General features: G+C 54.0%; 207 protein-coding genes, 12 tRNA genes, 3 rRNA genes and 5 pseudogenes (2 of these 227 cut by a window edge). 159 read left to right on the forward strand and 68 right to left on the reverse strand.

The window, feature by feature from the left end:
• The 40 genes from fusA to SK3146_RS21445 all read left to right on the forward strand — a co-directional run.
• Positions 1-832, forward strand: the final stretch of a protein-coding gene (gene fusA, locus SK3146_RS21250; RefSeq protein ID WP_249860677.1) for an elongation factor G. Its footprint begins 1,244 nt before the window's first position; 832 of the gene's 2,076 nt are visible here — the last part of the coding sequence; the start codon falls outside the window, past its left edge; it ends in the stop codon at positions 830-832.
• Between the two features lie 33 nt (positions 833-865).
• On the forward strand, positions 866-2,056 hold the full coding sequence (tuf, locus tag SK3146_RS21255; RefSeq protein ID WP_249860678.1) for an elongation factor Tu: 1,191 nt from the start codon (positions 866-868) through the stop codon (positions 2,054-2,056).
• Between the two features lie 247 nt (positions 2,057-2,303).
• Entirely contained in the window at positions 2,304-2,612 is a 309-nt protein-coding gene (gene rpsJ / locus SK3146_RS21260) for a 30S ribosomal protein S10 (protein WP_005544556.1), read from the forward strand.
• Positions 2,613-2,663: 51 nt separating this feature from the next.
• A complete protein-coding gene (gene rplC, locus SK3146_RS21265; RefSeq protein ID WP_249860679.1) occupies positions 2,664-3,281 on the forward strand; it encodes a 50S ribosomal protein L3 in 618 nt (205 codons plus the stop codon).
• Between the two features lie 25 nt (positions 3,282-3,306).
• The gene (rplD, locus tag SK3146_RS21270) at positions 3,307-3,930 is read left to right on the forward strand and encodes a 50S ribosomal protein L4 (protein ID WP_249860680.1); all 624 of its coding nucleotides are present in this window, start codon (positions 3,307-3,309) and stop codon (positions 3,928-3,930) included.
• The gene (gene rplW, locus SK3146_RS21275; RefSeq protein WP_249860681.1) at positions 3,930-4,220 is read left to right on the forward strand and encodes a 50S ribosomal protein L23; all 291 of its coding nucleotides are present in this window, start codon (positions 3,930-3,932) and stop codon (positions 4,218-4,220) included. Before rplD ends, rplW begins: the two co-directional genes overlap by 1 nt.
• Positions 4,221-4,250: 30 nt before the next feature.
• On the forward strand, positions 4,251-5,081 hold the full coding sequence (gene rplB, locus SK3146_RS21280) for a 50S ribosomal protein L2 (protein ID WP_249860682.1): 831 nt from the start codon (positions 4,251-4,253) through the stop codon (positions 5,079-5,081).
• Positions 5,082-5,120: 39 nt separating this feature from the next.
• On the forward strand, positions 5,121-5,399 hold the full coding sequence (rpsS, locus tag SK3146_RS21285; RefSeq protein WP_249860683.1) for a 30S ribosomal protein S19: 279 nt from the start codon (positions 5,121-5,123) through the stop codon (positions 5,397-5,399).
• Positions 5,400-5,447: 48 nt separating this feature from the next.
• On the forward strand, positions 5,448-5,783 hold the full coding sequence (gene rplV, locus SK3146_RS21290; RefSeq protein ID WP_249860684.1) for a 50S ribosomal protein L22: 336 nt from the start codon (positions 5,448-5,450) through the stop codon (positions 5,781-5,783).
• A gap of 13 nt (positions 5,784-5,796) precedes the next feature.
• On the forward strand, positions 5,797-6,462 hold the full coding sequence (gene rpsC, locus SK3146_RS21295) for a 30S ribosomal protein S3 (RefSeq protein ID WP_249860685.1): 666 nt from the start codon (positions 5,797-5,799) through the stop codon (positions 6,460-6,462).
• 2 nt (positions 6,463-6,464) lie between these two features.
• Positions 6,465-6,899, forward strand: a complete 435-nt coding sequence (gene rplP / locus SK3146_RS21300) for a 50S ribosomal protein L16 (protein WP_028552009.1) — start codon at positions 6,465-6,467, stop codon at positions 6,897-6,899.
• Positions 6,889-7,089: a 50S ribosomal protein L29 gene (gene rpmC, locus SK3146_RS21305; RefSeq protein WP_239630959.1), complete on the forward strand. Its 201-nt coding sequence runs from the start codon at positions 6,889-6,891 to the stop codon at positions 7,087-7,089. The genes rplP and rpmC overlap by 11 nt, the downstream gene beginning before the upstream one ends.
• A 23-nt stretch (positions 7,090-7,112) precedes the next feature.
• Entirely contained in the window at positions 7,113-7,376 is a 264-nt protein-coding gene (gene rpsQ / locus SK3146_RS21310) for a 30S ribosomal protein S17 (RefSeq protein ID WP_249860686.1), read from the forward strand.
• Positions 7,377-7,417: 41 nt separating this feature from the next.
• Positions 7,418-7,786 (forward strand): 50S ribosomal protein L14, encoded by a 369-nt coding sequence (gene rplN / locus SK3146_RS21315; RefSeq protein WP_239630961.1) that lies wholly within the window; start codon positions 7,418-7,420, stop codon positions 7,784-7,786.
• Between the two features lie 114 nt (positions 7,787-7,900).
• Entirely contained in the window at positions 7,901-8,254 is a 354-nt protein-coding gene (gene rplX / locus SK3146_RS21320) for a 50S ribosomal protein L24 (RefSeq protein ID WP_249860687.1), read from the forward strand.
• Positions 8,255-8,286: 32 nt separating this feature from the next.
• On the forward strand, positions 8,287-8,829 hold the full coding sequence (gene rplE, locus SK3146_RS21325) for a 50S ribosomal protein L5 (protein WP_249860688.1): 543 nt from the start codon (positions 8,287-8,289) through the stop codon (positions 8,827-8,829).
• A gap of 27 nt (positions 8,830-8,856) precedes the next feature.
• The gene (locus SK3146_RS21330; RefSeq protein ID WP_026326663.1) at positions 8,857-9,042 is read left to right on the forward strand and encodes a type Z 30S ribosomal protein S14; all 186 of its coding nucleotides are present in this window, start codon (positions 8,857-8,859) and stop codon (positions 9,040-9,042) included.
• Positions 9,043-9,073: 31 nt separating this feature from the next.
• Positions 9,074-9,472: a 30S ribosomal protein S8 gene (gene rpsH / locus SK3146_RS21335; RefSeq protein WP_028552003.1), complete on the forward strand. Its 399-nt coding sequence runs from the start codon at positions 9,074-9,076 to the stop codon at positions 9,470-9,472.
• Positions 9,473-9,503: 31 nt separating this feature from the next.
• A complete protein-coding gene (gene rplF / locus SK3146_RS21340; protein ID WP_249860689.1) occupies positions 9,504-10,046 on the forward strand; it encodes a 50S ribosomal protein L6 in 543 nt (180 codons plus the stop codon).
• 52 nt (positions 10,047-10,098) lie between these two features.
• The gene (rplR, locus tag SK3146_RS21345) at positions 10,099-10,467 is read left to right on the forward strand and encodes a 50S ribosomal protein L18 (protein WP_249860690.1); all 369 of its coding nucleotides are present in this window, start codon (positions 10,099-10,101) and stop codon (positions 10,465-10,467) included.
• Positions 10,468-10,494: 27 nt separating this feature from the next.
• Positions 10,495-10,992: a 30S ribosomal protein S5 gene (gene rpsE, locus SK3146_RS21350; protein ID WP_249860691.1), complete on the forward strand. Its 498-nt coding sequence runs from the start codon at positions 10,495-10,497 to the stop codon at positions 10,990-10,992.
• Between the two features lie 10 nt (positions 10,993-11,002).
• Positions 11,003-11,191 carry a 50S ribosomal protein L30 gene (rpmD, locus tag SK3146_RS21355; protein ID WP_094018035.1) on the forward strand — a complete coding sequence of 63 codons (189 nt, stop codon included), beginning with the start codon at positions 11,003-11,005 and terminating at the stop codon, positions 11,189-11,191.
• A gap of 36 nt (positions 11,192-11,227) precedes the next feature.
• Positions 11,228-11,668, forward strand: a complete 441-nt coding sequence (rplO, locus tag SK3146_RS21360) for a 50S ribosomal protein L15 (RefSeq protein ID WP_249860692.1) — start codon at positions 11,228-11,230, stop codon at positions 11,666-11,668.
• On the forward strand, positions 11,668-12,969 hold the full coding sequence (gene secY / locus SK3146_RS21365; RefSeq protein ID WP_249860693.1) for a preprotein translocase subunit SecY: 1,302 nt from the start codon (positions 11,668-11,670) through the stop codon (positions 12,967-12,969). Before rplO ends, secY begins: the two co-directional genes overlap by 1 nt.
• A gap of 84 nt (positions 12,970-13,053) precedes the next feature.
• Entirely contained in the window at positions 13,054-13,704 is a 651-nt protein-coding gene (locus SK3146_RS21370) for an adenylate kinase (RefSeq protein ID WP_249860694.1), read from the forward strand.
• Positions 13,704-14,456 carry a type I methionyl aminopeptidase gene (gene map, locus SK3146_RS21375; protein ID WP_249860695.1) on the forward strand — a complete coding sequence of 251 codons (753 nt, stop codon included), beginning with the start codon at positions 13,704-13,706 and terminating at the stop codon, positions 14,454-14,456. The genes SK3146_RS21370 and map (SK3146_RS21375) overlap by 1 nt, the downstream gene beginning before the upstream one ends.
• Positions 14,457-14,464: 8 nt before the next feature.
• Positions 14,465-14,773: a KOW domain-containing RNA-binding protein gene (locus SK3146_RS21380; RefSeq protein ID WP_249860696.1), complete on the forward strand. Its 309-nt coding sequence runs from the start codon at positions 14,465-14,467 to the stop codon at positions 14,771-14,773.
• Between the two features lie 2 nt (positions 14,774-14,775).
• Positions 14,776-14,994: a translation initiation factor IF-1 gene (gene infA, locus SK3146_RS21385; RefSeq protein WP_009676800.1), complete on the forward strand. Its 219-nt coding sequence runs from the start codon at positions 14,776-14,778 to the stop codon at positions 14,992-14,994.
• Positions 14,995-15,120: 126 nt separating this feature from the next.
• On the forward strand, positions 15,121-15,234 hold the full coding sequence (gene rpmJ, locus SK3146_RS21390; RefSeq protein ID WP_003333770.1) for a 50S ribosomal protein L36: 114 nt from the start codon (positions 15,121-15,123) through the stop codon (positions 15,232-15,234).
• Positions 15,235-15,250: 16 nt separating this feature from the next.
• Positions 15,251-15,619: a 30S ribosomal protein S13 gene (rpsM, locus tag SK3146_RS21395; RefSeq protein ID WP_249860697.1), complete on the forward strand. Its 369-nt coding sequence runs from the start codon at positions 15,251-15,253 to the stop codon at positions 15,617-15,619.
• Between the two features lie 21 nt (positions 15,620-15,640).
• Positions 15,641-16,036 (forward strand): 30S ribosomal protein S11, encoded by a 396-nt coding sequence (gene rpsK, locus SK3146_RS21400; RefSeq protein WP_013921137.1) that lies wholly within the window; start codon positions 15,641-15,643, stop codon positions 16,034-16,036.
• Between the two features lie 125 nt (positions 16,037-16,161).
• Positions 16,162-17,106, forward strand: a complete 945-nt coding sequence (locus tag SK3146_RS21405; RefSeq protein ID WP_239630974.1) for a DNA-directed RNA polymerase subunit alpha — start codon at positions 16,162-16,164, stop codon at positions 17,104-17,106.
• A gap of 39 nt (positions 17,107-17,145) precedes the next feature.
• A complete protein-coding gene (rplQ, locus tag SK3146_RS21410) occupies positions 17,146-17,511 on the forward strand; it encodes a 50S ribosomal protein L17 (RefSeq protein WP_028552489.1) in 366 nt (121 codons plus the stop codon).
• Positions 17,512-17,605: 94 nt separating this feature from the next.
• The gene (gene truA, locus SK3146_RS21415; RefSeq protein ID WP_249860698.1) at positions 17,606-18,382 is read left to right on the forward strand and encodes a tRNA pseudouridine(38-40) synthase TruA; all 777 of its coding nucleotides are present in this window, start codon (positions 17,606-17,608) and stop codon (positions 18,380-18,382) included.
• Positions 18,383-18,607: 225 nt separating this feature from the next.
• Positions 18,608-19,045 carry a 50S ribosomal protein L13 gene (gene rplM, locus SK3146_RS21420; protein WP_094018024.1) on the forward strand — a complete coding sequence of 146 codons (438 nt, stop codon included), beginning with the start codon at positions 18,608-18,610 and terminating at the stop codon, positions 19,043-19,045.
• A gap of 20 nt (positions 19,046-19,065) precedes the next feature.
• A complete protein-coding gene (gene rpsI / locus SK3146_RS21425; protein WP_094018023.1) occupies positions 19,066-19,458 on the forward strand; it encodes a 30S ribosomal protein S9 in 393 nt (130 codons plus the stop codon).
• Between the two features lie 212 nt (positions 19,459-19,670).
• Complete coding sequence (locus tag SK3146_RS21430) at positions 19,671-20,363, forward strand: phosphoadenylyl-sulfate reductase (protein ID WP_249860699.1); 693 nt, start codon at positions 19,671-19,673, stop codon at positions 20,361-20,363.
• A gap of 24 nt (positions 20,364-20,387) precedes the next feature.
• Positions 20,388-21,569: a sulfate adenylyltransferase gene (gene sat / locus SK3146_RS21435; RefSeq protein WP_249860700.1), complete on the forward strand. Its 1,182-nt coding sequence runs from the start codon at positions 20,388-20,390 to the stop codon at positions 21,567-21,569.
• A 68-nt stretch (positions 21,570-21,637) separates the two neighbouring features.
• On the forward strand, positions 21,638-22,393 hold the full coding sequence (cwlD, locus tag SK3146_RS21440) for an N-acetylmuramoyl-L-alanine amidase CwlD (protein ID WP_249860701.1): 756 nt from the start codon (positions 21,638-21,640) through the stop codon (positions 22,391-22,393).
• Between the two features lie 58 nt (positions 22,394-22,451).
• Positions 22,452-23,531 carry an Mrp/NBP35 family ATP-binding protein gene (locus SK3146_RS21445; RefSeq protein ID WP_249860702.1) on the forward strand — a complete coding sequence of 360 codons (1,080 nt, stop codon included), beginning with the start codon at positions 22,452-22,454 and terminating at the stop codon, positions 23,529-23,531.
• Between the two features lie 102 nt (positions 23,532-23,633).
• On the opposite strand, the gene gerD is transcribed toward SK3146_RS21445, so the two are convergent.
• Positions 23,634-24,326, reverse strand: coding sequence for a spore germination lipoprotein GerD (gene gerD, locus SK3146_RS21450; RefSeq protein WP_310944550.1), 693 nt, complete (start codon positions 24,324-24,326; stop codon positions 23,634-23,636).
• 139 nt (positions 24,327-24,465) lie between these two features.
• Between gerD and SK3146_RS21455 the strand changes: the two genes are divergently transcribed.
• Positions 24,466-25,062: a KinB-signaling pathway activation protein gene (locus SK3146_RS21455; RefSeq protein ID WP_249860703.1), complete on the forward strand. Its 597-nt coding sequence runs from the start codon at positions 24,466-24,468 to the stop codon at positions 25,060-25,062.
• A gap of 30 nt (positions 25,063-25,092) precedes the next feature.
• On the opposite strand, the gene pdaB is transcribed toward SK3146_RS21455, so the two are convergent.
• Complete coding sequence (gene pdaB, locus SK3146_RS21460; RefSeq protein WP_249860704.1) at positions 25,093-25,878, reverse strand: polysaccharide deacetylase family sporulation protein PdaB; 786 nt, start codon at positions 25,876-25,878, stop codon at positions 25,093-25,095.
• Between the two features lie 186 nt (positions 25,879-26,064).
• Between pdaB and SK3146_RS21465 the strand changes: the two genes are divergently transcribed.
• From SK3146_RS21465 to SK3146_RS21545, 17 genes are all read left to right on the forward strand, one after another.
• Positions 26,065-26,673 (forward strand): stage II sporulation protein M, encoded by a 609-nt coding sequence (locus tag SK3146_RS21465; RefSeq protein WP_249860705.1) that lies wholly within the window; start codon positions 26,065-26,067, stop codon positions 26,671-26,673.
• Between the two features lie 182 nt (positions 26,674-26,855).
• The gene (locus SK3146_RS21470) at positions 26,856-27,074 is read left to right on the forward strand and encodes a hypothetical protein (protein ID WP_249860706.1); all 219 of its coding nucleotides are present in this window, start codon (positions 26,856-26,858) and stop codon (positions 27,072-27,074) included.
• A 316-nt stretch (positions 27,075-27,390) separates the two neighbouring features.
• A 16S ribosomal RNA gene (locus SK3146_RS21475) occupies positions 27,391-28,943 on the forward strand.
• A 241-nt stretch (positions 28,944-29,184) separates the two neighbouring features.
• Positions 29,185-32,111 (forward strand): 23S ribosomal RNA (locus tag SK3146_RS21480).
• A 145-nt stretch (positions 32,112-32,256) separates the two neighbouring features.
• Positions 32,257-32,373, forward strand: a 5S ribosomal RNA gene (gene rrf, locus SK3146_RS21485).
• Together the 16S, 23S and 5S rRNA genes with 12 tRNA genes alongside form the textbook arrangement of a ribosomal RNA operon.
• A 7-nt stretch (positions 32,374-32,380) precedes the next feature.
• A tRNA-Asn gene (locus SK3146_RS21490) sits at positions 32,381-32,456 on the forward strand.
• A 3-nt stretch (positions 32,457-32,459) separates the two neighbouring features.
• Positions 32,460-32,535 (forward strand) — tRNA-Thr (locus SK3146_RS21495).
• Positions 32,536-32,541: 6 nt separating this feature from the next.
• A tRNA-Glu gene (locus SK3146_RS21500) sits at positions 32,542-32,616 on the forward strand.
• A gap of 57 nt (positions 32,617-32,673) precedes the next feature.
• Positions 32,674-32,749, forward strand: a tRNA-Val gene (locus tag SK3146_RS21505).
• A gap of 1 nt (position 32,750) precedes the next feature.
• Positions 32,751-32,826, forward strand: a tRNA-Thr gene (locus tag SK3146_RS21510).
• Positions 32,827-32,842: 16 nt separating this feature from the next.
• Positions 32,843-32,914: transfer RNA gene (locus SK3146_RS21515), tRNA-Gln, on the forward strand.
• 9 nt (positions 32,915-32,923) lie between these two features.
• Positions 32,924-32,996, forward strand: a tRNA-Lys gene (locus SK3146_RS21520).
• Between the two features lie 14 nt (positions 32,997-33,010).
• A tRNA-Leu gene (locus tag SK3146_RS21525) sits at positions 33,011-33,090 on the forward strand.
• A gap of 8 nt (positions 33,091-33,098) precedes the next feature.
• Positions 33,099-33,173 (forward strand) — tRNA-Gly (locus SK3146_RS21530).
• A 7-nt stretch (positions 33,174-33,180) separates the two neighbouring features.
• Positions 33,181-33,257: transfer RNA gene (locus tag SK3146_RS21535), tRNA-Arg, on the forward strand.
• Positions 33,258-33,319: 62 nt separating this feature from the next.
• Positions 33,320-33,396 (forward strand) — tRNA-Pro (locus SK3146_RS21540).
• An 11-nt stretch (positions 33,397-33,407) separates the two neighbouring features.
• Positions 33,408-33,481, forward strand: a tRNA-Gly gene (locus SK3146_RS21545).
• 121 nt (positions 33,482-33,602) lie between these two features.
• Here the strand turns inward: SK3146_RS21545 and SK3146_RS21550 are convergent.
• The 5 genes from SK3146_RS21550 to SK3146_RS21570 form a co-directional block, all read right to left on the reverse strand.
• On the reverse strand, positions 33,603-34,151 hold the full coding sequence (locus SK3146_RS21550; protein WP_249860707.1) for a class I SAM-dependent methyltransferase: 549 nt from the start codon (positions 34,149-34,151) through the stop codon (positions 33,603-33,605).
• Positions 34,152-34,348: 197 nt separating this feature from the next.
• Entirely contained in the window at positions 34,349-34,669 is a 321-nt protein-coding gene (gene isdG / locus SK3146_RS21555) for a heme oxygenase (protein WP_249860708.1), read from the reverse strand.
• Between the two features lie 11 nt (positions 34,670-34,680).
• Positions 34,681-35,463 (reverse strand): ABC transporter ATP-binding protein, encoded by a 783-nt coding sequence (locus SK3146_RS21560; protein WP_249860709.1) that lies wholly within the window; start codon positions 35,461-35,463, stop codon positions 34,681-34,683.
• On the reverse strand, positions 35,463-36,458 hold the full coding sequence (locus SK3146_RS21565; RefSeq protein ID WP_249860710.1) for a FecCD family ABC transporter permease: 996 nt from the start codon (positions 36,456-36,458) through the stop codon (positions 35,463-35,465). The genes SK3146_RS21560 and SK3146_RS21565 overlap by 1 nt, the downstream gene beginning before the upstream one ends.
• Positions 36,455-37,405: an ABC transporter substrate-binding protein gene (locus SK3146_RS21570; RefSeq protein WP_249860711.1), complete on the reverse strand. Its 951-nt coding sequence runs from the start codon at positions 37,403-37,405 to the stop codon at positions 36,455-36,457. Before SK3146_RS21570 ends, SK3146_RS21565 begins: the two co-directional genes overlap by 4 nt.
• A 490-nt stretch (positions 37,406-37,895) precedes the next feature.
• Between SK3146_RS21570 and isdC the strand changes: the two genes are divergently transcribed.
• The 7 genes from isdC (at position 37,896) to srtB (ending at position 46,827) form a co-directional block, all read left to right on the forward strand.
• Positions 37,896-38,723 carry a heme uptake protein IsdC gene (gene isdC, locus SK3146_RS21575; RefSeq protein WP_249860712.1) on the forward strand — a complete coding sequence of 276 codons (828 nt, stop codon included), beginning with the start codon at positions 37,896-37,898 and terminating at the stop codon, positions 38,721-38,723.
• Positions 38,724-38,854: 131 nt separating this feature from the next.
• Entirely contained in the window at positions 38,855-42,394 is a 3,540-nt protein-coding gene (locus SK3146_RS21580; RefSeq protein ID WP_249860713.1) for an NEAT domain-containing protein, read from the forward strand.
• Entirely contained in the window at positions 42,391-43,191 is an 801-nt protein-coding gene (locus tag SK3146_RS21585) for an S-layer homology domain-containing protein (RefSeq protein WP_249860714.1), read from the forward strand. The genes SK3146_RS21580 and SK3146_RS21585 overlap by 4 nt, the downstream gene beginning before the upstream one ends.
• 161 nt (positions 43,192-43,352) lie before the next feature.
• Complete coding sequence (gene isdE, locus SK3146_RS21590) at positions 43,353-44,231, forward strand: heme ABC transporter substrate-binding protein IsdE (RefSeq protein WP_249866398.1); 879 nt, start codon at positions 43,353-43,355, stop codon at positions 44,229-44,231.
• A gap of 34 nt (positions 44,232-44,265) precedes the next feature.
• A complete protein-coding gene (locus SK3146_RS21595) occupies positions 44,266-45,249 on the forward strand; it encodes a FecCD family ABC transporter permease (protein WP_249860715.1) in 984 nt (327 codons plus the stop codon).
• A complete protein-coding gene (locus SK3146_RS21600) occupies positions 45,239-46,009 on the forward strand; it encodes an ABC transporter ATP-binding protein (RefSeq protein ID WP_249866399.1) in 771 nt (256 codons plus the stop codon). Before SK3146_RS21595 ends, SK3146_RS21600 begins: the two co-directional genes overlap by 11 nt.
• A gap of 17 nt (positions 46,010-46,026) precedes the next feature.
• Positions 46,027-46,827 carry a class B sortase gene (gene srtB, locus SK3146_RS21605; RefSeq protein ID WP_249860716.1) on the forward strand — a complete coding sequence of 267 codons (801 nt, stop codon included), beginning with the start codon at positions 46,027-46,029 and terminating at the stop codon, positions 46,825-46,827.
• Positions 46,828-46,837: 10 nt separating this feature from the next.
• Here the strand turns inward: srtB and SK3146_RS21610 are convergent, their stop codons facing one another.
• From SK3146_RS21610 to SK3146_RS21625, 4 genes are all read right to left on the reverse strand, one after another.
• Complete coding sequence (locus SK3146_RS21610) at positions 46,838-47,335, reverse strand: CcdC protein domain-containing protein (protein ID WP_249860717.1); 498 nt, start codon at positions 47,333-47,335, stop codon at positions 46,838-46,840.
• A 216-nt stretch (positions 47,336-47,551) separates the two neighbouring features.
• Complete coding sequence (locus SK3146_RS21615) at positions 47,552-48,235, reverse strand: hypothetical protein (protein ID WP_249860718.1); 684 nt, start codon at positions 48,233-48,235, stop codon at positions 47,552-47,554.
• Positions 48,232-49,128, reverse strand: a complete 897-nt coding sequence (locus tag SK3146_RS21620; RefSeq protein ID WP_249860719.1) for an ABC transporter ATP-binding protein — start codon at positions 49,126-49,128, stop codon at positions 48,232-48,234. Before SK3146_RS21620 ends, SK3146_RS21615 begins: the two co-directional genes overlap by 4 nt.
• Entirely contained in the window at positions 49,125-49,460 is a 336-nt protein-coding gene (locus SK3146_RS21625; protein ID WP_434006809.1) for a GntR family transcriptional regulator, read from the reverse strand. Before SK3146_RS21625 ends, SK3146_RS21620 begins: the two co-directional genes overlap by 4 nt.
• Before the next feature lie 431 nt (positions 49,461-49,891).
• On the opposite strand from SK3146_RS21625, the gene ppc reads away from it, so the two are divergent.
• The 7 genes from ppc (at position 49,892) to glmS (ending at position 60,362) form a co-directional block, all read left to right on the forward strand.
• Positions 49,892-52,681, forward strand: coding sequence for a phosphoenolpyruvate carboxylase (ppc, locus tag SK3146_RS21630; protein ID WP_249860721.1), 2,790 nt, complete (start codon positions 49,892-49,894; stop codon positions 52,679-52,681).
• A 360-nt stretch (positions 52,682-53,041) separates the two neighbouring features.
• Positions 53,042-53,608, forward strand: coding sequence for an RNA polymerase sigma factor SigW (sigW, locus tag SK3146_RS21635; protein ID WP_249860722.1), 567 nt, complete (start codon positions 53,042-53,044; stop codon positions 53,606-53,608).
• A 78-nt stretch (positions 53,609-53,686) separates the two neighbouring features.
• Positions 53,687-54,298 (forward strand): zf-HC2 domain-containing protein, encoded by a 612-nt coding sequence (locus SK3146_RS21640; RefSeq protein WP_249860723.1) that lies wholly within the window; start codon positions 53,687-53,689, stop codon positions 54,296-54,298.
• A gap of 133 nt (positions 54,299-54,431) precedes the next feature.
• Positions 54,432-55,238 carry a diadenylate cyclase CdaA gene (gene cdaA / locus SK3146_RS21645; RefSeq protein WP_249860724.1) on the forward strand — a complete coding sequence of 269 codons (807 nt, stop codon included), beginning with the start codon at positions 54,432-54,434 and terminating at the stop codon, positions 55,236-55,238.
• Positions 55,239-56,567: a CdaR family protein gene (locus tag SK3146_RS21650; RefSeq protein WP_249860725.1), complete on the forward strand. Its 1,329-nt coding sequence runs from the start codon at positions 55,239-55,241 to the stop codon at positions 56,565-56,567.
• 45 nt (positions 56,568-56,612) lie between these two features.
• Complete coding sequence (gene glmM / locus SK3146_RS21655) at positions 56,613-57,953, forward strand: phosphoglucosamine mutase (RefSeq protein WP_249860726.1); 1,341 nt, start codon at positions 56,613-56,615, stop codon at positions 57,951-57,953.
• Positions 57,954-58,532: 579 nt separating this feature from the next.
• Positions 58,533-60,362, forward strand: coding sequence for a glutamine--fructose-6-phosphate transaminase (isomerizing) (gene glmS, locus SK3146_RS21660; protein ID WP_249860727.1), 1,830 nt, complete (start codon positions 58,533-58,535; stop codon positions 60,360-60,362).
• 208 nt (positions 60,363-60,570) lie between these two features.
• On the opposite strand, the gene SK3146_RS21665 is transcribed toward glmS, so the two are convergent.
• Positions 60,571-61,356: a stalk domain-containing protein gene (locus tag SK3146_RS21665; RefSeq protein WP_249860728.1), complete on the reverse strand. Its 786-nt coding sequence runs from the start codon at positions 61,354-61,356 to the stop codon at positions 60,571-60,573.
• 362 nt (positions 61,357-61,718) lie between these two features.
• On the opposite strand from SK3146_RS21665, the gene SK3146_RS21670 reads away from it, so the two are divergent.
• From SK3146_RS21670 to SK3146_RS35310, 5 genes are all read left to right on the forward strand, one after another.
• The gene (locus SK3146_RS21670) at positions 61,719-62,255 is read left to right on the forward strand and encodes a DUF6431 domain-containing protein (RefSeq protein ID WP_249866204.1); all 537 of its coding nucleotides are present in this window, start codon (positions 61,719-61,721) and stop codon (positions 62,253-62,255) included.
• Between the two features lie 37 nt (positions 62,256-62,292).
• Positions 62,293-63,648 carry a DDE-type integrase/transposase/recombinase gene (locus tag SK3146_RS21675; RefSeq protein WP_249860729.1) on the forward strand — a complete coding sequence of 452 codons (1,356 nt, stop codon included), beginning with the start codon at positions 62,293-62,295 and terminating at the stop codon, positions 63,646-63,648.
• Positions 63,641-64,441 carry an ExeA family protein gene (locus tag SK3146_RS21680; protein WP_349655213.1) on the forward strand — a complete coding sequence of 267 codons (801 nt, stop codon included), beginning with the start codon at positions 63,641-63,643 and terminating at the stop codon, positions 64,439-64,441. Before SK3146_RS21675 ends, SK3146_RS21680 begins: the two co-directional genes overlap by 8 nt.
• Positions 64,442-64,615: 174 nt before the next feature.
• Entirely contained in the window at positions 64,616-64,924 is a 309-nt protein-coding gene (locus tag SK3146_RS21685; protein ID WP_249860731.1) for a hypothetical protein, read from the forward strand.
• Between the two features lie 71 nt (positions 64,925-64,995).
• Positions 64,996-65,121, forward strand: a complete 126-nt coding sequence (locus tag SK3146_RS35310; protein ID WP_434006810.1) for a DUF5946 family protein — start codon at positions 64,996-64,998, stop codon at positions 65,119-65,121.
• Between the two features lie 12 nt (positions 65,122-65,133).
• On the opposite strand, the gene SK3146_RS21690 is transcribed toward SK3146_RS35310, so the two are convergent.
• Positions 65,134-66,479 (reverse strand): IS3 family transposase gene (locus tag SK3146_RS21690; protein ID WP_249860732.1). Its coding sequence is split into 2 segments (ribosomal slippage): positions 65,134-66,038 and positions 66,038-66,479, totalling 1,347 coding nucleotides; the frame shifts between segments, so codons are not numbered across the junction.
• Between the two features lie 91 nt (positions 66,480-66,570).
• Here SK3146_RS21690 and SK3146_RS21695 point away from each other — a divergent pair.
• Positions 66,571-66,870 carry a DUF5946 family protein gene (locus tag SK3146_RS21695; RefSeq protein WP_249860733.1) on the forward strand — a complete coding sequence of 100 codons (300 nt, stop codon included), beginning with the start codon at positions 66,571-66,573 and terminating at the stop codon, positions 66,868-66,870.
• Positions 66,871-67,062: 192 nt separating this feature from the next.
• Positions 67,063-67,572 carry a P-loop nucleotide/nucleoside kinase family protein gene (locus SK3146_RS21700; RefSeq protein ID WP_249860734.1) on the forward strand — a complete coding sequence of 170 codons (510 nt, stop codon included), beginning with the start codon at positions 67,063-67,065 and terminating at the stop codon, positions 67,570-67,572.
• Here the strand turns inward: SK3146_RS21700 and SK3146_RS21705 are convergent.
• Both SK3146_RS21705 and SK3146_RS21710 read right to left on the reverse strand, forming a co-directional pair.
• Positions 67,569-68,060, reverse strand: coding sequence for a hypothetical protein (locus SK3146_RS21705; protein ID WP_249860735.1), 492 nt, complete (start codon positions 68,058-68,060; stop codon positions 67,569-67,571). The two genes, SK3146_RS21700 and SK3146_RS21705, sit on opposite strands and share 4 nt — an antisense overlap.
• 64 nt (positions 68,061-68,124) lie before the next feature.
• On the reverse strand, positions 68,125-68,580 hold the full coding sequence (locus SK3146_RS21710; RefSeq protein WP_249860736.1) for a MarR family winged helix-turn-helix transcriptional regulator: 456 nt from the start codon (positions 68,578-68,580) through the stop codon (positions 68,125-68,127).
• A gap of 197 nt (positions 68,581-68,777) precedes the next feature.
• Here SK3146_RS21710 and SK3146_RS21715 point away from each other — a divergent pair, with 197 nt between their 5' ends.
• Both SK3146_RS21715 and SK3146_RS21720 read left to right on the forward strand, forming a co-directional pair.
• On the forward strand, positions 68,778-70,211 hold the full coding sequence (locus SK3146_RS21715) for a DHA2 family efflux MFS transporter permease subunit (protein WP_249860737.1): 1,434 nt from the start codon (positions 68,778-68,780) through the stop codon (positions 70,209-70,211).
• A gap of 303 nt (positions 70,212-70,514) precedes the next feature.
• A complete protein-coding gene (locus SK3146_RS21720; RefSeq protein ID WP_249860738.1) occupies positions 70,515-71,009 on the forward strand; it encodes an alpha/beta hydrolase family protein in 495 nt (164 codons plus the stop codon).
• A gap of 306 nt (positions 71,010-71,315) precedes the next feature.
• Here SK3146_RS21720 and SK3146_RS21725 read toward each other — a convergent pair whose 3' ends face one another.
• Positions 71,316-72,224 carry a LysR family transcriptional regulator gene (locus SK3146_RS21725; protein WP_249860739.1) on the reverse strand — a complete coding sequence of 303 codons (909 nt, stop codon included), beginning with the start codon at positions 72,222-72,224 and terminating at the stop codon, positions 71,316-71,318.
• A gap of 201 nt (positions 72,225-72,425) precedes the next feature.
• Here SK3146_RS21725 and SK3146_RS21730 point away from each other — a divergent pair.
• The 5 genes and pseudogenes from SK3146_RS21730 to SK3146_RS21750 all read left to right on the forward strand — a co-directional run bounded on the left by SK3146_RS21730 (position 72,426) and on the right by SK3146_RS21750 (position 79,607).
• A pseudogene (locus tag SK3146_RS21730) lies at positions 72,426-72,885 on the forward strand (DinB family protein).
• 495 nt (positions 72,886-73,380) lie between these two features.
• Positions 73,381-75,684, forward strand: a complete 2,304-nt coding sequence (locus SK3146_RS21735) for a helix-turn-helix domain-containing protein (RefSeq protein ID WP_249860740.1) — start codon at positions 73,381-73,383, stop codon at positions 75,682-75,684.
• Positions 75,685-76,104: 420 nt separating this feature from the next.
• Complete coding sequence (locus tag SK3146_RS21740) at positions 76,105-77,022, forward strand: ABC transporter permease (protein ID WP_249866400.1); 918 nt, start codon at positions 76,105-76,107, stop codon at positions 77,020-77,022.
• On the forward strand, positions 77,022-77,891 hold the full coding sequence (locus SK3146_RS21745; RefSeq protein ID WP_249860741.1) for a carbohydrate ABC transporter permease: 870 nt from the start codon (positions 77,022-77,024) through the stop codon (positions 77,889-77,891). The genes SK3146_RS21740 and SK3146_RS21745 overlap by 1 nt, the downstream gene beginning before the upstream one ends.
• 165 nt (positions 77,892-78,056) lie before the next feature.
• Entirely contained in the window at positions 78,057-79,607 is a 1,551-nt protein-coding gene (locus SK3146_RS21750) for an extracellular solute-binding protein (protein WP_249860742.1), read from the forward strand.
• A gap of 138 nt (positions 79,608-79,745) precedes the next feature.
• Here SK3146_RS21750 and SK3146_RS21755 read toward each other — a convergent pair whose 3' ends face one another.
• The 5 genes and pseudogenes from SK3146_RS21755 to SK3146_RS21775 all read right to left on the reverse strand — a co-directional run bounded on the left by SK3146_RS21755 (position 79,746) and on the right by SK3146_RS21775 (position 83,663).
• The gene (locus SK3146_RS21755) at positions 79,746-80,792 is read right to left on the reverse strand and encodes a hypothetical protein (protein WP_249860743.1); all 1,047 of its coding nucleotides are present in this window, start codon (positions 80,790-80,792) and stop codon (positions 79,746-79,748) included.
• A 53-nt stretch (positions 80,793-80,845) separates the two neighbouring features.
• Positions 80,846-81,361 (reverse strand): SRPBCC domain-containing protein, encoded by a 516-nt coding sequence (locus SK3146_RS21760; RefSeq protein WP_249860744.1) that lies wholly within the window; start codon positions 81,359-81,361, stop codon positions 80,846-80,848.
• Between the two features lie 16 nt (positions 81,362-81,377).
• Complete coding sequence (locus SK3146_RS21765) at positions 81,378-81,737, reverse strand: ArsR/SmtB family transcription factor (RefSeq protein ID WP_249860745.1); 360 nt, start codon at positions 81,735-81,737, stop codon at positions 81,378-81,380.
• A gap of 441 nt (positions 81,738-82,178) precedes the next feature.
• Positions 82,179-82,925, reverse strand: a complete 747-nt coding sequence (map, locus tag SK3146_RS21770; protein WP_249860746.1) for a type I methionyl aminopeptidase — start codon at positions 82,923-82,925, stop codon at positions 82,179-82,181.
• A gap of 33 nt (positions 82,926-82,958) precedes the next feature.
• Positions 82,959-83,663: pseudogene (locus SK3146_RS21775) on the reverse strand (TetR family transcriptional regulator).
• 478 nt (positions 83,664-84,141) lie between these two features.
• Between SK3146_RS21775 and SK3146_RS21780 the strand changes: the two are divergent.
• On the forward strand, positions 84,142-85,422 hold the full coding sequence (locus SK3146_RS21780; protein WP_249860747.1) for an IS110 family RNA-guided transposase: 1,281 nt from the start codon (positions 84,142-84,144) through the stop codon (positions 85,420-85,422).
• Positions 85,423-86,267: 845 nt separating this feature from the next.
• Here SK3146_RS21780 and SK3146_RS21785 read toward each other — a convergent pair.
• The 6 genes from SK3146_RS21785 to SK3146_RS21810 are packed head-to-tail and all read right to left on the reverse strand — an operon-like array spanning position 86,268 to position 92,589.
• The gene (locus SK3146_RS21785) at positions 86,268-87,620 is read right to left on the reverse strand and encodes a GGDEF domain-containing protein (RefSeq protein ID WP_249860748.1); all 1,353 of its coding nucleotides are present in this window, start codon (positions 87,618-87,620) and stop codon (positions 86,268-86,270) included.
• Between the two features lie 15 nt (positions 87,621-87,635).
• Positions 87,636-88,832 (reverse strand): M20 metallopeptidase family protein, encoded by a 1,197-nt coding sequence (locus tag SK3146_RS21790; RefSeq protein WP_249860749.1) that lies wholly within the window; start codon positions 88,830-88,832, stop codon positions 87,636-87,638.
• A 12-nt stretch (positions 88,833-88,844) separates the two neighbouring features.
• The gene (sdaAA, locus tag SK3146_RS21795) at positions 88,845-89,738 is read right to left on the reverse strand and encodes an L-serine ammonia-lyase, iron-sulfur-dependent, subunit alpha (RefSeq protein ID WP_249860750.1); all 894 of its coding nucleotides are present in this window, start codon (positions 89,736-89,738) and stop codon (positions 88,845-88,847) included.
• A 5-nt stretch (positions 89,739-89,743) separates the two neighbouring features.
• On the reverse strand, positions 89,744-90,481 hold the full coding sequence (gene sdaAB, locus SK3146_RS21800; protein ID WP_249860751.1) for an L-serine ammonia-lyase, iron-sulfur-dependent subunit beta: 738 nt from the start codon (positions 90,479-90,481) through the stop codon (positions 89,744-89,746).
• Between the two features lie 21 nt (positions 90,482-90,502).
• Positions 90,503-91,573: a dihydrodipicolinate synthase family protein gene (locus SK3146_RS21805; RefSeq protein WP_249860752.1), complete on the reverse strand. Its 1,071-nt coding sequence runs from the start codon at positions 91,571-91,573 to the stop codon at positions 90,503-90,505.
• On the reverse strand, positions 91,573-92,589 hold the full coding sequence (locus SK3146_RS21810) for an NAD-dependent epimerase/dehydratase family protein (RefSeq protein ID WP_249866401.1): 1,017 nt from the start codon (positions 92,587-92,589) through the stop codon (positions 91,573-91,575). The genes SK3146_RS21805 and SK3146_RS21810 overlap by 1 nt, the downstream gene beginning before the upstream one ends.
• Before the next feature lie 319 nt (positions 92,590-92,908).
• On the opposite strand from SK3146_RS21810, the gene SK3146_RS21815 reads away from it, so the two are divergent.
• Entirely contained in the window at positions 92,909-94,273 is a 1,365-nt protein-coding gene (locus SK3146_RS21815; protein ID WP_249860753.1) for an MFS transporter, read from the forward strand.
• Between the two features lie 4 nt (positions 94,274-94,277).
• Here SK3146_RS21815 and SK3146_RS21820 read toward each other — a convergent pair whose 3' ends face one another.
• Positions 94,278-94,616, reverse strand: coding sequence for an AraC family transcriptional regulator (locus SK3146_RS21820; RefSeq protein ID WP_249860754.1), 339 nt, complete (start codon positions 94,614-94,616; stop codon positions 94,278-94,280).
• A gap of 241 nt (positions 94,617-94,857) precedes the next feature.
• Here SK3146_RS21820 and SK3146_RS21825 point away from each other — a divergent pair, with 241 nt between their 5' ends.
• The 3 genes from SK3146_RS21825 to rlmN all read left to right on the forward strand — a co-directional run bounded on the left by SK3146_RS21825 (position 94,858) and on the right by rlmN (position 99,233).
• Positions 94,858-97,230, forward strand: coding sequence for a glycosyl hydrolase family 95 catalytic domain-containing protein (locus SK3146_RS21825; RefSeq protein ID WP_249860755.1), 2,373 nt, complete (start codon positions 94,858-94,860; stop codon positions 97,228-97,230).
• A gap of 397 nt (positions 97,231-97,627) precedes the next feature.
• Positions 97,628-98,044, forward strand: a complete 417-nt coding sequence (locus SK3146_RS21830; RefSeq protein ID WP_249860756.1) for an SRPBCC family protein — start codon at positions 97,628-97,630, stop codon at positions 98,042-98,044.
• Between the two features lie 124 nt (positions 98,045-98,168).
• Entirely contained in the window at positions 98,169-99,233 is a 1,065-nt protein-coding gene (gene rlmN / locus SK3146_RS21835; protein ID WP_249860757.1) for a dual-specificity RNA methyltransferase RlmN, read from the forward strand.
• Between the two features lie 90 nt (positions 99,234-99,323).
• On the opposite strand, the gene SK3146_RS21840 is transcribed toward rlmN, so the two are convergent.
• Entirely contained in the window at positions 99,324-100,664 is a 1,341-nt protein-coding gene (locus SK3146_RS21840) for an MFS transporter (RefSeq protein WP_249860758.1), read from the reverse strand.
• Between the two features lie 177 nt (positions 100,665-100,841).
• On the opposite strand from SK3146_RS21840, the gene SK3146_RS21845 reads away from it, so the two are divergent.
• The 4 genes and pseudogenes from SK3146_RS21845 (at position 100,842) to SK3146_RS21860 (ending at position 104,331) form a co-directional block, all read left to right on the forward strand.
• A complete protein-coding gene (locus tag SK3146_RS21845) occupies positions 100,842-101,756 on the forward strand; it encodes a LysR family transcriptional regulator (RefSeq protein WP_249860759.1) in 915 nt (304 codons plus the stop codon).
• 50 nt (positions 101,757-101,806) lie between these two features.
• Positions 101,807-102,768, forward strand: a pseudogene (locus SK3146_RS21850) (helix-turn-helix transcriptional regulator).
• A gap of 193 nt (positions 102,769-102,961) precedes the next feature.
• Positions 102,962-103,288: a hypothetical protein gene (locus tag SK3146_RS21855; protein WP_249860760.1), complete on the forward strand. Its 327-nt coding sequence runs from the start codon at positions 102,962-102,964 to the stop codon at positions 103,286-103,288.
• A 248-nt stretch (positions 103,289-103,536) separates the two neighbouring features.
• The gene (locus tag SK3146_RS21860) at positions 103,537-104,331 is read left to right on the forward strand and encodes an ABC transporter ATP-binding protein (RefSeq protein WP_249860761.1); all 795 of its coding nucleotides are present in this window, start codon (positions 103,537-103,539) and stop codon (positions 104,329-104,331) included.
• A gap of 43 nt (positions 104,332-104,374) precedes the next feature.
• Here the strand turns inward: SK3146_RS21860 and dapA are convergent, their stop codons facing one another.
• Positions 104,375-105,250 (reverse strand): 4-hydroxy-tetrahydrodipicolinate synthase, encoded by an 876-nt coding sequence (dapA, locus tag SK3146_RS21865; RefSeq protein WP_249860762.1) that lies wholly within the window; start codon positions 105,248-105,250, stop codon positions 104,375-104,377.
• Positions 105,251-105,449: 199 nt separating this feature from the next.
• Here dapA and SK3146_RS21870 point away from each other — a divergent pair, with 199 nt between their 5' ends.
• On the forward strand, positions 105,450-106,352 hold the full coding sequence (locus SK3146_RS21870) for a LysR family transcriptional regulator (protein WP_249860763.1): 903 nt from the start codon (positions 105,450-105,452) through the stop codon (positions 106,350-106,352).
• A gap of 3 nt (positions 106,353-106,355) precedes the next feature.
• The gene (locus tag SK3146_RS21875; RefSeq protein WP_249860764.1) at positions 106,356-107,723 is read left to right on the forward strand and encodes a purine/pyrimidine permease; all 1,368 of its coding nucleotides are present in this window, start codon (positions 106,356-106,358) and stop codon (positions 107,721-107,723) included.
• A gap of 147 nt (positions 107,724-107,870) precedes the next feature.
• Here the strand turns inward: SK3146_RS21875 and SK3146_RS21880 are convergent, their stop codons facing one another.
• Together SK3146_RS21880 and SK3146_RS21885 are read right to left on the reverse strand one after the other, a co-directional pair.
• Positions 107,871-108,290, reverse strand: coding sequence for a universal stress protein (locus tag SK3146_RS21880; protein ID WP_249860765.1), 420 nt, complete (start codon positions 108,288-108,290; stop codon positions 107,871-107,873).
• A 250-nt stretch (positions 108,291-108,540) separates the two neighbouring features.
• On the reverse strand, positions 108,541-108,963 hold the full coding sequence (locus SK3146_RS21885; protein WP_249860766.1) for a universal stress protein: 423 nt from the start codon (positions 108,961-108,963) through the stop codon (positions 108,541-108,543).
• 470 nt (positions 108,964-109,433) lie between these two features.
• On the opposite strand from SK3146_RS21885, the gene SK3146_RS21890 reads away from it, so the two are divergent.
• Positions 109,434-109,910: a NanQ anomerase/TabA/YiaL family protein gene (locus SK3146_RS21890; RefSeq protein ID WP_249860767.1), complete on the forward strand. Its 477-nt coding sequence runs from the start codon at positions 109,434-109,436 to the stop codon at positions 109,908-109,910.
• A gap of 109 nt (positions 109,911-110,019) precedes the next feature.
• Positions 110,020-111,027, forward strand: a complete 1,008-nt coding sequence (locus SK3146_RS21895; protein ID WP_249860768.1) for an acrylyl-CoA reductase family protein — start codon at positions 110,020-110,022, stop codon at positions 111,025-111,027.
• Positions 111,028-111,241: 214 nt separating this feature from the next.
• Here SK3146_RS21895 and SK3146_RS21900 read toward each other — a convergent pair whose 3' ends face one another.
• Complete coding sequence (locus SK3146_RS21900; protein WP_249860769.1) at positions 111,242-112,117, reverse strand: phytanoyl-CoA dioxygenase family protein; 876 nt, start codon at positions 112,115-112,117, stop codon at positions 111,242-111,244.
• A gap of 100 nt (positions 112,118-112,217) precedes the next feature.
• Positions 112,218-113,090 carry a helix-turn-helix domain-containing protein gene (locus SK3146_RS21905; protein ID WP_249860770.1) on the reverse strand — a complete coding sequence of 291 codons (873 nt, stop codon included), beginning with the start codon at positions 113,088-113,090 and terminating at the stop codon, positions 112,218-112,220.
• A gap of 353 nt (positions 113,091-113,443) precedes the next feature.
• Here SK3146_RS21905 and SK3146_RS21910 point away from each other — a divergent pair, with 353 nt between their 5' ends.
• Genes SK3146_RS21910 through SK3146_RS21920 form a run of 3 tightly spaced genes read left to right on the forward strand, consistent with a single transcriptional unit; the run spans position 113,444 to position 115,967 of the window.
• Positions 113,444-113,770 (forward strand): alpha/beta fold hydrolase, encoded by a 327-nt coding sequence (locus SK3146_RS21910; RefSeq protein WP_249860771.1) that lies wholly within the window; start codon positions 113,444-113,446, stop codon positions 113,768-113,770.
• 56 nt (positions 113,771-113,826) lie between these two features.
• A complete protein-coding gene (locus SK3146_RS21915; RefSeq protein WP_122953404.1) occupies positions 113,827-115,317 on the forward strand; it encodes an IS5 family transposase in 1,491 nt (496 codons plus the stop codon).
• Positions 115,272-115,967 (forward strand): alpha/beta fold hydrolase, encoded by a 696-nt coding sequence (locus tag SK3146_RS21920; RefSeq protein ID WP_249860772.1) that lies wholly within the window; start codon positions 115,272-115,274, stop codon positions 115,965-115,967. The genes SK3146_RS21915 and SK3146_RS21920 overlap by 46 nt, the downstream gene beginning before the upstream one ends.
• Here SK3146_RS21920 and SK3146_RS21925 read toward each other — a convergent pair.
• Complete coding sequence (locus SK3146_RS21925) at positions 115,964-116,110, reverse strand: hypothetical protein (RefSeq protein WP_249860773.1); 147 nt, start codon at positions 116,108-116,110, stop codon at positions 115,964-115,966. The two genes, SK3146_RS21920 and SK3146_RS21925, sit on opposite strands and share 4 nt — an antisense overlap.
• A gap of 20 nt (positions 116,111-116,130) precedes the next feature.
• Entirely contained in the window at positions 116,131-117,042 is a 912-nt protein-coding gene (hprK, locus tag SK3146_RS21930; RefSeq protein ID WP_249866402.1) for an HPr(Ser) kinase/phosphatase, read from the reverse strand.
• 279 nt (positions 117,043-117,321) lie between these two features.
• Between hprK and SK3146_RS21935 the strand changes: the two genes are divergently transcribed.
• Positions 117,322-117,771 (forward strand): GreA/GreB family elongation factor, encoded by a 450-nt coding sequence (locus SK3146_RS21935; RefSeq protein ID WP_249860774.1) that lies wholly within the window; start codon positions 117,322-117,324, stop codon positions 117,769-117,771.
• A 268-nt stretch (positions 117,772-118,039) separates the two neighbouring features.
• Here SK3146_RS21935 and SK3146_RS21940 read toward each other — a convergent pair whose 3' ends face one another.
• Genes SK3146_RS21940 through SK3146_RS21955 form a run of 4 tightly spaced genes read right to left on the reverse strand, consistent with a single transcriptional unit; the run spans position 118,040 to position 122,121 of the window.
• The gene (locus tag SK3146_RS21940; RefSeq protein ID WP_249860775.1) at positions 118,040-119,146 is read right to left on the reverse strand and encodes a GerAB/ArcD/ProY family transporter; all 1,107 of its coding nucleotides are present in this window, start codon (positions 119,144-119,146) and stop codon (positions 118,040-118,042) included.
• Between the two features lie 15 nt (positions 119,147-119,161).
• On the reverse strand, positions 119,162-119,395 hold the full coding sequence (locus tag SK3146_RS21945; RefSeq protein WP_249860776.1) for a hypothetical protein: 234 nt from the start codon (positions 119,393-119,395) through the stop codon (positions 119,162-119,164).
• Positions 119,396-119,401: 6 nt separating this feature from the next.
• Positions 119,402-120,604, reverse strand: coding sequence for a Ger(x)C family spore germination protein (locus tag SK3146_RS21950; protein ID WP_249860777.1), 1,203 nt, complete (start codon positions 120,602-120,604; stop codon positions 119,402-119,404).
• A 14-nt stretch (positions 120,605-120,618) separates the two neighbouring features.
• Positions 120,619-122,121, reverse strand: coding sequence for a spore germination protein (locus SK3146_RS21955; RefSeq protein ID WP_249860778.1), 1,503 nt, complete (start codon positions 122,119-122,121; stop codon positions 120,619-120,621).
• Between the two features lie 379 nt (positions 122,122-122,500).
• On the opposite strand from SK3146_RS21955, the gene SK3146_RS21960 reads away from it, so the two are divergent.
• A complete protein-coding gene (locus SK3146_RS21960; RefSeq protein ID WP_024982794.1) occupies positions 122,501-123,802 on the forward strand; it encodes an IS1380 family transposase in 1,302 nt (433 codons plus the stop codon).
• A gap of 187 nt (positions 123,803-123,989) precedes the next feature.
• A complete protein-coding gene (locus tag SK3146_RS21965) occupies positions 123,990-125,750 on the forward strand; it encodes a methyl-accepting chemotaxis protein (RefSeq protein WP_249860779.1) in 1,761 nt (586 codons plus the stop codon).
• Positions 125,751-125,968: 218 nt separating this feature from the next.
• Here the strand turns inward: SK3146_RS21965 and SK3146_RS21970 are convergent, their stop codons facing one another.
• From SK3146_RS21970 to SK3146_RS21980, 3 genes are all read right to left on the reverse strand, one after another.
• On the reverse strand, positions 125,969-127,351 hold the full coding sequence (locus SK3146_RS21970; RefSeq protein WP_249860780.1) for an ABC transporter substrate-binding protein: 1,383 nt from the start codon (positions 127,349-127,351) through the stop codon (positions 125,969-125,971).
• Between the two features lie 163 nt (positions 127,352-127,514).
• Complete coding sequence (locus SK3146_RS21975) at positions 127,515-128,336, reverse strand: carbohydrate ABC transporter permease (RefSeq protein WP_249860781.1); 822 nt, start codon at positions 128,334-128,336, stop codon at positions 127,515-127,517.
• On the reverse strand, positions 128,333-129,289 hold the full coding sequence (locus SK3146_RS21980) for a carbohydrate ABC transporter permease (RefSeq protein ID WP_375295501.1): 957 nt from the start codon (positions 129,287-129,289) through the stop codon (positions 128,333-128,335). The genes SK3146_RS21975 and SK3146_RS21980 overlap by 4 nt, the downstream gene beginning before the upstream one ends.
• 258 nt (positions 129,290-129,547) lie before the next feature.
• Here SK3146_RS21980 and SK3146_RS21985 point away from each other — a divergent pair, with 258 nt between their 5' ends.
• A complete protein-coding gene (locus SK3146_RS21985; RefSeq protein ID WP_249860783.1) occupies positions 129,548-132,730 on the forward strand; it encodes a hypothetical protein in 3,183 nt (1,060 codons plus the stop codon).
• Between the two features lie 150 nt (positions 132,731-132,880).
• Here the strand turns inward: SK3146_RS21985 and SK3146_RS21990 are convergent, their stop codons facing one another.
• The 5 genes from SK3146_RS21990 to SK3146_RS22010 form a co-directional block, all read right to left on the reverse strand.
• Entirely contained in the window at positions 132,881-133,273 is a 393-nt protein-coding gene (locus tag SK3146_RS21990; protein ID WP_249860784.1) for a hypothetical protein, read from the reverse strand.
• A 239-nt stretch (positions 133,274-133,512) separates the two neighbouring features.
• Positions 133,513-134,139: a bis(5'-nucleosyl)-tetraphosphatase (symmetrical) YqeK gene (gene yqeK, locus SK3146_RS21995; protein WP_249860785.1), complete on the reverse strand. Its 627-nt coding sequence runs from the start codon at positions 134,137-134,139 to the stop codon at positions 133,513-133,515.
• A 213-nt stretch (positions 134,140-134,352) separates the two neighbouring features.
• Positions 134,353-136,791 carry a heavy metal translocating P-type ATPase gene (locus tag SK3146_RS22000; protein ID WP_249860786.1) on the reverse strand — a complete coding sequence of 813 codons (2,439 nt, stop codon included), beginning with the start codon at positions 136,789-136,791 and terminating at the stop codon, positions 134,353-134,355.
• Positions 136,792-136,844: 53 nt separating this feature from the next.
• Positions 136,845-137,177 (reverse strand): ArsR/SmtB family transcription factor, encoded by a 333-nt coding sequence (locus SK3146_RS22005; RefSeq protein ID WP_249860787.1) that lies wholly within the window; start codon positions 137,175-137,177, stop codon positions 136,845-136,847.
• 466 nt (positions 137,178-137,643) lie between these two features.
• Complete coding sequence (locus tag SK3146_RS22010) at positions 137,644-138,492, reverse strand: helix-turn-helix domain-containing protein (RefSeq protein ID WP_249860788.1); 849 nt, start codon at positions 138,490-138,492, stop codon at positions 137,644-137,646.
• Between the two features lie 102 nt (positions 138,493-138,594).
• Between SK3146_RS22010 and SK3146_RS22015 the strand changes: the two genes are divergently transcribed.
• Positions 138,595-139,662, forward strand: a complete 1,068-nt coding sequence (locus tag SK3146_RS22015; protein WP_249860789.1) for a Gfo/Idh/MocA family protein — start codon at positions 138,595-138,597, stop codon at positions 139,660-139,662.
• A gap of 35 nt (positions 139,663-139,697) precedes the next feature.
• Positions 139,698-140,555, forward strand: a complete 858-nt coding sequence (locus tag SK3146_RS22020; protein ID WP_249860790.1) for a sugar phosphate isomerase/epimerase family protein — start codon at positions 139,698-139,700, stop codon at positions 140,553-140,555.
• A gap of 153 nt (positions 140,556-140,708) precedes the next feature.
• On the opposite strand, the gene SK3146_RS22025 is transcribed toward SK3146_RS22020, so the two are convergent.
• From SK3146_RS22025 to SK3146_RS22035, 3 genes are all read right to left on the reverse strand, one after another.
• Entirely contained in the window at positions 140,709-141,116 is a 408-nt protein-coding gene (locus SK3146_RS22025; protein ID WP_310943947.1) for a YkvA family protein, read from the reverse strand.
• A gap of 16 nt (positions 141,117-141,132) precedes the next feature.
• The gene (locus SK3146_RS22030) at positions 141,133-141,609 is read right to left on the reverse strand and encodes a hypothetical protein (RefSeq protein WP_249860792.1); all 477 of its coding nucleotides are present in this window, start codon (positions 141,607-141,609) and stop codon (positions 141,133-141,135) included.
• Positions 141,610-141,737: 128 nt separating this feature from the next.
• Entirely contained in the window at positions 141,738-142,526 is a 789-nt protein-coding gene (locus tag SK3146_RS22035; RefSeq protein ID WP_249860793.1) for an MBL fold metallo-hydrolase, read from the reverse strand.
• 142 nt (positions 142,527-142,668) lie between these two features.
• Between SK3146_RS22035 and SK3146_RS22040 the strand changes: the two genes are divergently transcribed.
• The 3 genes from SK3146_RS22040 to SK3146_RS22050 are packed head-to-tail and all read left to right on the forward strand — an operon-like array spanning position 142,669 to position 146,731.
• Complete coding sequence (locus SK3146_RS22040; protein WP_249860794.1) at positions 142,669-143,289, forward strand: NUDIX hydrolase; 621 nt, start codon at positions 142,669-142,671, stop codon at positions 143,287-143,289.
• Between the two features lie 21 nt (positions 143,290-143,310).
• Positions 143,311-145,134, forward strand: a complete 1,824-nt coding sequence (locus SK3146_RS22045) for a cache domain-containing sensor histidine kinase (protein WP_249860795.1) — start codon at positions 143,311-143,313, stop codon at positions 145,132-145,134.
• Positions 145,127-146,731, forward strand: a complete 1,605-nt coding sequence (locus tag SK3146_RS22050) for a helix-turn-helix domain-containing protein (RefSeq protein ID WP_249860796.1) — start codon at positions 145,127-145,129, stop codon at positions 146,729-146,731. The genes SK3146_RS22045 and SK3146_RS22050 overlap by 8 nt, the downstream gene beginning before the upstream one ends.
• 114 nt (positions 146,732-146,845) lie before the next feature.
• Here the strand turns inward: SK3146_RS22050 and SK3146_RS22055 are convergent, their stop codons facing one another.
• A complete protein-coding gene (locus tag SK3146_RS22055) occupies positions 146,846-147,190 on the reverse strand; it encodes a winged helix-turn-helix transcriptional regulator (RefSeq protein ID WP_249860797.1) in 345 nt (114 codons plus the stop codon).
• A 207-nt stretch (positions 147,191-147,397) separates the two neighbouring features.
• Between SK3146_RS22055 and SK3146_RS22060 the strand changes: the two genes are divergently transcribed.
• Positions 147,398-148,417 (forward strand): NADH:flavin oxidoreductase/NADH oxidase, encoded by a 1,020-nt coding sequence (locus SK3146_RS22060; protein WP_249860798.1) that lies wholly within the window; start codon positions 147,398-147,400, stop codon positions 148,415-148,417.
• Between the two features lie 679 nt (positions 148,418-149,096).
• Here SK3146_RS22060 and SK3146_RS22065 read toward each other — a convergent pair.
• Positions 149,097-149,405: a hypothetical protein gene (locus SK3146_RS22065; RefSeq protein ID WP_249860799.1), complete on the reverse strand. Its 309-nt coding sequence runs from the start codon at positions 149,403-149,405 to the stop codon at positions 149,097-149,099.
• 206 nt (positions 149,406-149,611) lie between these two features.
• Between SK3146_RS22065 and SK3146_RS22070 the strand changes: the two genes are divergently transcribed.
• From SK3146_RS22070 to SK3146_RS22150, 17 genes are all read left to right on the forward strand, one after another.
• Positions 149,612-151,684, forward strand: coding sequence for a putative thiazole-containing bacteriocin maturation protein (locus SK3146_RS22070; protein WP_249860800.1), 2,073 nt, complete (start codon positions 149,612-149,614; stop codon positions 151,682-151,684).
• Positions 151,681-153,621: a TOMM precursor leader peptide-binding protein gene (locus SK3146_RS22075; RefSeq protein WP_249860801.1), complete on the forward strand. Its 1,941-nt coding sequence runs from the start codon at positions 151,681-151,683 to the stop codon at positions 153,619-153,621. The genes SK3146_RS22070 and SK3146_RS22075 overlap by 4 nt, the downstream gene beginning before the upstream one ends.
• A gap of 38 nt (positions 153,622-153,659) precedes the next feature.
• Positions 153,660-155,312: a SagB family peptide dehydrogenase gene (locus tag SK3146_RS22080; protein ID WP_249860802.1), complete on the forward strand. Its 1,653-nt coding sequence runs from the start codon at positions 153,660-153,662 to the stop codon at positions 155,310-155,312.
• A gap of 617 nt (positions 155,313-155,929) precedes the next feature.
• Entirely contained in the window at positions 155,930-158,263 is a 2,334-nt protein-coding gene (locus SK3146_RS22085; protein WP_249860803.1) for a helix-turn-helix domain-containing protein, read from the forward strand.
• A 258-nt stretch (positions 158,264-158,521) separates the two neighbouring features.
• Positions 158,522-159,463 carry an ABC transporter permease gene (locus SK3146_RS22090; protein ID WP_249860804.1) on the forward strand — a complete coding sequence of 314 codons (942 nt, stop codon included), beginning with the start codon at positions 158,522-158,524 and terminating at the stop codon, positions 159,461-159,463.
• A gap of 24 nt (positions 159,464-159,487) precedes the next feature.
• On the forward strand, positions 159,488-160,384 hold the full coding sequence (locus tag SK3146_RS22095; RefSeq protein ID WP_249860805.1) for a carbohydrate ABC transporter permease: 897 nt from the start codon (positions 159,488-159,490) through the stop codon (positions 160,382-160,384).
• 50 nt (positions 160,385-160,434) lie between these two features.
• Positions 160,435-162,108, forward strand: coding sequence for an ABC transporter substrate-binding protein (locus SK3146_RS22100; protein ID WP_249860806.1), 1,674 nt, complete (start codon positions 160,435-160,437; stop codon positions 162,106-162,108).
• Between the two features lie 350 nt (positions 162,109-162,458).
• Positions 162,459-163,226, forward strand: a complete 768-nt coding sequence (locus SK3146_RS22105) for a threonine/serine exporter family protein (protein WP_249860807.1) — start codon at positions 162,459-162,461, stop codon at positions 163,224-163,226.
• 32 nt (positions 163,227-163,258) lie between these two features.
• A complete protein-coding gene (locus SK3146_RS22110) occupies positions 163,259-163,687 on the forward strand; it encodes a threonine/serine exporter family protein (protein WP_249860808.1) in 429 nt (142 codons plus the stop codon).
• Positions 163,688-163,886: 199 nt separating this feature from the next.
• A complete protein-coding gene (locus SK3146_RS22115) occupies positions 163,887-164,951 on the forward strand; it encodes an ABC transporter substrate-binding protein (RefSeq protein WP_249860809.1) in 1,065 nt (354 codons plus the stop codon).
• Positions 164,952-165,145: 194 nt separating this feature from the next.
• The gene (locus tag SK3146_RS22120) at positions 165,146-166,246 is read left to right on the forward strand and encodes an ABC transporter ATP-binding protein (RefSeq protein ID WP_249860810.1); all 1,101 of its coding nucleotides are present in this window, start codon (positions 165,146-165,148) and stop codon (positions 166,244-166,246) included.
• Positions 166,233-167,906 carry an ABC transporter permease gene (locus tag SK3146_RS22125; RefSeq protein WP_249860811.1) on the forward strand — a complete coding sequence of 558 codons (1,674 nt, stop codon included), beginning with the start codon at positions 166,233-166,235 and terminating at the stop codon, positions 167,904-167,906. Before SK3146_RS22120 ends, SK3146_RS22125 begins: the two co-directional genes overlap by 14 nt.
• A 201-nt stretch (positions 167,907-168,107) precedes the next feature.
• On the forward strand, positions 168,108-169,349 hold the full coding sequence (locus SK3146_RS22130; RefSeq protein WP_249860812.1) for an extracellular solute-binding protein: 1,242 nt from the start codon (positions 168,108-168,110) through the stop codon (positions 169,347-169,349).
• A 91-nt stretch (positions 169,350-169,440) separates the two neighbouring features.
• A complete protein-coding gene (locus tag SK3146_RS22135; RefSeq protein WP_249866403.1) occupies positions 169,441-170,313 on the forward strand; it encodes a protein phosphatase 2C domain-containing protein in 873 nt (290 codons plus the stop codon).
• Positions 170,314-171,028: 715 nt separating this feature from the next.
• Positions 171,029-172,450, forward strand: a complete 1,422-nt coding sequence (aspA, locus tag SK3146_RS22140) for an aspartate ammonia-lyase (protein WP_249860813.1) — start codon at positions 171,029-171,031, stop codon at positions 172,448-172,450.
• 387 nt (positions 172,451-172,837) lie between these two features.
• Positions 172,838-174,640, forward strand: a complete 1,803-nt coding sequence (locus tag SK3146_RS22145; protein ID WP_249860814.1) for an L-fucose isomerase — start codon at positions 172,838-172,840, stop codon at positions 174,638-174,640.
• Between the two features lie 303 nt (positions 174,641-174,943).
• Positions 174,944-175,492: a cupin domain-containing protein gene (locus SK3146_RS22150; protein ID WP_249860815.1), complete on the forward strand. Its 549-nt coding sequence runs from the start codon at positions 174,944-174,946 to the stop codon at positions 175,490-175,492.
• Between the two features lie 64 nt (positions 175,493-175,556).
• On the opposite strand, the gene SK3146_RS22155 is transcribed toward SK3146_RS22150, so the two are convergent.
• Positions 175,557-177,326, reverse strand: coding sequence for a sensor histidine kinase (locus SK3146_RS22155; protein ID WP_249860816.1), 1,770 nt, complete (start codon positions 177,324-177,326; stop codon positions 175,557-175,559).
• A gap of 12 nt (positions 177,327-177,338) precedes the next feature.
• Positions 177,339-178,085 carry a response regulator transcription factor gene (locus SK3146_RS22160; protein ID WP_249860817.1) on the reverse strand — a complete coding sequence of 249 codons (747 nt, stop codon included), beginning with the start codon at positions 178,083-178,085 and terminating at the stop codon, positions 177,339-177,341.
• Between the two features lie 308 nt (positions 178,086-178,393).
• On the opposite strand from SK3146_RS22160, the gene SK3146_RS22165 reads away from it, so the two are divergent.
• The 8 genes from SK3146_RS22165 to SK3146_RS22200 all read left to right on the forward strand — a co-directional run bounded on the left by SK3146_RS22165 (position 178,394) and on the right by SK3146_RS22200 (position 188,513).
• A complete protein-coding gene (locus SK3146_RS22165; protein WP_249860818.1) occupies positions 178,394-179,800 on the forward strand; it encodes a M20 family metallopeptidase in 1,407 nt (468 codons plus the stop codon).
• 34 nt (positions 179,801-179,834) lie between these two features.
• Positions 179,835-181,310 (forward strand): MDR family MFS transporter, encoded by a 1,476-nt coding sequence (locus SK3146_RS22170; RefSeq protein ID WP_249860819.1) that lies wholly within the window; start codon positions 179,835-179,837, stop codon positions 181,308-181,310.
• Between the two features lie 76 nt (positions 181,311-181,386).
• Positions 181,387-182,811 (forward strand): M20 family metallopeptidase, encoded by a 1,425-nt coding sequence (locus tag SK3146_RS22175; protein ID WP_249860820.1) that lies wholly within the window; start codon positions 181,387-181,389, stop codon positions 182,809-182,811.
• A 60-nt stretch (positions 182,812-182,871) separates the two neighbouring features.
• Entirely contained in the window at positions 182,872-183,876 is a 1,005-nt protein-coding gene (locus SK3146_RS22180; RefSeq protein WP_249860821.1) for an ABC transporter ATP-binding protein, read from the forward strand.
• Entirely contained in the window at positions 183,869-184,870 is a 1,002-nt protein-coding gene (locus tag SK3146_RS22185) for an ABC transporter ATP-binding protein (RefSeq protein ID WP_283942776.1), read from the forward strand. The genes SK3146_RS22180 and SK3146_RS22185 overlap by 8 nt, the downstream gene beginning before the upstream one ends.
• 22 nt (positions 184,871-184,892) lie before the next feature.
• Positions 184,893-185,843 carry an ABC transporter permease gene (locus tag SK3146_RS22190; protein WP_249860822.1) on the forward strand — a complete coding sequence of 317 codons (951 nt, stop codon included), beginning with the start codon at positions 184,893-184,895 and terminating at the stop codon, positions 185,841-185,843.
• 54 nt (positions 185,844-185,897) lie between these two features.
• Positions 185,898-186,824 carry an oligopeptide ABC transporter permease gene (gene opp4C / locus SK3146_RS22195; RefSeq protein WP_249860823.1) on the forward strand — a complete coding sequence of 309 codons (927 nt, stop codon included), beginning with the start codon at positions 185,898-185,900 and terminating at the stop codon, positions 186,822-186,824.
• A gap of 48 nt (positions 186,825-186,872) precedes the next feature.
• The gene (locus SK3146_RS22200; protein ID WP_249860824.1) at positions 186,873-188,513 is read left to right on the forward strand and encodes an ABC transporter substrate-binding protein; all 1,641 of its coding nucleotides are present in this window, start codon (positions 186,873-186,875) and stop codon (positions 188,511-188,513) included.
• Positions 188,514-188,636: 123 nt separating this feature from the next.
• Here SK3146_RS22200 and SK3146_RS22205 read toward each other — a convergent pair whose 3' ends face one another.
• Positions 188,637-190,910 (reverse strand): helix-turn-helix domain-containing protein, encoded by a 2,274-nt coding sequence (locus tag SK3146_RS22205; protein ID WP_249860825.1) that lies wholly within the window; start codon positions 190,908-190,910, stop codon positions 188,637-188,639.
• Positions 190,911-191,129: 219 nt separating this feature from the next.
• On the opposite strand from SK3146_RS22205, the gene SK3146_RS22210 reads away from it, so the two are divergent.
• The 3 genes and pseudogenes from SK3146_RS22210 to SK3146_RS22220 all read left to right on the forward strand — a co-directional run bounded on the left by SK3146_RS22210 (position 191,130) and on the right by SK3146_RS22220 (position 193,453).
• On the forward strand, positions 191,130-191,444 hold the full coding sequence (locus tag SK3146_RS22210) for a heavy metal-binding domain-containing protein (RefSeq protein ID WP_249860826.1): 315 nt from the start codon (positions 191,130-191,132) through the stop codon (positions 191,442-191,444).
• Between the two features lie 515 nt (positions 191,445-191,959).
• Complete coding sequence (locus SK3146_RS22215; RefSeq protein WP_249860827.1) at positions 191,960-192,322, forward strand: response regulator; 363 nt, start codon at positions 191,960-191,962, stop codon at positions 192,320-192,322.
• 556 nt (positions 192,323-192,878) lie between these two features.
• A pseudogene (locus tag SK3146_RS22220) lies at positions 192,879-193,453 on the forward strand (alpha/beta fold hydrolase).
• A 74-nt stretch (positions 193,454-193,527) separates the two neighbouring features.
• Here the strand turns inward: SK3146_RS22220 and SK3146_RS22225 are convergent.
• Positions 193,528-193,896: a DUF1904 family protein gene (locus SK3146_RS22225; RefSeq protein ID WP_249860828.1), complete on the reverse strand. Its 369-nt coding sequence runs from the start codon at positions 193,894-193,896 to the stop codon at positions 193,528-193,530.
• A 211-nt stretch (positions 193,897-194,107) separates the two neighbouring features.
• On the opposite strand from SK3146_RS22225, the gene SK3146_RS22230 reads away from it, so the two are divergent.
• The 3 genes from SK3146_RS22230 to SK3146_RS22240 all read left to right on the forward strand — a co-directional run bounded on the left by SK3146_RS22230 (position 194,108) and on the right by SK3146_RS22240 (position 200,470).
• Positions 194,108-194,671, forward strand: coding sequence for a PadR family transcriptional regulator (locus SK3146_RS22230; RefSeq protein ID WP_249860829.1), 564 nt, complete (start codon positions 194,108-194,110; stop codon positions 194,669-194,671).
• A 627-nt stretch (positions 194,672-195,298) separates the two neighbouring features.
• A complete protein-coding gene (locus SK3146_RS22235) occupies positions 195,299-199,195 on the forward strand; it encodes a hypothetical protein (protein WP_249860830.1) in 3,897 nt (1,298 codons plus the stop codon).
• Positions 199,196-199,501: 306 nt separating this feature from the next.
• On the forward strand, positions 199,502-200,470 hold the full coding sequence (locus SK3146_RS22240) for a PfkB family carbohydrate kinase (protein WP_249860831.1): 969 nt from the start codon (positions 199,502-199,504) through the stop codon (positions 200,468-200,470).
• 173 nt (positions 200,471-200,643) lie between these two features.
• Here SK3146_RS22240 and SK3146_RS22245 read toward each other — a convergent pair whose 3' ends face one another.
• Complete coding sequence (locus SK3146_RS22245) at positions 200,644-202,902, reverse strand: FAD-dependent oxidoreductase (protein ID WP_249860832.1); 2,259 nt, start codon at positions 202,900-202,902, stop codon at positions 200,644-200,646.
• A 134-nt stretch (positions 202,903-203,036) separates the two neighbouring features.
• Here SK3146_RS22245 and SK3146_RS22250 point away from each other — a divergent pair, with 134 nt between their 5' ends.
• The 3 genes from SK3146_RS22250 to SK3146_RS22260 all read left to right on the forward strand — a co-directional run bounded on the left by SK3146_RS22250 (position 203,037) and on the right by SK3146_RS22260 (position 205,942).
• Complete coding sequence (locus SK3146_RS22250) at positions 203,037-203,855, forward strand: helix-turn-helix domain-containing protein (protein ID WP_249860833.1); 819 nt, start codon at positions 203,037-203,039, stop codon at positions 203,853-203,855.
• A gap of 231 nt (positions 203,856-204,086) precedes the next feature.
• The gene (locus SK3146_RS22255) at positions 204,087-205,160 is read left to right on the forward strand and encodes a Gfo/Idh/MocA family protein (RefSeq protein WP_249860834.1); all 1,074 of its coding nucleotides are present in this window, start codon (positions 204,087-204,089) and stop codon (positions 205,158-205,160) included.
• A 278-nt stretch (positions 205,161-205,438) separates the two neighbouring features.
• A complete protein-coding gene (locus SK3146_RS22260) occupies positions 205,439-205,942 on the forward strand; it encodes a DinB family protein (RefSeq protein WP_249860835.1) in 504 nt (167 codons plus the stop codon).
• A 98-nt stretch (positions 205,943-206,040) separates the two neighbouring features.
• Here the strand turns inward: SK3146_RS22260 and SK3146_RS22265 are convergent, their stop codons facing one another.
• On the reverse strand, positions 206,041-206,481 hold the full coding sequence (locus SK3146_RS22265; protein ID WP_249860836.1) for a GNAT family N-acetyltransferase: 441 nt from the start codon (positions 206,479-206,481) through the stop codon (positions 206,041-206,043).
• Positions 206,482-206,882: 401 nt separating this feature from the next.
• On the opposite strand from SK3146_RS22265, the gene SK3146_RS22270 reads away from it, so the two are divergent.
• Positions 206,883-207,095 (forward strand): hypothetical protein, encoded by a 213-nt coding sequence (locus SK3146_RS22270; protein ID WP_249860837.1) that lies wholly within the window; start codon positions 206,883-206,885, stop codon positions 207,093-207,095.
• 57 nt (positions 207,096-207,152) lie between these two features.
• Positions 207,153-207,677: a YfiT family bacillithiol transferase gene (locus SK3146_RS22275; RefSeq protein WP_249860838.1), complete on the forward strand. Its 525-nt coding sequence runs from the start codon at positions 207,153-207,155 to the stop codon at positions 207,675-207,677.
• Positions 207,678-207,875: 198 nt separating this feature from the next.
• On the opposite strand, the gene SK3146_RS22280 is transcribed toward SK3146_RS22275, so the two are convergent.
• Positions 207,876-209,513 (reverse strand): hydroxysqualene dehydroxylase, encoded by a 1,638-nt coding sequence (locus SK3146_RS22280; RefSeq protein ID WP_249860839.1) that lies wholly within the window; start codon positions 209,511-209,513, stop codon positions 207,876-207,878.
• Positions 209,514-209,893: 380 nt separating this feature from the next.
• On the opposite strand from SK3146_RS22280, the gene SK3146_RS22285 reads away from it, so the two are divergent.
• Positions 209,894-210,916 carry a Gfo/Idh/MocA family protein gene (locus SK3146_RS22285; protein ID WP_249860840.1) on the forward strand — a complete coding sequence of 341 codons (1,023 nt, stop codon included), beginning with the start codon at positions 209,894-209,896 and terminating at the stop codon, positions 210,914-210,916.
• A gap of 173 nt (positions 210,917-211,089) precedes the next feature.
• Here SK3146_RS22285 and SK3146_RS22290 read toward each other — a convergent pair whose 3' ends face one another.
• Positions 211,090-213,111 (reverse strand): putative bifunctional diguanylate cyclase/phosphodiesterase, encoded by a 2,022-nt coding sequence (locus SK3146_RS22290; RefSeq protein ID WP_249860841.1) that lies wholly within the window; start codon positions 213,109-213,111, stop codon positions 211,090-211,092.
• A gap of 277 nt (positions 213,112-213,388) precedes the next feature.
• Here SK3146_RS22290 and SK3146_RS22295 point away from each other — a divergent pair, with 277 nt between their 5' ends.
• The 6 genes and pseudogenes from SK3146_RS22295 to SK3146_RS22320 all read left to right on the forward strand — a co-directional run bounded on the left by SK3146_RS22295 (position 213,389) and on the right by SK3146_RS22320 (position 217,764).
• On the forward strand, positions 213,389-213,778 hold the full coding sequence (locus SK3146_RS22295; RefSeq protein WP_249860842.1) for a metal-sensitive transcriptional regulator: 390 nt from the start codon (positions 213,389-213,391) through the stop codon (positions 213,776-213,778).
• 13 nt (positions 213,779-213,791) lie between these two features.
• A pseudogene (locus tag SK3146_RS22300) lies at positions 213,792-214,001 on the forward strand (helix-turn-helix transcriptional regulator); the annotation flags it as partial.
• A gap of 107 nt (positions 214,002-214,108) precedes the next feature.
• Positions 214,109-214,312: a winged helix-turn-helix domain-containing protein gene (locus SK3146_RS22305; protein WP_249860843.1), complete on the forward strand. Its 204-nt coding sequence runs from the start codon at positions 214,109-214,111 to the stop codon at positions 214,310-214,312.
• A gap of 432 nt (positions 214,313-214,744) precedes the next feature.
• Positions 214,745-215,599, forward strand: a complete 855-nt coding sequence (locus SK3146_RS22310) for a polysaccharide deacetylase family protein (protein WP_249860844.1) — start codon at positions 214,745-214,747, stop codon at positions 215,597-215,599.
• Between the two features lie 57 nt (positions 215,600-215,656).
• Positions 215,657-216,226, forward strand: a complete 570-nt coding sequence (locus SK3146_RS22315; protein WP_249860845.1) for an RNA polymerase sigma factor — start codon at positions 215,657-215,659, stop codon at positions 216,224-216,226.
• On the forward strand, positions 216,223-217,764 hold the full coding sequence (locus tag SK3146_RS22320) for a DUF4179 domain-containing protein (protein ID WP_249860846.1): 1,542 nt from the start codon (positions 216,223-216,225) through the stop codon (positions 217,762-217,764). The genes SK3146_RS22315 and SK3146_RS22320 overlap by 4 nt, the downstream gene beginning before the upstream one ends.
• 198 nt (positions 217,765-217,962) lie before the next feature.
• On the opposite strand, the gene SK3146_RS22325 is transcribed toward SK3146_RS22320, so the two are convergent.
• Positions 217,963-219,276, reverse strand: a complete 1,314-nt coding sequence (locus SK3146_RS22325; protein ID WP_249860847.1) for an MFS transporter — start codon at positions 219,274-219,276, stop codon at positions 217,963-217,965.
• Between the two features lie 167 nt (positions 219,277-219,443).
• On the opposite strand from SK3146_RS22325, the gene SK3146_RS22330 reads away from it, so the two are divergent.
• Entirely contained in the window at positions 219,444-221,492 is a 2,049-nt protein-coding gene (locus SK3146_RS22330; protein WP_249860848.1) for an ABC transporter substrate-binding protein, read from the forward strand.
• A 12-nt stretch (positions 221,493-221,504) separates the two neighbouring features.
• Here SK3146_RS22330 and SK3146_RS22335 read toward each other — a convergent pair whose 3' ends face one another.
• The 3 genes from SK3146_RS22335 to SK3146_RS22345 all read right to left on the reverse strand — a co-directional run bounded on the left by SK3146_RS22335 (position 221,505) and on the right by SK3146_RS22345 (position 224,734).
• Positions 221,505-222,020: a hypothetical protein gene (locus SK3146_RS22335; protein ID WP_249860849.1), complete on the reverse strand. Its 516-nt coding sequence runs from the start codon at positions 222,018-222,020 to the stop codon at positions 221,505-221,507.
• Positions 222,021-222,221: 201 nt separating this feature from the next.
• A complete protein-coding gene (locus tag SK3146_RS22340) occupies positions 222,222-222,803 on the reverse strand; it encodes a thymidine kinase (RefSeq protein ID WP_249860850.1) in 582 nt (193 codons plus the stop codon).
• Positions 222,804-222,913: 110 nt separating this feature from the next.
• Positions 222,914-224,734, reverse strand: a complete 1,821-nt coding sequence (locus SK3146_RS22345) for a PAS domain-containing sensor histidine kinase (protein WP_249860851.1) — start codon at positions 224,732-224,734, stop codon at positions 222,914-222,916.
• 484 nt (positions 224,735-225,218) lie between these two features.
• Between SK3146_RS22345 and SK3146_RS22350 the strand changes: the two genes are divergently transcribed.
• The 3 genes from SK3146_RS22350 to SK3146_RS22360 all read left to right on the forward strand — a co-directional run bounded on the left by SK3146_RS22350 (position 225,219) and on the right by SK3146_RS22360 (position 226,447).
• Entirely contained in the window at positions 225,219-225,542 is a 324-nt protein-coding gene (locus SK3146_RS22350) for a DUF4870 domain-containing protein (RefSeq protein ID WP_249860852.1), read from the forward strand.
• Between the two features lie 265 nt (positions 225,543-225,807).
• Positions 225,808-225,984, forward strand: coding sequence for an anti-repressor SinI family protein (locus SK3146_RS22355; protein ID WP_249860853.1), 177 nt, complete (start codon positions 225,808-225,810; stop codon positions 225,982-225,984).
• A gap of 136 nt (positions 225,985-226,120) precedes the next feature.
• Positions 226,121-226,447 (forward strand): helix-turn-helix domain-containing protein, encoded by a 327-nt coding sequence (locus SK3146_RS22360; RefSeq protein WP_249860854.1) that lies wholly within the window; start codon positions 226,121-226,123, stop codon positions 226,445-226,447.
• 149 nt (positions 226,448-226,596) lie between these two features.
• Here the strand turns inward: SK3146_RS22360 and SK3146_RS22365 are convergent, their stop codons facing one another.
• The 3 genes from SK3146_RS22365 to SK3146_RS22375 form a co-directional block, all read right to left on the reverse strand.
• Positions 226,597-228,807, reverse strand: a complete 2,211-nt coding sequence (locus SK3146_RS22365) for a hypothetical protein (RefSeq protein WP_249860855.1) — start codon at positions 228,805-228,807, stop codon at positions 226,597-226,599.
• Between the two features lie 31 nt (positions 228,808-228,838).
• Positions 228,839-229,543 (reverse strand): response regulator transcription factor, encoded by a 705-nt coding sequence (locus SK3146_RS22370; protein WP_249860856.1) that lies wholly within the window; start codon positions 229,541-229,543, stop codon positions 228,839-228,841.
• 185 nt (positions 229,544-229,728) lie between these two features.
• Positions 229,729-230,686, reverse strand: partial view of a glycosyltransferase family 2 protein gene (locus tag SK3146_RS22375; RefSeq protein ID WP_249860857.1) — the 3' portion only. Its footprint extends 545 nt past the window's final position; only the last 958 of its 1,503 coding nucleotides appear in the window; the start codon falls outside the window, past its right edge — the gene reads right to left on this strand; it ends in the stop codon at positions 229,729-229,731.

The raw sequence follows: 230,686 nt of genomic DNA on the forward strand, positions 1-230,686 counted from the left end.
GGCTGACCAAGATAAGATGGGTATCGCTTTGCAAAAGCTTTCCGAAGAAGACCCGACTTTCCGTGCTCATACGGACGAAGAGACTGGTCAAACCATCATCGCCGGTATGGGTGAGCTTCACCTGGAGATCCTGGTTGACCGTATGCTTCGCGAATTCAAGGTAGAAACCAATGTGGGTAAACCGCAGGTTGCATACCGTGAAACGTTCCGTCAAGCGGCTAGAGTCGAAGGCAAGTTCGTTCGCCAATCCGGCGGCCGTGGTCAATACGGACATTGTTGGGTTGAGTTCGAACCGCTTGAAGCCGGTACTGGCTTCCAGTTCGAAAGCAAAATCGTGGGCGGCTCTATTCCTAGAGAATATATCGCTCCGATCCAAGCAGGTATTGAAGAGTCCATGAAGAACGGCGTATACGCCGGTTTCCCTCTTGTTGATATTAAAGCAACCGTTGTTGACGGTTCTTATCATGATGTCGACTCCAGTGAAATGGCGTTTAAAATTGCCGGTTCCATGGCTTTGAAAGCCGCAGCGGAAAAATGCCGTCCGGCATTGCTTGAGCCAATCATGAAAGTAGAAGTAACCGTACCGGAAGAGTACATGGGCGACGTAATGGGCGACCTGAACTCCCGCCGCGGACGGATCGAAGGTATGGACACTCGTCACGGTGCGCAAATCATCCGTGCAAAAGTACCTTTGTCCGAAATGTTCGGATACTCCACCACTTTGCGTTCCCGTACACAAGGTCGCGGCGTGTATTCGATGGAAATTTCCCACTATGAAGAAGTGCCTAAGTCCATTGCAGAAGAAATCGTTGCAAAGAACAAAGGCGCCTAATAATAAATGTTTATCTAAGGAGGCAATCTAACCATGGCAAAAGCGAAATTTGAGCGCAATAAACCGCACGTTAACATCGGCACGATCGGTCACGTTGACCACGGTAAAACAACTTTGACTGCTGCTATCACTACTGTATTGTCCAAAAGATACGGTGGCGCAGCGGTAGCTTTCGACCAAATCGACAAAGCTCCAGAAGAGCGTGAGCGCGGTATCACTATCTCCACTGCACACGTTGAATACGAAACTCCTAACCGTCACTACGCACACGTTGACTGCCCAGGTCACGCCGACTATGTTAAAAACATGATCACAGGCGCAGCGCAAATGGACGGAGCGATCCTGGTTGTATCCGCAGCTGACGGCCCAATGCCGCAAACTCGCGAACACATCCTGCTCTCCCGCCAAGTAGGCGTTCCTTACATCGTCGTATTCTTGAACAAATGCGACATGGTTGAAGACGAAGAGCTTCTGGAATTGGTTGAAATGGAAGTTCGCGACTTGTTGAACGAATATGAGTTCCCAGGCGACGACACTCCAATCGTACGCGGTGCAGCTCGTGAAGCTTTGCAAAACCCAGACGGTCCTTGGGCTGATAAAATCATTGAGCTGTTCGAGCACATTGATTCTTACATCCCAACTCCTGAGCGCGACACTGACAAGCCTTTCTTGATGCCTGTCGAGGACGTATTCTCGATCACTGGCCGCGGTACTGTTGCTACAGGTCGTGTAGAGCGCGGTACGGTTAAAGTACAAGACGAGATCGAAATCGTTGGTCTTGTTGAAGAAACTCGCAAATCCGTCGTTACTGGCGTTGAGATGTTCCGCAAATTGCTGGACTCCGCTCAAGCTGGCGACAACATCGGCGCATTGCTTCGCGGTGTAGACCGTAAAGATATCGAGCGTGGACAAGTATTGGCTAAACCGGGTTCGGTTAAACCACACACGAACTTCTCTGCTCAAATCTACGTTCTGACTAAAGAAGAGGGTGGCCGTCATAAGCCTTTCTTCACTGGCTACCGTCCTCAATTCTATTTCCGTACAACTGACGTTACAGGTATCATCAACCTGCCTGAAGGTACTGAAATGGTTATGCCAGGCGACAACATCACGGTTACGGTTGAGCTGATCGCTCCAATCGCTATCGAAGAAGGTACTCGCTTCGCTATCCGCGAAGGCGGCCGTACTGTAGGCGCTGGCGCAGTTGCAACTATCAGCAAGTAATTGCTGAAGCGATAACGAATCCCTTCATCTTGCATAAAGATGAGGGGATTTATTTTTTTAGGCAAAAGTGCAAAGAAGAGCTTGCTTTTTCATTCAGGATTTTATATAATAGTGAGCGTTGGTCTGTGACGTTGCGATGACGTGAGAGGTTGCTGACACACCCGGCCCCTTTGCCATAGGGACGGCGTCAGGAGATTTTCACTGAGTATGTCCGATACTAAATTGGGCGATAGAAGGAGGGAATACTATGGCAAAGCAAAAAATTCGTATTCGTTTGAAGGCTTATGATCACAGAATTTTGGATCAATCCGCCGAGAAAATTGTTGAAACTGCGAAACGCTCCGGTGCAGGCGTATCGGGTCCGATTCCGCTGCCTACGGAGAAGCAAATCATCACGATTCTTCGTGCGGTTCACAAATACAAAGACTCTCGCGAACAATTCGAAATGCGCACACATAAGCGCTTGATCGATATTGTTAACCCAACGCCTCAAACTGTAGATGCTTTGATGCGTTTGGATCTGCCGTCCGGTGTGGACATCGAAATTAAACTGTAATTCACATGTGAATAAATAAATGAACGTATGAGAGGAAAAGAGGTGTCAACGATGAAAGGTATCTTAGGGAAAAAACTTGGAATGACTCAAGTGTTTACTCCGGAAGGTTTGGTTATTCCAGTAACGGTAATCCAAGCAGGTCCTTGTACTGTACTTCAGAAAAAGGACGTGGAGAACGACGGTTACGAAGCGATCCAAATCGGTTTTGATGATAAGAAAGAAAAGAATGCCAATAAACCTGAGTTGGGCCATGCGAAGAAAGCAGGCGCAACACCTAAGCGCTACGTAAAAGAAATTCGCGGTATGTCTGAATTGGAAGTTGGCCAAGAGATTAAAGCTGACTTGTTTGCAGAAGGCGAATTCGTTGACGTAACGGGTACATCCAAAGGTAAAGGGTTCCAAGGCGTTATCAAAAGACATAATCAATCCACAGGTCCAATGGCTCACGGCTCTCGTTATCACCGCGGACCAGGTTCCATGGGTTCGATTCAAGCAAACCGTGTTCCAAAGGGTAAAAACCTGCCAGGACATATGGGTAGCGAAACGGTTACTTTGCAAAACCTTGAAGTGATCAAAGTAGATGTTGAACGTAATGTAATCTTGGTTAAAGGCTCCATCCCAGGCGCTAGAAACAGCTACGTTAGCGTGAAATCTACGGTGAAGAAATAAGTAAAGCAGGAAAGGAGGATTACAGATGCCAAAAGTAGCATTATACAACGTTAGTGGTTCCCAAGTGGGAGAAGTTGAATTGTCGGATTCCGTATTTGGAATTGAACCTCACGTTCACGTTTTGAACGAAGCGGTTCTGATGCAGCGCGCTTCTCTGCGTCTTGGTACTCATAAAGTAAAAGGACGTTCCGAAGTTCGCGGCGGTGGCCGTAAACCATGGAAACAAAAAGGTACAGGCCGTGCTCGTCAAGGTAGTATCCGCGCTCCTCAATGGAAAGGTGGCGGTACCGTATTCGGACCGACTCCACGGAGCTATTCCTACAAGCTGCCTAAAAAAGTTCGTCGTCTTGCGATCAAATCTGCATTATCTTCCAAGGTAATCGGAAATGAAATCATCGTGCTTGATCAATTGCAATTGGCTCAGCCGAAGACGAAAGAATTCGCAGCGATTCTTAACAACTTGAAAGTGGACCGCAAAGCTTTGGTAGTTACAGCTGGTTACGAAGAAAACGTAGCATTGTCCGCACGCAACATTCCTGGAGTGAAATTTGTAGTAGCTGAAGGAATCAACGTGCTTGATGTTATGGTTTACGACAAGCTGATCATTACTAAGGATGCGGTACAGAAGGTAGAGGAGGTGTTTGCGTAATGAAGAACCCTCGCGACATTATTAAACGCCCTGTAATTACTGAGCGTACAAGCGATATGATGGCCGAGAAGAAATACGTTTTCGAAGTTGATCTTCGTGCGAACAAAACGGAAATCAAACAAGCCATCGAGTCGATTTTCAAAGTGAAAGTAACGAATGTTAACACAATGAGAATGCCGGCTAAGCCTAAGCGTTACGGTCGTTACTCCGGATATACTTCCGAGTGGAAAAAAGCGATTGTTTCCTTGAGCGCAGACAGCAAAGAACTCGAATTCTTCGAAACGGTGTAATTCATTTTTAGAAGTAAGGAGGGAATCTAAGTGCCAATCAAAAAATATAAACCAACCTCGCCTGCAAGACGCGCTATGTCGGTTTCTACATTTGAAGAAATCACAACGTCTACACCGGAGAAATCCTTGCTTGCACCTTTGAGCAAAAAAGCAGGCCGTAACAACCAAGGTAAAATTACGGTTCGTCACCAAGGCGGCGGACATAAGCGTAAATACCGGATCATCGACTTCAAACGGAACAAAGATGGAATACCTGGACGCGTTGCTACAATCGAATACGATCCAAACCGTTCGGCTAACATCGCTTTGATTCACTATGTTGACGGTGAAAAACGTTATATCATTGCTCCAAAAGGCTTGAAAGTAAACGATCAAATCGTTTCCGGTGCTGGAGCGGACATCAAGATCGGCAATGCATTGCCGCTTGAAAACATTCCTGTAGGTACTGTGATTCACAACATCGAGTTGAAACCGGGCAAAGGCGGACAATTGGTTCGTGCAGCCGGTACGGAAGCTCAACTGCTCGGTAAAGAAGAGGATTATGTAACGATCCGTCTTTCTTCCGGCGAAGTAAGAAAAGTTCTTAAAGTTTGCCGCGCTACGATCGGTGCTGTAGGTAACGAAGACTACGAGCTCGTGAAAATCGGTAAAGCCGGACGTTCCCGCTGGTTGGGTCAAAGACCTGAAGTGCGCGGGGTTGTAATGAACCCTAACGATCACCCTCACGGTGGTGGTGAAGGCCGCGCTCCAATCGGACGTAAATCCCCGATGTCTCCTTGGGGTAAACCGACCCTGGGTTATAAAACGCGTAAAAAAGGCAAAGCTTCTGATAAATATATCGTTCGTCGTCGTACGAAGTAATATCTATAAAGGTACGATTAATGAAGGGAGGAACGAAACATGGGTCGCAGTTTGAAAAAAGGACCTTTCGTGGACGGCTATCTTTTGAAGAAAGTCGAAGCGCAAGGAGATACAACTAAGAAGCAAGTAATTAAAACTTGGTCTCGCCGTTCTACCATTTTCCCGCAATTTATCGGTCACACATTTGCGGTGTACGATGGAAGAAAGCACGTGCCGGTTTATGTTACAGAAGATATGGTTGGACACAAACTGGGTGAGTTTGCTCCAACTCGTACTTACAAAGGTCATGATGATGACAAGAAAACAGGCAAACGCTAATTAGAGCGTTTTGCTATCGATGAGTTGTAAATGAGAGGAGGTACTTCCATGCAAGAAGCAAAATCCATTGCAAGATTCGTTCGCATTGCTCCTCGTAAGGCGCAATTGGTGGTCGATTTGATCCGCGGCAAACAAGTTGGTGAGGCAATCGCCATTCTGCGTCACACGCCGAAGGCTGCATCCCCGATCGTGGAGAAGGTTCTGAATTCGGCAATCGCCAATGCGGAGCATAACTACTCCATGGACCCTAACAGCTTGGTTGTTTCCCAGGCTTACGTGAACCAAGGTCCAACGATGAAAAGATTCCGTCCTCGCGCTATGGGCCGTGCGAGCCGTATTAATAAACGTACCAGCCACATTACGTTAGTGGTATCTGAAAAATAAGGAGGGATAACGTGTGGGTCAGAAAGTAAACCCGGTAGGACTTAGAATTGGTATTATCCGCGATTGGGAATCCAAATGGTACGCTGGTAAAGATTTCGGCGATCTGCTTTTGGAAGACGTGAAAATCCGCGAATACCTGAAAGAAAAGCTGAAGGATTCGGCTGTTTCTCACATTGATATTGAACGTGCGGCAAACCGTGTTAATGTTACTATTCATACGGCTAAGCCTGGTATGGTTATCGGTAAAGGTGGCTCGGAAGTTGAGATTATTCGCAACTACATCGCCAAGCTGACGAACGGTAAGAAAATCCATATCAACATTTCCGAAATCAAAAATCCTGAGCTGGACGCTATCTTGGTAGCAGAAAGCATCGCTCAACAATTGGAGCGTCGCGTTTCGTTCCGTCGTGCGATGAAGCAAGCACTTCAAAGATCGATGAGAGCTGGAGCAAAAGGGATCAAGACATCGGTAAGCGGTCGTTTGGGTGGAGCGGAAATCGCCAGAACGGAAGGATACAGCGAAGGTACGGTTCCTCTTCATACGCTGCGTGCGGACATCGATTATGGTACAGCGGAAGCTCATACCACTTATGGCCGTATCGGCGTAAAAGTATGGATCTATCGTGGCGAAGTTCTTCCAACGGCTAAGAAAAAGGCTGTAACGGAAGGAGGCAACTAATCATGTTAGTTCCTAAACGTGTAAAACACCGTAAAGAACATCGCGGCAATATGCGCGGTCGTGCTAAAGGCGGTACGGAAGTACATTTCGGCGAATATGGTTTGCAAGCAATGGAACCGGCTTGGGTGACGAACCGTCAAATCGAAGCTGCTCGTATTGCGATGACTCGTTACATCAAACGGGGCGGTAAAGTTTGGATCAAAATTTTCCCTGCGAAGCCAATTACTCAAAAACCTCTTGAGGTTCGGATGGGTAGCGGTAAAGGTAACGTGGAAAAATGGGTTGCTGTTGTTAAGCCAGGTAAAATTATGTTCGAACTTGCCGGCGTAAGTGAAGAGATTGCTCGCGAAGCAATGCGTCTTGCTTCTCACAAGCTGCCGATCAAAACGAAGTTTGTTAAAAGAGAAGATGTAGGTGGTGAAGCAAATGAAAGCTAGTGAATTTCGCAACTTAACCACTGCTGAGATTGAACAAAAGGTTGCCGGATTTAAGGAACAACTCTTTAACCTCCGTTTTCAACTGGCTACCGGTCAACTGGATAACCCAGTTCAGATTCGAGAAGTCCGCAAAGAGATTGCTCGTGCAAAGACTGTTTTGCGTGAAAGAGAACTGGGTATCATTAGTTAATGAATGAGAGAGGAGGATCTCACATGAGTGAACGTAACGAACGTAAAACTCAGGTTGGTAAAGTCGTAAGCAACAAAATGGACAAAACCATCGTTGTTGCCGTTGAGACTTACAAAAAACACGATCTTTACCACAAGAGAATTAAATATACGAAGAAATTCAAAGCGCATGACGAAAACAACGAAGCGCAAATCGGTGACGTTGTTAGAGTTATGGAAACTCGTCCGCTCTCCAAAGACAAGCGTTGGAGACTGATCGAAGTTGTAGAAAAAGCGGTTATCGTTTAAGATATGCTAATTGCATCAATTCCGGAAGGAGGGTTTAGACAATGATTCAACCTCTATCTCGTTTAAATGTGGCTGACAACTCTGGTGCAAAACAGCTTATGTGCATTCGCGTATTGGGTGGTACAGGTCGTCGTGTAGGTCATATCGGTGATTTGATCATCTGCTCCGTGAAAGAAGCAACACCAGGTGGCGTTGTCAAAAAAGGTGATGTTGTTAAGGCCGTTATCGTTCGTACGAAGAGCGGTGCCCGCCGTAAAGACGGTTCCTACATCAGCTTCGACGAAAATGCAGCGGTTATCGTAAAAGATGACAAGAGTCCTCGCGGAACTCGTATCTTTGGACCAGTTGCTCGTGAGCTTCGTGACAGAGATTTCATGAAAATCGTATCTCTTGCACCGGAAGTTATCTAATATAGAAGCGGCGCCCGGTTAAGGGGCTGCTTACGAAGTTAGCGTTCTCCGAACGCTCAGTACATGCTTACGAAGTGAGTTTTCTACCGAAAACTCTTAGGAGGTGGAAATTCGATGCCAAACAAAGGTAAGAAGTTAGAGTCTTACAACAATAAATTGAACGTGAAAAAAGACGATACCGTGTTCGTGATTACTGGTAAAGACAAAGGTAAAAAAGGTCGCGTAATCGCAGCATACCCTCGTGAGAACCGCGTATTGGTTGAAGGTGTGAACTTGGTTAAAAAGCACACTAAGCCATCGCAAGCTAATCCACAAGGCGGTATCATCACTCAAGAAGCACCGATTCACGTATCCAACGTGATGCTGGTTGATCCAAAGAGCGGCCAACCTACCCGTGTAGGTTACAAAGTTCTGGATAACGGTAAAAAAGTGCGCGTAGCTAAAAAATCCGGTGAAGTCATCGATTAATCGTATAAGTTAGGAAAGGAGGTACATCAAACATGACAGCAAGATTGAAAGATCGTTTTCTGAACGAAGTTACTCCTTCGTTAATTCAGAAGTTCAACTACTCTACGGTTATGCAAGTGCCTAAAATTGAGAAAGTCGTCATCAACATGGGTGTTGGCGAGGCTGTTTCCAATTCCAAAGTGCTTGACGTAGCGGTTCAAGACCTTCAACTGATCGCTGGTCAAAAACCGGTAGTAACCAGAGCGAAAAAATCGATCGCAGGGTTCAAACTGCGTGAAAATATGCCAATCGGCGTAAAAGTAACATTGCGCGGCGAGCGTATGTATCACTTCTTGGACAAATTGTTCAACGTAGCTCTTCCTCGCGTTCGTGACTTCCGCGGTGTATCTGCCAAAGCATTCGACGGCCGCGGTAACTACACGCTGGGTCTGAAAGAACAATTGATTTTCCCGGAAATCGAGTACGATAAAGTGGATAAAGTTCGCGGTATGGACATCGTTATCGTAACGACGGCTAAAACTGACGAAGAATCCCGTGAATTATTAACCCAATTAGGAATGCCGTTTACAAAATAAACGGTACAAGCGGAGGTGTAAAAGTAAGTGGCAAAAACTTCGATGAAAGTGAAGCAGCAGCGCCCTCCTAAATTTAAGGTACAGGCGTATACACGCTGCGAACGCTGTGGTCGTCCGCATTCCGTTCTACGGAAATTCAAAATTTGCAGAATTTGTTTCCGTGAATTAGCATATAAAGGCCAGATTCCTGGCGTGAAAAAAGCAAGCTGGTAATTACCCTAGTTTCGGGAAGGAGGTTCACAATATGGTGATGTCAGATCCAATTGCAGATATGCTTACTCGCATTCGCAATGCAAACGTAGTGCGTCATGAAACGGTTGAAATCCCTGCTTCGAAGATCAAAAGAGAAATCGCTGAGATTCTGAAGAAGGAAGGCTTTATCCGTGACGCTGAATATATCGAGGATAACAAGCAAGGGATTATCCGTCTTTTCTTGAAATACGGCCCTAACAATGAGCGTGTTATCTCCGGTCTGAAAAGAATCAGCAAACCGGGCTTGCGTGTTTACACTCAAAGCCAGGAGGTTCCACGCGTGCTTGGAGGATTGGGAATTGCAATCATTTCCACTTCCAAAGGCGTTATGACCGATAAAGAAGCTCGTCAATCCAAAGCAGGCGGAGAAGTTATCTGCTACGTGTGGTAATACAGAATTTAAATGAACGGAGGTGCAAACCATGTCCCGTATTGGTCGCAAACCAATTACAATCCCAAGCGGAGTCAACGTTACTCTGGACAACACGCTGATCACAGTGAAAGGTCCTAAAGGCACATTGAGCCGCGAACTTCATAAAGAAATGAAAGTGGTCGTTTCGGAAAACGAAATTTCTGTAGAACGCCCTTCTGACAATAAATTGCATCGTTCCCTTCACGGTACGACTAGAAGTGTTGTTGCCAACATGGTTAGTGGTGTAACGGAAGGATTCGCAAAATCGCTTGATCTGGTTGGTGTAGGTTACCGTGCCAACAAAACCGGCAACAAACTGGTTTTGAACGTAGGTTACTCTCATCCGGTTGAAATCGAGCCTGAGAGCGGCATCGAATTCGAAGTTCCATCCAACACTAAGATCATCGTTAAAGGTATCGATAAAGAATTGGTCGGAGCAACGGCTGCAAAAGTTCGTTCCGTACGTGAACCGGAACCTTACAAAGGTAAAGGTATCAAGTATGAAGGCGAGCGTATCCTTCGTAAAGAAGGTAAAGCAGGTAAGAAGAAATAAGGTCGCTTAAATAGCGATACTTTCTTATCCAAGTTGAAAGGAGTGACCTCGAATGATTACAAAAGGCGATAAAAACAAAGCCCGTTTGAAAAGACACCTGCGTGTTCGTAAGAAAATTCAAGGTACGACTGAACGTCCGCGCTTGAACATCTTCCGTTCTTCCAAACACATGTACGCTCAATTGATCGACGATGTGAAAGGTGTAACGATCGCTTCCGCTTCGACTCAAGATAAAGAGTTGAAAGAAAGCATCGGTAACGGCGGTAACGTGGAAGCTGCTCGCAAGGTCGGAGCTTTGATTGCAGAGCGCGCTAAAAAGAGCGGCGTAGTACAAGTCGTATTTGACCGTGGCGGATACTTGTATCATGGCCGTGTGCAAGCACTGGCTGATGCAGCTCGTGAAGCAGGACTTGAATTTTAATACAAACATACAAGGAGGTAAAGTCACTTGCGTATTGATCCCAATACTTTAGAGTTAACTGAAAAAGTTGTTAACATTAATCGCGTTGCTAAAGTAGTAAAAGGCGGACGTCGTTTCAGCTTCAGCGCATTGGTCGTTGTTGGCGACGGCAAAGGCTGGGTAGGCGCAGGAATCGGTAAAGCCGCTGAGGTACCGGACGCTATCCGCAAAGGTATCGAAGATGCTAAGAAAAACCTGATTCATGTTCCTATCGTTGGCACTACCATTCCTCACTTGGTTATCGGCAAATTCGGAGCAGGCAGCGTTCTTTTGAAACCTGCATCGAAAGGTACCGGAGTTATCGCCGGCGGCCCTGTTCGTGCGGTATTGGAACTTGCCGGTGTAGGCGACATTTTGACAAAATCCCTAGGTTCTTCGAACTCCATCAACATGGTTAACGCCACATTGGAAGGTTTGCAACGTCTGAAACGTGCAGAAGAAGTTGCAAAACTGCGTGGCAAAACCGTTGAAGAACTTTTAGGTTAGGAGGGAAACCATGGCTAAGCAATTGCAAATTACCCTCAAGCGCAGTCTGATCGGTCGTCCGGAAGTACAGCGTCGTACAGTCGCTTCTCTTGGACTCCGCAAACTGCATCAAACGGTTACGCATAATGACAATGCAGCTATCCGCGGCATGGTCAATCATGTAAGCCACTTGATCGAAGTTAAAGAAATCGAAGCATAAATGGTTTAACAAAAAGCATTAGAGGAGGTGCAAACGATGAAATTGCATGAACTTACATCTGCTGAAGGATCCCGCAAAGCCCGTAAACGTGTAGGCCGCGGTATCGGTAGTGGTATGGGTAAAACAGCTACTCGCGGTCACAAAGGGCAAAACGCTCGTTCCGGCGGTGGCGTTCGGCCTGGTTTTGAGGGCGGTCAAAACCCTCTATATCGTCGCTTGCCTAAGCGTGGTTTCACAAACCGTTTCCGCAAGGAATTCGCAATTGTGAACTTGACTGAGCTTAACAAGTTCGCTGCCGGTACAGAAGTTACTCCAGAAGTTCTTCTTGAGTCCGGTATTGTGAAAAATGCAAGAGACGGCATTAAAATCTTGGGTGATGGCGAACTTACGGTTCAACTGAACGTGAAAGCTAACAAATTCTCTCAATCTGCGGTAGAGAAAATCCAAGCTGCCGGCGGTAAAACCGAGGTGATTTAATGTTTCGCACCATATCCAATATTTTTAAAGTGGATGATCTACGGAGAAGAATCATTTTCACCTTGTTGGTTCTGATCGTCTACAGAATTGGTGCTTTCATTCCGGTACCTAACATCAACACAGATATTTTGAAGCTTCAAGATCAGGCCAATTCCAGTGACGTATTTGGCTTGCTGAATACTTTCTCCGGAGGCGCATTGTTCCAATTCTCCATCTTCGCGATGGGAATTATGCCGTATATCACATCCTCGATCATTGTGCAGCTCTTGTCGATGGATGTCATACCAAGGTTTGCACAATGGGCAAAAGAAGGGGAAGTCGGCAGACGGAAGTTAGCGCAAATTACCCGTTATGGTACAATCGTATTAGGCTTGATTCAAGCGTTTGGTTTGGCGATCGGATTTAACCGAATCTACGCGGGACTGGTTGTGAATCCGACATTCACGACATATGCTTTAATTGCGATTGTTCTTACTGCGGGAACTGCATTTCTGATGTGGTTAGGGGAACAAATCACTGAGAACGGAATTGGAAATGGTATTTCCATGATCATCTTTGCGGGGATCGTGGCCGCGATTCCTACGGGGATCTCGCAAATCGTGAAGACCGAGTTTGCAGAAGCAGGCGACGCTTTGTTCTTGAACATCGTGAAGATGGTCATTATCCTTATCGTCGTTATTGCGCTGATCGCCGGGGTTATTTTCGTACAGCAAGGTGTGCGTAAAATTCCGGTTCAGTATGCTAAGCGCGTGGTCGGCCGCAAAATGTATGGTGGACAATCGACACATATACCTTTGAAGGTCAACGCGGCAGGTGTTATTCCGGTTATCTTCGCCCTTTCGCTGCTTGTATTCCCTCCTACAATCGCAAGTTTCTGGAGAGGGAACCCTGTAGCCGACTGGATCATTACGAACCTGAATTATACGCACCCGCTCGGCATGGTCTTGTATGTGCTGCTTATCATCGGTTTTACCTTCTTCTATACGTTTGTTCAGATCAACCCTGAGCAAATGGCAGACCAAATGAAGAAAAACGGCGGTTATATTCCTGGGATTCGTCCCGGCAAGACAACTTCCGTCTACCTGACAAGGGTTATGACCCGCATTACGCTGTCGGGCGCTTTGTTCTTGTCTGTCATCTCTATCCTGCCTATGGTGCTTGGAAGCCTGGCCGGCTTGCCGAACTCGGTAAGAATCGGCGGTACATCCTTGCTGATCGTGATCGGCGTCGGACTAGAGACGATGAAGCAGATCGAAAGCCAATTGATCAAGCGTCACTACAAAGGTTTCATTAATAAATAGCAAATAGGTTCTGGTAGTTATTTATTAGCTATCGGCACCTATTGTGCTGTTAGCATCATTTGATGCGATGGGGAGGAAATCATTATGAACGTGATCTTTATGGGACCTCCTGGTGCAGGTAAAGGTACACAGGCGGAAGGAATCGTCAATGAGTTTCAAATTCCGCATATTTCGACCGGTGATGCTTTCCGTTTAGCTATGAAACAGGAAACGGCACTTGGCTTGGAAGCAAAAAAATATGTGGACCAAGGATTGCTTGTTCCCGACGAAATCACTATCGGTATCGTAAAGGAACGCTTGCAGCAGCCGGATTGCGAAAAGGGCTTTTTGCTTGACGGATTTCCTAGAACGATCTCGCAAGCGGAAGCGTTGGACGGCATCATGGCATCTTTGGACAGAAGCATAGACCACGTCATCAACTTAAAGGTAGATCGCAGTCTGCTTTTGGCTAGATTGACTGGACGAAGAATCTGTAAGTCATGTGGAGCTACGTATCATATCTTGTTTAACCCTCCTGCACGTGAAAATGTGTGTGATAAATGTTCAGGCGAATTGTATCAAAGATCGGACGACACCGAAGAAAAAGTCGGAACTCGTCTTGACGAATACACGAACAAAACAGCACCGCTTTTGTCGTATTACCGTAACAAAGGAAACTTGCGTGAGGTTAACGGCGAGCAAGAAATAAGTGCGGTTACTACACAAATCAGTTCACTATTGCGAGGGCAAGCGTAATGATCATTTGTAAGTCAGCTGCTGAATTGGAATTAATGAGAGAAGCCGGCCGCATCGTGGCCGACACGCATCGCTTATTACAGAAAGCCATTCAGCCCGATATTACAACGAAAGAGCTGGATCAAATCGCAGAAGAATATATTCGCAGTCAGGGCGCAACCCCATCTTTTAAAGGCTATAACGGTTTTTCTGGCAGCATCTGTGCTTCAGTCAATGATGAATTGGTACACGGCATACCCAGTGGGCGTAAGCTAAAAGATGGCGACATCATCAGTATCGATATCGGTGCAAACTACAAGGGATATCATGGTGACTCTGCATGGACGTACGGCGTAGGGACGATTTCGGAAACGGCCAAGAAGTTATTGGAAGTAACCGAGCGCTCCTTGTACGCGGGTCTTGCGGAAGCCAAACCGGATGCGCGATTGTACACTATCTCTCACGCGATTCAAAAATGCGTCGAGGATGAAGGTTTTTCGATTGTTCGAGAGTATGTAGGACATGGTGTAGGAACGGAGCTTCATGAAGATCCGCAAATTCCGAATTACGGCATGCCGGGCCATGGGCCTAGGCTGAAGCCGGGAATGGTATTAGCGATCGAGCCGATGGTTAACGTAGGGGAACGTTATGTCAAAACCCTCGAAGATAATTGGACGGTCGTTACAGTGGATGGCACACTGTGCGCGCATTTCGAGCATACCATCGCAATCACTCCGGACGGTTATGAAATATTAACGCAGTCCCGGGCATAGGTGAGAGCGTGAATTCGGCAAACCTTCCGCAACTCGGACAAATCGTTAGGATCGTTCGCGGTAAGGACTCCGGCATGTACGCCGTTATTATCAACGTCGAAGACCAACGATTCGTGTGGATTGCCGACGGCGGCAAACGGAAGTTCGACCAGCCTAAGAAGAAAAACTTGATTCACCTCGAGTTATTGCAAACGATCTGCAGCGAAGTAGTGGACAGCTTGAAGGAAAGCGGTCGTGTGACGAACGGTAAGTTACGTTTCGCACTGAAAAAGTATGTGGACCAGATGAAATCAGAAGCACAAGAGAAAGGAGAATGACTGTGGCCAAAGAAGATGTAATTGAAGTTGAAGGTACAGTGATTGAACCTCTTCCGAATGCAATGTTTAAGGTGGAACTCGAAAACGGTCATAAGATACTTGCTCATGTATCCGGAAAAATCAGAATGCATTTTATCCGGATCTTGCCCGGAGATAAAGTGACAGTGGAACTTTCCCCTTATGATTTGACTAGAGGCCGTATAACCTATCGTTTTAAATAGATGCGTATGCAGCGCTGCCGGCCTTATGCGCGGCGACACTGTTACGAACTTCGTTTTCAGACGAAAACGCTAAGCCTACTCTTACGAAGTTAGCTTGCAGCCGCAAGCACTCAGGAGGTAATTAAAATGAAAGTAAGACCATCGGTTAAACCGATTTGCGAAAAATGCAAAGTCATTCGCCGCAAAGGTAATGTAATGGTAATTTGCGAAAACCCTAAGCATAAACAAAAACAAGGTTAAGGAGGTGCTCCTATAAATGGCACGTATTGCTGGTGTAGACTTGCCGCGTGACAAACGCGTAGTTATCGCTTTGACTTACATCTTCGGTATCGGCAGAACAACTTCCGAGAAGATCCTGGCTTCTACCGGTGTTGACGCATCGACTCGCGTTCGTGATTTGACGGAAGATGAAGTAAGCAAACTTCGTGAAGCGATCGACAAGAACGTAAAAGTAGAAGGCGACCTTCGTCGTGAAATCGCGCTGAACATCAAACGCTTGATTGAGATCGGATGCTATCGTGGTGTTCGTCACCGCCGCGGCTTACCTGTTCGTGGTCAACGTACTAAAACTAACGCTCGTACGCGTAAAGGTCCTCGTCGTACTGTAGCTAACAAGAAAAAATAGTAAAGGAGGGTACACAAGGTAATGGCTAAACCTAAAAAAGTAGTTCGTACGAAACGTCGTGATCGGAAAAATATTGACTCTGGAGTGGCTCATATCCGCTCTACGTTTAACAATACGATTGTAACGATTACAGATCCGCACGGTAATGCAATTTCCTGGGCAAGTGCTGGTAACCTGGGCTTCAAAGGTTCCCGTAAGAGCACTCCGTTCGCAGCGCAAATGGCTGCAGAATCTGCTGCTAAAGCAGCTATGGAACATGGCATGAAAGCTGTTGAAGTTATGGTTAAAGGTCCTGGCGCAGGTCGTGAAGCAGCGATCCGTTCGTTGCAAGCAGCAGGTTTGGAAGTAAACCTGATTAAAGACGTGACTCCAATTCCACATAACGGTTGCCGTCCTCCAAAACGTCGTCGTGTCTAATTCAGGATTGCAAAAGAGTGGTATAAATATCCAAAAGTTGTGAATACTGTTTGGATAGGCATACTGCACGTTCTATGCGTCTTAAGTTATCCAGAGGGAAACGACGTTTTGAAGGAGGGTTATAAATGATCGAAATCGAAAAGCCGAAAATAGAAACCGTATCATTGAGTGAAGATGGCACGTACGGCAAATTTGTTGTAGAGCCTCTTGAAAGAGGCTACGGAACGACGCTGGGGAACTCGCTTCGCAGAATCCTGTTGTCCTCCTTGCCGGGGGCAGCAGTAACATCGGTGCAAATCGACGGTGTGTTGCATGAGTTTTCCACGGTTCCTGGTGTCATGGAAGATGTTACGGAAATTATCCTTAACCTCAAAGGGCTATCGCTTAAGATTCATTCCGACGAAGAGAAAGTGTTGGAAATCGATGCCGAAGGTGAAGGACCAGTTGTTGCCGGCGATATTCGTGGTGATAGCGATGTGGAAATCCTTAATCCGGATTTGCATATTGCTACACTGTCCTCCGATGCGCGTCTTCATATGCGAATTCATGCTAACCGGGGACGCGGATATGTTCAAGCGGATAAAAACAAGAAGGAAGATCAGCCTATCGGGGTTATTCCGATCGACTCGATCTATACTCCGATTACCCGCGTCAATTACAGCGTTGAGAACACTCGCGTCGGCCAAGTTACCAACTATGATAAACTAACCCTCGAAGTCTGGACCGATGGAAGTATTCGACCTGAAGAAGCCGTTAGCTTGGGCGCTAAAATTTTGACGGAGCATCTGATGCTGTTCGTCGGTTTGACCGATGAGGCGAAGGATGCCGAGATCATGGTGGAGAAAGAAGAGGACAAGAAAGAGAAAGTGCTCGAGATGACGATCGAGGAGCTCGATCTTTCTGTTCGTTCTTATAACTGCCTGAAGCGTGCAGGAATCAATACGGTACAAGAATTGATTACGAAAACGGAAGAAGACATGATGAAGGTTCGTAATCTTGGACGTAAGTCTCTCGAAGAGGTTCAAGAAAAGCTGGAAGAGCTTGGACTTGGCCTGCGGATGGAAGACTAAGCGTCGAGTTATAATTAAGCAGAAGGAGGTTGCACACAAATGGCATACCAAAAGTTAGGTCGTGACTCCAGCGCGCGTAAAGCATTGTTCCGCGACTTGGTTACCGACTTGTTCATACATGAGCGCATCCAAACAACTGAAGCTAAGGCTAAAGAATTGCGCTCCATTGCAGAAAAATTGATCACACTGGCAAAACGCGGAGATCTTCATGCTCGCCGTCAAGTTGCTTCCTTTGTTCGTCGTGAAGCAGCTAACGAAAATCAAGACGCGATCCAGAAGCTATTCTCTGAGTTGGCTCCACGTTACGCTGAACGTCAAGGCGGTTACACCAGAATCTTGAAGCTGGGTCCTCGCCGCGGCGATGCAGCGCCGATGGTTTATTTAGAGCTAGTAGATCGTGCATAAAAAGGATGGGAAAGGGTGGACGGGATCTTTGATTCTGATGAAACCCTTTTTTTTGTAGCCTAAGCTGAACTGAACTGTTCATTGGAGGACGGCCGTGAGGAATATATGCATGACCGTTAGTTACGACGGGACAGCTTATAACGGTTTTCAAACGCAGCCAAGCCTAAACACCGTGCAGGATATGCTGGAACAAGCCGTGTTCTCCTTGACGGGGGAGAGAGTCAAGCTGACCTCCTCCGGCAGGACGGATGCGGGCGTCCATGCGCGCGGCCAAGTGATCAATTTCTATACGAGCTCCAAGATTCCGTTGGAACGATGGTGTAGGGCGCTCAACACGCGGCTGCCGCAGGATATCGTGGTCAGCGGAGCAAGAGAGGTAGACCTTTCGTTTCATGCGACCAGGTCCGCCGTACGCAAAACGTACCGTTATACGATCCGCTGCGGCCGGCATCCCGATTTATTTAAGCGGCATATGGAATTTTACCATCCGACCGCTCTGGATACGGAAGCGATGCGCGAAGGGCTGAGCTGGCTCGTCGGCACGCATGACTACACTTCTTTTTGCTCCGTAAGATCCACGAAATTGTCCCACGTCAGAACGATCTATGATGCAAGATTGGAGTGCGAACCGTTAGATCCTCTGCTCCAATCGTTTGCCATTCATATTTATTTGACCGGTAACGGGTTTTTATACAACATGGTTAGAATTGTCGCCGGAACGTTGATTCAGGTCGGAGAAGGCAAACGTACGAGCGAGTCGATGCGCGACATACTGGCTGCACGCAGCAGGGCGAAGGCGGGACCTACGGCAATGCCTCACGGACTTATGCTATGGGAAGTATTATATGATGAAAATGGAATCACAACTTGATTTGTTGCTCATTATATAGTACAATATCACTTGGCGTTTCTTGATCGGCTAACCCACGGCCCCGGGTCTTGAGATTGCTAACTGCAGTAAACTAACTATGAATATTAAATTGTGATACAGATAGATTTGATGATGGAGTGACCTTACGTCTGTACGATCATCATATGACTGTGTCATTTCATCGAACGAAGCATGAAGCGAACAATGTTTAGGAGGAACTATTACATGCGTACCACATATATGGCTAAGCCAAATGAAGTAGAGCGCAAATGGTACATTATCGACGCGACAGACAAAACGCTGGGACGTCTTGCGAGCGAAGCTGCAAGCATCATCCGCGGCAAGCATAAACCGCAATTTACACCGCATGTTGATACTGGCGATTTCGTTATCGTTATCAACGCTGAGAAAATCAGATTGACCGGTAAAAAACTGCAAAACAAAATGTACTATCGTCACTCTTTGTATTCCGGCGGTTTGAAAGTGACATCCGCACAGGATTTGTTGAACACCAAACCGGAACGCGTTCTGGAATTTGCAATTCACGGCATGCTTCCAAAAAATCGCCTTGGCGACAGCATGAAAACGAAATTGAAAGTGTATGCCGGTTCTGAGCATCCGCATCAAGCACAACAACCTGAAGTTTGGGAACTTCGCGGTTAAGATAAAGGGAGGATTGTCTTGTGGCACAAGTTCAATATTATGGAACAGGTCGTCGTAAGCATTCGGTAGCACGCGTTCGTTTGGTACCGGGCGAAGGACGTATCATTATCAATAAACGCAACTTGGATGAGTATTTTGGTCTTGAAACTTTGAAATTGATCGTTAAGCAACCGCTGAACTTGACGGAAACATTGGGTAAATACGATGTTTTGGTTATCGCTAACGGCGGTGGCATTTCCGGACAAGCCGGAGCGATTCGTCACGGTATCTCCCGTGCATTGCTGAAAGCAGATCCAGAATTCCGCGGTTCTTTGAAAAAAGCCGGATTCTTGACTCGCGATCCTCGTATGAAAGAACGTAAGAAGTACGGCTTGAAAGCTGCTCGTCGTGCTCCTCAGTTCTCCAAACGTTAATATCCATTTATATCGAATACCAAAAACCTTTTCACTATCTCGGTGGAAAGGTTTTTTGTTTTTCATATCACCAACTTCTAGGCACACCATACAATAAATATTGAGCCAATACAAAAAATTAAATTGACAAAAAGTCGACTGCGATTATAATAAAATCATACCAACAAATCACATTAATATACTCGGGATTATTTATTAGGGAGGAAAGAGAAATGAATTTATTCGAGAAAGAAAAATTGATTCACGAAGCTGCAGAACAATTTGAGAACGAAAGTCCGGAAGCGCTTATTGCCTGGGCGGTAGAGAAGTTCCCCAATATTACGTTAGCCTGTAGTTTCGGAGCAGAGGATGTAGTGCTTGTCGATATGCTCCAGAAGGTAAGCCCTAAGACCGATATTTTCTACTTGGATACGAATGTTCATTTCAAAGAAACTTATGAAACCCGCGATCGTTTGCAGCAGCATTACGGCGTGGAGTTCGTGCAAGTGCTCCCTAAGCTGACCCTTGAGGAACAGGCGGCTAAATTCGGCGACGAACTATGGAAAACGGCGCCTAACGAGTGCTGCAATATTCGCAAAGTCGATCCGCTTACCGATATTTTGAAAAACTATGATGCCTGGATTACCGGAATCCGCCGCGATCAAGCTCCAACCAGAGCTAACTCCCGAAAAGCGGAGTACGATACGAAATTCGGTCTGGTCAAATTCAATCCGCTTGCCTCCTGGACTTCGGAAGACGTATGGAATTATATTCGCAATAATAATATTATTTATAATCCTTTGCATGACCGCAATTATCCAAGCATCGGCTGCGAGCATTGCACTCGCCAAGTGGCAGCTGGAGAAGATCCTCGTGCAGGTCGCTGGTCCGGATTTGAAAAAACGGAATGCGGTCTTCATAAATAATTTATAGAATAGGAGATTCAAATCATGGCAGAAACGATTCGCCCTCATGGCGGCACATTGATCAACCGTGTGGTGGAAGGTGCAGAACGAGACAGATTATTGGAAGTTGCCCGCAGCTTGAATCAACTGAACATTAACGCATGGACTATCTCCGACTTGGATTTGATCGGGGTAGGCGCATTCTCGCCTCTGACCGGATTTATGGGCAAAGAAGATTATGAGTCCGTCGTGGAAACAATGAGACTGGCTGACGGTACCGTATGGAGCATTCCGGTAACTCTCGCGATTGAACCTGACGTAGCGAAGTCCATCAAGACAGGGGAGCAAGTGGCGCTTGTCGGCGAACAGGATGGCGTTGTATACGGTATATTGGACGTTCAGAGCATCTTTGAAGCTGATCAGCAAAACGAGGCTGTAAAAGTGTTCAAAACGAATGACGAAGCCCATCCCGGCGTGCAAAAGCTGCTTTCGCGCCCTTCTACCTATGTGGGAGGACCTATTCAAGTACTGAACCGTCCGAAACCGGAGAAGTTCGGTGAGTTTTACTTCGACCCTGCAGAAACGCGCCGCTTGTTTGTGGAGAAAGGCTGGAGAACCGTAGTCGGCTTCCAAACCCGCAATCCGGTGCACCGGGCTCACGAATACATCCAAAAAAGCGCAATGGAAATCGTCGATGCATTGTTCCTGAACCCGTTGGTGGGGGAAACCAAGTCCGATGATATTTCCGCCGACGTACGAATGCGCAGCTACTTGGTGCTGCTGGAAAATTATTATCCTAAGAATCGCACCTTTCTCGGCGTATTCCCGGCGGCTATGCGTTATGCAGGCCCGCGTGAGGCGATATTTCATGCCATGGTCCGCAAAAACTACGGCTGCACGCACTTCATTGTCGGCCGCGATCATGCCGGTGTAGGCGATTATTACGGTACTTATGAAGCCCAAGAGATATTCTCCAACTTTACGAGCGAAGAACTGGGCATTACGCCGTTATTCTTCGAGCACAGCTTCTTCTGCACCAAATGCGGCAACATGGCTTCCAGCAAAACGTGCCCGCATGATAAAGCGGATCATCTTCATCTTTCCGGAACTAAAGTACGCGCCTTGCTGCGCGACGGTCAATGCCCTCCTCCGCAGTTCACGCGTCCGGAAGTGGCGGAAGTGCTGATCGACGGGATGAGAGAGAAGCTGGAACCGTCCAATCTATAGCATATTTGTCCACCCTGTCCCATATAGATGTTACAGAGTAGTCTATGGGGATGTGAGGTGGATTTTTTATGTTCAAAAGGAGGAAAAGAATCGTTGTTTGGCTGACGATGCAGAGCAGTCTCAAGCTGCTGATGTCGGCGCTGCTGGTCGTACTTATGCTGTTTGTATTTACTTATGAGCTGCCTGCGACCAAAACATGGACATACTGGACGATGCCGCTCTCGGGCAAGAAAATCGCCTTAGATCCTGGTCATGGGGGGCCTGACGGAGGGGCGGAAAGCAAAGACGGCCTGATTGAGAAAGACGTCAATTTGGCGATTACGATGCATTTAAGAGATTATTTGCAGGAATCCGGCGCTATTGTAGTGATGACCAGAGAAAGCGATCAGGATCTCGCCGATCCGTCGACCAAAGGGTACAGCAGGCGGAAGACGGAAGACTTAATGAAGCGTGCGCAATTTATAACCCAGCAAAAGGCGGATATGTTTATCAGCGTCCACCTGAACAGTATCCCATCGGCCAAATGGTCGGGCGCACAAACGTTCTATTATCCGAATCATGCCGACAACGGGACTTTGGCCGCGCTTATTCAGGATGAAATCAAGAAAAATCTGCAAAATACCGATCGGATTGCGAAGCCGGTCGACAATGAAGTGTATTTGCTGAAAACATTGAAGATGCCCAGCGCTTTGGTCGAGGTCGGTTTCCTCTCCAATCCGGCGGAAGCGAACCTGCTCAAAACACCGGCCTATCAGAAAAAAGTCGCCGCATCAATCTATCAAGGAATACTGCGCTACTATTCGGGTGAAAAAGTGGGCTCCTGATAAAAATATGATATACTGTTAACACAGGACCATTATTCTCAGCGGTTGAGGTGAAATCGTGCTTACCAAAGAACAACTTTTAGAAACTATTCGTCATCTTCATGATCCTGAATTCCAGCTGAGTCTCACGGATTTGCAGCTTGTCAGGGATATGGTTATTAAAGAAGGCCGCGTCTCCGCTACGGTATTGTTATCGAACGAAGATCCGGCTTACAAGGATCAAGTTCAGGAACAAGTTATAGCCGCCTTTGCCCAAGCGGGCGCTGCGGAAGTTCATTTGCGGTTTCGTCCGATGTCGGAATTCGAACGCAATGAGGCTGCGCGCAAACAAGCGGAGCATACTGCGGCACCCGCGGAAGCCGAACCGGTTCGCGACATTCTGGCTCCCGAATCCGGCATCCATTTTATTGCGATAGCCAGCGGCAAGGGCGGGGTAGGCAAATCCACCGTAACGGTGAATTTGGCCGTGGCTTTGGCCAGACTCGGCAAAAAGGTCGGACTGATCGACGCGGATATTTACGGCTTCAGCGTTCCCGATATGATGGGGATCGAAGGGCGGCCGGAACTTGTTCAAAACCGGATCATTCCTGTCGAACGATACGGAGTAAAAGTGATTTCTATGGGATTTTTCGTCGAAGAGAACACGCCGGTCATTTGGCGCGGACCGATGCTCGGCAAAATGCTGCGCAACTTTTTCCAGGAAGTCAACTGGGGAGAGCTTGATTACGTTCTGCTCGATTTGCCGCCGGGCACCGGAGACGTTGCTCTGGACGTGCATCAAATGATTCCGCAGAGCAAAGAAATTATCGTCACTACGCCTCATGCCACGGCCGCGTTCGTTGCCGCAAGGGCAGGAGCGATGGCCAAACATACGAATCACGACATCATCGGCGTCGTTGAGAACATGTCGTATTACCAATGCAGCGCCTGTGGACAGAAGGATTATGTATTCGGCAGAGGGGGAGGCGCCAAGCTGGCCGAGGAGCTGCATACGGAACTGCTGACGCAAATTCCGCTCGGAGCGCCGGATAATCATGTGGCGGAAGCCGATTATTCTCCTTCCGTATACAAGGAAAATACGGAAACCGGTCAATTGTATTTGGAGCTTGCCCGCAAGCTGATCGGCAAGGTCGAGTAATGAAAAGGAGCTGCTCGCTTCATGCTTCGGCAAAGCGAGGACAGCTCCTTATTTGCGTTCAACGGCTCCGAGTAAGAGCATTTTGGGACTCTCCGCCGAATTTTATTCTTGTTTCTTCTTTTCGCCCGATTCGCTGTCATTTTTTTCGGATTTCTTTCCACCAGATTCTCCGCCGCCGCCTTGGCTTTGAGCTTTTGGCTGAGACTCCTCCTCAAGCACCTTTTTCATCAAATTCATAAGCTCCAGGCGGAAAAGCGGACTTTGCAGCGATTCCTGCATAACTGTTTTCATTTGCTGTCTGTACTGGGGACCTTTCATCGCATCCATCAGCATTTTTTCGAAATCGGGATTTTTCATTGCATCCATTAAGGATTTTTGGTAATCCGGGTCCTTCATTAAATCCTTTTGCAATTGCTTGGTATCTTTTTGAATGGCTTTGGCGAATTGCCCTGCAAACTTAGGGTCCGTCATTACGGTTTGAAGAAACTTGTTATTGCTCGTATCCGTTAAGACATCTTTAACTGCCAATTGAATTTGCTGGGAATCGCCGGCCGACAACAGCTTCATTTGGCCTTCGGATTGCGCGCCTCCTCCGCTGCTGCCCCCGATCCCGCTGTTTAGAGCCATTTGGATCGCTTTTTTGCCGTCCTCCGTTTTTAAAATATCCAACACCATCGTTTTTGTATCCTTATAACCGCCGCTCTGCGATTGCGAGGCTTGTTTATCTGAGCCGCATGATGCCAAAACCATGATCATAAGCAGGAGGGGAACAGAGCGCAACCATCTTGTCATCATTGCTTAAAGCTCCTTCCTAAACGAAATATGGGCTTATTATTTGCCGCCTTGGGCAGTTTCACTCCGCCTTTGATTGGCTTTTTTTTGTGAAGGTTGGTACAATTAACTTCTGTAGACATGATGCTCTGGGGTAGAAGTCGTGACATTGAGAAAGTGGTTTTATTTATTTTGGACAACGCTGCTGATCGGTGCTTTCAGTGCATTGGTGACGGGAATTACTTTGCAGTCCAATGACCAGCAGTTCAGTTTTCTTGGCGGCTCTGCCATAGGCTACAATGTGCTTATAATGCTTCTGGGAGGGGCGACCATCAGTGTGTTAAGCCAGATGGGATTTTTCGCTTATTTGATTATTCGGTTTATTGCTATGGGAATTATAAGAAGTAAATGGATATGGGATATGCTGCAAGTCATTTTAGTAGCCGTAGCGATGTTTGACTTGGTGTATTTGCGCCAATCCGACGAGTCCGGAACTTGGTTCAGTTACATGCTGCTGCCCTTTCTTATGCTTGTTCTCGCCATTTTGGTCTCTTTATGGAAGGTTAAGCTTACGAATAAAAACGGTTTTATTCCCACATTATTTTTTATGACGGTAGTAACGGCTATTGAGGCCGTGCCGGCACTTAGACTGGATACGGCGGCATCGACGGTATTTATGATGGTTCCTTTACTCGCGAGCAATACGTGGCAAATTTTAATTTTATCCAAAGTGCTGAACACAAACAAAGAGCCGCTGTAACGGCTCTTATTGTTTATCCGTATATTTTCTTTAGTGGACTTGCTTCATGGTCTGGTCTTCGGCCGGTGTCTTGTTGTCGACTTGAGTTTGCTTGAGCAGCTCGCTTACGGTAACGAACTCGTAGCCTTTCGCCCGTAGCTGGTCGATAATAACGGGGAGAGCTTCGTGCGTTTGTTTGACGGAATCGCTGGCATGCATAAGAACGATATCGCCGGGATGCGCTTTGGACACGACGCGGTTAATAATGTTGTCGACGCCCTTGTTCATCCAATCCATGGAATCCGTATCCCATTGGATGACATTGTAATGAAGCTCGCCCGCGATGCGCAGCACTCGTTTGTCAAAGTCCCCGTTGGGGAGCCGGATTAAATTCGGATGCTGCCCGGTAACCTCCGACAAAATTTGATCGGCCGTTTTGATCTGCGTACGAATCTCTTCATCGCTCAGGCTGCTGTAGTTGACATGCTTATGTCCGTGGCTGCCGATTTCCCAGCCTCCCTTCACGATACGGCTGACAATCTCCGGATGATCCTTAGCCCAGGGAGACGATAAGAAGAACGTCGCTTTTTTGACCCCCTTGTCCTCCAAGAGCTTCAGAATCGGCTCAGTTCGATTTTCTCCCCAGCTAATATCAAAGGTCAGGGCGATGACTTTCCGGTCCGTCTGCACGCTGTAGATCGCCGCTGGCTCGTCCTGGGAGAATACCGATACGTTGTCGCGCTCCGAATAAATAATGCCTATGGCAAATACGACGGCGACCGCTACAATTAGAGCTTGTTTTAGTTTTTTTCCATTAAGGACGTAAAAAAAATTCATGAAACCATTGACCTCCTTTCCGGCCCCAAGCTTGGCTTCGCAAGGGCTTGTATAAGTGGGATTATTAAAATTGTATGCTGGGACAAGGAAGATATGACATAAGCTCGTACAAAGGCTTGCGTCCAAAAACATTTTTCCATATAGATAGATGTCAAATCTAAAAGCAGAGGAGAAGCTAAAACGGCTATGAGTAATTTAATGCGGCAATTTCAGTTAATGAAACATTATTTCATTGCTTCGGCTCTTGTTTTTATTGTTGGAATGGTGCTCGGAGCTTGGTACTCCAGCCAATTTCAGGCGTTTATCGAAATGCAGCTGAAAGGGCTTGAGCAGCTGACGAAGTCGATTTCCGATAAAGCTAATCCCCAGTGGTCGATGTTTTGGCTGATTTTCTGGAACAATGCATGGAAATCGATCGTTATTATCGGGATGGGGGCTTTTTTTGGTGTGCTGCCTTTATTCTTTCTGCTGTCGAACGGACTTTTGCTTGGCTACGTCATGGCGGTATCGGCGGAAAAACAGTCCGTCTTGTATGTAATTAAAGCGATCCTGCCGCACGGAATTATCGAAATTCCCGCCGTCGTCTTCGCCTGTGCGTTCGGACTGCGCCTGGGAGTGCTCGTGCTGAAGTCGTTTAGCGCTTTGTTAAGCCAAGAGCGTTCTCAAAAATACAGGGATGAGTTCCGCGGCTTTATAAAAGCTCTGGGCCCCGTTATCATCATTATCGTCGTTTCTCTGACGGCGGCTGCGATTATCGAAAGCACCTTGACGTACTGGCTTGTGAAACAAGGATAACGATTAGCATAAAAATATCCAAATATGAGCATAACAGTAAAGCGCGTGAAAAAGCTTTTACTGAAAGGCTGCATGTAAAAGCAGGGAAAGAGTGCGACTATGCTTTTACACGCAGCCTTTTTGCCATAGTCATGCGGTAGGTTTGCATTGTTGACCAACGTCGCGAAAGGGGTATTGTATTGATGCTCGGCTTTTTATTTAACGAAAGAGAATGCAGGGAACTCGACTATGTTCTGAAAAAAGAACTGGACGAGATGCTCTTCGATTTGAATGATAAAAGGATTGACTCCGATATAAAAGCAGCTATTGAGTCTCGATACAAAGTCATCTTTCGTATGTATGCAAGGCTGGCTTCTCCCAAAGAAATATCCAAATATGCACGTAATCGGATGTATCCTTGAAAAAGTGAAATAAGGCTTGACTTAGGGGCTGAGGGTATGATATTTTATATCTCGTCACTTTTTCCAAGTGATTGCAAGCTTTGATGGATCAGCAGGGTTCAAAAGTTTTTCGAAAAAGTGCTTGCAATGAGATGGGCATGTGTGATATATTAAAAGAGTCGCCGCTAAACGAGGTGGCAAAACGAACGAAGATTGTCCTTTGAAAACTGAACAACGAGTGAGTGTTAAATAGAGAATGCAAATTCTCGCTAGCATTGAATTTTGAGCTTAAGACAAGCTCTGTTATAACGAAAGGTGCTTCGGCGCCGGTCGTACTTTAATGGAGAGTTTGATCCTGGCTCAGGACGAACGCTGGCGGCGTGCCTAATACATGCAAGTCGAGCGGACTGTTCCTTCGGGAACGGTTAGCGGCGGACGGGTGAGTAACACGTAGGCAACCTGCCTGTAAGATCGGGATAACTATCGGAAACGATAGCTAAGACCGGATAGCTGGTCTTCTCGCATGAGGGGATCATGAAACACGGTTCTGAATTTATTCAGGGCTGTGGCTTACGGATGGGCCTGCGGCGCATTAGCTAGTTGGTAGGGTAACGGCCTACCAAGGCGACGATGCGTAGCCGACCTGAGAGGGTGATCGGCCACACTGGGACTGAGACACGGCCCAGACTCCTACGGGAGGCAGCAGTAGGGAATCTTCCGCAATGGACGCAAGTCTGACGGAGCAACGCCGCGTGAGTGATGAAGGTTTTCGGATCGTAAAGCTCTGTTGCCAGGGAAGAACGCCTTAGAGAGTAACTGCTCTAAGGGTGACGGTACCTGAGAAGAAAGCCCCGGCTAACTACGTGCCAGCAGCCGCGGTAATACGTAGGGGGCAAGCGTTGTCCGGAATTATTGGGCGTAAAGCGCGCGCAGGCGGTCATTTAAGTTTGGTGTTTAAGCCCGGGGCTCAACCCCGGATCGCACTGAAAACTGGGTGACTTGAGTGCGGGAGAGGAAAGTGGAATTCCACGTGTAGCGGTGAAATGCGTAGAGATGTGGAGGAACACCAGTGGCGAAGGCGACTTTCTGGACCGTAACTGACGCTGAGGCGCGAAAGCGTGGGGAGCAAACAGGATTAGATACCCTGGTAGTCCACGCCGTAAACGATGAGTGCTAGGTGTTAGGGGTTTCGATACCCTTGGTGCCGAAGTCAACACAGTAAGCACTCCGCCTGGGGAGTACGCTCGCAAGAGTGAAACTCAAAGGAATTGACGGGGACCCGCACAAGCAGTGGAGTATGTGGTTTAATTCGAAGCAACGCGAAGAACCTTACCAGGTCTTGACATCCCTCTGAATCCCCTAGAGATAGGGGCGGCCTTCGGGACAGAGGAGACAGGTGGTGCATGGTTGTCGTCAGCTCGTGTCGTGAGATGTTGGGTTAAGTCCCGCAACGAGCGCAACCCTTGACTTTAGTTGCCAGCATTCAGTTGGGCACTCTAGAGTGACTGCCGGTGACAAACCGGAGGAAGGCGGGGATGACGTCAAATCATCATGCCCCTTATGACCTGGGCTACACACGTACTACAATGGCCGGTACAACGGGAAGCGAAGGAGCGATCTGGAGCGAATCTTTAGAAGCCGGTCTCAGTTCGGATTGCAGGCTGCAACTCGCCTGCATGAAGTCGGAATTGCTAGTAATCGCGGATCAGCATGCCGCGGTGAATACGTTCCCGGGTCTTGTACACACCGCCCGTCACACCACGAGAGTTTACAACACCCGAAGTCGGTGGGGTAACCGCAAGGAGCCAGCCGCCGAAGGTGGGGTAGATGATTGGGGTGAAGTCGTAACAAGGTAGCCGTATCGGAAGGTGCGGCTGGATCACCTCCTTTCTATGGAGTCCATGGTGACTGCAGGTCATCGGACATAAGCAACTGACAGTTGCACAATAGTTGACAACGGACATCGACGAACTCGATGTAACAGTTGCAACGTCACTCACTCGTTGCTCAGTTTTGAGAGGACAAAGGTGCCCGCAAAGGAAGCCTAATGACTCTCAATTTCAATAAGATTGTTCCTTGAAAACTAGATAACGAAACGAAATGCGTAGAGCAATACAACGTGTATTAGCATGGTTAAGCTAATAAGAGCACACGGAGGATGCCTAGGCGCTAGGAGCCGAAGAAGGACGTGGCGAACGACGAAATCGCCTCGGGGAGCCGTAAGCAGGCATTGATCCGGGGATATCCGAATGGGGAAACCCAGCTGAGGTAATTCTCAGTTACTCACATCTGAATACATAGGGTGTGCAGAGGCATACGAGGGGAACTGAAACATCTAAGTACCCTCAGGAGAAGAAAACAAAAGTGATTCCGTCAGTAGCGGCGAGCGAAAGCGGAACAGCCCAAACCAGAGGGCTTGCTCTCTGGGGTTGTGGGACGTCAACATAGGTGCAGCAGGGTAGACGAAGCGGTCTGGAAAGGCCGGCCATAGAAGGTAAAAGCCCTGTAATTGAAATTCTGCGAACACCTTAGACGGATCCCGAGTACCGCGAGACACGTGAAACCTCGTGGGAAGCAGGCAGGACCATCTGCCAAGGCTAAATACTCCCTAGCGACCGATAGTGAAGCAGTACCGTGAGGGAAAGGTGAAAAGAACCGCGGGAGCGGAGTGAAATAGAACCTGAAACCGTGTGCTTACAAGAAGTCAGAGCTCGTTAATGAGTGATGGCGTGCCTTTTGTAGAATGAACCGGCGAGTTACGTTCCCGTGCAAGGTTAAGGTGAAGAGCCGAAGCCGCAGCGAAAGCGAGTCTGAATAGGGCGACGAAGTACGTGGGCGTAGACCCGAAACCGTGTGATCTACCCCTGTCCAGGGTGAAGGTGCGGTAACACGCACTGGAGGCCCGAACCCACGAATGTTGAAAAATTCGGGGATGAGGTGGGGGTAGCGGAGAAATTCCAATCGAACTCGGAGATAGCTGGTTCTCCCCGAAATAGCTTTAGGGCTAGCCTCGGGAGATGAGTAGTGGAGGTAAAGCACTGATTGGGTGCGGGGCCCGCCAAGGGTTACCAAGTCCAGTCAAACTCTGAATGCCACATACTTTATCCCGGGAGTCAGACAGTGAGTGCTAAGATCCATTGTCAAGAGGGAAACAGCCCAGACCATCAGCTAAGGTCCCCCAGTGTGTGTTAAGTGGGAAAGGATGTGGAGTTGCGCAGACAACCAGGATGTTGGCTTAGAAGCAGCCACCATTGAAAGAGTGCGTAATAGCTCACTGGTCGAGTGACTCTGCGCCGAAAATGTAACGGGGCTAAACACACCACCGAAGCTATGGATTGCGCAAACAAGATTTGCGCTCTGGTAGGGGAGCGTTGTGTATAGGTTGAAGGTGTACCGTAAGGAGCGCTGGACAGTACACAAGTGAGAATGCCGGTATGAGTAACGAAAAGATCAGTGAGAATCTGATCCGCCGAAAGCCTAAGGGTTCCTGAGGAAGGCTCGTCCGCTCAGGGTAAGTCGGGACCTAAGGCGAGGCCGAAAGGCGTAGTCGAAGGACAACAGGTTGAAATTCCTGTACCACCGTGAACCGTTATGAGCAATGGGGTGACGCAGAAGGATAGTGACGCGGGCTGATGGATGCCCGTCCAAGCAGAGAGGCTGATGTGTAGGCAAATCCGCACATCATTAGGCTGGTCTGTGATGGGGAGCGAAAATAACAGTAGCGAAGGTCATGAGTTCAGGCTGCCAAGAAAAGCCTCTAGCCAGGGAGAAGGTGCCCGTACCGCAAACCGACACAGGTAGGCGAGCAGAGCATGCTAAGGCGCGCGGAAGAACTCTCGTTAAGGAACTCGGCAAAATGACCCCGTAACTTCGGGAGAAGGGGTGCCTCGGTAGGGTGAATAGCCCGAGGGGGCCGCAGTGAAAAGGCCCAAGCGACTGTTTAGCAAAAACACAGGTCTGTGCGAAGCCGCAAGGCGAAGTATACGGGCTGACGCCTGCCCGGTGCTGGAAGGTTAAGGGGAGTGGTTAGGGAGCAATCCCGAAGCTATGAACCGAAGCCCCAGTAAACGGCGGCCGTAACTATAACGGTCCTAAGGTAGCGAAATTCCTTGTCAGGTAAATTCTGACCCGCACGAATGGCGTAACGACTTGGGCGCTGTCTCAACGAGAGATCCGGTGAAATTTTAATACCTGTGAAGATGCAGGTTACCCGCGACAAGACGGAAAGACCCCATGGAGCTTTACTGCAGCTTGATATTGGACTTTGGTACGATCTGTACAGGATAGGTGGGAGCCTGAGAAGCATGAGCGCCAGCTTGTGTGGAGGCGACGTTGGGATACCACCCTGATCGTATCGGAGTTCTAACCTGGTACCGTGAACCGGTATGGGGACAGTGTCAGGTGGGCAGTTTGACTGGGGCGGTCGCCTCCTAAAGTGTAACGGAGGCGCCCCAAGGTTCCCTCAGAATGGTTGGAAATCATTCGAAGAGTGCAAAGGCAGAAGGGAGCTTGACTGCGAGACAAACAGGTCGAGCAGGGACGAAAGTCGGGCTTAGTGATCCGGTGGTACCGAATGGAAGGGCCATCGCTCAACGGATAAAAGCTACCCTGGGGATAACAGGCTTATCTCCCCCAAGAGTCCACATCGACGGGGAGGTTTGGCACCTCGATGTCGGCTCATCGCATCCTGGGGCTGAAGTAGGTCCCAAGGGTTGGGCTGTTCGCCCATTAAAGCGGTACGCGAGCTGGGTTCAGAACGTCGTGAGACAGTTCGGTCCCTATCTGTCGTGGGCGCAGGAAATTTGAGAGGAGCTGTCCTTAGTACGAGAGGACCGGGATGGACGTACCGCTGGTGTACCAGTTGTTCCGCCAGGAGCATGGCTGGATAGCTACGTACGGACGGGATAAGCGCTGAAAGCATCTAAGCGTGAAGCCCCCCTCAAGATGAGATTTCCCAGTAAGTAAGACCCCTTGAAGACGACGAGGTAGATAGGTTCGGGGTGGAAGCACGGCAACGTGTGGAGCTGACGAATACTAATCGGTCGAGGGCTTAACCAAATAAGCCCCACAAAGTGAAGCGAAGCGTTGTAACTTATGCCGATTACTTTGCGGGGAGCCCCTAAGAAACATTCAAGCATTACTCGCTACGCGCACAAGTTTCGTATCTAGTTTTCAAGGCGCAAGCCTTGAACAAGTAAAACCGTTTGGTGATGATGGCGGAGGGGAACCACGCGTTCCCATCTCGAACACGACCGTTAAGCCCTCCAGCGTCGATGGTACTTGAACCGAAGGGTTCTGGGAGAGTAGAACGTCGCCAAGCGGTGCATTCCCTGATAGCTCAGTTGGTAGAGCACTCGACTGTTAATCGAGTTGTCACAGGTTCGAGTCCTGTTCGGGGAGCCACATGCTTCCATAGCTCAGTAGGTAGAGTGCATCCATGGTAAGGATGAGGTCACCGGTTCGATCCCGGTTGGAAGCTCCATAGCGAGGCCCGTTGGTCAAGGGGTTAAGACACCTCCCTTTCACGGAGGTAACAGGGGTTCGAATCCCCTACGGGTCACCATTAATTCTTGCAAAGTAAATCTGGGTTACTTTGTGAGGGCATCATAAAGATACATACGGAGGCTTAGCTCAGCTGGGAGAGCATCTGCCTTACAAGCAGAGGGTCGGGGGTTCGATCCCCTCAGCCTCCACCACGCCGTTGTAGCTCAATTGGTAGAGCAACTGACTTGTAATCAGTAGGTTGGGGGTTCAAGTCCTCTCGACGGCACCATGTTTCTTTACAGTAATGGGGATTAGCCAAGCGGTAAGGCAACGGACTTTGACTCCGTCATGCCTAGGTTCGAATCCTAGATCCCCAGTTTTAATATGAGCCATTAGCTCAGTTGGTAGAGCACCTGACTTTTAATCAGGGTGTCGTAGGTTCGAGTCCTACATGGCTCACGTTTAACTCTTGCGCGCGTATGGCGGAATTGGCAGACGCACTAGACTTAGGATCTAGCGGGAGACCGTGGGGGTTCAAGTCCCTCTACGCGCATTGTTTATGCGGAAGTGGCTCAGCGGTAGAGCATCGCCTTGCCAAGGCGAGGGTCGCGGGTTCGATTCCCGTCTTCCGCTCCAATAAGATGTGCCCTTAGCTCAGCTGGATAGAGCGTTTGACTACGAATCAAAAGGTCGGGAGTTCGAATCTCTCAGGGCACGCCATATTACTTAAACTAAAATAACAGCTTATGAAGTGAACTACTTTAGTACACTGCATATACCATCGGGACGTAGCTCAGCTTGGTAGAGCACCTGGTTTGGGACCAGGGGGTCGCATGTTCGAATCGTGTCGTCCCGACCATTTTTATTTATGCGGGTGTAGTTCAATGGTAGAACTCCAGCCTTCCAAGCTGGTAGCGTGGGTTCGATTCCCATCACCCGCTCCATAATTGAAATGAACCGGCCTTGATCTAATCAAGGCCTTTTTTGCATGCCTTTAATAAATTACATTATTGATTATTAATAAAATAAACCTTTGCGCCAAGGAGCAGCGATATGGTACCACTATCATCCAGGCTTTATGGCATCAACGATAAGAGAAATAAATCCTAGCTTTCCGTTTTGATTTCTATGGTCAAACCGTTTGGAGCGGTAAATAAATCCTTTATTTTCATCCCATTCGCGATAATGAAACTCACCCTCCTCGTCACAGTATTCTAAAAGCACTACATCGAATCCTGCATCCTTAAATGTCGAACTTAATGTCTTATAGTTATGTACAATTTTATGACTTGCTGCGGGGTGATCTTCCGGACCTGGTCCCCCAACCTTCACCATATTTTGATACCATTCGTTTTGAAAAAATGCATCGGGTACAGCACAGCGAACATATCCGCCAGGTTTTAAAAAATTAAAACAATTGCTGGCAGCTTGTACACCTTCCTCATAAGTAAGATGCTCCCATACATGTTCAGCTAGTATTGCTGATAGGCTGTTGGGTAAAAAACGCTCCCTCCAGTGTTCACGGTTGAGCAGATTCATTTCTTCTTCCTGGGTATGAATCCACCCGGGGTTATTGTTCTGTTGGCCTGCTCCAATAACGATTTTGAGTTCCATACTTCACCTCCAATAGGTAGCGGTTGATAATGTTATTTTAAAGCTTCTAATTATGCATATAAATGGAGTTATTTTGTATTTGTATGGAAATTTGTTATCTAAAATAAACACCCTATTCACATAGGAATGGGGTGTTTAGGTGATGTATGTAGTAGCGGTAAATAAGTGCAGCTTAGGGACATAAACAATAAATGAGATTAACTTGCAGCAATCGGTTGTCTTACGATTTTGACTTCATAGAAAGAAATCTTATTGGAGATAATGTAATCCGGCGTTCCGCCACGATGAGAGTGGGCTTCTTTAAAAGCCTCGCTGCGAGTCCAAGCCTGGAAATCTTCTTTTTTGTTCCAGCGGGTACTTACAGTAACTTCATCGTATTCCGGTGTATTTTCCGTAAGCAAAACCTCCAAGCCCAGAAAGCCTTCCATATATTCTACTTTACCGACTTTGTTGAAGCGTTCGATCAGTTTCTCGCCGCTTCCTTTAGTAATATGAGATGTGTTTGTCACAATAACCATGTAAATTCCTCCTAATGATTGTTTATTGTTTTTAAAGGGATGATGATCGGATATTGATCCTCAAATGTAACTCTAGCCTCGATTTTGTAAACCTCGTTTAAAAAATGAACATTAATAATTTCTTTAGGATTTCCGGCGATTTGAACTTTTCCATCCTTCATTGCGATCATATACTGGCAGTAACATGCTGCTTGCTGAAGATCGTGAAGCACCATGACCACGGTTATCTTCAGTTCCTGATTGATCCTCTGAAGCATTTCCATAACGTCAAGCTGATGCGAAATGTCCAGGAATGTTGTAGGTTCATCCAGCAGGATGATGTTCGTTTTTTGCGCCAATGCCATTGCGATGCGTACTTTTTGCTGCTCACCTCCTGATAAAGTATGAAACATTCGCTGCTCGTGTCTTTTGGTGCCGGTTATATTCATTGCCCAGTCGATGATCTGCTCATCGTCTTTGTTCATGCGGTCAAACATTCGTTTGTAGGGCGAACGGCCATAAGAGATAAGCTCTTTCACGGTAAGATCAGGGATTGAGCTTTTGGACTGCGTTAGCATGGATAAGGCTTGAGCAAACTCGACCGTTTTGTATTCTTTGATGGATTTGCCGTAGAGAAGCACTTGCCCGCCGTCCGGCTGCAGCAGCCGGGAAATAATCTTAAGCAAAGTCGATTTGCCGGAGCCGTTCGGGCCGACGATAGCAGTCATCTTCTCCGGAGGAATAGATATGTTCACTGAGTTCAGACGGAAAGAACCTACTTGAAGCTGTATTTGGCTGGTTTCCAAAGCATTCATCACATGATTCTCCGTTTCTTCAACAAGTATAAAAAGAACGGTGCTCCCAAACTTGCGAGCAGAATCCCGACAGGCAGCTCAATCGGATCGAACCAGGACCGTGCGATAGTATCCGCAAGAGCTACGAGCGCCGCACCGCCGGCGATAGATAACGGAAGCAGAAATCGATAATCTTCGCCTACCATCATCCGCACGGCATGGGGGACGACAAGCCCGACAAAGCCGATTAAGCCTCCGACACTGACGGCGGTTCCGGCCAAAAAGGAAGATAAGACAATGATAAGAAAACGCTGGAACTCCACCTTTTGACCGAGCAGTTTGGCAGAATCATCACCGAGCAACAAGAGGTTAGACGCTTTAACGGTTAACAGAGTAAGAAGAAGCCCGATGATAGCGTATGGAGCCATAAATCCAAAATGGTACCAGCTTCGGCTGTTCAATCCCCCTGCAAGCCACGGCAGAACCGCCTGCACCCGATCGCTGTAAATCACCATAATGCCGCTTGTTATTGCTCCAAGCAACGCATTAATCGCAACGCCGGCTAAAATAATTTTGAGAGGCGAGGCTCCTTTATCCCATGCCAGTACGTAGATAAGCAAAGAAGTGAGCAGCGACCCTAAAAAGGCGACGGCAGGAAGCATATAGCTGTACTGCGGGAACACGATCATGGCGGTAATAGCCGCCAAGCCTCCTCCTGCTGAGACGCCGATGATGCCCGGATCTGCCAAGGGGTTTTTCATAACGCCTTGCAAAAGCGCTCCGGAGCCTGCCAGGCAAGCGCCGACTAACAACCCGATCAATACTCTGGGAAGTCGCAAATTCATAATAATTTTTTCATACATGGGTTGGCTCTCGCTCGTAAATACGGCCCAAATATCTTGAAGTGAAATGGAGACCGATCCGTAGGAAAGGCCATAGAGGGAGACGAGAATAAGAAGAATTGGCGCCATGCCTATCATGAGCCTTCTTCTTGCAGCGCGTTGCAACGTGTTCATCCTTTCACCGCTTGGAGAAGCTTCGCCAAGTAATCGAGCGCTTCGATAATCCGCGTACCTGGACTCGTACCGAACAAATCGGCAGGCAGTACTTCAACACGGTTGTTTTTTACGGCGTCGAGGCTGTTCCAGGCCGCATTTTGCTGCATTTCCTTCATGAAGCCTTCCTTCACTTTCTCGGAATTCCCGTGGCTCATAATGAGAACGAGCTGCGGGTTCGATTGGATAATTTTTTCGCTGTTTAACTGAGCGTACTGCGGGTAGTTTTCCAGCTTGGGATAATCCGCTGCGATATTTTCTCCTCCGGCGGTTACGAGGATATCTCCGCTTAAGGAATTGTTCAAAGCCGCCATATAAGTGCCGGGGGCTCCGTATACCAAGAGAACTCTCGGTTTCGTTTGATTTTGCGCCGTTTGAAGCTGCTGTACCTTCGTATCGATTTGACCGATCAGCTCTTTGGCTTTGTCGTCTTTATGCAACAGCTGGCCGAATAAAACAATTTGCTTCTTAATCTCATCGATCGAATTGGCGCTTGTCAGTACCATTTTGGAGCCAATTCCTTCAATAGCGGGGACATCCTTCATGTTCATCGGATTGTTGCCGAGAACGACATCGGGACCAAGATATGCGATTTTCTCCAAATCGATTCCATGAGTGGAACCGACTTGCTCTACATTTTGTAACTCTTTGCCTACAGAACTGTCCGTTGATGTAGGTCTGCCAACCAAATCTCCGCCAAGTGCTTGGATGATATCCGTTTCTCCGTTGGCTAGAGCGGCGATCTTGGTCGGAACCGCCGGGAAAGAGACGGTACGGTCGGCGAAATCCTTAATCGTAATGGAATTGCCTGTATTGTTGACCGCAGCATTGGCTGAATCGCCGGGAACTTGATTGCCGCAGCCGGATAATCCGAGAAGAATAGCCGCCAAAATAAAGCTTTTGCGCATAAAATACCTCCTGAAGTTGCAAAAAAACATTAACCTAAATGATAATGAATCTCATTATTAACAAAATGATAATGAATATCAGTTAGGGTGTCAATGGAATTGCGACAATCTTATCTATAAGAAAATTCAATAATAGAGACAAAGCGTATCGCCAAACGGCCCAAATAGGCATGGTTGCGCGTTTTTTTCGATAAATCAGGCGCTGACGCTCTGGAAATGGCTTAAATCAATGGGTTGACAGCCTTTGGAAGGTTGAGCTAATATCTATTCGTAATGCTTAAAAGCAAAATTTTTACAACGGGAACTGAGGTGTTGGGATGGACGGAGCCTAGACGCGTGAGTTTTCCTGTGCATGCAGGATTTCATAAGCAAGTGGTGGGATCGCTTTTTTTTTGTTAATTTATTGAGAATGATTCTCGTTATTAACAATTTTGAAGAGTGAACGTTTTATTCAGAAAGTTATTCAAGAATGTGGAGGAGAACAAACACTGTGAAAAAATGGTTAGCTTTACCGTCTTTTTTAGTCATGCTGTTCATGGCGGTTTTACTCGTGGCGCCGGCAGCGCAAGCGGCTGATTTGTCTGATGGAACGTACACCATCGACTACACCATCAAGCAAGCCCAAAACGATTCGGTTTCCATGGCGAATGATTATTTTGAGAAACCGGCCAAAATCACTGTCAAAAACGGCGAAATGACGATGCAGATCCAAATGAATCACAGCAAGTGGATCACTGTATTCAAAGTTCCGGACAAAGACGATTTCGTGGATGGTAAGGTCATCAATAGCGACGCCGATAACGACACGAGAGCGGTGGAATTTAAAGTAGAGGATATATCGAAGCCTCTGTTGTCCAAGATTCACGTTACGGTAAAAGATATCGATTACGACCATGATTACACGATTCGCTTCGTTTTTGACGTCAATAGCCTCAAAAATACGGGTGCGGCAGCAGCGCCAGCTCCAGCCAAAACAGAGGAAAAAGCACCGGAAGCAAAGGTGGAGGCTAAAGCAGAGGCTAAACCGGAGGCAAAACCGGAACAGGCGCCAAATGCAGCTGCCAGCCAACCGTCTGCCAAAACGTCCAGTACTGACAATGCGGCTGCAGTATCGCCTGTAAAAGCCGATAACCCGGCACCGGCAGCTGAAGCGAAGAAGCAGGAAGCGGCGGCGGTCAGCACTGATACCAGCAAGGCAGAAGCGCCGGCAAACCCTAAGACCGGAGATAGCACGCCTATCGCAGGATGGATCGGCTTGATCCTGGTTTCGGCATTGTTCCTGTCGTATCGGTTCATCGGCAAAAAGCGTCGTGCTTAATTGAAGGGCAATCGTAGACGGACTTTTGGGAATGGAGACATGGCCTCATATCCATCGATTTTATTTTTTATTGTAGAAGGAGAGAAATCATTTTGAACAGGTATTTCAGGAAAGTGTTCTCGGCCTTCCTAGTGCTGTTTGTATTGCTTGGGACGATACATATCCCGGCAACGGAAGCAGCCGGCGGTTCGGTCGTGAAAATGGCGTCGGTATCGGATTCGGTATATGCCGATAGTTCCGAAGAAAGCATTAACTTTATGATTTACAAAAAAGGTACGAACGAGCCTTCCGTCATGTACGATTATGTGGATCCAAACAGCGGTAAGCTGATTGTACAAAACGGTAAGCAGTACGTATCGTTCACATTGAAGCAAAGCGCCGAGATTACGTCCTTTAAGACGATGCAAAACGGAGCTTTGGCAGAAACATCGATCGTAAGCGGGAACAAAGCGGCAAATACGCGAGTTGTGCAATTTGCTGTCGATGATTTGAACGCGCGCCTCACCGGTTGGGTGAAAATTTATTGGCAATTAACGCCGGACTTCCTGTACGACAAAGAGTACGATGTTGAGCTCGGATTCAGCAAGCAGGTGGTAAAAACCGCGCTAAACGCAGCGATTGCCGACGCGCAAGCGAAGCATGATGCGGCTGTGGAGGGAACGGAAGCGGGACAATATCCTGCAGGAGCCAAAGCGACATTGCTGACGGCGATCGGCCAAGCGAAGGCGGTAGCGGATAATGCAGCGGCAACTCAAGCGCAAGTCGATGCAGCAACAGCGGCACTGCAAGCAGCTGTAACAGCGTTCCAAGCGTCGGTTAATACAGGATCGGCAGAGCAGTACGATTTGAATTTTACGGCACTGCATGAGACAGAAGACAAAGCATCTTCAATGGATAGATACTTTGTGAAGCCCGGGAAACTAACGGTGCAGCAAGGGCAAAAGAAAGTGACGTTGACGATCACCGATCATCAAGCGGTACCGAGTTTCCAGGTAGAGCAAAACGGGGCTATGGTGGAAACGACGGTCATTAGCGTCGATACGGTAGCCAATAAACGGGTAGTACAATTCCCGATTGAAGACTTGGCTGCCCTGCTTAATGCGAAGGTACACGTATCGGCGAAGATGCCGAATGGTTCCGCGTATGAAAATGATTATATTATTCGTTTGAAATTTGACGTAGGCAATAAAACGACCTTAAACGCAGCGATTGCCGACGCGCAAGCGAAGCATGATGCGGCTGTGGAGGGAACGGAAGCAGGACAATATCCTGTAGGAGCCAAAGCGACATTGCTGACGGCGATCGGCCAAGCGAAGGCGGTAGCGGATAATGCAGCGGCAACTCAAGCGCAAGTCGATGCAGCAACAGCGGCACTGCAAGCAGCTGTAACAGCGTTCCAAGCGTCGGTTAATACAGGATCGGCAGAGCAGTACGATTTGAATTTTACGGCACTGCATGAGACAGAAGACAAAGCATCTTCAATGGATAGATACTTTGTGAAGCCCGGGAAACTAACGGTGCAGCAAGGGCAAAAGAAAGTGACGTTGACGATCACCGATCATCAAGCGGTACCGAGTTTCCAGGTAGAGCAAAACGGGGCTATGGTGGAAACGACGGTCATTAGCGTCGATACGGTAGCCAATAAACGGGTAGTACAATTCCCGATTGAAGACTTGGCTGCCCTGCTTAATGCGAAGGTACACGTATCGGCGAAGATGCCGAATGGTTCCGCGTATGAAAATGATTATATTATTCGTTTGAAATTTGACGTAGGCAATAAAACGACCTTAAACGCAGCGATTGCCGACGCGCAAGCGAAGCATGATGCGGCTGTGGAGGGAACGGAAGCGGGCCAATATCCTGCTGGAGCTAAATCGACATTGCTGACCGCGATCGGCCAAGCGAAGGCGGTAGCGGATAATGCAGCGGCAACTCAAGCGCAAGTCGATGCAGCAACAGCGGCACTGCAAGCGGCCGTAACAGCGTTCCAAGCGTCGGTTATTAAGAATAATTCGGGAACGGGAACGATTCCTGACGGCGAATATATGATTGATTACACGATCTACAAAAAAGGTACGGATGAAAACTCTGTAATGTATGATTATGTAGATCCGGCTAGCGGTAAGTTGACTGTAGAGGGCGGCAAGAAGTATGTGTCGTTCAAGCTGAAGCAAAGCGCGGAAATCAAATCGTTCCAAACAGAGCAGAACGGGGCTTTGGAGGAAGCGAAAACGGTCAGCAGCGATGAAGCCGGAAATACGCGCGTGGTTCGCTTTGAAGTATCGGATTTGACCAAACGCTTGAACGGCTGGGTCAAAATTTATTGGCAGGTAACTCCAGAATTTTTGTACGATCATGAGTATGATGTTGAGCTGGGATTTGGCGATATTTCTGTAGATTTCACCAAACCGTTGAAAGACGGCGAATACCAGTTCAGTTATCAATCCGAGCAGGTGGCGGGTAAATCGTTGAGCGATTTTGTGGAGCCATCGGGCGGACTTAAGATTCAAAACAATAAGAAGGTTGCGTATTTCAAATTGAAGAGCGGAGTAACCGTCAAGAAAATCCAGCGTACTGCTGCGGACGGCTCCAAACAGGACATTACACCACAATATGCGGCCAAGGAAACGGGACTTGTTCGTGTCCTGGCAAGCGATGCGAGTGCAAAAGAAGTTCAATTCGAAGTGGAGGATTTGACATCGACCTATTCGATTGAACTGCAGAGCGGGGACGGCGAGGCCGCTCAAATTCATCAATTCGATTTTTCATTTAACAAAGTGGTGTTTGTAAGTGCGTCTACAGATGAAGGCAATACTGGCGGCGAAAACGGCAATGGTAACGGAAATGGTAATGGTAGTGGTAACAGCGGAGGCGGAACCGGCGGCGGAAGCAGTGGCGGTGGAGGCGGAGGCGGCTCCACGGGATCGAGCTCCAGCTCCTTATCGGATGGCCAGTACACCGTAAACTTTATGATCAAAAAGTACGGCACGGATGAGAGATCGGTTATGCAGGATTATGTAATCTCGCCTGGGGTACTGACCGTAGATGCAGGACAAAAATATTTTTCCTTCACATTAAAGCAAAGTAAAGAAATTACGAGCTTTAAAACGATGGTTGATGGGGGCTTGGCTGAAACGCAAGTCATTAACCGAAGCGAAGAGAAAAACACGCGGGATGTTCAATTCCCGGTAACCGATCTGTCCAGCAGATTGAAGGGCTGGGTCAAAGTAGATTGGGCGGAATTCAATTACTTCCATACCTATGACGTTGAAATCGCGTTCGATCTATCCAGCGCGAAGAAAATTAAGGGAACGGCCGGACTTTTGGGCGGCGGCGCAGGCGCTGTAGTAGCTTCACTGAAGAACGGGGAATACGATCTGGATTTCACGGCGCTGCAGTACAGAAACAATTTGGAATCCAAGGTGAATGACTATGTCGCTCACCCTGCCAAATTAATTGTTAAAGACGACAAGCGGTATGTTTCTATCACCATCAACAAGCAAAATGAAATTTCCGATTTCCGGGTGGAAGTGGAGAAAACCAAAGAAGCTACGGATGGAAGCACCAATTCTGACGGAAGTCCGGCAACGGTCATCGAGAAAGCGATGGAGGGGCCGAGGTTGTCAGCCAGAACGATGCGGCCAACAGCCGGGTTGTTAAATTCGAAGTGAAGGATTTGACCCAAGCATTGCACGTCCAGGTTGACTTCGTTCAGCCGGACGTTGAAGACGAGCAAGCAGAGGCAACGGCTAACATGTCTTCGGACAGCGAAGAGGAAAGCAGCAGTTCTACTCCTGCTCCTAAGAAGGTAGAAACCGCCGATGCGGATCTTGTTTTCGATATTGATGCGTTTGGAAAGAAAGCCAGCGAAGAGGGAACAGAGGAACCTATTACGGGAGGGGAACCGACAGTTCCAGGTGAACACGAGGCTTCCGCACTCGTTGACATCCAAGACCATTGGGCGAAACAGTCGATTGAGCGAGCCATTGCTCTCGGTATCGTGAACGGCTATGAGGACGGAACGTTCCGTCCGGATGGAGATATTAGCCGTGCTGAGTTTACGGCCATGATCGGCCGGGCGCTTAAGCTTCAGGGAACTTCCGATGAGCTCGGCTTTGCCGACGCGGACAGCATTCCGAATTGGGTGAAGCCGACTGTCGGGCAAGCGGTGCAGGAAGGAATCGTCAACAGCTACGAAGATCAAACGTTCCGCGCAGACCGCAAAATTACGCGTTCGGAAATCGCCGTAATGATTGCCCGCGCGTTGAAGCTGCCTAACGATTCGGAGAACGAGTTGGACTTTGCCGACGCCGATCAAGTTCCGGATTGGGCGAAAGCTCAAGTAGCGGCAGCGGTAGAACTGGGCATGATCAACGGAAGGGACAACAACCTGTTCGCACCGAATGCCAGCGCCACCCGCGCTGAGGCGGTAACGTTGATTTTAGCTATGTTAAATCATGTGAAGTAAGGCTCGAGTGGAGAAAAAGACGAAGCACTATCTGCGGGGATGCCGGGCGACCGGTGTCCTCCTCAATTTTTTAAAGCAATAAAGCGCCGTCGAGAAGCCATTCGGACCTCAGTAGAGACTTATCTCACCGCTTAAAAATGATTGGGGGGACAAGACAAATGATGAACACACGCAGGATGATATGGGTCATCGCGCTAATTTTTATTATGCTCACAGGCTGCTCGTCGGGGATCAATATGACTCCTCCGGTTGAAGCCAGCTCTAGCGATCAACAACGGGTCATATCGACGACAGTGGCGGTAACGCAAATTATGGACGCTTTGGAGTTGGATTTGGTAGGGATCCCCAAAAGCTATAAGGAGCTGCCGAAGCGATACGACGGTGTGACTGAAATCGGGAACCCGATGAGCCCGGATATGGAGCTGGTCAAGTCGTTGAATCCGACCGATGTGCTGTCTGTTACTACGTTGGAGTACGATTTGGCGCCGGTTTTTCAAAATGCGGGTGTAGGGGCAACCTTCCTCGATTTGACCAGCGTGGAAAAAATGAACGAGGCCATTAAGACGTTGGGCAATAAATACGGCCAGGAGAAGCAGGCACAGGCTATTGTTAACAAATACAACGAAAAGCTGGCCGAAATCCATAAGAAAATCGAAGGCAAGCCGTCGCCTACCGTACTGATTTTGCTCGGAGTGCCGGGAAGCTACCTGGTTGCTACGGAGCAATCGTACATCGGGAATCTGGTGAAGATCGCCGGAGGGAAAAATATCGTACAAGGCGAATCGGTCGAATATTTGGCTTCCAACACGGAGTATTTGCAGCAGGCGAATCCGGATATTATTTTACGGGCGGCCCATGGAATGCCGGAAGAAGTTGTCAAAATGTTCGATAAAGAATTTCAAAAGAACGACATCTGGAAGCATTTCGATGCGGTGAAAAATAAGCGGGTTTACGATCTGGAAGAACGTTTGTTCGGGACGACGGGCAATTTGGATGTTAACGAGGCGTTAGACGCACTCATGGGCATGATGTATCCGTAAGATTAACCATGTTAATAATGAAGGGCGCATAATAATGAATAAAAAAGTGATAAGCATAGCGTCCGTGATTCTCCTGCTCATTGTGGTCATCGCCATTTCGGCTACGACCGGAAGCATTAAGGTAAGCAGCTGGGAGCTGATTCACGGGCTTGTTACCGGGACGAATAAAAATGTGCAGGTCATTCGCGACTTGCGTCTGCCGAGGATTATTATCGCGCTGTTCGTAGGAGCGGCATTGGCGGTGTCCGGGGTGCTGCTGCAAGCGGTGATGAGAAGCTCGCTGGCGGACTCAGGAGTGATCGGCATTTCTTCGGGAGCGGGGTTTATCTCGATTTTGATAGTTACGATATTCCCGAAATGGTTTTTCTTTATGCCGCTGTTCGCTTTTCTCGGCGGCGCGCTGGCTTGCTTTCTCGTATATTCCTTTTCCTGGAAGGCGGGGCTTAGTCCGATTCGTATTATCCTCGTAGGTATTGCGGTGAACGCGACTTTTACCGGACTGGGGCAGTCGTTCAATTACCGGGGCAGCTATGCGGTGACGCAAGTGAACCAGGCTACGACTTCGGTATTTACGATGAAAACTTGGAACGATGTCGAGGTCATGGTCATCTATGGCACGATCGGGTTGATCCTTGCCATGATGCTGTGCTCTTGGTGCAACATGCTGGCATTGCAGGATAAGTCGGCGAAAAACTTGGGGCTGAACGTCAATCGGGCCCGGCTACTCGTTTCGGTCGTAGCGGTTCTGCTGGCTGCTGTCGCAACGGCCATCGGCGGACTGATCGCCTTTGTCGGTCTGCTCATTCCGCATATCGCCCGCATTCTGGTAGGCTCCGATCATAAGGTGCTGATTCCTTTCAGCGCGCTTGCGGGAGCATTGCTGATTTTGACGGCGGATACGCTGGGGCGGACGGTGGTGGCGCCGACGGAAATTCCGGCTTCGATTATTATGACGGTGATCGGCGGACCGTTTTTGATATTTTTACTGAGAAAGAGTGATCGAATCCATGGAAATTAAAGACATTACATTTTCCTATGATAAAAAGAACGATCAGCTGAAATCCGTCACCGGTCATATTGAGCCAGGGAAAATTACGACCATCATCGGTCCCAACGGCTGCGGGAAATCGACGCTGCTGGGCGTCATGTCGCAAAACTACACTCCGCGAAACGGAGAAGTAATACTGGACGGCAAAGCGATCAGCTTGTATAAGCCGAAGGAGCTGGCCAAGAAGCTGGCTGTCGTTCATCAGCATAACGACGCTCCATCGGATATGACCGTGGAGAAGCTGACGGGATTCGGCCGGATGCCTCATAAAAGTATGTTTTCGCAAAGTAACGAAGAAGATGAACAGGCGATCGAATGGGCGCTGAACTGCACCAATCTTCAATCGAAAAGAAAATTGACCATCGATCAATTATCTGGAGGAGAGCGGCAAAGAGTATGGATTGCCATGGCGCTGGCGCAGAAGACCGGCATTTTGTTCTTGGATGAACCGACGACGTATTTGGATATTTATTACCAAATCGAATTGTTGGAGCTGATCAAACAGCTGAATGCAAAGTACGGTCTTACGATCGTAATGGTGCTGCATGATATTAATCAGGCGATCCGCTACAGCGATCATTTGATCGTCATGAAGCAGGGGGAAATCGCCATGAAGGGTGCTCCGCATGAAGTTATTACCGAGAGTACGGTCAAGCTGATTTATGGAGTGGACGTTGTGGTGAAAAGCGGAGAGGACACCGGTCTTTACATGGTGCCCGTTGGTATTTAATGAGGGAAGGTGAGCCGATGCAAGATGAGGGACGGATAGGCTTACGCCGCCGCGTCAAGGATCGTTCGCTGCAAGCACTGACCTTTTTAAGCGCCGCCGCGCTTGTCTATGGCATCGTCGAGCTGGCGGCTGCCGGAAACGGATACCATCATGCGCGGCAGGTCATGGCGGAAGCACGGCAGGTTTACGCAGAGAACAGCGCTGTAGAAAAAGCGCCTTCCAGCGAAGCGCCGCCGCGGTTTCAAGGCCTGCTCGCTTGGAATCCCGATGTGGCAGGGTGGCTTAAGATCGACGACACCTTCATCGATTACCCGATTGTTCGAGGGCGGGACAATGAATTTTATTTGTCGCACAACCTGAAGCGGGAGCCCGAGAAGGCGGGCAGCATATTTATGGATTATCGCAACGGCGCGCCCGGGGAGCGGCGCAATACGATTTTGTACGGACATCGGATGAAAGACGGCTCGATGTTCGGCCAATTGAAGGAATATTTGCAAAGAGAGTTTTTGGAAGAGCATCGGACGTTCTCTTATGAGACGCTGACAGATCGTTACGAGGCCGAAGTGTTCTCCGTCTACTATACGAAGACGGAGTTCAATTATATTCAAACATCGTTTGAAAGCGACGAGCAGTATGAGCGGTTTTTGCAAGAAATCAGGAGCCGTTCTCTGTACCGGACCGACACGGAAGTGACGGCGGAAGATATGATTATTACTCTGTCTACTTGCGATTACACGCTGGACCCGGAGGAAGGCCGGCTGGCGGTTCATGCCAAGCTGGTCCGAAGCCAGAACGGCCTTCGCAATGACCCGCGATAACAGCATCCGATCAAGATGCGGTTTTGCTAATTTGGCGGAACTTGATAAAGCTGCCGACGCGCCAGACGCAAATGTATAAATATGCCATGACCATCGTCAAAATCGTAAACTCCGTATAGTCCAGGCCTTTGAAATATTGAGACAATGCGACGCGAATAATAATGACGGCGATAATGACATATTTGAAATTTTTGTTGCGTTTGGGGTAGATCCGCCCATCCTCTCTTTTTTCATATCCTGTATGATAAAGCATAATGCCGCCGAGAGCGATTCCGAGGACGCCTGCGCAAACCATCTCCCAAATCGCGGGCAAATGGAACGGGTGATCGGGAATATGCATCATGGAACGAATGGAAGCGCCGAAGATAACGGGCAGCAGGATTGCCGGAGCCAGTATGCCAAGCCCGCTGTTTTGGACCGGTTTGTCCCCGCGGCGCGATCTAAGCCACACAACAAGAACGATGATAACGGCAATGACGGCGAATTGAATGATCGTTTGAGTCGTCATGAATAACCTCCTGTTAGAACTGTGTTAAATAGATGAAGCAAGCTGGAACGGTCTCCGGAATCGGCAAAGGCCTTCATGGGAGACAGCAGCGAGTAAGAAGACGTTTCCGATAAGCAAAAGCCGGCGTATTTCACCCGTGATTTTAGTTATTGTGATTATTGTGCTAAACCGGAATCGGGATTATCCTTATTTCTCGGTCAATCGGGAAGTTCAGGCTCAGTCCGTCGCTCTGCGCAGCAGAGCATACGAGAGGAAAGCATAGAGGAGTATCGCCAGTGCCATACATCCTACGATCAGGTTGAAATGAGCGCTAAATCCTAGGGCGAATGGGCCCCACAGCCGATAATGCGTGAGCAGAAGCGCCGAGGCGCTAAGCAAGATGAGGGCGGCGGCAAGAAACATAAATAATCCGCCCGGACCGAACCGGCGATGCAAGCTGGAGACGGCAAACCCAAGGAAATATAAATGCAGCAGGAGCACCAAATAAATGATCAAATGTCCTAGCGGGCCGAATTGATTGATGAACGGGACATTAAAGAAGTGCATTCTTACGCCCCAACCATCCGTTGCCGACTCCACGAGAGATAGCAAGCAGAGCAAAACGGCTGTAATTGTGTTGGTGATAACGGCCGCTAAAGCCGTGCCGAGAAAATAATCCCTTCTCCGCACACAGAAGCCCAAAGCAAAGGGAAACGTATGGGCTAAAGTAACGGCGCCGATAACCGGCATGCTGAAAAAAATGGATGCAAGACCTCCGGTGTAGAACGGTTCCTGGTTATTGATCAAATAGCTGATGAACAGATTAATGATGAAGCTGGTAAACAAAATGACCCATGGGAACAGAAGGGAGGTCCATTTGGCTCTTATATGCATTTTCATCATACCCGGAATACGGTTCATAAAGCTTCGGCCTCCTTTCCCCCCGATTTGCCGTTAGTCAAATGGACGATCAGCTGCTGCAAGGATACGGGCGCAAGCTCCAGTCCCAGAGCCACTGCGCGCTGACGCTCCGCGGCGTTCAAGCTTCCCAAGATGGAAGCAGATACGAATGTGCCGAACGGTTCGCGCGAAATCGTGCGTTTACCCGCTATGAATGTATCGACGGTAGAAGCCGTACCGGCCACGGCAAACGCCTGCTCGCGCAGCGCCTCCGTCTCCTCATCGAGAATCAGCTTGCCCCGGTCGATGACGAGTACATGCTCCAGAATCCGGCTGACCTCGTCAATCAAATGCGTGGACAAGATGATCGTTCGCGGATGTTCCGCGTAATCCTCAATCAGCCTATCGTAGAACAGCCCCCTAGCGACGGCGTCCAGTCCCAAATACGGCTCGTCGAACATCGTCAGCGGCGCGCGGCTGGCCAGACCGACTACGATTCCTACCGAAGACAGCATCCCTCTCGACAGCTTCTTGATCCTTCGCTTAAGCGGAAGCTGAAATTGTTCAATCAAGGAATAGGCGAATTCTTCATCCCAATTCGGAAAGATCGATGGGGCCAGAGCCAGCACGTCCTCGACAAGGAAGTGCTCCGGGTATTTCTGACTTTCTTTGATAAAACAAATCCGGCTTAGGACGCGATTATTTTCATATGAAGATTGTCCGAATACTTTGATTTCTCCGTCGGTCGCAAATAACTGCGCTGCAATCATCTGCATAATCGTCGTTTTTCCCGCGCCGTTTCTGCCGAGCAGCCCGTAGATTTTGCCGGATTGAACGGAAAAGCTGATTCCGTCGACGGCTTTCACGCTGCCGAACGATTTATACAAATCGCGGACTTCAACAACATCGCTCATGAAGTTGACCCTCCTTTTCGTATCATCTCGGTCAATTGTTCCTTGGTAATCCCAAGCTTTGCCGCTTCGCGGATCATTGTGACGACATATTGCTCGTAAAACTGGTGCTTGCGCTTTTCCAGCAATTCCGCACGGGCTCCCGCCGCTACAAACATGCCGATCCCTCGCTTTTTGTACAAGATGCCTTGATCGACCAGCAAATTGACTCCCTTGGCAGCCGTTGCCGGATTAATCTGATAAAAGGCGGCAAATTGGTTCGTCGACGGAACCTGCGATTCTTCGGGCAGCCGTCCTTCGACGATGTCATCCTCGATCTTCTCCGCTATTTGCATAAAAATAGGCCGGGTATTATCAATCATCAGCCCCATAATCGGATCACCAACTCTCCACTACTACATTGGTTAATTACTCATGTAACTAACTATAGAGGTACCGGTCTCGCGTGTCAATAGATGTATGCCGCTAATCATTGGTAAATCCCATTTAAGAGAAGTATGCGTAAGAAAACGGTTAAGGTTTCAGCAAAATACTTCCGGGGAGGGGCAACCGGGAAAAAGTCTTTTTTTCTTGTCCAGACCGTGGTAAAGTGAGAAAGTCTAACATTTCCTATAGAAAAATGCTGTATGGTAGCGCGGTATTGTGTTAAAATATTCATTATGACCTAGCAGACCGGTGAACGGGGGATTCGTGATCGAATTAAAGATCCAGCCCGCGAATCGGGCGGAAAATTGTTAAGGATCCTAGGTAAGGATGGAGGAGAACCATGTCGGATTCAGGCAGCTTGATTAACAAAAACACGTCAAACAATCTACTTCGCAGAGATGTGCGATTCTTGGGGCATATTCTGGGCGAAGTGCTGGTTCATCAAGGCGGCAATGAGTTGCTGGCTATCGTGGAGCAAATCAGAGAGATGAGCAAGATGCTGCGCGCCCAGTACACACCCGAAATGTTCGCCGAATTCAAAGAGACGATCAACTCTTTGGCGCCTGATAAGAGACATCAGGTTATTCGTGCGTTCGCCATTTACTTCCAATTGGTTAACATTGCGGAGCAAAACCACCGTATTCGCCGCAAACGCGATTATGAACGTTCCGCAGGGGAAAATGTTCAGCCCGGTTCAATCGAGGATGTGGTGCGCGATTTGAAGCAGCAGCATATTCCTGCGGCCGAGGTTCAAGACATGATTCAGGGCATCTCCCTGGAACTGGTGATGACGGCTCACCCGACGGAAGCAAGCCGCCGCGTCGTGCTCGATATTCATCAGCGTATCGCCAACGACGTTATGGAGCTGGATAACCCGAGCTTGACGTTCCGCGAGCGCGAGCAGCTGCGGGCCAATCTGCTTGGCGAGGTTATCACCTTGTGGCAAACCGACGAACTGAGAGACCGCAAACCGACGGTCATCGACGAAGTTCGCAACGGGATGTACTATTTCGACGAAACGCTGTTCGACGTTCTGCCTGAAGTGTATCAGGAGCTGGAACGCTGTCTGCATAAATATTATCCGGAGGAAGCATGGCACGTGCCCGTGTACATGAAGTTCGGCTCATGGATCGGCGGCGACCGCGACGGCAACCCTTCGGTGACCTCGGACGTTACATGGGAGACGCTGAACATGCAGCGTCAGCTGGCCCTTGAGAAATACGCCGAGCTGCTGCGCGATCTGCGCGATCATATGAGCTTCAGCAAAAACATCGTCGAAGTGACGCAGGAGCTTCTCGATTCGGTAGAGCTCGACCGTCACAATGTGGAGCTTCGCTCCGACGAAGTATGGCGCAATGAGAATGAGCCTTACCGGATTAAAGTCACTTACATGATTGAAAAAATTGTACGGGCGTCGAACCCGCGGGCCGGCGCCAATCAGAAATATAATTCGCCGGAAGAGTTTCTCGCCGATCTGAAAATTATCGAGCGCAGCCTGCGCAATCACTATGCGGACTTTATCGCCGACTCTTATGTAGTCAAGCTGATTCGTCAGGTTGAACTGTTCGGTTTCCACTTGGCGTCGCTGGATATTCGTCAGCACAGCAAAGAGCATGAAGCGGCTATGACCGAGATTCTCGCCAAGATGAGCATTTGCGACAATTACGCGGGACTTGGCGAAGAAGCCAAGATCGAGCTGCTAAGCGGCTTGCTGAGCGAGCCTCGTCCGATTACGTCGCCGTACATGGATTATTCGGAATCAACGCTCGAATGTCTGAACGTGTACCGCGTCGTGAAGAGGGCTCAGGAGGAGTTCGGCCGCCAGTGTATTAACAGCTACTTGATCAGTATGACTCAAGGAGCCAGCGATCTGTTGGAAGTGCTTGTATTCGCCAAGGAAGCGGGCCTGTACCGCAAGGAAAGCGACGGAACCGTGGTCTGTACGCTGCAGTCCGTACCGCTGTTCGAAACGATAGACGATCTTCATGCGGCACCGGATATTATGCGCACGCTGTTCAAAATTCCGGCTTACCGCGACAGCCTGATCAGCACGAGCCATTTGCAGGAAATTATGCTCGGATATTCCGACAGCAACAAGGACGGCGGCGTCATTACCGCCAACTGGGAGCTTAGAGTGGCGCTGCGCAGCATAACGGCCGCGGCGAAGGAATTCGGCGTGAAGCTGAAGTTTTTCCATGGCCGCGGGGGTGCATTGGGCCGCGGCGGCATGCCGCTGAACCGCAGCATTCTCGCGCAACCGGCCGATACGATCGGCGGCGGCATCAAAATTACGGAGCAGGGCGAAGTGTTGTCCTCCCGTTATTCGATGAAAGGCATCGCCTACCGCAGCTTGGAGCAGGCGACGTCGGCCTTGATTACGGCGGCGCTCATGTCGCGCAAGCCGCAAACCGAGGTGATCGAGCCGGAGTGGGAAGATTATATGAGAGATATTTCCGAGAATGCCCAGACGAAATATCAGGATCTGATTTTCCGCGACCCGGATTTCTTGACCTTCTTCAAAGAATCCACCCCTCTTCCGGAGGTTGGCGAGCTGAATATCGGTTCGAGACCTTCGAAGCGTAAAGGCAGCGACCGGTTCGAGGACCTGCGCGCGATTCCTTGGGTGTTTGCCTGGACGCAGAGCCGTTATTTGCTGCCTGCCTGGTACGCGTCGGGCAGCGGGCTATACAGCTACTACCAAGGCAAGGAAGAGAATCTGAAGGTATTGCAGAACATGTACCAAAACTGGTCGTTCTTTCAGTCCTTGATCGACAACTTGCAGATGGCTCTTGCCAAAGCAGACCTTTTGATCGCCAAAGAGTACGGCGGCATGATCAAGGATTCCGTGATCGCGGAGCGGATTTTCAATCTGATCAGCGAAGAGTACGACCGCACGTCCGATCTCATCTTGAAAATTACCGGACAGCAGGAAATTTTGGATAATGTACCGGTCATTCAAGAGTCGATCCGTCTTCGCAATCCGTATGTCGATCCGCTTAGCTATATGCAGGTGCAGTTGTTATCCGAGCTGCGGGCGCAGCGGGAGCTGAACGAAGACGACAGCCTGCTGCTTCGCGAAGTGCTCTTGACCATCAACGGCATTGCAGCTGGACTGCGGAATACGGGCTGATACGTCAACAGCCGGATGGGCCGAGCGGAAAGCCGGTCTGTAATGAAAGTCGGGTTGCCTGAAAGTCGGGCTTCCCGGCTTTTTTGTGGTTTGGGAAATGATGCGCAGCAATTTCCTGTGGATATCCGGGGGCTCCCCCGAAAGTAAAGCAAAAGATTAGAGACTTGCTCCCGTGACGGACGATTTTTGGCTAAGGCCGCTTGATTCCGGATGAATCTTTTGGGATAAACTGTACATAAGGCGGTATGGTTTGGTATGATTTTCAAAGGGGCAGGAATCACTCCCGCAAGCGAGCGGGACGTCCTAACGATGCCGGGTCCATAAATTTGGAGCGGGATCGGAAGTCTGGAGGAATGTCGTTTGAACGAAATGGATGTAAGGCTCGTCAAGCTGGCCCGCAAAGGAGACAGGGTGGCTTTTGCCGAGCTGGTAGAGCTGTACAAGGATAAAATATATCACCTGGCGAACCGTATGCTGCATAACCGTCACGAGGCGGAGGAGATAGTACAGGAAACCTTTTTGAGAGTGTATACGAATTTGGAACGGTACGATGAAAATCAGAAGTTTTCCACCTGGATTTATCGTATCGGTACGAATCTGTGCATAGATCGCCTTCGCAAGCGAAAGCCCAATTATTCCCTTGATGCCGAAATGAATGACGGTGAAGGGACCGATTGGTATGCGATGCTGCCGAGCAACGAAGACACTCCCGACGATCAGGTTGTTCTAAGCGAGACGCAAACGGAAATCCGCAAGTCGATCGACGCGCTGCCGGAGAAGTACAAGTCGGTGGTCATTTTGCGTTATTTACAGGATCTGTCCCTCCAGGAAATCAGCGACGTATTGGCTATGCCGGTAACGACGATCAAGACGCGGCTGCACCGCGGCAGGGAATATTTACGTAAAAAATTAGAGCATGTTTTATAATCCGAATATGAAACAAAATCGTCTGTCATACGTAATGTTATACACAAGCTTTCATGGACTTAGAAAGGAGTGGCTCATATGGATTGCAGGGAAGCCCTTCCTTTGATGCACGAATATTTGGATGGCGGATTGAAGGGTAGGGAAGCCTTAGCGTTAAAGGAGCACTTGCTTGTTTGTCCGGCTTGTAGGGAGCGTCTGAAACAGCTGGAAAAAGTCGAGGCGCTCGTTCAAGCGTGGCCGCAGCAGGAAGTGCCGTCGGGATTGACGGAACGCATTATGCAGGCGCTGCCTCCCGAGAGACGCAAGCAACCGTGGTGGCTATGGGTTCGCCGTCATCCGGCCGCATCGGTTGCGGCTGTGTTCGTTCTTGTGATGATGGGCAGCTTCATATCGCTATGGAATGAAGACACCGAGCTTCTGGTCAAGGGGTCGGATCTTTCGTCGGTCGTCATTAAAGGAGATACGGTGTACGTGCCGGAAGGGAAGACAGTAGCGGGAAATCTTATGGTGGAGAACGGAAAGGTGCAGGTGGACGGAGACATTAAAGGCAATATCGTCGTGATCGACGGCACGGTAGCGATGGCCTCGACGGCGCACATATCCGGCCAAGTGACCGAAATCGATCAGGCGTTCGGTTGGCTTTGGTATAAGATGAACGACTGGGTTTCCACCATTTCGCAGGCCAAATAGTTCATACGAACCATTTTTCGAAAATCCTCCCTAATTCGGTGTGTGAAAGGGAGGGTTTTTTTTTCATAATGTGGTATGATGATAAGAAGGGATAACAGATAAAAAAGCGCAATCCCGGTTGGGGGCATAAGCGATGGATTTCATACCTGCCATCAGTATTAAAGACATTGTGGATATACTAATAGTAAGTTATGTTATATACAATCTCATCCTGCTTGTCAGAGGCACCCGGGCGATTCAGCTGTTGAAAGGAATTTTCGTCGTCGTACTGACCTGGGCGCTCAGCATATGGTTTAAGCTGAATACGCTCCAATGGATGATGAACCAGATGTTTACCTTCGGGGTGCTGGCCGTCATCATCATTTTCCAGCCGGAGCTGCGCAGAGCCTTGGAGCAATTGGGGCGCGGAACGTTGTTCAGCCGGGGAGTTACCGAGGACGATCAGGAGCTGAACCGGCGGATCGGCGAAGTGCTTAAGGCCGTCAATTATTTAGCACGCAGAAAAATAGGGGCGTTAATCGTATTCGAACGGGAAACCGGACTTAAAGATTACATCGAATCGGGCATATCTATCGAGGCTCATATTAGCTCGGAGCTGCTCATTAACATTTTTATCCCCAATACGCCGCTGCATGACGGCGCCGTGCTGCTTAGCGGGAACCGGCTGATGGCCGCAGGCTGTTATTTGCCGCTGTCCGAGAATCCGTTCATCAGCAAGGAGCTGGGAACCCGGCACCGCGCGGCGATCGGCATGAGCGAAGTGTCCGATGCGATCTGCGTGATCGTCTCCGAGGAGACGGGACAGGTGTCGCTGGCCATGAACGGGCATGTGCTCCGGGATATCAAGGAAGAGACGCTGCTCTCCAAGCTGTTCGAGGAGCTGAAGTCGAAGACGAAGGCCAAGGAAAAAAGCTCCATTTGGAAATGGAGGCTGCGATAGATGGATCGTTGGTTGCGCAATACGAATGTCGTGAAGGTCGTTGCCCTGGTGATCGGGATTATGCTATGGCTGGTCGTGCACATGGAGGACAACTCAGTGCCGGGGACAAGCGTTACGGGAGTTAGGGAGGAGCAAATTTCCAATGTGTCCGTAACGCCGAAATACGATGCGAATCAATATTATATCGAATCGATAGATCCGGCTCAGGTCGTCGTGACGATATCGGGCAAAGATTCGATTCTGAAAAAAGCGATGGGGGCGAGCAATTACTCCGTCGAGCTGGATTTAACGAGCTACGGCAAGGGAGAGCGGATCGTGCCGCTGACTCCTGTAGGTTTCCCTACGGGCGTCACGGTCAAAATCACCCCGCCGAACGCGAAGGTTGTCATTGACGAGAAATCCAACAAGCAGATGCCGGTTACCGTCAATGTGACGGGAATTCCTGCCGTCGGCCTCAAAGCGGGTCAGCCCGTGGTGAAGCCGAATAAAGTCACCGTGACGGTACCGAGCGGCAGCATCGACAATATCGAGTCCGTGCGGGCCGATGTCAATGTGGAGAAAGCCGGGTCCGCCGTTTCAAGCAAAGCGCGCCTTGTCGCCTATGACAAGGACGGCAAAGTGATGGAGATGGCTACGATCAATCCGGCGGTCGTCGAGGTGGAAGTGCCGATCACGAGTCCGTTTACGACGGTGCCGCTGCAGCTTAAGCTTGTCGGGGAACCGCCGCGGGGATTCAGCGTAGCTTCGCTGCAGCAAAATACGGACAAGGTGACGGTGTACGGTCCGCAGGACGTGCTTAACCGCATGGAGTATTATGAGGGGCCGAGCATTAATCTCGCCGATCTGAAGGAAGAGAAGGAGTATACGCTGTCGCTGGATATTCCGCTTGCGAACAAGGCGACGCAGCTCGATCCCGCCAAGGTGGAAGTGAAGATCAACATCGTCGCCTCGGCAACGAAGACGCTGGAGCAAATCCCGCTGTCCATCATCGGACAGAACGACGGCTTTGACACGAAGGTAGTGCTGCCCGAAAGCGGCAAGCTAAACCTTATCGTGGAGGGGGCGCCGGCGCTTCTGGACAAAGTGAAGGCGCAGGACGTGCAGGCGATTCTGGATGTGAGCAACCTGCCTCCGGGCCGCCACGAGCTGCCGGTGGTGTTCAATCTGCCGACGTTTATTAAGAAAGGGCCGCAGCAGGATTTCAAGGCTACGGTCGAGATCAGCGCCAAGCAGGGCGCGCAGAGCAGCCCGAACGCTCAGAATAATCAGAAGAGTCAGAGCGATCAGAACGATCAGAATGCCGGCTCAAGCGATACGGCCAAGCAATAACTACGCAAACAAAGTTCATTGGGAGAAGAAAGGGAGATTCGGTTCATGGGGAAATATTTTGGGACTGACGGAGTACGCGGCGTAGCCAATCAGGAGCTTACTCCGGAGTTAGCATATAAGATCGGCCGCTGCGGCGGTTATGTATTGGCAGGACAAGTGGAGAAGCCGAATGTCGTCATCGGCCGCGATACGCGGATTTCCGGAACGATGCTGGAGGCGGCGCTGGTAGCGGGACTGCTGTCCATCGGAGCGAATGTAATCAGGCTGGGCGTCGTCTCGACGCCGGCCGTCGCGTACTTGACCCGCACGCTGAAGGCGGACGCCGGGGTCATGATCTCGGCTTCCCACAATCCTGTGGAAGACAACGGAATCAAGTTTTTCGGCGGCGACGGATATAAGCTGTCCGACGAGACGGAGCTGGAGATTGAGCGGCTGATGGATGCGGAAGTCGACGAGCTGCCTCGGCCGGTCGGCGGAGATCTGGGCACGGCGGTAGATAACGACGAAGCGAAGTATCAATACCTGGACTTTGTAAAATCGACGGTAACCTCCTCGTTCCAAGGCTTCAAGATTGCGCTCGACTGTGCGAACGGCGCGGCTTATGAACTGGCTCCGAAAGTATTCGAAGCTTTGGGAGCGGAAGTGATTACGGTCGGTGCGGAGCCGAACGGCCGCAACATTAACGATCATTGCGGATCGACGCATCCGGAAGCGCTGCAGAAGGTTGTTCTGGAGCATCAAGCGGCGCTGGGACTCTCCTTCGACGGCGATGCGGACCGTCTTATCGCGATTGACGAGAACGGAGAAGAAGTCGACGGCGACTTCATCCTGAGCATCTGCGGTTATGCGCTGAACGAAGCGGGGCGGCTCAACCAAAGCACGATTGTGACGACGGTGATGAGCAATATCGGCTTTTTCAAAGGGATTGAGGCGGCCGGCTTGAAGGCGGCGCAGACGGCGGTCGGCGATCGTTATGTGATGGAGGAAATGCGCAAGGGCGGTTACAATCTCGGCGGCGAGCAGTCGGGCCATGTGATTTTCTTGGACTATAATACGACGGGAGACGGCATTCTGACGGCGCTGCAGCTGATGGATACTTTGGCGAAATCGGGCAAGAAGCTGAGCGAGCTGAAGCAAATTATGCGCAAATATCCGCAGAAGCTGGTTAACGTACGCGTAGCGGACAAAAGCAAATGGAAAGAAAACACCGCGATCGCCGAGGCTATCGCCAAAGTCGAGAACGAGCTCGGCGACAACGGCCGCGTCTTGGTCAGACCGTCCGGCACGGAGTCGTTAATTCGCGTTATGGCCGAAGGCCCGGATAAAGAGCAAGTGGAAGCCTACGTTCAAGAAATCGCGGATGTCATTAAGCAGCAATTGGGCTAATACAGCAATTATTTTTTTATTATATATCGGCAATATGCAAGCAACGGTTATGAAAATTCTCTGGCGGGCATGACCCGTCGGGGAATTTTTATTTTTGTGCCTGACGTGATGAAAATATCATGAAAATATCTGTTGCACATCATCATGAAAATGAATAAGATGATAGTATGCTTTTACTCCGAAATGGAAAGGTGGGCAGAGGTTAACCATAAGAACAGCGCCAGAACTTGCGAGGGTGTTACGTCCGGATGAGGACCGTCCGGGGCCGGGCAGCCGCTTGCAAGTTGACGAGGTGAAGGTGTTCGAAACATTCGGCGGGGACCTTCCGGTAGGCGATCACTACCGTATAAGTCGGAATGCAAAACCTTCGGGCAACCGGGGGCACAAGAGTCCGGCATGACGAGGAAAGACGCGAACCCTTTATTTGCTTTGCAAGCAGCGTTAGCCACATAGTCGCTATATAAGATATGTGATGACAACGGTGCGGTATGAATGACAAATGCCGCCGTGTGCGGTCGCTTATCTTCAAAACGACGTCGATAAGCGGGTTTCTCAAAATAGCAGGAGGTTCTATCCCTTATGTGTGGTATCGTTGGATACGTTGGTAAACGTAATTCTCAAAATATATTGATTGAAGGCTTGAAAAAACTAGAGTACCGCGGCTATGACTCCGCCGGAGTCGCCGTGTTTACGGAAAACGGCTTGCAAGTGAAAAAGTCGAAAGGCCGCTTGGCCAACCTGGAGTCGAAGCTGGGAGAATCGCCATTGAACGGATCGATCGGGATCGGCCATACCCGTTGGGCGACTCACGGCAAACCGTCCGATGTTAACTCGCATCCGCATACGGATAATTCGAATAAATTTTCAGTCGTTCATAACGGGATTATCGAAAACTATGTTTCCTTGAAAGAAGAATTGATCGCCAAAGGCCATGTATTCGTATCGGAGACGGATACGGAGGTTATTTCTCACCTGATCGCAAGCTTGTATGAAGGCGACATCGTGAAAGCGGTGCAGCAAGCCGTGAAACGGATGAGCGGCGCTTTTGCCTTGGGCGTTCTGACGGAGTATGAGCCGGAGAAGCTGGTGGCCGTGCGCTTGTCCAGCCCGCTGATCATCGGCGTCGGCGAAGGCGAGAACTTCATCGGTTCCGACATTCCCGCCATTCTGGATTACACCCGCAACGTGTACATTCTCAATGACGGAGAAATGGCGGTTTTGACGAAAGATGGTGTCGAATTAATGACACTGGAGGGGAATTTTATTTCCCGGGAATTATTTTATGTCGATTGGGATATTATGACGGCGGAAAAAGCCGGATTCGATCACTTCATGATGAAAGAAATCCATGATCAGCCGAAAGCTTACCGCGATACGATGGGCGCACGTCTGGACCCGTCCGGCAGCAAGGTTGTTCTGGATGAAATGAACATGAGCGAGGAGCAAATCCGCGCGATCCGCAACGTTCACATCATTGCTTGCGGTACCGCCTATCATGCCGGTCTCGTAGGAAAAAGCATCATCGAGAAGCTGGCGAGAATTCCGGTAGAAGTTGATGTAGCATCCGAATACCGCTACCGCGAGCCGATCATTAACAAAGATACGCTTGTCATCGTAGTCAGCCAATCCGGTGAAACCGCCGATACGCTGGCGGCGCTTCGCGAAGCGAAACGCAACGGCGCGGCTGTGCTTGCCATCACCAACGTGGTCGGCAGCTCGGTTGCCCGCGAAGCGGATCATGTGATCGTCACTTGGGCCGGCCCTGAGATCGCCGTCGCTTCGACAAAAGCTTACACGTCCCAACTGATCGCCTTCTATCTGTTCGGGCTTCAGCTGGCCCAAACGCTCGGTACGCAGGATGCCGGCTTCATCGCCAATGTGATCGCCGAGATGAAGCTGCTTCCTGAGAAAGTCGAGCAAATCCTGGCGCAAGCCGACAGCATCAAAGGATGGGCGGAGCAAGTCGCCGCTCATGACAACCTGTTCTTCATCGGCAGAGGTCTCGATTACGCTGTGGCGCTGGAAGGCTCCTTGAAGCTGAAGGAAATTTCTTACATTCATTCCGAAGCTTATGCGGCCGGCGAATTGAAGCACGGTACGCTGGCTTTGATCGAGGATGACGTTCCGGTCATCGCGCTCGGTACGCAGGAAGATCTGCTGGAGAAGACGATCAGCAATATTAAGGAAGTAAAAGCCCGCGGCGCGCATGTGTTCGGCGTTCAATCCGAAGGCCAAACCGAGCTTGCCAAAGCCGTCGACGGCGTGTTCACGATTCCTCGCACGCTGACGCTGCTGACGCCTGCGCTGTCCGTTATCCCGCTGCAGCTGCTGTCCTACTACGCGTCCCTGGCGCGCGGCAACGATGTCGATAAGCCGCGGAACTTGGCGAAGAGCGTGACGGTGGAGTAAGGGGAAGAAGGCAATCATATCAGATGTGCAATGAAATTAAACTCGTTCCGAGCAAATGCAGGATTATTTCCTGACATTTGCTCGGATTTTTTATTGGGCCAAGGACAGGAAATGCAGGGCTCTTCGGGTCAGGGTCATATTCACGTCGCAATCCAAATCGTCAACTTGCGGTAGCCAACACGCCCTTAGTATGTGCGTCTCTATCCAGTTATTCATTAGCAACAATGAATTCAATAACTTTAGCTTGACCCGGATAACTATCAAAGAGGGGGCCTACACTCCATGCTTTCACTTTTTGTCCGATCTTAAGATCATTAAATAGAATCCTCTCCCTAGAATCGATGCCAATAAATGCATCAGGACTGAAAGAGACCCATACGGCATCTGGATCACCATTAGTATTCATTTTATCCTTATCAGTAATAAGTACCCTTTTAGTTTCAGCATCAATGGATGATATCTCTCCAACAATATTAGCCGATTCCGGAATAATAAATTGATCGATTATCAGGTCAAAATTATTTTGACCTAGTAACTGATAGATTGAATTTATCAACCCGCTTACTTCTGAAGCTTTTAAAAGCGAACGATGGTCATTGAGTTTTCTTATGGTCATAGTTAATTTACTATCAACAATATCGATACTTATTAGTTCAAGTGATTTTTTGTGAAGAAAATCAGCTATTGTAGACATCTTGCTTTGGATAACATTGGAGCTTATCTTTGCTCCCCCATTTTGAAGTTCCACTGTTTGAGCAGCTTCGTTCCAATTTACTAGAAGACCTGTCAATGCAGCTGCATCACGAAGCTTAAGATACGTTGAACCGTCGTAAATCATTGGCGAACTCTCAAGTTTAACCGTCTTTCCGTCCAGCGTGATAGGCAGATCCGGTCTAAGATATGCTTCCACCTTTTGCAGACCGGCTTCAGCATATGCAGCTGAAGCCGTTGCGATTATGATTCCCGCCAATAACCCAGGGACAAATTTCTTCATATTCACACTCTCCTAAAGAATAAATTTTTTTTCTGCCCTTCGAGCAAAATTTAAATCGTGGAATGCTTCATATCAATGTTGTAAATCTCGATAATAACAACGACGTTAAAAAAATGATAGAGTCAATAGACCGAACAATAACTTTTCAATCGTTCGATACGTTAAACTATCTAGAGCTATTATTGTTGCTGCTGAAAGATAACGTCCAATTGCTGACGGGATTGCCTGTCCGCGAGTTGCTGAATATAATGACCGTATCACAGAAAAGGAAAAGGATGCCCCCATGTATGTGGGCCTGCTGCAACAGGCTCACGGGATGCATCCCCTACCCAACATGGTCATTGTATCAAAGTATGAGCTGGATGAGAAGTCACCCAGCGTTTTTCGTTAGATGTGCAGAAGTGGTCCCATCTCCCTGCTGTGGAGAAGCGCTTAGCGTCATTGGCAGCCGGAAACGGAAATTAGTGGATGAGGGCGGGGATTGCCGCCTGCTTGTCATTCGCCGGTTGCGTTGCAAGGGGTGCCGGAAGATTCACCACGAGCTTCCGGATTGTGTTGTACCGTACAAGCGGTACGAATCGGCATGCGTGGAACAAGTCGTTTCAGAGTCGGAGGTACCCTCCACAGTGGCAGCAGATGATGCTACCCTGCGGCGCTGGAAGATTTGGTTTCGGGAGCAAACCGTGTACTTGCTCGGATGTTTGAAGTCCATCGCCATTCGCTTTCACCAAGACCCTGTAGAGAAAACGTCCGTACCCTCACAGTCTGCACATCACCCCATCGGACACGTTGTCGGGGATGCCTCCGGCTGGCTGGCTCGAATTGTCCGCCCCGTGGCCAATTCAAATTTGTGGCTACATACCCGTTCTGCATGTTTGTCCACCCCTGCCTTGCGGTAGACTCATCTCGAAGTCTACCAAGCGAGGTGTTGAATAGATGAAAGATCAGAAGAAAGCCGAAGCGATTGCATCGGAACGCGTACAGCTGTTGTCGCCGCTGCTCGCTGAGGGGCTTGACCCTGCTAGAGCTAGAGAGATCAAGCAGAGGATCTGTGAACAGACCGGGCTCTCTGAGCGGACACTGCGACGCTACTTGGCGAAGTATCGCCAGGAAGGTTTCAGCGGTTTACAACCCAAGGGCAAAGGGCGCCAACCGGCGGAAGCGACCATTCTACCAGAAGTGCTTGAGCAGGCCATTCTGCTGCGACGGGAGGTACCTGGCCGAAGTGTTGCACAGCTCATTCAGATTCTGGAATGGGAAGGTCGCATCCAGCCCGGCGAGATCAAACGCAGCACGCTGCAAGAGCGATTGGCGGCGCGAGGGTATAGTACGCGCCACATGCGCATGTACGCCGAATCCGGTATTGCCGCTCGGCGTTTCCAGCAGCGGCATCGCAATCGGCTGTGGCACTCGGACTTGAAGTATGGCCCGTACTTGCCCATCGGCCCCGGCGGCGCTATGAAGCAAGTGTTTCTCGTGACGTTCATTGACGACGCAACGCGGCTCGTGCTTCACGGCGAGTTCTATCCGGTGATGGACAAGAGCATCGTGGAGGATTGCTTTCGCCAGTCCATCGGGAAGTTTGGCGTGCCCGAGGCGGTTTACTTCGACAATGGCAAGCAATACAGAACCAAATGGATGACTCGCACCTGCTCTAAGCTTGGCGTCCGCCTGCTATTTGCGAAGCCCTACTCTCCGGAGGCTACAGGCAAGGTCGAACGATTCAATCGCGTGGTCGACGCGTTCTTGAGCGAAGCGGCGCTGGAGAAACCCAAGACGCTGCAGCGGCTCAATGAACTGTTCCAGGTCTGGCTGTCGGAGTGCTACCAGAACAAGCCACATTCCGCACTGGAGAATAAGATCAGCCCGGAAACCGCCTATCGAAGTGACAAAAAGCCTCTTCGGTTTGTCGATCCGGATGTGCTCACGAATGCCTTCTTGCACTGCGAAACGCGCAAGGTCGACAAGTCCGGCTGTATCAGCTTCATGGACCGCAAGTACGAGGTGGGTTTGCCGTTCATGGGCTGTACGGTGGATGTAGTCTTCGATCCGGCAGATATCTCGGAGCTCACGATCGAGTATGAAGGTCATGCGCCGTGGCGCGTGCGTGAGCTTGTCATCGGCGAACGTGCTGGCAAGCGGCCGCCGCGACCGGAGCATTTAGACCCCGTACCGGCAGATACGTCAAGGCTACTCACGGCGGCGGAAGAACGGAGCCGCGACCGCAAAGCGCAGCAGGCTCCGGCTGTAGCCTATCGGCGGGTGAACAAGGAGGATGATGGCCATGTTTGAGTCCTTCTACAGCCTCCCCCGGTCACCATTCTCTCGAGATGTGCCGACCGGTGAACTGTATGAGTCGGTGATTCTCGACGAAACACTCGGGCGTCTTGAATACGCCGCCCAGCGTCAGTGGTTCGCCGTCGTCACCGGCGATTGCGGTACAGGCAAGACGACGACAATCCGTCGGTTCACCGAAGTGCTCGATCCAGCAAGCTACAAGGTACTCTATTTGTCGGACTCCAAGCTGACGCCGCGGCACTTCTACAAGGGGCTACTTGAACAGCTCGGCTGCGAGTCGAAGTTCTACCGCGGCGACGCCAAGCGGCAGTTGCATCGCGAGATCGAGCTCATGCGGGGCATTCACAGGCTGCAACCGGTCGTTGTCGTTGACGAGGCGCATCTGCTGGATCGCGAGATGTTGGAGGAAGTCCGCTTCCTGCTCAATTTCAAGATGGATGCACAAAGCCCCATGGCGCTCATCCTTGTCGGCCAAAGCGAACTGTGGGATCGTCTACATTTGCAGGCATATGCCGCCATTCGTCAGCGCATCGATCTGCAGTGCAAGCTGCCGCACTATGATCGTGCACAGACCGGTGATTATATTCGCCGCCATCTGGCGTTCGCCGGAGCAGAGCATGATATCTTTACCGACGGCGCAATCGACGACATTTACCGCTTCTCAAGTGGCGCTGCCCGGTTGATTAACAAAGTATGTACACACGCTCTGATCTACGGGGCACAGAACAAACATCGGATCATCGACGATCATATGGTGAAGCGCGTCATCCAGGGAGAATTGTCATAATTCTCCCTTCCTTTTGTATCTCACGCGGACAGATTGACCGTCACCAGCAGGAAAACTTACGCCGTCAACTGTCGGACATTATGCGTTAGCAGTAACACTATTATTACATTATTGAAGGGATCGTTATAGTGATGCTTAATAGAAAAGCTGCGGTGTTATTTTTTTATTTTTGCAATGATTATTCTTTCAACCGGTTGCATCTCTAGGCCTTCTGAATCTGAAGAGTCAGTCGAACAGAAGGTGGTTGCGCATCTGTTGGCAATGGGGTATAAAGAATCCGATTTTAATGTCGATGTTAAATATCATAAAATGGGAGAAGGCAAGATGGGAGGCCCATACGCAATTAATGTAGCTTTTAACGATGAGCCGAACGTCGTATATAATTATAAATACGATTATAAAATGGAGAGCAAAGATATAACGCAAATCGGCGTATCACCAAAGAGCAGTAAGGATGCTAAGAATTTTAAACATGCTGAATAATTTTTCTTTTCCGTTAGTAAGCTAACTTATTTCCATCTTATTCGCCAAGGGATGAGTAGGAGGTGCGATTTATGTCTGAAATCTGCGCGAAGTGCGGCGCCGTATATACTGGAGAGAATACATGCGAGTCGATTTTCGGGGAATTGTTGGCGCTTGAGTTTACAGACCCCGGTTATGAAGTGACCCCAAAAAGTTAGACACTATAAAGTTTAAGCAGCCTTTAGGGTGTGAATCCGGTATTGAACCGGGCTCATACCCTTTAATTTTGCCTTAATCCGTTTGTGATTGTAGTAATCGATATATTGTTTGAGCTCTTTCTTAAAATGTTCCATGCTTTCAAACTCTTGTCTATATAAAAATTCGGATTTTAAGATGCCGAAGAAATTCTCAATAACCGCATTGTCATAGCAGTTTCCTTTGCGTGACATACTTTGTGTGATCCCACGTTTCTTTAATGCCTGCTGATATGGCCCCATTTGATAGTGCCAGCCTTGATCTGAATGAATCATCAGTTGATCTCCGTCATTTATATGTTCAAACGCTTTGTCCAGCATCTTGGAAACAAGGGAATAGACAGGGCGTGATTCTATTGTATAGGTGATAATTTCTCCACTAAATAAATCCAACATCGGGGATAAGTAAACCTTCTCACCGAATAATTTGAACTCTGTAATGTCGGTTACCCATTTCTCATTGGGCTTCTTCGCTTTGAAATTTCGATCTAAAACATTCGGTGCTATTTTCCCGACATTCCCCTTATACGAGCGGTACTTTTTCATCCGGACCGCACATTTCAGACCGAGTTCGCCCATCATTCGCTGCACCCTCTTATGGTTGATCTGGTGCCCTTCATTGTGTAATTGATCCCGAATACGGCGGTATCCATATCGGCCTCGATGCTCATCATATATGGCTTTAATGCGGGCTTTTACATCGGCATCTTTGTCCGGCCTTTCCAAGGTGGTTACCCAATAGTAGTAGCTACTACGTGGAATCTGGGCCAGCTGCAGCAAGGCTGTAATAGGGAATTCATGCCTTAGTTCAAACACTACTTGCGCTTTGACTTGTTTTGTAACTTTTCCTTGCTTTGAACTAAGGCATTCAACTTTTTTAAATAAGCATTCTCCATCCGCAGATGCTGTATTTCGGCTTGTAATGCCTCAATCGAACCTTCAACAGGAGTTGCTTTCTTTTCTTTTTTCATGGATAAACGCCCCTTTTTCATTGGTTCCAGGGCGTCTTCGCCTTCTTCTTCCAGAATCCTTCTCCAATTCGATATGGCTGAAGGTGCCGCGATGTTATACGTTACGGCAGTTTCTAAAAGAGACGCTCCTGATTCGTTCATAAATCGAAGTACGTCCATTTTAAACTCTTTCGAGTACGTTGTATACCGTGCAGCTAAACCTTCCATACCATGTGCACGATAGAAAGCTACCCACTTAATAACGGACTTGTAATCGATTCCAATGCGTGCCCCGATCTCAGAATAGGATTCTTTTCCTGACAAATAATCTTGTACGGCCTGGAACTTCTCCTTCACACTGAATCTACTCATAAAAAACTGCACCTCCAATTGTTAGCTTGTGTCTAACAATTGGGGTGCAGTTCATTACGGGAGGGTTCATTTTCTCACGGTTGCCTGTTATATGATTCAACATGAGGGCTACAGTGATGAATCGTATGTCTGGGTGCAAAATGGGCTGCGACAATACTTGGAGGAAGGCCGCAGCACGGAGATGATTCGCCGGGATGCCGCTCAAGGCCCCGGACGTACCAAGGAAATTCGAAGACTGGCGGATGCGCCACGGCTTTCCAAGGTGGCCTGGCCCATGACAATCGCCGATGTGGCCGCGCAGATGCAAGATGCGGCAAGCTATTGCAGGCTGATTGAACAATGGGGACATGCGACGCTGCAAGAGATGGAACCGCTTGTTTTGATAAGATGATAGGATGGGTTGTTACAGCGCAGCAGGGCGTTGCTTTCAAGTCTTGGTCTGCTGCTATGCCCAGCGAAATGGAGGATGCAAGCCAAGCGAAAAGTATGGGAGCGTCCTCAGGCTGCCGCGGGGAAAAACTGGTGACTTCGTTAAGCAATGAAGCAAATAGACGCGTATGCTATTTTGTAGGAGGTGAGTTTCATGCTCTATATTTTTAGTGGGTTGCCGGGCGTCGGGAAGACCACGTTATCCGCAACCTTATCCGAAAAGCTGCGGGCCGCATATCTCCGGGTGGATGTTGTGGAGCAGGCGATGCGGACTGCGGGAGTCTGGGTTGAAGGACCTGCAGGTTACATAGTGTGTTACGGGATTGCGGCGCAAAATCTCCGATTGGGCCTCGACGTGATAGCAGATACGGTCAATCCCGTTCATGAAACGCGTCAAGCCTGGCGCAGCGTTGCGGAGTCTCTTGACATTCCGTTTATGGACATCGAAGTGGTCTGCTCGGATGAACGAGAGCATAAGCATCGGATCGATACGCGCACAGCCGATATTCCCGGGTTTGTTCTGCCTACGTGGGAAGAGGAGAAGAGCCGCCAATACGATATGTGGGATCGGGATCACATCGTTATCGACACGGCTCATCAAACGGTGGCCGAAAGCTTGATGACATTATATGAGCGGTTGGATCTGAACCATCAAAAAAATTAATTGTTGGAATGCCCTACTTTCCCGCCGTACTTCCGCGCAGATCGATGACGGAGATAATAGTTCCAAACGGCGAGGCTTGCGGACAGGAACACAATTTGCATGAGGGTGCGGGGGACCAGGGCGTCCTCCGGGCTGGTCGCGAGGCCGTTCATTGCGATGTAGAGATTGGCGGGAAACATGACGATCAGCAACAGCGAGAGCCCGCCGGATGCCCAGAGGACCATGGGACGCCATAACAAGCCTATGGCTCCGGCCCATTCCAGTATACCGGTGATCGTTACGATCAAGTCGGGATAGGGCAAGACAGGAGGAACCATACGAATGAGCTCGGATCGAAGGTAAACGAAGTGGACCGATCCGGTCAGCATAAACATGGCGGCAAGACCGCCCCGAAGCGCAACGGGCCAAGGGCGCAAACGCCGTATCCCGGCGGCTCCTGCAACGAGAATGATAAGCGTGACGGCAACAAGTACGATAAGCGGCTCCATCAATTAACCTCCATTAATTTTATTGGTAATGCGTATAGATACTAAACACATTTTTGAAAAAAATTTAATCATCTAATTGTTGTTCAAGCTGGATTAAAAAATCTTTGATCATCCGCACCTTATCGTCGGGCGCATCCTTTAATACTTGCACGACCTTTTCTTTGAATTGGTTCTGATATTCCAAATGGCGTGCGTAAGCAATTTCCCCTTTTGCGGTCACCTTTAAAATGAGCCTCGATTGGTTGCGAACGTCCTTTTCCTTGATGACGAGTCCTTTCTGCTCAAGTTTTTTCAGTACTTGGGAGATGGCCCCCTTCGTAACTCCGCAGCGTTCGGCCAGTGCTGTAATATGGATGCCTTCATGCTCTCTAATTTCATTCAGCGTATAAATCTCGGAATGAAATAAAGGCTCATCGACACCATAATCCCTGTTTTTCCTGTCCTGCTTAGCGAACGTTTTGAATAAATCCAGCAGGGTGTCGCTAATGTTTTCTTTTGAAAGCTCATCATGGTTTATCATAGTGAGAAGTGTATAGCATCTAAACGCTGTTGTCAAACGAATTTTGAAAAAGTATAATCCGCGAAATTTTTTTTATAAATAAAATAATCTCTTGGTATTGACAAAAACAACTGTTACACTTATCGTAACAGTTGGCGGGTATAGACAGAGCCGCTTATAAATAGAGATTTTTCAGGAGAGGGAAGTGGAAGCGAACAATGAAACAATATAATACGAGGGCCATCATGTCGTCGCTGCTTATCTGCGGATTTGTAGGTATGTTCAGCGAGACGGCGCTCAACATTGCAATAAGTAATTTAATGGACGTGTTTCACATTTCGGCCGCGACGGCGCAGTGGCTAACGACAGGCTTTTTGCTGACGCTCGGCATTTTGATGCCGATGACGGGATTGCTGCTGCAGTGGTTCACAACAAGGCAATTGTTTATGGCCTCGCTGGCGAGCTCGATTATCGGTACGCTGATTGCGGCGCTGGCAGTTAATTTTGAGATGTTAATGGCGGCCCGCGTACTGCAGGCGATTGGCATGGGATTGTTAATTCCGCTCATGTTCAATACGATCCTTATCGTCTATTCGCCGGAGAAGCGGGGGGCCGCGATGGGTTTCGTCGGTCTGGTCATCATGTTTGCTCCGGCGACCGGGCCTACGGTGGCGGGTCTTCTGATCGAATATTTATCGTGGCATTACATCTTCTGGCTCTCGCTGCCGTTTTTGGTCATCGGGCTGCTGGTAGGACTCAAGTATTTGGAAAATGTGACCGAGGTTACGAAGCCGCACATCGATCTGCTGTCTATCGTATTGTCTACGATCGGCTTCGGCGGCGTCGTGTTCGGCTTCAGTAAGGCGGGCGAAGGCGAAGCAGGCTGGAGCAGCCCGATTGTGGTCCAATCCATTGTCGTCGGGATGATTGCGCTCGTGCTGTTCGCGCTGCGGCAAATATGGATGCGCGAGCCGATGATGAACCTGCGTGTTTTCAGGTACCCGATGTTCATCGTCGGGCTGCTGATGGTTTTATCCTGCATGATGATCATCTTGTCGAGCATGATCATTCTGCCGATGTATTTGCAGAACGGGATGAAGTTATCCGCGTTCGCTGCTGGACTCATGCTGCTGCCAGGCAGTGCGTTGAACGGCATTTTATCGCCGCGCATGGGGCGTTTGTTTGATAAATACGGACCCAAATGGCTCGTTATTCCCGGTCTTTTTATCGTCGCGGCCGTGCTATGGTTTTTCTCTGGCATTACGTTGGCTTCTTCGATCGCTTTGATCGTCGCCTTGCATATCGGATTAATGGTCGGCATATCGATGGTTTGGATGCCGGCGCAGACGAACGGTCTGAACCAGCTGCCGCCAGAGCTGTATCCGCATGGCACGGCGGTGATGAACACGCTGCAGCAGGTCGCAGGCGCGATCGGCACGGCGGTTGCCGTCAGCATCCTGACCAAAGGGATGGAAAAGTACTTGCATGAATCGACGGCTCCGAATGCTCCGGCCGAGATGGCGAACGCGATGACATTCGGTTCGCAGAACGTATTCTTTTTTGCGATGATCGTCACGGTTATCGGCTTGGCTGTAGCGTTTTTCATCCGTCGTGTCGTCGTCAGCCGCACAGCGATGAGTGCGATGCATTGATGTACCTTGAAGGGGAGCTTTAGAGCTCCCTTTTTCACGTTTCCGCAGAATAGTAGAAAGTTTGCATATTATTTTTTATTTGTCCAAACCGGGTGGTTTTTAGTACAGTTAGATGTAGAGAACTACTGGTGAAGTCAGGCCGAACGGCATGTTGATCTATGTCAGCCACCGCAGGAGGGAACATGTTCAATAAAGCAATTCTCATTCATGGCTTCAATAAAAGTAAAAAAGACATGAGAGTGTTGGAAGACTATCTATCGGCGTATCGGCTGGAGTGTATGTCGGTCGATTTGCCGCTAACTTTTGAAAAGATTGAGCATAGGACATAGCAGCGGCGGACTGGTCATCAGAAAGTTTCTTTCCGATACAAGATATTTAGACTATGTACATAAATGTGTTCTGATTGCGACGCCAAACCGCGGAACAAGGCTGGCGAGCTACGCCGATCAAGTTTCCAAGACATCCACTCGAATATTTAAGACGCTGCAGTCTTTGCATCCCGAATATATAGATTCGCTCAACCTTAAGGAAACCGGCATTGAAATCGGGGCTATCGCCGGGAATAGAAACAATCTGTTGCTTGGAAAATTGCTTAACGACGATAACGACGGCCGCGTCGAGGTCAGCTCGGTTTACTATGACGGGCTTACGGATTTTACCATCTTGCCGTACGGCCATAAGGAAATCCATTATCAAAAGGAGACTGCCGAGCTCGTAGTTCATTTTATAAAAAAAGGCACCTTTAAAAAGCCTGGTGAAAAAAGAGCGGAGGGGCCATTTGAATCTGGAAAAGCGTAAGCGTTCGCCTTTGAAAACGGATTCTCTCCACAGAAAAACGAAAAAACAATCCAAAGAATCCGTTTTCAACAGCGATTGGAGGATCAAATGGACGCCGCAGCGGACTTTTTCACCACCCTTTTAAAAGCGAGGCGAACAAGAGCGGAGGGGCCATTTGAATTTGGAACAGCGTTAGCGGTCGCCTGTGAAGACGGCTCCTCCCCGCATAAGAGCTTGAAGATGAAATCCGGCTGCAAGAGCGGGTGGAAGCTTCTATCGACCGCAGGCCGCGACGAAATCGCCGCACTTTTAAATAGACTCTGAAGGTTATGCCAGGGTCTCTTTCTGCTTCTCCACGCGCCGAATAAAGGATTGCAATCCGTCTATAAATAGCTTCGCTGCCTGCCCCATAAACTTGTCCGTACGATAAATGATGCAGATGTCTTGACTGGGCGTAGGCTGGAGCAGTGTGACCGCCGAGATGGTGTCGCGGTTCAGGTAATCGAGCAGCAGCCGGGGGAGAATAGAGGCTCCGATCCCTTGTTCGACCAGAGACAGAAGCGTCGACAGCGTGGAGGTGACGATCGGATTGTCGATAGTGATCCCTTTCTCCTGGCAGCAAGCTTGGATGACCTTCGTAATTTGATGCTCAGGGCCGAACGTCACCATCTTGAGCTGCTGCAGCTGCTCGAAGGGGATCGCCTTGGATTTGGCGACGGGATGATCCGAACGAACGGCCAAAGCAAACTCTTCGTGGAATAACGGGATAACGGCGATGCGGCTGTCCGGCTGCGCAGGCACCGTCGTCACGCCGAGATCTCTTATGCCGCCTAGGACTTGTTCGTACACGTCCATCGTTTCCGTAACGCTTATCGAGAGCTTCGGATAGGCAAGATGGAAATCGATCAGCAAGGCATCGAACAGCAGGTCCCCGTCGCCCGGGAGAATACCGATGTCCAGTCTGCCGCCTTCCATTCGCTTCAGATCCGTAAGCGCCCCTTTCATATAGCCTACCCGTTCAAAGATGAGCCGGCTTTGCTCCAGTACGATTTTCCCCGCGTCCGTCAGCGCGATCCGTTTGCCGATGCGGTCGAATAGCGGCATTCCGAGCTCGCTCTCCAAAAACTTGATTTGCTGACTGAGATTGGACTGTGTCGTGCACAGGTTTTCCGCAGCCTTCGAGAAGTGCATTTCCTTGCAGACGGCGATAAAATATTCAAGCTGTCTAAGCTCCATTCCTCTCATCTCCCTTTTTGCAAATCGGTCTCCTGTCGTTATTATAACGGATACGTCCGGCGCTCAAAAGCGGCCGGCGAATCATTACTGAAACCGATCGATTGCATCGGAATCTGGCGATGGTTGCCCTGCGGAGGAGCAGGTATACTGTGGTTGTGAAGGCGAAACAGATACCAACCAATCCAAGGAGGCGTTTCAATAATGACACAATCGATTATAAATACGGGTAAAGTGCTGCGGCAAATCGTTATCGGTCAGCTTCAAGGCATTGCGGAGGCGAAGCTCGACATTCAACCGGAAGGCTTCTCGAATACGATTCGCTGGAATGTGGGGCATACCGTGTACTGGATGGATAAATACTGCACCCTGGCCTTGGGCGCTCCGACCGCGATTCCGGCACAGTATGAGTCGCTGTTCGGTTCCGGAACGAAGCCTTCGATTGGACGACGGCTCCGCCGTCGAAGGAAGAGCTGACGCAGCTGCTGACGGCCCAGCTATCCTTCCTGTCCGAGCTGGCGCCCGATCGGCTGGAGCAGCGTTTGTCATCGCCGTTTGTTATGGTCCGTTCCAATTTCTCACCTCCGGCGAGCTGATCAATTTTGCCTTGATGCATGAAGCGATTCACCTCGGAGTCATTACGAGCCAGGCCAAATTGGTTTAAAAGGATAACCGGACGAAACGAAATGTCGGTCCAACATAAAGGAGCCCCGTTGAGGGGCTCCTTTTCCGGTTGCGTTATGGATGCAAAAATTGCGAAGAACATTTGCCGGCAATCGCTGTGGTCATCAACTGCTCATCAACTGCTTCAGCCACCAACCGATCCTGCAGCCGACCAATCGATTGTCCAGCATGGCCCGGATATGGGCGAATTGCGCATGGGATGGCGAAACGAATGGTTGTAGGGAGGCGGAGGGAAGAGTTAAGATCAACCATATAATCTACCGATACCCCGCGCATGACCCATGTGACGGGGTATCTTGGCACCATGGACGGAAAGCGGTTCCATTCACCAAATTCCTCTAGGGAAAAAGGGATTTCCGTCCGCTGCGTTGAACCATACTTATAACGAAGAGAACATTTCGGAAGAAGCGGCAACGATGGAACCCGAAGCGCGTGATTCCAAGACGACTAGGCTGCACAGAAGCGGAGGGCGAAGATGGGCAGATTTCTGAACTCGATTAAATATTATTGGGCGGACACGCAGACGCGGCTCGTCACCATTTTGACGGTGTTCGTTGCTGTGATCATCCTCGCGGTCGGTCTGACGTCCTACTACACTTCCAAGTCCGTGCTGCAAAGCGAGTTAAGCGAACCGCAGCATCAGTCGCTGCGCATCGGGATGAATTATATCGATAAATATATTCAGGATACGAATTATATCGCGATCAAGATTGCGCTGCAGTCGAACGTGTACAATTTTTTGACGATGCAGCCGCAAAATTCATACAGCAATATTAATCAGCTGTATCAATTTTTGGAGACGCTGCTGGTCAACTCTCCTTATCTCGACAGCATTTATATATACGATCGGGATCGCCAAAGCTTCGTCGCCTATCCGCAAGGCTTCAGCTCCAGCAGCGTCACCATGCTCGATTCGGGCTGGGTCGATGTGGCGGACCGGTTCGGCGATAAGCTGATGGTGGTCGAATCGAGGGAAGCGCCGGGCTCGGGAGTGAGCCCTCCGACGACGAAAATCACGCTGTTTCGCAAAGTGCTCATTCAAGGTCAATTCAAAGGGATCGTGGCGATTAATTTCAAAAGCAATGCCTTATTTCAAAATATGCAGCCCGAGTATGTGTCGGGAGTCAGCCGGGCGCAGGTCATATTGGGCAAAGCGGGCAATCTGATCTATTCGGCCGGAGGCAAGCCCGTCGATACGGATGAGGTCCATCGGGCGCTGGCCAAGCTGAACGGCGAGCCGTTCGGGGATTGGAGCGATGCGAGCGGAGAGAAGCTGTTGGTTTCGCACGCCCGCTCACCGGTAACGGAATGGGATTATGTATCGATTGTTTCCCAGGACAGCCTGCTTTCGAAATCCCAAACCATTCGCGATGTCGTGCTGGCCGTTTCGTTTATTGCGCTCATTCTGGGAGCGGCGGCGATTATGTATACGCATGCGCTGGCCTTCAAGCCGGTGCGGAGAATCCGCAGCATGTTCACCACCTACGGGCAGAACGAGGAGCGCTCCGATCTGATCGGTCTGGAGAAAATTACCGGCAAGCTGCTGAGGGATCACGCCAAGCTGTCCAGCCTGATCCGGCAGACGATGCCTGAAGCTTCATCGAAGTTTGTCTACGATATGTTTCTTGGAAATATTCAGTCCAAAAAAGAAATCGCCGAGAAATGGCGGAGTTACTTCTCCGAATGGTCCGCCGCTCCGCTTACGGTCGTCGTCATTTCCATAGACCGTTACCGGGAATGGGGCAAAGATTTTCCGGAAAAAGACCATCTGCTGCTCAAATACGCCCTCAACAATATTGCTTCCGAGCTGCTGGCCGCCGGCTGGCGGAATGTCTGCCTCGATCTCGGCCGGGACTTGACGGCGGTGGTGCTGCAGCCTGCATCCGCAGAGGCGCCTCCTCTTAAGGAAAAGGTGGAGGAGACGATTCAGATCATTCGCCGGCTGCTTCACTTCAGCGTATCGGCCGGCATCAGTCAGCCCCACGCGGAGGTAGGACGTCTGAAGCTGGCGCTTCATGAGGCGGAGAACGCGCTAAGCTACCGGCTCTACCGAGGCTACGGCTGCGTCATCCCGTATGAAGCCGTAGCCGATCACGAGATGGGAGAGACGTTCGCCGGTGAGTCGGCCATCGGCGATTTGACCGGGGCGATCGAGACCGGTACCGAGGAACGGTCGCTGCGCATTATGGAGCGGCTTCTCCGCGATATTCGGGAAGATTGCTGGTATCCTTCGGCCGCGCTTTCCTTCCTGAACGCCGTCACAGCCAAGCTGAACCGGATGATGCACGGCAAAGAAACGGGAGCTTGGGAGGAGCCGGACGGCGACCGTTCCTACCAAACGATGAGCCTTCAAGACATTGGAGAGGGCATGTCCGAGCAGATTCGGGCGCTGGTGAGCCGCTTCGGAGACCTGATTCAGAGCAAGGAATTTATTATGGTGCAGAGCATGATCGATTATATGAAAAAGCATCTGGGCGAAAATATCGGCGTCCAGGAGATCGCCTCTTCGATCGGCATCAGCGTGAGCCTGGCGAGCCAAATGTTCAAGCAGGAGACGAACGAGACGATTCACGAATATTTCACGAAGCTGCGCATGGAGCGCGCGGCGGAGCTGCTGCTAGAAACCGGGAGCAAAATATCCGATATTGCCCTGATGGTCGGCTATCAGCATGAGAACAGCTTTATCCGGGTGTTTCGCAAATATAAGGACATTACGCCGGGCAAATACCGGGAGCTGATGCGCAATCACGACGCTTCCTTTAACAGCCTGAACTCTTAATCGGCGGGAGCGGGGATCAGCCGCAACGCCATATCCCTACAGCAGATGAGCCTCCTGAACGGATGCGGGCAACCGCGGCCGGTCGGGGAGGCTTTTTTTCATAAAGAGCATTTCCCTTCGCACGGGCGGGATGCGCGAGAGGCTTCCTGGCGGGAGACGCGCTAATCCTTCTCCGTCCGGCCGGATCACCGGGGCTTCGTCCACGCCGCTGAAGATCAACCGATGCCGCAGGCGACCAACCGATCTTCCAGCGGCCGCTCCGTTTGTGTTATTTGCGCATTCGCTGGGCAAACGCTTCGTTGTCTCCGGCCCGTCCGCGGGCTAAGATGAAAGCGTCAACGGACAAATTCACAGACAGGTGGTCGGTAGCATATGGCCAGGGCGACGCTCAGCGAGAACATGAATAACCCGGCAGCGGCAATGAGAGTGTCAAAATCGAAAAATCGCTATCTTGAAAACATTCGCAAACACGGGCTGCTGTATTTGATGATACTTCCCGGCATCGTATTTTTTATCGTGTTCAAATATGTCCCGCTGGCGGGAAGCATCATCGCATTTCAGAAATATCAGATTATGAGGGGCATCTTGGACAGCCCTTGGGTCGGACTGGACAATTTTCGCTTTATTTTTACCTACAAGGATTTTTACAACGTGCTGCGCAATACGGCGCTGATCGCGCTGTATCATCTGGTGTTCGGCTTTCCGGCGCCGATTATTTTGGCCCTGCTGTTCAACGAGCTGCGCTCGGCGCTGATGAAGAGAGCGTATCAAAGCTTCTTCTATCTTCCGCACTTTCTATCCTGGGTCGTAGTCGGCGGGATCGTATTCGAGCTGCTGGCTAACAAAGGGATCGTTAACAACGTGCGCGGCTGGTTCGGCTTCGAGCCGATCTTGTACATGCAGTCGGAGCGCTACTTCCGTTCGATCGTCATTATATCGGGCATATGGAAGGAAGTCGGCTGGGGGACGATCATCTATCTTGCGGCGCTGGCCGGGGTCAATCCGCACTTGTATGAGGCGGCCGTCGTCGACGGGGCGAACCGCTGGAAGCAGACGCTGTACATTACGATTCCGGCTCTGTTTCCGACGATTCTGGTGCTGTTCCTGCTGCGAATCGGCAACTTCCTGGAGCTGGGCTTCGATCAGATGTACAATCTGCTGACTCCGATGACGTATTCGGTAGGAGACATTATTGAAACGTATGTGTACCGGGCAGGGGTGCTGCAGGCGCAGTACAGCGTAACGACGGCCATCGGGCTGTTTCAGTCGGTCATCGGCTTCGCGCTGCTGTGGACTTTCAATCGTTTCGCCAGAAAAATGGAACAGGGGTTGTGGTGATGAAGCAGACATGGGGAGAAAAAACATTCGGGGCGATCAACGTCGTCCTGCTCGGAGCCGCCTCGCTGACCATGCTTATTCCGCTCATTCAGATGCTGGCCGTATCGTTCAGCTCGCCGTATGCGGCCGACGCCAAGCAGGTGTTCATTCTGCCGGTTGAGTTTACGACCGCGGCATGGGATTATATTTTGCATAAGCAGGATTTGTGGCGCTCGTTTTGGGTCACGATCTATATATCCGTCGTCGGTACGCTGCTCAGCATGCTGTTCACGGTCATGACGGCTTATCCGCTCGCACAGCAGGTTTTTCTCATCCGCAAGCAGGTGATGCTATTCATCGTCATTACGATGATATTCAATGCGCCGATGATTCCTTTTTTCCTGACGATCCGCGAGCTGGGGATGCTAAATTCGCTGTGGTCGCTGATCATTCCGGGTCTTATCAGCACCTTTAATATGATTATTATTCGCACGTTTTTTATGGGGATTCCTCAGGAGCTGGAGGAGTCGGCCAAGATGGACGGCTGCAACGACTTCCGGATCTTGTTTCAAATTTACTTGCCGCTGTCCAAGCCCGTGCTCGCTACGGTAAGCTTGTTTTATGCCGTAGGCTATTGGAATACGTTCCAAAGAGCCGTGCTGTTCATCCGCGACGCGAAGCTGTGGCCGCTGCAGATGAAGCTGAGGGAATATTTGATCAACACCGAAGATATTTTGCCCATCAATCAGATGGTAGGCACCTTCGATTTCAACGCGACGACGCTGAAGGCCGCCACGATTATTTTCGCGACAGTGCCGATTTTGCTCGTGTACCCTTATTTGCAAAAATATTTTGTCAAGGGCGCTTTGCTCGGTTCCGTCAAAGGCTAAGGATAGGAGGCCGTCATCGGCTGAATATACAAGCAGCATAGTCCGGCGGGCCGGGGCGGATGCGGCTGGGAAACGGCGGCATTCGCATGAGGCAGGCCGGGCTGTAAAGTTCAGGCACCGTGGACCAATAATTCAATAAGCGAGAGAAGAAAGGCAGGGTCTACTATGTTCAATAAGAGAAAGAAACAACTGGCTGCATCTGCGGCCGTCATGATGGCCGCCGTATCGATTGCCGGCTGCGGCGGTTCGGGAGCGTCCCAGGGAGAAGGCGCCGCTGCGGACGCGGGCAGCGGTCCGGTTAAGGTCAAAGTGTACAAGACGCATCTCGGCAAAGGAACGATGCCCGACAGCAGCAACGCTCATGTTCAATATATCGCCCAGAAGACCGGCGTGGAGTATGTGCTGACGACGAGCCCTCCGGGGGCCGACCCTGCGGAAAGCATCAACGTGATGATCGCCTCGGGCGATCTGCCGGATATTATGCGTCCGATCGGCGGCGTCGAGCAGACGCTCATTCAGCAGGGAGGGGCGCTTGCGCTCGACGATCTGCTGCCGAAATACGCGCCGAACGTATGGAACAGCATTCCGAAGGAAGCTTGGGATGTCGTGCGCACCGCTTCGCCGGACGGCAAAATTTATTATGTGCCGAAAGTGTACATGATTCCCGAACGGGTGCCGATGATCCGTAAGGACTGGATGGATAAGCTAAACTTGACGATGCCGTCGACGAAGGACGAGTATGTCACTTTGCTGAAGGCGTTCAAGGATCAGGACCCTAACGGCAACGGCAAGGCCGACGAAATTCCTACGACAGGCCGCGAGTTCGGCACATGGATGGACCATCTGTTCGCGATGTGCGGCGTCGCGATGTGGGAAGGGAAGCCGGAGTGGGATGTCTACGACGGGAATATCAACTACGCGGGCACTTCCCAGAATATGAAGGCAGCCATCGCCTTCCTCCGCGAGCTATACGCGCAAAAGCTGCTCGATAACGAGACTTTCCTGAACAAAGGCGATGTATGGCAGGCCAAAATCAACAACAATCTGGTCGGCAACTGGTACCATCTTCCGGCGAGCTTGAAGGATAAGATCGATGCAATGCGCAAAACGGCGCCGGACGCTTATGTAGCCGGTCTGCCTTTGCCGAAGGTGGACGGATTTACCGGATTTATTACGCAGAAGAGCATCGGCGAGGCGGAATGGATCATTCCGAAAGCTGCGGAGAAACGGGCGCAGTACGCTTTGAAGCTGCTGGACTTCTTCTACGATCCGGCCAATCAGGAGTTTAACCTGTTCGGCGTGGAGGGATTGCAGCATGAGGTAGTGGACGGCAAGAAGAAGCTGCTGCCGCAAACCGACGATAAGCCGATCGCGCTCGGCATGCTCAATTTCACGACGAAGGAATCGATGGATAAACGGCTGGATCAGCTGTATACGGCGGATCAGGCGAAGATGATCAAGGATATATTCGCCGTCGGTATGAAGGATGCGCGGAGAATCGCCGGAGACGGTATGCCTAGCTCGGTTTACGAAGGCTTCCCGGATATTCAGTCGCACAAGATGTTCCAGGAGTATTTGGCTAAAATCGTGATCGGGGAATGGCCGCTGGAGAAATTCGACGAATTCGTTCAAAAGTGGAAGCAGTCGGGCGGAGACGAGGTCACCAAACGCGCTCAGGAATGGTACGCCAAAGTACAAAGCTTTAATAAAAAATAATGCCGAAAATCCGGCCTGCTTCATCCCGAGGATGAGCGGGCCGGATTTTAATTTAAGCGCTAGCCGTTCAAGAAGTCCGGGTACAGAAGAGATCGGAGGACGTTTCAATATGCGGAGCAGGCGGCTCTCGCCGCGCCTTTAATCGCCCGGCTGAATCTCCGGGTTGTTCGCCATGATGCTCTCCGCAGCCTCCCACAGCCGGGGCAGATAGCCGATCCCCTCTGCGGCGCGGGAGAGGAAGTCTTCCCTGGACCGGATGCCCAGATCGGCTATGACGGCTTCGAAGGCCGGCAGCAGCTGCTCCTGCAGCTCGCGAGGGGCATCCGCAGCCAAAATCTTATGGCAGCGCGCGAAGGTCGCGGCGATCCAGAAGACAGCCTCGCGGTGAAAGCCTCTGCGGATCAGCTCGCGGCTCCCGTCGATGGCAATCGGCCGCGAGGCGGGAGAGATGTCGGAGCTGAAGAAGAACGGCGTCCTGGCCGCAGCGGCTGCGGCGTCGAAGGTTCGGGTGAGCTCGTCGAGATGGCGTTCCGTGCGTTCCGGGGTCAGGTGCGCGCAGCCGAGCAGCTCCAGCAGCTCCGCGTACAGGCTGTCCTGGCCATAGCTCTCCAGCACCTCACGGGCGGCCAAGTAGCGCAGCCTTACAGTCGGATTGCGCAGGGCGGCGACGAGGATCAAGTGCGTAGTCACGCCGGTCGGAAACAGCCACGACGTCAGCAGGTCGTGCAGCGGAGCGGCGGTATCGATAGCGCGCAGACCGTTCTCGATTTTCTCCCGGACGTTGAGGCAGCGCCGTCTTACCCAAGGCCGCTCGGCGAAGAGCCGGGACACCTCGGCTTGCAGGCTGTGCAGATGTCCCGTCGGATCGGCAATAATCGTATTGGTCCGGAAGCCGTTCGCCAGGTGATAGTTGGCGAGCACCTCTTCTGCCGAAGCGAGCTGATGCCAGGAAATATAGGAGGCCTCGATCAGCGCGTCGCGATGGATGAATTTCCCCGGCTTGAGCGGCGGGGCGGCCTCGGCAGTCACGATCATGACATCGACGTCGGAGGACGCCGGCAGCTCCGCCTCGTCCGGCAGCACGGCTGTGGAGCCGCTGAAGTACGCTCCGCGGTAGCCCTCCGTCCGGCTGGCATGATTCGTTACCCAATCGGCCGCCGCTTTTTTCGCAGACCCAACGTTCATGGACATCATCCCTTCTCTTAGCGTGGTTTCATGGAGAGCGTCCTTCTATGGTCTCACTTGACTTCGTTCAGGCGCTCCTCCAGGCGGTTCCAAGTTTCCGTAATGCCCTGCAGCATCCCCATATCCATCACGGTTTTGAGAGCCTCCGCGGACACATATTCGGCATGGTTGACCAGCTTCGTCTTGCCGTCCAGATCAATGAAGGTGATCGTAATTTCGGTAGAAGGCATGGAATCGTTCAGGTTGCCTTCGGCATCCGAGAAATAGTCGGTGTACGCAATTTTCTCCGACTCGACAATATCTTTATAAATGCCTTTGCCCCAAGATTCCATGCCGTAAAACGAGCCTTGGTTCGGATCGATGCACTTCATGCAGTAATGCCAAACTCCGCCGGGGCGGAAATCGACGGTACAAACCGGAAGCTCCCAGCCCTTCGGCCCCCACCAGTGTTTGAGATGCTCGGCTTCTTGGAACATCTTGAAGACGAGGTCGCGCGGCGCATCGAAAATACGCTCCAGCACCAGCACCCGATCATTTTCTACCCTTGAAACTATTGCGTTGTTTGACATTGTATTTCCTCCTCATTTATTTAAGAGTGTCTTTGGATTGCTCTTTGTTTTGCAATTCCCGCAAGTAGTCTTCCAGATTGTCGAATCTGTCCTCCATGATGCGCCGGAAAGACTTAACCCAAGAATCCAGCGCTTGGAAAGGCTCGGGCCTGAGTTTGTAGATCCGCCGGTTGGCTTCGGCCTTCACTTCCAAGATTCCGTTGTCGCTAAGCACCTTCAAATGCTTCGAGGCCTGGGGCTGACGAAGCCCTAACCGTTCGGCGATTTCTCCCACCGTCAAGGGGCCGTCGCGCAAGAGCTCGACGATATGCATACGATTCGGCTCGGCCAAAGCGTTCAGCGTCATCAGGTCCATGCCTGGATTCTTTCCTGACATGTCGTTCACCTCGTTAAGTATTGATCTCTTGGTATCATATCATCTCCCTCATCACTATGGTTATCTTCTTTGTGTTTTTAATATACACTATAAGGAATATTCCTGTAAAGGAATATTTAAAAACGGCTAGCGTTATTTCGTTAAACTGTAAACTGTAAGCGGGTGCAGTAGGGGGCATGTTTTGTGTCAAAAAGGGGAACAGGTACTGTTCACGGTAGCCGGAAGGCTGCAAAGATGATGCCAAAGTTATCATAAAAACCGCATAACAATGCGGTTTTTCGTGAATCGGTAAATATAAACCATGTGAAAAGAGGCTTCTCTGTTCCAGGCTGGGCGCAGCGCTTTTTCGCCGTTTCGGATTACGAGCTTCGTCAGGCTATGCAGGCGGGGGAGGCGATTTATTTCCTGAAAGAACGCATCCCCGTCCGTTCATCTTTATTCTTAATGGGCAGTTAAAATCAGCGGTCCGTTCGGCGTGACTGCGATCGTATGCTCATATTGCGCCGACAGCTTGCCGTCGGCCGTTCTCGCCGTCCACCCATCGTCGTCGATCGTGATACGGAACGTGCCTTCGTTAATCATCGGTTCAATCGTAAACACCATGCCTTCCTTTAACCGAACGCCTTTGCCGGCTACGCCGATATGCTCGTAGCTCGGCTCCTCGTGCAGGCTCCGCCCGATCCCGTGCGCCAGCAAATCGCGTACGACCGAAAATCCGTTCGCTTCCGCATGCTGTTGAATCGCCGACGTTATGTCGCCGAGCCGGCCCCCCGGGAGCGCCCGGGCGATCCCCAGATCCAAGCATTCCTTTGTCACCTTCATTAATTTTTGCGCCTCCGGCCGGATATTGCCCACCGCATAGCACCAGCACGAATCGGCGAACCATCCGCCGTATTCCACGACGATATCGAGCTTCAGCAAGTCGCCGTCCATCAGCTCCCGGTTCGCAGGAATGCCGTGGGCCACTACATCGTTGACCGAGGTGCAGGTTTCGGCGGGGAACCCGTTGTACCCTTTCGTAAACTGCTTGCCGCCCAGCTTGGTGATGTGTCTGGCAACAAAGTCATTGATTTCCCGGGTGGTGATCCCAGGCTCAATCAGTTTGGCCGCCTCGCGGTAGCAGTCCGCAACGATTTGGCCCGCCGGCTTCATCGCTTCGATTTCCTTAGGTGATTTTAAAATGATCATCTTTTGTTCATTCACTCCTTATTCATTCTATAATTATAACAACCGGGCGATATCCCCGGCCTCCCGCGCAGCATTCCGCGGCGAAGCGAAAGCGAGGCGCAGCCGGCCAAGGCGGCCAGCAGCATTTCCGAGCGCTGCAGCTGATACGGCGCCCCGCCGCGTTTCCGCGGGAAGCGGCAGCCCCGTCCGCCGCGCGTCCGGTTTCCAGCAGCGCGCCTAGCGGCGCGAGCACCTCCCGGCGAACGGCGGCCGAGAGCGAGGATGAGCGAGCTTCAGGCAGCCAGGCGAAGTCCTCCCCGGCCAGCTTATACAGCAGGTACAGGGCGCGGTCCTCCGCCCAAAGCTGCAGCAGCCGGACGTCGGCAGCGGCGGTGTCGCTGCCTCGGCTTCGGGAATCCGCGGCAGCCAGGCTCCCAGTGTCCGCCGCAGCCGCAGCGGCCAAGCCGAAATGCCCGCCCGCCGCCGCCTCCCCGGAAGCCGCCGCGCGCAGGACCTCCAGCGGGGCCTTCAGCAATTCCCCGGCCCGCTCCAACGCGTCCCATAACAAATCGGGGTGCAAATCGCCTTTATTGCTGTAATAATGGTATAACGTGCCATAGCCGAGTCCCGCCTGCGCGGCCACATCGCGAATTTCCAATAAAGGCCCTTATTCAAAAACACATCGGCAGCGGCTCTACGAATTTGCGCCAGACGCCGCAGCCGGATCTCTTCGTTTTGTTCCTTCGTGCGCGGAGTCATCTTGTCCGTTCACCCCTTTTATTTTTGACCTGCTATTATGTCAATATAAAACATCGGCTGGCAAATAACAAGAGATGAGCCGGAAATTTCCGGCAACCATTACAAGCCCGGTGAAAAAAGAGCGGAGGGCCGCTTGAATCTGGAGAAGCGTAAGCGGGCCGCCTTTGTATAGCGATTTCCCCGCTTGAGAGGTACAACATGAAAGAAATCCGGCTCCAAGAGCGAGTGGAAACCTCTATCGACGGCAGGCTGTTTGTTTTCAATACCCTTTTAGAAGCGTGGTGAAAAACGAGAGGAGAGTCGATAGAGAGTTGGAGCAGCGTAAGCGCGGTCTCCTTTTTTCCCCGATTTCAACAGTGATCGGAAGTAAACATTCCTGTAGAGGCTAATATTTGGCCTTGGACAAAAACAGGGACGCCTCGTATGATGGGGGTGTCACGGGTCAAGGCCCTAAAAACCCATCAGGAGGCGTCTTATTATGAAGTTTAACCGAAATGCCACTATAAATCAACGAATCGACCGTATAACCCCACACCATGCGGTGGTGGGAGTCGACATCGCGAAAGATAGCCACGTAGCCCAATTGACGGATTTTCGCGGTCGCTCTCTGACTTCACGTCACCTGTCGTTTCCCAACTCACGGGAGGGGTTTAAACGATTTCTCCGGTGGATTCAAGAAGCACAAGCTAAACACGGCTTGTCTTCGCTTCTCGTCGGCATGGAGCCCACGGGGCACTATTGGTTCAATCTTGCCAACTGGCTGCTCGAGCAGAGCGTTGACGTCGTGCTGGTCAACCCCGTCACGACGCACCGCAACAAGGAAAATCGGGACAACAGTCCTTCCAAAAACGATCCAAAAGATGCACTCACCATTGCTGATGTGGTGAGCCGGGGCTTCTACACGGACTACCTTCCCCGAGGGACTGCCTTTGAACGGATCAAAACCATCATGAGCGACCACGAGTTCTGGTCGAAGGATGCCACACGTTTAGGTAACCGCATCGTCCGGTGGATCGATTTGTACTTCCCTGAGTTCAGACTGGTATTCAAAGATTGGACCGTCCCTCGTGCGCTGGCGACGCTCGGCGCGTTTGCGCTACCTGGTGACCTTCAAGGGCTAACGGTAGAGCAGGTCATTGCAGGCTGGAAAGAACAAGGCATGAAACGGGCCTCAGGCGTTAGCGGGAGAGCGAAGGCGCTGGAGCTGTTATCTTTGGCCGCACGCAGCATCGGTGACAAGCGAGTGCCGGAAGAAGCGCGTCGAGATATCAAGCGGTTGTTGGATGCGTATAAACAGTCCCTTCAGAGACTCGATGAAATCCAGCGGGAAATAGAGGCCCTCGTGGGTGACATGCCGTTGGCGCAGCAATTGCAAAGTATTCGCGGGCTGGGGACGATTACCCTTGCAGCCCTCCTGGGTTGTGCAGGCGACCTTCGCTTGTACTCGCATGGTCGGCAGTTGCTCAGGCGGGCCGGTCTGAATCTGGCAGAGTGCACCTCCGGCAAGTTCAAAGGACAAATCAAGCTTTCCAAGCGCGGAGACAGCATGCTGCGTAAATATTTGTTCCTGGGCGTGCTCAATCTCGTTCGATACAATGAAGATTTCAAGCGATGGCATGAACACAACGTAGCGAAGGGGATGAAGAAGCAGGCATCAATCTTTAAGTTAATTGGAAAATGGGCACGCATCACGATCGGTATGGTTCAAAGAGGAGAAGAATACCGTTCCGCACACGAAGCGGCCATCCCTGCAGCCTAAAGTCTCCTAGCAGAAACGAGTATTGACTCATTTGCAGGATTTCAAATCATGGATGCACAGTGAACCGAATTCTGTGTCCGTCAGGGCAATGACCCGTCAAGTAAACGCTATCGGTCTCCACACCTTTGGACAGGTGTAACGAAGGAATGTAAGGGCGAAGACCCGTTGAGTCATGGGAGGGTGAACCTCCAGAGGCAAAGTGGAGTAGTGCACAATAGGGTAAAACTGGAAGCGTTATGAACGCTGCCTCTGTTCCTGCATGCCGATTAGCCAATGAGATGGGCCAGAATCCCTACAATCCAAACTTCACCGACATCCAATACAATAGAAATCCTGCGAATGAGTGAGCATTCGTGAGATTATCCCCTAATTACGAGGGACGGACACAGCGGCCGTTATATAAACCATATCGGCCATTTTGAATTTCTAACGGACGCAGCTGTAGCTATTTGTTGGCAAAGCCTCCTTAAGAAGCAGTTCGGAGCTATCTAAGCGCGATGACGACCGTTACGTTTAAAAAACGTTTGTTTGCGACGAATTAAGCTCCCCGGTGTCCGTTACATTTAGAAACGATTCGATGCTCGGTTCCGGAGGCTACGCCTCCTGAAGCTACACCTCCTGAAGCTACACCTCCTGAAGCTCCCTTCCGGGACTGTTCGAGCGCGCTTTGGCAGGACGGAGCTCGGGCCAAAGGCCGATCGCAAGGATGGAAATAAAGAAGAGCCCGGCCGCGAACTGCAAACTGCGGACCGGACTCTTCTTCGGACAAAAGCTCTAGCTGAACAGCTGGGCGGGCGTTGGGGTTCCTTTTCCAATGGCCAAAGGGGGCATCGGTTCTCAACGGATTATTGCCGCCCGTGAGCGTCGCGCATAAACGACAAGCGGTATATTTGCTTTGGTCGCCCCTTGGCCTTTCCCTTCTCCTCGCCGACAATTTCGACCAGTCCCGCATCAAGCCACTGCAGCAAAAAACGGTGCGTGCTCCGCACGGTGACGCCGAGAATCATCGAAAGCTCCTGCGCCGTATAATCGAACTGGCGCTTTTTGGCCACTTGCGCAACGATTTTGCTTAAGTAAGCGAGGGTCATGCCGCTCGCCTCCATTTGCTGAATCAGATCGGGATCGATCAGGGAAGCGTCGTATTCCAGCGGCTGCGACATCTCCAGCGGGCCGATGATGCCGTTGTCCTCGCGCACGATGAAGCAGTGATTGCCTCCGGCCTCCTTCGCCTGACGGAGCGCCTGGCGAGCGTGAGTTCCGGCCTCGCCGGCGGAACGTCCGAAGCCGAAGCCGATGCTGAAGGTGATGCCGAACATTTTCTCGGCTTCGCCCGCCAGCGCGATATATTTATACCCGCCGGTTACCCTCTCGAAGCTTCCGCGCGTCGTGATGATCAAATATTCGCCTCCGCCCAGATGGGTCAGATGCCCGTCCAGCGTCTCGACAAAGGTGAGCAGCATCTTCTGGATGTCGAGCTTCATTTTCTGAAAATCATGCTCGGTGAACCGCGCGTTGACGACGGCTCCCGACTCGTCCAGATGAACCATCCCGACGACGATCTGCGACTCGTTGCTTCGTCTTGTTTCGGTAGAGAGCAGGGCGCGTTCGAGCGAGACGATCATATCCTGCTCCGTCGGGATCACCCACTCGTTCGGCACGCCGAGCTGCGTCAGCTCCTCGGATACCGACTTGACCGCCGTCAGTACCGCTTGGCATGATCCGCTCCGGTAGTGGTGCAGGTGAAAGCGGACGAGCTCCTCCCGCGAATAGGGATGAAGCCCGTTATAGTAAACGACCTGTACGTTTAATTCGCTAAGCTCCTTGAAGGTGCGCTCGACCTGCTTCTTGGACATCGTATCGACGGATAGCGTCGTCAAGCCGTAGCGTTTTTCGAGCAGAAACAGCGCGCGGTATAAACCGGTGCCGGTTAAGGGCACAAAATGGACCGGAATAGAAAACTGCAGCTTGTCCATGGCGATCCGGTGCGGAATCGGCCCGGTGAACAGCAGCACCTCCACTTGGTCCATCAATTCCAGCGCCAGCGCCGGCGCTTCTTCCTCGTTCCGGTACACTCTCGGTTCCGGACGAAAGGACGGAAACCGCTGCAGCGCTTGCAGCAGATCGTCCACAGCCTCCTCCGGTCCGATCACGCCGATGGAAATGCCTTGATTGTATGCTTCTTTAGGTTGGCTCCACATGAGCTGCCGCCCCCATCAAGTCGAAATGTTCGAGCCTCTCTGCCAAGCGGCGGAAGCGAGCAGGGCCGCTCCGAGCGGAATGCAGTTTTCCTCGATGGCGAACTTCGGATGATGCAGGCCGTACGCCTGCTCCGCGCCTTCCCGGGGGCCCGATCCGAGCCAGAAAAAGCAGCCGGGCCGGTGCTCCAGGTACACTGAGAAGTCCTCTCCCGCCAACGTCGGAGACGCCGCCGTACGCCGCTCCTTGCCGATAAGCACATCGGCCGTCTGCTCTATATGATAAACACAACGCGGATCGTTGACAAGTACGGCTACATGCGGGATATAGGCGACTTGAACGCGGCAGCGGTAAGCGCCGCCGATCTGGCCCGCAAGCCGCTCGATGCGCTCTTTCATCGTCCGCTGCAGCGAGGAAGAGAACGTGCGCACGGTGCCGGTCAGCTTGGCATACTGCGGAATCACATTGTTCGCTTCTCCCGCCTGGAAGCTGCCTATCGTTATAACGGCCGGCTCGAAGGGAGAAATCTCCCGGCTGACGGCCGTCTGCAGCCCCATGACGACGGCGGACGCCGCGACGATCGGGTCGTGACAGCGGTCCGGAATCGCCCCGTGACCGCCTTGGCCCTCCAGCATAATCTCCACGCGATCGACCGAGCCCATGAACGGCCCGCTGCCCGTGGCAATCATGCCGACAGGCAGGGTAGGGAGGTTATGGAGCCCGTAGATTTCTTCGATTCCGTTCAGTACGCCCGCCTGAACCATCGCTTTAGCCCCGGCGTTCGTTTCTTCCGCGCCTTGAAATATAAAGCGGATCGCGCCGCTTAGCTCCTGCCGCCGCTCGGCAAGCAGCTGCGCCGCTCCGAGCAGGATCGCCGTGTGAGCGTCATGGCCGCAAGCGTGCATGACGCCGGGCTCCCGCGAGGCGTAGGGGAGCCCGGTCTCCTCGGCAATCGGCAGCGCGTCCATATCCGCCCTCAGGGCGATGACGGGACCGGGCTCAGCGCCTTGCAGCTCGGCCACGACGCCGTGGCCTCCGACGCCGGTCTGCGGCTGCAGACCGAGTCCGCGGAGAAACGATGCGACCTTCTCGGCCGTGCGGCTCTCCCGGTGGCTGAGCTCCGGGTACTGATGCAGATCGCGGCGGAAGGCGATCCAGTCGTTCTTCAGCACTTCGCTGCGCGCGAGCAGAGATTGAAGCGGCAATGATGTCACGATATTCACTCCTTAACTGCTTGAATTTCGGCGATACAGCTCATCCATAATGCGGCGGCCGGTCGGCGTCGCCGCCAAACCGCCTTGAGCCGTCTCGCGGTGCTTCTCCGGCATCGCGGCGCCGACCTCGCGCATCGCATCGACAACCTCATCGGCCGGAATCGCGCTGCGGACGCCGGCCAGCGCCATGTCGGCGGCGGCGAGCGCATTCACCGCGCCGAATCCGTTGCGCACGATGCAAGGGATCTCGACGAGGCCGCCGACCGGATCGCAGATGAGGCCGAGCGTGTTCTTCAGCGCGAGCCCGGCGGCGTGCACCGCCTGGGCCGGCGTGCCGCCCCGCAGCTCGGCGAGCGCTCCGGCGGCCATGGCGATAGCGGAGCCGACTTCGGCCTGGCAGCCGCCTTCGGCGCCGGAGACGAAGGAGCGGTTGGCGATCACGTAACCGATCGCCCCGGCGCAGAACAGGCCCATCGTCATATGCTCGTCAGACCAGCCGAAGCGGGTCTGGGAGCCGACGAAGGAGCCGGGAATAATGCCGCACGAGCCGGCCGTAGGCGTTGCGACGATGCGCCCCATCGACGCGTTGACCTCGGATACGGCGAGCGCGTAAGCCATCGCCGCCGCGGCCGGCGCGCCCGCCAGCGTTGCTTCCGCCTCGCGCTGCAGGTATGCGTGCACCTGACGGGCGTCCTTGCCGGTCAAGCCGCTGCGCGACGGATGATCTTCCTTCAGCCCTTCGCTGACGGCTTGCTTCATAATGAGATAGTAATCGGTCATTTTGCGGAGCTCGAGCTCCCGGGTGCGGCCGGATTCCCGGCATTGCTCGGCGAGCATCAGCTCGCCGATCGTGACGCCTTCCTGATCGCAGAGCCGAGCCAGCTCTTGCAGCGTGTGAAATCTCATCTTCATCACTCTCCCGTTCTGTCGCCCAGATTCACAACCCGCATTGCCCGTACGCCAGCCAGTGCCTTCATACCAAGCAGCAGGCTATCCGGGACGGGGGCGTCGGTCTCGAATACCGTCAGGGCGTCGCCGCCGCGCTCCTTGCGCCCGGTTTCCATCGAGCATATATTCACGTTATGCCGGTAGAGCAGGCCGGCGGCTTCGGCGATCAATCCCCGTCTGTCGGAATGCCACAGCACCAAAGTAAAATAAACCGCCGAGAACCGGACGGGAAAGCCGTCCACCCGGGCGATCTCAATAGTGCCTCCTCCTACGGACATGCCGGTCATGTCGATCATTTCGATCCTGTCGATCATGGAGACGGCAGTCTGTGAGCCATCGGCGGGAGAGGGGGAGGGGGCGAAGCAGCGGATTCGCGCCGTATTCGGATGCGCGGCCGGCGCAGGCCCGGTTCCCTGCCGCAGTTCTACGCGGATGCCCGCCGCTTCCGCATGGGACAGCGAATGAGCGATGCGCAGATCGTCGGTGTCGTAATCGAGAAGACCGCCGACGATCGCCAGATCCGTGCCGTGGCCGAGATAGGTTTGGGCGAACGAGCCGTAGAAGGTCACCTCCGCCCGCTCCGGACGGCAGCCCAGCAGCTGCCTGGCGACGCGCCCCAGCCGTACCGCTCCGGCGGTATGGGAGCTGGAGGGGCCGACCATAGCCGGCCCGATGATAGAGAATACGTCCTTGAACCGCATCGCTGAGTCCCTCTGCCTGCTCTACTCGGAGAGCCATTCGGACAAATGGGCGGCGACGAACGCGTCGTCGTTCAGATGAGGATAATCCCGGTAAACCCGGCTGATTTCCTCCATTTGTCCTTCCGACAGCTCTTCCGACGGATTCAGGCACCAGCGTCCCGGCAGCAGACCTTGCCGCCGCAGCACTTCATGAATGCCCGGGATGCATCCTTCAAAATGATGCGCCGGATCGAAGAAGGCCGCATTGCAGTCGGTGATTTCGATATTGCGCGTCAGCCAGCGGCGGTCCAGCGCCTCGTTATCTCTGACCCGCTTGATCTCCTCCAGCAGCTCGACCGCCTTGCGGGTCCATACCGCCCAATGGCCGAGCAGGCCGCCGACGATGCGCTTTTCCACCGGTGTTCCGTTGATATTGAACCGGTACGCAGTGAGCAGATCGTTCACGATATTGTCGTCGTTGCCGGTATAGAGGGCGATCTCGCTGCAACGGTCGGACGAGCAGACGGCGCGTACGACATCGATCGTCTGGTAGCGGTTGAACGGAGCCATCTTGATGGCGATCACGCCGGGAATGTCGGCGAACCGTCTCCAGAAATCGTAGCTGAGCACGGTGCCGCCTACGGAAGGCTGAAGATAGAAGCCGAATACGGGAATGATCTTCGCGACCGCTTCGGTCCGCTTGAGCAGCTTCTCCTCGGACCAGCCTTTCAATCCGCCCATGCTGAGCAGACCGGCATGATAGCCTAGCCCCGCGGCGATATGCGCCTCGGCCTCCGCCTGCTCCGTCGGCCCGCAGATGCCGGCCACCTTCAGGAACGGACGGTCCGGCTTGCGCCGGTCGACCTCCTCGGAAGCAAGCCGCAGCACAGTCTCGAACAAGCCGATCTCCGGCAGCCGGATCTCGAATTGGGTCGAATGGACGCCGACCGCAACGCCGCCGGCTCCCGAGTCGACATAATAGCGGGTCAGCGCCCGCTGATACTTCTCGTCGAGCCGACGCTCGGCATTCAAAGCGAGCGGGTGGGCGGGAATGGCCAGCCCTTCATGGAGCGCGCGCGTCAATTCCGGCGATAGCTGTGGAGTTGCGCTCATCAGAATTTCCCCTCTCTCTCCTGGAAATGGGTCGGTTTATTCCACGTCTGCCCGCCGGTGCCGATCCAGCCGGCGATCCAGTCCATCATCTGGCGCAAGGTCACCTTCGGATAGCCGAACAGCTGATGCGCCTTGGAGCAGTTGCTGAGCAGGGCGGTCGGCGCTTCTTCCCCGGTGAATACCGGCGCTTTGCCGAAGGCTTCCCCGAACTTCTCGGCAGCCCAGCGCAAGGAAATCGTCTCCGGCCCGGAAATATTCAGCACGGTCGGCGGCGTTCCGGCGACGTTCAGCGATCGCAGCGCCCATTCGTTGGCGTCGCCCTGCCATATGCAGTTGGCGTGACCCATCGTCAGATCGATCGGCCGCCCTTCGTACACCGCTTTGGCGATTTCCACCAAAACCCCGTATCTCAGATCAATTGCGTAATTCAGCCGGAAAATGGTTGCGGGTGTGCCGTATTTATGGGAGAAATGCTCGAAGACACGTTCCCGGCCCAGGCAGGATTGACCGTATTCGCCGTTCGGCCCTGTCGGCGTTTCCTCGCCGGCTCCTCCTTGACCGACAGGAGTGAGCGGATACACGTTGCCGGTCGAGAATACGACGATACGCGAGTTTTTATATTTCTCCGCCACGCGTCCCGGCAGGTAGGAGTTCATAACCCAGGTAAAATGCTCGTTGCCGGTCGTTCCGAACTTGTTGCCGGCCAGGAACACGACATTTTTAACATCGGGGAGCGCCTGCAGCTCCTGGTCGTTCAGCAGATCGACCCGGATCGTCGTGACGCCTGCCGCCTCCAGTTCTTCGCGCAGCCCGGAGTCCGAGAAGCGCGAAGCTCCGATGACTTGCTTGTCGACGCCTGCCCGCTTAACCGCGTTCACGGCGAGCCGGCCCATGCTCGGGCCCATTTTGCCTCCGATACCGAGCAGCAAAATATCTCCGTCCAGCGCAGCGATATCGCGGATCAGCTCCTCCGAAGGCTCGGCGAGCTGCGCCTCCAATTGTTCCAACGTGTCCAATCGCTTATTTAATGTCGTATTCATGGGAATAGCTCCTTTCAACATGCGGAATGGTCTTGATGGATTTATTGTATAGGAGATATTCATTAAAAGACAGGACTATTATATGTCTTTAAATAGATAAGCTGACATCAATGGCACATGGAAAAATAATGCACCCGCTTTCAAAAAAATGAAAACGCTTGTTATTTAAAGACGAATAACGGACATTGACTTTAATGTGAGCCTTCCTTACACTTGACCATAATAACAAGTTCTCGTTTCGGCAAAGGGAAACGGGATAAAGCAGATACTTCCATTATGAGAGGGGCAATCCGCAATGAGCCAAGCGGCAACATCATCCGCAACAGGACACGGGAACACAGGGCTGGCTTCGCTGCCTGACATTCCGCTGAACAAGAAGCACATCTGGATTTACATCGTCGGGGCTTTAGGCTATTTTTTCGATGCATTCGATATTCTGCTCCCGTCCTATGTCATTCCGCTCATTTCCCAGCAATGGCATCTGGAGAAGGATGCGCTCGCTTGGTTTGCAACGGCGGGTTTTCTCGGGATGGCGGTGGGCGGTTTTCTATTCGGCAGCTTGGGGGATTTGATCGGCAGGAAAAAGGCGTTCATGGGCACGGTGCTGCTCTATTCCGTCTTCTCGCTGCTGTGCGCGGCGGCGCCGAACGTACCGCTGCTGTTCCTATTCCGCATTATTGCCGGAATCGGACTTGGCGGCTGTTTGCCGGTAGATATGGCGATGCTGTCCGAATTCATGCCTCCGAAATGGCGCGGCAAGCTGATGACGATCCTCGGCGTGTTCTGGGTCGGCGGCGCGACGGCTGTCGGCTTCGTATCCGCCTGGCTCAGCAAGTATCAGGATTTTCGCCTGATCTTTATCGCGGCCGGCGTGCCGGTACTGCTCATTTTTCTCGTTCGGGTGAAGGTTCCCGAATCTCCGCTTTATTTGTATCGCAAGGGCAAGGTGGAAGAGGCTAACCGGATTTTGCGGGAAGTTCACGGCGCTTCGATCGACGCAAGCCAGCTGTTCTCCGCGCAGGAGGATACCGATAAGCAAAGCGGCAGCGTCATCAAGGGGATTTTCTCTTCGCTTATTAAAGTATGGAAGCACAGCCCGGGCACGACCTTCATGGTCTGGTACGCCTATGCGAGCGTATTGTTCGTCTATTACGGCGTCATCCTGTGGCTGCCGAAAATTTTGATCGCAAGCGGATATCAAACGACGGCGGCCTTCCTGTTCACCTCCTATATAACGCTTGTCGGTCTGATCGGCGTGCTGTTCAGCATTTACTTGGTCGACAAGGTCGGACGGAAATGGTCGGTCGCCTTAAGCTTCGTCTTTATGGGCATAGCGCTGTACGCCTTTGCATTTGCTCTGGATGCTCCGACCTCCAGCTTCGTTCTGCTCGGTATCTATGATATGTTCGAGTCGATCGCGTTAGCCATTCTGTACGTGTATATCCCGGAGAGCTATCCGACGCTGCTCAGGGTGACCGGCTTCGGCTGGGCGACGGCGATTACCCGCGTTACCTCGGCTTTCTCTCCGCTGCTGTTCGCAGCCGTCTGGGGAGGGATGGGACTGCCGATGACGATGTTTTTCAGTATGCTGTCGCTGATTCTCGCTGCGGTCTTCATCGTCGTCTTCGGCAAGGAGACGAAGGATAAGCTGCTGTCTTAAGCGTTCAGGCGAGGCCAGCTGTCCGCAAGCACGGTAAGAGCCGGTTTCCTTCGGGGAAGCCGGCTTTTTGGGGTTTCGGCGGGGAACAGTACTGTTCGCGGTATTCGAAAGGGGACATGCCGGCGCTGCGCTTGAACGCTGTGGAAAAATAATGAATCGACGAAAACCCGTACTTTCCGGCAAGCTCCGTGACGATGAGTACGACGGCATTGGCGCAGCATGTGCGCGAAGGGCACTGTTCGCCGGGAGCGAACATGTATTTCTGGACAAACAGCAGCTGCGGATTAAATTCGCAATATCGCGTCAAATAGTCGACTTGAAAACGGTATACGGGAACAGGCATGCGGCTCGCAGCTCCTTCTTTCGTCGTTTCGCCTTACCCGGTAACTCTTATTAGATTGGAAAATAGGACAAAGGAAACTATTCTGTACAAAGACAGCCGCATGTTTTCCGGCCTATAATCGAGGTACATGCGCTTTTAAGAGGAAGGGCAATTGATGGACGGTAAAAGGAGAGATGCGGCAATGGCCCAAACAGATGTACGATCAGATAGGGGAAAGAAGAGCGGAGCTAATCGGCTCGTCATGAAATATCCGGCATCCTGGTGGAAAAATATGTGGAGAGAAGGAATGCCGTCCGGCAACGGGAAGATCGGAGTGTCCGTCTACGGCGGAGTCAAAGAGGAGACGGTAATGATCACCCATGAAGATCTGTGGCATTGGGGGCAAAAGGACCCGGTGCCGGATGTGAGTCACACGCTCGCCGAAACGAGAAGGCTGATGGACGAAGAAAAGTATTTGGAAGCCAGCTGGAATTTGACCAACGCGCTCAAGGACCATGGCTACGATACGCGTCTGGCGGCCCGCTTTCCGGCGGCCGATCTGAAGCTGCTTATGCCTTGCGAGCAGGCGTTCAAGCGGTATCGGAGAGTTCTCGATATGGAAACCGGCGAAGTGACGGTGTCGTGGCAGGACGGAGACGCCGCCTATGAGCGCCGCTTGTTCGTCTCCCGCAGCGACGATGCTATCGTATACGAGATCGGAACGGACGCGGCGCAGCTGCAGGGCGAGCTTCAGCTGGCGTTTCATCCGACCGACAATCCCCGGCTTGCCGAGAAATGCAGGGAGATCGAGGAGACCGTCGAGCGGATAGCGAAGGACGGTTATCTCTATTATGCCGCCCGCAACGATGACGGAACGGATTTCGGCGTCGTGCTGCGTGTGATCGCCGGAGAAGGAGAGACGGAAGCACTTCCGGGTTCGATCCGGTTCCGCGCCGCGTCCAAGCTGCTGGTCGTGGCCAAGGTGTTTGTAAAGGGCGAGCGGCAGCGGGAATGGAGCCGGCTGCACAGCGAGCTGGCTGCCGTCGCTGCGAATTACGAACAACTGCTGGCCGCGCATGCGCAAATGCACGGACGGCTGTTTCACTCAGCCGCCGTGCAGCTCGGAGACGGAGCGGGCGAGCGGACGAATGAAGAGCTGCTGCTCGAAGCCTATGACGGGGAGGCGCCGACGGAGCTTGTGCAGAAAATGTGGGCTTACGGCCGCTACCTGTTCATCTGCGGCACTCATGCCGAAGGCTACCCGTTCGGATTGTACGGCTTGTGGGGCGGCGATTACCGGCTCGTCTGGTGTCATAATATGGCCAATGAAAATGTCCAGATGATGTATTGGCACGCGCCCGCCGGAGGCTTGACCGAGCTGATGCCGGCACTGATCCGGTATTACGACGGCATGATGGACGATTTCCGCGATAATGCGCGGAAACTGTACGGCTGCCGCGGCGTCTACATTCCCGCGGGCTCGACTCCTGGGATTGGCGTGCCGAATCAGATCGTGCCGGTCATTATGAACTGGACCGGGGCCGCAGGCTGGCTGGCGCGGCATTATTACGAGTACTACTTATACACCGGGGACCGCGAATTTCTCGTGCACAAGGTGCTGCCGTTCATGAGGGAGACGGCGCTGTTCTACGAAGATTTTCTTGTCGTGGGCGATGACGGCTTCTACCGGTACTACCCGTCCGTTTCCCCGGAAAATACGCCGCAAAACTTTATGCCTACGGACGGCAGGCCGCTCGCGCATCCTATGCCGACGACGATTAACGCGACGATGGACTTCGCCATCTTGAAAGAGCTGCTGACGCATTTGGTGGAAGGGAGCCGGGAGGCCGGGATATATGCGCAGGAGACGGGGCAGTGGGAGGAGATGCTAAGACGCATCCCGCCTTACCAGGTCAATGCGGACGGAGCCGTTAGGGAATGGATGCACGAGAGGTTCGACGATCGGTACGATCACCGCCATTTGTCGCATATTTACCCGATATTCCCCGGCCAGGAATTTACCCGGGAGGAGCAGCCGGAGAAGTTCGGGGCTTTCGAGACGGCGGTGAAGAAGCGGCTGATCGGCGCGCAGAGCGGCTGGTCGCTCGTGCATATGGCGGCGATCTATGCGCGCCTCGGCGACGGCGACAAGGCGCTGGAATGTTTGGATATTTTGTCCCGCGCCTGCTTGCTGAGCAATTTTTTCACGCTGCATAACGATTGGCGGAACATGGGGGTCTGCATGAATATGGCGGAGGCCCCGATTCAGATGGATGCGAACATGGGCTGGGTGAACGCCGTGCAAGAGATGCTGCTTTACGTATCGCCGAAATTCGTGAAGCTGCTGCCTGCGCTCCCCGGAAAGTGGAAGAAGGGCAAAGCGGCCGATCTGCGGTTTTGCACCGGGACGGTATCCTTCGAGTGGAACATGCCGGAAGGGATGTTCGCCGCGCAGCTGGCTGCCGAGCGCGGCACGTCCGTCGTGCTGAAGCTTCCGGATCATTTCCAGAGCTATGCTTGGTCCGGCGATACGGCGCGCGTAACGCCGTCGGCATGGGGCGAGGGATGCTACGAGGTGCGGCTCGAAGCGGGACAGAAGCTGAGCATGCAAGCCGGGCCCGGGATGCATGCTTAGACGATGCCTTCTATAGACGGAAGATGGATGAGCACTTGAATACAGTTACAGCGGAGGGCTGCCTTGACGGGCGGCTTTTTTCATTGTTTAGGAAATGATGCGCAGCCATATCCTGTGGATATCCGTAGGCTCCCCCGATCCCAGAGGAAGGGTTAGACGCCGATCCAGCTTAGGCTGGATGCGGGACGGAATAAGCTTCAGAGCATCACGTCACTACCCTGGAAATTACTCTTGGTACCCCATTTCCATTGTCTGTGGTGCCGCGTCGGCGGCATGGATGGCTTTTGGGGGATTTGTTCATGTTTCCCCGCGCACCTCCTCGGTGTATACTGGTTTCAAGACGAATAGGCAGTTGAGGCCGATGACGAGAATTAAGGTATGAATGGGAGGAAGGACGATGGACAAGCTGGTAGGGAAGACCAAAGATGCGGGATTTCAAATCGGGGTTCGAAGGACGCTGCCGATCACAAAGGAGGAAGCATGGGAGCGGCTGATGTCGCCGGACGGCTTGAAGCTCTGGCTGGGCGATATCGACGAGCTGAAGCTGGAGAAGGGGCAGCTGTACGGCACTTCGGACGGAAGCTCCGGAGAGGTAAGGGTCGTTAAGCCTCAAGAGCAGCTGCGAATGACTTGGCAAAGAAAGGGCTGGGAGCAGCCGTCGACCGTGCAGATTCGCCTTTTATCCGCCAGCACGGGGACGACCGTCAGCTTTCATCAGGAGAAGCTTGCAGACAGCGCCGTCCGGGAAGAGATGAAGCTGCGCTGGGAGCGGGCGATCGCCGGCCTCTCGGAAGCGGCGGGCGTTCGGGGCTGATTCCCTTGAGAGCGGTTTAGACAATATTGGATGTGAAATAACTGCGCGTATCCTCTTGTTTTAGCGCACTATTTTTGGGACAATAATAGGACTGAACTTATAGAGCCGAAAAGAGGATTTTCATATGAATAAATCATCCGTCTATGGATTAACGTTAAATCAGCTGATTGCGTGGCTGGGCGAGCGCGGGCATAAAAAGTTCCGCGCCGCGCAGGTGTGGGATTGGCTCTACAGAAAGCGGGTTACGGATTTCGCGGAGATGACCGACGTTCATCCCGAATGTGTTCGGCTGCTGAGCGAGCATTTCGCGATTTCCGTTTTGATCGAGCATTTGAGACAGGAATCGGCCGACGGCACGATCAAGTTTCTGTTCAAGCTTACGGACGGCAACCTGATCGAGACCGTGCTGATGAGACATAAATTCGGATTATCGGTTTGCGTAACGACGCAGGTGGGCTGCAACATCGGCTGCAGCTTTTGTGCGAGCGGGCTTTTGGCGAAGAGCCGCGATTTGTCGGCAGGGGAAATCGTCGGGCAGATTATGAAGGTGCAGCTGCACCTGGACCAAGCCGGCCGAGGGGAAAAAGTGAGCCATATCGTCGTTATGGGCATCGGCGAGCCGTTCGACAATTTCGTGAACATGACGGACTTCATTAATGTCGTTAAAGACCACAAAGGGCTTGCTATAGGCGCGAGACATATTACGGTGTCGACCAGCGGTCTTGCCGGCAAAATTATCGAATTCGCCGATTCCGACCTGAACGTCAATCTGGCGATTTCCTTGCACGCGCCGAATGACGAGCTGCGTACGAGAATTATGAAAATCAACCGGGCCATTCCGCTGAACCAATTAATGCAGGCGATCGATTATTATTTGGAGAAAACGAAGCGGAGAATTACGCTTGAATACATTTTACTTAAAGACGTTAACGACCGCACGGAGCACGCGCTGGAGCTGGCCGAGCTGGTCGGGCACAGACGCCCGCTGGCCAATGTGAACTTGATTCCGTACAATCCGGTCGACGAGCACAGCCAGTATCAGCGAAGCGAACAGGAATCCATCACGGCGTTCTACGATACGCTGAAAAAGCAGGGCGTCAGCTGCAGCGTCAGACTGGAGCACGGCACGGATATCGACGCCGCCTGCGGCCAGCTGCGAAGCAAGCAGATCAAGCAGTCGATCGGTTAACGGCGCAAGCAAGACGTGAAAAAAAGGACCTCAAATCCCCGCTCCGAGACGGGCATGAGGTCCTTTTTTTGCGAACAGCCGCTTCCTTGCTTACTCCGCGGCGGCAGTTGCGCGATCTTTCGCGGGACGGTCCGCTTTTCTATAAGACGCCAGCATCATTAACGATATGAATAACATAGCGATCAGAATGAAATAAATATGCTGGAAAGCGTCGGCGGGCGAGAGATCCTTTTGCCATACGAGCAGCAGCCCGCAGGCGGCGACCGCAAAGGAGCCTCCCAAATATTGAGACAGCTGGGTAAGCCCCATCCCCGAGCCGATCAGCTCCTTAGGCAAAATGCGCGATACCTCGTTGGACAGCGCCGAAGTTACCGCGGAGAGCGACGGCGCAAAGACGATGTAGGCTACCAGCGTAGCGACGGCCGACACATGAAGCCACATGGCGATAATCAGCATGGAGACGGCGAGCAGCAAATGTCCTGCGATCAGAAAGCGGAAATTGCCGTGACGGTCGATCCAGCGCCCGACGAGCTTCATAAGGCAAGCGGACAGGAATGCCCCGGGAAATATAAGCAGGCCGATCGAGGCCGCCCCCATACGGAACACGTTCGAATAAATTAACGGCATTAAAAACAGCATGGACAAGTTCAGCACAAAGGCGATAAATGCGACCGCTACCAGCTTCCGGTAAGACGCGTTGCGCAGCAGCGCCGGAGGGATGAAGGGCTTCTCCGCGCGATGCAGATGGACCAGCGTTACCGCCAATGCCAGCAGACTGATCGCGAGCACGAGCACGGAAAGCTGTGTGACCGCAACCAAGAAGCTGGATGCCGTAATGACGATAAGAGCCGCGCCGGCATAATCGAAGCGCACCCGGGGCAGCGTCTCCTTCGGAATGAGCCTTAATAAAAAAGGCACCAGAAGCAGCACGAGGCAGGTGACCAGAAATAGTTCATGCCATCCCATATACTGAGTAATGGCTCCTCCGATAACGGGGCCAAGGCCGAACGCCAGCGCGCTGCCCGAGGCCATCATCGAGATCGCTCTGCCCCTCCGTTCGTAGGGCACATAGCGGCTGGCCAGCACCATCCCTAGGCCGGGAGAAGCCCCGGCGCCGGTCGCTTGAAACAGCCGGGCGAACAGGATGAGCCCGAAGCTGTCCGAAAAGAAGCCGATGACGGAGCCTGCGACGAGCAGTGAAATCCCTATCGTCCAAAGCTTGCGGATTGCGATAAAATCGGACAGCCGGCTGAAAATAATCGTCGACAACGCAAATACGATCGAGTAGCCGGAGACGATCCAAGAACCTTGAGCGGCTGTAATATGCAGCTCTTTAATAATATCCGGCAGCGAAACGTTGAACATCGTCGTATTCATAACGACAAGAAACGAGCCGAGCGCCCATACGGGAATCGTAACTTTATCATTCATTATTCAGTAAACCGCCTAACTGTACGCTTTGTTCACGATATTTTGTTCATGACATTTCTATACTACGCTTGATTTTCCATATAAAAAAATATTAATTTTAATATAAATTCATAAGCTTAAACTTATCAATGGATTAGCTTCGTTAGACGATAATTGCCGGAAGAAGGACGATGAACGATGGAACTGCTGCAATTAAAATATTTCCAAGCAGTAGCAAGGCAGGAGCATATGACGCGGGCAGCCAAGGAGCTTGCCGTTGCCCAGCCCGCATTGAGCCAGACGATCGCCCGCTTGGAGAGCGAGGCGGGAGTTCCGCTGTTCGACCGCCAAGGACGCCAAATTAAGCTGAACCCGTTCGGCCGGGCGTTTCTGAAGCATATCGACCGCGCCTTGGCGGACATCGAGGACGGGCTGAGGGAGGTCAAAGACTTGGCGGGGATGGAGCGCGGGCATATCTCTTTGGGCGTCATGGCTACGCAAATATTGGGCGACCTGCTCAAGGCGTTCGGCGCCGAGCACCCGCAGGTCAAATTCCGCGTCCATCAGCATTCGCTGCAGACGATGGTCGAGCGGCTTCACAGCGGCGAGCTGGACCTGTGCATCGCCTCCATGCCTATCGAATATCCCGGCATCCGGTGGCAGACGCTCATGTACGATGAAATCATTCTTATCGTTCCCTACGAGCATCCGCTGGCCGGGCGGTCTTCCGTTCGCTTGGACGAGCTCGCCGGCGAAACCTTCATCAACCTGAAGAGCGGCAACAACTTGCGCGATTGGACCGACGCCTATTTCGAACGGGCGGGCATTCAGCCGGACATCGCCTACGAAATCGACGAGCCGGCCTCCGTGCGCAGCCTGGTGAAGGCGGGGCTCGGCATCTCGTTCAGCACGATGCTGAATTTGCGTTTCTGGGATCATACTTCCGTCATGCCGCTGCGAATCGCAGAGCCGGTCTGCCGTCGGCCGATCGGTCTGGCCTGGAAGGAGGACCGCTATCATTCGATGGCGGCGCGAAGTTTCCGGGAGTTCGTGCAAAGCTTTTTTGCGCGGGTGCAGCAGGAAGAGATTGAATCGGCGGACAAATGGAAATAAAATGAAATCGGCGCGCTCGCAGCTTGCCGGGAAGGGGGAGGGTACAGACGATGTCCAAGGCGGATAATATGCTGGCGATTTTATGGCTGCTGAAGGATCGCAAACGGGTAACGGCCAAGCAGCTGGCGGAGGAACTGGAGATTCATATCCGAACGGTGTACCGATATATCGATGCGCTGTGCGCCAGCGGCGTCCCGATCATTGCGGATTCCGGGCATAACGGGGGTTACAGCTTGCTGGGCCAGTTCAACGAGGCGCCGTTGTTTTTTGACATGACGGAACAGAAAGCGCTCATTCACGCGGCCGTCTTCGCGCAGGAATCGGGGTATCCTTTTGGCGAGGCGCTGCAGAAGGCGGTCGGCAAGCTCAAAATGTATACGAGCGAAGAGCAGCTGCAGGAAATCAACAAGCATTTGATCGGCTTCGATGTCATTCAGCCTCCCGCGGACCGCTCCCGGGAGCCCTGCCTTCAGGAGCTGGAGAGCTCCGTGGCGGAAGGCTGTACGATGGAGATACAGTATGCGAAAACGAGCATGCTTGCCGCCGAGCAGCGGCGAGTCGATCCTTACGGTCTCGTGTATTGGAAAGGAAAATGGTATATCGTCGGCTTTTGCCATTTGCGCGGGGATGTCCGCAGCTTCCGCGTCGACCGCATCCGCGCTTTGACCCGCACGGACGCCAGATTCGCCCGCCCGCGTTTTCGGCGAGAGACTTTTTCCTAAGCGCGCTTTTGCCGGATAAGGAGCGTCCGGACCGGCTGATCCCGCTGCACATTGCGGGCTTGGAGCAGGCGATTAACGACTTGTGCGCGCATTGGTACTTGGGACATGGGCTGGCGGAGAGGTCGGCAACCGAGGCGCATTTTCGGGTGGAGGAGGGGGCGGCGGCAGCTTATATTCCCCATCTGCTGCTTTCCTACGGGAGATCGATCCGGATTATCGCCCCCGCGTTTCTTAAGGACAAGCTGGTTGAGTTGACGGGGCAGCTCGGCGAATATTATCGCTCCATGTAACTAACTTTCTATGGAATCGGCCTGGAGGCGCCTCAGGCGTTTTGCCCGGCATATCGTCAACCGCGCACTTCATATGAGCTTCGGCGGACAGCCGGACTTGATTAAAAAAAGCAACTAGGCCGATGGTCAAGAGCATACTATGGCGGGCAAGCGCATAGGATGTTGCGAGACAATGAATTCGGAGGGATGTCACATGAGCAGCCAATTCATTCAGCCGCAGCAAACGCTGTACCAAGCCGATCCCGCTTTCGTGCAATCGGTGAAACGCACGCGGGAGCAACTGTACGACGCGGGCCGCAAATCCTCGAACCGGCCTATTCGCGTCCAAACGGTGGACGGTCAGGTTCATGAAGGAACCATCGCCCATATGGACAACGACCATCTGTACTTGCGCGTTCCGAATCCGAACGCCCGCGGATTTTTCGGCCCATGGGGGCCATGGGGCGGCCCGTCGCCTGTTTACAATGACGTTATTTTGCCGTTAGTGCTCTACAATTTGCTTGTTATCTCGCTGCTGTAACCGAACATCCCGATGCGAACAAAAGGCGACCCGAAGGAAGGGACGCCTTTTGTTTTGAGCTGATTAAAGCGTCTGTGTTCGACCTTCGAAGAGATCTGGCTGCGGCCGAGCGGGAGACGCAGGTCATCCATAGTTTTCGAACGGTCCGGAAGCGATAGATGACAAGATTGGGGGTAGCCGTAAAAGATGCATTGTGGTATGCTAGAAAACATCAGATGATCGGATAACAAGAGGGAGAGGGAAGCCGCATGGAATATGTAATCGATTTGCAAAACATCACGTATCGGAGAGAACAAAACGAGCTGTTAAGGGATATTAGCTGGCAGGTTCGTCCGAGAGAGCACTGGGCGATACTCGGGCTCAACGGCTCGGGCAAGACGACGATGCTTAATATTGTTAACGGTTATATTTGGCCGACGACCGGTAAAGTGTCGGTGCTGGGGCATCCCTTCGGCACTGTGGATTTGCGCGAGCTGCGCATGTCCATCGGCTGGGTGAGCTTGTCTTTGCAGGAGAAATTGTATGGAACGGACAAGGTGGAGCAAATCGTCGTCAGCGGCAAATATGCGACTATCGGGTTGTATGAAAAGCCCGGGGAAGAGGATTGGGACCGCGCTTACGGGTTAATGGAGCAGATGCGCTGCATTCATTTGCGGGGAAGGCAGTATCAGACCTGTTCCCAGGGTGAGAAACAAAAAATATTGATCGCACGGGCGCTGATGAGCTCGCCGAAGCTGCTTATTCTGGACGAGCCATGCAACGGCCTCGATTTGTTCTCGCGGGAAGCGCTGCTCGAAGCGATCGACCAGCTGGCCCAATCGCCCGATGCGCCGACATTGCTTTATGTTACGCATCATACGGAGGAGATTTTGCCGATGTTCCGCCATGCTCTGCTGCTGCGCCGGGGCGAGGTATTCGCCTCCGGGCAGGTCAGCGAGGTGCTGACCGAGCGGAACTTGTCGAGCTTCTTCGAATCGCCCGTCGAGGTGTTAAGCCGGGAGGACCGGTTCTGGGTCCTCCCGAAGGGCGGGCGCCGCGACTAGCCGGCGCCTTGAGGCCGGAGCCGCGGCGGGAAGATCCCGCCCGTCATGCTCCGGCGTAAGGCTGAAGCTGCTGCTGCAGCTTCGCGCCGATCGTCGTCAGCGGCAAGCGAAGCGTGCCGCTGGCGATTTCGCCCTGCTCCGCGAGAAGCCATTTGAGCGGAGCGGGGTTCGGCTCGGCGAACAGCAGCCGGATCAGCGGCAGCAGTTCGTCGTATTCCATCTTGGCCTCGCCCGCGAGGCCGGCGACGAAGCGGTTGTAGATATCCACGAACCGCGCGGTTTCCATATGGGCGGACGCGAGCATGCCGCCTTTGGCTCCGCAGCAGAGCGACGCGTAGAAGTAAGCGTCCTCGCCGCACAGCACCGGCTTCGATCCGCAGCGGGACAGCTCCGACACGAGTTGGATGCCGCCCGAGCTATCCTTCAAGCCGATGACGCCGTCCATCTCCAGAATGGCGCGAACCGTATCCACCTCCAGGGCGACGCCCGTCCTTCCCGGAATTTCATATAGAATTACGGGAACTCCCGTCTCGGCGACCCGCCGAAAATGCTCAATAATCCCTTGCTGCGAAGGCTTGTTATAGTAAGGCACTACGACCAGAGCGGCGTCCGCTCCCAGTAAACCGGCTTGCTCCGTCTTTTTGACGGTAGAGGCCGTATCGTTCGTTCCCGTGCCCAGCACAAGCGGCAGGCGCGACGCTCCAATCGCCGACTTGGCTTCCGAAGTTAAAGCTTCAAGCTCCGGCCCGGTGATCGTCGGGGACTCGCCCGTCGTACCGTTGACGACAAGACCGTGAATTCCGTCCGCGATAAGCCGATCCGCGAGCTTGCGGAATGACTCCAGATCTACTTCTCCATTAGGATGAAACGGGGTAATGACAGGGACATAAATGCCTTTGAGCTGTTGTTCGGTTAACATAAGGACGCCCTCCTTCGATGGTTGCGGCTGCAGCGCCTTTCGTCTGATCAGCCTGGAAACAGGTTCGGCGAGCTTTTCCGCATTGCCGTCACGATCCGTTTCACTTGATATTTTCACTGTAGCATGGATTTCATTATCAGTGTTAGCTATAATAAGTGATAGTTATCATCGAAAATTTTGATAATGGAGGCGCTGCCGTATGGATCTAACCTACTTTCGCACGTTCCGCGAGGTGGCGAAGCGCGCAAGCTTCACCCGCGCCGCAGAAGAGCTGGGCTACGCTCAATCGAGCGTTACGATGCAGATCCAGAAGCTGGAGAGGGAATACGGCGTCCCTTTGTTCGAGCGCTACGGCAAGCAGCTTCGCTTGACACCCCCGGGCGAGGCGCTGCTCAAGCTGGCCGTGCAGATGCTGGGGCTGTACGACCAATCGAAGGAAGCGATTGCGAACCAGGTGAGCGGCGCCATTGCGATCGGCACTATCGATTCGCTGGCGGCGTACTATTTGCCGCCGTATTTGCAGCAGTTGAGGCAGCGGTATCCCGGCCTCGGCATTCAACTGCTGCCGGACAGCGAGGCGGCGCTGGTCGCCAAAGTCAAGGAGGGCGAGTATGACGTCGCCCTGCTGCTTGAGCGCACCCGCAGTCAGGCCGATCCGGCGCTCCGCTGCATCACGGTGCGCGAGGAGCCGCTCGTGCTGGTCGCTCCGCCCGGCCACCCGCTGACGGGCATAACGGCGGCGGCGCTCGGCGATCTGGAGGGCTGCGAGCTTATCGTCTCGGAGGGCAGCTGCCTGTATCGCAGCACCTTCGAGAAAGTGCTTAGGGAGAGCGGGATCGCGTACCGGATCGGCTTCGAGCTCGGAAGCTTGGAGGCGATCAAGCATTGCGTCATGAACGGCCTCGGCATAGCGCTCCTGCCGCAGATTGCGGTAGAGGAAGAGCTGCGGCGGGGCAGCTTGGCGATGATCCCGTTCGAGCATCCGGAAATCCGCTTCCAACTGCGGCTGCTCTTGCATCCGAAGAAATGGATGTCGCAGACGCTGCTCGCTTTCATAAATATGCTGACGGGGCAGGAAAGCCTAGATGTGACTGAAATATAAATTATGATTACAGCAAAAATGGAGATGTTAAGATTGGAACAGAAGCGTCAAATCTGGAACGACGGAGTCGGAGCTCTGCAATGGCTCGTATTTTTACTGGCCAATTCGGTCACGCTTCCGATCGTCATCGGACAAATTTATCATTTGCCCGCCAACGAAGTCATCGGGCTGATGCAGCGTACTTTTCTCGTTGCGGGAGCAGGGTCCTTTCTTCAGGGAGTATTCGGCCATCGGCTGCCGATTCCGGATGGGCCTGCGGGGACATGGCTCGGCGTGTTCGCCATTCTCGGAGCGGAAATCGCCAAACAGAGCGCGGGCGCCGGCGGGGCTTATTCCACGCTTCAGACTTTGGAGACGGGGATGCTGGCAGCCGGAATCATATTGATTTTATTCGTCGTTACGGGGCTTACCGGATGGATGATCAAGCTGTTCACCCCGCTTGTTACGGGAGTGTACTTGCTGCTGCTGGGGCTGCAGCTTGGCGGCGTTTTTTTGCAAGGGATGCTCGGTTTGAGCGGAGATGCGCCGCATTTGGACGCCGTGACGTCCATCGTATCGTTCGGCGTGTTTATAGTTATTCTCGTTTTATCCGTCAAAGGCACCGGCTGGTTAAAAAATTACGCCGTATTCATAGGCATCGTACTCGGCTGCAGCGCATATTATGCGCTCGGCAAAAGCGCCGAGCTTAGCGCGGACGCCGGTGTCGGACTGCCGGCGCTGTTCGCCTGGGGAGCGCCGAAGTGGGACGGCGGTATGGCGATTTCCGCGGTTATTATCGCTTTCATTCTAATGTCGAACACGATTGCGAGCATCGCGGCTATGAAGCAAGTGCTGAATGAGCGGAAGGATGGAGGAGAGGCAGCGGCCCAGCGGCGGGAAGCGGATAGGAGCGGAGTCGTCGGCGGGGTCGTTCAACTGCTGTCCGGCGCGTTTTCTACGGTCGGCACGGTACCGCTGTCGAGCTCGGTCGGTTTCGTCCGGATGACCGGCCAAAAGAAAATGGGCCCTTACTTGTCCGCTTGCATCCTGCTTGCGGGAGTCGCTTTCGTGCCGCTGCTGATCCGGTTGTTGGCGCTGCTGCCCAGTCCGGTAGCTTATGCGTCGGTCATGGCTTCTTTCGTCAATCTGGTCGGTGTAGGCTTGCAATCCATTACGAGGAATCCGCTCGATCAGCGAAGAACCTCCATTCTCGGAATTACGCTTTTGATTGGCAGCGGAGCGATGATTTTGCCGGCCTCGGTGTTCGAAACGATGCCTTCGGTATTTCGCTATGTGCTTGGCAACGGTTTGATTTTGGGAACGATGATAGCCGTGATTTTGGAGCAAGTATGGCGGGATCGGCAGCAGGCGGATGAGGAGCAGGGGGCATAGCCCGAAGAACTGCTGCTGCTGGATCAAGAGACTATTCATTGACGGCCGGCTGACGTCTTAGGAACATAGAGCGGCGTCGGAGCAGCATAAATAGACCGTATCCTGAGAAGGACGGTCTATTTGTTGTATGCGATTTTTGGTGAAAGATTACTTTACAACCAGCACCGGCGTTTTGGCATGTTGAACGACGTTATGGCTTGTGCTGCCGAGGAACAGCTCATCGATGGCCGTCAATCCGCGGCTGGCTATAACGATCAGATCGTTGCCGTTCTCGGCGGCATGCTCCAAGATCGTCTTGGCGGGCTGGCCTTGTTTAATGATCGATTTGGCTGACGGCAAATCCGAAATAAGCCTGTTTATTTCACTATCGATCTTTTGCTCGTGCTCATAATAATGCTGCTGCAGGGCCGGGGTCGTTATTACGGCCTCCCCTACGATAATTAGCGGAACTTGATACACATGGAGTATTTCGATCCGCGCCGCGGCCGCGGCCAGTCTTTTGGCGGTATCCAGCGCTTTTCTGGACAGGTCGGAGCCATCGTAAGCGACAAGAATGTTGGAGAACATAGCAAGCACCTCTTATTCGTCATTATATGTTGCCGCATCGGCCGTTGAAGCCTTCAGTATGTAAAAATCGTGCCGCAACTTCACATGTTGTTTCCGTTTCAAATCTTTGTTAGATTAACGTCCCCATCTCGCCGCCGGTTTATTCTCCAGCCGAATGCTTGAAGCCTGCGGGCGACAGCCGCTTTCAAGCGGCGTTTTCCCAAAGAACAGCAGCACGGCAAACGATGCCGCGCTGCGTTCGGTTTCAAAATTATTTTACGATAAGGACAGGCACTTTGGAGTTTTGCACGACATTATGGCTAACGCTGCCAAGGAAAAACTCGCGAATGGTTCCAAGCCCGCGGCTGCCCATAATGATAAAATCAAAGCCGTTATCATTCGCATAGTTTAGAATCGTGTTCGCCGGCTGTCCGTATTCGATCGCGAAGCTGGCTTGCACGTCGGACGGCACCATTTGTTTGGCTTCGTCGATGACGGCCTGGCTGATTTTGGGGTCGACGGTAATGGTCGTACCCATAGCGTAAGATACGTCCTGTACGATATGAAGGACTTCCAGGACAGGCTTTCCCGACTCGCGGGAAGCGGTTTCTTTTACGATGTCCACTGCTTTGGAGAGCGCTTTGCGAGATAAGTTCGAGCCGTCGAAGGGAACGAGAATTTTAGAGAATAGCATGACAGCCACCTCCGTAGGAATTGGTCTGACCGCACCCTAGCACTGGCCGCGCCGTCACGATAAACCGGCAAAGCCGGACATGGACCGGTCGATAGTTTCTCTCTCGTCTGCACCGTTGGCACAAAGCGAACGGTTTCATTGCAAGCATCGACCAGAAGGAGTCGATGTTAAGCCGTCCGAACGCGGCGGCTAGTTTTTGTTTACGATTTCATTATAACATACTTTCGCTCGAATATTGTCGGAAAAATCAGAAAACATTTGACAAAAGTAGGAACAAGCGTGTAGCTGCCTGAATTGGTCGGCCGCTTGCAACGAAAGGATATGCATAAATCATGGCGCTTCTGGGCGTCATGACGGCGTCGGGGGCGCTTTTTCTTTTGCCGCGATAACGGTATACTGGAAATGAATCAGGATTGTTCACAGGTTAAGTTCATATGCCACATCATTCCAGGGAGAGGCGGTAGCTGCAAATGATTTTTAGCGATTTGAAGCAGTGGGAACGCGAGCAGACGGTTTATCCGGAGGCCATTACGAAAGGACTTCAATATATACGGAGCACCGATTTCAGTGAGATGCCGCTCGGCAAGCATGAAATCGACGGCGAGCTGATGTTCGCTTTGCTGCAGGAACCGTTCACGCAAGGGTGGGAGCGGCAGAGGCCGGAATCGCATCGCACTTATACGGATATTCAGCTTCTGCTTTCGGGGGAAGAACTGATCCGCGTCGTTCCTTTATCGGAGGAAGCGGTTATTTCCGAAGAATCGTTTGATACCAGGGATATCGCTTTTTACAGCAAGGTTGGGGCGGAGAGCGATCTTGTGCTTAAGCCGGGATCGTTTGCGGTATTTTATCCCGGCGACATTCATCGTCCGTGCTGCAGCGTCGGTCAGGATCAAAAAATCCGCAAGGTCGTCATAAAAGTTCATAAGAGCTTGCTTGGTTTATAAAGTTATTCGCAGGACGGCCATAAAGGCCGCTCGGCGCGGGTGAGCAAGCTGAAAGTGCCGTCCGGGCGTTTCTATGGCCGATTACTGACGAGGAAAGGGGCTGAAGCGCATGTCGTGGAAATCCGAATCCGATACGTTTCAAGCTTTGGTCGTGGAAAAAGAAGGAGAACGCTTCGAGGTCGGCGTGAAGACGCTGCGCATCGAGGACCTGCCCGCGGGCGACGTGCTGATTCACGTAGCCTTCTCGGGGGTCAACTATAAGGACGGGCTGGCCTGTATTCCGAACGGAGGGATCGTTCGCAGCTACCCGCATGTGCCGGGCATCGATCTGGCCGGCTTCGTGGTTCAATCGGCCGACGCACGGTTTCAAGCCGGACAAGCTGTGCTGGTCACCGGATTCGATCTCGGCGTCGCGCATTTCGGCGGGCTCAGCGAGCTTGCCCGCGTCCCGGCCGAGTGGGTCGTGCCGCTGCCTGCGGGGCTCGAGCCCCACGAGGCGATGACGATCGGCACGGCCGGTCTGACGGCGGCGATGTCGGTGGACCGCCTGGAGAAGAACGGCCTTCGGCCGGAGCATGGCCCTGTGCTCGTCACCGGCGCAACTGGCGGTGTAGGCAGCTTCGCCGTGGCGCTGCTCGCCGCCAAGGGCTACCGGGTCGCGGCTGCCACGGGCAAGGCCGCGGAGCATGACTACCTGCGCAGCCTCGGCGCGCAGGAGATAATCGGGCGCAGCGAGCTGAGCCCGGAGGCGATCCGGCCGCTCGAGAAGCAGCGATGGGCGGCGGCCGTCGATCCGGTCGGCGGACGGTCGCTCGCTTATATTCTCGCCTCCGTCCGTTACGGAGGCGCTGTGGCCGTGAGCGGCCTGACCGGCGGCGGGGAAATCCCGGCGGCGGTGCATCCGTTTATTCTGCGCGGCGTCAGCCTGCTCGGCATCGACTCGGTCCAATACCCGGCCGAGCTTCGCTACGAGCTGTGGGAGCGGACCGCGGCGGCGCTGAAGCCGACGGGCCATCTGGAGCGAATCGCCCGCCGCATCCGGCTGGACGAGGTGCCCGGATACGCAGCGGAAATATTGAAGGGCCGGATGAGAGGACGGGTCATCGTCGAGCTGTAAACTGGAGCTCGGTTTACGCCCGCTGATCCGGATCGCATGCCTTCAAGGACAGCTTCGGTAACAGCGCGATTTCCGTTGTCCGGATGGGTCCGGTTCTTATCATCACGCATTCGTCACGAAACCCCCGAAGCAGGGGAGGCCGCTTCGGGGGTTTCGGCTTGCGTTCGTTTTCACTGTAAGCCGTACTTCGGCGAGGCGAGTCGGCGCGGCTTCGTTAGCACTCGGCCCCGGTCATCTCGTTCGTAAACATCCGCTTATATTCTTGCGGGGTCAGCTTTTTGGCGGATTCGGGCGCATAATGGATTTGCAGCGAACGGCGGCGCTTGGCCGAGAAGTTCAGCGGCGTTCCGTGATGCAGCAATCCCGAGAAAATGAGCGCGCCTCCGGGCTTCAGAGGAACCGCCACATCCTGCTCGACCTCGACGGCCACGTCGCACAGCTGCCAATCGCGGACCGCGTAATGCGGGACGGCCCCGTCGCGATGAGAGTAAGGTATGACGTGCATGCAGCCGTTATCCAGCTCGGCGGGATCGAGCGCGATCCAGATGCCGATCACCGATTTGTCGTAAGCCAGGTTGCCGTAAGCCATATCTTGATGCCAAGGCTTCTCGGCGCCGCCGGAAGGCGGTTTCAATATCGCCTGATCCTGCGCCACTTTCGGAGCTTCTCCGAACAGTTTCCCCATTGCCGCCAAAATATCGGGATGATGGGCCACAGCTCTCAGCCGAGGCTCATGATCTACGTAATCGTGCAGCTTGCGGGCGGCAAGCTCGATCTCCTCCTCCGTATGCAGCTCGGAGCGGGGTTTCACGAACTGAATTTTGGTGCCTGTCGACCTTCCGAACAGGACATCCATGATCGCTTCCAGCGAAGAGTCGATTTCCTGGTTGTTTAACACCTGCTCGACGACGAGATATCCGCGTTCCCAGAACTGCCTTACATGCTGCTCGGTCAACTGATCGAGCGTCGAAATACGGTCTGACGCAACGGAGTCGTAGCGGTATAGCGTATCGGCAATGTGACGCGCCAATTGTTCTTCATCTTGGTTTTCGTAAGAGTGTAGTGTGCGCGGCGTTGATTTGGAACTCACTTCCATTCCTCCCTTCGTTTGCTTGCTTTTATATTAGCTTAGCAAGAGCGGATGCAAAATGGGGGGAATGCGCTATTTTTTATACTTAAGCCGATATCGGCTATTTTTGGTCTTCCTGCTGCGCATGCGCCTTGGAAGGCTCGGACTTCCATTTGAACTGCGAAGGCGGTGAGCCGTAATGCTCCTTGAACTGCTTGCTGAATAAATAGACGTTGGAGTAGCCGAGCGCTTCGGCCACCTGCGAGACATTCATCGGAGTCTCCATCAGCAAATGCATTGACCGCTCCAGACGAGCGTCCGTAATGTATTCCTTGATGGAGGTTCCGGTATATTTTTTGAACAAGACGCTCAGGTATTCGGGGGAGAGCCCGACCTGCCCGGCGATTTCCCTGTGGCTTACGCGCCGACCCGGGTCCTCGCGGATGTAGCTGATCACCCTCGCGACGAGCTGCCGATGCTTGCCTGTCATGGAGGCGTTGTCCGTTTGCTGAAAGCGGAGGAGCTGCATCATAAGCTGCTTCATGATCAAGTCGTACTCGGCGACGCGCCACGGAGTGTCCGAATGGACCAATTGCAGCAGGCGGTTCAGCAGCATCTCGAACAGCAGCGTATCGGCCACAACCGTATGGCGTTCCGGCAGCATAGCGGGGATGAACGGCAGTTGGCGGAAGGGGTCGATAATCGAAAAATGAATAAAAATAACGTTAAGACGATCGACCGGGTCCTGCGTCGCTTCTACCTGATCATCGGGCCTCAGCAGAAAACAGCTGCCCTGCCCGATAGGATAGCTCGTCCCGTTCACGGTCATTTGCCCTTTGCCGGACATCGCATACCATAAGTCGTAATCCGGCAGAGGCCGCATGGGCTGCCAATGCCAGCCCGGCTCGCAGCGCGCTTTGCCTGCGTTGGCGGAATGAACGAACTGTGCGCCCAGAAGCGATTCGATAGAAGCCTCGGTATGACGGTCAGACATGATCGGCCTCCTCCTCGCGATAAAATGAATCATTGCTCTGTTTTGTACTGGCGACAGCGGCGCTTGCCCGAGCCTAGGGCGGCGTGAGAGAAGCGGAAAGTGCGCCGCCGCTGAAACATATCTCTTTTCGTTATCGTAAAAGAAATTAGAAGAATCATCAACCGAAACGCCTGATTCTTGTCGTGATGGGAGTTCATGCGATTCAGAAGCGCAACAATGCTTCCGCGGCGACTTAAGCTGGATTGCTGGGACGGGCCAATCAATACCGGTCAAATTTTACAAATTATGTATGCTGGCAGCAAAAGTGGGCAGGCTATCGTTAATAAAGAAACCTGAACATGAGGTGCATAACGATGCCGATGGCAACAGTGAACGGTGCGGTGCTGCATTATGATTCGGTCGGGACGGGGGTTCCGATCGTTTTTATTCACCCGCCGCTTTTGACAGGGGAAGTATTCGTTTTTCAGCGGGAGCTTCGGGACCGGTTTCGGATTATTACATTCGATGTACGAGGGCACGGCTTGACCAAGCCGGAAGGAGCTATCACCTATGCCGCGATCGCAGCGGATATGGTCGGACTATTGGATGCGCTGAACATTCCCAAGGCTTACGTAGGGCTTGCTGAACAAATCAAAAATTCAACAGTAACAAGGGTTTGGCGCCTCTTTTGTCGAATTTAGGTGCAAGGAAAACGAAGGCTAACCCGTGAAAAACCTTGCACTTGGAGGCGTCCGAATTGTATCAGCGAACCGAAAGCCAGATGATCCTGCCAGGCGACTTCTTCCTGCCATTCGGCGGAAAACTCGCCGAAGATAACCGTTGGGTGCTACTCGCCCAGATGATTCCGTGGTGGAAGCTCGAAGAGAAGTACGCCAAGAACTTCAAGAAGAGCCTCAAGGGTCAAAAGGCCGTATCGATCCGCGTCGCACTTGGCGCTCTCATTATCCAGGAACGGCTGGGCACCGACGACCGCGAGACGCTTCGGCAGATTCTGGAGAACCCGTATCTGCAGTACTTCCTCGGCTTGCCGGAATACCAGTACCGCCGTCCGTTTCATCATTCGCTCATGACCCACTTTCGCAAGCGGCTGGGCGGCGAGATTCTGGAGGAAGTGAATGAATGGATCGCGCTGGAAGAAGCACGCAAGGCAAACGAATTGGACGCCTCGGACCACGACGATGATGAACCCGGCAGCGGAGCTGCCGCAGTATCCGACGAGTCGACAGAACCCCAGCTTCGGCAGATGGAACTGACGAACGAGGGCGAACTGCTGCTGGACGCCACCTGCGCACCGGCGGATATCGCCTACCCGACGGATCTGTCGCTGCTGAATCAGGCCAGAGAAAAGCTGGAGAAGATCATCGACGTCCTGCATGAGCCGCAGCGCGGAAAGACTCGCAAGCCAAGAACCTACCGGGAGCGTGCCCGCAAAGCCTATCTGGCGGTAGCCAAGCAGCGGCGCGTGAAGCCGCGCACCATGCGCAAGGCCATCGGCAAACAGTTGCGGTTCGTCTCCCGCGATCTGCGTATCATCGCCGAACTTGCTGAGACGACGAGCAACCTGACGCGGCTGCCTGGCCGCATGTACAAGGAACTGCTGGTCATTCAGGAGCTCTATCGCCAGCAACAAGCGATGTACGAAAAGCGAACGCATAGCGTACCCGATCGGATCGTCAGTATCGCGCAGCCGCACGTAAGGCCGATCGTGCGCGGCAAAGCCCGCGCGAACGTCGAGTTCGGTGCGAAGCTGGCGATCAGTTTGGTGAACGGCTACGCATTCCGAGAGCATCTGTCCTGGGACAGCTACAACGAAGGCCAGACGCTGCAGGCCGCAGTGGAACGCTACCGCGCCAGGTTCGGCTATTATCCGAAAGCGGTGCTGGCCGACCAGATTTACCGCACGCGCGAGAACCTTCGCTTCTGCAAGGAGAAGGGAATCCGGCTGAGCGGCCCGCTACTGGGGCGTCCGTCCGCCGATCAGCAGGAGCAGAAGAGACTTGCCAAGGCGGATGCAGCCGCGCGCAACGCGGTGGAAGGCAAGTTCGGTGAAGGCAAGCGTAGCTACGGGCTTGGCCGTATTCGAGCGCGTCTTCAGACGACGAGCGAGACCGTGATCGGGCTGCAACTGCTAGTCATGAACCTCGAAAAGAGACTCCGGGTTCTCTTTTTGCCTTTTTTGCAATGGCTCTGGTCGACCCTCTCATTCCGCTTACCCGTGATGCCGTAAATTGCGACCCGTTCAGCAAGCCCTACGTATGCGGCTACTCGACCGGCGGCTCCGCCGCATTGGAAGCGATGCTCGCGTACCCGGAGCGGTTCGCCGGAGCCATTCTGATCAGCGCGATGCCGGAGATCAACGACTGGTATAACAAGTTCCGCCTTTGGACGGCTTGCCAGATGTGCAAGATGTCGGCGAAGCGTCTGCTCTCCGCGGCCATCGCCATGGGCAACGCCGATTGCCGCAGCACGTTCCGCCGTCTGTACGAGGGAGCGATGCGCGGCGATATACGCAGCATGAGACAATATTTTGATTGCAGCTACGCCTCTAACGTTACGGGCAGACTGACCTCCATCCGCGTCCCGGTTCTGCTCGTCTACGGAGAGAAAGATATCAGCTTTCACCATTATGCCCGAATGATACAGACCAGAGTGCCCGATTGCGCGTTCCACCTGATTGCGGGGGCAAAGCACGAGATTCCGACGAGGAATGCCCGGGAGCTGAACGAGCTGATCCGGCTGTGGCTTGCAGAGCCCGCGCTTCAGCCTCTTGAAGAGGAGCGGGTGCGGGATGGGAGGGACGAGAACCCTCTCGAAGTCCCCGACGTGATGATGCCGGGGCTGCCGGAGGAAGGGCGGGAGCTCCCGGACGCTCGCTAGCCGTCGCCTCTGCGATAGTGCCGTCCGCGAGGCGAGTGCAGAACGCCGCCTCGGCATGATCGCAGCGCCGCGCGCCGCTCCGGGAACACATGGAAGCCCCCGTCTACCAATATGCGATAGGCGGGGGCTTTAGTTTTTGCCATCTTGCTCTCGCGGCAGCGCGTCAATGATCGCTCTCAAGCCGCTTCATAAAGTCCTCTACGGCGCTGTAGCCTTGCTGCTTCAAGTACCAGTTGTTCGCCGCCGCCTCGACGAGTCCGGCGACGTCCCGTCCCGGCTGCAGCTGAATTTCGAGGTGAGGAATGCGGACATCCATGTAATCGGTGAATGTCGGCTCCAGCTCCAGCTCGTTATTGAGCGCATTGTTTTCCCATTGCGTCAATTCGATATCGAGCACGATGCGCGTTTCTTCCTGGAACGCTTTGCGGCCGTACAGGCGGGACACGTTGATCAGCCCGATGCTGCGGAGGGCGAGAAATTCCTTGCTCTTGCCGTTATGGGTGCCGATGAGCGTCTCCGGGCTAGTTTTCCTGAGCACGACGATATCGTCGGCGACGAGCCGATGCCCGCGGCGGATCAGCGTATGCGCAGTTTCGCTCTTGCCGACGCCGGATTTGCCGCGCAGCAAAATGCCGATGCCGGAGACGTTGACGCAGACGCCGTGAATCGCGATTTCCGGAGCGAGCGATTTGGTAAGGAATATGTCCATCAGCTCCAGAAATTTATTCGTCGGATGCGGCGTGCGAAGCAGCGGGATGCCCTCTTCCTCGCAGTATTTCATTAAATATTTTAAGCCGTCCAAATTGCGGGTGACGACAAAGCAGGGCGGATGATATTTGACGATATTGCCGATTCGCAAATTGCGCTCTTCTTCGCTGAGCGTGTGCAAGTAATTGATTTCTTTGCTGCCGAGCACCTGTACGCGCGCTTGCGAGAAAAATTCGAAGTAACCGACAAACTCAAGTCCGGGCCGATGCGTTTTCGATTTCGTAATTTGGCGGTGCAGCTCCTTCTCACCGGCGAGCACATCCAGCGAAAAGCGGTTCACCAAATCTTGCACGGTAACGGATTTTATCATTGGTGCCTTTTCCCCCTCAGCCTTTTTATTTTGCATAGTTCACTTCGACACGGCTCTTGCGTTTTCCTGCGATGCGGGAAGCCGCCTTGCGATCCATCGTTTTCGGCGCGCTTTATTCGGGTGACTTGGGAATATTGGATCATTCTGTTAATATAGTTAAAGGGACTTCTGCCATTTCGGAGAGGTCCTATTTGCTAAAGGAGGAATTCTGGATGAAAGCGTTTAACGGTTATTTTACGGAAGGCGAAGTCATACGCAGCGGAGGTGATCCATACTATGAACCATAGTCTGTTGTCATCGGCCCGGGCGCAGCTGATCAACCAGCTCGTATACTTCGATGAAGAACGGTTTCAATTTCTCGATCAATATTTTGCCGACGAGAAGGAGAAGAAGCGAGGCGAGCAGTTTGTCGAAGACTATACCCGGACACTTGAGCATATTATCGCTCATTTCGAAGAGGAAACTTTGCATTCCGTAGCACTTATAGGCAGTCGTATTGCCACCTTGGAGGATACCGACGAGGAGTCGTTTACGATCGTGTTTCCGCATCAGGCCGATCCGGACAGGAACCAGATCTCTTTTCTGGCGCCTTACGCGTTCCAGCTGCTTCTTGCGGCCAGAGACGAGAACCGTGCGGTATCGACGCCGATAGGCAGCTCGTCCGTTCAAGTTCGCAATGTCGAATATGTCAATATGGGAGAGCCTTTTCATAAACGGGGCCTTTAAAGTGTCCGTTGAAAAAACAGACGGAGTAAGCGAGAGCAATCTGTAGAAGCGGAGCGTTCGCCTTTGTTCCTGAATTTCAACCCAATCAAGGGCGGATCATTCAAGAAATTCGGGAACAACAGCGATCGGAAGATGCTTTCGCATACGCAGTCGGTGTTTTTCACCACCCTTTTAAAGGCCGCAACAAACACAGCCGCCGACTGCGTACCGCAGCGGGGGCTGTGTTGTCATATTAAGACCTTTATGCTGCGCTCAGGCAAGTATCGCCTTATTTTTGGGACAGAGGATGGTCGGCGCTTTTGCGCCGCAACCAAGAGACCGCGAGCAGCAGAAGCGGAAGAAACAAGGTGAAGATGAGATTGAAGGGAGACCAGTTTTTGGCCAGAAATTCCTGGATGAACAGCGTATTCGGATAGCACATGAGCGACAGAACGATCAGGCCGAAGGCCAGCGGGACGGTCAGCGGACGATAATCTTTGAACCCGAGAAGCTGGCCGAAGCCCAAGACGGAGGCGTGCAGAGTGATTGAGATTTTCAGAAAAATCGACAATACCCAAATGAAAATCATCATCCCCTCCACCCGCTGCAGAAACTGCCCGATATTGATGTTTTTGGCCAGCGTGTACGCCGGAAACAACTGATTGGCCGTCAAGGAAGGCCCGAGCACGGCGATGCTCCCGACGGTCGTGACGATGAGAAAGCAGCCGCCGATAAGCACCCCGAAGAAGAACGCCCTTCCCCGCCCGCGTTCATGAACGACATAAGGATAGATCATCAGCAGGACGACCATTTCCTGTAGTCCGTAAAATTTGAACGCGCCTTTCATTACCGGTTTGACGCCGTACTCCAGCATCGGGGTAAAGCCGCTCAGCTCGAACTTCGGGATGACCGGGATAATCAGAATCAGAAATAAAATGATCATCCACGGGAAAAAAATTTCGGCTGCCCGCGTGAATACGCCGAGCCCGGCGCGAACGGCACCGATGAGGGCCAGTGCGAATAAAATTTGGACAATTTCGATCGGCGTTTCCGGAATCGTCTGCGTCGTCAGAAAATAGCCCATATCCCCGACCATCAGGGCGGCCAGCAAGTAAAAAAAACCTACGAATCCTAAGGCGACCGCTCCTCCTGCCCAGGTTCCCAGCGTCTTACGGCAATATTCCACCAAGGTCAGGGACCCCAGTTTTCGGCCGAGATATCCGTACAGCAGCACGACGAAAGCGTTGAACAGTACCCCCGCAATACAGGCGAGCCAGGCGTCCTGCTTGGCATCGGCGGCAAGCCCGGCCGGCGCGATAAGAATGGAGGTTCCAACCATGAAAAAAATAACCAGTACGGTGAAGGCGCGGATGCTGATAGCTCCCGATCGGCTCACTTGTCTTCCCACCTTTCATTCAAAGCATGCATATACCGCCTTGGCGAACGGACCGATGACGGCGGCAATCCAGTCCAGCGGATTCGGAAGGAGGAGATGGAGCGCTTTGGCCATGCCGACCGCGCAGATAAGCAGCGTCAGCACGAGCGTGACCCACATATCTTTCCGTCTCCGGTCTTTCCACAAATGGGGCAGCTCGATGAAGCCCATCCAGAGCAACGTGCCGACTATACCGACCAGCAGCCACATAAGCGGTCAATCCTCCGTTTCATGCTGCACCGATTGCAGAATGGTGCCGATTCTCCTGACGATAGTTTCGGGGTACACGTGAATTTCGGCATCGGCGAACCGGTCGTCCCAATTTTTGATCCGATGCCATTCTTTCGGATAAGCGCTGTGAAATTTATCGCCAAAGCCGTAAATATCGGCGCGGAATTGCCGCTGCGCCTTCCGAATCGATTGCTCCAGAAGGTCCTTTACTTTCTTGTCGAGCAGCTTCTTCACCTCTACGAGAAAAGACGGGGCCAGCAAATCCGTTCTGCACTCTACATCGGAAATATCGTATTCGAGTCGGATATGCACATCGAAGCTCGGATTGCCGCCTTGCAGCTTCGGGTGAATCGAAGCATGCGAATTCACGATCTGCATGGTAAGCTTCCCGTCTCCTCCGGGACAAGCGGTGTAGGCGGTCGTTTGTTTCGTCGCATTTTGAAGATAGTTCCATACTTTCGTATCGCCCTCGTCCATCCAGCCGACCATTTTGTCGGCTTTGAAGGCGGCCATGCCGGTGTACTGCATAATGACGGGGGGATCGATTCGCTGGACGCTGCCGATTTTATCCCCCTCCTTCAGATTGCCGACAAGCTCGATGCCGGTGATGGCCGGATCTTTGCCTTGTTTGGACAGATCCTTGATCAGCCGGTCCAGCGTAATTTTGCCGGTGGCGGCCCATACCCGGTCCGAAGCTTCCAGCTTGGTGTACAGATTGTTGGCGGGTATAGGGTCCATGGAGCTGTACATCCGCAGCAGCTCGGAGGCGCTTGTATTTTTGGCGACAACGAGATAAAAGTCGGTCCGCATATCCCGGTTGCGCGAAATGAAATCGAGCGGCTTGCTGATTCCGGCTCGGGCCAGCTTCTCGCCGATGACGAGCATCCGCAGGTGAGCGAAGTACAGCCGCCGCGGGGCCTTGACCGTCATGCGGGCCAGCGCTTCGGGAACCGTGCTGCCCGCTTCTTCATAAGTGATGACCGGGCTGAAATTGATGCCGCTGCCTTTCTTAACGACGACCTGCCCCGGATTGACGATCTGTGCGATCACTTTATACCCCGAATCCGTTTTATCGAGTCCAAGGCCGACGATAATGCTCAGCTCGTTCAGCTCCTTGCGGCTCCAGCAGCCGGACAACGGCAGCGTCATCAGCAGCAGGATGAGGCCTACGGACAAGAAGCGTTTCATGCTTATCCCCTCTTTTACGGCCGTTTTTGACGGATCAAATTTCTCGGATGCAAAATTTTGGGACGCGTAAACATTCGCGGAAAGGTCACTCGCATCAGGGAGTCCTTCTGATCCGACCGGCGAAACGGAGCGAGCGGACCCATATAGGAGATGCCGAAGGACGAAAGGCTGCACAGATGCAGCACGACCATAATGAGCCCTACAAAAATGCCGAACAATCCGAAGGATGCGGCCAGCAGCATCAGCGCGAATCGCACGATTCTCGCGGCGATGCCCAGATTGAAGGCGGGAAGCACGAAATTGGATATCGCGGTGATCGAGACGACGATGACCATCGCCGCGCTGACCAGACCGGCCTCGACCGCAGCCTGGCCGATAACCAGCGTGCCGACGATGGAGATGGACTGCCCGACGGTACGCGGCATTCGCACGCTCGCTTCGCGCAATATTTCGAACGTAAGCTCCATGAGGAGCGCCTCGACGAAAGCGGGAAACGGCACGCCTTCGCGCTGGCTGGCGAGATTATACAGCAGAGTGGTGGGCAGCATTTCTTGATGAAATGTCGATATGGCGATGTAGAAGGACGGCTTCAGCATCGCCAGCACGAATGCCACAAATCGGAGCAGCCGGATCAAAGTGGCGAAGTCGGACCGCTGGTAGTAATCTTCGCTCGATTGGAAAAATTGGATGAACACGGCGGGAACGAGCAGCGCGAACGGCGTGCCGTCCACCAGAATGGCGACGCGTCCCTCCATCAGCCCGGCAGCGACGACATCCGGCCTCTCCGTGTTGAAGACGGTCGGGAAAGGGCTGAAATGCTTATCCTGAATATATTCTTCGATGTAATTGCTTTCCAGAATTCCGTCGATATCGATCTCCGACATCCGGCGGCGCACTTCGGAGAGCACATCTTCGTTCACCAGATGATCCAAGTAGATGATCGCCGTTTCCGTTTTGGTCACCTCTCCGATCTTCATGCTCTCGATCCACAGATGATGGCTCGCGATTTTGCGGCGGATCATGGCCGTGTTCCAGGTCAGCACCTCCGTGAAGCCTTCCCGCGGACCGCGGACAACGGACTGCACATTCGGCTCCTCGACGGAACGCGCCTTCAGATCCTTCGTTCCGACGGAAAGTCCGTAGCTGCAATGATCGACAAGCAGAATGCTGTTGCCGGACAGCAGGGAGTCCAGCAGCTCCTGCATCGTCGTAACATCGGCTACCGAGCCTTCGGAAATGACGCTGACTTTGTAATATTCGAGCAATTGCTCGGAAGAACGGATAGCCTTATCCGGCGCCGTGTTATCGGTCAACAGCGACTGCAGCATTTGATGCAGGTTGGATAAGCCGTCTACATGCAGAATAGCTCCGTTAAGGGGAGTGCCTCCCAGATCGATTCGGATATGGCGAATTTTAATATCGGAGCTGTTGCCGAGCGCCTGCAAGACGAATTGTACGTTATCTTCAAGCAGCGTGCCGAGCTTTAGCGGTTCATGATCCTGATTGGAAGGGCTCATCGTACGTCACCTAATTTTGCGAAAATAGACTTTGTCGATTTATAGTTTGCATCTAATGGGATTTTTAAACAAAAAAGGAACAAAGATACGTTTCAGGGTCGTTTCAGGAGCAATTTTCAGAAAAAAATTGTAAAAATTCGACAAAGGTCTAAAGTATTTCGAACTATTTGTCGAAATAGTAAGAGGGCCAAAATACCCAATGAAAGGAAATGGCGCTTTCATAAAAATAGAAACTAGCGAACATCGGAGGCTGTGGAGAATGAATGTAAACCTGAATTTCGAAAGTACTGCGCATTAAAAACATAAAAAGGGCTCCAAATCTTTGGTAGAATGGTGTTTGTCCAGGACAACATCACCCAAAGAGAGGAGCACCTTTTAGGTGAAGTCTACCACACCGGTCAGCAAAATCAAGAGCGAATTTTCGCTGCAGAACGCCACGAGTTTCGGCGGCGTCAAAATCTTTTTGGCCTATCTCGAAAAAATCAAGCTCGCCGAGGCCATGCAGCGCCTTTCCGGCGGCAAAGCGCACAACGCCATTTTTCCTGTTCATCGCATCCTGCTCTATCTAATGGTTGGCTGGATGCTGGGCTGCGGGCGTATTTTTCATTTCCGCAAGTTACAGCACGATGTGTTGCTTTGTCGTTTTCTGGGAGGCCGTCTGCCGCATCACAGTTTGCTGTACAAGGAGCTCGCGCGTCTGGGCAGATCCTGCCCGCAGCTCCCGACGGAACTGCGCAAGCTGAATATGGAAATCATTCATCTCTGCTTGCCGTCCAAGCCAATCCTTGATCTGGACTCCTCGGTGGAGACGGTATACGGGGAGCAGGCCGGCGCGGCCAAAGGCACCAATCCGCATAAGCCCGGACGAAACAGCTACCATCCGTTGCTGGCTTTTGAAGGGCAAACCCACTTGAATCTGAATGCGAGGCTTCGCCCCGGCAACACGCATTCTTCAACCGACGCAATCGACTTTTTGCAGCAAACCTTCGCACTGCTCGGCGAGCGCCAAGTGGCGTACGCCCGGTTCGACAAAGGCTTTGGCGGCGAGGATTTCTACCAACTGTGGGAAGGCCGCAAGATCGGTTACGTCGGCAAAATGAAATGGACCAAACGCCTCGCAAGCGACGTGGCGGCTTGTCGCTACTGGACGCGCTATGTCGACGAGGACTGGATCATCGAGGGCATCACTTTGATTTACAAAGCTACGTCCTGGAAAAAGCCCCGTCGCGTAGCGGTCATTCGTAAGACGCAAGTCTGCGAAGACGGTCAAGGCCGCATCGTATTCGACGAGGACTGGCAGTATGAAGCGATTGTAACCAACCTGGAGTGGGAACCAATTGACCTATGGCGCTTTTACAACCAGCGTTGCTGCATGGAAAATTACATCAAAGAGGCGAAAGACGGTTTTTCCATGGACCGGATCGCGACCAGTGATTTTGAAGCGAATGAAGTCGATCTGCTGATCAAGTTGCTGGCCTACAATTTGTTCGAACGCTTTAAGCGCGATTGTTGCGAACCGATGCATCAGGGTTATACGATTGCAAGATTCCGACTGGAGTTCTTTCATTGCGCGGCGACGCTTGTTCGGCATAGTCGCGCGGTCGTGCTCAAGCTGATCAAGGATTTCGACGGTCGTCATGCATGGAAACGAATCGAAGCCAAAGTGGTTCAATTGGAGTGACGGCTTCCAACATTTCACATGGAAAACAACAATGCCCCTTTTCTGGGGAGGGGGGAGTTATCCCCATGTGGATATTGGTTTCAAAATTTCGCTGGTCCCACTCCCACTTATTCACAGTTGTTGATCCGCTCCTGGATGATCGCCACCGCATTCTTATGCGCTTTCGAAATTCAGGGTAAAGAAAAGTTTGAAGTTGAATTGGAGGCTGAACGTGCGGCTTACGCTGTACAAGAAGCTGTTCGCCAGCTTTATCGTTATTTTGCTGCTGTTATCCGCTATCGGAGGCACTTCTATGACGAAGATGACGACGATGGGACAAAAATCGCAGCAAATGACGGAAAAAGGGCTCCCGAGCGTCATCGCATTGGGCAATTTGAACCATGACCTGAAGGAGCTTGACGACCTGATGCTGCGGATTCAGCTGAATATGCAGGATAAAGCCGCGAACGATATGGCTTCCATGGGCATAACGGATGAAGTGCTGTCGCAGCCGGATAAAGCCAAAGGGCTCTTCGACCAAATCAATGAACAGACCAAAAAGGTGGATGATCTGGCTGTCACCGAAAAGGACGCCAACCTGGCTAAAATGTTTCTTAACGACTGGAATCAGTACGCCAAGCTGTTCCCCGATATCTTGAGAGCGGCCCAGCAGCACGGTTCCGAAGGCTTGACGCTGATCCAGGAAGCCGACAAGCATCTGATGGCGTGCAGCATGGTCATCGAAGTGTTCACCAATAATTTGCAGAATCATGCGGACGAATGGGCGACAGAGCTTGAAGAAGCGAACCAGTCCGGCATGACGTGGGTAATCTCGCTCAGCATTATCGCCGTCGTGCTGGGACTTGCGGTGTCCTTCCTCATCGCAAGGCATGTGTCTAAACCGCTGAAATCGATGAGCGAAGCGGCCAAACGGATTTCGGACGGGGATCTGACCGTAACGAACTTGTCGATGTCCCGGCAGGACGAGATTGGCGAATTGAGCAGAGCCTTCGAACAGATGACCGGCCACATGAGACAAATGATTCTTAAAATTAACGAGCATTCCCAATTGGTGACCGTATCCGCCGCACAACTGAAAACTAGCTCCGAGGAGATGCAGCAAGCTTCAGCGCAGATCGCCACGACCGTGAAGGATGTCGTTAACGGCGCCGATCAGCAGACGGTCACGATGGAAGAGACGTCCCGGTCGATGGAGGAAGTGGGAGACGGCATCAGCCGTATGGCGGAGAGCGCTTCGTCGATCGCCGAGTCCGTGGAATGGACGAAGCAGCAGGCGGAGAGCGGGGAAACCTTCGTACAGAATACGGTCGAGCAGATGAGCTCGATTCATAATTCGGTTCATCAGACGGATCAGGTGGTTCGCCTTCTGGAGGCGAAATCGAATCAAATCGGCAGCATTTTGCAGGCGATTCAAGAAGTGGCGCATCAGACGAACTTACTGGCGCTGAACGCCGCGATTGAAGCGGCGCGCGCCGGCGAGCAGGGCAGAGGCTTCGCCGTCGTTGCGGCGGAAGTGCGCAAGCTGGCGGAGCAATCCGGCCAATCGTCCGATGAGATCGGCAAGCTGCTGAGCGAAATTCAGTCCGGCATTCGCGAATCGGGCGAAGCGATGGGCAAGGTGAAGGAGGAAGTGCAGTCAGGTATCGAACTGGTTAAGGAGACGGAGCAGAACTTCGGTCAAATTCTGCAGTCGACTTCCCATATCGCTTCTCAGATCCAGGAGATGGCGGCAACGTCCGAGGAGATTTCTGCCGGAGCCGAGCAAATAACGGCGGCTGTGCAGCAGGTGGCGTATATTGCCAAAGAGAACGCGTCTTACTCGCAGAACGTATCGTCATCGGCTGAGGGCCAACTGGAGACGACAGGAGAAGTCCAAGCATCGGCGCAATCGCTCTCGGAAATGGCAGACGAGCTGCAGCAGCTGCTGTCCCAATTCAAAACGGCTTAACAGGTCCGCTGCGGATGAAGCGGAGCCTCCTCGGGAACGCAGCTTAAGCCAAATAGCCCCGGAAAGCGGGGCTTAGGCTTTGAAGCTGTGTAAGCTACTTCGCGGGGAACCCCGAAAATGCACCAATGCTATGGCGCCCCAAAAAGCCCGCCCCTTGCTGCTCCTTCGGCAGCGGGGCGGGCATCTTTGCTTCCTTGCAGCAGCGCGGGATTCGGCGCTTACGGAGCCACCGTTTTGTTATAAGCGGCAAGCTTGGACGTAATCTCCTTGGCTGCGGCGTCCAGCGCTTCCTTCGGCTGTTTCTTGCCGTTCAGCACTTCTTCAATCGCCGTTTCGGTCAACTGGCGCGCTTCGGGGAAGACGCCCATGACCGCGCCTTGGGTCGCCGTATTCGCCTTCGTGGCGTGGAGCTGTTCGACGGCCGTTTTCAATTGCGGATACTTGGTGAGGTTTTCCTTAACGGTCGGCTCGTCGTACGCTTTTTTGGTTATAGGGAAGTAGCCGGTGTTGACATGCCAGTACGCCTGCTGTTTAGGCTCGGCCAGAAACTTGATGAACTGCCAGGCGCCTTGCTGCTCGGCTTCGCTGCGGTTGTTCAAAACGTACAGGCTGGCTCCGCCGACGATCACTCCGCCGTCCTTGGCGTCGGCCGGTTTAGGCAGGAAGGCGGTGCCGACCTCGAACTTGCCTTGCGCGCCGTCGACGATTCCGCGCAGCGAGCCTGTGGAGTCGAGCGTCATGCCGATTTGTCCGGCGAGGAACGCTTTTTTCGTATCGTCGGTTTTACGTCCGAGGTTCAGCGCGACTTTATCGTCGACCAGCTGCTTCCACCAGGTCAGCGTCTTCACGCCGGCTTCGCCGTTCACGAGAGATTCGGTAGCGATGCCTTTGCGCCCGTTGCTGTTGTTGAGCAGATCTGCGCCTTGATTGGCGAAAAATTGCTCCATCAGCCAGCCGTAAATGGCGAAGGAAGCGCCGGTTTTGCCGTCTTTGGTCAACGCTTTGGCGGCTTGGGCTACATCGTCGAAGGTAACCGGCGGCTTCTCCGGATCGAGTCCGGCCGCTTTGAACATGTCTTTGTTATAGTACAAAATCGGGTTGGACGTATTGAACGGCATGGCATTCAGCTTGCCGTCGATTTTGTAGTAGTTCAATATATTTTCTTCCAGCTGGGACAAGTCGTATTTATCTTGATCGATAAATTTCTGTATCGGCGTGATCGCTTTGGAATCGATCATGAAACGGCTGCCGACCTCATAGACCTGAATCAGCGTAGGGCCGCTTTTGGAGTCCATGGACGCTTTCATTTTGTTTAAGCTTTCGTCGTAGGTGCCTTGGAATACGGCCTCGACGGTCACATTGCTTTGCGAGGCGTTGAAGTCGGCTACCAGCTTGTCCACCGCTTTGCCGAGCTCGCCGCTCATCGAGTGCCACCAGACGACTTTGACCGGCTCTTGGGCTTTGCTTCCCGCTGCCGGCTGCGCAGCATCCTTGCCGCTTCCTTCGGCGGCCGGCTGACCGGCGTTCGTGCCGCATGCGGATAAGGTCATTACGGCGGCCATACAAAGCGGAATCAGGCTTTTTTTAGTGAAGCTTTTCATTGGTTCTTCTCTCCCTTTTTTTTGAAGTGCGGTGATATATAGGTGTCCTGCGGTCGTCTTCCCTTGGATGACAAGGACGGCCGCCGACGTCTCTACAGACGGTTTTCGCTTGGCGGCTTGCGCTTTTTCACCAAGCTTCGGGTTATGTTATTCATTCATGGCGCTATCCTTTCAATGCTCCTGCGGTCAAGCCGCGTACAAGCTGTTTGATGCCGAGAACCAGCAGCAGCAAGGACGGCAGCATAACGATGGTGACGCCCGCCAGCACGAGATTCCACGATGTCATCTCCTCGAACTGCAGCATGCTGATGCCGATCTGCACGGTGCGCATCTTCTCGTCGTTCGTAATCAGCAGAGGCCACAAATACATGTTCCAGTGGGTGAGAAAGGAGTACACTCCGAGCGTCGCGAGGGCAGGGCGGGACAGCGGCAGCACGATGCGAAGAAAGCTGCGCAGATGGCCGCAGCCGTCGATACGGGCCGCTTCGAACAGCTCGGAGGGCAGCTGCATGAAGAACTGCCGCAGCAGGAACGTCCCGAAGGCGCTGGCAAGAAACGGAACGATGAGACCTTCGTAGGTGTCGAGCCAGCCCCAGCTTTTCACAGTCAAATAGTTCGGGATCATCGTTACTTCCCAAGGAATCATCATGGTCGACAGAAACACGGCGAACAGAACGCTTTTGCCGGCGAATTTCAAATATGCGAAAGCATAGGCGGCCAAACTCGCGGTGACGATCTGACCGAGCATAATGGCGGCGGAGACGAGCAGGCTATTCGTGATGAACTTGAAAATCGGGACGGTCTGCGTCACTTTGATCAAGTTATCCCAATAAAGGCTGCCCGGCACGAACTTCGGCGGGTAGGCCGACGATTCGGCAGGCGTCATGAAAGCGGAGGAGACGGTAAAGAAAACCGGGTACAGTACCAGCGCCGCAGCGATGATGAGCAGGATGTAGACGATCCCGTTAAGCTGCTTCGATGTCATTGATAATGCACCTTCTTTTCGAAAAATTTGAACTGGACGAACGTTAGAATCAAAATGATGGCGAACAGGACCAACGCCTGTGCGCTCCCGATGCCGAACCGAAAGTTGACGAAGGCATCCTGATAGATGTTATAGACGACGACATCGGTCGAATTCATAGGTCCGCCCCGAGTCAAAATATGCATTTGTCCGAACGTTTGGAAAGCGCCGATGATCGATACGATCGTGACGAAAAAGATCGTCGGCGAAATGAGCGGCAGCGTGAGCCGGACGAAGGTTCGCAGCGGTCCCGCCCCGTCGATTTTGGCGCTGTCGTAAATATCCTCGGGGACGCCCTGCAGCCCGCTCAGCAGTACGATGTAGTTGAAGCCGAGATTCATCCACACGGTCATCGCGGAGACTGAGAGCAGCGCCAGAGCCGGGTCGGTCAGCCAACCCTTCGGAGCTTGGCCGATCAGGCTAAGCAGATAGTTCAGGATACCCACGCTTGGGTGGTACAGCATCATCCAGATGACGGAGCCGGTGCCGACCGAAATGGCGATGGGCAGCGAGAACGCGAATTGGAAGACGCGCATTCCGCGCAGCTTATTGTGAGACAGCGCCGCGAGCAGCAGGGCGACGATAATCCCCGTCGGCACGGTCAGCAGGGTGAAGGACAAAGTCACCTGCAGGCTTTGATAAAATTTTTCCGACAGCAGCAGTTCACGAAAATTATCCAGCCCCGCGAAGGCGGCGATCCGTCCTCTCGGGTCCGTCAAATGCAAGCTTAAATATACGGATTGGATCAGCGGGTAAAATAGAAATACGCCGAACAGCAGTAGAGAAGGAGCTAAGAATAAATAGGCGAGCAGATGGTCCTTCTCCTTCCGGCGCGCGCGGCGCAGGCTGCGGACGCTCGCGATACGGCCGCGTTTGGGCCATACGGCGGACGGCGCTTCGAGATCTTTGGGCATGAGGCTCATACATCATTCACTCCTAACCTTGATCGCACTCGAACCGTTGCGGCGAGCCGGACGGCGGCGCTCATGTTCAATTGCCTCACTCAGTATAACGGGCGGATGTAAAGTACAGGTTAAGCGGATTTAAAGGTTTTGTTGAGGAAAAAAAGAGGCTTCAAAATGAAAGAATCGAATCTACTGTTTTTTAATAGTTCGTATGATAAAATAAACGATAATTACATTAAATTGGAACTTAATTGAGGTGGAAATTTCATGGCATCCAAGCGTTCGGTCCAGATGGCGGTTGCGGCGGCGTTATCCGCTCTTGCCGTGCCTTCCGTTGTTTTGGCTTCTCCGCCGCCGTCTACTGCGGCTGCGGTTCTTTATCCTATTCAAGATACGGTGATAGCCAAAAACTCGGAGAAAATCATAGATTTAAGCGGTATGGAAGCTTTCAAGGTCAATAGTTCCGCCGGCAGCGTCGTGGAAGCGACGTATTCGCCGGCTGTACCCAATTACATTCATTTGAACGGCAAGGAAGCGGGAGCTTCCACGATTACGATCACAAGCGGTGATCAAGTCGTTAACCGATTTAAGGTTCACGTACTGGATGCGGGAAGCGATAATCGTATCGATATCGCGGACGTAGCGGGGTACATGGCGAATTATTCCGGGAATGTGACGGGAGCGGGGGATGTAACGACGCTGCTGCAAGGAATCGAGCCTTTCAATGCGGCCCGTTATCCGGTTGAACCGCCGGTTGCTGTAGGCAGCCCGGGAGCATTCATCTTGCAAAGCGGGCAAAATGCGCCGCAGACGGCAGCGATGTCGGCCTATTTCAGCAATCCGTCCGGCGTGCCGTTGAGCTACAGTCTGCATAACGTCCCCGAGTATTTGAAGGCTTCCATCGACTCCGCTACGGGACTGTTAACCGTCAGGGCGGAGCAGCCCCTTAGCGATACGATGACGGCGAGCTTCCAGGTTACGGCAGCGAATCCTTACGGGCAAAGCGCATCGGCGGACGTGATCGTGAAGGTCCTGGCGTCGGAGCAGCCTCCGATTCCGCAGCCGCCGCTAGTAATAGGCGCGCCGGGTCCGCTGACGCTGGTGAACGGACAAGCGGGCGATCCGCAGACGGTGACGATGTCAACGTATTTCAGCGATCCTACGCCGTTAACCTACAGCTTGACGGGAATTCCCCAGTATATGGATGTGGCGATCGATCCTGTAAGCGGCGTATTGACGCTGTACGGAGCGAATTTCCCGGACAATGCGGACCGTACGGAGTATATATGGGTACAGGCGACGAACGCGAACGGTCTCGGGGCAGCGATCCGGCTGGAGCTTCGCGTGCAGGCGTCGGAGCAGCCTCCGATTCCGCAGCCGCCGCAAGTGACAGGTACCCCGGGCCCGTTGACAGTGGTGAACAGACAAGAAGGAGCGGCGCAGACGGTAACGATGTCAACGTACTTCAGCGACCCCACGCCGTTAACCTACAGCTTGACGGGAATTCCCCAGTATATGGATGTGGCGATCGATCCTGTAAGCGGCGTATTGACGCTGTACGGAGCGAACTACCCGGATAATGCGGAGCGAACGGAATATTTGTGGATACTGGCGATGAACGCAAACGGCTATAGCTCAGCGATCCGGCTGGAGCTTCGCGTGCAAGCGGTAAATCCGCCGGTTGTAATCGGTACGCCTGACGCCGTCGCTTGGCAGATGGGCGTTACCGAGCGGCAGACCGTCTCTGTTGCCGGCTATTTCAAGCAGGATGGGGAGTCATTGACTTATGCGATTTCCGGGATGCCCGGCTTCATCGATGCAAGCATCGACGGGCGCAGCGGAGAGCTTACGATTACAAAGGTTAGCCCGGAAGAGCGGCAGCCCGCGGCACCGGCGATTCGGGTGATGGCGCTGGATCGATTCGAGCAAACCGCCGAGGTGAGTATCCCTATCGGGATCGACTATCCCGTTCCTATCGTCCGGGAGGTTCCGCTTGATCCTGTGACGCTGAAAGACGGGGAGGAGCAGCCGCAGACCGTTGAAATGGCAGCCTACTTTAAGACAATGACGATCGAACGGTTGAGCTACAGCGTCGTCGATGCGCCTTCTTACGTGCATGCCGTCATTGGCGAGGAGGACGGTAGGTTGACGGTAACGCCGGAAGGCTCTCTGCATGACTATGTGGGAACGGCTGCCTATGTACAGATTAGAGCGGCCAACCAGTACGGCAATTTCGTCCTGCTTTCGATACCTCTGCAAGTAATCGAGGACCCGGATTCTTATCCCGCGCCGGAAGTGTATGATCCTCCGACGCCCGTCGAATGGGTGAGAGATATTACCCAAGTCCAGACATTATATGTGTCGGACTACTTCTATGACGAATCCGAGCTATCCTATAGCATAGCGGCTATGCCTGATTACATTGAGGCATCCATTAACGACAAGTCGGGAAAATTGGTGATATCCGGGATCGGGGAAGGGGCGGATGAGCCTGCCGTAATCCAGATCCGGGCGGTGAACAGCTACGGCAAAAGCGCGACACTGAATATCAGCGTCCGGACGATCGATTCGATGACCATCGAATGGCCGCAATCCGAGGAGCCGCCGATCCGTTTGGAGCTGGCCGTGTTTTTTGGCGATATAGAGGCCGATTCGTATGAATATGCGGGGCAGTTGGAAGGAGCCGCCGTCAGTCCTGTCATTGAAGAGCCGAATACGGCGCAGGCTCAGCTTGTGCTGAATGAATCGGCGCGTGACGTTTCATTGAAAATCAGAGGCACCAACACGGCAAATGGCATCAGCAAAGAATTCGTCATCAAGTTCGTTACCGGTTATGACGCCCCTGTGCCCGACAAGCAGCCGGAAACGATTGAAGTGACTAACGGCATGGCGGAAGAGCCTTATACTATCTATTTGACAAACAGCTATTTTAACGGACAGTCCTTGTCCTATGAGCTGCTGCCGGACCCGAATATCGCAGGCGATGTGAACGCGAATATCGTGAACGGAAATCAATTGCAAATTATGGGGGCATATTTCCCCGACAATGTGCGGACGTCGACGGTTCTGCACGTTAAAGCTACGAACGAGCACGGCAAAAGCACGGTATTGTCTTTCCCGGTTGAAGTCAACCCGGCGCCTGCTCTGGAAGTGATCCGAACGCCGGATGAAGTCCGGTTTCAGGATGGGATCAATCAATCTTATCCTTATCTGGTATGGGATTATCTAAGCGACCGCAGAGCTTCAATCACAATAGAAAACGGGCAGGAACTAAGAGAGAAGTACGGGATCAGGGCAAGCTTTGACGGGCCGTTATTTATCGAGAATGAATTTCCGATCTCGAATACGGAGGAAGTTACGCTGGTCATTCGGATTCGGGCGACGGATTGGTTAGGGCAGAGTGTCCTTCTTGAAATTCCGGTCATCATCGTCCCTAATACGTCCGCTTAAGCATGCAGATCGTTGTGCGAAACCATGCAACGCACAGCTGACGGCGAGGTGTTCGGGCAGGAGCAAGCGGGCGATGCAACCATCGCCCGTAAGGCCAACGAAAGTTGGCCTATTTTTGCTGTAATGGAAAGCGCATAGCTTTAATAGACTTTAGCTTTCCTGCTCATCTGGAATGAAAACAAGCCCGCAGGAAGGGCACTCTCTGGCGCTGCATGCGATCCGGAATCCACAGGCGGGGCAGCTGTCATCTTCTTCGTCTGCGGCAGACAGGCTGCCGGATTCTTCGCCGCGGCTGGCAACCGGCAGAAAATAGTCGGCTACCGGGCGTCCGTCAATCTCCACCACTTGGAGTTGGTCGGTGAGTATCCAATGTATCGTTCCATATTTGTCGCTGACGGCGGCGGTCGGAATTTCAGCCGATTCTTCGCGGGGGAACATGCTTCCTCCCAGCACGCCGGGCATCATGGATTTGTAAGCGCCGTACCCAGTGCCAATTAACACGTACGATTTCCTTGACTCCTTATGCTGTACGATAATGGCCATAATAGACTATCTCCTTTTATAATCTTTGATCGCAAGCGGCGTTTGAATCGCTTACCTTATATTCAGTTGAAACGGGACTTTTTTTGCCTCCAGCCGGGATTGATAAAGAATTTGAATGTCGCGAAGAACGGCGGGAAAGTCGGGAAACGGGAAACGTTCCGTCCATTCTCTGTTCCTGCCTTAATCTCCATTCTTCGTCATATTCTTGCTTCGGGCATGAGGACAAAAGCTCCTTCGCGTCAGTCCGCATCCGCTAAATTAGCCTTTAGCTGACGGTAGGCGTCGGAGAGCCAGGGATGGATGACTTTCAAGCGTTCCTTTTGCCGCCACAAATAATCGATGTAGACGAAGGCGCCGCTCTCCAGCGAAACATCGAGCCGCTTGAGCAGCGCATCGAGGTAAGGAGGCGTTCCGGGCTGATCCCATTCGATTTTGTCCGCTACGAAAACAATCAAATCCAGTGGCGACGGATCGGCTTGCAGAGTCGTATGGCAGCCGATAGCGTTTAAAATCGACGGGTCGCGAATTTGGAACAGATCGCGGGCGATAATGCGGGAGAGCTTCTGGTGAATGATCATGGGGAAGGCGGATTCTTCGGGAAGAATGTCGATATGCAGCTCCCGGGCGAACCGGATGCGGTCGCTGTTCGGGATGATGGCGCTGATGTCGTGCAATAATCCGGCGGTGCGGGCGTGTTCCGTATCGCCGTTAAACCGGGCGGCCAATCTTGCGGCTTCGTCGCCGACCCGCAGGCTATGTTCCGCCGTTCTGGGGCAATTGTATAACGTAAGCAGATCGATGATGTCTCTCTCCAGTTGTCCGGTAAAAACCATGGATTGTTTGATCGCCAAAAGAGATGGGTGCATAAGGATCCGCTCCTTACTGAAGTGGATTTTCCCCATCGTACCATATTATGGATGGAGTGAACATAGCCGTGGCCGGCATCCCGGCGGAAAAAACACAAAATCGCAAATGCAATGAAACGGGAAGAAGGGGCGCTGTAAAACGGCTGAGCGGAAGCGCCCCTATAGTATTTGTGCCGATCGGGAGCCGCCAACGGCGGCGGCCCTGCCGCAGCTTCATTTCATTTCTTTTCGTTCGATTAGCATGGTTAAGCTAAGCAAACTAATAATAATCGTAGCGCCCATATCCGACAGGATGGCAAACCAGAGCGTCAGCATCCCGGGAATGGTCAGCAGCAGCGCCGCCAGCTTAAGTCCCATCGCTATCGTAATGTTAATGCGGATGATACGGTTGGTGCGGCGGGCGATCGAGATCGCCTCCGGCAGCTTGCCGAGATGATCCTGCATCAGGACGATATCGGCGGTCTCGATGGCGCTGTCGGTGCCTTTGCCCATCGCGATGCCGAGCTCGGCTGTAGCCAGCGCCGGGGCGTCGTTAATGCCGTCGCCGACCATGGCCACGCGACCGCCGCGGCCCAGCTCGCGGATCTTCGCAACCTTGTCTTCGGGCAGAAGCCCGCCGAAGAAGGAAGTGACGCCGACGGCGCGGGCAACCTTCTCCGCCGTTTGCAGGTGATCGCCCGTCAGCATCACCGTGCGGCGGATGCCGCGGCGGTGCAGCGCTGCGACGACGCTTGCGCTTTCCGGGCGGATCTCGTCGGCGATGCCGAACAGCCCGAGCACCGAGCGGCTGTCGGCGACGATCACAAGCGTCAGGCCGCTCGCTTTGAAGCGCTCGATGTCGCGCTTCACCTCATCCGGCATAGCGACGTGACTGATGTTGGCTTCGTTGCCCAGCCAATACCGCTCGCCGCCCAGCGTAGCTTGAATGCCCAGGCCGGAAGCGGCGGTAACCTCTTCCGGGGCCGACGCTTGCACGCCGCGCTTGCCGGTCTCGCGCACAATCGCCTTGGCCAGCGGATGCGACGACGCTTGCTCGATAGCTGCCGCCACCCGGTAAAACCGCTCTTTGTCGCGGTCATAGACGACGGCCTGCTCGACATGCGGCTCGCCGCGGGTAAGCGTCCCCGTCTTATCGAAGGCGAGCGTATCGATACGGCCGAGCTGCTCCAGGAACACGCCGCCTTTGACCAGAATGCCGTGCCGCGCATTGCGCGTAATACCGGCGACAATCGCGATTGGCGATGCCAAAATCAAGGCGCAAGGGCAGCCTACGATGAGAACGGCGAGCCCTTGGTAGAGCCACTGCCTCCAGTCCCCGTTCAAAAAGAGTGGAGGGAAGAGAGCGACGAGCAGGGCGATGATCATAATCGCCGGCGTATAATACTTGGCAAACCGGTTAATAAACAGCTCGGTAGGCGTCTTCGTTTCCTGAGCTTCCTGCACCAAGTGCAATATTTGCGCCAAGGACGAATCTTCATAAGCTTTGTCGATGTGAATGCGCAGCGCCCCGTCGTGGTTGATGCTGCCTCCGAATACGCGGTCTCCCGCCGATTTGTCCAGCGGCAGCGATTCACCTGTAATCGCCGCTTCATTGACGGAGCTGATGCCTTCGAGCACGTAACCGTCCGACGGAATTTTCTCGCCGGCTCTTACCAGCACCGTATCTCCCGCTTGCAGCGATTCGATCGGCACGAGCCGTTCTATGCCGTTCTCGACGAGCATCGCCTGCTTCGGAGCGACCTGCAGCAGCGTCTCCATCGAGCGGCGCGCCTTTTCCATGCCGATGCCTTCGAGAAATTCGTTGATTCCGAATAAAATCGCGACCATCGTCGCTTCCTTCCACTCGCCGATGCTGACGGCGCCGATCAGCGCGATCGTCATCAGCGTGTCCATATTGAAACGCAGCCGCGCCAGCCGCTTCAAGCCTTTGATGAACGTGCCGTATCCGCTAAGCGCGATGGCTGCGACGTACAGCAGGATGCTGACGAAGCCGGGAATGCGTCCTTCGAGCAGCAAGGCCGCCCCGTACAGCGCCGCGGAAACGACGAGCTGCCTTACAATCGACGCCCCTCCATGAGCGTGGGAATGGTCATGCACGTGGTCGTCGTCGCCATGCTCGTGCTCGTGATCGTGCATGTGTTCATGCGCCGCGCCATGCTCGTGATCATGCTTGCGAGCCTGATGCGATGCGGCGGTCTGTCCGGCCGAATGGCTGTGCGGCACAGCATGATCATGAGCGGCATCGTCGGATAATCGCTCCCCGTCCGCATGGGCATGCGCTCCATGATGTTCGCCGCGGGAATGGTCGTGGTCCGCGCCGCAGCCTATGCAGCCGGTCTCCAGCGCCGCGCTTACCTGCTCCTTGCTCTGCCCTAGAGCGGCCTCGGCCGTTCCGCTTGCCCCACGCCCGCGCTGCATGGTTACCCCTTTGGCCCCGGCGCGAATCGACCGCGGCGCTACCGAATCGATGGAGGCGCCGTCCGACCGCAATATTTTTTGAACCTCGGGCAAGGCTACCTTCGGGTCGATCTTCAATTTTCCGCTGTTATAGTTAAGCGTCGCGCTTCCTCCGTGCTCCAGCCGCTGAATCTGCTCTTCCATCTCCCGGGTGCAGTTCGCGCAGCTCAAACCCTTTACTCTATATTCCAGCATCGTATTCCCCTCATTTCACGCTTGGTATCCGGCAACCGGCTGCAGCCGGCCGGCTAATCGTGGCTGGCGTGATGAATCGCTTCGCTCAGCAAATCCATCACGTGCTCGTCATCATGCGAATAATATAATGTAGTTCCGGCTCTGCGAAATTTCACCAGGCGCAGATTTTTCAGAAAGCGCAGTTGATGCGACACGGTCGATTGCAGAAGAGACAGCTCTTCGGCGATTTCGTTAACCGAGCATTCTTTTTGCGACAATAAATATAAAATGCGAATGCGCGTCGTATCCGACAGCGCTTTGAACGTCTGGGACACCATGAACAAGGTTTCTTCGTCCAGCGAACGGACATTTGAATCCGGTCCTTGCGGCCGATCGAATGTTTCCATAAATGTACCTCCATAAATGAGCGTATGAATATATGAGTATATGTTCATATAGTATTCCAGGAAGGAGGAATTTGTCAATGGCAAACGCCCTTTATGTCGATAATAAGAATCGTTACGTTTTACGGAGGCAAGGCGGTTGATGCCGTCCGCTTTGCAGCGGGATGGATGAGGGCTTGCAAACAGACGTCTACGCGTACAGAGTACAGAGTCGTATATTAGAATGTGCCATTTTGGGAAATATCATGAGAGGATACCGGCAGGATAATGGGGGGAACTAAAAGCCTGGTGAAAAAAGAGCGGAGGGGCCATTTGAATCTGGAAAAGCGTAAGCGTTCGCCTTTGAAAGCGGATTCTCTCCACATAAAAGCGAAAAAATAATTCCAAAGAATCCGATTTCACCCGTTTCGCGGAAGGAAGCTGTCCGGGCGGTTAGCGCGATTTTTACCGAACAGCGCTTTGTACCGCCTCATACGGTGCCGCGGAACAGCTTCGGCGATACGCCGACGAACTTTTTGAACAGGCGGGAAAAATAAAACACGTCGTGATAACCGAGGGACGCGGCGATTTCCTTGAGCGACTGATCCGTATTGAGCAAAATGTTCTTCGCCTCGGCCATCTTCAGACGATGCACATATTCGTTAAGCGGGTAACCGGTATACTTGCTGACGATCCGCCTCAGAGTCGGAAATGAAATATGCTGCCTTTCGCACAGCTCCCCGGCATCGAAGGAACGATATACATAATCCGAAATCGCTTCGATCAGGCCGAGCGCATTTTCGGCTTTCGTTATTTTGGGGGGAGTTTCAGAGCTCATGATCAAGTCCAGCAGCATCGCTTCGACCAGCAGCGCCGCCCTGTCGATATTGTTCGGAATGCCGGTTTCCATCAGCATGAAAATCCGGTTAATCTTCGTGAGCTGTTCTTCTTCGGTGTTGCGGACCCTATCCGGCTCGGTGAGCCATGTGTCCAGCCACTCCTGAATGCGCTTTCCTTCGATAGTGAAGTAATGCTCGTCCCAATGCTCGTTTTCACCGGGACCGTAATCGAACACAGCCCCCGGATAAAGCAGAAAGAAGCTCCCCTGCCGCACCGTCTGATTCTCGCCGCGGTTCACCCGGTACGTTCCCGAGCCCCCGGAAATATAGACGATAGCCCAGTAAGTGAAGGTCGCTTGACTCCGGTAATGGATTCTGGCGGGAATATGCCCGACGTTAATCAAGTGAAGCGATTTTACTTTCAGGATGCTTTGATCTACTTTGAGATCGACGATGCGAATCGGTTGTCGACTGATCTTATAATCCATGTAACTGATCATGGCATGCATTCCTTCTTTGAATCAATCATGATAGTTTGATTATATAGTTCATTATTCATTTGCTCAAGCGAGCAGCCGATCATAAGGGAGGACGGATTCAAATTGACCAAGCTAAATGTAGGAGTTATCGGAGCAGGCTCGATCTCGGAATTGCATTTGCAAGCGTATCAAAAGCTCGGCGATGCGGTGCAAATTTATGCGATTTGCGATTTGAATCAGGCGAGAGCGCAGGAAAAGGCGGAGAAGTACGGGGCTTCCGAGGTATATGACGATTATCGCAAGCTGCTCGCCGACCCCAAGGTCGACGCGGTTAGCGTCTGCACCTGGAACAACACGCATGCCGAGATCAGCATCGCGGCTCTGCAGGCAGGGAAGCATGTATTGGTGGAAAAGCCGTTATGCCGTACGGTAGAAGAAGCGCTGAACGTTCAGCAGGCGGTTCGGGAATCCGGCAAGGTGCTCCAAGTCGGTTTCGTGCGCCGCTACGACGCCAACGCGCAGCTGATGAAGAGCTTTGTCGATAACGGGGAGCTCGGCGACATTTATTATGCCAAGGCTTCATGCATTCGCCGCTTAGGCAACCCGGGCGGATGGTTTGCGGACAAGGAACGCTCCGGCGGCGGTCCGCTTATCGATATCGGGGTGCATGTCATCGACATATGCTGGTATTTGATGGGCCGGCCGAAGGTTGTCTCCGTCAGCGGCAACACCTACCGGAAGCTGGGCAACCGGGCGAACGTCCGGAACTTGTCCTTCTACAAGGCCGCCGATTATGACGCCAGCCAAAATACCGTCGAGGATATGGCCAATGCGCTTATCCGCTTTGATAACGGAGCTTCGCTGATGGTCGACGTCAGCTTTACGCTGCATGCCAAGCAGGACGAAACCGTGGTGAAGCTGTTCGGCGATAAAGGCGGTCTTGAGCTCGAACCGGCGATGCATCTCGTATCCGAGAAGCACGACACGATACTGAATATTACGCCGCAAACCGACCAGAAGGGGCTTAACGTAACGGCGGCGTTCCAGAACGAAATCCGCTTCTTTATCGACAGCTGCGCTGCCGGCAAGGAGCCGATCAGCCCTGTGGAAGACGGCGTGGAATTGATGAAAATATTATGCGGCATTTACGAATCGGCCGAGACGGGCCGCGAAGTCCGATACGATAACTAATAGCCCGGGATAGGGGTAAGGGAGGAACATGCGCCATGAAGCTAGGTTTAAGCTCATATAGCTTGGTACGCGCGATTCGGTCGCAGCAAATGGATATTCTCGGGGGGATCGATTGGATTGCGGAGAACGGCGGGGAGCATGTCGAAATCGTGCCTATCGGCTTCAGCCTGACGGACAATCCTGAGCTGATCGATGCGATACGGGAGAAGGCCGCCGCGGCGGGCATCGAGGTGTCGAATTATGCGATCGGGGCCAATTTTATTACCGAGACGCGCGAGCAATACGAGAGCGAGATCGAGCGCGTGAAGCGCGAAGTGGATATCGCTCACGGGCTTGGGGTGAAGCGGATGCGCCATGACGTTGCTTCCCGCAAGGATAATTCCATCATCCGCTTCCAGGAGGATCTGGAGCCGCTGGCTTCGGCGTGCAGACAGATTGCCGATTATGCGGCGCAGTACGGCATTGTCACCAGCGTGGAAAACCACGGCTACTATATTCAAGCCAGCGACAGGGTTCAGGCGCTGATTCATGCGGTCGACCGCCCGAATTTCCGGACGACGCTGGACATCGGCAACTTCATGTGCGCCGACGAAAATTCGGTCGTTGCGGTGCAAAAGAATATGCCGTACGCCTCGATGGTTCATGTGAAAGATTTCTATTGGCGTCCGGCTCATCTGAATCCGGGTCCGGGCTGGTTGCAGACGGCGGGAGGCAACCATCTGCGCGGCGCGATCGTCGGGCACGGCGATATCGATATGCGCCAGGTGCTCGGCATCGTGAAGCGCTCCGGCTACGACGGCTACATATCCGTCGAGTTCGAGGGAATGGAAGACTGCATAGCCGGTTCGAAGATGGGGTTGGATAATGTGCGCAGATTATGGGATGAAGTATAGCGAAAGCGCTCATTTTCTAAAAGGCGACGAGTGAGCCGGTCCCCGCACCTGAAGCGATCAAGTCTCCATGCACGCTGATTCAGCGGGTAGGGAGGCTTGTTTTGCATTGTTGAACGATCGAGGGAACAGAACTCTGCCGAAGAGACGCTCCCGTTAACTTGGCTTGTCCTCCGCTTTCCCTAGCCTGGCGTCGATCGCCGTCAGATCGCCTTCGGCATCTGGGCCGAACCAAGCGGTAACTTTGCTGCGCGCTTTGGCTTTTATGTCGGCGTCGATATACATGGCAATGGTCAGCAGAGCGCCGACCAGAACGCCGAGGTCGTCTCCGAAGCCGATACCCGGCGTAATGTCCGGTATCGCATCGAGCGGGCTGATGAAATAGCCGAGCGCCCCCATAATGACGGCCTTCGCTTTCATCGGCACCTTCGGGCTTTGCAGCGCATAGAACAGGAGCAGCGCGGCGTATACGGCTTTGCCGCCCGCTTTTTTGGCGAATTTCTTCATCTTCAGCCAGAACGAATCGTCGGAATATTGTTTGATATACTTGGTTTGATCCTGCACCGGGACTCCTCCTCCGTTATGATCCATCGCCGTATTTGCGCTTCCATTGGTCTTGCCATTCCCGGAAGCTTAGGCCGGTGACTTCTTCCAGCGTTTTGCCGTCCAATGAATATACGGCCCCGGCTAGCCCCGTCGCATCGGGAAACGAATATCCTCCTATTACCTTGCCGCCGGACAGCATAATATAAACGTTCGTGTTTACACGGTAGATATTTTCCAGCGGATGTCCCTTTACGGTGAAGGCATAAATCAATATGTCTTGGCCGAAATAATCCTCGGGCCGGGCCGTTTGCACTCCCCATGACTGCCGATAAGGCAGCGTTGAAGTTTCTCCGTACAGCTTGGCGCGATCCAGCGTATATTTCTCTACAAGGCCGCGGACTTTCGTTACTTTATATCCTTGCGATTGAACATACCGCTTGGCGGTTTGGGAGCCAGGGTCGCTGTCGCGGCTGCAGGCTGCGGCGCAGGCCAGCAGCAGGCTTATGATCAAACATAATGCAGCGAGATTCCTCATAGACTTCCCCTTTGCCTCGTCTTCTTGCATGAATGACGGCGCGCCGGCAAAGAAAGTTGCATCATATTCGTAAATTTATACGGCCGCGGAAGCCATCTCGCTCCTTATGACGGCTCCAGCTCGATCGTAAGACCCGTTTGCGCAAGCGAAACGAACGATGGTAGGGGATAGCTTCGGGCAAGGTCCACCCCGTGGGACATATGAGTGAAAATGACCCGCCCAGGAGAAATTTCGCTTATAAGCTCCAGCGCCTCGACCATATCGTAGACGGAGCGGGTCGCGGGAGCGGCTTCTTCCTTGTAAAAATTGGTGCCCAAAATGAGCAGCTGCAGTCCGAACAGCGGGGCTTTCTCTTCGTCGCTCAGACGTATCGAGTCGGGACAGTATACGAACGCATAGGAGGGACCGGCGGTCCGTTCGAACCGATAGGCGTAAGAGTATCCGTTCTTGCCATGGCATACCCGCCAAGGACGGATGCGCCAATGCTCCCATTGCAGGCCGCCCGCGCAGTCGTGAAATTGAAGCTGGTTTTGCAGCCAGGGAAACTGCTTCTGGATCGTCTGCAGCACCTCCAGCGGAGCGTAGAGCCGGCCTTTGCGCTTCAGCCAGCGGCAGGCGTCGGCCCATTCCGGCAGCCCGCCGATATGATCGAAATGCGCGTGAGTGATCAGCACCCGCTCTACGAAACGCTTGCCCGCGCGTTCCATCTGACCGCGCCAATCCGGCCCGCAGTCGACGAGCAGCTCGCTGTCTCCCGCATGCAGCATAATAGAGGAACGGTACCGCCGGTTACTACCGGCCCCTCTCGCTTCGTCGCATATATCGCAGGAGCAATATACCCGCGGAACGCCCATCGAATCTCCCGTTCCCCAGAATGTTACCGAATCTTTCATGCATAACTCTCCCGTATGAATGCGATTTTTTCCAGAATAACAGGAAATGGATGGATCAACAAGCGGATTCCTGAACCTCCCGATTGACGCTTGGCGCATCTGCCTCTACAATAATACCCAAAGTATGAAGGAGGAATGGAGCATGGCGGAGGATACAAGAGGCATCGACTGGGCCAAGCGGATTCAGGCGATTGCCCAGGCCGGGTTAGCCTATTCCAGGGACGCTTTCGATCTGGAGAGGTTTGAGGAATTGCGCTCCATCAGCGTCGAAATGATGGCTGCTTATTCGGGACTGGATATTCGGCAGGTAAATCATCTTTTTGCCGGTGAAAGCGGTTACGCTACGCCGAAAGTGGATATTCGCGGAGTCGTCATTCGCGACGGGAAAATTTTACTGGTACAGGAGAAGAACGACGGAGGGTGGTCTTTGCCGGGAGGCTGGGCGGATATCGGGCTGTCGCCGCGGGAAATCGTCGTGAAGGAGGTTAAGGAAGAGTCCGGCTACGACGTCGCTCCGGTAAGGCTGCTGGCGGTGCTGGACCGCAATAAGCATCCTCACCCGCCTCATGCCTACGACATCTACAAAATTTTCATCCAATGCGAATTGACAGGCGGCCAGGCGCGGGCGAGCATCGAAACGAGCGACGTCGGGTTCTTTGCCCCTGACGATTTGCCGCAGCTGTCGACCGACCGAATTACCGAATCGCAGATCGAGCTGCTGTTCCGGCAAGTGCGCGAGCCCGGCGAAGCGGTCTTCGATTAATCGGCGGGAGGGTATCGGGTTATGGCAAGCCGGCTGCTGGCACGCTTTCATCACTTTCTGCTCGGGACGAGCCTGCAAAACAAGCTCATCATATTTTTTCTTCCGCTCGCCATCATTCCCTTGTCGATATTAGGAACCTTTTCCTATTACAAATCCTCGCAGGTCGTACAGACGCAGGTTTGCCAAACGATTCTGGAGAGCCTGTCCCAGGTTAACTACAGCCTGAACTATTTTGTTAAAGATATCGAACAATTAACGATGTATATTTACAGCAACCGCGAGATTCAGGACGTGCTATCGAAGAGCTCGGACCGCCCGCTGGCGGAGAAGCATCAGGATGAGAAACGGATTCAGGATTTGCTTGAAACGTTCCTCGGCTTCAAAAGCTGGAATATTGCGATTTATTTGCTGGGAGAGAACGGCGACCGCTATTTTACGGGAAATTTGCTGCCCAGCCAGTATGACGATTACAACGTCAACTGGGGGCTGTTCCGCAAAATGAGCCTGGCCGGCGGCAATGTTGTCTGGGATACCCACTACAGCATGAAGAAGACGGAGGACTTCGGCATCGTTCTAAGCAGCGGCAGGCTGCTGAAGAAGATCGAGACCAGCCAGCCGCTCGGCTATATGATCGTCGATATTATGGAGAACGCTCTGGCGGATAAATACAATAAGGCGCATTTGCAGCCGGGAGGGCAAATGCTGCTTCTCGACCGGGGCGGCTACGTCATCTCCAGCACCCCGTCCAAGCATATCGTCGGTACGAAGCTGAACGAGCCTTATCTCGATCAGGTGCTGGCAGGCAGCAAAGGCTTCTTCGAGCTGCAGGGCGTTAGCGGTGCGCCGCCGGCGATGGTCGTCTACGATACGTCGGAGATGACGGGCTTCAAGCTGGTCAGCGTAGTGCCGATAGAGATGCTGACCAAGGAAAGCAGCAGCATCAGAAATCTGACACTGTACGTCATCATCTGCTTCGGGATCGTTACGTTCTGGCTCGCCTACGTGCTGTCGGTGACGATTACGAAGCCGCTGCGCAAGCTTAAGTCGCTGATGTACTTGGTCGAGAACGGCAATATGGATGTCGCTTTTCCGTCCAAATACCGGGATGAGGTAGGACAGCTTGGCCTCAGCTTCAACAAGATGCTGCTTCGCATCAAGCAGTTGATCGACGAAGTGTACAAGAAGCAGCTGATGGTGCAGGAGGCGGAGATCAAGGCGATTCAGGCGCAGTTCAACCCGCATTTTCTGTACAATGCGCTCGACTCCATCAACTGGATGGCTCGCATCCACAAGCTGCCCGACATCAGCCAGACGGTCGTTTCGCTGGGCGAGCTGCTGCGCTTCAGCATTCGCAAAGGCCAGCCGTTCATTCAAGTGAAGGAAGATATGCAGCAGATCCGCAACTTTCTCGTCATTCAAAAAATGCGGTACGGCGATAAGCTCGAAGCCGAGCTGGAGATCGATGAGGAGATCGAGCCGCTGTATACGCTGAAGCTGCTGATTCAGCCGCTCGTGGAGAATGCGGTGACGCACGGTCTTGAGGTCAAACCGGGCAAAGGGCATCTGTCGATCCGCGGTCGGCGCGTCGGCGACAAAGTGCGCTTTGAAGTGAGCGATGACGGAGCAGGTATGCCCCGGGAGCGGGTGGAGCGGATATTAAGCGGCAAATATGAAGCGCCGGACGGGCGCAGCACCGGCATCGGGCTGGAAAACTTGCGCAAGCGGCTGGAGCTGTATTTCGGCGGCAGGTACCGCCTGGACATTCGGAGCGAAGAAGGACAAGGAACGACCGTTACGGTCGAAATTCCCGTCATGCGGACAGCAGGAGAGGATCAACATGTATAAGGTGTTTCTTGTGGAGGATGAATGGCTCGTTCTGCAAGGGCTGAAGCTGACGATTCCCTGGGAGGAGCTGAACTGTGAAATTATCGGCGAAGCATCTGACGGCCGGACGGGAGCCGAGCTGATTTTGACGGCCAAGCCGGATATTGTGCTTACGGATATCCGCATGCCCGCGATGGATGGGATTCAGTTAGCGGAGCAGGTCGCGGCGGGGCTGCCCGGGATCAAGATCGTATTCCTTACCGGCTTTGACGATTTCGCCTACGCGCAGAAGGCGGTAAAGCTGGGGGCGGCGGACTTCGTGCTCAAGCCGACCAATGCGGACGAGCTCATTCAAGTGATCGGGAGGATCACGTCTCAGCTGGATACGGAGCGCAGCCGGCGTTCGTTTCAAGAACGGCTGGAGCACCGGGCCAAGTTGGAGCATCCGCTAATTATGGAGAAGATGCTGTACGAGTTGATGCAAGATTATGCCGGACCGACGCTGAAGGAGCTGTTTCTCGAGTATGGGGAATGGTCGGAAGCGGGGGCGGAAGGAGACGGATTTCCTCCTTACCGGCTGCTGTTGATACAACTGGACGGTCTATGCCGCGAGTCCGCGGAGCGCGAGAGACAGCTGGAGCAGGTGAGGGAACAGGCTCAGGAGCTTTCAGCGCTCCCGGTCGTCCGCATGAGCGAGAACCGCTATGCGCTTATTGCGAATCGCCGTACCGGCCGCGAGGCGCTGATGGAGGCTGCGGCAGCGCTGCTTAGGCGGCTGCCGGTTTTAACGCGAAGCTATGTAATAGGGGTCAGCGCTCTGTTCACCGCCGGCATCGAGTCGCTTCCGGCGGCTTATCAGCAAGCGATGCGCGCGTTGTATCAGACCGTCTTTCTCGGCCGGGAGACATGGATATGGTATGAAGATATCGAGAGAGAGCAGGCGGACGAGCCGGGGAGCGAAGACGCCGTTCAAGAATGGATCGATCTGGTAAAATGGGGCCATGCGGCGTCGATTGAAGCCCATACGGCGGCATGGTATTCTCGTCTGCTTCACCGTTATCCGGACGGTCTGGAGGCGCGAAGACGCTTCTTCGAATTTATCGTCGCGCTGTATTCGGCGCTGCTGCGCGATCATGAGCTGCGCGAAATCGTGCTGGGGAGCGATTTTCTCCTCGCCTTCGCCGAACGGCTGGAGCATACGCTGGAACGTTCGCTGGAGCTGCTTTGCGCCATGCTGGCCGAATGGAACGGGCTGTTGGCGGAGCAGGGCGAAACCCGGAAGAAAAGCGGCTTCGAGGAGATCGAAGCGTTCATCCAAAGCCATTATGCCGAAGATATTACGCTGCAAGGCATCGCCGAGCGTTATCATATGAGCGAGAGCTATTTCAGCCGGTTGTTCAAAAAGCAGGTCGGCACGAGCTTCCTTGAGTATGTAACGATGATTCGGGTGCGGCAAGCGAAGGAGCTGCTGGCAAATCCGCGGCTGAAAATTTATGAGGTTTCCCTGCAGGCAGGCTATCAGGATTCCAGGTATTTCAGTCAAATATTCCGCAAGTATACGGGGGAGACGCCGACCGAATTCCGCAAGCGGCTCGGTATTGAGCCGCTGCCGCTCTAAACCGGGGATATAAGCCGGGCGTATCCCGGCTGCCGCTTGGCGGTGCTGCCTGCATACCTGCAAACGATCAACGGGCAGGGGCGCCAAGAAGCCGGCGTCCGGGAGGCGATGCGGTCAGAGCGTCAGTCCGAATCGCTTCAGCTCGATAAATATTTGCTCCAGCTTTTTCCCCTTGTCGGTGAGCCGATACTCTACGCGCGGCGGAACCTCCGGATATACGGTGCGGGTGACGAGCCCGTGCTCCTCCAACTCGCGGAGGCGCAGTGACAACGTCTTCGGGCTGATCCCGTCCAGACATTTCAGCAGATCGCTAAACCTCATCGTTCCTTCGATCAACAAATCGCGGATAATTAGAAACGTCCATTTGGTTCCAATCACTTCTATCGCTTTGACGATGGGACAAATGTCCCCGAGCGTCCCTTTGGTCAGCGCTAGCGGCTGCTCACAACCCGGTTCCACAGGCATCGTTCCTTTTCATAAGATGGATTGAAACCAACTATAGCACAAAACTATCTTTTCGGAAACTATGTGTATAAAATGTCACTACTTCCGTAAATGAAGTATATGTGTATATAATGTCTACGTGAAAAACAAACTGATGACAGAGCAGATTTTAGATAATAAACCATTCGGATGGTTAACTAAACGATGAGGAGAGACATGTGTATGCCGAGTTTATCTTCTTCTTTTTCCCTCAAGGGCCTGCAATTAAAAAATCGCGTGGTTATGCCGCCGATGTGCCAATATTCAGTAGAGGCCAAAGACGGTATTCCGACGGATTGGCATTTCGTGCATTACGTCTCCAGAGCGGTAGGCGGAACGGGCTTGATCATCATGGAAATGACGGATGTCGAGCCGGACGGACGTATTACGGATTACGATCTCGGATTGTGGTCGGACGATCAAATTCCCGCCTTCAGGCGCATTATTCAAGAGGTGCAGAAGTACGGCGCCAAAATCGGCATTCAGATTGCCCACGCCGGGCGTAAGGCGGAAGATGCGGAGATTCCTGTAGGCCCTTCGAATATTCCGGTCAGCCCTGAATTCAAAACACCGCGCGCACTGACTACGGACGAGGTCAAGGCGATGGTCGTCAAGTTCAAGGAAGCTGCCGTACGGGCTGTAGAAGCCGGCGTCGATACGATCGAGCTGCACGGAGCCCACGGCTATCTGATTCACCAGTTCCACTCCCCGGCGATTAATAACCGGACGGACGAATACGGTCAGGACTTGGCCCGATTCGGAGTCGAAATCATTCAGGCGGTTAAAAGCGTTATGCCGGAGAATATGCCGCTCATTATGCGCATATCTGCGGTTGAATATATGGACGAAGGCTACGATCTCGGCCATAGCATTGAAATCAGCAGGCGGTACAAGGAAGCGGGCGTCGACATGTTCCATGTCAGCTCCGGCGGAGAAGGGCCTTCCGGCTCCAGAAAGCCGGGCAATTATCCGGGCTATCAGGTTCCGATGGCGCGCGCGATCAAGCTGGCTCTGAGCGTTCCGGTAATTGCGGTAGGCATTCTTGAGGACGCCAAGCTGGCCGAAGCGACCGTCGCTAATGAGGACGCCGATTTGGTGGGCGTTGCCCGCGGCATGCTGCGCGATCCGTACTGGGCTGCGCATGCGATTAGGGAAACAACCGGCCAGGTTGCTGCGCCGCGACAATACGAAAGAGCTTATTGAAGCTTGCTGCAAATTTTAGTAAATAATGGTAGACGTGCGGCGATTGTTATGGTAATCTATAAGCAATAATCCGGAAGCACCGGTCGGAAAAGGTCCGTTGGCGGCATATGTCGCAGGCGGGCCTTTTTTGTTGTTAAGGAAATGATACGCAGCCATATCCTGTGGATATCCGGGTGCTCCCCCGAAAGGAATGTCTACCCATAGAACGATCCAGAGGAAGGGTTAAACGCCGATCCAGCTTAGGCTGGATGCGGACGGAATAAGCTTCAGAGCATCACGTCACTTTTGGGGGATTGGTTCTTGCCATTGTATGAAATATGAAAACGATATGTTTTGACGGGCCAACGGGTTCTGACGGAAGCTGGCGGACGCGGTGGTTTTTTTTGTACTGCCGCTCGTCGTTTTCCAATCGGACGGATTGCTCGAAGCGCACAGGCGGCAATAAAGCCGCGATGTCGTGGATGACGCCGCTAACGGAAAAATAGGCAGTTGAATCAGTAACAACAGCGGATGCCGATTCATATGTTGTCATGGAGTATTCGATGAGCGCCGTCGATCCCGCGAGAACAAACGCAGCTGAGCGGCTCGCCCAAAAGAAACCGGATTCAGCTTCGCTTTTGGGGGCCTTTGTTCTTTTCTATTCCTAATGCAGAGTACTCTGTCGGCGTGACCACTTAACCTACGGAGGATGGTACAAATGGGAGATTTCAAAAAGGATTTGCAAAAGCTGAACGTTTCCGATATCAAAGGGGGAGCGGTCAACTCTTGGAACGGCCAAAATCAGCAGGATACAAGAACCTGGCATACATGGTACAACTGCCATAATTGTCACAATTGCCATAACTGTTATACCTGCCATAACTGCCACAACTGTCATACCTGCCACAATTGTCACAATTGCCATAACTGTCATACCTGCCACAATTGTCACAATTGCCATAACTGTCACACCTGCCATAACTGCCACAATTGCCATAACTGTCATCATTCATAAGCCGCCGATCCAGCGAAAAGCATACGATGCTGCCGAAGGCTCTGCTTACGCATGTCATTTCATGCGGCGGCAGAGCTTTTTGGCGGTCGCATCGGTTTAACGGAGCAAGTCCCGTTTGCCATTTGACATGAAGGACAAGAACCTTACATAAAATGACATGTAGAACATACGGCCCGATGATGAGCTGGAGGAGGAGTACGATGGTTCAGCTAAATCCTTCTATGCGACTGAAAGTGAACCGAGATACGTTCGTGATGCCGGAGCCCGGAGGCAGCGTCTACGTTCGGAACAACGCACGCTCCTTCCGGATGGAAGGGGAAGCCGCCGATCAGTGGCTGGAGAAGCTGCTGCCGGTATTTAACGGCGAGTACACGCTGGGCGAACTGACCGACGGTCTCGCGGAGCCTTATATCATCCAGGTGTATAGCATTGCCGCCATGCTGCATGAGAACGGTTTTGTACGCGATGTTAGCGGCGATAAGCCGCATCGGCTGCCTGAAGCGATTCGGGAGCGATACGGCTCCCAGATCGAATTTATCGAGCAGTTTACCGATTCGGGAGGATTCCGGTTTCAGAAGTACAGACAGACTCGTGTGCTTGTTATCGGGAACGGGGAGATGCTGGCCGCTCAGACGGCGGCGCTGCTGTACTCCGGCTTGCCCCGCTTTCGCGTGCTGATCGGCGATTCGAAGACGACCGAGCGAAGGCGGCTGGAGGAGCTGGCTGCGCATGCCCGCCGGTCGGACCCTGAGGTTGACGTGGAGCTGACGGAACCCGGCGGCGGGGAGCTGCCCTCCTGGAAGGAGGCCGTCCAAGGCTTCGAAGCGGTCGTATACGCAGCCCGGACGGATGATCCGGAGGAACTGCGCAGGGTTCATGCCGCTTGCCGCGAGGAGGGCAAGCTATTCGTTCCCGCGGTATGTCTGCCGCAGATCGGATGGGCGGGCCCGCTGGTGCATCCGGCGGCGGATGCTTGCTGGGAATCGGCTTGGCTCCGGCTGCATCGCTCGGTGACGGAGCGAGACCCCCGGCAGCACGGTTATTCTTCGACCGCCGGCGCTTTGCTGGCGAATATTGCGGCCTTCGAATTGTTTAAGCACGTGACGGAAGCCGGGCCGCGCAGGTCGAGCGGATCGGGCCAATGTTATCTGCTCGATCTGGAGACGCTGGAGGGGGCCTGGCATCCGTTCCTGCCCCATCCGCTCGCGACAGGGACACTGGGCTCGATGCTCATGAAAGACTGGGAGCAATGGCTGGAGGAGAAGAGCGAGCCGCAGCCGGGAGTGTGGCTGGCTTGCTTCGGCCGAATAACGTCCAAGGCATTCGGCGTGCTGGACAGCTGGGACGAAGAAGAGCTTGTCCAGCTTCCGCTGGCGGTTTGCCGCGCGCAGGCGGCCGACCCGTTGTCGGATGGGCCGTCGGAGCTGCTGCCGTCCGTGCTCTGCGCCGGGCTGACGCATGAAGAAGCGCGCAGGGAAGCGGGCCTGGCGGGAGTGGAGGCTTACGCGGCGCGATGGACGGAGGTGTCCGGCGCCGGGCGGTTTGCAGGCAAGGAGCCGGACATTACGGCGATTGCGGCGGAGACGGCTGAGCTTATCGGCGTCGGTGCCGGAGAGACGGCGGCGGAAGCGATCTCCCGCGGCCTGTATAAACGGCTGTCCGCGGAGCTCGGCCGCCGGCTTGACGCCTCGCCGGTCGCGATCGCCCCGGCGCAGCCGGATGCGGTAGAGGATGCCCGCTGCCGATTTTATTTTCAAGCGATCTCCCTTATGGGGGGAGCGCCGCAGCTTGGGATCGGCGAGGAGCTGTACGGGTTTCCGGTCGTGTGGGTTCGCTCGGGCGACCGGTGGTACGGGAGCACGGGCCTCAATCGAACCTTGGCGCTGCGCGAGGCGCTGAAGCGGGCGGCCCTCGCCCGGCAGTGCGAGGAGAATTGTTCGGCGGGCGAGACGGTGTCCCGGAATCAGCCGCAAGAGCCGCCGATCGGGGAACAGGCGCAGCATCCTGCGCAGGAAGGCGGGCGGCTTCAGGGTCCGGCGCCGGTTCAAGTAAGATCGGACCGGGCGGTCCATATCAAGCCGGACGAACCGCTTCGGCTTGCCGTTCCGCCTGCGGAGGACGGGGATACCGCCGCCATCCTGCATTCGGCCTTGCACGTGCTGAACAGGCAGGGGCTGCGGCTTGAGGTCATCGACATGGCGGTGGAGCCGTTTATGCGAGAAGGGCTTGCCGGTGTGGTCGGCATCCTGCTGCGTGGGGAGGAGATGCGGTGAGCGCACTTGTTGTCATTGTAGGCGAGGGGCAGCTGGCGGACCTTGTCGCCGGCGATTTGGCCCGGTCTTTCCGGGTCGTCCGCCGGCAGAGCATAAGCGGCGGCATGGCCGGCGCCGATCTGGCGCTGACGCTGCACGACGGCTGGCAGCCGGGAATCCATCTGCGGGCGGAAGAGGAGCTGCCGCCCGCAGGAATTCCTTGGCTGCGCGCTTGCGTCTTGTTCGGCGAAGGCCTTGTCGGCCCGCTCGTCAAGCCGGGAGCGCCCGGCTGCTCGCAATGCGCCGATGCGAGGCTGCACATGGCCGGGCAGGACCGCCCGAGCATGTGGAGGCTGCGGCGCAAGCTGGCCGAAGAGGGCGGGACGGAGCGGGACGCTTGGGATGCCCGCGGCGGCATGCTGCAGCTGGCGCTGCTGACAGCGGCCCAGTCGCGCAAGGCGCTGGAACGGCCGGATGAAGCCGATTCCGGCCTGATGCATATCGTCAATATGCATACGCTGGCCATATCGCGGCACCGGGTGCTGCCCGATGCGCATTGCCCCGTGTGCAGCCGGATTCGGGACGACACGGAAGCGGCAGCCCGCATCACGCTGCAGCCGAATCCCAAGGAGCGGCCGGACAGCTACAGAATCCGTTCGATGGAGGAACTGAGGGACGCTCTTGCCGCCGATTATTTGGATTCGCGCACAGGGCTGCTCAATGCGGCGGTAACCGATCTCGTCTCTCCCTTCGCCGACGCCAGCGTTAATCTGCCGCTGATGAACGAAGATGTCGGCGCGGCCGGCCGGACGCATTCCTATGAGGCCAGCAGACTGACCGCCATGCTGGAAGGGCTGGAGAGATACTCCAGCATCCGGCCGCGAGGGAAGCGGACATCCGTCTATGGGAGCTATCAGGAGCTGCGGGAGCAGGCGCTGGACCCGGTGAAGACCGGCGTCCATTCCGCCGAGCAGTACGCTCTGCCCGGCTACCCGTTTCGGCCGTTCGATCCCGAAGCGCCCCTGCGCTGGGTCTGGGGTTACTCGTTTCTGCAGGAACGGCCGATTCTCGTGCCGGAGTCGCTGGCGTATTACGGCTCGGGAGGCGGGCAGAGCTTTGTGTTTGAGTCGTCCAACGGCTGTGCGTTAGGGGGAAGTCTGGAAGAGGCGGTGCTGCACGGCATTCTTGAGGTAGCCGAGCGGGATGCGTTTCTGATGACTTGGTATGCGCGTCTTCCTTTGCCGCGGCTCGATCTGTCGACTGCGGGCGATGCGGAGCTGAATCTGATGCTTGCGCGGCTCGAAGCGGTGGCGGACTTCGACGTGCGGTTCTATAACGCGACGATGGAATACGGCATTCCTAGCGTCTGGGGAATCGCCGTGAACCGCAAGCGGCAAGGCTTGCGGCTCTTGTGCGGGGCCGGTGCGCATCCGGACCCGGTGCGGGCGGTCAAAGGCGCCGTGCACGAGCTGGCCGCTATGGCGCTGAACCTCGGGCCGAAGCTTGCCGGGGATTTGGAACGCTACGAGGCAATGCTTCGCGATTCTTCCTTGGTCGCAAGGATGGAGGATCATTCCTTGCTCTACGGCTTGCCCGAGGCGCAGGAGCGGCTCGGATTTCTGCTGGACGACAGCCGTCCGGCGCGTTCGTTCGCGGCGGAATTCCCCGCCAAGAAGATCTATGCCGATTTGACGGATGAGCTGAGAGCGCTATTGCGGTCGCTCGGGCGTAGACAGCTTGACGTCATTGCGGTGGACGTCACCGCTCCGGAAATCGCCCGCAACGGACTTTTCTGCGTAAAAGTGCTGATCCCGGGGCTGATTCCGATGACATTCGGGCATTCGTTCACGCGCCTGACCGGGCTGGAACGCTTATTGACCGTACCGGCGGAGCTGGGTTACGCAGATAGGCCGCTCACGCCGGATCAGCTTAACGAATTCCCGCATCCGTTTCCGTAAACGGCAGGCGAACCGCGGGAACGAAGGAGGCGTTTGCGATGAATCGGCTGGATGCATTTATGCACGATCTGCATTTCCATATCGACCGGACGAAGCCGCCGGACCGCGTCGTCGATTGGGAAGACGGACCGCTGGCTTTTAAGCTGTACCGCGGTCTGCCGGTTTTTCCGCTTGCGGCGGACATCCCTCTCTCCATAGCCGCGGAAGGCGCAAACGCGCCGGGGCGACGGATCGGCCTGCGTTCGCTCGGCCATCTGCTATGGTATGCCTACGGGCTCACGGAGCTGTCCCATTCGGTGCAGAGCTCCTTTTCCTCCGGGACGGATCTGTTCCAGATGTATCGCCGGTTCGCCCCTTCCGGGGGAGCCTTGTATCCGAGCGAGCTGTACGTCTATTTGAAACTGGATACTTTGCCGGCGGGCGTATATCACTACGATGCGGCACATCACCGGCTAGTGCTGCTGAGGGAAGGAGACTGCGACGCTTTCCTGCAACGGGCTTTGGGGGAGCGGTTTGAACGGTCCCGCTGCTGCGGCGCCGCCTTCGTCTCGGCGATGTTCTGGAAAAACTTCTTTAAATACGACAGCTTTGCGTACCGGCTGCAGGGGCTCGATGCGGGAACGATGATCGGACAGCTGCTTGAAGCGGCCGAACGCTTCGGCGTAGCTACGGCAGTCCATTTTCAATTCGCGGACCGCGCGATTCATCATTTGCTCGGATTATCCGAGCTTGAGGAAAGTGTCTATGCGGTGGTTGCTTTATCGGATGCGCCGGCTCCGTGTCCGCCGTGTCTGGGAACGGAGCCGGAGGAGCGCGGCGGGTCAGATCGGTCAGGACGCTCCGAACGGCAGAGCGAGGACGGGCGGTCTGCGGAAGCATGGTACCGGGAGCTGCCGCCTGTCAGTCACGAGCATTATGTCCGCTCGAAGAGGATCAAGCCTTACCCGCTGCTGCTGGAGATGAACGAAGCGTCGATGCTGGCGTCGGTTTCCGCACCGGCGCTGGAGGCTTTCGCCCGGCCTCCGGCCGCACGGCGCAAGCTACCGGGCATAGAAGGCGTGGTGCGGCTTCCCGCGGCGGAGCGCCTCGCCTACGATTGGGCGGCGGCGAGCCGGAGGCGGTTCTCGCCCGACACCGATTTCGCGCTCGGGCCCGTTTCCTTGGGGCAGCTCTCCGCGCTGCTGCGCGAAACGGCGGCATCGCTGCGCTGCCGCTGCGATCTTGACGGCGGCGTTTTGCAAGAGCAGCCCAGGCTTAGCTTGTACGTATGTCTTCACCATGTGGAAGGGATAGAAGACGGAGCTTATGTTTACGACATCCCCGAGCATGCGCTCGTAGCCGTCCGGGAGGGCGATCTCAGACTGTGGCTGCAGATCGGGATGAATTCGGACAATGTGAATTTGCTGCAGGTTCCGCTTGTGTTTCATGTGGCGGGTGACCGCAACCATTATACGCAAGAGCTGGGGTACCGCGGATACCGCATTCAGCAGATGGAGGCGGGGATGCTCGTTCAGCGGCTGCTGCTGGCCGCTTCGGCTCTGGGGCTTGGAGGACATCCGCTGCTTGATTATGACGCCAGGCTGTGCGACGAGCTGTACCGGCTGCCGGCCGAGGGACTGACGAGTCTGATTCAAGTCCCGATCGGTCCTTATCGCCCGTGTCCCAAACTGGCGGGAGGCCTGCACGGCTAAAACATCGAAGGGGAGCCGCCGGAGAGGGCTCCCCGCCAAATATCTGAAGCCGCTTCGAAGCCAAAGCCCCGCTATGCGGGGTTTATTTATTGTTTAGGAAATGATGCGCAGCCATATCCTGTGGAAATCCGGGGGCACCCCCGAAAGTAAAGTCTACCCATAGAACGATCCCAGAGGAAGGGTTAGACGCCGATCCAGCTTAGGCTGGATGCGGACGGAATAAGCTTCAGAGCATCACGTCACTTTTGAGGGATTTGTTCCGCGTGTGCGTGCGTTTAAGCGGCGCCGCCGTCGATCGAGGAACGCCGGCTCCTCTTTTTTTCGTAAATACAAGGCTGAAAATGCTCCGGCAGACGGTGAATCGCAATTTTAGCTTTCGGTAACCGCGTAGGGCAAGGTATACTAAAGAGGAACAGCATGTTGATTCGGCCTAATAAGATAAGGCTCGCCGCATGACAAACAGTAAGCGTTTGCATGTGCCTGCGGGGGACTCGCCGCCGCCGGAAAATGTCGAAACGTGACGTAATAAGCCGACGGTCAAGGCGGAAGCGTCCGCTTCGACGGGGGAACGGACGAGCGCTTATCGTCAATAATATTTCTACTTGGAGGTAAACCTTATGCTAAGGAGAAACGGGGCTAACCGTACGAGAGCCAGACATCGGTTATTTGCGCGCCTTCTCATCCCATATTTGGTCTTCCTGATGCTGGCGATCATGATCGGGCTGATCATTTATCAGAAGACGATCGTTCTGATTGAGAAGGAAGCTACTGCCAGTCATATGAATTTGCTGGAGCAGAGCAAGGACATTCTCGACCGGAGACTTGAGGAGCTCGCTTCCATAGCGCAGCAGCTGGCGGCCGATACGCGCATTATGCAATTTCAATCCGTGACCGATCCATACAAAGGGACGAACACGTTCCGGATTATGGATACGAACAAAAGCTTGTACGATTACAAGCTATCCAACAATTTTGTGTTCAACTACTACGTTTTGTTCAAAAACAGCGAGATGGTATTTACTCCCGGTGCAAGCTACTCGTTTGAGCATTTTTTTAACAGAGTAGCCAATTACAAAGGGATGAATTACACGAGCTGGTACGCCCTGATGTCGAGCGATTTCCACATGAGGAAGGTGCTTCCCGCCCAGGAAATCAGTATGGAAGGCGTCCCTTATTCTATGCTGACTTATATCCAATCGCTCGGTTACCCCGGCAACCCGCAGGGAGCCATCGCCATTATGGTCGATCAGCGGGAGATTCAAAAGCTGTTCCAGGGGCTGGATATTTCCAGCGGCGGCTGGGCTTACATTGTCGACAAGGAAGGTCAAATCATAAGCGCGCTGTCTCCCGGAGACGCTAACACGCTGCCGATCGAGCTCGGCAGGCTGGCCGGGGATCGAGGCGTCGTCGAGCAGAGGATTGACGCCAAGCCGATGATGGTCACTTATACGAAATCGTCCTACAACGGCTGGACCTATGTGGTGGGGCAGCCGACCGCCATCGCTCTGGGCAAAGTCCGGTATATCCAGAAGATCATCGTAACTTTTGCCTGCGTGTTTCTGCTCGCCGGCGTGCTGGCCGCCTATGTGCTTGCGTACCGCAACAGCAAGCCGCTGCGCGCGCTGATCAATACGATTATGGAGAAGACGGATGTGCTGCCGCAGCAAAGGGATGCCTTCGGCATCATCGGGGAGACGGTGAACGGGCTATTTCAAAATAACGACAAGCTTAAAGCGGAGATCAAGCAGCAGGTTCCCCTGCTGCGCGCGGCGTATTTCCAGCGGCTGTTGAACGGGCAATTCGTATCGTCGCGCGATTTCGACGCGCTGCTGAAGCATGTGGGGCTCGATCTGGTGGGCATGTCTTATCGGGTAGCGATCGTCCGCCTGCGCGGATTCGATAAAGGTTACAGCGACGATCTGCTGGAGGAGCTGGACAGGAGCCGGGTGCTTGCCAAAGAACTGCTGAGAAGGACGATGGACGAGGACGGCTTTGTCTGCGAAATCGGCGAGGATCAATTCGCCGTCCTGTTTACTTACAAGCTGGATGAGCGGGAGCCTTACAAGGCTTACGTCGAGGCGAGGCTGAAGGAAGCCAGAGATGAGATCGGCCTTCAGTTAAAGCTGCAGTCGGTCTATGGGGTAGGCGGCGCCTGCGACAGTCTGACCGGCATCTCCAGATCGTACGAGCAGGCGCGCGAAGCGTTAAACGCGCAGTTATGGAGCAACCAGGAAGGCGGCTTATGGTTCGACGAGCTCCCGGCGGATATGGCCAATTACTATCTTCCGCAGGATGTCGAGACCCGGCTCATCCATTTGGCGAAGGCGGGCGACCAGACCGAGGTTCAGCGGACGCTGGACGAGCTGTACCGCGAAAATTTCGAACTGAGGCAGCTGCCCATTGCCGTGATGAAGCTGTTTATTTTTGAAATGTGGGGATGTCTTGTCAAGCTGCTGCCGCAGATGGATCTGGACCAGCAGACGGCCTATAACCGGATGTCAGCGCTCAGCGGAGCGAACGAGTCCTATGAAAGCATGAGCAAGAGCTACCAGGCGATTCGCGATACGTTCCAATGGGTTTGCGAAAGCGCCAACGAGCATAAGAAGAGCCAGAACGTCGAGCTGATCGACAGCATTATCGGGCTGCTGCAGAGCTCCTATATGGACAGCGAGCTGTGCCTGGATGTCGTAGCCGACCGGATTCGCATCTCCAAGGTGTATTTATCGCAGTTTTTCAAGGAACAAACCGGGGTGAACTTTTCCGATTATTTGGAAAGCTTGCGGATGGACGAGGCCAAAGCGCTGCTGCAGACGACATCGCTAACGGTGAACGACATTTCCGACCGCGTCGGGTACAGCTCCTCCAACACGTTTTGCAGGGCGTTCAAACGTTTGCATGGGGTCAGTCCGACCGCTTTTCGCAAGCTGGTTTTGAAGAAGCTGCCGGGCTAAAGCCGGTTTTTGCCCGCTGCCGTCATAGGGTGAGTTGGCGTTCCGCTGCAGCGTTTATACGCCTAAGAACGCCGCTGCAGCGGCGTATTCTTTATTTTTGCACAAAAAAAATCGAACTGCACAAGCCGATTCCTAACTTTTGCACAACAATAGAGCGCTTTCTTCTTTCGCTCCGAGCCGGATGCTTCTATCATGAAGCTATTCGAACGAAAGGGGGAACAGAGAAAGATGAAAGCGGTTGTATCCGTAAAAACAGAAATGAAGGCCTCCACGAACAAAAAACGTCAACCGTTTTCCGTATGGAAGCAAATGAAGCGGAGCTGGCAGCTGTACGTGCTGCTTACGCTTCCTGTCCTCTATGTCCTTGTATTCAAATATTATCCGATGTACGGGGCGCAAATCGCCTTCAAGGATTATATTGCTTCCAAGGGGATAACGGGGAGCGAGTGGGTAGGTCTGAAGCATTTCATCCGGTTTTTCAACTCGTACGAATTCGGCAAGCTGATGAAGAACACGCTCATCATCAGCGTATACAGTCTGCTGGCCGGTATTCCGTTTCCGATTCTGCTCGCTTTATCGCTTAATTATGTGAAAAACCGGCTGTTCAAAAAAACGGTTCAGATGATTACCTATGCGCCGCATTTTATTTCCGTCGTCGTGCTGGTAGGGATCATTCTGGAGCTCTTGGACCCGCGCAAAGGGATTGTCAACCTGCTGCTCGGCAAGCTGGGCGTGGAACCGATCAATTTTATGGCCGTGCCGGAATATTTCAGCTCGATTTATGTATGGTCCGGCATTTGGCAGAACGTAGGCTTCTCCTGCATCGTCTATTTGGCGGCGCTGGCGGGTGTGGACCCGGCGCAGCATGAAGCGGCGGTCATTGACGGAGCCAACAAATTTCAGCGTATGCGGCATATCGATCTGCCGAGCATCATTCCGGTCATGATGATCCTACTCATCCTGAACACCGGCAATATTTTGGACCTTGGCTTCGAGAAGGTGCTCCTGATGCAAAATTCGCTCAACGCGCGCACCTCGGAGGTTATCGATACGTTCGTCTATAAGGTCGGTCTTGCTTCCCAGGCAATGAACTATTCCTATTCGACGGCGATCAACCTATTCAAGTCGGTGGTCGGATTGATTCTGCTGCTGACCGTCAACCAGATTGCGCGAAAAACCAAACAGGAGAGCCTATGGTAGCGCGGGCGAAGGGAGGAGACCGGGATGGAGCAAACTAACATTAAGGAAGCCAGCGCGGATCGGTGGTTTAATGCCGTCAATTACATCGTCCTAATGCTGTTCCTGATTACGGTGCTGTATCCGCTATTGTTTATTGTAAGCGCATCCTTCAGCAGTCCGGGCGCGGTCATGTCGGGGAAGGTGTGGCTGTGGCCGGTCGAGCCGGGGCTGCAAGGCTATGCGGCGGTGTTCAAACATAAGCTTATCTGGAGCTCGTTTCGCAATTCCGTCTTCTATACGGTGGCAGGGACGCTCATTAACGTCGCGCTGACGGTGATGGCCGCTTATCCGCTGGCGCGCAAAGATTTGTACGGCAAAAATGCCGTGATGCTCCTGCTCGTGTTCACGACGATTTTTTCCGGAGGACTGATCCCGAGCTACATTCTCGTTAAGGATCTGGGAATGCTCAACACCGTATGGGCGATGATTTTGCCGAGCGCGATGAGCGTGTTCAACGTCATTATTGCGCGAACGTACTTCAAGACGACGATACCGGAAGAATTGCTGGAGGCTGCGCAGCTGGACGGCTGCAACGACTTCAAGTTCGTATGGAAAATCGTCATTCCGTTATCCGGCCCGATTATCGCCGTCATTATGCTGTATTCGGCCGTAGGCTACTGGAATCAATATTTCAACGCGATGATTTATTTGAAGCAGCCGGCTTTGTATCCGCTGCAGCTCGTGCTGCGAGAAGTTCTTATTCAGAACGAGGTCGACACCAGCATGCTCGCCAGTCTGGAAGATCAGGCAAAGATGGAGGGCATGCGCTCCCTGCTCAAATATTCGCTGATCGTCGTATCTTCCTTGCCGCTGCTGGCGGTGTATCCGTTCGTGCAAAAGCATTTCGTCAAAGGCGTTATGATCGGTTCGTTAAAAGGGTAAATCGGCGCTAGTAAGCTGGGCTGGGCAAAAATCAAAGGGGGTTTATACAAATGAGAAAATGGATGACGGCAGGCTTGGTCTTAACACTCGGCACCGCTGCGGTATTGAGCGGCTGCGCGGATAAAGGGGAGCAGAAGGAAGGCGCCGACTCGGCGCAGCAGGCGAAGGTGAATCCGGCCGGCCAATTCCCTATCACCCCGGAAAAGACGACGTTGAAGGTGCTCGTGAAGGGCAGTCCTTTTGTCGAGGATTTCGCTACGAATGAGTTTACGAAATTTTTGGAGGAGAAGACGAACATTCATATCGAATGGGACGTCGCCCCGGAGAAATCGGCTACGGAAAAGCTGAATCTGGTGCTCGGAAGCGGAGACTTGCCCGATGTCATTATGGGCTTCGGCGTTTCGCCTACGCAGCAGCTGATCTACGGAAGCCAGGGAGATTTCCTAGATCTCAGCCCGTATATCGAAAAGTACGGGGTGGAGACGAAGCGGATGTTCGAGCAGGTGCCCGGCGTGAAGGACGCAATTACGGCGCCCGGCGGCAAAATATACGCCCTGCCGATGGTGAACGAATGTTTCCACTGTTCCGCATCGCAAAAGCTGTGGATCTACAAGCCTTGGCTGGATAAATTGGGGCTGTCGGTTCCGAAGACGACCGATGAGCTGTACGAGGTGTTGAAGGCGTTCAAGACGAAGGACCCGAACGGCAACGGCAAAGCCGATGAAATCCCGCTGGCCGGCGCTGCGGTAGGCCCGAACGTCAATGTCGATTCGTTCATTATGAATGCGTTTATCCTCGATTCCAGCGCGTACGGCGTCGGCACCAACAACTACACCCGTTTGTTCGTCAACGACGGCAAGGTGGATGTGCCCTACAACAAGCCGGAGTGGAAGGAAGGGCTCGCTTATATGCACAAGCTGTACGCCGAGGGCTTGATCGCGCCGCAAACGTTCACGCAGGACAGGGATCAGGCGAGACAAATGGGAGAGAATCCCGATGTCAACATATTAGGTGCCGAGATGGCTCAGCATAACGGCGTCTTCACCACCTTCAGCGGACCTAGCGGCCGCTGGCTCGAAGTGACGAGCGTTCCTCCGCTTAAGGGACCGAAGGGGGTTCAGGTCACGCCGATCAACAACAGCATAGGCCAAGGGCGTTATATTATTACGAAGGCGAGTAAAAATCCGGACGCGGCCTTCCGCCTCGCGGACATGCTGTACACCGAAGAGATGACGCTGCGCGAGACGATCGGCCGACCGGATGTGGAGTGGAAGTATGCCGATAAGGGAGAAATCGGAATTAACGGCAAACAGGCGATTTGGAAGAAAACCGGCGCCGTCCTGCCTACCGTGCAGAACGTAACCTGGTCGCAAACCGCGCCGACGCTCAGAACGAATGATTTCCGCCTCGGTCAGGTGGCCGATCCGAATAATCCGCAGGAAACGATTTTGTACAACGAAACGATGCAAAACTACCAGCCTTACAAACAGGATATGAAGACGTTCCTGCCGCAGCTGTTCTTCACGAACGATCAAGCGATGGAACTGGCCGACCTGGAGAAGACGATTACGGACCATGTGCAGGAGATGATCGCGCGCTTCGTGATCGGCGATGCCAGTCTGGATAAAGATTGGGATGCCTATTTGAAAAACTTGGACAATATGAATTTGAAGCGGTATTTGGAAATTTATCAGACGGCATATGACGCCAAGATGAAAAAATAGACCTGAAGACCTGATGGCCGGATAGGTCGGCAAGCCCCTTTTTCGCGGTTCGTGTTTAGCGAAGCTGCGAAAAGGGGGTTTTTTATTGTTTAGGAAATGATGCGCAGCCATATCCTGTGGAAATCCGGGGCTCCCCCGGAAGTAATGTCTACCCAAAGAACGATCCCAGAGGAATGGTTAGACGCCGATCCAGCTTAGGCTGGATGCGGACGGAATAAGCTTCAGAGCATCACGTCACTTTTGGGGGATTTGTTCTTCATTGTGCCGCGGTTTCGCGGCGAGTTTTTTTCTTTTCCCGCGCAGTTACGGTACAATAGATGTGCATTGCTGCCGTAAGGGAGAAAATAACGATGGAACATACACTGAAGTCCGAAGCGGATATAGCCAAGGTTTGCCTGCTCGCCGGGAAAATCATGCTGCAAAGCGGCGGCGAAACCTATCGCGTGGAAGATACGATGATCCGGATTGCCGCTTCGTTTGGAATTGAAAATTCGCATAGCTACGTGACGCCTACGGGGATTTTTTTCTCCATCGACGGGACGGAGCCGGCCACGCAGCTTATCCGCATTATGGAGCGCAGCACCGATCTGCGCAAAGTGGCGTTAGTGAACGATATATCAAGAAAAATCAGCTCCGGAGCGATGACAACGGCGGAAGCTTACCAGGCGCTTAAGGAAATCGACCGGGCGAACTTAGCCTACCCCCTGTGGCTGCAAATTGCCGCAGCGGCGTTGGCGAGCGGCTGCTTCCTCATTATGTTTCAAGGAACGAGGGCGGATTTTATACCGGCGATGGTGACCGGCGGGCTGGGATTTTGGGCGTATTTGCTTGTCCAGCGCTGGGTCGTCATCAAGTTTTTCGCCGAATTCGCCGCAGCGCTGCTGCTCGGCTCGCTCTCGTTCCTGCTGGTGCATACCGGCTTTGGCCGCGATTTGGATAAAATCATTATCGGCTCGGTCATGCCGCTCGTTCCGGGGCTGCTGATTACGAACGCCGTAAGGGACTTAATGGCAGGCCATCTCGTATCGGGCTTGTCCAAGGGTGCGGAAGCTTTCCTGACGGCCTTCGCGATCGGCTCGGGCATCGGCTTCGTGCTTTCATTTTATGCGGCAGGTTAAACCGGCGGCCGGAGGGGAGGAACGCGTTTCCTATGGTTATCGAGCAGCTCGTTACGAGCTTTATTTCATCAGCCGCTTTCGGCGTTTTATTTAATGTGCCTAAGAAAAATTTGCCGCAATGCGGGTTTGTCGGCATGCTGGGCTGGCTGCTGTATATATCCTGCATGAAAGCTTGGGACAATCCGATCGTCTCAAGCCTGATCGCGGCGTTTTTCGTCACGGTGCTCAGCCAGTTTCTGGCTAAGGTGTACAAGACCCCGATCATCATCTTCAGCGTATCGGGGATCATTCCGCTCGTTCCGGGAGGGCTGGCCTATGACGCGATGCGCAATGTCGTGGAAAATCAGTATGACGTCGCCGTCCAGCTCGCGGCCAAAGCGTTTATGATCTCCGGCTCGATCGCCATCGGGCTCGTATTCTCCGAGGTGATCAACCAGGTCATACGCAGATCGAGGCTGTAAGGATGACAATATATTTTCCAATATATGGATATATGGGTCGCGGGAGGGGAGAGCCTGTACAGGTTCTCCTCTCTTTGGCGATTCAGGGCAAAAATTTCAACACATACGAAATTTCATCGCATTGAAAGCGCTTATCTTCGACAGTATAGTTAAAGCTATAAAAGCGGTTATTCATAACGCATATGGAGGGGTTATTACAATGAGAAAAGCGGTTACAACGGTTCTTGCTTCCCTGCTGCTGGTCACATCGCTGGTAGGCTGCGGAGCGAAGGAAACGCCGAGCGCGAAGCCTGCGGAAGGCGGTCAGCAGCCGGCGGCGCAGCAGTCGGCGCCGAAATCGGGCGGCAAGCTGACGCTCTATTCGCCGAATGCGGCGGAAGTGAACAATCCGATCATCAAGGAATTCCAGGATCGCACAGGCATCGAGGTGCAGCTGATTTCCGGAGGCACGGGCGATTTGCTCAAGCGCGTGCAGGCCGAAGCGGCCAACCCGCTGGGCGACGTGTTCTGGGCCGGCGGAGCGGATTCGCTGGAGGCGTACAAGAAATATTTTGAACCGTACAAGACCAAGGAATACGACAATCTGGCTCCGGAATATGTAGACAAAAACAACGTATGGACGCCATTCGCGGCGCTGCCGATGATCATTATGTACAACAAAGAACTGGTGAAAGAAGGGGAGGAGCCGAAGGGCTGGAACGACCTGCTCGATCCGAAATGGAAGGGTAAAATCGCTTTCGCCGATCCGGCCAAATCGGGCTCGTCCTATACGCAGCTGATTACGATGCTGACGGCCAACGGCAAGGACAACGGCTGGGGATTCGTGAAGAAATTCGTGCAGAACCTCGACGGCAAGGTGCTCTCCGGTTCGGGTCTCGTCTACAAAGGCGTAGCCGACAAGGAGTTTGCGCTCGGCGTAACGCTGGAGGAAGCGGCGCTTAGATATGTGGAAGGCGGGGCGAAGGTCGGCATCATCTATCCGTCCGAAGGCACCTCCGCGGTACCGGACGGCTGCGCTATCATCAAGGGCGCCAAAAACATGGATCAGGCGAAGCAGTTTATCGACTTCCTCGTAAGCAAAGACGTGCAATCGCTCATTCAGAAAGAATTCAAACGCCGCTCCGTCCGCAAGGATGCGGAGGTCGTGCAAGGGATCGCGCAGGCGAAGGACATCAAGCTGGTCGACTATGACTTCGATTGGGCGGCAAGCAAGAAGGACGAAAATATCAAACGTTTCGGTAAAATTGTAACCGGTCAAGAATAATCGGAAGTTGGGGTGGTGCCTTAACCAATGCGCATGTTCAGCCGTTTCATGAACCTGCTCTAACACGGTGAAGGCACCTTTCTTTATGCAACGGCACGGATCGGCCGACCGTTTCTCCCATGGCGGGCGCGGGACGGCTTCTCCTTTCCGCAGTTCAGACGGATGTGTTGTTCAAACAAGGAGGTTTTCCATTTATGCAAAAAATCGTATTCGATCACGTGACCAAATATTTCGGTTCCGCCAAGGCGGTTAACGATGCCCATTTGACGATCCAAGAAGGGGAGTTTTTCACTCTGCTCGGCCCGAGCGGCTGCGGCAAGACGACGCTGCTGCGCACGATCGCCGGCTTCTACCGTCAGGAGGAAGGAGATATCTACTTCGGCGACCGCAAAATCAACGATGTGCCGACGCATCAGCGCAATATCGGTATGGTGTTCCAGAACTACGCGGTATTTCCGCATATGACGGTATTCGACAATGTTGCTTACGGGCTTAAAGCACGCGGCATAAGCAAGAAAGAGACGGAACAGCGGGTGATGGAAGCGCTGGAGATGGTGCAGCTGCAGCATTTGCGCGACCGCGTTCCATCGGATATGAGCGGCGGCCAGCAGCAGCGGATCGCGCTCGCCAGAGCGATCGTCATTCGTCCCGGCCTCCTGCTCATGGACGAACCGCTCTCGAACCTCGACGCGAAGCTGCGGATCAAGATGCGTTCGGACATCCGCATGCTGCAGAAGGAGCTGAACATTACGACGATCTATGTGACGCACGACCAGGAAGAGGCGCTGGCCGTCTCCGACCGGATCGCCGTTATGAGCGAGGGCCGCATTCAGCAGATCGCGTCTCCCGAAGACATCTATGCCTATCCGGCTAACCGGTTCGTGGCGAACTTCATCGGCACGTCGAATTTCATCGATGGCGAAGCGGCGGGCTATAACGATAAAGACAAGAACGCATCGGTGCGGGTGCTCGGAGCTTCCTTCGAGCTGCCGCTGGTGAAGCCGCATGAAGGCAAGGCGGTGCTGTCCCTGCGTCCCGAGCGAATCCGGCTGGAATCCGCACCGCGGCCCGGCAAGCTCGTGGAAGGCGTGATCGAGTCGGTCACGTTTCTCGGCGAGAAAGTCAGCTATCTGGTGCGGCTTCAGGGCGGCCCGGTGATCGACGTGCAGGAGCACGCGGTGGAGCCGCATCATTTGCGCAAGGTCAAGCAAGCCGTCTACGTCAATCTGCAGCTGGAGAAGGCGACGATATTCGACGGAGAAGGCAAGGAGGTAGTCTACCGTGCAACCTACTAAAGGGAAGGGGAGCCGCTGGTTTGAGCTTAGGCGCTGGGATTTCTGGTCGTGGGTTACTGCGGCGGTATACTTGTTTTTGTTCGCCTTCATCGTCTATCCGCTGTTTTCCTTGCTGCTCAACAGCTTTTTCAACGACGAAGGGCTGTTTTCTCTCGAAAATTACGCCAACTTCGTGAAGCTGAAATATTTCTACAGCGCGCTGTGGAACAGCTTGAAGGTGTCCGCGCTGACGACGGTGTTCGCCGTGCTGATCGGCGTGCCGCTCGCTTATGTTACGACGCGGTATAACGTGAAATGCAAAGGACTCATTCAAATTCTGGTCATCATGTCTTTGCTGTCCCCGCCGTTTATCGGCGCGTATTCGTGGATTTTGATGCTCGGCAACAACGGCTTTCTGACGCGGTTTTTCCATGAGATCGGCATTCCTTTCACGTCCGTGTACGGTTGGAAGGGGATCGTGTTCGTATTTACGCTGCAATTTTACCCGCATATTTATTTGTACGTCTCAGGGGCGCTGAAGACGATCGACACATCGCTTGAAGAAGCGGCCGAAAGCTTGGGCCGCTCCGGCTTCGCCCGGCTGCGCACCGTAACGCTGCCGCTTATATTCCCAACGCTGTCCGCCGGGGCGCTCATGGTGTTCATGGCCTCGTTCGCCGATTTCGGCACGCCGATGCTGCTCGGTCAAGGCTTCAAGGTGCTGCCGATTCTCGCCTACGAGCAGTTTATCAGCGAGATGGGCGGCAACCCGGCGATGGCGAGCACGCTGTCGGTCATTCTGATCGTCTGCTCGACGAGCATTTTGTTCCTGCAGCGGTATTTCGTTTCCCGCAAAAATTATACGATGACCGGCTTGCGCACGCCGAAGGTGCAATCGCTGCGTCCGGCCATGCAGTGGCTTTTGACCGGCTGCGCGCTGCTCGTCGCTTGCGTATCGATGATTCCGCAGGCGACGGTGATCGTCACCTCGTTCATCAAGACGAAGGGGCCGGTCTTCCATCCGGGATTTAGCTTGAACAGTTATAAGGAAATTTTGTTCCGCGTGCCGAAGGCGATTATGAATACGTACAGCTTCTCGTTTATCTCCATCGTCATTATGGTTGTGATGGGAATGCTGGTCGCTTATGTGCTCGTACGCCGCAAATCGAAGCTTACGGCGGCGCTCGACGGCTTGATCATGATCCCTTATGTCATGCCGGGAACGGTGCTCGGGATCAGTATGATCATCGCCTTCAACAAGCCTCCCGTCGTCTTGACGGGAACCTGGGTCATTCTCGTGGTCGCTTACGTCGTCCGCAAGCTGCCGTATACGATCCGTTCCAGCACGGCGATTCTCCATCAGCTGGACCGCAGCGTAGAGGAGGCGTCGATCAGTCTCGGCGTGCCGCCGATGAAGACGTTCTTCAAGACGACCGGCCGTCTGATGGCTCCGGGCGTCGCGTCCGGCGCGATCTTGAGCTGGGTGACGACGATCAACGAGCTGAGCTCGACGATCGTGCTCTATTACGGTGCGACGGCGACGATCTCGGTGACGATCTACAGCGAAGTGTTCACCTCGAACTACGGTACAGGCGCAGCGCTGGCCTCGATTCTGTCGGTTACGACGCTGATTTCGCTCATTATCGCCAACAAGCTGAGCAAAAAAGGCTTGCAAGTATAAGCTTCCGCCGTCCAAGGACTCGCTTCCGACGGGAGCTCGGCGGTCAGCGGACGAATAGGCAGGATCGGGTTCGGTCGAGCGTGGGGCATTCGCAAGAATAAGGATGAAACGGGGTTATCCCTGTTATCGCCCCGGCATGCTACAATGGAGCTGCATACTATTCCGCCCAGTGATGAAGGGGCGGTAGCGCCGGAGGGATTCATGAGACCGAACGGAAGACGATTTTGGATTATCGCCGCGTTGACCTTGCTGGCGGCGGCGGCTACGTACTATATGATGAACGGCGGCAAAACGAACGGGGCCAAAGGCGAAGCGATTCACGCCACGGCGCTGTCGATGTGGGTGTACAGCCAAGGCTGGGAAGCGCATGTGAGCGAGTTCCAGAAGGAGCATCCCGGCATCGACGTCGATGTGCGCTATTTCCGCTCCAGCGAGCAGCTGTATACGGAGCTGTTGGCGTCGATCTCGGCCAATGACGCTCCGCAGCTTGCGGAGCTGCAGAGCTTCTACGGCTTGGCCCAACTCGTCGATACGAAAGCGGTCGTGCCTGTCGACAAGACGGCGCTGCCCGAATGGCCGCAGCTTATTCCCGCCTTTGTCGAGAGGTACCGCTATCACGATGAGCACTGGGCCGTTCCGATCGGCGGAAGCTTGCCGCTGCTCTATTACCGCGAGGAGCTGCTGCCCGGAGGCCGGGCGAGCAAGCTGGCGCAGTGGAGCGAAGCGGAGGCGGCGGCTGCGCGGCCGAATCCGGATGTAAGGGAGAGCGGCAGCCAGAGGCTCTGGGGGATGGCGATGGATAAGGAGCTTCCCTGGTATTTGGAAAATTTGTCCTTTACGCCAGCTGATCGGGGGGGCGAGGGGCACGAGCGTAAGCTGACGGCGCTTTCGGTTTGGAGAAGCTGGGTTCATGAAGCCCGACTTATGGAGCCTCTGGAGCATCAGCGGGCCGCCAGCGATTTCATTAACGGCAAGGCGGGCCTGTTCATCGGCTCTTCCGATAAACTGCCGACGATCGAGAAATATATCGGCGGCAAGTTCGCCTTCGATGCGGTGCGGCTGCCGGAGCTGGCACAGCAGGGGATTGTACCGGGGGCAAGCGCGCTGATGATGCTTCAATCCGCCCCGGCCAAGGCGAAGGCGGCGGCAAGCTTCGTCGCTTTCATGCTCCAGGAAGCCTCGCAGACCGCTCTATGGCGCAGCGACGGACTGATCCCGGCCCGATTCGATGTCGCAAGCAAGCTGGCGGAGGAAGGAACCGCAAGCCGGCGGCAGAAATTAATTTTGGAATCGGTGCCTTCGTTTGCCGTCAAGCCGCCGGACGTTTCCGATTATGGCGTGTGGACGGCTGCGCAGGATATGCTGGAGCAGCTGGAGCTCCAAGCGGATTTGCCGCTAGAGCGCAGCATCGGTAGCGTTTACGGGAAGCCGGCGCGCCGTTAACAACCCGGTGACAAAAGCGAAGATGATCAATGACATAGAGAGACGGACGATCCGTCGATGAAAGCGGATATACAGGAGGAGGAACCGATTGATGAATATAGAGACGATCTCATTGCAAGGAACGGCGGAATGGAACGAGGATGCTTTGGTCGTTAACGAGCGGCTGCAGCTGTACGGCGTGCTGGATGGCGCTACATCGCTTCATCCGTACCGCGGGCCGAATAACGAAACCGGCGGGCGCCTGGCTTCGCGCCTGATCGCGGACTATCTGGAATCGCTCGGCGAGAGCGACCTGTCCGGCGACAGCCTGAAGCCTCCCGTCGTTGAAGCGAACCGGCTGCTGCGCAAGAAGATGGCCGAGTCGGGGATCGACGTCGCCGATAAGCAAGCGTTATGGACGAGCGCCCTTGCGATCATTCGGATTCGGGAGGGCTGGATCGATTACGCGCAAGTCGGAGACTGCATGATCGCCGCGATCTATAGAGACGGTTCTGTCCGCACCGTATCACGCGACCAAGTCGCCCATATCGATCAGCAGTCGAAGCGGATTTGGGAGGACGGCATTCGCCGGGGCATCACATCGAGATCCGAGCTGTGGGAGCTCGTCAAGCCGACAATTTTGCAAAATAAAGCGAAGATGAATACATCGGAAGGCTATTCGGTCCTCAGCGGAGAACCGGAGCTGGAGGATTGGATCGAGTACGGCCGGATCAACCGCATTCAACTGCACGGCTTGCTGCTCGTGACGGACGGACTGTTCCTGCCCGCGGAGCGGGGCGGTGCAAGGGAGAGCGCTTCGCAGGACGCGATCCGGGAGCTGGCCCTGCGAATTGCCGACCAGACTTTGGCCGGATATGCCGACTGGCTGATCAAGCTGGAGCTGGAGGATAAGGACTGCCAGCGTTATCCCCGCTTCAAAGTATCCGACGACAAGACCGGCATTTGGATCCGGTTTGAAGATTAACGTGATAAACGAATCCTGTTTTGCAGCTAGCCTCCATCTTTGATGGAGGTTTTTTGGTTGTTTAGGAAATGATGCGAAGCAATATCCTGTGGAAATCCGGGGTCTCCCCCGAAAGGAAAGTCTACCCATAGAACGATCCCAGAGGAAGGGTTAGACGCCGATCCAGCTGAGGCTGGATGCGGACGGAATAAGCTTCAGAGCATCAAGTCACTACCCTGGAAATTACTCTTGGTACCCCATTTCCATTGTCTGTGGTGCCGCGTCGGCGGCATGGATGGCTTTTGGGGGATTGGTTCTTAACGAATTAAAATATTTACAGCGATAAGGCGCTGTCGAACGGCGCTCTGATCGGCGAATACGCGCGGCCGCTCTATTTTGAAAAAAACTCGGTAGTGAATTATCTCATTTATGGCAATTATAAACCAGAGGCGAGGCATTTTTTCGATGGCCGTTTCATGTATCGAATTAAGGTAACAGTTTCCATGAAGCGCTGGCAAAGACTTTAGAAGCTATAAAAATAAAGACAATGCTTGTAGGTAGATCTGACATGAAGTGTTAGACAAAAACACAGCAGTATCAAGGGAAAATCCGCATGGACTCACAGGACAAAAGGAGTTGCAAGAAGCGGTAAAAAGGATTAGAATGAAACCGGATTCCGATAAATAATTGACCTATGGAATAAAATGATGGGACGGTTTTGGAGGGAGCAGACAAAATGAGTGAAGCGGTAAGAGTCGAGAAAGATTTTCTGGGTTCCAAGGAAGTGCCGATGGATGCTTATTACGGGATTCAAACGTTACGAGCGGTAGAGAACTTTCCTATTACCGGTTACCGAATTCATGAAGAATTGATTCGGGCTATGGCGGTCGTCAAGAAAGCGGCGGCAACCGCCAATATGGAAATCTCCAGGCTGCAGCCGAGTCTCGGACAAGCGATCGTCCGGGCGGCGGACGAAATATTGGCCGGTGAGTGGCATGACCAGTTCATTGTCGATCCGATTCAGGGCGGCGCAGGCACATCGATTAATATGAATGCCAACGAAGTTATTGCCAATCGGGCAATCGAGCTGCTTGGCGGAACGAAGGGAGATTATTTTACCGTCAGCCCGAACTCTCATGTCAATATGGCGCAATCGACGAATGATTCTTTTCCGACCGCCATCCATATCGCCGTCCTTTCTTCTATCGATAAATTGCTTGTCACGATGCGAGAGCTGCACGCTTCCTTTACGGCCAAGGCGTCCGAATTTGACGGCGTAATCAAAATGGGCCGCACTCATCTGCAGGACGGAGTGCCGATTCGGCTCGGACAAGAGTTCGCCGCCTACGCCAGGGTGCTGAACCGGGATATTCTACGCATCGAGCAAACCCGGCAGCATTTGTACGAGGTGAACATGGGAGCGACTGCAGTCGGAACGGGGCTCAACGCCGATCCTCGCTACATTAAGCGGGTCGTGGAGCTGCTTGCGGGCTGGACCGGCTTTCCGCTGATCAATGCGGCCGATCTCGTCGACGCCACGCAAAATACGGATGCTTATACGGAAGTATCCGCGGCGCTGAAGGTGTGTATGATCAATATGTCCAAGGTCGCCAACGACCTGCGCCTGATGGCTTCCGGACCGCGGGCCGGATTGGCCGAAATCAGGCTGCCGGCGCGTCAGCCGGGTTCCTCCATCATGCCGGGCAAAGTCAATCCGGTTATGTGCGAGGTCGTCAATCAGGTGGCGTTCCAGGTGATCGGCAACGACCATACGATTTGCCTCGCTTCCGAAGCCGGCCAGTTGGAGCTGAACGTGATGGAGCCGGTACTTGTGTTTAACCTGCTGCAGTCGCTGAGCATTATGAATCAAGCGTTTCATGTGTTCCGCGTTCATTGCGTCGACGGGATTGAAGCCAACGAGCAGCAATGTAAAGATTATGTCGACCGGAGCATCGGCATCATTACGGCGCTGAATCCGCATCTGGGCTACGAAGTGGCGGCCAGAATCGCGCGCCAAGCTACCCTCACCGGCAAATCGGTTCGCGAGCTGTGCTTGCTCTACAATGTACTGACCGAAGAGGAGCTCGATCTGATTCTAGATCCGTATGAGATGACGCATCCGGGCATTGCCGGAGCATCGCTGCTGGATAAGCAGTAGTACGCAGCGGGTTCACGTATATTTAGTTAACGATAGGAAATAGCAACCCTATTCAGGCTCATGCCGTTCATAGCGGCCGAACTTCCTTGCGAAGCCGGCGATGCGATGGAGCGGTATGAGTTTTTTTGTATTCGGACTACGGGAAAAACCACTTTGCGGGCGGGAAATGCATGGAGAATCGTCTTCTTCGCAGGGCGACTGTCCGTTTTTTGATTCGATCCCCCTATGAATGAAAGGGAATATGCGGTTGATGCTCCGACTTTCCCCATTATACAATATTTGTAATTGTTTTACGTAAACGATTACTTGAGCTTTCCGGCAAGGCAGAAAATCTTGGTGCACGTCGTCGTTCAATGATAAATCAAATGGGATGAGGGAAGAAGGAGGATGTTAGATTTGAAACAGGAGCAGCCAGTAAACAAGCTGAACGGCAGCATGCCGGCCATCGGAATCCGGCCGATCGTGGACGGCCGCCGGGGCGGCATTCGCGAATCGCTCGAAGAGGTCACCATGAATATGGCGCGGGTCTGCGCCGATTTCTTGCAGAGGAACCTGCGCCATTCGAACGGGCTGCCGGTGGAATGCGTCATTGCCGACACCTGCATCGGCGGTGCGGCGGAAGCGGCGCGGACCGCCGAGAAGTTCGCTCGCGCCGGCGTCGGCGTAACGATATCGGTCACGCCGTCATGGTGCTATCCGACGGAGACAATCGATACCGATCCGCTCATGCCGAAGGCGATCTGGGGCTTCAACGGCACCGAGCGTCCGGGTGCGGTATACCTCGCCGCGGCGCTGTCGGCCCATAACCAGAAGGGCATCCCGGCGTTCGGCATTTACGGACGGGACGTTCAAGATATCGGAGATACGGCGATCACGGAAGACGTGCAGCGGAAGCTGCTGCAATTCGCCAAAGCGGGGCTTGCAGTTGCGACGATGAGAGGCAAGTCGTATTTGTCGATGGGCTCCGTCTCGATGGGGATCGCCAGTTGTATCGCCGACGAAAGCTTTTTCCAGGATTATCTCGGGATGCGCAACGAGTATGTCGACATGTCCGAATTTATCCGGCGGATGGAGCGGGACATTTACGATAAGGAGGAGTTCGAGCGGGCGCTGGCTTGGACGAAGCGGCATTGTAAGGAAGGCGCGGAGGTCAATCCGCCGCATTTGCAAAGAACGGCCGAGCAGAAGGAACGGGACTGGGAGACGGTCGTGAAGATGACGCTAATCGCCAGAGATCTGATGATCGGCAATCCGAAGCTGGAGGCGCTCGGCTACGGCGAAGAAGCGCTCGGCCATAATGCCATTGCCGCCGGATTTCAGGGACAGCGGGCGTGGACGGATCATTTTCCGAACGGCGATTTTATGGAAGCGATCCTCTCGTCGTCGTTCGACTGGAACGGCATCCGCGAGCCTTACGTCGTGGCTACCGAGAACGATACGCTCAATGCGGCTGCGATGCTGTTCGGTCATCTGCTGACCGATGCGGCGCAAATTTTCGCCGATGTCCGCACGTATTGGAGCCCGGAGGCGGTCAAGCGGGTAACGGGAGTGGAACTGACCGGCAGGGCGAAGAACGGAATCATTCATCTTATTAATTCCGGTCCGGCGGCGCTGGATGCGACAGGGCAGATGACGATCGGCGGAGAGCCCGCCATGAAGCCGTTCTGGGATATTACGGAGGCGGAGGTGAAGCAATGTCTGGAGGCGACCCGCTGGTGCCCGGCGGTCGATTTCTTCCGCGGCGGCGGCTTCTCCACCGACTTCCTGACGCGCGGCGGCATGCCGGTGACGATGGCCCGCATCAATATCGTCAAAGGGCTCGGCCCTGTGCTTCAACTGGCCGAAGGCTATACGGCGGACATTCCCGAGGAAGTGCACCGCGTGCTGGACGAGCGCAGCAATCCGACATGGCCGACGACCTGGTTCGTGCCGAACTTGACCGGCGAAGGCGCCTTCAAGGACGTTTACTCCGTCATGAACAACTGGGGTTCGAATCATGGCGCCGTAAGCTACGGTCATGTAGGCGGCGATTTCATTACCCTGGCCTCGATGCTGCGAATTCCGGTCTGCATGCATAATGTGCCGGAGGAGCGGGTATTTCGCCCCAGCGCCTGGACCGCGTTCGGAGCGATGGAGCCGGCAGGAGCCGATTTCCGCGCTTGCGCCAATTTCGGTCCGCTGTACCGGTAGCCGTCATTCGGGCGAAAGTACGAGGAAAGCATAGGATAATCCCATTGCAGGCAGCCCTTCGGAAGGAAGAGGCTGCCTGTAATTTGTCGAACGAGCTCCCTTCCAATCCCCGTTTGCCATAACTTCATCATTATTTGCAGCATCCGCGCACTTCCCGATTTTGAGGCACATATCATAGCTTAAAGATAATAGCTTAATGATATTCCCCGGCAGGGATAACGGAAGGGAACGAAGCGGAATGCCCCCGTATGCGGATGACAAATCCCCCGGACACAGCTTGTTTATGACCGGAACCATAATCCTGTGTTCGAAAGCGACCATCACAACTATATGAACGCGGTATCCATTCATCAATTGAATGCGCCGGAGAACGTCTCTCTTCTCGAGATGTTCCTTAATGCGGATCATACAGCCGATCCTCATTCTCATCCGAACGCTTCCGAACTCGTCTACTGCATCTCCGGGGCCGCCGTCGTATCCGTGTTGAATCCGTTCGCCAAAGAATGGTTAAACATCGCGATCCAGCCCGGACAAGTGGCGAATGTGCCGCAGGGCTGGTGGCATTACGAGACGGCATTAACCGGTAATACGCATGTGCTCGCAATTTTCGATGCGCCCGCGTTTGAAACGATTCCCGGCTCCGATCGTTTGCGTTTAACGAATAACGGCTGCGGGCCCGGCCCGGCGGGAAGGGCGGCCAAACAGGCGGTCCCGAACGCAGCGCAGCCCAACGTGAACGCGAATCCGCAGCCGCGTTATGCCGCTCATCCCAAGCCTGCGTTCGGATGGCATCCGCAGCCTTCCTCCGGCGATTCGCAGCCGCTCGCCTATTCGCCGTATTGGGGATGCTAGGCGGCTTGATGGCCAACGACCGCTCCCGACCGATATCCTTCCGGAACTAGGAAGCGGTTATGGATCAGTCGATCGGAATGTCGATATAGATGGCCGTTCCCCAGCCGAATTTACTGCGGACCTTTACCCCGTATTTCTCTCCGTAGGTCAGCTTCAGCCGCTTCTGCGTATTGAATAAACCGATGTGCTGGATCTGCTCCAGATTTCCTGTGAGCTGCGTATTCAACAGAGTCAGCCGTTCCGGCAGAATGCCGACGCCGTTGTCGATCACCGCAATGTGAAGGCAAGCTGCCCCGAAGCGAACGCGCACTTTAATGCAGCACGATCCTTCTTTTTCCTTAATTCCATGGTATAGGCTATTTTCGATCAGCGGCTGAAACATCAGCTTCAATACGTGGTATTTCAGAGCTTCGGGATCGCAATCCCAGATGACATCGAATTTATCCTTATATCTTATTTTCTGAATATCGATATAGGGGAGGGTATGATCGATCTCTTTTTTCAGCGTTACCTGCCCGGCGCCGCCCTCCAGGGAATAACGCAAAATATCGGACAAGTCTTCGATAATCGCGTTCAGCTCGTTAGGCCGGCCGGTTAGCTTGGTCGCCTTCCAATTCAGCGTCTCCAGCGTATTGAATAAAAAATGCGGATTCAGCTGCGACTGCAAAGCGGCGAATTCCAGCGCTTGAGACTTGTATTTTCGCTCGGATAATTGGACCTTTAAGTAATTTTGCTCGATGAAGTTATTTAGAATGCTCTGCATAATGAAGCTGAACACATCTCTGACCTGCCGGGGCAGCGGAGGCAGCGGGCGTCCGTTTTGGGCAGAATCGAGTATGGAAATAATCGTCTTCAGATCGTTGTAATTTTTGCGGCTCAAATAATAAGCTAAGGTCGTTCCGATAACAAAGGACAGCAAAAGCAAAATGATCGTCGTTACGCTCAGACGAATCGGAATGTCGTACAGCGACGAGCTGGGCACGATCGAGACGAACGTCCACTGGAATCGCCCCGAGGGCAGCTTATTGACGATCAAGTCCTCCCCGTTCGAGCGGATCGGGAAAAATTCGCGCGCTTCCTGCCGGATGCTGGCCAGATCGCTTTCGGGCAGCATGTCGTTATGCGTGCGAAAAATAAATTCGTCCTGCGCGTCCAGAATGAAAATGGTTTGACCTTTGAGCGTGTCCAGCCTGCTCAGCGTTTGCATGATGTAATCCGGTTTGACGTTGAGCACGATGACGCCGCTGCTGTTATCGGACAAGGTGATGCGGCGGAACATCGTAATGACGTTCGTTACGGCGGATGCGCGTCCCGTCGTCGGTTTGACGATGGAGCGGTTCTCCGCCCACATCAGCTCGGACGGGGAATGACGGATATAGCGTTCATACCAGCCTTGATCGTAAAAATCGCCGAGATCGATCAAACCGCCGGAGGTGGACGAAATGAACCGGTTGTTTTCATTATCAATGTAAATATAGATGGAATCGATATAAGGCTTGCCGATGGAAGGGGAATCGATAAAATTTTTCAGCGAGGCTAGCTGCTCGTAATCGGCAGGCTCCGGGTAAGGCTTTTTAAGCATATTTTGCAAATTCGTAAACTGGATGGCGCTTGCAACAATGTGCAAGTTCAAAGTATCCAGCTCGTTAAAGATGAGCTCGATGTTTTGCTTGGTCTGCTTGAGCAGGTTCATGTTATTGTTGTTGATTTCTTTCTTGATATATTGCTGGATCAAAAATGTGGAGAGCGCCCCGAGCACAAGAATCGGAATGAGCATCGGGATTAGGAACGTCGCCAAATTTTTGGCCAGAAACGCATGATACGTTTTTTTCATCGCTGCCGCTCCCTAGTCCATGTTTCTGTATTCGCGCGGGGTTTTGCCGAAAAAGCGGCGGAACGTCCGGGTAAAGTTTTTCGCGTTGCTGTAGCCTACCAAATCGCTGATTTCATAGGTTTTGTAGGAGACGTCCTTAAGCAGCTCGGCGGCCTTATTCATGCGGACCCGTGTTAAATAATCGGAGAAATTTTCTCCCGTCTTTTGCTTGAAATATTTGCTCAAATAATAGGGATTCATATAAACGATCTTGGCTGCGTTCTCCAGACAGGCTTCCTTGTAGTTTTCGTGAATGTAGTTGCGTACTTTGTCGATCGCTTTCTCGGACACGCTGGGCTCGGTAAGGACGGGGGCGTCCGGAAGAGGCGGGCTTTGCCGGGAGATTTGGTCAAGGTCCTCCTTGATCCGTTCGAATACTTTCGTAATTTCGCTGTATTTCGTCGGTTTGAGCAAATAATGTTTAACCCCGTAATTAAGGGCCTGCTGCGCGAATTCAAACTCCCTGTAGCCGCTAAGCAGGACGATATTGATCTTGGAGCGCTGCTCGAACAGCTCCTTAGCCACATCGATTCCGCTCATGACAGGCATTTTGATATCGCAGAGCAGAACGTCGACCGGATGCTTCAATATGTAGTTCAACGCATGCATCCCGTTATCCGCTTGACCGACCACCTCGAAACCGACCTCATTCCAAGGGAAGTATTGGCTTAAACCGTTCCTGATTTCGCTCTCGTCGTCTGCAATCAACAGTTTGTACATCGTCCATCCCCCTGCAGATTTAGTTAATCTCATGGAACTTTTTTTCACATTATAGCATTGCTCCTCTATTTATTCTATAATCTTTCGATAGTTTACTATGTAAACGAAATCATTGGAAAAAATAGCAAGGAAAAGTATCATTTTTTGCATGAAAAGATGAAAAATGATACTAATCGCCAGCAATATGCCAATTGAAGATTCCAAATATAAAACGCGAGGCCTACTCAAATAGCGGGTTTTGGTGTTAAATGTATGTAAGGATAATTAACATTTATTTTATTTCCAAATGCAGAAAGGACGGGAACGGTATGGATAACAAGCGGAGCATTAGCGAGATTATGGAAGGCAAGCGGGAGATGTTCATTCAAGTGAGCGACCGCATATGGGAATTTGCGGAGACCCGATTCGAAGAATTCCGTTCGGCGGAGCTGCTTTGCGCAACGCTCGAGAATGAAGGCTTCAAGGTCGAGCGCGGGGTAGGCGGGATGGAAACGGCTTTCGTCGGCTCTTACGGAAGCGGCGGGCCGGTGGTCGCGATCTTGGGAGAATACGACGCTCTCGCGGGCTTGAGTCAATATCAGGGAGAGGCGCAGGAGCATCCTGTCGTTCCCGGGGGCAACGGCCACGGGTGCGGACATAATCTGCTCGGAACCGGTTCGCTTGCCGCTGCGGTGTCTTTGAGGCATTACATGGAAGAGAACGGCATTGCAGGCACAGTTCGTTACTACGGCTGTCCAGGGGAAGAAGGCGGATCAGGCAAAGCGTTCATGGCCAAAGCGGGTTTGTTCGACGATGCCGATATTGCGATATGCTGGCATCCCGGCGTCGCCAACGGGATTATGAGCGGCTCATCGCTGGCCAATTATCAGGTGTACTATAAATTTAAAGGGCGTACCTCCCATGCGGCGGCAAGCCCGCATCTGGGACGCAGCGCGCTCGATGCGGTCGAGCTGATGAACGTCGGCGTGAATTATTTGCGGGAGCACATCATTCAGGAGGCGCGCGTCCATTATGCGATAACGAACAGCGGGGGAATTTCGCCGAATGTCGTGCAGGGAGAGGCGGAGGTGCTTTATTTGATCCGGGCGCCCAAGACGCAGCAGGTGGAGGAAATTTATCAGCGCATCTGCAATATTGCCAGAGGGGCGGCATTGATGACGGGTACCGAAGCGGAAATCGTGTTCGATAAAGCTTGTTCGAATGTCGTTCCTAACTCCGTTCTGGAAAATGTGATGCACGAATGTTTCCAGGAGCTCGGCGTACCTCAATTTACGGAAGAGGAGCTTCGCTATGCCGGCGCGATTCGCAGCAGCTTGTCCGACGCCGACAAAAGCTTCAGCATTCGAAGCGAGCTTAAGGATAAAGATATGTGCGATGTGCTGCTGCCGCTCACGGAGGAAGCGCGCCAGCGGGTGATGTCGGGCTCGACCGACGTAGGCGATGTAAGCTGGGTCGTGCCGACGGTGCAGTGCTCGACGGCCTGCTGGGCTATCGGCACGCCGGCCCATACATGGCAGGTTGTCTCGCAAGGGGCTACCTCGATATCGCATAAAGCGATGCTGCACGCGGGGAAAGTGATGGCGGAGACGGCGCTCAAGGTGCTGCTTGATCCAGACATCGCCGCCAGAGCGAAGGCGGAGCTGAGCGAGCTGCTGGACGGGCAAGCCTATGTCAGCCCGATTCCGGACGGCGTGAAGCCGTCGGCCAAAAAATAACGCGGATCGGAACAAGAGGAGGAGCCTGAACGATATGTCCGTATCTTCACAGCGAGATCAGGCGGCATTTTGGCCGATTCTGGCAGCTATCTGCTTCGGTTCCTTCCTCGCCACGATGGGCATATCGGCAGTGAACGTAGCCATTCCGTCGCTCATGAGCGACTTTGGAGCAGACCTAAGCCATGTAAAATGGGCGGTCACCGGGTTTATTCTGGCAGGCGGCGTGATCGCTCCGGTCACTGGCTATTTGGGTGACCGGCTGAGTCCCAAATATTTGTATATCGTATCGCTAATCGGCTTCACGATAGCGTCGGCGCTGTGCGCCATGGCCTGGAACGTCGGGTCGCTGGTCGCCTTTCGCATTCTGCAGGGGGCGTTCAGCGGCATGATCATGCCGGCGACCATGACCATCATCTATCAGGTCATCCCGCGCGAACGGCAGCCCTTCGCCAATAGCATGTGGTCGCTTTCCAGCGTGCTCGCCCCGGCGCTGGGGCCGACTTTGGCCGGATGGCTCATCCAGACATGGTCTTGGCATTGGCTGTTCTGGCTCAATTTGCCCTTCGGCGTCGTCGGGGTGCTCGTAGCGATGAAGCTGCTGCCGTATTACCGGTTGTATTCGCCGAAACCGTTCGATCTGCCCGGCTTCGTCATGGTCACCTCCTGCAGCACTGCTTTCTTGATCGCTTTCAGCGAAGTGGATCAATGGGGCTGGACGTCCTGGAAAACGCTGGGCTTGCTCGCGCTCGGCGCCGTCGTGCTGGCGGCCTTCATCCGCAGGGCAAGGAGGGTCGAGGCGCCGCTGCTGCAGCTGCAAGTATTCGCGAATCGCCGTTTTACCCTCACGTTAATCCTCGGCAGCATCATTCTCATCAGCCTGTATTCGGGCTCGTATTTGACCCCCGTGTTTCTGCAGACGATCCAGCAGGCCGGGGCGATGGAAGCGGGCTTGACGCTGCTGCCCGGATCGGCGGCGATGGCCGTATTCATGCCGATTGCCGGCAGGCTGTACTCGAAGGTAGGTCCTGCGGCGCTGATTACGGCGGGTATTCTGCTTATCGGCGCGGGGATGATCGCCATGGGGCAGCTGACGCCGGATATATCGCGAACGTATATTATGGGCTGGATGACGGTGCGCAACATCGGGATTGCGCTGGCTACGATGCCGGCAGCCAATGCGGGGATGGAGGAGATCGAGGCCGAACTGACGGGCCATGCCTCCTCCGCCAGCAATTGGGTGAAGCAGGGCTTCGGCTCGCTGTCGATCGGTCTGATCACCTCGCTGCTTTCCTTGAGCGTTGCGATGCATACGAAGGAGCTGGCAGGCGGAGGAACGGTGACGGGCGCTGTGGAGCGGCAAGCTTTTACCGATGCGGTGAACGATGTTACTTTGTTGGCGGCGGCGACGGCATTCCTATGCTTGCCGCTCGTATGGACGCTGCGCAGGAGAAAGGCGCAGTCCGGCAGTGTGGGAAACCCGGCGGGACGCAAAGCATTTTCGGCCGAATGAATTCGGAAAAGTTGCGGGGGCTGCGGCTTCTGCAGAAGGAGAAAAGGCAGATCATCTAAATAAGGAGCTGGTTCTAATGGGTGCCATGATCGCTTCCGATTATGTTCAGCGGTTGTCCGCTCTTATCGAGGAACGCCGGGCGCGCTTTATCGCTATTAGCGACCGGATTTGGGAATATGCGGAGCCGAGATATACGGAGAAGCGTTCCGCAGCGCTGATCGCCGAGGCGTTGGAAGAGGAAGGCTTCGCCGTTCTGCGGGAAGCGGGAGAAGTGCCCAACGCGCTTGTCGGCATTTACGGCTCAGGAGCTCCGGTCATCGCGATATTGGGAGAGTACGATGCGCTGTTCGACCTGAGCCAAGCCAAAGGATCGGCGGAGAAGCAGCCGCTGGTGCCGGGAGGCAGCGGCCATGGCTGCGGGCATAATCTGCTTGGGACCGGAGCTTTGGCGGCAGCCGTCGCCGTCCGCCGTTATATGGAGGAGCAGGGACTCTCGGGTACGGTGAAATATTACGGATGTCCGGCCGAAGAAGGCGGCGGGGGCAAAGCGTTTATGGCCAGAGCCGGATTGTTTGGCGGCGTGGACGCAGCGCTGACATGGCACCCGAGCCCGGTGAACGGAGTGATGTCGTCCAATTTCCTGGCTACGTGCCAGGTCTACTACAAGTTCAAGGGAAGGAGTTCGCACGCCGCCGTGAGCCCCCAATTGGGGAGAAGCGCTCTGGATGCGGTGGAGCTGATGAATGTCGGAGCCAACTACTTGCGGGAGCATCTGGAGCAGGAAACCCGCTTGCATTACGCTGTCACGAATACGGGAGGCATCTCGCCGAACGTCGTTCAGCCGGAGGCGGAGGTGCTCTACAAGCTGCGCGCTCCGCAGAGCTCGCAGGTGCGGGAGATGTACGGGCGGGTCAGCGACATCGCCAGGGGAGCCGCGCTGATGACCGGAACGGAAGTGGAAATCCGCTTCGATGCGGCCTCATCGAATTTCATCTTGAACACGACGCTGGAGAAGGTCATGTACGACAACTTCGAGAAGCTGGGCGTCCCGGTCTTCGACGAGGAGGACCGGAAACTGGCCGAGGCCATTCGCGCCACCTTCTCCGATAGCGAACGCGGACAGCGGATGCCTTCCCGCCACGAAGGCAAGGCGGTCTCCGACACGCTGGAGCCCTACAAGCCTAAGTCGGGGGTCAACCCGGGCTCCTCCGACGTCGGCGACGTCAGCTGGCTCGTGCCGACCGCTCAATGCGGAACGGCTTGTATGGCGCTGGGCACGCCTTTCCATACGTGGCAGCTCGTGTCGCAAGGAGCTGCGCCGATCGGACATAAGGGGATGCTGCATGCGGGTAAAGTCATCGCAGCGACCGCCGTTCAGCTGCTGCTGCAGCCGGAACTGCTCGAAGAGGCCAAGAAGGAGCATGAGGAGGAGCGCGGCGGGGTCCCGTACACGACGCTGATTCCGCCGGAGGCTCGCCCGCTGCCGGTCAGTAAAACTTAACTCCCTATACTATTTATGGCCTAAACCATTTATATACTATACCAGAAGGCGGTGAGAAGCATGGACCATCTGCTTCAAGTGAATCATCTGCAAACGGCATTCCGGACGGACAAGGGGGAAGTCATCTCCATTGACGACGTGAGCTTCTCGCTGAAGCCGGGAGAGACGATCGGAATCGTCGGCGAATCCGGCTGCGGCAAAAGCGTAACCTCGCTGTCGATCATGCGGCTGCTTGGCTCTAAAGGCCGCATCCGACAGGGCGAAATCCGCTTCGGAGGCGCCGATCTTACCGGGATGACGGAGGCGCAGATGAGGGAGATTCGCGGCAATGAGATCTCGATGATTTTTCAAGAGCCGATGACCTCGCTCAACCCGGTGTTTACGATCGGGCATCAGATGGGCGAGTCCATCCGGCTGCATTTGAAGATGAAGCCCAAGGAGACGAGGGCTTACGCGATCGAGATGCTGAAGAAAGTCGGCATTCCGCGGCCCGAGGCCATTGTCGATGAATACCCTCACGCTTTGTCCGGGGGGATGAGACAGCGGGTCATGATTGCCATGGCGCTGTCCTGCAAGCCGAAGCTGCTCATTGCCGACGAGCCGACCACCGCCCTGGATGTAACGATTCAAGCGCAAATTTTGGAGCTGATGAAGAAGCTTCGGCAGGATTCGGGCACGGCGATTATGCTGATTACGCATGATCTGGGCGTCATCGCCGAAATGGCCGACAAGGTCATTGTCATGTATGCGGGGCAGGTCGTGGAGGAGACGGACGTCTTCACGCTGTTCGACGAGCCGAAGCATCCTTATACGAAAGGATTGATGAGCTCGATACCCCACATCGACTCGGGGATGGACGAGCGGCTTGCTTCGATCCCGGGCACGGTGCCGTCGCTGCATCAAATGCCGCAGGGCTGCCGGTTCCATACCCGCTGTCCGTACGCGGTAGAGCGATGCCTTCAGCAGGCTCCGCCGTTAATGCAATCGGGGGCGAATCATCTTGCCCGCTGCTGGCTGGCAGAAGAGCATTCGCCCCAGGAGCGTAAGGAGGCGGCTTATGGCTAATCGGGCGAGAGAGATGAAGGCGGCCGACGCGCCGCTGCTGACGGTAGAACGGCTCAAGACTTATTATCCGATCCGCAAAGGAATTATTTCGAGGACGGTCGGCCATGTGAAGGCGGTCGACGGCGTTAACTTCCATATTTATCCCGGCGAGACGCTGGGGCTCGTCGGCGAATCCGGCTGCGGCAAATCGACGATCGGCCGGACGATTGTCCGGTTGGAGGAGCCGACGGAAGGCCGGATTTTATTCGAGGGGCGCGACATTGCGGGATATTCCGGCTCGCATATGAAAAAGGTCCGCTCCGATTTGCAAATCATTTTCCAGGACCCGTACTCCTCGCTCAATCCGCGCAAACGAATCAGCGACATTTTGGCCGAACCGCTTAAAGTCCATAAGATCGTGCCTGAGGGGGATATACCGAAGGAAGTCGGCAAGCTGCTCGAAATCGTCGGGCTGCCCAGCGGCTATAAGGACCGCTATCCGCACGAATTTTCGGGCGGTCAGCGGCAGCGGATCGGGATTGCCCGGGCGCTGTCGCTTAAGCCGAAGCTGATCGTCTGCGACGAGCCGGTCTCGGCGCTCGACGTCTCCATCCAGGCGCAGGTATTGAATTTGTTGAAGGATTTGCAAAAAGAATTTCATCTGACCTATTTATTCATTGCTCACGGTCTTGGGGCCGTCCGCTATATTAGCGACCGGATCGCGGTCATGTATTTGGGCAAGGTGGTGGAGATTGCGCGCAAAGAGGAGATGTTCCGCAATCCGCAGCATCCTTACACACAGGCGCTGCTCAGCGCCTATCCCGTACCGAATCCGCATCTTAGGTCGAAGGAGCGAATCGTCATTCAGGGCGATGTGCCGAGTCCGGCCAATCCGCCGAACGGCTGCCGGTTCCATACGCGCTGCCCTCTGGCCAAGGCGATCTGCCGCGAGCAGGAGCCGGAATTGAAAGGAAGCGAGCATGCCGTAGCCTGCTTCGCTCTCGACGGATCATGACAAATAGGAGGAGGAGGCTGCCGTGCTCGCTTATATTATCCGAAGGCTGCTGATTGCCATTCCCGTTCTCATCGGAGTAACGGTCATCAATTTTATCATCATCAATATGGCTCCCGGCGATCCGGTCGATATGATGATCGATCCGAACATTTCGGCTGAAGACATCATGGCCAAGAAAGAGGCGCTTGGCTTAAACGACCCGCTGTACATGCAATATTTTCGCTGGCTCGTCAATTTGCTGCAGGGCAACCTCGGCTTCTCGCTGACTACGTACCAGCCGGTCTCCCATATGATCGGGGAGCGGATCGGTCCGACGGTGCTGCTGATGGGAGTCGCGCTGGTCGTCGGTCTGATCATTGCTATCCCGCTAGGCATACTGAGCGCGACCAGGCAGTATTCCAAGCTCGATTACCTGGCTACGGCCGGCTCGTTTCTCGGCATATCGATTCCGAACTTTTTTCTCGCGCTCGGTCTCATTTATGTGTTCGCTTTGGAGCTGAAATGGCTTCCTTCCGGCGGGATGTTCACCTTGGGAGGCGATGGAGGGATTCTGGACCGGGTACTCCATCTGATTTTACCGGTAATGGTACTGGGAATCGGGATCGCAGGCAAAAAAATCCGCTATGTCCGCTCCAGCGTGCTCGAAATATTGGGTCAAGACTATTTGCGTACCGCCCGCGCCAAAGGGCTGCATGAATTTGTGGTCGTCAACAAGCATGCGCTGCGCAACGCGCTGATTCCCATCGTGACCGTAGTCGGGCTGGAGGTCCCGATCTTGCTCGGCGGGGCGGTCGTGACGGAGCAGATATTCTCTTGGCCGGGCATCGGCCAGCTGACGATGGGGTCGATTATGAACCGCGATTATCCTACGCTGATGGCGCTTAATTTGATGGCTGCCATCATGGTGCTGGCGGCGAATTTGCTGACCGATATCGTGTATTCCGTCGTCGACCCGCGGATCAAGTATAAATAACGGTAAAGCTTTGGCAGCAAAGCCCATTTCATCGAAGTCACAGGAGGGAGTGCCATGCCGGCAATGGAAATGAATTTGCACAAAGGATCGGGAGCGAGCGAGCAGGCCTTGAGCGCGGCGGACAGCCCGGCCGGCGAGGAGAGCTATCTGCGGATGGTCGTGCGCCGGTTCGCGAAGCATAAGCTCGCCGTAGCGGGACTGGCGGTCATGCTAATTTTGACCGTCTGCGCGATCTTCGCCCCGCTGCTGGCGCCGCATGATCCGTATGAGGTGACCGGCTCGTTCGAGGCGGAGCCTTCCTCGCAGTATTTACTAGGAACCGATCAGGTGGGACGCGACGTGCTAAGCCGCTTGATCTACGCTTCCCGCGTATCGCTGGTCGTCGGTATCGGCGCCGTAGCGATCGGGGTGACGATCGGCACGATCTTGGGGCTCGTATCCGGTTATTTCGGCGGTTGGGTCGATATGGTCGTCATGCGCTTGACGGATATTTTCATGTCTTTTCCTCAGCTCATGCTTATTCTCGTCGTAGTCAGCGTCGTCGGTCCCAGCTTGACGAACGTGATCGTCGTCCTCGGATTTCTCGGTTGGACCGGCGTCGCGCGGCTGGTGCGGGGAAGCGTATTGTCGCTGAAGCAGATGGATTACGTCAAAGCCGGCGTCGCGCTCGGGCTCGGCACGGCGCGGATGCTGTTCCTGCATATTTTGCCGAATGCGATGGCGCCCATACTCGTCAATGCCACCTTCGGCATCGCCGGAGCGATCATCGCGGAAGCCTCGCTGAGCTTCCTTGGCCTCGGCGTGCAGCCGCCGACGGCGAGCTGGGGCAATATGCTGACCGACGCGCAGTCGCTTACCGTGCTGACCTCGCAGCCATGGTTGTGGCTTCCTCCGGGGATCATGATTATTATGAGCGTGCTATCGGTCAATTTTATCGGCGACGGGCTGCGGGATGCTCTCGACCCGAAAAGCTTGAAGTAATCCGGCTTGTCGCTATCGCATCATCTACTATATGAGGGGGAACCGGCCATGAAATGGAAAGGCAAATTCAAAACATCCGTCCTGATGACGTGCATACTCTCCGTATTGGCGCTCAGCGCATGCGGCGGAGGGGCGCCGGAGGCAACGCAAGGGAGCGCGGGGGAGGCGGCCAAGCCGTCTACCGGCAGCAAAGTCATTAATATCGGCATCACGAACGCGCCGCTCATGTTCAATCCGATCGATCAAACGGACAATACGTCCATTATTATTACTTCGATATTGTTTCAGCCGCTGATGGAGCTGGATGAAAATCTCAAGTTCGTGCCGATGCTTGCCGATAGTATCGAGACCAAAGACAATCAGCTGTTCACGGTCAAGCTGAATGCGAAGGCCAAATGGACCGACGGTCAGCCGGTCACGGCGGATGACGTTATTTTCACGGTGAAGCTGATCGCCAATCCCAAGTTTGCGACGGCGCTCGCTTCGCGCTTCGCGATGCTGGAAGGCTTCGACGACAAGGGCAAGCTGGCCGAGGGCGGCGCGGATGTCGCCGGGATGAAGAAGATCGATGACCATACGATCGAATTTCGCACCAAAACGCCCGTCGATCCGAATTTATTCCTCGAAAGCTTCGGCAAAAACTTAAAGTCGCTGCCCGCTCATGTGCTCAAGGACGCCGATCCGGAGAAGCTTCCGCAAAATCCGTTTTTCCAAAAGCCGGATGTTATCAACGGTCCGTTCAAATTCGTCAGCTATGCGAAGGATCAATACGTGGAGCTGGAGGCGAACAAAGACTATTTCAAGGGAGCGCCGAAGTTCGACAAGCTGAACTTCAAGATCATGCCTTCGGCCAATCTGGTCGCCCAGCTGCAAAGCGGAGAGATCGACATGAACTTCCCGGGTATCGGGAACATCGCAGTGCAGGATTTTGAGAAAGTGAAAAATATGTCCAACATTAAGACGATTTCCGGCAAGCCGTTCAACTATCAGAACATGTATATGAACAATGCCGTCATTCCCGATCCGAAGGTCAGACAGGCGATCGTCTATGCGATGAACCGCGATATGATGGTTACGAATTTGCTGAAGGGCGAAGGCGAAATCATGGATGTGCAGTATACGCCGATTCATCCGTACTACAACAAGAACCTGAAGCCGTATCCGTATGACCCGGAAAAAGCGAAGCAGCTCTTAAAAGAAGCCAACTGGGATTCGAACAAAACGCTGAACTTCGTCGTACCGTCGGGCAATAAAACCCGCGAGCAAACGGCGGATATTATCGTCGACAACTTGAAAGCCGTCGGCATCAAGGCGCAGGTACAGAAGGTCGATGTCGCCACTACCGTACAGAAGCTCAGGAAAAAAGATTACGATCTGGCGCTGCTCGGGCTGATCTTTATTCTGGACCCGGATTTGACCAGCACTTTTGCGACAGGCAATCTGAACAACTTCTCCGGCTACAGCAATCAAGAAATGGACGATCTGCTCGTTCAAGGAACGAAGGAGACGAATCCGGACAAGCGGCATGCGATTTACGATAAAGTGCAGGAGCTGCTGGTCAGGGACGTTCCGCAGATCGCGCTTTACGCAGACTATCGTCTGAAAGCCGTAGCGAAACGGGTTAAGGTTGGAGAGCCTAAGGAATTGGGCGCTTTCATTAATGTGAACGAATGGGAGGTCGCCAATTAGCAAGCCGGCACGACACCGTCTTCATAAAGTAGAGCCCGCGGGAGCGGGTATCCAAAAGTCAGAACGAAGAAGCCTCCTTAATCGCTCTTAACAGCGGTTTGGAGGCTTCTTGCCTATACGGCGCTATATCGCTTTCGATTCTTTGCGGAATTGGCCTGGAGGCAAGCCGACCGATTTCTTGAAGGTGCGCGAAAAGTTCTGGGAGTTGCTGTACTGCAGGCGAGAAGCGATCTCCTCCACGCTCATACCGGTATGCAGCAGCCATTCGCGGGCTTTCTCGATCCGGCTCTGCAGCAGGAAATCGGAGAAGGTCGAATCATGAATTTCCTTGAGCGCCTGCCTGCCGACGGAGGCGGGAACGTTCAGCGCCTTGCAGCAGCTGTCCAGACGGATGTTTTCTTCGTTATGCCGGCGGATATATTCGGTTAACTGATCGGCGACTTGATGCATGTGCTCCCTATGCTCCTCGGCGAGCTCCCCGATAAGCGGCTCGATCGCTTGAGATTTCAGCCAGCCGATCCATTCCTCCAACGTCGTCAGCTGCAGCAGCTCGCTCATCAGCGGCTCGGAAGGCGGCCTGCGCAGCGTTCCGCCGACGGAGCGGAAAATAGAGAAGACCATTTCCGTCAATTGGCTTTGCAGCCGCTGATAATTGATCGTCCGAAGCCCCTGCAGCGTGCCGATCCGGTCCGCGCAGCGGCAGGCCGATTCGCGGTCAAGCGAGCGGATCGCATAGATCAGATCGTCCGCCAGCTCCTTGAAGGAAACCGGGGCGGCGGCTGATCCGACGCTATCGCCGGGTATAAATTCATCTGTTGGAATGACCTCGTTCGTCCCCGTTACGAGCTTATGCTTCAGTGCGTTCTCGGCTTCTTCCGCGGAAAGATTCAAGTAGGCGTAATCTTTGCGGAATAAACTGACCCCTATGGACACTGTATACGGAAAATACCGTTCGATGAAATCGCGGATTTCTACGGCGGCTTCGCGGATCGTCTCCTTCCTGGCCTGCCGGTCCCCGGGGGGAGAGCCATCGCCGCTGTCCTGCAGCGACAGCATGGCGGCAAAGCGCCCTTCACCTGTATAAGAGACGAATCCGCGGCCTTTACTGTCGATAATCTCTTGAATCACCTTGGACACGCCGGAGCGGAAATAAAACAGATCGCGGTCGGAGTACTGCTCGGCCATGCTCTTGTACTGATCGATTTCCACGCACAGGCAGCTGTATCCCCCGAACAGCAGCGGGATTTCATACCTTTGGCATTTGTCCAAGTCCTCCTCGGAGCGAAGCCCTTTTTGCAGCATATTATATATGAAGGCTTCCTTGATTTCCGGTGTCAGCTCCTTCACCTGCTCCTTCAATTCATCCCGCGTTTCTTTGATTTGCTGCAATTTGTCGTAGATTTCCCGGAATTCGTCGTCTTGGATGCCCGGCATGGTCGGTTTGGCGTGGCGGACGGAGACAGGATCGTCCAGCAGCGTCACGATGTCGTTCCAGCCTCTCCACAATCGGTTCGTAGACAAAACGGTTGCTAGCGCCGCGAGCGTCAGAATAATGCCGCCTATCAGGAAGATGACATTGCGGATATCGGCGATTTTGCGGAACAGCTCTTGGTTCGATATGGCGAAGCCGAAGGTCCAGCCCTTCTGCGACGGAGGCAAATAAGCGGTAAACAGCCCGCCCGAGTCGGATTTACGTTCCGTCACGACCGGAATGACATCGCGGGCGATCGTTTCGTCGTCTAAGTCGCCGCGATTTTGCAGCAGCCGGTCATATTCATCCAGTATAAAATAATTTCCTTTAATTTCCTGGCCTGAGCCGAGCATGTGGTCGAAAAATTGCTGATTCAAATGAACGACGATATAAAAAGGCGGAGTGCTTTGAAAGATGGGCAGCTTGCGTATGTAAATCGTAGTCGGCGTGTCGTCGATGAACGCGTTAAAAAAAGCGCTGTTGCGATTCAACTTCGCAAACCGGCTTATAACGGCTTGATAGTCCTGCTGAAATGAGGTGACCTGGCGATTTGTGCTGTACAGCTTGCGAGTATCGAGGCGATACAAGGCGATATCGTCTACGTCGTCGATGGAAGTTTGGATGCTCATCATGGTTTCCAGCAGGCTTAAAATTTCGAGATTATTGCTTCCCTCGGGCAGCGAGAGCAGCTCGTCCAGAGCGGGGAGCTTCTCGAACTGCAGGAGCGATTGATCGATTTGCTTGAAATAGGCCTCAACCCGCTCTTGCGTTTGCAGCAAAGACATCCGGTAAGCGTTCTGAATCTCCTGCGTTAAAGTATTGGTGGCGATCCGGTAAACCGTGTAGCCCATAGACAGGATGCAAAGTGAGGTCAGGAGCAGCATGATGATCAGCGTTTGGGCCTTTTTGGAACGTTGCAGCCGCACGGGGCTTCCCCTCTCTTTTATCCTAAGTCATAATAAAACGTATGTTCCAAATCTTACCTTACCATATTATGTGTCATTAGGGCAGACCAAATAGGTAAACGGATACATAAAAAATATCATGCAAAATGAAAAGCCGGCGTTACGCCGGAGAGGGCATTATGTATGAAAAAGCGGCATTTCCCGTATGCTAAGAAGACATTAGCGGAAAGGGGCATTCATATGATTTTAAGTACGACACCGACGATCCAAGGCAAAGAGATCGCACAATACGTTTCGATTGTCACCGGCGAAGCTATTATGGGAGCAAATATCGTACGCGATATTTTCGCTTCGATTACCGATATTGTAGGAGGACGTTCCGGAGCCTATGAAAGCAAGCTGAAGGACGCGCGGGATATCGCCTTTAACGAGATGGAGTCGCAAGCGGCCCGAATGGGGGCTAATGCGATCGTGGGAATCGATATCGATTACGAGGTCATCCGCGAGGGGATGCTGATGGTAGCCGTCAGCGGCACGGCGGTGCGGGTCGATTAGCCGTCACGGACGGCGATTCTCAACCGGCCCGGTTTGGCGGCAAAAAAACAGGCAGCTTACCTATCGTTCGGAGGTAAGCTGCCTTCATACTAAGAGACGGACTGTAGCGGCGGGATGCGGTTGAATAAATCGGCGGCGCATTATAGGTCGATTAAGCTTTGCACCAGCAAAATGGGAAGCGCGGCAATAGCGATAAAGCTGTAGAAAAAGCCTTGCAGAAATGATTTTACATATCTCATATGAATCCCTCCAATGATGTGTTGAATATGTAAACATTATATGACCGCACTGCTTAAGAAAACTTAAAATAACCTTAGAATTACATAAAGTTTTCAGAAATTTGTCACAACTGAAAACGGGAGCTTGTATTTTCAATGATAAATTATGGAATTAAATGGTTCGAATTGTTAGGAAAATGTAAAGAAAACTAATGTTGTTTACGCTGTTACCTAAAATTTGTTTAATTTCTGTTTGCCATAATAAGCGTATAGATGAGAGAAAGCAGGGGAATAGCTATGGCAAAGGTAATGGTGGTCGACGATGCGGCCTTCATGAGGATGATGCTGAAGACGATGCTGATGGAGGAAGGTCATGAAGTCGTGGCGGAAGCGGCGAACGGAATGGAAGCGGTCCAAGTTTATATGACGGCTAAGCCTGACCTGGTGACGATGGATATTACGATGCCGGAGCTTGACGGAGTCGGCGCCGTGAAGGAAATTTACAAGCATGACCCAAGCGCCAAAATCATTATGTGTTCCGCCATGGGACAAAAGGCAATGGTTATCGAGGCGATTACGGCGGGAGCCAAAGATTTCGTCGTTAAACCGTTCCAGAAGGAACGCGTCATCGAGTCGGTCAACAAAGTGCTGGGACTATAAAATGATAGGATAAACCTCCGGCCGCTTACGCGGTACAGGAGGTTTTTTGGTTGTTTAGGAAATGATGCGCAGCCATATCCTGTGGAAATCCGTGTGCTCCCCCGAAAGTAAAGTCTACCCATAGAACGATCCCAGAGGAAGGGTTAGACGCCGATCCAGCTTAGGCTGGATGCGGACGGAATAAGCTTCAGAGCATCACGTCACTACCCTGGAAATTACTCTTGGTACCCCATTTCCATTGTCTGTGGTGCCGCGTAGCGGCATGGATGGCTTTTGGGGGATTTGTTCGGCCTGCGGGAAATGCGCCGATCCGTTTCGTCTTTCGGGGATGGGTTCGGCAATAAAAAGAAATACTGTATGTAAAACCATAGACAGGAGGAGCGGTCTTATGAAGCTGTCCCGCTTCAAAATCATTTTGGGCTCGCTTCTGCTCGTCGTCCTTGTCCTGGCGGTTGCCGCATCGATCTGGCTGAAGCCGTACGCTCCCGATGCCGAGGCGATTACAGCGATGAAGGGAGGCAGCGGCGTCTCCATCACCGACAGTCCGGACTGGATCATGTTCGAACCGCAGCAGGCTTTGCAGCCCGATGTTATTTTTTACCCGGGCGGTTTGGTCCGACCTGAAAGCTACGCTCCGCTCGCCGTTCGCTTGGCGGACAAAGGGTATCGGACATGGATTGTGAAGATGCCGCTTCATTTGGCCGTGCTCGGCGTGAACCGCGCCGGAGGGATCATCGAGATGAATCCCAAGCAGCAGTATGTTATCGGGGGGCATTCGCTCGGTGGGGCGATGGCGGCGCGCTATGCGGCCAAATACCCGAAGCTGGTTCGCGGCGTATTTTTTCTGGCGGCTTATTCTGATGCGGGGGGAAGCTTGAAGGGGACGGAGCTGCGGGCCATATCGCTGACGGGGAGCGATGACGGCGTTCTCGACAAGGAAGCTTACGAGCAGGCGAAGGCCTATATGCCCGCCATACCGATTATGTCCAAATCAACGGGGGAAATCACGCTCAATTCGGAAGCTACGGCAAGCAAAAGGGCGATAAGCCGGCAGAACGCACTCCGCAGGAGCAGCAGACGATGACCGCGTCGGTATTGACGAATTGGCTGTCCAAATTTCCGGCCGAATAAAAAAGCACCTTAGCACATCCCGGCCGCGGCTGCCAGGGAGTGTTGAGGTGCTTTTTTTAAAAAAAATATTAATATTAAGTCATTCCGTGATAAGAAACCCCTTCGGACGGGGCGTAAGTGCTGCTCCCCGAAGCCAGCGGTTCTCCGTTTCGATAATATAGACGCGGATTCAGGATGATAAAGAATAAGTGAATTTGCTCGTAGCCGTACTCTTTTAACAGCCGGTTCAGCATCGCCGCCGCGGCATCGTGGATTTCCTGTTTTCTCGGGGCCATAAGGATTTCGACGCTTAAAGGCACTTGGGTGATCGCTTCGGTCACCAGCGACTCGATCTTCACCTTTTCCTTCGTGATATTCACGATTTGGGCGAATTCCTCTACAATCCGCGGGGCTAGCATCTTCAGAAATTCCGTGGGAAAACCTTTGAAACGCAAATAAGGCATGGTGTCCGTCTCCCTCTAGTCCATTATAAAAAGCAGCGGCATTGACATGCGGCTGCAAGGTTTGCTGACCATCGGCTTATACTTGTCCGTAGTGCCCTGTAGGCGCCTAAGCTATTGATTATATGTACATTTTTACATATAATAGGCTCGTGAAAATAGTACTACGGTTCCTATCGGATGTCAACCGACAGACTTGGATTGCGGAGGGGTTATGAATACTTTGTCTTATGGCTTGCTGGCATTATTGGCTCAGGAGTCGTGCACCGGTTATGAGCTTATGTTGAAAATTCAACCGGTATGGCAGGCCAAGCATAGTCAAATTTACCCGATTTTAGCGAAAATGGAACGGAGCGGATTGGTGCAATTCGTCTCTGTCGCCCAAAAGGAGAAGCCGGATAAAAAAGTATATTCGATTACGGAAAAGGGGACTTCGGCGCTGCAAGCATGGCTTCCCGATCTGAGCGCCGAACCGGTAAAGCGCGATGAAATGCTGCTCAAGATGTATTGCCTGTGGCTTGCCGATGCCGCCACGACGGAGCGGTTGTTCCGGGAGCGTCTGAAGCTGTACGCCAAGCGAATGGAGAAGTTCCGAGCTTCTCTCGCCGAGCTGGAGGGCGCCGAACAGGGGAGCGGAAAGCCGCTTGGCGTTCGTACGCCTTCCTTCGGCAAATATGTACTGCTGAAAAGGGCGATCGATCACGCCCGAATGGAAATCGATTGGTGCGAATGGGTTCTCGGCATGCTGAAGTCGGGAATCGATTCGTCGGGCGCTTAATCGGGCGCTCAAAGCGAAGCGCGGTGACGACAGCGATTGGAGGATCAAATGGTCACCGTTAGCGGACTTTTTCTCCATTCTTCTAAAAGGGTGGTGAAAAAAGAGCGGAGGGGCCATTTGAATCTGGAAAAGCGTAAGCGTTCGCCTTTGAAAACGGATTCTCTCCACAGAAAAATGAGAAAACAATCCAAAGAATCCGTTTTCAACAGCGATTGGAGGATCAAATGGACGCCGCAGCGGACTTTTTCACCACCCTTCTAAAGCAAGTGAGAGAACGTGCTTGCCCGCTACGGCGGATAAGGACGCTTTTTTGTTGTTTAGGAAATGATGCGCGGCAATTTCTTGTGGATATCCGTGGGCACCCCGGAAAGTAAAGTCTACCCATAGAACGATCCCAGAGGAATGGTTAGACGCCGATCCAGCTTAGGCTGGATGCGGACGGAATAAGCTTCAGAGCATCACGTCACTTTTGGGGGATTTGTTCCTGTGCTCGAACGTGCACAAAATGGTCGTTATCGGGTATGAAATGATGCGATCCTCCCCTAGAACGGGGTCCCGAGTCCGCTTATGATAGGGCAATAAAAGCGGAATTGGGTGCTACAACCGATCTTAGGAAGGAGATAAAAGATGAAGTTAGCCTGCATGTATGAGCAATTCGCCAAGGTCGATCCGCGCTACGGGCCGGTGCCCTTCTGGTGGTGGAGCGCCGAGGAGGTTACGGAGGAGAGAGTCCGTTGGCAGCTGCGCAAATTCCGGGAAGGCGGCATGCGCAACATCGGGATTATCAATCTGGCGCCTACGGGTCCGCAGTACGGTTCCGTAAGCGACCGGCCCGCTTTCTCCAGCGAAGTGTGGTGGCATATGTTCGAGGTCGCCGTTCGCGAAGCGGAGCGTCTTGGCATGTATGTCTGGTTCTACGATCAAATCGGGTTCTCCGGCGCGAATATGCCGGCGCGAATCGTAACGGAACGGCCGGAAGCCGCAGGTTACCGGCTGAAGCGGTTCGAGGCCGGAGAGGAGCTGCCTCCTTCTGCGGAAGTGCTATATGAAGCAGACGGCTATACCTATGCCGCCGTGCGACAGGGGTTCAACTGGCTCGACCCTGCGGCTTCGCAGGAGTTGATCGACCGGGTGCACGGGGAGATGGAGCGGCGCTTCCCCGCCGATCTGGGGCGCACGATAGCGGGCAGCTTTCAGGACGAGCTGCCGCCGTTTCCGCTGTGGACGCCGGAGCTTGCGGAGCTGTACCGGGAACGCCACGGGGACGAACTGCTGCCGCTGCTGCCGGCTTTGTTCGACCCGCTTCCCGGCTCCGCGGACGTGCGCCGCAGAGTGTACCGGCTCTCGGCGGAGCTGGCCGAGCGCTCGTTCTTTATTCCGCTCGGACGCTGGCACAGCGAGCGGGGCATGCTGTTGTGCTGCGATCAGGCCGGTCCGGCGAGAAGGGCCGATCCTCATGGGGCGCAGCGCCTGTACCTCGATTATTTCCGGACGCATCGCTGGTACAACGCTCCCGGAACGGATATGGACGGGGAAATCAAGCCGCATGCCTCGATGGTGCACTTGCACGGCGGCTCCCGAGTGTTCCTGGAAGCGTTTCATTCCAGCGGATGGGGAGGGACGCTGGAGGAGACGATGCATTGGCTCATTCCATGGTTTCAGGCGGGAGCTACGGTGTACAGCCCGCATTCCGTTTATTACAGCACGCGCGGAGGCTGGTGGGAATGGGCGCCGCCGGATACGGGCTGGCGTCAGCCGTATTTTGAGCACTATCCGGTATTCGCCGATACGATCAGCCGCATCTGCTACATGCTGAGCGCAGGAGCCCATGTGTGCGATATTGCCGTACATTACCCTTCCCACGCGGTCTGCGGTTATTTATCGTTGGCCGACGGCAAAAAGAACGAGCATCCGATGGGAGTAGCCAATAAAGACCCGAATGAGCAGGTTACGCATATTCAGAAGGTGTACCGGCAAGTGGCCGGAAGCTGGAGCCGCCGCCAATCCGAGCTGCCGGGCGCGCTGCGCAGATCGCAGCTTGATTTTGACATCGCGGATGACACCGCTTTGATGAAGGCGGTGCCGGAGGGAGCGCGGCTGAGCATAGCCGAGGAATCCTTCGCCGTGGTTATTCTGTGCGGAACGACAGTGATGGACGGGGAGGCGCGACGCAGGCTGGAGCAGTGGCTGCGGGAAGGCGGCTTCGTCATCGGCGTGGACGTTCCAGAAGCGGAGCGGAATTGGGCCGGCGTCGTCTACGCAAGCGATGCCGAGGAGGCGGCCGCTCTGATCGAATCGCGGATTCCGCGGCGGATTGAAGGGCCGGGCGAGGCGCTGCACCGGCGGACGGAGGACGCGGATCTGTTCCTGCTGCTCCCGCGCAGCGAAGAGCTGCTTGCCATGCATCAGCCGGCAACCCCGGAAACGGCAGCGGCGGAATCGGCCGTCTACCGCCTGCGGACAAAGCGCGTTCCCCAGCTGTGGAATCCTGTCGTCGGCAGGGCGGAACCGATCGCCTATGAACGGGACGGGGACTGGATAGAAGCGAGAGTGCCTTTCGCTTCATGGCCGGCCGCCTTGATCGTATGCGCCGAGGACGAAGCGGCGGCCGCAGCGCTGCTCGGCGGAAGGGAGCCTGTCGCCGAGGAAGATCGGGCGCGCGTCAGGCCCTTTCCCGCGGAGCTTGGAGATGCGGAACCGGCTGCCGGAAGCGGTGCGCATATTGAGCTGCCTTCCGACGATTGGCGCGTGCGCGTGGAAGCTACGCTGGACAACCGGTACGGAGATTTCGATCTGCATGGCGCGGGCAGGGGCTTCGTGCCTACGGAACGGCGGATGATGAATGTACGGCTGGAGAAGGAGGAAGCGGACGGGGAGCCGTCCGGTTGGCATTTGCCGGGACTGGACGAAACGGGGTGGCTGCCGAGATTGTGGAGCGAGGCCGCGTACTGGCATGTATGCAAGGGGGAGCGGTTCGACGATAGCGCCGCCGAACCGCTCGTGTACAGCGCCGTATTCGGAGACCTCGCGATGCGGTCATGGGCCGGGCGGATGGGCCGCGTTCCGCGCCGCTTCCTGAATTTGGGCCGCTGCAGCAAGGGCGAATTCGTCTGCGCCCGCACCTACGTGATGGCTCCGGCTGCGGGAATCTATTGGATTCGCACCGAAAGCAACTCCCAATTGGACGGAACCGTTAACGGCGAAGAAATTGCTTGGAACGGCGGCCCGGAGGAGCGTACGGCTTGGGTCGAACTGCGCGCCGGGAGCAATGAATTGATCCTGCGGGCGCAGGCTATCGGCAACGGCCTGATGAGGGCGGCGGTCGAAGTGTCCGGACAGGCGAGAGAACCGCTGCCGAAATGGCTGTTTAGCCGCAATCCGAGCGGGCAATCGGCGTTAATCAAGCGCGTTGCTTGCGAGCCCGGGCTTCCCGTCGAGCGGGTTCGCCTCGTATTTGCGGCGCGAGGCCGGGCGGTATTGTATGTCAACGGGACGAAGGTGACCGAGCACGGCGATTTCAATCCGTATATCCGCCAAGGCCAGGAGGAAGTCGACGTAACGGCCTTATGGCGGCAGGGCGTCAACGAAGTGCGCTTTGCGCTTCCCGAAGGAAAGGGAGAAGTATTCGCCGACGGAGTCGTAGAGTACCGGGGCGGCGGACCGCTCGGCTTCTGCACGGGAGAAGACTGGCGCGATGAGCGGGGAGAAGCGCCGGGCGTTCACCATTTCTCCGTCCTGCAATTTGCCGAGACGGAGTCCTTGTGGATTGCGGCGAGGCCTCACCCGCTGCCGCGGGTAGGCTGGCTTATGCCCGATTCCGTTCCCGATCCGGCTCCGCTGCCGTTCTCCGCAGATCCGGGCGCTATCGGCCGCCCGGTCTGGCTGCGGTTTCCGCTTCCGGTCGGGACGAACCGCCTGCGATTCGAATGTGCGGGCGAGGCGCGTCTGTGGATCGGCGGTCAAGAAGTAGCGGTCAGCTCGGGCGTCGCCGCATTCGCCCCTCGGCCGGCCGGTACGGCAGCGGTGCTCCGCATCGTTCCGGCCGCTGCGGAGACGGAAGGGGCGGTGCTGCTGTCGCCGATCCGGATGGAGACGGCGCCGGTGTCGGGTTCGCTCGGCGATTGGCGGTCGGCGCTTTGCCTGCCGCATCACAGCGGGGCGGTGGAGTACGAGCGGACGCTGGAGGTGCAAGGGCTGCAGGATGCGCAGCTGGATCTCGGGCATGTTCGGGGTACGGCCGAAGTATGGGTGAACGGGCAGCCGCTGGGCGTGCGTCTGTGGAGGCCGTACCGGTTCGCTCTGCCTGCGCTGCCGGACGGGAAACACCGGCTGCGAATCCGGGTAACCAATACGCTCGGCACCCATTACGAGATCGGCAGGCCGACCGGTCTTGTCGGCGGCAATCCCGATGTGGCTTATTGGGAGGACCGCGGGACGCAGGAGGAGCGGGACTGGCAGCGCTGGTTCCCGAGCGGGGGGCTGTACGGCCCGATCCGCATTTTGGCGAAGTCCCAGCCACGATAGTTTGCTAATCAAAAAATCGAAGGATCGGGAAGTGCGGCGATCTATGTACCGACTGCGGTCGGTACGGGTTTCCGTCTCGCTGTTCCAGGTCTCTATCGGTTCTCCGGCCACTTGTTCGCCACACTTCTGCAGGGCGGCCGCTCATCTGGGAACGCCTTCGACAGTCGTTCGTCTGTTATCGCGGTTATCGCTTGAAACAACCGGGAAGGCACGTGCCTTTACCCGGTTTTTGTGCTATGGTTAAGGGTGAGAGATTGAATTTAACGTCTGGTCAATACATAGGCAAATATAAGCGAGGGTAGATGAATGAACGATCGAGCGATGGTAGTGTGTTTGGGTGAAATTTTGATCGATTTCATGCCGGAGCAGAGCGGTCAAGCTTTGGAACGGGTCCCGGCGTTTCAGCGGGCGGCGGGCGGCGCCCCCGCCAATGTGGCCGCCGCCGTAGCGAAGCTCGGAGGCGCTTCCCGGTTCATCGGGAAGGTAGGCAGCGATGCGTTCGGAAATTATTTGCACAGCACGCTGATCGCCGCGGGAGTCGAAGCGGCGCTTGTCGAGACGGAGGAGGCGCGCACGGGTCTGGCCTTCGTATCGCTCCGCCATGACGGGGAGCGGGATTTCTTGTTTTATCGCGATCCGGCTGCAGATATGCTGCTGAAGGATGAAGAGATTGAGGAAGAGTGGCTGGAAGATGCGGCGATATACCATTTCGGCTCGGTATCCCTGATCAGCGAGCCTTGCCGCACGGCAACGCTGGAGGCGGCGCGCAAAGTGAAGCAAGCGGGAGGCTTGATCTCCTACGACCCGAATTTACGGCCTGCGCTGTGGCCGGATGAGGAGACGATGAGGCAGGAGGTGCTGCAGCATATCGGCTTGGCCGACGTGCTGAAGGTTAGCGAGGAGGAAGCTTCGTTCCTGCTGCAATGCGAACCGGGCGAGGCTGTGCAGCAGCTGCTTGATATGGGGGCGCGATCGGTCGTCGTCACGCGCGGGGAGGAAGGCTGCTGTGTCGTTACCAAACGGGCGATGACCCTTGTTCCCGGTGTTCGGGTCAAGGCGGTCGATACGACGGGAGCGGGCGACAGCTTCGTCGGGGCTATGCTGTTCAAGCTGGCGGAAAGCGGGATTACCGCGGAACGGCTGGAAGGGGTATTCTCGGACGAGGCGGCGGTTGTGCAAATTTTCCGCTTTGCCAACAAGGTAGGCGCCATTACGACGACTAGGCGCGGAGCGATTCCCGCTTTGCCGACTTTGGCGGAAGTGGAAGCGCTCTAAGACGGAAGAAGGGAATCCGGGCCGTGCGACGGCCACCGGGTTCCCTTCTGTCGTTATTTTTTGGAGAAGACTTCGCAAGCTTCGCAAGTAACGGTCTCCCCCGTTTATATGCCGCAGCTTCGCTTTGTGCTCTGTGCTTTCTGCTCTGTGGCGTATTACCGCTTTGCGCGGCTTTACGCTTCCGTATCGTATACCCGGATCTCCACGACTTCGGCACGAGAGCTGCCGTTCGTCGATTCGACAACGAGTCGCAGACGGTCCGCCGTCACGGGAGAAGCGATCCGGTGCACCCGTTTGCGCTTGCGGTTCGCCCTCTCTTCATGCAGCGTAACCCAGCCGCCGTCCTGCAGCGCCTCCAGCCGGTAATCGCGGACGAGCTCGGGGATGACATCGAACGGCGTTTTATGATGATGGAGATTGATCAGATCCTCGTTGACGTCGTCGTTGAATACGAGATGAATCTCGTTCATCGTCATGGCTTCTTGCCACTGCAGCTCGAGCGACGCCGGTTGCCCCTGGCCAAGCGGCTGCGAAATCCAAAGATGGGGCTGCCCGTACGGACGGAGATAACCGTCGGTCACCCGGTCCGGCGAGAATGCTTCGGTTTCCGGAAACAACCGGAAGCAATACGGCTTGCGCACATGCTGCCGCATGCTCCACTGTACGACCGGCTGCTCGGGCTGATGATCTTCGAGATTTGTGGATACGAGAGGCCGGTCGTTTTTGGCGAAGCAGAGCACCCCCGTTTGCGGCTCGCTGGAGAAATGCAAGGATAGCAGATCGCTCGCCTTCACGATGACGAAGGCGTGTTGAGGCGTCCCGGGCTCCCAGCGCAGCGGTACGCTGATCCACTGCCGTTCGCCCGGGGCTACCGCCGCCGAGCCGCTCGCTTCGCGCCGATGCGGCACATAGTTTTCCGCCCGGCCGGTGCTCCACACCTCGACCTCCAGCTTCGCCTCGGCCGACGCATCCACCAGCAGCTCGATCCGTTCGAGCCGCGGCGACACAGGCACCAGCAGGCCCGCATCGCGGTCCAGCGGGATTACGCCGCTCGCCTGCTCCACCGCGAGCAGGCGCAGCGTGCCGGACGCCGTGACCTTGGCACGGCGGGCCAAATCCCTTACATCGGCGCTGCGCAGGCCGATGACGGAAGCGTCCTGGCGCAGCAGCGTCTGCTGCAGCTCCGCCAGGTGCTCGCGGTACACGGCGCGCGGCGTCGCGCCGTGCTGCACGGCCAGCGCCGCGCCGGTGCCCGCGGCCTCGCCGATCACCGCGCACGTGGCCATGACGCGCGTCGTGCCGAAGGCGACGTGAGAGGCGCTGATGTTGCGTCCCGCAAACATCAGATTCGACACGTTCGCCGAGTAGAGCGAGCGGAACGGGATATGATAAATCCCGTCCGCATGCAAATGCTTCGACCCGCTCTCGGCCGAATACATCCCCTGCGGAGGATGGAGGTCGATCGACCAGCCGCCGAAGGCGACCCGGTCCTCGAATTCCCGCTGAGCGAGAATATCGTTCTGATTCAACACATAGTCGCCGATAAACCGGCGGTATTCCCGTTTGCCGGGCAGGGAGCCGACCCATTCGAGCGTCATATGCTCGGCGTCGAACTTGCCGGAATTTTTAATATATTCCCAGATGCCGTAAATGACGGCCCACAGCTCGTCGCGGATGCGCTCGTTCTCGTGCACCGTGTCCAGCTCGCCGCCCCATTCGATCCACCAATAATGGCAGCCGGAATCGCCGCTGCGGATGACCCGCTTGATCGGGATGGACGTCTGCGTTATATCTTTGGCGAAGCCGGGCGGTACATATTTGACCGGATGCCCCGCATCCTTCGTATAGAACAGCAGCGTGCTGCCGAGCGTAATACCGTCTGCCGTGTCGGGTGCCCAGTCTTCGTTATATTCGTGCTTGGCCTCGCGGCCTACCCGGTATTTCGCTCCGGCGAGGAAGCCGACGAGGCCGTCCCCGGTGCAATCGGCGAATATAGCGCTTTCAAACCGAATGCGGCGCTCCGATCCCATCATCCACCCGGTAACGGAACGAATGCGGCGGTCTTCCGCATCTCCCTCCGCCTCCACCTCATGCACGTCCGTATTCAAAAACAATTGAATGTTCGGCTCAGCAAGCACCGCTTCAAGCACGACAAGATCCCAGTAGTACGGGTTGCCGTCCGGATTGCGAAACTGGTTTTCGACGAGCAGCTCGCCCATAATGCCGGTTTCGCGGGCATACCGGTTCGTTCCGTGAGCGGTAGCGCCGCATACCCATACGCGAACCTCGCTGCTGGAGTTGCCTCCGAGAACGGGACGGTTCTGGACGAGTGCGACCGTTCGCCCTAACCGGGCCGCTGCGACGGCGGCGCTGACCCCGGACAACCCCCCTCCGACGACCGTAATATCGGTTCGTATCGTTTCGTATTTCATCAATGGCTCACCTCAAGGACATGGAATGGCGTATCTATAATTTCATTATATGATTGCTATTTTACTTTTAACATGCACTGATTTAACATAAGGCATATACGGAATTTCATAGTCCTTTAGAAGGGGAGAGAAGCATGAGCGGAGCGGAGGGGAGATGGCAGCCGGAGGCGCTCAGCCATACGTACTGGCATTTGAAGGAAGCCTTTTTATTAAAAGAAGACACCTATGACTACTGGGTGATGTTTGCCGTCGAAGAAGGCTCGTTTCGCTACACAATAGGGGAGGCTGAAGGTCAAGCCGGGTTCGGCGATCTGATCTTGTGCCCTCCGGGCACCGCGTTTGAGCGGGAAGTGATCGCGCCCCTGTCCTTTCATTTTTATACGCTGTGCTGGGAGCCTGCGCAGGGAGCGCGGGCGGAGGGGCAAGCCGCGCCGGATACCGTGCTGCCGGTACATATCCGGATGACGGGGCATGGCAGGCTGAGCGCTACTTACGCTTTAATGAGACAGATGGCGAGCCTTGCGAATCAGCCGGAACGGATGCGGCAGTGGACTCATTTTGTCCGGGATTTATGGCAGCAGTACGCGCTGGAGCAGGAGCTGGCCGAGCTTGCAGGCAGACAGCCCGCGGATGACCCCGCCATGCGCAGGGCGCAGGAGTGGCTGCGTCGGCATGCCTTCGGCCCCGTCGTCCTGAAGCGGTTAAGCCGCGAGCTGGGCTTAAGCCCGGTGCAATTCACCCGGCGGTTTCAGGCCGCTTACCGGATCACGCCGATGGATTATTTAACTTCATTAAGAATACAGCTCGCGCAGAGGCTGCTGCTCGAAACCGATTGGACGCTGGAGCGGATCGCCGAGCAGTGCGGCTACGAGAACGGCTTTTATTTGAGCCGCGTCTTTTCCAAAACGATGAACATGAGCCCGTCGCAATTCCGCAGCAGGCATCGAGTTTGACTGGCGGAGATGATTCCCACTCTAACGCGCCGTTATAAGGCATTTTCCGGCCAAAAATATAGCAAGGCGGGAAGCAGTCTCTTCCGCCATGTCGCAATGTTGCAACGGCCTGTCGCCTATTTGCAATAGGACGCATGCCCGAACCGTGATAAGATTTGGCTAAATGAGGTTCGCTCCGAAAATGCAGTGTCATATTAGCGGAGCGGATGAAAGTATAGGGAGGACGAAACGATGGCCAAGCGGTTGAAAATCGGGATAATCGGAAGCGGCGGCATCGCCGGAGCTCACGTTAGAGCGTACAAGCAGATGGAGGATGTGGAAGTAGCTGCGGTAGCGGATATTATTCCCGGTAAAGCGGAGGAATTCATCGCTCGCCATGAGCTGGCGGGAGCGCAGGGCTTCGACGATCATCACAGGTTATTGGAGCTTGATCTGGACGGCGTCAGCGTTTGCACTCCGAACGTATCGCATGGCGCTACGAGCATCGACGCTTTGCAGGCCGGCAAGCATGTGCTGGTAGAGAAGCCGATGTCCGTCACCCTGGAGCAGGCGGTCGAGATGGTGCAGGCCGCGAAGCGGGCGGACCGGATGCTGTCCGTGGCCTTCCAGCCTCGTTACGATCCGAACATGCAGGCGGTGCGGGATATCGTTCGTTCGGGACAGCTCGGCAATGTGTATTACGTGCAGACCGGTGGCGGGCGAAGACGCGGGATGCCGCAAGGAACGTTTATATCCAAGGAGCTGGCGGGAGCGGGGGCGCTGGCCGACATCGGCTGCTATTCGCTGGATATGGTGCTGAATGCGCTCGGTTATCCGAAGCCGATTACCGTCTCGGCCACGACGAGCAATCATTTCGGGACGAATCCGAAGTACCATCCGCAGGCGAATCGCTTTGAGGTGGAAGATTTCGGCATGGCGATGATTCGCTTCGAGCGCGATCTGGTCGTCAATTTCAAAATCGGCTGGGCGATGCACATGGATACGCTGGGTCCGACCCTTTTCCTCGGTACCGACGCCGGCTTGAAGGTAACCCCTTCCGGCAGCGGGGCATGGGATGGCGGGATTACTTCCATTGCGTTGTATCACGATATCGCCGGTCATCAGACGGAGAGCCCGATCCCCGTTAAGCAGCACCAGGTCAATATTTTTTATGAAAAAATCCGCGATTTCGTCTCCGCTGTCCAGGAAGGGCGCCCTGCGCCGATTCCGGGCTCGGAAATTATCCGCAACCAGGCGATTATCGACGGTATTTTAAGATCAAGCGCGCTGAAGCGGGAAGTCGATATCGTCATACCCGAGCTGTAATGGCGGGATCATCATTATAATGAAGCTCGTTTCCCCGTAGCTACAAGGCTGCGGGGAATTTTTTGTTTCGAACCGATCAAGCGGGGGAAATCCGTCTGCAAAGTCGACCGCTTACGTTGATCCAACCCTTTATCGGCTCTATCGGAGAACCATGCTAAGCGTCGGAATCGAAGCGTTCCCTGCTGACAGACAGCTGTCAGGGTTGGCGTGATATAATGAAGTCAACTCGTAAGGAAAAAGTAAACCCTGCAGGGCAGGGTTCAAGGAGGTCGTATCAGATGACGCAAGCGGCGCTGGATATGTACGATTATCATGTATGGGCCAATAAGACGATGCTTGGCCGGCTGAAGGAGCTGCCTCGGGAAGTGTACCGGCAGCAGGTGCAGAGCGTACTTCCATCCGTCTCGTTTGCGATGGCTCATATTTACATTGTCGATTCCACTTGGCTGAGCATTTTGTCCGGAACGGACATGAGAGAGGCGATTGCCGCAGCCAACGAAGTGAAGGAGCAAGCGGAGGCGGCAAGCATTGAAGAGTTGGAGGCCATGATGATGGAGCTGTCGGAACGGTATAAGGCGTTTTTCAAGCGGCAGGACAGCATGGAACGAACGATCGTCCTCGATAATCCGTATGCCGGAGTCTGCGAAAAGAGCTTGTCGGAGATCGTGCTGCAAGTGGTCAATCACGCGACTTACCATCGCGGCAACGTTACGGCGATGCTGCGGCAAATGGGGCATGCCTCCACCATGACCGAGTATGCGTTATACTGGTATGCCAAGTAAGCTCGCCGTCTTGACGCCCAGCCTATCCATGCGCATCAATACATCAAAAACCAGTCGCCGTGAAAGCAAGCGGACTGGTTTTTTTCAATGCATAGGAATTACAGCTTCTTGGTCATCCTGACGTGGGGAATGCCTGCATCGAGGAAGGTTTCCGGGGAGACGGTAACGTAACCGAGCTTAAGGTAGAACGGTTCCGCTTGGCATTGCGCGTCCAGAAGCGTATAAGCATAGCCGAGGCGGCGGGCTTCCTCTTCCAATGCGGTGACGATGGCTCTGCCGGCTCCGGTGCCGCGGGCTTCCTTCAAAACGGCGATTCGCTGGAGCTTCATCGTGTCGCTCTTGTACGGGCGCATCCGCCCGGTTGCCGCCGGTTGTCCGTCCATTTCGTACAGCACATGGCAGCAGGACTGCGGGGTTTCGTCGAACTCGTCTATTTCCAGGCTTTCATCGACCTGCTGCTCGATGACGAACACCTTTTTTCGGATGTCGAGACATTGATGAAGCTGCTGCTGTGTAGTGACATGGGAAGTTTGATTCATTGCAAGGTCTCCTTCGCTATCATAAACTTATCTAGAAAATTTCGGTACAGCCAGTATACCACGAATGCCGGAAAAAGGCTTGGCAGCCCCGGATCGCCGCCCGCCACCCGAATTTTTTGCATCATCCGCAAGGCTCCGTTACAATGGGTATACATGAAGGTATCCATAACCTTCCATTAATAGGGGAAAGAAAGGAGTGGATACAATGGGAACAGGGATTTTTTCAATGTTCGTTATCGTCGTATTCGCCATCATATTATTTAATCTGATATCCGGAGCAAGCTCCAGAAATCGGCGGCGCAACCGCAGTCGTCGTACGGACGATTGGAATTCTTCTCATAACAGCAGCAGCTACATGTTCTCCAGCGACGACGATCATGCCCACCGGCATCACCACCACCATGGACATCACCATGGGCATCATCATAGCGGTCATCATCACGGCGACAGTCACGGGCACTCCTCATCCGACAGCGGAAGTTCCGGAGGGGACAGCGGAGGCGGAGACGGGGGAGGAGGCGGAAGCGACTAGGATGCCGGCGCGGGACGATCGCAAACGGAGGGGAGCTGCCGGAACCCGGGCGATACCCGGGCATCGAATCGCTCTTGCCTGAGATGATTTGCACCGGTTATACTACGGAAATTACAGTGAAATAAGGAGGCGGCGAAAGATGGATGATTTGCGTTATCCTATCGGTGCATTTGCATGGGAAGGGGAGATTTCCGCGGATCAGCGGAACAAGTGGATTCAGGATATCGAGGCGCTGCCCGGACTGCTGAGACATGCAGTAAGCGGATTAAATGCGCAGCAGCTTAACGAACCTTATCGGCCGGGAGGCTGGAGTTCTCAGCAGGTCGTCCATCATTTGGCGGACAGCCATATGAACAGTCTGATCCGCTTCAAGCTCGCGCTGACGGAGGAGCAGCCGACCGTCAAGCCATATGACGAAGCTGCGTGGGCGGAGCTTGCCGATACGAGACAAGCCCCGATAGAGCTATCGTTGGCGCTTCTGGATTCGCTGCATGAACGCTGGGCGCTGCTTCTTCGCTCGCTGGATGAGAAAGCTTGGGAGCGTACGCTGTTCCATCCTGCTTCGGGCATCATACGGCTTGATGTGAATTTGGGCACTTATGCCTGGCACGGCAAGCATCATACCGCGCATATTACCCGGCTTCGCGAACGAATGGGCTGGTAGACGGAAGCTTGCGGCGGTCCGGAAGCGTAGGACGCTATGCAAGCCTTGCGGGCGCCGGGCTCGCCTTCGGCGGCTTCGCTGCTCCAAGCCGATTATGCGGCGGCAACGAACCGTTGTGTACTAACAGCACCCTGCCTGCAGACGGGAGTCTGACCGGCAGGGGGGTTGCCTTTCGACCGTAACGCAAGCGCAAACGGCTTAGAACATTTCTCCGTCCCAAGGCAACCCTTTGCGGAAGCGGGATTCGTCATGCAAGCGCTGAAGCGTCAGCAGGCTGAATTGATACATGTCCCATATTTCACAGTGAGGCTCCTTGGAGCCGGACGCTTCCAATATGGCGTTAACCGCTCTGCGCGCCGCTTCGTTGGCTCCCTCCATGGTGGCAAGATCGGTGTTCGTTCTGACATAATCGGAAGCCAGAAACAGATTCGCGATGCCGGTGTAGGCGTTGGGGCGCTTTTCCCACGTATATACTTTGTTAATGAGCAGCGGTTCGAGATTGACCGCTACGCCGTCCGGATTCGGCAGGTGGATATCTTCGTCAAGGAACCATGAATGAAGATTGTCGTCCTCCAGCAAGACGCGTCCGCTCACATTCAAGCTGGACCCCAGCTGATGCCATACCTCTTGCATAATTTCTTCGCGCGTGCAGTGCCGGGCGCTTTTGCCGAACAGAGCTCCGGGCGCCTCCCAGTCGGAGATATCGACCGATAAAATGCCGTGCACGTCGCCGTCGCCGTATTCGCTAAGATCGACATGCGGCCAGAACTGCTTCTGCGAAACCGATGTGAGCGCCCACTGCGAATCCATATAGATCATATGGCCGTGAATAACCGGCACATCTTCCTTCAAATAAAATTGAATTCCGTTCATCCAATCGACATCCTCGGCCAACTCCTTAATCCGTCCCAAGGTCGGATCGGCTGTCAGCATCTCGCCGGTAATGAACTGGGCCATAACCTCGACCGGGAAGGCCGCTATGTAGTAATCGGCTTGCACCTCGTAGGTTTGTCCGGACTCGGTGACCGTTGCCCCGGTAATGACGCCGTCGCGGCAATCGATCCGCTCCACCTTGGCGTTCAGATGGTAATCGACGCCGGATTGGCGCAAATATTCAAGCCAAGGCTGAATCCACACTTCATTCGTAGGCCCGTTCAGCAGCCTGTCGGCACTGCCTCCGGGCAGCACCATGTCGAGCATAATTTGCGCTCCGATAGTGCCGACGGTGGCCGTATTCGCTTCCCTGGCTTTGGCGGCCACGAGAATGCGCGTCATTCCGGTGAAGACGCGCCGGAAGTTGGCGGATTGCTGATCGGCCTCGATGAACGTCCACCAGGGGATATTCTGGTATTCTTCGCTTCTGCGCGCATTGCAGCTGGTCATTACTTGCCAAACTCGCGCCAAATAATGATCGACTTCCTCCTCCGACAAGCCGAGATGATTATCGAACAGCGATTGAAATAACGCTCTTATATCCGATATCGAGGTCGGAAATTCCGTGACGAATTCGACGGGCGCATCATCGATTCGGGCCAGGCCAAGACGGGTCCCTTCCACCAGGTTGTCGGCTACGCCCTTTTTATTGCTGCCGTACGGGATTCGCTCCATCGTGTCTACGATATGCTTATAAAACCTTGGGAAAAACCGAAAGCCATGTTCGCCCGGCAAGTCTTTGCGTCCATCCGTTCCACTGCCCGGAACCGCCATGGAACGCGCCTTTCCTCCGGGAATCCGCTTCATTTCGTACACCGCTACATCAAAACCGCGCTCTACCAGCTCATGGGCCGCACTCATCCCGGCTACGCCTCCCCCGAGAACGGCCACTTTCTTCTTCATTCCTTATTTCCACCCCTGTCATATTCTGTTAACTGACTTAATCTATTTATACCACGACTTTTATCCTACGAAAACTCTTATTTTTCGACAAAATGATAGAGAAGAACCACGTCGAAAGCCGAATGGCGGTGAAAAAGGGATGGGGAATCCCGCTTCGGGAGCCGTCCGCGTGTCAACGGACCTACCGTCTGTGGCCGCTAGGAGGCACCTTCCCGATCGGCGGCTTGCGCCATGTACATGGCTGCGGGGACAATGATGCCATAAAGATATATAAATAAAGCCAAATGGAATACAGACAGGAGCGGCTTGTTCCAGTATGATTGCAGTATACTTAAACTATTATTACGTCCTCGGAAGGACTGAATGCAGGAGGAACCCACATGTCCACATTCCGAATTGCCGTGATCGGCTGCGGCAGCATGTCCAAAGCTTGGATCGAGCATTCGCTTCAGCGGGAAGATTCGCAAATCGTAGCTATGGTCGACATTCGAAAAGAAAGCGCTGCCGCAATGGCAGAGCGATACGGTATCCGCTGCGGTATTTATGACGATGTTCGTCAGGCGATTACCGAAACCGGGGCGAATCTCGTCTTCGACGTGACGATCCCGGAGAGCCATTTCGCGGTGACGAGCGCTGCGCTGGAACTCGGCTGCGACGTGTTCGGAGAGAAGCCGATGACGACGTCCATGGAGCAGGCACGCCGTCTTGTCGCTCTGGCGGAACGGGAGGGCCGCACGTATGCGGTGATGCAAAACCGACGCTATTTGCCGCAAATTCGCGCATTTCGTGATGTGATCGCTCATTCCGGCATCGGCGAGATCGGGTTTGTGAATGCGGACTTTTTCCTCGGACCGCATTTCGGCGGCTTCCGCGATGCGATGGACAGTCCGCTGCTGCTCGATATGGCCATCCATACGTTCGATCAGGCCCGCTTCATTACCGGCAAAGACCCGGTGTCGGTCTACTGCCATGAATTTAACCCGGCCGGCTCCTGGTACGCGGGCAATGCCGCGGCGATATGCATTTTCGAGTATGCCGACGGAGGCGTATTCTGCTACCGCGGCTCTTGGTGCGCGGAAGGCAGCCCGACTTCCTGGGAGGCGCAGTGGCGCGTGAACGGGAGTCGCGGTACGGCGATCTGGGACGGGGCGACGGCACCGATTGCGGAAGTGCTGCTGACGGCGGAAGAGCAGGCCGGTGCAGGCGGCAGCCGCTTCCGCCGAGTGGAGGCGGAGCTTAGCTGGAACGGCCGCAGCGGCCATGCCGGCTGCCTGGATGAGATGTTCGCCGCGCTGGTCGAGGGGCGCAGACCGGAGACGTACTGCACCGACAATATCAAGAGTATGGCGATGGTGTACGGGGCGCTGGAGAGCGCCAAGGAAGGACGCAAGGTGAAGCTGTAACGCCGGCGCCGTCTTTCGCCGGGCGCAGGGCCTGAGACATGTGCACGAAGCAACAACAGCCTTGATAATGCGCGAAGCGGGACTGCGTTATCAAGGCTGTTGGCGCGTCTTGTGCGGCGTTGGCAGCCGAAATACCCCGGCAGCGGATTGCCGGGGGTAAAGAGATATTTTTTTCAAAAACGCGATCCCGCCGGAGCTTTGTGATAACGCGTGCCGATTTCGTCGGCGGTCATCGGCTTGCCGTAATAATAGCCCTGCATGACATGGCAGCCCCGCGACTGGAGAAACCGGATTTGCTCTTCCGTTTCAACGCCTTCCGCCACGACTTCCATGTTCAAGTTTTTGGCGATGGCGATAATGTTGCTGATAATCGCCTGCTTGGACGATATTTGACTTTTGCGGACAAAGGCCTGATCGATCTTCAACGTATCGACCGGCATTTCGTCGAGCGAACCGAGCGAAGAGTATCCGGTGCCGAAGTCGTCCAGTGAGACGCGAACGCCGAGCAGGCGCAAACGCCGCAGCTGTTCTACGGTATCTTCGGTATCGTGCATGGCGATCGACTCCGTAATCTCAAGCTCCAAATAATGTCCTTCCAACCCGGCCAAGGTTAACGCTTCTTCGACCATATCGTATAACGATTGGCTCTCGAACATCCGAACGGACATGTTGACGGAAATGCATACTTGCATCCATTGTCGGTCCTGCCAGAGGCGGTTTTGCCTGCACACTTCTTTAAGCAGCCAATGGGTAATCGGGATGATCATCCCCGTATCCTCGGCAATCGGAATAAATTCCAGCGGCGAGATGACCCCCAGCGTCGGATGGTTCCAGCGCAGCAGGGCTTCCATGCCGACCGTACGGTTGCTCGCGGCGTCGCACTTCGGCTGGTAGACGGCGAAAAATTCCCCGTGCACGAGAGCTTTGCGGAGATCTTTCTCCAGCTCCATCTTACGGATCATATGCCGGTCCATTTCCTCGTCAAATACGCGAAAACGGTTTTTGCCCGCCGATTTGGCGGTATACATGGCGGTGTCGGCGGCTTTCAGCAAAGACGAGCGGTCCGTTCCGTGCTCCGGCGCAAGGCTGATGCCGATGCTGCAGGTTACGTACAGCTCGTTTTCTTCAATAAAGTAAGGCCGCTTAATGTTGTGCAGTACCCGTTCGGCCAACGCGTGCGCGGCTTCGGGCGATCCGTCTTTCGAGGCGATCAGAAACTCGTCTCCTCCGAGCCGGAACACGGTTTGCCGGTCGCTCAAGCATTCCAGCAGCCGCCGGGACACTTCGCGGATCAGCAGGTCGCCGATATCGTGCCCGAGCGTATCGTTAATCGATTTGAACCGGTCCAGATCGATGAAAAAGACGGCGCCTCCGTTTTCCGCTTTGAATTGCTCCTCAAAAAAACGCGTGAGATCATGCCGATTGGCCAAACCGGTCAGCGGGTCGCTGTATGCCATTTTCTCCAATACGTGGCGGTCGAAAAAAATGGCGCCCCAAGAGACGGCTAATATGAACAATGTGGCTAGAGAGACGCCGATGATCAGAAACAGCGTCGATTCCGCTCCCGCGGCCCCCGCAGGCGGCGGCGACGGATGGACGAAGCGGGCAGCGGCCATTCCGGTGTAGTGCATGCCGCATATGGCTATCGCCATAACGATGGAGGATAGCAGCTTCCAGCGGCTATGATCGGGCGAAAGCCGGAACCTGCGGAACAAATACAGGGCCGCATAGGAGGCCGCCAGCGCAATGACCGCGGACAGCCACCATAGGTACGGATCGTAGCGGATTTCTGCGGATGTCCGCATGGCGGCCATGCCGGAATAATGCATGGCAACGATGCCGCCGCCCAAAAACAAACCGCCTGCGGCCAACTGCCATTTTTTCGCCTGGGCATCGGTCGTTACCCTCAGCGCGATGAAAGAAGCGAAGATGGCGGCTGTAGCCGACAGGACGGTGACCGGAATATCGTAATCGATGGAGAGGTTAAGATGAAACGCCAGCATGCCGACAAAATGCATCGACCATATGCCGCATCCCATGACGCAGGAACCGGCAAGCAGCCAGGCGATGCGGCTCTTGCCCCGGGCACGGGATATTTTCCCGGCCAGATTAAGAGCGGAGTATGAGGACAGCACGGCAATAATAAAGGAGAGGAGAACGATCCAACCGTTATATTGTATGTGAAGATGCTCCATGATCTAGACCTACTTTTCTAATTTCTGCTAACGAGCTAAATTCAGTATAGTGTATATGTGGGGCATATAAAAGCGCAAATTTTCATATTCCGTTAAAGGGGGGGGCCGTTTTCGGCAGCTGCGTTTCCGCAGCCTTTTCCTGAGATAGAGCGGCTTTATAATGTGATTCATTTGGTCGGTGGCTTTCTTTCGGTTTGAAACCCGGGAGGGGTATTGTATAATGATAACAAATGAGAGGCGGCAGGCGCTGCCGCCGCAGAAAGCGAAGTGACTGACGATGAACGCCAAAGTATCGGGGAAATCCGCAGCCGGACAGGCGGAAGCTTTGCCGGCGCAAGCCGGTCTGCATGATGCGGGCGAAGGAGACGCTTGCTGTGACGTGGACGGCGAGCGTAAAAGTCATCATTCCGATAAAGTGAAGGATAATCTCGTCTCCCGGCTGAATCGGATAGAGGGGCAAATTCGCGGCGTCAAAGGCATGATAGAAAAGGATACGTATTGCGATGACGTTCTGAATCAGATTGCTGCCATACAGTCTGCGCTGAACAGCGTCGGAAAAATACTGCTCGAAGGCCATATGAAAAGCTGTGTAGTGGAACGTCTGGAACAGGGCGACAAGGACGTTATCGATGAATTGCTCAAGACGATGGGCAAATTGATGAAGTGATGAACGCCGCTGGTGCATGCAGAAGGAGTACGGCGTTCCGCCGTTCGAATATTTGCTTCGTTACCGGATCGAGCAGGCCAAGCTGCTGCTGCAGACCGATCTGTCCGTCGCGAGAATCGCGGAGGAGGTCGGGTTTAACCAGGCGGCTTATTTCGCATCCTGCTTTACAAGGGCGGAAGGAATCTCGCCCCGCACGTTCCGCAAGCAGTTTCATCACAGTTAAGCTGTCATCTTGACGCTTGATCCCCAAAGTCGTACCCCCTCAAAAATCGGCGCCGGACCGAAGCACTCTAGCAAAGTTCTTTATCGGATACAGGCGGGTGACGACGGATGAATATGTCCAATTGCAGCGGCTGCGGCAAGCTCCACTTGCAGCCCGCGAACGTGCTGTGCGCCGACTGCTTCAAGCTGCACGTGGCGGACGGTCACAAGATTAAAGCTTATCTTCAAGCGAATCCCGGGGCAACGGTCATGGATTTGGCTCGGGAAACAGGATTATCCCTGAAAAAAGTAAGCGAATGGGTCAAAAGGTAGTCTTTACCGAAGCGGCTATGCATCGGGGAAGGCGCTTGTTGGCCTTTTTTATTGTTTAGGAAATGATGCGAAGCCATATCCTGTGGAAATCCGTGGGCTCCCCCGAAAGTAAAGTCTACCCATAGAACGATCCCAGAGGAAGGGTTAGACACCGATCCAGCTTAGGCTGGATGCGGACGGAATAAGCTTCAGAGCATCACGTCACTACCCTGGAAATTACTCTTGGTACCCCATTTCCATTGTCTGTGGTGCCGCGTCGGCGGCATGGATGGCTTTTGGGGGATTTGTTCGTTGACCGGAGCCAAGAATTCTGCTTTGTGGAAGCTATGTGTTGAACCTTTTTCGTTTTTGTTACGCCTAGAAAGTGAGCGCGCGCAACAACGACGGAAAGGGAACAACGGGATGAGAATGATACGGTATGCGTTTTTTTGGATGATTGCAGCGGGATTGGCGGCGGTTATAACGGGGCTTCAGTTGAAGCCGGAACCGCCCGGGAACATATATTATCAAGACCAGGCGGCGGTGCTGTTGTACCATGATATTCGAACCGAAGTGCCGCCGGGTGCGGCCGGTTCGTCCACGATCAGCACCGCGCAGCTTAGGGAGCATTTGAAGATGCTGGGCGACCGGGGCTTCCGTATTGTGACGATGGACGAGTTTGCCGGGTTTATGCTGCAAGGCAAGAAGCTTCCGGCCAACGCGGTCGTTTTGACGTTCGACGACGGCTACGAGTCCTTTTACAGGGAAGCGGCGCCGATATTGCAAGAGTTCCATGCAACGGCTTCGAATTTTATCGTGGGTGCGTCGTCCGATATATTTCATCCCGAGGCGGAGCCCCATTTGAGCTGGGAACAGATGAACCGGCTGAAGGCGCAAGGAATGGGCTTCTACAGCCATACGTACAATTTGCACCGCATGCTGCCGTCCGGACCAAGCGGCGCTTTGCAGCCGGCGTTAACGGCCCGAATCCTGATGACGCAGGCCGTAAGGAACGAGTCTGAAGATCAGCATAGGCTAAGAATATACAGCGATATCGCCTTTATGGAGAAACGGCTGAGACAAGAACTTGGCTCCCAGCGGCGTCTGCTGGCATTTCCATACGGAGCTTACGACGATGCTGTTCTTGAAGAAGGCGGACGGGCCGGGATCGAGCTGTTTTTCACCATAGAGGAAGGATTGAACACGGCGGGAACCCGGATCGTCAAGAGAATCAATGCCGGGGAGCCTTATATGACGGCGGATGCCTTATGGGAACATTTACAATCTTTTTTTGCGAAAAAACAATGAACCGAAAGCCGCCATCTTACGCCTTAAATATAGTAACCCTGTAAGAGGAGTGACGGCATGGAACGGGAAACCGAACAACGGTTAATGAATGACATTAGACGGGGGAATAAAGAAGCGTTCCGGGCGCTGGTGAATCCGCTGATTCCGAAGGCTTACCGGAGCGCGTATATGATGCTGCAGTCCAGACCTCTGGCAGAGGAAGCGGTGCAGAACTCGCTTATCGAATTATATTCGGCCATTATGAACGGCAAAGAAATCGTTCGTCTGCAAGGCTGGTTCAGCCGGCTGCTGGCTCACCGGGCGGTCGATATAGCGAGGAAAGAGCAAGGCTACAAGCAAACCGTCGATATCGACGGCGTAGATATTCAGGATGCGGCCTCTACACCGCTGGAAAGCTTGCTGAAGAAAGAGCAGTCGGAGCGGCTGCTCGAATCGATCATGGCTCTGGAACTGCAGCAGAGGATCGTATTGGGGTTGTACTACTTTCAGGAGCTGAAGATTGAGGAGATCGCTTCTCTCCTGGATATTAAGGAGGGTACGGTCAAATCCCGGCTGTACCATGCCAGAGTAAAGCTTAGCGCCGTGCTTCATCGGGCGCAAGGACGGGCGAAGGAGCTGTTGATATGAAGCGGGAACGAGAGAAGGATTTGGCAACAGGGCTGGAGCAAGCGCTCCAAGACATTCCGGTACCTGAATCGCTGTTTCAATTCGCGGAGGCGCTGCCGGACACATGGGATAGCGGCGAACCGGACGGCGAACGGACGGGCCGTAAGAAGCGGCCGGCGCATGCCGAGCGCAGAAGGCTGCCCGTACTGTTCAGAGGCGCGGCGGCGGCGGCCGTACTGGCGGTATCGCTAACCGCGGGAATGACGATGTCCCCCGCTTTTGCGGCGCTGGTCAAAGGAATCCCCGGCATCGCCGTTACGGTCGATTGGCTGCAGCATATCCGGGAGCAGGACGGCGTCCAGACGGCGATCAATCACGATTATATCCCGATCGAGCCGGTGACGGCGACCTTCGGCGGAACCGTCATCACGATCAGCGATATCTATTTGACGGAAGAGGAGCTGCTGTTCAAAAGCTTCATCCAAACCGACTTGTTCGATGTCACCGACGGGCGCAGTTCGGAGCATCTCTCGATTTCGCCTCTTGAGAGCTTGCCTGGAGGGGGCTCGACGACCGCCTTGTCCGTCATTACGGCAGCGGATGGCAGCGGGAAGCCGGTGCTGCAGGAAACCTATAAATACCAGCTGTCGGAAGAGGCGGTTCAGCAGTTTTTGGCGAAGGGGACCGAGCTGGAGCTGGATGTGACCCAGAGCACGTTTAACGAGGAGCAGCGCAAGACGGATATTCGGGAGATCGGAAGAATCAAAGTGCCGATCCAGTCAGACAAGCTGCTGCACAATAAGGTGCTGGAACCGAAGCTGGCGCTGCCGGTCGGGGATCCCGATCTGAAGGAGCTGAGCCTGGAGAAGCTGACGATTCAGCCGACGACGATGAACCTGATTTTGAAAGGGCCGGAGGGCTGGTATTACGATTTCCCGCGGGACAATGCGGCGGCCCCGTATTTGAAGGACGATCAAGGACACGAGTACCGGTATGATCCGTCGGGGCCCGGATTGTTATATAATGAGGAAGGGAGATTGCAGCTGCCGTTCTTCTCGTCCGTTTATTTCGAACCGGACGTCCGGACGCTGACGCTGCATATCGGGGAGCTTACGGTAGGAGAAGAGGAGCCGAGCGAGAAGCTGGAGCTCCCAATGAACGACGAATTTCCGCGCACGGTACAGTTTAAGAAACAAGAGATCGTTATCGAGGGAGCCGATTACGCGCCTCAAGGCTACCTTCACTTGAAGATTAAAAAAGACAGCCCCGGACAAACGAAGCTGGAAGGGGTATTCTTCGGCATCGCGGAAAAGGAGAACCTGAAGGAGCGGTTCGACAAAGAAGGTCTCGAAGCTTATGAAGCTTACACTCGGAAGCAGGGTGAAGACCGGGAGGCCTTCAACGTCAGCGGCTTCGGGATCGCCGAGGATTACCGCGGGCAGGATTATCTGGATGTCTATATACCGGCGCGCCAGTTGGATCGGTATACGCTTACGCTCTCGCGCGCCCGAGATACAATTGCAGTGAACCGGGATTACACCGTATCGTTAAAGCCTTAAAGCTTGTTGAAAGCCGAAAAAAGAACCTTCAAATCCGCGGTCTGTCGGCAATGACGGCGGAACTGAAGGTTCTTTCGCGTGCGCTTTCGCACGGTGCGGGGCCCTGCCGGCGGGCAAGGGAAGAATGCCGGGTTGGCGCGAGCAGGCCGCTTCCATAGCGAATGGCGGAAGCGATTGCCGCACAGCGGCGCCGCCCGGTCAAGCAGGGGACCGGGATCGCAGCGAGCGATGGACCGCCCAGGCGGCTATAAGCAGCAGCAACAAGCCCGCGCATGCGTAGTACAGGCCGTCCAGGCCGAGCGAACCGATCAGGGCGAAGCCGACGAGCGGCCCGAGCGCCGCTCCGACATCGACGACCGTCGTAAAGGTCGTCATGAAGGCGACGCGCGCGGAGCCGGTAGCGGCATCGGCCGCCAGCGCGTCGCCAAGCGTGGTGATGGCGGTGCTCGCGAGCTGCGCCGCCATCAGCACGGCGAGCCACGCCGCGAACGGGAGCGGCAGCGGCAGCAGGGCGAGCGCCGCCGCGGCCAAGGCGAGGCTGCCGAGATAGACCGGCAGCCGTCCGCGGGGGCCGTCGGACCAGGCCCCGATCCGCGGCGAGAGCAGCGGCGACCAGGCCCAGCGCACCGCTTGCACGATGCCGGTGAGCGAAGCGGCTCCGAGCGTCGCGCCGAGCACAAGCAGCGTCCCGGGCGCAGGCATATGGGCCTCGATCATCCGGCTCATCGTGCCGAGATAGATGCCGAAGAAAACGACGGCCGTCAGCAGGCCGGAGGCGAGTACGAGCGCTGCCTGCGGGGTCGGCGCAAGAGCCGCCGGACGCCTGGGCAAAGCGGGCTTCGCGGCCGAAGGCGACCCCGCCGATTCCGCCGCTGCAGCCGCCCCCGCGCGGGAATCGGCGGTGGCCGGAACGTACCGCCACGCCAGCGGGACGCCCGCCAGCATAACCGCGGCGAGCAGAAGCGATACCGCGCCGGCGCCGAGCGTATCGGCGAGTACGCCGCCGGCGAGCATGCCGACGAGGCTGCCGACGCCGATGATGCCGTTGTAGCTGCCGAGCAGACGGCCGCGGTTGCTGTCGTCCGCGGCCTCCAGCACGGTCAGGTAGCCGCCGATGCGCAGCAGCGACCACGCCGCGCCCCATAAGGCGCGGGCGGCGAGCAGCGCCGCGAAGCCCGACAGCGCGCCGTAGGCCGCCGTCGTGAGAAAGGCAAGGACAGCGGCGGCCAGCACGCCGCTGCGCTTGCTCATCCTGCCGTACAGCCACCCGACAAGCGGATTGAGCGGCAGGCGCACGAACCGGTTGACGGAGAGCAGCACGCCGACCTGCCATAAGGCGTCCAGACCGAAGGACTGCCAATAGACGGGCAGTACGATATACAGCATGGAGTCTCCCAGCAGGCTAATGGCGGTGATCCAGGCGATGATGCGAACGCGGAGACGGCCTTCCGCTTCGCGGCTGCGGTTTGCGGGAGCGGTGGTCCGGTCGTTTGGGATATGCGAATTCAGCATGGGCAAACCTCCTTTTTTCGGCTTTAATCACGATTCTCCGGATTTGTAAAGGTATGGTGTTCATTGTACGTGGAAAAAGGGGAATAAAAAGGGTAATCTCATAGTAATGGGATTTCCCCCTTTAACGTATCGAAAGAGACCCCTAGACATAGAAGGAGGCGCTTCGGGTGCAACTGATCGAGCATTATGCCGAGCTGTATCGCAGGTGGAAGCCGGAGAAAGAGCGGGAGGAGGTGCAAGTCACCGTCCCCGCGATAGCGGAATGTCTTCATTGCACCGAGCGCAACGCCAAGCTGCTGATCCGGGCGATGCGGCTTAACGGCTGGATTGCCTGGCATCCCGGTGGAGGCCGGGGCCGCAGCTCGCGTCTTCGCTTCATAGCGGAGCTCGACGGGCTTCTCTTGGAGCAAGCCGAAGCTCTTCTTGCCGCCGGGAGCATCGAGGAGGCCGCGGCGCTGCTGCAGTCCCCGCTGCTTACGGAGCGGGGGAGGGAACGGCTGCGCTATGCGGTCAGCCGCTTCTTCGGCTATCACATTCATACGGGAGACAGCGGACGGCGCCACTTGCTGCGGTTTCCGTCCTACCGCCGGCCCGGCATGCTGGACCCGGCCTATGCGACCCGCCGGACGGAGCTGCATCTGATCCGTCAGCTGTTCGATACGCTCGTCGCCTACGATGCGCAGAGCGGGCAATTCCGCCCGGGATTGGCGCATCATTGGGAACGAGACGCCGCAGCTCGCCGCTGGCGGTTTTATTTGCAGAAGCATGTCCGGTTCCACAACGGAGCCCCTTGCGAATCGGAGGATGTCCGGGCGACGCTGGAGCGGCTGATGCCGCCTGAACGTCCCGGCGGCTCGCCTTACGGCAGGCTGTATGGGCTGCTCGAACGGGTAGAGCCGGTTCATGAGCACCTTGTGGAAATTCGCTGCCGGGACAGCTGTTACGGGCTGCTGTCTTTGCTTGCTTCAACGGCGGCATCCGTCGTGCCGCGGCAGCTGCCGGTGAACTGGGCGTTCCGGCCCGAAGGTACGGGTCCCTTCCTGATTGCGCGGCGGGATGATCGCGTATTGGAGCTTGCGGCGAACCCCGATTACTTCATGCGCGGAACGAACCTTGATCGGGTGGAAATGTGGTTTCTCCCGGAAATGTACGAGAAAGTGCCGATGACAACGCTGCTGAGCCTAAGCTTTTTCGGACATGCGCCGGGGCTTCGGACGCAAGGCGGCTTCCCGCTGCCCCAAGAGCATCACGGAATAGCCGATATTTCCGGGGCAAATAGAGATGCCTCCCGTCTGTATCCGCTCTATGAGGCGGAAAGCGAGATGGGAGGCATGAATTTCTTGCATTACCGGGAGACCGGAGAAAGCGCGGAGCTTACGGAGGCGTGGAGCCAGGTGGAGCAGGCGGATCGCGGCTGCAAATATCTTGCCATCCAGCAGCGGAGAAGCGGGCCGCTGACCGATTCGCCGGCGCTTAGAAGCCTGCTGTACGACGCAGTCCGGCAGGAGACGGGGATACGGCTTCTTGGCGGCAACCGCGGGGAGCTGGCAGACCGTTTTGTAAGAAGCCCGCTGCTGGCTGAATATACGGCGGCCGAAGCGGACTGCCGCGCGGGAGACGGTGGTTCTGCAAGCGAAGCGCCGAGCTGCAACCGGGCAGGCTGGCCGCGGCCGGAATGCAAGCTGCAGCTCGTCACTTATGCCGGAGCAGGCAATGAACGCGATGCCGAATGGCTGAAGCAAGCGCTGGCCCCGCACGGCGTGACGGTCAGCATCCGGCTCGTTCCTTATGAGCGGCTTGCATCCGGGGAGGTGCTCGCCGAAGCGGACTTGCTGCTGCTGGAGCAGCCGGCCGACGCGGACGACGAGTGGGCGCTGGGCTCGATACTCGGCTGCAGACAAAGCCCGCTGCGATCCTGCCTGCCGGAGAAGACGCTGCGGCGGCTGGATTCGGCGCTGGGCAGGCTTGCCGCGGAGCCGCTGCGCAGCGAGCGGCTGCTGCAGCTCGTCCGGCTGGAGCGGGAGCTGCTCGCGGACCGGTCGGTTATCGTCTGGTACCGCTGGCGCCAGACGGCATCTTATCCCTCCGAGCTGGAGGGGGTGAAGATCAATGCTTTCGGCTGGGTCGATTACAGGCAGCTGTGGTTCCGCGAAAGCGGCTCCGGCTGGAGCGCGGAACACCGTCTAACCGATGCCGAGCGATCCGATCCGGGTTAAATATTTATTATTTTATTTTGGCGTCTCGTCCTCATCCCAAACGGTTTTTCCCGGGGCCTGGGGACCCTTCGTATCGGATGACCCGCCGCTTTTTCCGTTAAACAGCGTTTCGGCCAGCGATTTGAGCTTATCCATCACTTTGCCGTACCCGAAACCGACGAGGAAGGCGATCCCGATTTTTGCCAGTACCGAGTCTCCCGTTTGCAGCAGCAGAATACCGCTTTGAAACAGAATGATCGTCATTACGGCGGCTCCGGCGCATTTGATAGGGCGCAGCAAATACCAGAACAGCCAGCGTTCGGACAGTTGGTCGTAATATTCATGAAACAGCCGCAGCGCATACAGCGTGCCGCCGATGCCGCCGGCCAGCGCGTAGTACGCATATTCATGAACGACGCTCCAGTCGACGCCGAAGAGGTGGCCGAACAAACCGCTTTGCAGCGCCGCCATCATCCAGAACGAGCCTACATACCAGACGATCAAATATACGGCGATGCCGAGCTTGTACAACAGATCTTTTTTGAACATCCGGTTTCACCGTCCTTTCCTTGCGCTTGTTCCATTGTATGCGGAAGAAAGGACGACCGTGCGGGCGGGCATACGAGCGGACCGCCTGTCAGGGCAAGCCGCTGCCGGCCACGCCCGGACAACAAAAAAAGAGGAAGGGAGCAGGGCATACACCGATGCCGCTCTTTCCTCTTTTTCGTCCATCATTATGGCCAAACGCTTTTAGGAGCGGGCCTGGCTTTCCTTGCGTTTGAGCGAATAGCATTTGCGGCAAACCGGCAAATAGCTCTCGTTGCCCCCGATTTGAATTTGCTCCCCTTCAAAAACCGGACGCCCGTCTTTACAGCGCATATTCATAATTGCTTTTTTATCGCAATACCAGCAAACGGTCTTGATCTCCTCGATTTTGTCGGCCAAGGAAAGCAGGTGATAGCTGCCCTCGAACAGCTGGCCCATGAAGTCGGCCCGCAGCCCGTAAGCGATGACCGGTATGCCCAGCGTATCGACGATTTCGGTCAGCTGCGCGACCTGGCCTTTGTTTAGAAACTGCGCTTCGTCGATAATGATGCAATTCGGTTTTTCCGTTTCGGCCAGCTTGATCATATCGATTTGGTCGTCGATGATGATCGCTTTCTTTTGCATGCCGATTCTCGAAGCCACTGTGCCTACGCCGTAGCGGTCGTCGACGGAAGGGGTGAATAGAAGCACTTTTTTGCCCTGCTCCTCGTAGTTGTGAGCGGTCCGCAGCACTTCTATCGATTTGCCGCTGTTCATAGTGCCGTACCGAAAATATAATTTAGCCACGTGAAAAGACAGTCCTCTCGTTGAAAGATGTCATTATATCTTAACACAGGTTGCCTGCGAAAAGTATAGGTCTCGCTTGGAGAGGGCCGCATCGCCTTGTCCGCCTTGGCTTATCCGATGGGCAGCAGTACGGTGACCTTCGTGCCGCGGCCTTCCGTACTGGCGATATGCAGCGATCCGCCGAGATCGTGCAGCCATTTTTTGCTGATCACAAGACCGAGGCCCGTGCCTTTCTCCTTGGTCGTGAAGAACGGCTCGCCAACCCGCTGCAGCAGCTCCTCCGGAATGCCGACGCCTTGGTCCGCAAAGGTGACGGAGAGCGTTCGTTCATCGGTTTGACAGCAATCGACGGTGATAGCGCCCCCCTGAGGCATTGCCTCGATTCCGTTTCTAATGAGACTGACGAATACTTGCTTCAAGTGATTTTCGTCGCAGCGAACCTCGGCCAGATGAATCGGAAACAGCGGCTTCAGCTCGACGCCCTGCAGCTCCGCTTCCTTCTCCAGCTGGCCGAGCGCTTCGCGGAGAATCGGCTCTACCCTTCGCCGCAGCAGCGGCAGCGTCTGCGGGCTGGTGAGCAGCAGCAGCTCGTTTAGCGTCTGCTCGATTCTCGTCATCTCCGCAAGCATGATGGAGAAATAATGCTCTTTGTACTGGGCGTTCTGCTTCATAAACTGGGTAAAGCCTTTGAGCGCGGTCAGCGGGTTGCGGATTTCATGAGCGACACCTGCGGCAAGACGGCCGGCAACCGACAGCTTGTCGGCAAACCGCAGCAGCTCTTCGCCCTGCTTGCGCCCGGTAATGTCCCGCAGAATAAGGGTGAGGGCGATAACGTTCTGGTCCTCGGCGATTATCGGCCAGATCGAGAGGGAGACGTCGAACATTCGCCCGTCCTTGTGCCTGCGCTTCGTCTCGATCGTATGGAGCTGCTTGAACTGGAGCGCTTGCCGCAGCAAAATGCAGGTTTCCTCCTTCAACGCCGCGGGTATGGGCAGGGGAAAGTTGCCGAGCAGTTCGTCCTCCTTATAGCCGAATGCGGCGACATAAGCGGGATTCACCTGAACGATGCGATATTCGCAGTCCATGATGGCGACGGCGTCAGGCATATGCCGGATCATGGAGTTCAGCATCAGCTTCGTATGAACGTAAGCCGTTTCCTGCTCTTGCGCGGCCGACGCATCCCGGGCGAACAGACACATCCCGTCTTCGGTCGGGTAGCCGTTAATTTCGAACGTGCGTCCGGACGGCATTGTTTCCTGAATGCGTATCGGAATCATCTCCGCCGCCGATCGCATACATTCCCGGTACAAGCAGGTGTCGACTTGAGGGAGGCTGTCCCATAGGCTGCGTCCGAGCAGCTCCTCCCGGGTCGCTTCGAGGAAGAGTTCCGCCGCTTTATTCATATACGTGCAGATCCATTCTTGATTCACCATAACGAGAGGATAAGGGAATGATTCCAGCATGGCATCCAGCTGCGCAAAGGAGACCGTAGTTCTTGCCTGCAGCCGCGTCTTGTCGGGCATAATTTGAATTTGCAGCAATACATATGGGAAGAGGCCCGTCTCGGTCAGCGGCCGCATTGCATGCATGCGGCACCTAAGAGGCTCGCCGGAGGAGCGGATTAACCTTAAATCCGCCTGCGCGCACGGAAAGACTCCGGTCGTTAGCCGGCTGAGCCAGGCTGCGGATCGCGGCAGCTCGTCCGGGTGAAGCAGAGACCGGATGTCTTTAGGCTCGGGCGCCCCATCGTAGCCTAGCAAGCGGCGTAAAACGGGGTTGATTCGCATCGAGCCGGTTTCCGGGTCCAACAGCGCGGCGCCGAAGGGAAACAGATCGAACCACTGGCTTGCATACTCATGCGAAGCCGCTTTTTGCGCCGGATCGGAATCGGGCGGCAAGCTTTTGGGGGCCGGGCTATCGATTGGATTCATCTTCGTATGTCCTCCGAACGAAGCTGGGATCATATGATTTGTTATCATAACTTCTACAACCGGCAGACGTTCCCTTTTGAAAAAGAAACGCAGGTTGGAAAAGAGTTTACCGCAGGAATCATGATGACATTGCCGGATATTACGGTTTTAAAATTTCTTGTCAAGTTCTTAAATGGTAATATAAAACATATCTTATCAGAAGTTCATACAATTGTCACATTTTGAAGAGTGAAAAGATGCCTTTATCCGTGTATTCATCAGGTTGTTTGCTTCGTAAAGGGAGTGCGGATGAACGGCAGAAGGGCGTCTTTTTCGGCTGCCTGAAAATTCCCTCGAGCGGGGGAATCCGTCGACAAAGTCGACCGCTTGCGCCTTTAGAGGAGGCGACGGTGATTTTTTCCCCGGCATATCGGCAACTTCCGTACATGTTGCGCATACATATTCCAATAACCTTGCTGCTATGGCAGTTTGAAGGAGGGGCTGTATGGTTTCCAGCGAAGAAAGGAATTTGGCGCTGCTCTCTCATGTTTTATGCATTATTCTTGGTGTGATCGCGCCGCTGATCGTCTGGTTGTTGAAGAAAGACGAGTCCGCCTATGTCGAACGGCATGCCAAAGAATCGCTCAATTTCCAAATCTCCCTGATCATTTATTCGTTCGTGGCGGGCATTCTCTGCTTTGCCATCATCGGCTTCGTGCTGCTTCCGATTCTCGGCATCTTTGCGCTGGTGTGCATCGTCATTGCGACCATTCGCGCTTCGAAGGGCGAATGGTATGACTATCCTTTGACGATTCGTCTTATCAAATAGGTCCGCAATCGGCTGCTTCCCGTTACCGGAGGCGGCCGATTTGCCGTTATGTACAAGCGGGCCGCTTCGTCTTTCGGGACTAAGGACACGCGCCGATAAAACATTGCTCACAGTCCGTTCTTACTTTGTTAATCTTTTGTTCTGTTCCATGTAATATAGCGTAATATACGTTCCGAACCCTCTTTTAAGGGGGCTTGGCTGCGAAACGTATTGAGAAAACCAAGTTAGGAAACCAAGTTTTCCGGAAATCTGGAGGGATCGGAGCATGTCCGTTTATCGCACGCTTGTACCCAACAAGAACCTTGACGAGAACTGGCTCAACTTGATCATTGCAGCCCGTGAGATGGGGATATCCAAGAAAGAAGTGCTGCAGTTTATTCGTCACACGCAAAAAGAAGAGCGTAGAAATACTTTTGAAGAAGCCTATAGAAACAGAGCTTAAGGGCGCATACAAATTTTTTTCGATCATATTGTTAGCGTTTTCAATTCCTTTTTTGAAATTTTGCCATTCACACTCCGCTTTTTTTTGATACAATATATTGGAGATTTGAATTGACAGAGGACTAGGGGTGGCTACCATGATCGGCAGACGCGTGAAGCAATTGCGAATGGAAAAAGGACTCACCCTCACGGAGCTCGCAGAAAAGGCCGGAGTAGCTAAATCCTATTTAAGCTCGATCGAAAGGGATATTCAGTCCAATCCGTCCATCCAGTTTTTGGAGAAAATATGCGCGGTTCTTGAGGTTCCTATAGAATCATTTTTGCAAAATAAAACCGCCCTTCAGCAGGAGCTGGATGAAGATTGGCTGGGGCTTGTCCGCGAAGCTATGGACTCGGGAATCAGCAAAGAGCAGTTTCTGGAGTTTCTCGAATATAACAAGTGGCGTAAAAACAACCACAAATAACAATGTAAAAAACCGGACCGCCTTCCGTTAGGAGGCGGCCCGGTTTTTTGCTGCCGCTTCAGAGAAAACTTGTCTGAAACGGCCGGAAATGCTGCTGCTACCCAGATGCTAGGCATACAGGCGTTCGTTGTATTTCAATGCGCTAAAGCTCAGCCTCCGTTAATGCTTCCGAAAGCTTGCTTCATCAGATCATAGCTTTGTTTGACCCGCTCTACGTACTGGACCTTATCCCAAGGCTTCCATTGGTAGACCGGAAGCGCAGATACCGGATAAGGGCTCTTGCCGTCGCCTAATCCGGTCACTTGACCGCCCGATCGGCTGACGATCCAGGGAACGAGCCGGATGCCCTGCGTCGTTACCGAGGCCAGCTTGCCGTCTTCGCCGCCGTAGCCGATCACCTGCAGCGAGCTCGGGTCGCTGAAGCCGAGCAGCATCCACGGGATGCGCATCTCCACCGTATCGCCCTTCGCCTGCCACATGGCAAGGGACTGAAAGTCCTGGGAAGCGATGTCGGTGGTGCCGCGCTTCAGCTTGCCCGCGTCCACTTCCTCGAACGGATTATGCTTCTTGGAATCGGGCGTAATGAGCTCGAGGGAGACCGCCAGCTTCCACGGCTGGAACAGGCCGGAATCGTCCCGGAATTCCTCCGGCTTCACATCGATCATCCCGTAGCCGAGACCGTAGAGACGGCGGTGGAAATCGTAATTGGAGGCGATTCGAACCTCGCTCTCCTCGTCCTTGCCCAGTACGATCAGCGTCTCCAGCCCTTCGTCGAGCGTGCGGCCGCCGAGCTCCTCGGCATGCTTGTTGCCGCCGGGAATCGTGTCGGCGCCGATGTACAGCAGCTCCTGCTGCGGATCGAACGGCTTCTCCAGCTTGCCGGTAATGTACACATAAGCTTCGTCATGGGTCATCCACAGCTCCTTCCAGCCGGGGTAGGAGCCTTCGAGCTTGCGCTTGTCGCCCGGCTTCAAAGCGTCCCAATCGCTCGAATCGCCGTCGATGCGAAGCGGTCCGTCCTTGGACGACAGCATGGCGAGCAGACCGAAATGCTGCTCGTTCGTCAGCACGTTATGCCACAGCTTGCGGCGTTCCGGCGGCATTTCGAAGTTCATCGTATTCCAGGTGCGCTTGAACCATTCGTCCTGCCAGGAGAAGACGATCGCTCCGGCCATGCCTTCGCTGTATATATCGTGCAGCAGCGAGGCGTCGATGCGGCCCTGCTCCTGCTCGTCATGACCGCCCTGATTGCGGCCCATCGTGCCGAGGTGGGCGACGCCGAGCGAGGAGGGCACGCCGAATTCGGTGATCATGACGGGCATTCCGGGATGGTACGCTTTCAGTTTGCGTAAGTAGCTCTTGTAAGTATTCGGCGTCCCGTCAGGTTCAGGCAAATCCTTAAGCGTATCGTCCAGATGGAAGAAATCGGGATAATACGGATAAGCGTGAAAAGCGGCAAAATAGCCGGCCGCCCAATCGTCCACCCGGATGTGCGTGGCGTCGACGCTGACCATATCCTCGGCGATAAGAACTTCGCCCGGATGGCTTAGCGGATCGGTGGTCACCCAGTTCGTGAACGAGACGGGATGGCTCCAGCCGAACTGGGCTTCCTGCGACGACAGATGGTCGAGCATTTCGGCCAGCCAGTTTTCGAACGGCGACGCTTCCGGCTTGGCCGAGAAGTGAGCGCCGGTGAAACCGGCTTTGTCTTTATGCTTCTCGTTGGTGTTTTTCACCATGGTCGGGTCCCATTCGGTGCCGATCTGCCAGCCGAGCAAATAAGGTCCGGCATTGGCGCGGTAGCTCCCGCTTGCTCTGCCGAATTCCGCGGGAATATCGGCGTCCCCGTAGACGGCTCCGACCGCAAGGGAAATATCGCGCTGGAAATGCTGATAAATTTCATCTATGTAAGCATCCTTCTGCTCGATCAGCTCTTCTTCCGGAGCCCAGACGCCCTGGATAAAATAAAGCGGCTGCCCGGCATGACGCTGGTTATATTCGACCACGGCTTCATAAAATGCGGGCTGCAAAATCGTGTAAACGCGAATCGTGTTGGCGCCCATATCCTGAATCATCTTAAACCACTGCAAATAATGTTCTTTGGTAATCGGCAGCTCGCCGGGATCAGTGCCCGGCAGAGCCGCGCCTATATTGACCCCTTTCGCGAAGAAAGGGGTCCATGTTTTATTCGTATACACTTCAATGCGGTCGTTATTCGTACGGAATTTGATCTGCGCTCCGCCCGCGGAACGGACGGTTTCCATTTGGTGTAAAGGCAGGTAGTGCCAAACGAGAAAAATGACGGCCAAAGCTAAGATGATTCGGAGCAGCCATTTACCGGCTGTAGTTGTCCCTCTCATGGCGGTAAGCTCCTTTGTCGTAAAGAAAGTATTAGGCTAGCAGTCTGCGGATGCGCGCCTCCAGCTCCACCGGCGAGAACGGCTTGCGGATGACGTCGGAGACGCCGAGATCGAAGCATTTGCTCACTTCCCGATCCAATCCGAGGTCGGTTAATACCATAATTTTGCAGCTGCGGTTTAATTCCCGCGATTGGCGGATGCGGTGAATGAGCTGGTATCCGTCCAGCGCGGGCAGCGTCAATTCCGTGATAACCAGATCGGGGGAAGCTTCACGGATGAGGTGGAGCCCTTCGAGACCGTCCTGGGCAGGCAGCACATCGTAGCCCTGCATGCCGAGGCGGGCCTGCATGAAATCCAGCAGGTCGGCGTTTTGATCGATCATGACGATGGACGGCGCGCCGTTCAGGCCGCCCAGCGGGCAGTAGACCTGAAGCTCCTGCTCCGCAGTCTCTTGGCTCTGGGTCATCGCAATCATCTCCGCGAAAGCTTCCGGGTCGGGCGAAGCGCATTCGGGGAAGCTGGCGACCGTCACGTTCCCTTCCAGCAAGGAAGCGCGCTGCAGGAAATCGCGAACCGGGAGCGAGAGGAAGTGCGCGGAGGCGAGGGGCTGTCCGGGGAGCAGCACGATGAGCAGCTTTTCTACCGGATCGTAGCTCGGCATGACGGCCGGCGCGGCTTTTTCCAATCCGAGGCGTGTTTCCAAATCTTGAAGCTCCATGGAACCGAGTTCCGACACTTGTGCGATGATCAGCCCGCATTGCTCCCAGGCTGCCCCTGCAGGATGTTCGTAATCTGGATGGCGAGGTGGTGCGACAATTGCGTATGGTTCAAAACAGGCGTCTTCATCGTTAAAAACACTCCTTTTATTATGAAAGTGATGATGCGGCGAAAAAAGGCTGCCGGCCGCAGCCTCCGGGCGGACTAGCCCTGAATGGCCTGAGCTTTGGACGATTGGCCGGCTTTGCCGGATGCGGTTTGTCCCGGCTCTCGGCTGCGCTCCAGCTCTTCTTCCCCGTCGGGCGAATCTTCCTTCCAGCTGCGGCGCACCATATGGCCCCAGCTGTGCTTGCCGCGCAAATAGTCGGCATGACCCTGCAGCTTCCACAGCGCGTTCAACTGATCGTAGCCGAAGGCCATCAGTATGGAGTAGCCGATCATTTTGATAATGTCGCGGGTTTGGAAGCTTCGCTGGAAAGCGAGCTCCTCGATCAGCAGCGAGCCTGCGGTAAAGACAAGCCCGATAAGCGCGTTGAGCAGCAGAAACGCCAGCAGGATCGGCAGCTGCGTCATATCCATCAGCACATAGGCGACCAGAGCGGCAAAGCCGGACAACTTAACGTAAGGGCTGAGCGTTTCGTAAATAATCGTATACGGCAGGGCAAGCCAGCCGATGATTTTATATTTCGGAATAAACAGCATCGAGCGGAACCGGATGACGTTCCACAGATTGCCGCGAATCCACCTGCGGCGCTGGGAGGCAAGCACGCCGAGCGTATCGGGTGCCTGCGTCCAGCAGACGGCGTCGGGGCAGAACAGAATCCGGTAAGGCTGCCCGCTCTGGAGCATGTAACGATGCAGCTTCATCACGATATTCATATCTTCGCCCGGGCAGTCCGCTTCATATCCTCCGACCCGGATCAAATCCTCCTTACGGAATAGGCCGAAGGCTCCCGAGACGATCAATAATCCGTTCATGGCGCTCCAGCCGATCCGCCCGCCGAGGAACGCCCGCATATATTCGACATATTGAATAGCGGGAAGCCATTTGGACGACAACCGCGCCGAGGTCACGCGTCCGTCGCGGATGCGGCTGCCGTTGGCGATGCGAACGTTGCCGCCGATGGCGATATGCTCCTCGGGATTTTCCATATACACCTGC

The sequence above is a fragment of the Paenibacillus konkukensis genome, assembly GCF_023523925.1.
GTDB lineage: Bacteria > Bacillota > Bacilli > Paenibacillales > NBRC-103111 > Paenibacillus_S > Paenibacillus_S doosanensis.

Excerpts from the sequence above, each read along its gene's own strand:
- tuf (WP_249860678.1), top strand. The coding sequence starts at position 866 with ATGGCAAAAGCGAAATTTGAGCGCAATAAACCGCACGTTAACATCGGC.
- rpsJ (WP_005544556.1), top strand. The coding sequence starts at position 2,304 with ATGGCAAAGCAAAAAATTCGTATTCGTTTGAAGGCTTATGATCACAGA.
- rplC (WP_249860679.1), top strand. The coding sequence starts at position 2,664 with ATGAAAGGTATCTTAGGGAAAAAACTTGGAATGACTCAAGTGTTTACT.
- rplD (WP_249860680.1), top strand. The coding sequence starts at position 3,307 with ATGCCAAAAGTAGCATTATACAACGTTAGTGGTTCCCAAGTGGGAGAA.
- rplW (WP_249860681.1), top strand. The coding sequence starts at position 3,930 with ATGAAGAACCCTCGCGACATTATTAAACGCCCTGTAATTACTGAGCGT.
- rpsS (WP_249860683.1), top strand. The coding sequence starts at position 5,121 with ATGGGTCGCAGTTTGAAAAAAGGACCTTTCGTGGACGGCTATCTTTTG.
- rplV (WP_249860684.1), top strand. The coding sequence starts at position 5,448 with ATGCAAGAAGCAAAATCCATTGCAAGATTCGTTCGCATTGCTCCTCGT.
- rplP (WP_028552009.1), top strand. The coding sequence starts at position 6,465 with ATGTTAGTTCCTAAACGTGTAAAACACCGTAAAGAACATCGCGGCAAT.
- rpmC (WP_239630959.1), top strand. The coding sequence starts at position 6,889 with ATGAAAGCTAGTGAATTTCGCAACTTAACCACTGCTGAGATTGAACAA.
- rpsQ (WP_249860686.1), top strand. The coding sequence starts at position 7,113 with ATGAGTGAACGTAACGAACGTAAAACTCAGGTTGGTAAAGTCGTAAGC.
- rplN (WP_239630961.1), top strand. The coding sequence starts at position 7,418 with ATGATTCAACCTCTATCTCGTTTAAATGTGGCTGACAACTCTGGTGCA.
- rplX (WP_249860687.1), top strand. The coding sequence starts at position 7,901 with ATGCCAAACAAAGGTAAGAAGTTAGAGTCTTACAACAATAAATTGAAC.
- rplE (WP_249860688.1), top strand. The coding sequence starts at position 8,287 with ATGACAGCAAGATTGAAAGATCGTTTTCTGAACGAAGTTACTCCTTCG.
- rpsH (WP_028552003.1), top strand. The coding sequence starts at position 9,074 with ATGGTGATGTCAGATCCAATTGCAGATATGCTTACTCGCATTCGCAAT.
- rplF (WP_249860689.1), top strand. The coding sequence starts at position 9,504 with ATGTCCCGTATTGGTCGCAAACCAATTACAATCCCAAGCGGAGTCAAC.
- rplR (WP_249860690.1), top strand. The coding sequence starts at position 10,099 with ATGATTACAAAAGGCGATAAAAACAAAGCCCGTTTGAAAAGACACCTG.
- rpmD (WP_094018035.1), top strand. The coding sequence starts at position 11,003 with ATGGCTAAGCAATTGCAAATTACCCTCAAGCGCAGTCTGATCGGTCGT.
- rplO (WP_249860692.1), top strand. The coding sequence starts at position 11,228 with ATGAAATTGCATGAACTTACATCTGCTGAAGGATCCCGCAAAGCCCGT.
- secY (WP_249860693.1), top strand. The coding sequence starts at position 11,668 with ATGTTTCGCACCATATCCAATATTTTTAAAGTGGATGATCTACGGAGA.
- SK3146_RS21370 (WP_249860694.1), top strand. The coding sequence starts at position 13,054 with ATGAACGTGATCTTTATGGGACCTCCTGGTGCAGGTAAAGGTACACAG.
- map (WP_249860695.1), top strand. The coding sequence starts at position 13,704 with ATGATCATTTGTAAGTCAGCTGCTGAATTGGAATTAATGAGAGAAGCC.
- rpmJ (WP_003333770.1), top strand. The coding sequence starts at position 15,121 with ATGAAAGTAAGACCATCGGTTAAACCGATTTGCGAAAAATGCAAAGTC.
- rpsM (WP_249860697.1), top strand. The coding sequence starts at position 15,251 with ATGGCACGTATTGCTGGTGTAGACTTGCCGCGTGACAAACGCGTAGTT.
- rpsK (WP_013921137.1), top strand. The coding sequence starts at position 15,641 with ATGGCTAAACCTAAAAAAGTAGTTCGTACGAAACGTCGTGATCGGAAA.
- SK3146_RS21405 (WP_239630974.1), top strand. The coding sequence starts at position 16,162 with ATGATCGAAATCGAAAAGCCGAAAATAGAAACCGTATCATTGAGTGAA.
- rplQ (WP_028552489.1), top strand. The coding sequence starts at position 17,146 with ATGGCATACCAAAAGTTAGGTCGTGACTCCAGCGCGCGTAAAGCATTG.
- rplM (WP_094018024.1), top strand. The coding sequence starts at position 18,608 with ATGCGTACCACATATATGGCTAAGCCAAATGAAGTAGAGCGCAAATGG.
- SK3146_RS21430 (WP_249860699.1), top strand. The coding sequence starts at position 19,671 with ATGAATTTATTCGAGAAAGAAAAATTGATTCACGAAGCTGCAGAACAA.
- sat (WP_249860700.1), top strand. The coding sequence starts at position 20,388 with ATGGCAGAAACGATTCGCCCTCATGGCGGCACATTGATCAACCGTGTG.
- cwlD (WP_249860701.1), top strand. The coding sequence starts at position 21,638 with ATGTTCAAAAGGAGGAAAAGAATCGTTGTTTGGCTGACGATGCAGAGC.
- gerD (WP_310944550.1), bottom strand. The coding sequence starts at position 24,326 with ATGATGACAAGATGGTTGCGCTCTGTTCCCCTCCTGCTTATGATCATG.
- pdaB (WP_249860704.1), bottom strand. The coding sequence starts at position 25,878 with ATGAATTTTTTTTACGTCCTTAATGGAAAAAAACTAAAACAAGCTCTA.
- SK3146_RS21465 (WP_249860705.1), top strand. The coding sequence starts at position 26,065 with ATGAGTAATTTAATGCGGCAATTTCAGTTAATGAAACATTATTTCATT.
- SK3146_RS21470 (WP_249860706.1), top strand. The coding sequence starts at position 26,856 with ATGCTCGGCTTTTTATTTAACGAAAGAGAATGCAGGGAACTCGACTAT.
- SK3146_RS21550 (WP_249860707.1), bottom strand. The coding sequence starts at position 34,151 with ATGGAACTCAAAATCGTTATTGGAGCAGGCCAACAGAACAATAACCCC.
- isdG (WP_249860708.1), bottom strand. The coding sequence starts at position 34,669 with ATGGTTATTGTGACAAACACATCTCATATTACTAAAGGAAGCGGCGAG.
- SK3146_RS21560 (WP_249860709.1), bottom strand. The coding sequence starts at position 35,463 with ATGAATGCTTTGGAAACCAGCCAAATACAGCTTCAAGTAGGTTCTTTC.
- SK3146_RS21565 (WP_249860710.1), bottom strand. The coding sequence starts at position 36,458 with ATGAACACGTTGCAACGCGCTGCAAGAAGAAGGCTCATGATAGGCATG.
- SK3146_RS21570 (WP_249860711.1), bottom strand. The coding sequence starts at position 37,405 with ATGCGCAAAAGCTTTATTTTGGCGGCTATTCTTCTCGGATTATCCGGC.
- isdE (WP_249866398.1), top strand. The coding sequence starts at position 43,353 with ATGAACACACGCAGGATGATATGGGTCATCGCGCTAATTTTTATTATG.
- SK3146_RS21595 (WP_249860715.1), top strand. The coding sequence starts at position 44,266 with ATGAATAAAAAAGTGATAAGCATAGCGTCCGTGATTCTCCTGCTCATT.
- SK3146_RS21600 (WP_249866399.1), top strand. The coding sequence starts at position 45,239 with ATGGAAATTAAAGACATTACATTTTCCTATGATAAAAAGAACGATCAG.
- srtB (WP_249860716.1), top strand. The coding sequence starts at position 46,027 with ATGCAAGATGAGGGACGGATAGGCTTACGCCGCCGCGTCAAGGATCGT.
- SK3146_RS21610 (WP_249860717.1), bottom strand. The coding sequence starts at position 47,335 with ATGACGACTCAAACGATCATTCAATTCGCCGTCATTGCCGTTATCATC.
- SK3146_RS21615 (WP_249860718.1), bottom strand. The coding sequence starts at position 48,235 with ATGAACCGTATTCCGGGTATGATGAAAATGCATATAAGAGCCAAATGG.
- SK3146_RS21620 (WP_249860719.1), bottom strand. The coding sequence starts at position 49,128 with ATGAGCGATGTTGTTGAAGTCCGCGATTTGTATAAATCGTTCGGCAGC.
- SK3146_RS21625 (WP_434006809.1), bottom strand. The coding sequence starts at position 49,460 with ATGCAAATAGCGGAGAAGATCGAGGATGACATCGTCGAAGGACGGCTG.
- ppc (WP_249860721.1), top strand. The coding sequence starts at position 49,892 with ATGTCGGATTCAGGCAGCTTGATTAACAAAAACACGTCAAACAATCTA.
- SK3146_RS21640 (WP_249860723.1), top strand. The coding sequence starts at position 53,687 with ATGGATTGCAGGGAAGCCCTTCCTTTGATGCACGAATATTTGGATGGC.
- cdaA (WP_249860724.1), top strand. The coding sequence starts at position 54,432 with ATGGATTTCATACCTGCCATCAGTATTAAAGACATTGTGGATATACTA.
- SK3146_RS21650 (WP_249860725.1), top strand. The coding sequence starts at position 55,239 with ATGGATCGTTGGTTGCGCAATACGAATGTCGTGAAGGTCGTTGCCCTG.
- glmM (WP_249860726.1), top strand. The coding sequence starts at position 56,613 with ATGGGGAAATATTTTGGGACTGACGGAGTACGCGGCGTAGCCAATCAG.
- glmS (WP_249860727.1), top strand. The coding sequence starts at position 58,533 with ATGTGTGGTATCGTTGGATACGTTGGTAAACGTAATTCTCAAAATATA.
- SK3146_RS21665 (WP_249860728.1), bottom strand. The coding sequence starts at position 61,356 with ATGAAGAAATTTGTCCCTGGGTTATTGGCGGGAATCATAATCGCAACG.
- SK3146_RS21670 (WP_249866204.1), top strand. The coding sequence starts at position 61,719 with ATGAGAAGTCACCCAGCGTTTTTCGTTAGATGTGCAGAAGTGGTCCCA.
- SK3146_RS21675 (WP_249860729.1), top strand. The coding sequence starts at position 62,293 with ATGAAAGATCAGAAGAAAGCCGAAGCGATTGCATCGGAACGCGTACAG.
- SK3146_RS21680 (WP_349655213.1), top strand. The coding sequence starts at position 63,641 with ATGTTTGAGTCCTTCTACAGCCTCCCCCGGTCACCATTCTCTCGAGAT.
- SK3146_RS21685 (WP_249860731.1), top strand. The coding sequence starts at position 64,616 with ATGATTATTCTTTCAACCGGTTGCATCTCTAGGCCTTCTGAATCTGAA.
- SK3146_RS35310 (WP_434006810.1), top strand. The coding sequence starts at position 64,996 with ATGTCTGAAATCTGCGCGAAGTGCGGCGCCGTATATACTGGAGAGAAT.
- SK3146_RS21695 (WP_249860733.1), top strand. The coding sequence starts at position 66,571 with ATGATTCAACATGAGGGCTACAGTGATGAATCGTATGTCTGGGTGCAA.
- SK3146_RS21700 (WP_249860734.1), top strand. The coding sequence starts at position 67,063 with ATGCTCTATATTTTTAGTGGGTTGCCGGGCGTCGGGAAGACCACGTTA.
- SK3146_RS21705 (WP_249860735.1), bottom strand. The coding sequence starts at position 68,060 with ATGGAGCCGCTTATCGTACTTGTTGCCGTCACGCTTATCATTCTCGTT.
- SK3146_RS21710 (WP_249860736.1), bottom strand. The coding sequence starts at position 68,580 with ATGATAAACCATGATGAGCTTTCAAAAGAAAACATTAGCGACACCCTG.
- SK3146_RS21715 (WP_249860737.1), top strand. The coding sequence starts at position 68,778 with ATGAAACAATATAATACGAGGGCCATCATGTCGTCGCTGCTTATCTGC.
- SK3146_RS21725 (WP_249860739.1), bottom strand. The coding sequence starts at position 72,224 with ATGGAGCTTAGACAGCTTGAATATTTTATCGCCGTCTGCAAGGAAATG.
- SK3146_RS21735 (WP_249860740.1), top strand. The coding sequence starts at position 73,381 with ATGGGCAGATTTCTGAACTCGATTAAATATTATTGGGCGGACACGCAG.
- SK3146_RS21740 (WP_249866400.1), top strand. The coding sequence starts at position 76,105 with ATGAGAGTGTCAAAATCGAAAAATCGCTATCTTGAAAACATTCGCAAA.
- SK3146_RS21745 (WP_249860741.1), top strand. The coding sequence starts at position 77,022 with ATGAAGCAGACATGGGGAGAAAAAACATTCGGGGCGATCAACGTCGTC.
- SK3146_RS21750 (WP_249860742.1), top strand. The coding sequence starts at position 78,057 with ATGTTCAATAAGAGAAAGAAACAACTGGCTGCATCTGCGGCCGTCATG.
- SK3146_RS21755 (WP_249860743.1), bottom strand. The coding sequence starts at position 80,792 with ATGAACGTTGGGTCTGCGAAAAAAGCGGCGGCCGATTGGGTAACGAAT.
- SK3146_RS21760 (WP_249860744.1), bottom strand. The coding sequence starts at position 81,361 with ATGTCAAACAACGCAATAGTTTCAAGGGTAGAAAATGATCGGGTGCTG.
- SK3146_RS21765 (WP_249860745.1), bottom strand. The coding sequence starts at position 81,737 with ATGTCAGGAAAGAATCCAGGCATGGACCTGATGACGCTGAACGCTTTG.
- map (WP_249860746.1), bottom strand. The coding sequence starts at position 82,925 with ATGATCATTTTAAAATCACCTAAGGAAATCGAAGCGATGAAGCCGGCG.
- SK3146_RS21780 (WP_249860747.1), top strand. The coding sequence starts at position 84,142 with ATGAAGTTTAACCGAAATGCCACTATAAATCAACGAATCGACCGTATA.
- SK3146_RS21785 (WP_249860748.1), bottom strand. The coding sequence starts at position 87,620 with ATGTGGAGCCAACCTAAAGAAGCATACAATCAAGGCATTTCCATCGGC.
- sdaAA (WP_249860750.1), bottom strand. The coding sequence starts at position 89,738 with ATGAGATTTCACACGCTGCAAGAGCTGGCTCGGCTCTGCGATCAGGAA.
- sdaAB (WP_249860751.1), bottom strand. The coding sequence starts at position 90,481 with ATGCGGTTCAAGGACGTATTCTCTATCATCGGGCCGGCTATGGTCGGC.
- SK3146_RS21805 (WP_249860752.1), bottom strand. The coding sequence starts at position 91,573 with ATGAGCGCAACTCCACAGCTATCGCCGGAATTGACGCGCGCGCTCCAT.
- SK3146_RS21815 (WP_249860753.1), top strand. The coding sequence starts at position 92,909 with ATGAGCCAAGCGGCAACATCATCCGCAACAGGACACGGGAACACAGGG.
- SK3146_RS21820 (WP_249860754.1), bottom strand. The coding sequence starts at position 94,616 with ATGCCTGTTCCCGTATACCGTTTTCAAGTCGACTATTTGACGCGATAT.
- SK3146_RS21825 (WP_249860755.1), top strand. The coding sequence starts at position 94,858 with ATGAAATATCCGGCATCCTGGTGGAAAAATATGTGGAGAGAAGGAATG.
- SK3146_RS21830 (WP_249860756.1), top strand. The coding sequence starts at position 97,628 with ATGGACAAGCTGGTAGGGAAGACCAAAGATGCGGGATTTCAAATCGGG.
- rlmN (WP_249860757.1), top strand. The coding sequence starts at position 98,169 with ATGAATAAATCATCCGTCTATGGATTAACGTTAAATCAGCTGATTGCG.
- SK3146_RS21840 (WP_249860758.1), bottom strand. The coding sequence starts at position 100,664 with ATGAATGATAAAGTTACGATTCCCGTATGGGCGCTCGGCTCGTTTCTT.
- SK3146_RS21845 (WP_249860759.1), top strand. The coding sequence starts at position 100,842 with ATGGAACTGCTGCAATTAAAATATTTCCAAGCAGTAGCAAGGCAGGAG.
- SK3146_RS21855 (WP_249860760.1), top strand. The coding sequence starts at position 102,962 with ATGAGCAGCCAATTCATTCAGCCGCAGCAAACGCTGTACCAAGCCGAT.
- SK3146_RS21860 (WP_249860761.1), top strand. The coding sequence starts at position 103,537 with ATGGAATATGTAATCGATTTGCAAAACATCACGTATCGGAGAGAACAA.
- dapA (WP_249860762.1), bottom strand. The coding sequence starts at position 105,250 with ATGTTAACCGAACAACAGCTCAAAGGCATTTATGTCCCTGTCATTACC.
- SK3146_RS21870 (WP_249860763.1), top strand. The coding sequence starts at position 105,450 with ATGGATCTAACCTACTTTCGCACGTTCCGCGAGGTGGCGAAGCGCGCA.
- SK3146_RS21875 (WP_249860764.1), top strand. The coding sequence starts at position 106,356 with ATGATTACAGCAAAAATGGAGATGTTAAGATTGGAACAGAAGCGTCAA.
- SK3146_RS21880 (WP_249860765.1), bottom strand. The coding sequence starts at position 108,290 with ATGTTCTCCAACATTCTTGTCGCTTACGATGGCTCCGACCTGTCCAGA.
- SK3146_RS21885 (WP_249860766.1), bottom strand. The coding sequence starts at position 108,963 with ATGCTATTCTCTAAAATTCTCGTTCCCTTCGACGGCTCGAACTTATCT.
- SK3146_RS21890 (WP_249860767.1), top strand. The coding sequence starts at position 109,434 with ATGATTTTTAGCGATTTGAAGCAGTGGGAACGCGAGCAGACGGTTTAT.
- SK3146_RS21895 (WP_249860768.1), top strand. The coding sequence starts at position 110,020 with ATGTCGTGGAAATCCGAATCCGATACGTTTCAAGCTTTGGTCGTGGAA.
- SK3146_RS21905 (WP_249860770.1), bottom strand. The coding sequence starts at position 113,090 with ATGTCTGACCGTCATACCGAGGCTTCTATCGAATCGCTTCTGGGCGCA.
- SK3146_RS21910 (WP_249860771.1), top strand. The coding sequence starts at position 113,444 with ATGCCGATGGCAACAGTGAACGGTGCGGTGCTGCATTATGATTCGGTC.
- SK3146_RS21920 (WP_249860772.1), top strand. The coding sequence starts at position 115,272 with ATGGCTCTGGTCGACCCTCTCATTCCGCTTACCCGTGATGCCGTAAAT.
- SK3146_RS21925 (WP_249860773.1), bottom strand. The coding sequence starts at position 116,110 with ATGGCAAAAACTAAAGCCCCCGCCTATCGCATATTGGTAGACGGGGGC.
- SK3146_RS21935 (WP_249860774.1), top strand. The coding sequence starts at position 117,322 with ATGAACCATAGTCTGTTGTCATCGGCCCGGGCGCAGCTGATCAACCAG.
- SK3146_RS21945 (WP_249860776.1), bottom strand. The coding sequence starts at position 119,395 with ATGTGGCTGCTGGTCGGTATAGTCGGCACGTTGCTCTGGATGGGCTTC.
- SK3146_RS21950 (WP_249860777.1), bottom strand. The coding sequence starts at position 120,604 with ATGAAACGCTTCTTGTCCGTAGGCCTCATCCTGCTGCTGATGACGCTG.
- SK3146_RS21955 (WP_249860778.1), bottom strand. The coding sequence starts at position 122,121 with ATGAGCCCTTCCAATCAGGATCATGAACCGCTAAAGCTCGGCACGCTG.
- SK3146_RS21970 (WP_249860780.1), bottom strand. The coding sequence starts at position 127,351 with ATGAAAAGCTTCACTAAAAAAAGCCTGATTCCGCTTTGTATGGCCGCC.
- SK3146_RS21975 (WP_249860781.1), bottom strand. The coding sequence starts at position 128,336 with ATGACATCGAAGCAGCTTAACGGGATCGTCTACATCCTGCTCATCATC.
- SK3146_RS21980 (WP_375295501.1), bottom strand. The coding sequence starts at position 129,289 with ATGCCCAAAGATCTCGAAGCGCCGTCCGCCGTATGGCCCAAACGCGGC.
- SK3146_RS21985 (WP_249860783.1), top strand. The coding sequence starts at position 129,548 with ATGGCATCCAAGCGTTCGGTCCAGATGGCGGTTGCGGCGGCGTTATCC.
- SK3146_RS21990 (WP_249860784.1), bottom strand. The coding sequence starts at position 133,273 with ATGGCCATTATCGTACAGCATAAGGAGTCAAGGAAATCGTACGTGTTA.
- yqeK (WP_249860785.1), bottom strand. The coding sequence starts at position 134,139 with ATGCACCCATCTCTTTTGGCGATCAAACAATCCATGGTTTTTACCGGA.
- SK3146_RS22000 (WP_249860786.1), bottom strand. The coding sequence starts at position 136,791 with ATGCTGGAATATAGAGTAAAGGGTTTGAGCTGCGCGAACTGCACCCGG.
- SK3146_RS22005 (WP_249860787.1), bottom strand. The coding sequence starts at position 137,177 with ATGGAAACATTCGATCGGCCGCAAGGACCGGATTCAAATGTCCGTTCG.
- SK3146_RS22010 (WP_249860788.1), bottom strand. The coding sequence starts at position 138,492 with ATGATCAGTTACATGGATTATAAGATCAGTCGACAACCGATTCGCATC.
- SK3146_RS22020 (WP_249860790.1), top strand. The coding sequence starts at position 139,698 with ATGAAGCTAGGTTTAAGCTCATATAGCTTGGTACGCGCGATTCGGTCG.
- SK3146_RS22035 (WP_249860793.1), bottom strand. The coding sequence starts at position 142,526 with ATGAAAGATTCGGTAACATTCTGGGGAACGGGAGATTCGATGGGCGTT.
- SK3146_RS22040 (WP_249860794.1), top strand. The coding sequence starts at position 142,669 with ATGGCGGAGGATACAAGAGGCATCGACTGGGCCAAGCGGATTCAGGCG.
- SK3146_RS22045 (WP_249860795.1), top strand. The coding sequence starts at position 143,311 with ATGGCAAGCCGGCTGCTGGCACGCTTTCATCACTTTCTGCTCGGGACG.
- SK3146_RS22050 (WP_249860796.1), top strand. The coding sequence starts at position 145,127 with ATGTATAAGGTGTTTCTTGTGGAGGATGAATGGCTCGTTCTGCAAGGG.
- SK3146_RS22060 (WP_249860798.1), top strand. The coding sequence starts at position 147,398 with ATGCCGAGTTTATCTTCTTCTTTTTCCCTCAAGGGCCTGCAATTAAAA.
- SK3146_RS22065 (WP_249860799.1), bottom strand. The coding sequence starts at position 149,405 with ATGATGACAGTTATGGCAATTGTGGCAGTTATGGCAGGTGTGACAGTT.
- SK3146_RS22070 (WP_249860800.1), top strand. The coding sequence starts at position 149,612 with ATGGTTCAGCTAAATCCTTCTATGCGACTGAAAGTGAACCGAGATACG.
- SK3146_RS22080 (WP_249860802.1), top strand. The coding sequence starts at position 153,660 with ATGAATCGGCTGGATGCATTTATGCACGATCTGCATTTCCATATCGAC.
- SK3146_RS22085 (WP_249860803.1), top strand. The coding sequence starts at position 155,930 with ATGCTAAGGAGAAACGGGGCTAACCGTACGAGAGCCAGACATCGGTTA.
- SK3146_RS22090 (WP_249860804.1), top strand. The coding sequence starts at position 158,522 with ATGAAGGCCTCCACGAACAAAAAACGTCAACCGTTTTCCGTATGGAAG.
- SK3146_RS22095 (WP_249860805.1), top strand. The coding sequence starts at position 159,488 with ATGGAGCAAACTAACATTAAGGAAGCCAGCGCGGATCGGTGGTTTAAT.
- SK3146_RS22100 (WP_249860806.1), top strand. The coding sequence starts at position 160,435 with ATGAGAAAATGGATGACGGCAGGCTTGGTCTTAACACTCGGCACCGCT.
- SK3146_RS22105 (WP_249860807.1), top strand. The coding sequence starts at position 162,459 with ATGGAACATACACTGAAGTCCGAAGCGGATATAGCCAAGGTTTGCCTG.
- SK3146_RS22110 (WP_249860808.1), top strand. The coding sequence starts at position 163,259 with ATGGTTATCGAGCAGCTCGTTACGAGCTTTATTTCATCAGCCGCTTTC.
- SK3146_RS22115 (WP_249860809.1), top strand. The coding sequence starts at position 163,887 with ATGAGAAAAGCGGTTACAACGGTTCTTGCTTCCCTGCTGCTGGTCACA.
- SK3146_RS22120 (WP_249860810.1), top strand. The coding sequence starts at position 165,146 with ATGCAAAAAATCGTATTCGATCACGTGACCAAATATTTCGGTTCCGCC.
- SK3146_RS22130 (WP_249860812.1), top strand. The coding sequence starts at position 168,108 with ATGAGACCGAACGGAAGACGATTTTGGATTATCGCCGCGTTGACCTTG.
- SK3146_RS22135 (WP_249866403.1), top strand. The coding sequence starts at position 169,441 with ATGAATATAGAGACGATCTCATTGCAAGGAACGGCGGAATGGAACGAG.
- aspA (WP_249860813.1), top strand. The coding sequence starts at position 171,029 with ATGAGTGAAGCGGTAAGAGTCGAGAAAGATTTTCTGGGTTCCAAGGAA.
- SK3146_RS22145 (WP_249860814.1), top strand. The coding sequence starts at position 172,838 with ATGTTAGATTTGAAACAGGAGCAGCCAGTAAACAAGCTGAACGGCAGC.
- SK3146_RS22155 (WP_249860816.1), bottom strand. The coding sequence starts at position 177,326 with ATGAAAAAAACGTATCATGCGTTTCTGGCCAAAAATTTGGCGACGTTC.
- SK3146_RS22160 (WP_249860817.1), bottom strand. The coding sequence starts at position 178,085 with ATGTACAAACTGTTGATTGCAGACGACGAGAGCGAAATCAGGAACGGT.
- SK3146_RS22165 (WP_249860818.1), top strand. The coding sequence starts at position 178,394 with ATGGATAACAAGCGGAGCATTAGCGAGATTATGGAAGGCAAGCGGGAG.
- SK3146_RS22170 (WP_249860819.1), top strand. The coding sequence starts at position 179,835 with ATGTCCGTATCTTCACAGCGAGATCAGGCGGCATTTTGGCCGATTCTG.
- SK3146_RS22175 (WP_249860820.1), top strand. The coding sequence starts at position 181,387 with ATGGGTGCCATGATCGCTTCCGATTATGTTCAGCGGTTGTCCGCTCTT.
- SK3146_RS22180 (WP_249860821.1), top strand. The coding sequence starts at position 182,872 with ATGGACCATCTGCTTCAAGTGAATCATCTGCAAACGGCATTCCGGACG.
- SK3146_RS22185 (WP_283942776.1), top strand. The coding sequence starts at position 183,869 with ATGGCTAATCGGGCGAGAGAGATGAAGGCGGCCGACGCGCCGCTGCTG.
- opp4C (WP_249860823.1), top strand. The coding sequence starts at position 185,898 with ATGCCGGCAATGGAAATGAATTTGCACAAAGGATCGGGAGCGAGCGAG.
- SK3146_RS22200 (WP_249860824.1), top strand. The coding sequence starts at position 186,873 with ATGAAATGGAAAGGCAAATTCAAAACATCCGTCCTGATGACGTGCATA.
- SK3146_RS22210 (WP_249860826.1), top strand. The coding sequence starts at position 191,130 with ATGATTTTAAGTACGACACCGACGATCCAAGGCAAAGAGATCGCACAA.
- SK3146_RS22215 (WP_249860827.1), top strand. The coding sequence starts at position 191,960 with ATGGCAAAGGTAATGGTGGTCGACGATGCGGCCTTCATGAGGATGATG.
- SK3146_RS22225 (WP_249860828.1), bottom strand. The coding sequence starts at position 193,896 with ATGCCTTATTTGCGTTTCAAAGGTTTTCCCACGGAATTTCTGAAGATG.
- SK3146_RS22230 (WP_249860829.1), top strand. The coding sequence starts at position 194,108 with ATGAATACTTTGTCTTATGGCTTGCTGGCATTATTGGCTCAGGAGTCG.
- SK3146_RS22235 (WP_249860830.1), top strand. The coding sequence starts at position 195,299 with ATGAAGTTAGCCTGCATGTATGAGCAATTCGCCAAGGTCGATCCGCGC.
- SK3146_RS22240 (WP_249860831.1), top strand. The coding sequence starts at position 199,502 with ATGAACGATCGAGCGATGGTAGTGTGTTTGGGTGAAATTTTGATCGAT.
- SK3146_RS22245 (WP_249860832.1), bottom strand. The coding sequence starts at position 202,902 with ATGAAATACGAAACGATACGAACCGATATTACGGTCGTCGGAGGGGGG.
- SK3146_RS22250 (WP_249860833.1), top strand. The coding sequence starts at position 203,037 with ATGAGCGGAGCGGAGGGGAGATGGCAGCCGGAGGCGCTCAGCCATACG.
- SK3146_RS22255 (WP_249860834.1), top strand. The coding sequence starts at position 204,087 with ATGGCCAAGCGGTTGAAAATCGGGATAATCGGAAGCGGCGGCATCGCC.
- SK3146_RS22260 (WP_249860835.1), top strand. The coding sequence starts at position 205,439 with ATGACGCAAGCGGCGCTGGATATGTACGATTATCATGTATGGGCCAAT.
- SK3146_RS22265 (WP_249860836.1), bottom strand. The coding sequence starts at position 206,481 with ATGAATCAAACTTCCCATGTCACTACACAGCAGCAGCTTCATCAATGT.
- SK3146_RS22270 (WP_249860837.1), top strand. The coding sequence starts at position 206,883 with ATGGACATCACCATGGGCATCATCATAGCGGTCATCATCACGGCGACA.
- SK3146_RS22275 (WP_249860838.1), top strand. The coding sequence starts at position 207,153 with ATGGATGATTTGCGTTATCCTATCGGTGCATTTGCATGGGAAGGGGAG.
- SK3146_RS22280 (WP_249860839.1), bottom strand. The coding sequence starts at position 209,513 with ATGAAGAAGAAAGTGGCCGTTCTCGGGGGAGGCGTAGCCGGGATGAGT.
- SK3146_RS22285 (WP_249860840.1), top strand. The coding sequence starts at position 209,894 with ATGTCCACATTCCGAATTGCCGTGATCGGCTGCGGCAGCATGTCCAAA.
- SK3146_RS22290 (WP_249860841.1), bottom strand. The coding sequence starts at position 213,111 with ATGGAGCATCTTCACATACAATATAACGGTTGGATCGTTCTCCTCTCC.
- SK3146_RS22295 (WP_249860842.1), top strand. The coding sequence starts at position 213,389 with ATGAACGCCAAAGTATCGGGGAAATCCGCAGCCGGACAGGCGGAAGCT.
- SK3146_RS22305 (WP_249860843.1), top strand. The coding sequence starts at position 214,109 with ATGAATATGTCCAATTGCAGCGGCTGCGGCAAGCTCCACTTGCAGCCC.
- SK3146_RS22310 (WP_249860844.1), top strand. The coding sequence starts at position 214,745 with ATGATTGCAGCGGGATTGGCGGCGGTTATAACGGGGCTTCAGTTGAAG.
- SK3146_RS22315 (WP_249860845.1), top strand. The coding sequence starts at position 215,657 with ATGGAACGGGAAACCGAACAACGGTTAATGAATGACATTAGACGGGGG.
- SK3146_RS22320 (WP_249860846.1), top strand. The coding sequence starts at position 216,223 with ATGAAGCGGGAACGAGAGAAGGATTTGGCAACAGGGCTGGAGCAAGCG.
- SK3146_RS22325 (WP_249860847.1), bottom strand. The coding sequence starts at position 219,276 with ATGCTGAATTCGCATATCCCAAACGACCGGACCACCGCTCCCGCAAAC.
- SK3146_RS22335 (WP_249860849.1), bottom strand. The coding sequence starts at position 222,020 with ATGTTCAAAAAAGATCTGTTGTACAAGCTCGGCATCGCCGTATATTTG.
- SK3146_RS22345 (WP_249860851.1), bottom strand. The coding sequence starts at position 224,734 with ATGAATCCAATCGATAGCCCGGCCCCCAAAAGCTTGCCGCCCGATTCC.
- SK3146_RS22350 (WP_249860852.1), top strand. The coding sequence starts at position 225,219 with ATGGTTTCCAGCGAAGAAAGGAATTTGGCGCTGCTCTCTCATGTTTTA.
- SK3146_RS22355 (WP_249860853.1), top strand. The coding sequence starts at position 225,808 with ATGTCCGTTTATCGCACGCTTGTACCCAACAAGAACCTTGACGAGAAC.
- SK3146_RS22360 (WP_249860854.1), top strand. The coding sequence starts at position 226,121 with ATGATCGGCAGACGCGTGAAGCAATTGCGAATGGAAAAAGGACTCACC.
- SK3146_RS22365 (WP_249860855.1), bottom strand. The coding sequence starts at position 228,807 with ATGAGAGGGACAACTACAGCCGGTAAATGGCTGCTCCGAATCATCTTA.